Source organism: Epibacterium sp. ABZ3_068, from assembly GCF_056159265.1.
Genome location: NZ_JBSWUV010000001.1, coordinates 1 through 225625, shown reverse-complemented (window position 1 = coordinate 225625; position 225625 = coordinate 1). Strand labels below are relative to the sequence as shown.

Sequence of the window (225625 nt, the reverse complement as noted above, 5' to 3'; positions counted from 1 at the left end):
GTGTTCACAATCCGAGCGCCCGCCGGGCAGTGCTCCAACAGCGCTTCGGGAACCAGAGAACCCGCGTAAAGGCAAACCGGGCAGGCGGCAATCAAGTCGCGCCCACGCAGCGTGATCAGGTCCGCCGCTCCGGGGCCAGCTCCGATAAAATGAACCGTCATGGGGTAAAAACCTCCGCTTGGGCCACGGTGGCAAGGCCATCCGGGGTTGTCTGTCTTGGGGCGATCAGCCGGGCTGATCCATAACGTCCCGCACCGGCCAAGGCCAGCGCTTCGGCGACTGATCCGGTTCCAAAACGTGCCTGTATACGAGGCGAATGTGTCGGCGTCATGATCCCTTGGATCTCGGCTTCTGCAAGGGTGACAAGAGGAAGGGCGCTGACTTGCAAAAAAGCGCGAAATCCCGGGACTTCGGCTTTGCTCTCCAGCACTGCGATATGCGTCGGCTTTTGAGCTTGGAGTTTCAACGCCTGATGCAGAGCCGCTGCTGTAACTGTGTTGCGAAACCCAAGGCCCGTGACTTTCATCGGATCGCACTCCATTGAATCACCGGACGCGCGCGATCCCAGCCGCGCATGGTCCCCAAGGGCGACACTTCGGCGATTTCAACCCGCATCAGGTGACCGCCGCGTTCAGCGTGGGCCTGAACCAAAAGCGTTTCCGTTTCCAGCGTCACCCCATTGGCAACGATACGGGTTCCGGCTGGCAAAATCTCCCAGAGACGGTCCAATAGCCCTTGCGAGCCGCCACCACCGATAAAGACACAATCAGGTGTCGGAAAACCTGTCAGGACATCCGGCGCGGCCCCTAATACTGGCTGCATGCGATGGTCAACGCCAAATTGCGCTGCGTTTTCCTGGATGTTACGGTGGCGATCATCGCGTGGTTCAAAGGTTATGGCGCGGGCGCCACGTGCAGCGAGGCACCATTCGACCGAGATCGACCCGGAGCCGCCGCCGATGTCCCATAGAAGTTCGCCAGGTCGCGGAGCAAGCGTTGACAGGGTCAGTGCCCGGATAGGGCGTTTGGTGATTTGGCCGTCGCTTTGAAACAGATCATCCGGCAGGCCTGGGGCTTGTGGCAGCCCGGGTGTACCCTTCACATCAATTGCGACGGCAACGGGTGCGTGGACATCTGCTATATCAAATTCTTGGGCTGTGCATCGGCGTAAACGCTCGCGCGGCCCTCCGAGAGCTTCGGCGATCGTGAGAGAGGACGCGCCAAACCCAAGGGTGGCAAGATAGGTCGCCAGCTCTTTGGGAGCGTTGCCATCACGCAGTGTACACAAAAGGCGGGTGCCCGGAGACAGGATTGGGCGCAACCGCGCATAGGGGGCCGCATGAAGGCCTTGGGTCAGGGTCTCTTCCAGTTTCCACCCCATCCGGTTGGCCATCAATGAAAAGGTAGAGGGCAGGGGATGAGAGACCCATTCTGCAGGTTGCAGTGCCCGCATCAGTGAGCCACCAGCCCCATGCCAGAACGGGTCGCCTGAGGCCAGAACCGCAACGCGGCGACCGTGCGCGGCCAGAACTGGATCAATAGAGAAAGGTACGGGCCAGGGCTGCCCCTTTGCCCCTGCTGCCACCAGTTCCAGATGGCGGGGGCCGCCAAAGATAATCTCGGCCTTGGCCAGCGCATTGCGGCTTGCATCTCCAAGGCCTGCCAGGCCATCTTCGCCAAGCCCGATGAGGGTGAGCCAAGGTGTGGGAAGAGGATCAGACATGGCGCGGATACTCCTGTTGGGAGGCACAACAGAGGCTTCGCATTTGGCGCGAGAGCTGGCCGAGAACTGGACGGGAGCCGGGCGTCAGGCGGTGTTTTCCTATGCGGGCCGAACCGCGCGCCCGGCGGCGCAGCCGTTGCCCGTGCGGCAGGGCGGGTTTGGCGGGGTCGCGGGTCTTGTCGCATATATCCGGCGCGAAGGCGTGAGCCATGTGATTGATGCCACCCATCCCTTTGCAGCACAGATGAGCCGCAATGCGGTGGAGGCTTGCGCCGAGGCTGACGTGCCACTGGCCGCTTTGGAACGGGCGAAATGGAAGGCTCGGACTGGGGACGATTGGCACCATGTGGCAGATATTGATGCCGCTGTTGCAGCGTTGCCAGACGCCGGTGCACGCGTGTTTCTCGCGATTGGCAAGCAAACGCTTGCCCCTTTTGCCGCAAAGCCCGAAAATTTCTATGTTCTGCGGCTGGTTGACCCGCCTAAGGCTGACATGCCTCTGGCAAATGCGGCCGTGGTTGTCGCCCGGGGACCCTTTGATGCGGTGGGAGATCAGGAGCTGTTGGAAAAACATGGTGTCACACATATCGTGGCCAAAAACGCCGGTGGCACCGGGGCTGAGGCGAAGCTGACAGCGGCACGTGCACTTGGCCTGCCGGTCATTATGGTTGACCGACCTTTCTGCCCTGATCGCCACATCTGCCATAGCGTCGGCGAGGTGATGAGCTGGCTTGCGGATCATTCGGCGTAGCGTGGGGTAAAGACGTGGCGACCAATGCGACGGGTGTCACGGTTACCGACAATCACCATGGTGCGCATGTCGGCCATCTCGGGCGTGGCCTCCGCCAACGTCACAGTGCTGATGTTTTCTGTGGGTTTGGTCACGTCGCGGGCGAAGCTGATCAGCGTCTCTGGCCCGCAGGCCTCGCGCAGGATCTCCAGTGCGCGGGCAAACTGATGCGGGCGTGACTGGGACCTGGGGTTATAAAACGCCATAGCAAACCCGGCTTCGCCAGCGGCCCGCAATCTGTTTTCGATGAGCGCCCAGGGTTTTAGGTTGTCGCTCAGGTTTATCGCGGCAAAGTCATGGCCCAGGGGCGCGCCAAGCCGGGCAGCGGCGGCCAGCATCGCGGTGATGCCGGGTAGGACGCGGATATCGAGATCCAGCCAGTCCTTGGGGCCGTTCTCCAAGGCTTCAAATACGGCGGAGGCCATAGCAAAAACACCGGGATCACCAGAGGAAACCACCACAACACGTTTGCCGCAGGCGGCCATGTCCAAGGCTTGCGAGGCGCGGTCGACTTCAACCCGGTTGTCACTGGCGTGCAGCGTCAGCCCGTCACGGGGCGCAATGCGTTTGACATATGGGATATAGCCGACCACGTCCGTGGCTGCGGTCAGTGCTGCGCGTACCTCGTCAGTCACCAGCGTTTCATCACCAGGGCCAAGGCCGGCAACGACCACCCATCCCGCTTGATTGACATTCATGGACGGCGTCCTTGTCCGTGGATCAAAACGATTGAAAAATAGGGGACTGGCCCTTGAACGTCCGAGAGCTTTCGGACCTGCTGTTGGGGCATGGTGCCGTGTTCCACCAGCCACGCGTCGTCTATACGGCCAGCTTTTTCCAGAGCGCGGCGCAGTTTTGGCAGGTTTCTCCCGATCTTCATGACAACCAAAGCGTCAGTGTTCCGGGCGCGAGATGCCAATTCGTCTTCGTCCAGGGTTGCCATTGCCACGGTGAGCACATCATCACCCCAGGTGATCGGCTGGCCAGACGCCGTCCAGCAGCCTGACATGCCGGTAATGCCCGGAATGACTTCCATCTCTGCGCGGCCTTGCAAGCGGGTGTAGAGATGCATAAAAGACCCATAAAGAAACGGATCACCTTCGCAGAGGACCACCACATCTTCGGAGTGGGCGATCTCGGCCAATGTGGTGGCCCAGCTGTCGTAGAAGTCCCCAAGCAGGCGGTTGTATTCGGGATCACTAAAGTGGATCTCGGTGGTGACCGGGTATTCCATCGCATGTTCGACGGCCATAGCGGGCAGCATTCCATCCACCAGGGTGCGCGCCTGACCTTTGCGGCCCGCTTTGCGGAAATAGGCGACATGACGGGCGCCTTGAATAGCACGCCAGGAGCGAACGCTCATCAGGTCCGGATCCCCCGGACCAAGCCCTGCACAAATGACTTTACCCATGGTACTTTGATTACTCTTTCCAGCTGGCCAAGGCATTGACCGCAGCCACGGTTATGGCCGACCCGCCAAGGCGACCTTTGACGATCATTGATGGCACTGGCAGATCTTGCATCAGGGCCTCTTTGGATTCCATCGCGCCAACAAACCCTACGGGGCAGCCTATGATGGCGGCCGGGCGCGGACAGGTGGGATCTTGCAACATGTTCAAGAGGTGAAACAGGGCGGTGGGTGCATTGCCAATAGCAACCAGTGCACCGTCAAGCCTCGGGCGCCACAGTTCCAGCGCGGCTGCAGAGCGGGTGTTGCCCATCTCTTTTGCCATTTCGGGCACTTTCGGATCGCGCAGGGTGCAGATGACCTCGTTGTTGGCCGGTAAACGGGGACGGGTGATGCCCTCGCTGACCATATAGGCGTCACAGAGGATAGGTGCGCCCTGGGCCAGCGCGGCCCGTGCGGTTTTTGCCATACGATCTGAAAACCGGATGTGTTCCTCAAGGCCGACCATACCGGCTGCATGGATCATCCGAACTGCAACGCTTTCCTCATCTTTGTCGAACCGGTCAAGATTGGCCTCTGCGCGAATGGTGGCAAAGCTCTCAGCATAAATTTTTGCGCCGTCGGTTTCATAGGTGTGGAGCATATCTCTGCCCTCTCTCAGCGTGCGTTTTTCAGTGTCTCTTGCAGGGATGCTGCGGCGAGACCGGTTATTCTTGGGCGATCGATGGCCGTGCCCCGCATGACCAGATCAAACGTATCCGATGTGCGAGCGACCAACGTCAGATCGGCGGGTTTTGGATGGGCGCAGCCTTTGGTGCAACCCGAAATATGCAGGGTGCGGCCATGTGGGACATATTGAGCGAGGTCCCGGGCAAGTGCGCGGGTTGGCGCATGCGCCTGCAGGCATCCGGGCGCTCCGGTGCACGCAACCACTTGCAGGCGCGGATCTGTTGCGTCAAGGATCAGGCCGGGCAGCGCGGGGATCCGTTTTTCAGTTTCGACAAGAAACATGCGCCACGGAGTGAGGCGAAGAGCCCCCAATCGGGCCAGCTCCTTGAGCGTGCTTGCAGGAATTTGACCGAATTCCAGCGCAACCAGTTGGCCGACGGGTGTTGTCCCAAGTGCCGGATACTGTGGCTCCAAGCGCCGGGGGGCGGCAAACACCGCGGGTAGAGCGCGGCGCGCGACGAGACGGTGCATCCGTCCACGCCCGTCGGGCGCGCCGCCATTGTTCAAAAACCAGCGGGCAAGTCTGATCGCTTCGCCTGCGGCTGTCTCCAAGGTTACCGGTTTTCCAAACTCCGCCCCATCAGCGATCAGCAACAATCCACTGGCCCCGTGTTCGACCCGGATGTCGGCGGCTGTAGACTGCAGAACTGGGGTGGGCCCTGTATCAATTGCAAACCCGAACTTCCCTGGCAAGGTCAGCGCTTTGGCCTGTCTCAACGCCTCGGTCAGGCTGTTTGCGATCCTTTGGCTTGTGTCGCCTGGCTGCCAAAATGGAGAGAGGATTATGTTGCGCCGGGCCTCGGCCTGTGGTGTTTCATCCACTAATCCCACGTCTCGAAGATCTTCGATCAAATCCAAGTGGCGATCTTCTCGAATGCCCCGCAGCTGCAGATTTGCACGGGCAGAAAGGTCTATGAGACCGTTTCCGTATGCTTGTGAAATCTCTGCCACCCGCAGTGACTGTTCAGGGGAAAGGCGCCCCAGGGGAGCGCGAATGCGCACAACCAGACCATCGCCGGAGGCCATCGGGCGCAGCGCGCCGGGGCACCAGCCGTATACTTTGGGGGCGGTCATGTTGTGCTCTCCAACGCGGCGAGGATGGAGTTGCGGCGCGTTTGCCAAAGTGCGGTCTCTTTTAAGGCACGGAACCGGTCCCGCATGGCTTGCAGCGCCGCTGGATTGGCCTTTTCCATAAAATCGACCAAATCTGCGCGCCCCAGGGTTGCATCGAAATAGAGATCAAAAAGATGGGCAGGTACAGCCTGCGCAAGATGCGCAAAGGCGGCCATGTGATCCAGCGTTGCAGCGATCTCTGCCGCACCGCGGAAACCATGCGCCATCATGGATGTTGCCCAATCCGGGTTGGCGGCGCGTGCGCGGGTCACGCGGGCAATTTCTTCTGTAAGAGACCGTGCCTGTGGCTGGTCGAACTTGGTCGCGTCCATGTGATAAAGTGCGGGCGCAGCTTGCCCCAGGCGCGCCATTGCGGCGGCAAACCCTGCTTCATGCGTAGCGTAGTCCGAAGCCACTAGAATATCTGTTTCAGGCAGATCCTGCAGGTGTACAAAACTGTCTGCAGTTTTCAGACGTTTTTCGAGTTCTGTCCTAGCCTCGTGGATGTCACCCTGCGCGTCAATTGCATGAGAGGAGGCCGCCAGCCAGGCTTCGCCCGCAGCGGCACGTGCATCTGGCGAGTAGTCATCGAGCTGCGCGGACATGGAAAGCCCATATTGTCCTGGGCGCGGGCCAAAGACACGCGGCGTTTTTGCCAGATAGGGATTGTCCGCTGCGGTCTCGTCTCGTGCGGCCAGCGCTGCGGCGGCGCCTTCAAACATCTGAGCAAGTCCGGGGAAGACGTCGCGGAATAGCCCTGAAACCCTTAAAGTCACATCAATCCGCGGGCGGCCCAGGAGGGCCAGCGGAATTACCTCAAAACCGGATACGCGTTCCGATCCATCATCCCATTTGGGGGCGAGACCGGCGAGATGGAGTGCCATGGCAAACTCTTCACCCGCCGTGCGCATGGTTGCGGATCCCCAGAGGTCAATCACCAGCCCCTTTGGCCAGTCGCCGTGATCCTGAAGGTGGCGGCGCAGCAGCTCTTCCGCCAGTTTGACCCCTTGCGTCTGCGCCGCCCGCGAAGGCACCGCGCGTGGGTCGGTTGTAAAGAGGTTGCGACCGGTTGGAATGACATCTGCCCGCCCACGATAGGGCGAGCCGGAGGGGCCAGGGTGGACATGTTGACCATTGAGTGCCGCGATAAGCCCCGAACGTTCATGTGCCCCGCATTCCCCGGTGCCGAAGATATGCAGGCCCTCGCCATACTGGCTTTCCTTGATGTCACAGACAAAGCTGTCGATACGGGTGATCGCTTCGGCGGCTGAGCTGTCGGCCGTCAACCCCAGATCAGCCTCAACCCCGGTGCCCTGCGCCTCTGCCCGGATGTCTTCGATCAGGCGGTCGCGTCGCGCTGGATCAAGCCCATCGGCGGTCGAGTATTCGTCCAGAAGGCTTTCGAGCCGTCCCATGCCTTCGGGCAGGTTGGTCTGCGCCAAAGGGGGAGGTAAGTGGCCAATCGTGATGCCCGCAATCCGGCGCTTGGCTTGCGCCGCTTCGCCTGGATCATTGACAATAAACGGATAGATCACCGGCAGGCGGCCAATGAGCGCCTCGGGCCAGCAGTTGCCGGACAGGGCCACTGCCTTGCCGGGCAGCCATTCCAGAGTGCCATGTGCACCAATATGCACCACCGCGTCGATTTGGCGCTGGAGCCAAAGATAGAAGGCCACATAGGCGTGGCGCGGGGTCCGGTCGAGATCATGATAATCATCGACACGGGTTTTCACTTGACCTCGTTCCGGTTGCAGGGCGATAATGGCGTTGCCCGCCTTCAAGGCGCGGAACCGGAAATTCTGCCCGTCACAGTCGGCATCATCTTCCGGATTGCCCCAAGCGGCACAGAGGTCTTCGCGCAGGCTGTCGGGCAGATCGTGCAATGCGGCCAGATAGTCGTTTAACGGAAGTTCCAGAACCTCTTTCATAAGACGCAGCCCTGCGTTTTTCGGCGTCTCGACCCCATAGCCTTGAGCTGCAAGCTCCTGAAGGATCGTTTCGCAGGAGGCCAGGGCATCCAGCCCGACCGCATGTGCGAGGTTGTGATCGCGCCCAGGATATGTCGACACAACAAGGGCGAGGCGCTTGTCCTGGTTGGCCTTTGTCGCCAGTGCTAGTTGTCCCGTTATCCGGTCAACCACGGCCCGTATGCGGTCTGGGTCTGCGCGATGAGCGAAACGGGAATATTCCAGATCAGGGTCCTTCTTTCCCGGTGCTTTGAAGCTGACCACACCGGCAAAGATGCGCCCGTCGACCTCTGGGAGAACCACATGCATCGCAAGGTCTGCAGGGGACAGTCCCCGGTTGGCCTCGGCCCAATCCTTACGCCGTGCAGTGGAGAGCGCGACTTGGAAAACGGGGCAGCCGGTGGTCGAGAGGGGGGATGGGCTTCCATCCCGCCCCTGAGCGGAAAACGCCGTGGCATTGATGATCGCAGCCGGAGAAAGCCCGGGCAGACAATCGCGCAGCCATTGCGTGGCGGCGGGCGATTTGAGACTGGTTGCAAACGCCCCAAAAGCGGCATAGCCGCGTGCGCGCAATTCGTAAATGAGCGCATCCACCGCTGCAGTATCCGCAGAGGTCAGATAGGAGCGGTAGAACGTCACAAGGATCAACGGTTTGCCGTCGCTGTCCAGATGGTCAGTGACACCCAGGTCGGGGTCGTAAAACCCTTGATCCGGCATTGTTTTAACGCCGCGCACTGGGCCTGCATAAAGCCCCGCAGCCAGCGCGAGTTGCGCCAAGGCAGCCTGGGCCGCAACGGCCCCCCCGGCGTCGCAAAGATGCTGCAGACGGCGCAATGTTGATGCGGGCAGGGTGGAAAGGTCATCCAGACGCGGGTCCTCGCGACCATCTGCAGGCAGGACCGCCAAGGCAATCCCCTTGCGCCGGGCGAGATCTTGAAGAGTGGCCAGCCCATAGGGCCAATAGCTTTCCCCGCCGATCAGCCGAACAAGAATTCCCTTGGCCCCGTCCAACGTCTGTTCCGCATAAACGTCCACAGACAGCGGATGCTTCAACGCGATCAGATTGGCGAGCCGCAAAGAGGGTAGGCTTCCGTCGGCTCTGTGCCAGCCCGCCGCAAAAGCACCCAGGTCGCTGTCTGAAAATGACAGCACAATCAGGTCTGCAGGCGTTTGGCCCAGATCCTGTGGTGTGTCACTTTCATCTAGCCCGTGGCTTTCGCGGAAGACGACGTGCATGGTGGATCAGGCTCCCAGATCTGCGTGGATACCCGCAGTGTCGATATTGTCGTGTTCCGCAATCACCACCAACTGGGTCTTGCGCTCCTGGGTCCCCCAGGGCTGATCGTATTGGGCCCGCAGACGTTCGCCAACGGCCTGGATCAGCATCCGCATCGGTTTTCCTTCAACCGCGACATAGCCTTTGACGCGCAGAATCTTGCGCTTTCGGGCCATCTCGATAATGCGATTTTGCAGGTCTTCAGGATCAGAGACTTCTCCCAATTCGACCACAATGCTCTCAAACTCGTCATGGCTGTGATCATGATGATGGTGGTGATCGTGTTCATCATCGTGTTCATCATCGTCATGATGGTGGTGATGCTCGTGGTTCGAGGGGCGGGCATCCAGATCATCTTCGGCCGCCGCTTCAAGGCCCAGGACAACACGCGGATCAATCACCCCTTCGGTCATCGGCAGGATCGGCAACTGGCGCGGGGCTTCTTTCTCGATCACGGCGCGTGCGGTGGCAACACCCTCCTCACCCGCCAGATCCGCCTTGGACAACAGGATGATATCCGCGCAGGAGATCTGATCCTTGAACAGCTCTGACAAAGGTGTTTCGTGGTCGATGCCCTCATCGGCCTCGCGCTGAGCCTGTACCGCGTCCAGATCCGTGGCAAACTGCCCTTTGGCAACAGCCTCGGCGTCGGCCAGTGCGATTACCCCGTCCACAGTGATCCGGGACCGGATGGCAGGCCAGTCGAAGGCCTTGAGCAAGGGTTTGGGCAGGGCGAGCCCCGAGGTTTCAATCACGATGTGATCCGGAGTTTCGGGCAGAGCCATCAACTGCTCGATGGTCGGGATAAAGTCATCTGCCACGGTGCAGCAGATGCAGCCATTGGCCAGTTCCATAATGTTTTCGGCAGGGCAGTTTTCATCCGCACAGGATTTCAGGATATCTCCGTCCACGCCTGCGGTGCCAAATTCATTGACCACCACAGCCAGTCGCTTGCCTTGCGGGTTTTGCATCAGATGGCGGATCAATGTGGTTTTACCAGCTCCAAGGAAGCCGGTGACAACAGTGACTGGGATTTTGTTGAGGTTGGACATTGGTTTTAGGCCTCAGGCAGCTTCAGAGGAGGAATGCGGGCAACAGTTTGCTTGCGAAAAATCTGTGGGCGTTCACGCCAGGGAACCAATCCGTCTGTGGTTTGGGCATAGGCTGCGACACCTTTCAGAATGTCTTCCACATGTTCATTTGGGTCCATGTCGCCATAGACATAGGTCCAGCGCTCGGCACCGCCGCTGAGAACCATGGAACATCCTCGGGTGCACGCCGAGAGGCATTCCACGCCTCGCAAAGTAACACCTTCGGGCAGTCTGGCTTCTGTTAAAGCCTCAAGCATCACTGCACCAGGGCGGGGGCCTTCAGGGTCCACATCCGCACGGCGGCAGGTGGTGCAGACGGTCAGCATTACCTCGCCAGATTCACGTGTGTCGGCCATTGTGTGCCGCTCCTTCCTGTTCTGTGGCTAAAAAGGTGCTGCCAGCGGGGCGCAGTTTACGTGTTGCCCTCAACCGGTTGCAGAACACCCCGTCCGCCCGTTGTTCGATGTGCTGGCAGGTCTCCCGGCTTGCAGATGTCACCTGAACGTCAGGCGGTGGCCTCCATCCTTCCCGGGAAAATCCCAGTGGTTTGCGGAAGCCTCATCCGGTCACGGTCGCGGGGGCGGCTGTGCTTGGCAGATTGCGCTGCTGTCACATTCCCTCTTCGCCCAAGGCACGCCTTGGGAACCAACATAAAACCCCTTGCGCTATTGCGCCCTTCCTTGTCAAGACATGGCAAAACCCGAAGGAGCATCCGATGAGTGAGACGTCCGAAAAAGTCATTTCCCATGAAGAGGCCGAACGCCATGCGTCCAAAATGGCCAAGAAGAAGGCCGCGCGCGACAAGATGATGAAGACCAAGGATGGTGAAAAAGGGTTGATCATCGTCCACACAGGGCCGGGAAAAGGTAAGTCCAGCTCGGGCTTTGGCATGATTATGCGGTGTATCGCCCACAAGATGCCCTGTGCCGTGGTGCAGTTCATCAAAGGTGCCTGGGCCACGGGTGAGCGGACACTAATCGAGGAAAACTTTGGTGATCTTTGTCAGTTCTATGCAATGGGAGAAGGGTTCACCTGGGAAACCCAGGATAAGGTGCGTGATATTGCTGCAGCGCGGAAGGGCTGGGAGAAAGCCAAAGAAATGATCCTGGATGAGCGTAACGCGATGGTTCTTCTGGATGAGATCAACATCGCGCTGCGGTACGAATATCTCGATCTTGAGGAGGTCCTGGAATTTCTGGTGGAGCGTAAACCGGCGATGACCCATGTGGTTCTGACCGGGCGTAACGCAAAAGAAGAGCTGATCGAGATTGCCGACCTTGTAACGGAGATGGGCCAGATCAAGCACCCATTTAGGGCAGGGATCAAAGCGCAGAAAGGTGTAGAGTTTTGATGTGCTTCCTGCAGGGCTTTGCCCTGCTGGCCTGACCAAAGGTCAGGCCAAGCCGCGCGCCAGAGAGCTGGAGCCAAAGGCTCCAGCTCTCTGGCGCGCGGCGCCCCCGTTTCAACCGACAGGCACCAGATGATTGTCCCACGCGGTTGCTGCGGTTGTGATTGTGTGTGTGTCATTGTGTGACAGGTTCAGGATCTGACCTTGACCGGTGGTGGCGATCCATCCGGCTGTGTTTCCAGTCAGGCCGCAGACATCAGTAACCTGATGCTCCTGAACAAGATCACCAGATGCGGTGTTCATAATCTGCACCCGGTCCCCACGGGGAGATGAAACCGCCACCTCCGTGCCCTTGGCAGAAAAGGCGATTGAACCGCCATATCCATTCAGATTTCGCAGGCGCGGGTCTCCCTCAGCCAAAAGCCGCGGCGGGGCGTTGCGCCTGTGCAGGCCCACGATTGGCGCAAGCTCGCCCAGGTCACCCTGCCATTGCATCGCGAAGCCAACCGTCCCGTCCGGTGACAGCGCAAGGTGGCGAATTGAGTTCAGATGCAGATCTTGATCCAGTTTCATTTGTTCCAGGATCTCGCCAGAAAAGCTCAGATAGCTGAGACATGGCTCCATTGTCGGCAGGTTCAGCTTGGCGCGGCCACTGTCCGGGTGTGTCTCTATTCCGCCGTTGGCAACGACCAAATAGCCCTCCGGGTGGCGCAGAATATCATGAGGTCCGACGCCTCCTGACGAGAAGCTTGCGATCCGCTGGTAAGTCTTACTGTCCCAGATGCCGATCACACCGCGTGCGTTTTCGTAATCATTCTCGGTCGTGAACAGCTGTTGCCCGTCTGCCGAGAAACAGCCATGGCCATAGAAATGATGACCTTCGGGCGGGGTGAGGCGGGTAATCTGAGCTCCCGTGCGGCAGTCCAGAACATCTGCAAAACGCCCCGGACGGCGGGCAAAAGCAATGATCTCGGGGTGGTGAGGGTGAGCGCTGGCTGCATGACCCCGCCCTGGGAGGGGGTGGCGAAACACCACATCTCCGGTCGCAGTCAGGCCGGCCAATATATACTGGCCGCTGGGCTCAAGCCCTGCTGTGACAAAATCTGGATAGCCTACGTCCGCCCAACTGGCCTGCGGAGCGATGCCAGCGGCCAATAGCCCTGTCAGAAATCCACGACGTGTGGCCATTTCAGTCTCCATCCAGTGAATTGAAACCTGCGGCTACACCCAGGCGGGGCCCCAGTTCTGCCGTCACAAAGTCACGCAGCTCTGACACATTCTGTTTCAGGGCTTCGATACGAAAACGGCTTGCTGGATCGGACACGCCTGCAAAGCTTGGATCCTCCAGCGCTGCGGCGCGCTTTAGCGAGCGTCCGAACTGATCAGAAAGCTGATCCTGCAGTTCAGGTGCGCCTTCGGCCAAGGAAATTGCCAGCGGTTCGAGCGCTTCGAGGGATAAGATCACATGCCGGAGCGAACGGCCCGAGCGCCAGGCTTCCGCGCGACGTGGGCGCGGTTTTTCAAAACTGCCCAGCGGGCGCCCCAGACGCAGATCATCCACAATTTGCAAGCCTGTGGTCAGGGTTTTGAAGAGCTCTTGGCGAATTTCCGCGTCGCTTTGATAGCGTTCAGACGGGGCCTGCATGAGGTCGACAAAATGACCAGTCCAATCTGTTTCGATTGCGTAGGCGGTATGCGCAATATCATGCGCCATCGCTTGGGCCAACGCGCATTGGTATTCCGCCGAAGCCAGCGTTTGCGCCTCTTTGTCGAAGAGAAGAAACTCCAACGCATAGAAGCCTTTGCCTGCGATTGAGAACTCCGCAAAGGTTTCGGCAGGTAAAACATCATGGTTTTCATCGCGCAGGAGCGCGCCTACGGTTTTGCCGATCTTCCCGCGGTTATCAGGCCAAAAAGCGAGGGAAAATGCACGTGCATCAGTTTCCGTTGGGCCAAAACGCCAGATGCTGGCGGTAACCCAGGCATCAAAAGCGTCGGTAAAGGCGTCTTGTACACCGCCGGGGTCTGACGGGCAGCTCTGATCTGTCACCTGCGCCAAGGTGGCAGTTCTGTCGGACAGGGTTTGAAATGCCGGCAGGATGTGCTGGTCTACAATGCTTTCAGTCAGCGCATCTGCGTTGGCAGCACTGGCCAGGCAGCAGCATGCCAGAACGGAAAAAAGTCGTTGCATGGGTCAGAGGCTCTCCAGAAACTGTATCAGATCGGCACGTTCATCGGCGGACATGTTCACGACGTTCGCTTGTGCGCTTGCCGCTTCACCTCCGTGCCAGAGGATCGCCTCAAGCAGAGTGCGCGCGCGCCCGTCATGCAGATACCCGGCGAGGGGTGAAACCTGTTTGGTCAACCCAATACCCCATAGGGGTGGGGTGCGCCATTCCTGTCCTGTTGCTCGCCCCTCTGGGCGACCATCGGCCAGCCCTTCGCCCATGTCATGCAGCAGCATGTCACTGTAGGGCCAGATCAGCTGAAAACTGTGTTCGTCGCGGTCAGTCATGCGTTGGGTGACGAATTTCGGTTTGTGGCAGCCGGTGCATCCTGCGCCATAAAACAGCTCCTTGCCACGCAGAACGGCAGGATCGTTCAGGTTGCGACGTGCGGGCACGGCCAGGTTGCGGCTATAAAAAGTCACCAGATCCATATTGGGTTGATCTATTTCTGTGCCTCGCGCCTCGTCATCTCCATGAGGCGCGGCACGGCAGGCCGTCTGCGCTTCGGTGCATTCGCCCCAATGTGCCGGGAACAGCGGAGTGGAAATTCCGATGTCACCAGAAAATGCCGAGGCCGATTGTTCATGTACAGTAGGATTGCCCGCCTTTAAGCCAAAGCGGCCCAGCAATATCCGGTCAAACTCATTCGACCAGACCAGATTTGCGCGGCCTGAAATGCCATCCCCGTCAGCGTCATCCTCGTCTGCCTCTGCGAGAATGTCAGCCGCTGGTATCGCTTCCAGAAGGCCCAGACCAATCATCGGCTGTGCCACGCGCGGAGAGATCATCACATCCGCCTGCATCGGGCCGTAGCCAAGGTCCAGCGCCTGATATGTGGGCTTGCGCAGGGTCTCAACAGTCCCGTCGCTCAAGGTGACGGGCAGATCCTCATATGTCACCGCCAGACGATATTCCGGGTTGATGCCGGGAGGGGAGAAATCCTGGAGCTGGCGACCATACGTGGGTTCTGGTGCATCTCCGATATAGTCGGTGATGGCTTGCATCTCATCAGGGACGGGCCCCGGAACAGAAACACGCAGGAACATAGAGACGGCTGCATCGGCCAAGTCCTGGGGCGGGTGGCCGCGCCCATCCTTCAGATGGCAGCGCTGGCAGGAGCGGGCGTTGTGGAGGGGCCCTAGGCCGTCTGATGCTTTGGTTGAAGCAGGGGAAAAGACCCAGATCTTCTCAAACAGCGCGTCGCCCAGTTTAAATTCAAGTTCTTCCTCAAACGACAGGTTGGCGCTGTGTTGGGAAAACGCGTCAGCATCTGTCCGGGCGCGTGTGGTTGCTGCACCTGCGGGATGCGCCTCAAAGGCTTCGGGCTGCGTAAAGGTCTGCGTCCTGGACGTGACCGCTTTTATCTTCGCGATGTCCTCGGCCGTGCGTGGGACAACTTTCAAATGAGGGTCGGAATAAACGCTTTTGGGCCAGTCTGCGGCCAATACGCTGGAAGCCAGGAGCGATGCAATCACGGAGAACGCCGTGGCGCGTGTGGTTTGGGTAAACATGCCTGAACCGAAATCGGAGGAGTTTGAAACAGATGTAAACAAACTAAACGCCTGGGCAAAGGTGTGACCTCTGCCCAGGGTACTTATATTTATTGGAAGACGGCTGAAGGGTCGTCCAGGGAGTCAGAGCCTTCAAAGGCGATGCCGTCCAGTTTCAAAGCTGCGACCGCGCGTTCAAACGAACGGGTCTGGTCGATCAGACCGTTGACGCCACCCATAATCAGGGCTTCACCTTTGACGTTTCCAGCTTCGAGCATTTGGTCATAAGAGGTGCCAGCTTCCGCCGCCAGTTTGATCCGGCCCAAAGCCATCATGGTGGTGGAGAGTTTGGTCAGGATTTCGCTGTCCAGCGCTTTGTCTGTTTCCGCAACCAGATCCGAAAGCGACGGACCCGAGATCAACTCGCCGTTGGTGCGGACGTATTCGCCAAGATAAACGTTCTGAACACCCAGACCATCGTAATAGTGGCTGTTGTGGGTGTTGTCAGAGAAGCAGTCATGCTCTTCTTCGGGGTCGTTCAGCATAACGCCCAGACGCATCCGCTCACCCGCCTGCTCACCATAAGACAGGGAGCCCATGCCGGTCAGCATTGTCGAAATACCTGCATCCACGTCCGAAAACAATGCGGTGCGGCCTTCGCCTTCGGCGGTCCATTGCGCGACCATCCATTCCAGATCGGATACCAGCAGATCAGTTGCGGCGGTCAGATATTCGGCGCGGCGATCACAGTGGCCGCCGGTGCAGGCATCACCCGCCGCGTAATCGGTCCAGGGACGGTCGCCAGCACCATGTTCGGTCCCTTTGAGGTCTTGGCCCCAAAGCAGGAATTCGATGGCGTGGTAACCAGTTGCAACGTTTGCCTCGACACCGTCTGCTTCATGCAGAGTCTCTTCCAGCAGGGTGGGGGTTATTTGGGACGCGTCGATTGTCTTGCCAGACAGATCAAAGGTCGGATTTGCGATGACGTTTAGAGCGGCAAGGCCGTTTTCGTCGCTCGGACCGCCATAGGAGGCGTCAACATAATCGATCAGGCCTTCATCCAGAGGCCATGCGTTTACCTTGCCTTCCCAGTCGTCCACGATCGCATTGCCAAAGCGGAAAACTTCGGACTGTTGATATGGCACACGTGCGGCAAGCCAGGCTGCGCGGGCGGCTTGCAGGTTTTCTGCGGAAGGCGCCTCAACCAGTGCATTTACTGCGGCCTGCAACGTTTTTGCAGTGGTCAGGCTGTCTTCATATGTGGCCAGAGCAATATCGGCGTAAGTGGTCAGCACCGCGTCTTTTTCAACGGCAAAGGCCGCAGTGGCGGAGAGGATCGAAGCGGACACTGCTGTGCCGCGAAGAAACTTGGAGATCATTTTGTGCTCATCGCTAGTTGTGAAAACCCGGTGCTGAAACTCTGCAGGCACCAGAAAGGAAAAGCCCGGCGCGAAATGCTTGCCGGGCCGGTGTGTTATTTCGTCAGGATCAGCTTTCCGGCGCGCGTGATCCGGAGCGAGTAGACTTGGCCATTCAGAAGAATGCGGGCTTGATTGCCACCCTTGGTAAGATCCTCTGCGTAGAAAGTGGGGAAAACTTCGGTGGCGGCTGTCAATTCATTCGTATCGATCTGTTTCATGTCATCTACCCAACGCTGTTTGGAGGTCATCTGGACCCTCATCTATCTCCTGACATCGGGCTGACCTGACTCGTCAGGTTGGCTAGACAGGGGTTTTCTGACTTGTTTAGTCGGGTATGTCAATCTGAGTTTTTTAATTGGTTATTATCAAACGCATAAAAAACGCAAAACGCGCCCCGCAGGGCGCGTTTTTAACTAGATTTAGAAGGGGTTAGTCGCGCGTGCCGGAAAATTTGGCTTGCCACTCTTCGCGTTGTTCATCGGCGATCTTGGCAAAGAGCACGTCCGGAACGGTAAAGCTATGGCCTTCGCCGAGGCCCGAAAGGAAGCCCGATACATCTGACGGCCAGGCGCGATCCTCGGACTGTAGGGCTGCCATCATCTTATCTGCGGCATCCGGGATAAAGGGCGCGCTGAGCACAGCATAAAGGCGAATAAGGTTGAGGCCGAGACGCACCTGTGCCGCGGCTTTTTCCGGGTCTTCCTTGAAGGTCGACCAGGGGGCCGCGCTTTGCAGATACTCATTGCCAGCAACCCAGATCGCGCGCAGCTCTTGCGCGGATTTGCGCACGTCCATGGCTTCCATATGGCTTTCATATGCGCGCACGCGTTTGGTCAGATCCGCAATCAGCGCCTCTTCCTGTTCGCCAAATGTACCGCCTGCGGGGACTTCTTCGCCAAATTTGGATCGGCAGAACTTTGTAATCCGGCTGACAAAATTGCCCAGAACATCCGCCAGATCCTTGTTTACGGATTGCTGGAAGTTCTCCCAGGTGAATTCTGAATCCGAGCTTTCTGGCGCATGCGACAACAGCCACCAGCGCCAGTAATCCGACGGAAGGATTTCCAGAGCCTGATCCATGAACACACCACGGCCCTGACTGGTGGAGAACTGGCCGCCGTCATAGTTCAGGTAGTTAAAGGACTTGAGGTGGTCGACCATTTTCCAGGGTTCGCCCGACCCCAGCAACGTTGCCGGGAAGGACAGAGTGTGGAACGGGACGTTGTCCTTGCCCATGAACTGTACATAGCGCACATCGTCGGCGCCTTTGTCGGTGCGCCACCAGCGCTCCCATTCCGCGTCGTCTTTGCCATTGGCTTCTGCCCATTCCTTGGCGCAGGCGATGTATTCGATCGGCGCGTCGAACCACACATAGAAAACCTTGCCTTCCATGCCGTCCCATGGGGCGTCGCCTTTTTTGACCTCAATCCCCCAGTCCAGATCGCGGGTAATGCCACGATCTTGCAGGCCATCGCCGTCATGCAACCATTTCTTGGCGATCGAGGTGGTCAGAACCGGCCAGTCGGTCTTGCTGTCGATCCAAGCGTCCAGCTGGTCGCGCATTTGCGACTGACGCAGGAACAGGTGCTTTGTCTCGCGCACTTCCAGATCGGTTGAGCCGGAAATGGCAGAGCGCGGGTTGATCAGGTCGGTTGGGTCCAGCTGTTTGGTGCACTCCTCGCACTGATCCCCCCGGGCGCGTTCGTATCCGCAGTTGGGGCAGGTGCCTTCCACATAACGATCCGGCAGGAACCTGCCGTCGGCGTTAGAGTAAACCTGGCGGTCGGCAACTTCTGAGATCAGTCCGGCCTCTTCCAGCTTACCTGCCAAATGCTGGGTTAATGCGTGGTTCGCATCACTTGACGACCGTCCAAAATGATCGAAGGACAGACCAAAGCCTTGGGCGATCTTGGCCTGGACCTCATGCATCTCGGCACAGTATTCAGCAACGGGTTTGCCCGCTTTTGCAGCGGCCAGTTCTGCTGGTGTGCCATGTTCGTCGGTTGCGCAGAGAAACAGAACTTCATTGCCAATGCCGCGCTGAAAACGGGCAAACAGATCGGCTGGCAGTTGGCTTCCAACCAGATTGCCGAGGTGTTTGATCCCGTTGATGTAGGGCAGTGCCGAGGTGATGAGAATACGTGCCATGCGGTCCATCCAGAATACAAAGTTGCTGCACCGTCTACATGAAGCCAGCGCAAGGGGAAAGCCCGCGTTCGGTCAATGATTAAAGAGAGTGCTGGGACATGAAAAAAGGCGGCTCGGGAACCCGAGCCGCTGCGTTTCGAATTTACATAAGGTTCTAAATATCAGAGCTTCTCTACCGCTGTGCTGCGGATTTTGCCCCAGTTTTCATCTGCCTTGTGGATGGTGCCCGTGCGGTCCTTGTTGAACGCTTCAAAGATCTCGGCGTTCAGGAAAACATACAGCTTGTCATCAATCACGGCTGCATACTCTGGATCTCCGTCAAATTTTTTACCAACCGAGACGCCGAAGGTGCAGAACCCCCCGTTTTGCGGCAGATAGGCCGCCGGGTTGGCTTCGAACGTCTCTTGGGTCTTTGCGCTTTTGAAGTAATAGGCAACGCCGTCATGAACGGTGGTATGTGCTGCTTTGCCTTCGACCGGCTTCCCGGATTGGATAAAGGCCACCGGATCCACACCATGCAGGCCCAGCTGCGCTCCGGCAGCAGTCAGCCCGACCGAGGTGTTGTATTCATCCGCAGCAAACGCAGGTGCAGCAGCCAGTGCGCCAATCACTGTCAATGCCGCGATGTTCAGTTTTGTGATCATTTCGTTTCCTTCCAGGTGTTTTGGATCTGATCTTGCTGAAGGCTTGTCTGTGCCTTCGATCTCTATTTGAGTGTTGGGTGAACGATCAGCAATGATTTCGGCGTCATATTGAACTGATAGTACTCTCGTTTGAACGATCTGATGTGGTTTCATTAAAAAGGCGACGGTTTCCCGTCGCCTCGTGCCTGATTTGTCGGTTGTGGATGTCAGGCCTTTGCGCCCTCGGGGGCTGGTTTGTGCAGGCCGACAACGATGGCAACAGCCAGACCGTTTGCCCAATAGTAGTAGGCCGCCAGACCCTCAAATCCAAAGACTATCGGGGCCAGAAGGAAAGTCAGCCCAACCATGCCATCCACTGTCAGATGGACCGAATAGGGTAGCACACGGAAAATGCCGAGGTGGTGATCCGTCAGAACCGTCAGCACAAAGGCCGCAGCGCCGGTGATGACTGACAGCCACAACGCCATTGGGCTCGTCTCCCCAAGGCCGAGAGCAAAAGGTGCGGCCATCAGGGTCAGGGCTACGGGATAGTCAAGGTATGCGTGGATGTTCTTGGTGACGAATTTCAGGGACATGGAACCTCCTTTGAGAAAAGAACGCCGACCCCAAGCGGCCGGTGTCTGTCAAAGGATAGGTCTTGGTGGGCGCTGCCCCCATGACCTGGCGTTCGCCAGCCTGTACGGATCGTTCAGGGAGTGCTTCAGGCTCGGGTGCGGTAGCTGGCCGGGCTGATGCCCATCTCTTTTTTGAATACGCGGCTAAATGCGCTTTCAGACGAATATCCGGTGCGCGCAGCCACCTCTGAGATGCTGGCCTGATGTTGGCCAAGCCACTGGCAGGCGATCTGCATCCGCCAAGTGGTCAGATATTGCATGGGGGGCATCCCCATTTTTTCACTGAACTTTACTGCGAAACCTGTGCGGGACAAGCCAGCCTCTCGCGCAAGGCTTTCGACCGTCCAATCATGGGCTGGGTCATGATGAAAAGCGGCTAGGGCCCGAGCCAATTGGGGATCTGCAAATCCAGCCAGGCCAACGTGGGCGTTACCTTCGGTTTCGATGAAGCAGCGCAGTGCCTGGGCAAGGATCACTTCGGACAGGCGGAGGGCGATTAAGTCGCTGCCAAACCGCGCCTTGCCTGCTTCGTCCCCGATCATTCGAAGCGAGGCTTCCATCCAGCGGCCCGCAGTCTCGCCATAGTTTTCGATACGCACATAAGTCGGTAGGCGATCGAAAATCAGGTGCCGGGCATTGGCTGCAAAAGAGAAGTGCCCGCAGATCAGCTGCGTGTCACGCTGGGTCTCTTCGTTGCCATAGACCAGCGTGCCCTGGCCTGTGTAGCCCGAGGTTTCGAGCACTTTGTCCAACGGTAGCGTGCGATGGGCTTGGGCTGGGCCCGAGATCAGATCATGGGCGGCCCCATGGGGGATGATCACAAGATCACCCTGTGCCAAGTGCAGCATTTCCCCGGTGTGCGGCATGCGTATTATGCAGTCACCCCGATGGGCAAAGTGGAACCGTGCGACATTTTCAAACGCGGGCACTGACACACCCCAGTGGCCGGAAAAGCTGGTCCGGAAGTAAAGCGTGCCCTGCACCGAGAGCCTGGCGAAAATATCGCTGAGTGTATCGATCATGTGCTGTTTTTGCACGGTGCATTGCGCCGCGTCCAGAGGCTTGAACGATGGGTTATTTGTCCTGAACGCTTGGTGCTGGAGCCAGAGGCGAGGCTCCCGTAGCCCGGTGTAACTGCCATTGCTTGGGTGGTTGGGTGCGGGCGCGAAGCCGTTCCAGGTGCCAGCATTCTCTGTTTCGGGTGTGCATCTGGGCCATGTGCCAGCGGGTTTCAATACCGGGAGCGCCACCACGATCGGGTGTTAGCAGTAGAGCCAGCGGGGCAGATCCCAGCTTTCCACCTTCCTCGGCTGCAAGGTGCAGACGTCGGACAGGTGTCATTGGCGGAGGTGCGGGCAGTTCGCAGACCACGAGACCGGTGGCTCCACTGCGCAGGATCTCTTCGGTGCTCCACAGTAGATCTTCGGCGCGGTTGGCGCGCAGAAACAAGAAGCGGGCGGGGTCTGTATAGGGTTTGATGCCGTCAGGATTCAGCTGATCGCGATACCAACGTGGCGTTACCCATAATATGGGGCCAGAAACAGCAGAGGCCAGCCACAGCGCAAAGGTCCAGCGCGCGGGACCGCAGACCTCATGGGCGCGGGCGCGGGGCAGACATATGTCATCGCCCAGGCGCACCGCATTTCTTATGGGGTGCGCCCTGTTGGTTAAGGTGTGAATCGTCATGCTTCCTTATAGCATGTTCCGCCTTTGTTCTCAATTCGCCAAGGATTGCAAATCTTGCCATTTGTAGGGTTCAGTTGGAGACCCCTCACTGAGCCATGCATCCAATCCCCCTTTGAGGCAGAAGGCGTTCTGCAGCCCCATTTCCATCGCCAGCCGCGTGCTGAGCGCCGAACGCCAGCCATTATCGCAGTAAAAAACAAAGGTCAGCGGTTGGCTGAAAATCTTCCGTGCATAGGGGCTGGACTGGTCGAGCCAGAATTCCAACAAGCCACGCGGACAGGATGTGGCACCTGGAATAACGCCTGTTTTCTCCAGCTCGCGCAAAACCCGCAGATCAATCAAGGCAGTGTCCTCTGCTTCATAGATCTCGCGGACTTCGGCTACGGATTTGAACGCAATAGCTTCCTCTGCAGCCTGCACCATTTCGCTAAAGTTTTTACGGGGTTCAAACGACATGCAGTACCTCCTCATGAAAACTCTGGATAATTTTAAGTATGCAATGGAATACTGCGCAATGTATCGGCGAAAGATCAAAATGGTTAACGTGGAGCTTCTCTAGGGTTGCAACATGAGGCTTGGCGCTTAGGGTGCCTGTGACAGAACGCCGGACAGCGAAGAGGACGTGCAAAATGAAACAGAACCGACTTGGCCGTACAGACATCATGGTGTCGGAGTATTGCTTGGGAACCATGACATTTGGGACCCAAACTGATGAAGCGGACTCTCATGGGCAGATTGATATAGCGTTGGATGCCGGGATCAACTTTCTGGACACTGCGGAAATGTATCCGGTGAACCCGGTTCGGGCGGAAACGATCGGGGACAGCGAAGCGATCATTGGTCGCTGGAATGAGAAAACCGGCCGACGTAAGGAGTATGTTCTTGCGACCAAACATTCTGGTGAAGGGCTGAAAGCTGTCCGTGACGGCGCGCCGATCAGCAAGCAGAGCATTGCCGAGACCGTCGAAGCATCGCTGAAGCGTCTGAAGACGGATTATATCGATCTCTATCAGTTCCACTGGCCCAATCGCGGCAGCTATATGTTCCGTAAAAACTGGTCCTTTGAGCCCTGGAAATCAGGACAGACACGGGCGGAAATACGGGCCGATATGGAGGCGTGCCTGGAGGCGCTTCAAGAGCAGGTCGACAAGGGCAATATTCGCGCCTTCGGTTTGAGTAACGACAGCGCCTGGGGCACCGCACAATGGCTGGAGCTGGCAGAGGCCGGAAAAGGCCCCCGTGTGGCGTCCATCCAGAACGAATACTCGCTGCTGTGCCGTCTTTATGACACGGATCTTGCAGAGCTGAGCATCTACGAGGATGTGGGGCTTTTGTCCTATTCACCTCTTGCGACAGGGTTGCTGACGGGTAAATACCAAGGCGGGACGGTACCGGAAAAGTCGCGGATGTCGATCAATGACAATCTGGGTGGTCGGGTGTCAGACCGTGTCTTTGATGCGGTTGAGGCCTATCTGGCAATTGCCCGTAAACATGATCTGGATCCGGTGCATATGGCGCTTGCGTGGTGCAAAACCCGCCCATTTATGGCGTCGATCATTTTTGGAGCGACCAACCTGGCACAGTTGGCCCATATTGTTGAAGGCAAGGATCTTGAGTTAGGCGCGGATGTCGTGGCAGAGATTGACGCCGCACATCACGCCCACCCTATGCCCTATTGATGAAACAAACTTGGCGGGGATGTGCTCCCGCCCGGTCTCACGCGATCAAGATCGCATCGCCCCGTTGGGCCGAGCGCCGCGCAAATTGCGCGGCGCTGCTGCGTTTTCTTGCTTCAGTGGCGTGTTGCAGAGGACCGGGAGGCAAATTTGGCAAGGCTTTGAGGCAGCAAGCGTCCGCCTGCCGCCGTGGGCTGGTCGTGACATTGCCGCAAGTCACGCGCGGACACGCCATGTGCTGTGCGAAACGCGCGCGAGAAGCTTGATTGCGAGGTGAAGCCCGTGGCTTCGGCCACCTCCATAAGTGGCAGGCTGGTGTCGGTCACCAGACGGCGTGCCTCGGCCAGTCGCAATTGCAGATAGTGGTCCTGCGGCGTGGTGTTCAGGCGCAGTCGGAACTGTTGCTGCAACGTACGTGCGCTGGTCCCGAGAATATCCGCCATCATGGCAAGTGGCATCGGCGCTGAGAGCGTGTCTTCCATCAGAGCATTGGCCCGATCGGTGAGCGCCGTGTCGCGTGCTCCACCGGAGGGCAGGGACACCACAGAGTTGTCCAGCTGCGGCTCTTCTGCTTTGGGCTGGGCGGCGGGCGCAACAAAGAGGTCAGCCATACGTCCGGCGAAACCTGACCCCATTCGGGCATTGATCAGGTGCAACATCAGATCAATCGCCGCCGTGCCGCCGCCTGCGGTCAAACGGGCGTCTGATGTTGTGAATGTTTCATCGCTGAGGTCGACATTTGGGAAGCGACGGGCAAAGCTGTCATGGTTATCCCAGTGGGTTGCAGCGGGATGTCCATCCAGCAGGCCTGCCTCGGCCATGAGCCAAGAGCCTCCGTCGATGCCGATCAGCGTGGCCCCGCTGTCCGCAATGCGTCGCAACCCGGACAGCAAGCTGGGAGTTGCATGGCGTGCCAACTGGAACCCAGCCAAGACAATCAGCGCGTCGCAGGTTTCAAGCTGGGCCATGGGATAGCTTGGGACCGTCAGCCCGCTTGAGAGCATGGGGATCTCACCGGTGGCGTTGACGTAGTCCCAGTCAAAGATCGGGCGCCCGGCCAGACGGTTTGCAGCCCGCATTGGATCCACGGTGGATGCAAACGACAATGTGTTGGTCTCATCAAGGACCAGCACAGCCGTATTCAGCGCCTGCGCTTCGGGCTGGAGGATGTTGGGTGCGGATTTCATCAAGTCGATTCGCTTTGTGATAAGTCGTTCCACAAGGCTGAGCGATGGGCGAATTGGGCGCAAATTGGTTTCCGGGGGTAAGGCTGGGGATAAGTCGGGGCACAAGACGGTACATCGCGAGGAGAAGATTTTTGACCCGATTTCCCGGAAAATACGAAGGAAACGGGTCATGAGTGCCACCGTTTATCAGGGGCGCGAAGGGCTTGGGCCTTTGCACGATCAGGCTCTTTGGATGCGGCTTTCGAAGGCTGTGAATTGTATCAATCCCGCCCTTAATAATGGCGGGGACGCCGTAGAGCTGACATAAGGCACACCATGTATTTATGGATCTTCATCGCCCTTGCGGCGGCCAGTTTTCAGACCATCCGATTTATGCTGCAAAAGGTTCTGGCCTCCGTCAGCCTGACGGCGGCTGGCGCGACGTTCTCCCGGTTCCTTTATTCAATGCCGTTCATCCTGGGCGGGCTCTACGTGTATTTCTGGTCCAGCGGTGACAGTCTTCCGACCATGGGCGGCCGTTTCTGGCTATTTGCAACCATTGGTGCGGTTTCGCAAATTCTGGCAACGATCTGCGTTGTTGCCTTGTTCAAACAGCGAAACTTTGCGGTCGGGATTACCTTCAAAAAGACTGAGGTCATACAAACGGCACTTGTTGGTCTTGTTGTTCTTGGTGATCACATCACTGTCGGCGGCTGGGGAGCTATCCTATTGGGGGGGATTGCGGTTCTGATCCTGTCCAAACCAGGCGACAGCAGCGGGGCCTGGCACCAACACCTGACAAATCGCGCCTCCAGACTCGGTTTCAGCTCGGGTATCCTGTTTGCTTTCTCGGCGGTGGGCTACCGGGCGGCTTCGCTTGAGTTTGAGGGAACGGAGCCTATCCTGCGCGCGGCCGTAACCCTGGGGGCAGTTGTGACGTTGCAGACACTGACAATGGCAGTCTGGCTGCTGCTGCGCGATCCGGGGGAGATCAAACGCGTCTGGCAGGCCCGACGTGTGGCCATCTGGGTGGGAATTACCAGCATGGGAGGATCCTTTTGCTGGTTTTGGGCTTTTACGTTGCAAAACGCAGCCTATGTGAAAGCCGTTGGTCAGGCTGAGTTGTTTCTGTCACTGCTCGCCTCTATCTTATTTTTCAAGGAAAAGGTTTCAGCCCGTGAAATCATCGGTATGGCATTCCTTGGGCTGTCGATCCTGGCCCTTGTGCTGACACTCTGACGCGCCCCCGGCCCAGAGCTGCTAGTCCAGAGGAGAGGCGCCGTTGAGACGCAGGAACAGGCTTTCCTCGTCGTTGTTCTGAAAAAACGGAACCGAGGTTACCGGCGCAAGCTCCGGAAGCCGCGCGGCGACTTCTGCCAGCACCACCTGCGTAATGAAGGGCAGATCATATCCGCGCGCCTTTGCCAGAGGAACCCATTGGAGGTTGGATAACTCGTCCGATGCCCGCGAGAAATCGTCCAAGTCGCTGGCCACCGCGGCGGCATTCACCAAAAAGAACCGTGCATCAAAGCGCCGCGGGCGCCCCACCGGGGTAATTGCCCGAAACACAAATTCAAGCGCACTGGCGTCCGGGCGATGCCCGGTTGCTGCAAACTCCACCCAATCAGATGGCGGGGAGTGCCAGGGGCCACGTTGTCCAAGGATAAGCCCGGTTTCCTCCCAAAGCTCCCGGATCGCCGCATTTGCCAGCGCAGTTTGCGATACATCTGTTGTGTGTTGGCCGAGCTGCGCAACGACGTGTTCCGGCAGCGGTGCAGCAAGCTGGATTTCTCCATCCTGAGGATCAACAGCGCCACCGGGAAAGACGAACTTGCTGGGCATAAAGGCCGCTTTTGCCCCACGTTGCCCCATCAGAACACTGGGCGTTTTGCCGTTGCCGTCCCGCAGGACGATGACAGTAGACGCGTTGCGAATGGCGGATTTATCATGCTGAGCAGGGGCGGTGGTCATTCGGGCTCCAACGGATCAAAGCCCGGTCGGGCTATATTATGTTCCGCCCTACCAAACGAAGATCAGTCGTCTTTGTCAAACCCATGCATGCCACGCGCCCATTGATAAGCGATCACGATGCCCTTCATCCGTGGGAGAAGGTATAGTGATGAGATCAGGCAGCCAAGGCTGAAGACGGTGAAGGTAACCATCGGGGCCGGTTGCCACTTGAAGTAGACCACATGCAGCAAGGGAGCCATCACATGGCCGACCAGAAGAATGGTCAGATATGCCGGGCCATCATCCGCCCGCGCTTTGGAGAGATCCAGATTGCAGCTGCTGCAGGTGTCATTGACCTTGAGATAGGAATGCAGCGCTTTGCCTTCGCCGCAGCGTGGACACCGGCAGCGCCATCCTTTCCACAGGGCCGGTCGCGTCGCCCGCGGAGTTTCATCTGATTTTGATGCCACGGCGACATCAGCCTCGCCCGAGTTTGGAGCTGCGCTATCGGTCATATCGATATCCTGTAATTTGAATGTAGATTTGGACGACACGTGCTGGAAGTAAAGGCACCTTGGGACGCTTGCGTCCGCGTGTCGCAATTTTTTTGGAAAAAATGCGACGGAACCTGCAGCCTGGGCCGTTTCTTCAATGCATCAGGCAGCAAGGCGCTGCCACTGCATAGGAGAAAAAAGAATGAAACATGTCACTTTCATTGCAATGATTGTTGCGGGCGCAGGTGTAATCGGTGCGGGCGCGGCTCTGGCAAAAGCTCCGGGCGGCCATGGTCCTCGTGCCAGCTTTGAAGAGTTGGATGCCAATGGCGATGGTGAGGTTACCAAGGCCGAGATGGAAGCGCTTCGGGCCCGGCATTTCTCGGAAGCAGACACCAATGGTGATGGTGCGTTGTCCTTGGATGAATTGAACGCAAAGGCGGCAAGCCGGGCTGGCGAGCGGTCCGAGCGTATGCTCAAAGCGCTTGATGAAAATGGTGACGGTGTGCTGAGCGCCGACGAAATGCCGAAACCGCGTGATGGCGGCAAACGCTTCTCTCGCTTGGATGCGGATGGCAGCGGTGGTATCTCCAAAGCGGAGTTCGAAGCCGCCCAGAAAGACCATCGCGGCGGGCCTGGTAAGTGGAGAAAAAATTGGAAAGACGGGCAGCAAGACCAGAACTGACCCGGATTATACGTTGTATGACCTGCGAAATACCTCTCGGCGTGCCCCTATGGGGGCGCCGATGAGCCGTGATGGCGATGTAAGCGATGATGCGCTTTTGGTTTTGTTTGCCAATGGGGATCGTGCAGCGGCAGCAGACCTGACCCAGCGTTTGGCGCCGCGTGCATTGGGTGTGGCGATGCGAATGCTCGGCAATCGCGCTGAAGCCGAGGACATTACGCAAGAGGCGATGATGCGGCTCTGGCGAATGGCGCCGGACTGGGTATCGGGGCAGGCCCAGGTCTCCACTTGGCTTTATCGTGTGGTGACCAACTTATGTATTGATCTCAAGCGTCGGCAGCGGGGCGGGCATCTGGATCTGGATGAGATACCCGAACCGGAGGGGGATGAACCCAGCGCTGCGGATCAGCTGCTAGACAGAGCGCGGCGCGACGCATTGCAGGAAGCCCTGATGTGCCTACCGGTGCGGCAGCGTCAGGCCGTGGTGTTGCGCCACATCGAGGAACTGTCCAACCCCGAGATCGCGGGCATTATGGACATTGGCGTGGAAGCTGTCGAAAGTTTGACAGCGCGCGCAAAACGCGGACTTGCCAAAGCACTGGCCAGTCGCAAAGAAGAATTGGGGTATGTCGATGGCTGATCACGATAAAGCAATGAAAGAGCTGGATGCGCTGTTTCAAAATGCGCGCCTCGACCAGCCCAAGGTTTCAGACCAGCTGTTTGCTTCCATTCTGGACGATGCCTCTCGGCTTCAGGATGAATTTACCGCGCCGCTTTCCCCGGATCGGCCTCTAGAAACCAATGGCATCTTGTCACGGGTGTTTGCGGCAGTGGGGGGAGGCTTCGGTGTTGGGGGGCTGGTCACCGCAGGTCTGGCCGGCGTCTGGATCGGATTGGCGCCACCGTCCTTTTTGCCGGACCCGGTGGAACTGGCAGCATCTGCAATCAGCACCAGTGACCCATTTGACGGGTTTGATACGACGGAATTGTTGAGCGAGGACTTGCAATGAGCGAGGCACAGGAACAGAAAATGCCCAAGGCCAAAAGCCCGCGTTGGATGCGGATTCTGCTGGGCGTGTCCCTGGCGCTGAACGTGGCAGTGGTTGGCATCGCGGCTGGTGCGGCCTATCGGGTCAAGGAACGGATCGGCAGCAAGGCACCGCCGCCGTCTTTGTCTGTTAGCCTCTTCCGTGCAATGGATCGCGAAACCCGTCGTCGGCTGATGAAAGACGCAACTGCTGGGCACGCTGATGTCCGCGCGCAACGTGAAGCTGATCGCCAAGCATTGTTTTCCGCGCTTCAGGCGGAGCCTTTTGAAGTGGATGCGGTTGCGGACGTGCTGACAAAGCAGGCAGAACGGCAATACCACTTCCGTGAGCAGTTGCGCCAAGCGTGGCTGGAGAAATTGGCGGAAATGCCAGAAGACGAACGGATGCGTTTGTTGGAACGTCTTCAACATGAGCCACCACACAGAGGCAAAGCGCGCGATGCGCCGAACCGTTAGGTGTTCAGGGTCATGACCCGTTTGAGGAGGCGGGGAACCGTCTCCTCTGTTTGTTTTCAATTCGTTATCTAGGCCGCGACCGGTTTTTGCTTACTGAGGCTTACGCGGTTGCGGCCTGAGTTTTTGGCCGCATAAAGCGCTTGGTCCGCTTTGGCGATCAGGTCATTTGCATCTAAATCGTGCGCTTGTTTGCGGTTGCCAATCACCGCGCCGATGCTGATGGTCATCTGGATCGGCTGGTCTACCCCAGCAATGCGAAACGGGCGCTCGTTGATTGACGAACAAAAATTTGCTGCGGCTTTGGCTGCGTCACTTGCGCTGTGCCCCGGCAGAATAAAGAGGAACTCCTCCCCTCCGATGCGCGCCAAGAGCTGATCCGGCTGAACCAGGGTTTTTAGCCGCGCGGCGGTTTCAATAAGAACCGCGTCGCCCACGGGGTGGCCATAAATGTCGTTGATCCGTTTGAAGTGGTCGAGATCTGCGACCATCAGGGCAAAGCTCTCTCCGGTTTCGCGCGCAGTGTGCAGGACACGATCCAGGAACGGCATTGCGTAGCGGCGGTTGTGCAACCCGGTCATCATGTCAGAAGATGCAGCTTGTAATTCACTGCGGATACGGGCCCGCAACTGATCTTCTTGAAGTTTCTGGATAAGCTGCGCGCGCAAACGCACTGAGAGTTCGGCTGCATCAAAGCCAGATTGCAGGACATCATGGGCCCCGCGATCCAATGCTTCTGCAGAGACTTCAGGCATATCGGGGGGCGGAAGAGCCACAATTATGGATTGCCGTGTTGACGCCCGGGCTCGCAGGTCTGCAATAAGTCGCAATCCCATGCCGACGGTGTCCGGGCATAATTCGACGACAACGGCATCAGGAACAGGCGCTGACATCAGCCCTCTGAAATCTGTCAGCTCATGACAGCGAAGGCCGAATGGTGCATGTTCTTCAAGCGCGGCTTTCCAGTTCCGACCCAACAACTTTGTGCGAGTGACGAGGGCAACGGTTGCTCCGCGGATGGTCTCTATGTGTTTGGTTGCCGTTATGCCGTGCGCCATTGCCCCAGCCGAGTCACGGTGCAGGCGCAACTCTTCCTTGGCGCTGCGAGCCCGAAACAGGCTGCGGATACGGGCCTGGAGCACCACTGCATCCACTGGATGCGGCACAACATCATCGACGCCGCCCTCCAGTGCAGACAGCCGTGATGCGGCGCAGCCATTTGTGTCGATGGCAATGATTGGAATGTTGCGCAACCGCTCTTCGCGTGCCATTGCGCTCTTTACGTCCTGGGCGGTTCCATCGACCAAGGAGAGCGCGGAAATGATCACATCAGGTGTGCAAATGCGCAGCATGTGCTGCATTTCTTTGAGGTCCGCGGCCTGAATAACGTCAAAGAACGCCTCAGCCAGTTGCACTTTGAGTGCAATCCGGTTTGTAGAAACCCCATCTATGACAAGGATTGTTCCTTGCACCTGATTTCCCTTCGACGCTTGCATTATCCTTGTGCCGAGTTTTTATGAGACTAGTTAACAAACCCTTTCATCACTGACTAAAACTGTAATCATATGCCAAATTCCGCTCATGCCGCCGAAACCCTTGCTTTGAACGTTCTTGCTTGGTTGGTGAGCCAGGAGGACTTGTTGCCGGTGTTTCTTGGGTCTTCTGGGGCAAGTGAAGAGGATTTAAGAGCACGTGCCGAAGATCCTGAGTTTCTCGCATCCGTACTGGACTTTCTACTGATGGACGATGCGTGGGTCTTGCAATTCTGTGATGCCAATAATGTCGGCTATGACTTGCCGATGCGGGCCCGTGCCCTGTTACCTGGTGGTGCGCAAATCAACTGGACTTGATATGGTCCAAACAACCCAGACCACTGTGGGATACAACAGGAGAAATCATGTCATTTGAAGCGGTTTTATTTGACAAGGACGGTACGCTTTTTGATTTCTCGGCCACGTGGAACAGCTGGTCTGAAGGCATAATCCGAACCTTGTCTGGCGGTGTTGACGAACGCGCCCATCAACTGGCTGATGCGATCGGTTTTGACCTGGAAGAAGGGTGTTTTTTTCCGCACAGTTTGGCAGTTGCGGGAACCAACTCAGAAGTCGCTGCGGCTCTGTTGCCGCATTTGCCGGAGCGTGAACAAGGTGATCTGGAGCAGTTTCTAAGTCGCGAAGCGGCGCACGCGCCCCTGGTTCCGGCGGTTCCTCTTGTGTCACTCCTCGAGGAGCTTCGCGACTGCGGTTTTAAACTTGGTGTGATGACCAATGATTCCGAACATTCAGCAGTCACTCAATTGGAGCGTGCTGGGGTGCGGGGGCACTTCGACTTTATTGCGGGGTGCGACAGCGGGTATGGGGCAAAGCCGGATCCGGAACCGTTGCTTGCGTTTGCAAACAGCATAGATGTGAACCCCGCGCGCTGCATCATGGTCGGAGATAGCTTGCATGATCTGTTTGCTGGCAAGGCCGCAGGAATGACGACGATTGGCGTTTTGACCGGGACTGCAACGCGGGCGGATTTAATGCCTCATGCGGACTGCGTGTTAAATAATATTGGTGGAATTCCGAAATGGGTGCGACAGAATCGATAAACTTCCCCCTGTCGCTTTGGACGCGAATTCTCCATCCTGAAGCGTGACTGGAATGGGAATTCCAGTTCTTTTGTAACGATTTGCCTTGCTCTTGCCTCAGTTTCGGCAAGATGAGGCATTTTGATGTGTCATTAGATTACGGCAGGGTAATAAATTGGGCGTTTGTTAATAAAGGCCGGTCAATATTGGACCAATTAGTAGCAAGGGGCCAAGCAATGCATGGTCTGATCAACAAGGCAATTCAGGCGTTTGTCACTGATACCTACGGTGCGGATCGCTGGAAATCCGTTATGGACTTGGCTGGCCTCGGGTTTGTCGAATTTGAAGCCATGTTGATCTACCCTGATGACCAGTCGTTTAAAGTCTTGGAGGCTATGGAAACGGTGCTGGACCGACCGTTGGCCGAAATGTTGGAAGATATGGGGACCTTCCTTGTTTCCAATCCGCAGGCGGAAGCCCTGCGTCGGCTGCTGCGCTTTGGTGGCGTGGACTATGTTGAGTTCCTGTATTCTTTGGATGATCTTCCTGATCGTGCGCGACTTGCCGTTTCCGACCTGCATTTGCCGGCCCTTGAATTGGTGGAGCAGGGTCCCGGACAATTCGAGCTGATCTGCGCCCAGGGCTTGCCTGGTTTCGCAAATGTTATGATGGGAATTTTGCGCGCAATGGCGGATGATTACGGTGATCTGGTTATTTTGGATCATGCGGGCGTCCGGGAGGGCGCCGATATTATCGCCGTAACCCATGTTGAATCGCAGTTTGCCGAAGGACGCTCCTTTAGCCTGGGAGCCCACAGCCTATGATGTCTTTCCAACAGTTCGCCAAGTTTTCCGACGAGATCTGCCCAATGCATGTCATGATTGATGCATCCGGTAAGATCACGTCTGTTGGTCCGACATTACGCAAGCTCCGTCCGGACTTCGCGTGGCTAGGGGAAGAGTTCTTTTCTGTCTTTTCGATTTCCCGTCCACGTTGGGTGCGCAGCGTTGACGACATGCTGCGTTCGGCGGGCGCAAAACTGCATATGAATTTTGCGTCCGAGCCGCAAACAGGTCTCAAGGGTGTGCTGGCCCCACTTCCTGGCGGCGGTGGTTTCTTGAATATGTCCTTTGGGATTTCGGTGCTGGAAGCTGTCCGGGATTACGATCTGACAAGTGCAGACTTTTCGCCTACGGATTTGACGATCGAAATGCTCTATTTGGTGGAGGCAAAATCGGCTGCAATGGAGGCATCCCGCCAGCTGAATATGCGCCTTCAGGGAGCGAAGATTGCCGCTGAAGAGCAGGCGTTTACCGATACGCTCACAGGTTTGAAGAACCGTCGGGCACTGGATCACGTTCTTGCGCGAATGGTGAGCAGCGGCGGTGAATTTGCCGTTATGCATGTGGATCTGGACTATTTTAAGCAGGTCAACGACAGCATGGGACATGCCGCCGGAGATGCTGTCTTGCAGCGGGTGGCCCAGGTTTTAGTTGAATGCACGCGCGATGCAGACACTGCCGTTCGCGTTGGCGGGGACGAATTTATCCTCTTGTTGGATGGCCTGACAGATGCGGACACATTGGAACGCATTGCCAGCCGTCTGATTGCCAAACTGGAGGAGCCGGTTCCGTTTGAGGGAAAGATGTGCCGCATATCGGCGAGCGTCGGCACGGCTTTGGCCAAGGAGGCAAAGCCACGTGATGCGGCAACTTTGATCCACCAGGCTGATCTAGCGCTTTACGCGGCAAAAAACGCAGGGCGCGGGCAGCATCTGTTTTATCAACCCGAAATGGAAATGGCGGGCTCGAACCTGTGATGGACCAGGCTATTTGCCGAGGCATGGATCCAATGTTACGGGCTCTTTTTTGACAAGCCGTTTCCATCTTGAGTGAACGCTTTTGCTTCCGAAGCACCCTTAAAACCCGGTTGAGGGGCAGATTCGTTATGTCTGTGACGTAGCGGGATCGGTCTTTCGATCGGTAGGGTTTTCAAATCATGCGCGTCTCCGATCATAAAAATAATTTTGCGAGCGCCGCTTAGTGATTTGAAATTAAGTGTAAAAATTTTCTAGACTTATTGGTTATGAAATATAACTATTGCATAACCAATGTTTAACCTGTGGCGCTGGAGAGAGGGCGGAACAGGTTTGGCAGGTGGGGTCATAGATGGAGGATCAAATGACCAAATTGCGTAGACAATTTATGAAGGCGGCAAGTGTCGCCGCTGTTTCGGCGCTGTCGCTGGGGGGTGCCGCAGGGGCTGCTCTGGCTGCCGATGTGACCTTGCGAATGCATCAGTTCTTGCCGGCGCAGGCGAATGTTCCCAAGAACATCCTGTATACTTGGGCGGACAAGATCGAAGCAGAATCCGGCGGGCGTATTGAAATCCAGCGCTTCCCGTCTATGCAGCTTGGAGGCAAGCCGCCCCAACTGATAGATCAGGCGATTGACGGAGTTGCCGATATCGTCTGGACCGTCTCAGGCTATACGCCGGGCCGCTTCCCGCGCGCAGAGGTGTTTGAGCTGCCATTCACCATGACAAATGCCGAGGCCGTGTCGCGTTCCTATTGGGAGCTGGCCGAAGAAACCATGATGGATCAGGACTTTAAACAGCTCAAGGTTCTGGGCTTGTGGGTTCATGGACCTGGTCTGATCCACTCCAAGAAGCCTATCCAGGAAGTAAGCGATCTGAATGGTGTAAAACTTCGGGCACCGACACGTGTGACCAACAAGCTGTTCAGCAGCCTTGGCGCGACTCCAGTGGGTATGCCTGTTCCAGCCGTTCCTGAAGCCTTGTCCAAGGGGGTGATTGATGCAACGGTTATCCCGTGGGAAGTGACCGGCGCGCTTAAGGTTGATGAGCTGGTCAGCAATCACACTACATTTGGCGATGATACGCTTTATACCACCACCTTTATCTTTGCGATGAACAAGGACCGCTGGAATGCGTTGCCGGACGATTTGAAGGCGATCATCGATGCAAACTCGGGTCTTGAGTTCTCGGCCTTTGCAGGTCGTCAGATGCAGCTTGATGACGCAGCCCCCATGGCTCAGGCCACAGATCGGGGGAATAACATCATCAACCTTCCTGCTGAAACAGTAGACAGCTGGAAAGCTGCCGCGCAATCCGTTGCGGATGAATGGGTGGCTGAGATGGACGGAAAAGGTCTTGACGGCTCCGGCCTGCGGGCACGTGCCGCAGAGTTGATCGCGAAAAACACAAAGTGATCTGACAAACCCTCGGGGGCCAAAGCTGGCACCCGAGGGCCAAGGCTCTTCTGGGAGGAAGACATGTTCAAAGTGGTGGACCGTTGTGCCCGCTTGATGGCGATCATCGGTGGGGTCGTGCTGACGGCGCTCATACTGCTGACCTGTGTAAGCGTCGTGGGACGGGGGCTAAATACGCTGGGTCACTCAGATCTTTTGAAGTCCTTGTCGGACGCAGTTGCAAACGCATTGATTGCATCCGGTGTCGGACCCGTTAACGGCGACTTCGAACTGGTTGAGGCGGGGGTTGCCTTTGCAATCTTCTCGTTTTTACCAATCTGCCAGCTGCGCAGTGCACATGCGGTTGTCGATGTGTTTACAAATGCTCTGCCAGGCAAAATTCAATCTGCGCTGACTGCCTTTTGGGAAGTTGTTCTTGCGGCAATTATCGTACTTATCGCATGGCGCCTTTTTGCAGGTATGCAAAGCAAGCTGGAATATGGTGATACCACCTTCCTTCTGCAGTTCCCCATATGGTGGGCCTACGCCGCGAGCCTTTTTGCAGCATCTGTGGCGGCTTTGGTCGCGGTCTATTGCGCGGTTGCGCGTGTTCTCAGCCTGTTGACCGGGCGTAAATTAATCCTGACTGCAACGGAGATGGGCCATTGAGTATGCTTGAACTGGGCTATGTGTCCTTTCCTGTTCTGTTGGGAATGATTTTCCTGCGCGCGCCGATTGGGTTGGCCATGTTCTTGTGCGGAATTGGCGGGCTGTATTTTGCGATGGGCGGGGCCAATATGTTCCTGGCCAAACTCAAGAGCGAAACCTACGGAACCTTTTCCAGCTATTCGCTGACCATTATTCCGATGTTCCTGTTGATGGGGCAGTTCGCAACGCTGTCCGGGATGTCGTCCGCCTTGTTCAAAGCCGCCGAAAGCTGGCTTGGACATCGAAAAGGTGGGGTTGCGATGGCTGCTGTCGGAGCCTGTGCCGGTTTTGGGGCGATTTGCGGATCGTCTTTGGCAACCGCCGCCACCATGAGCCGGGTCGCCTTGCCCGAGTTGCGCCGCTATGGATATTCAGGCGGCTTTTCGACGGCGACGCTTGCAGCCGGGGGGACGCTTGGCATTTTGATCCCACCGTCCGTGATCCTGGTGATTTATGCGATCCTGACCGAGCAAAACATCGCCAAACTGTTCCTGGCGGCCTTTGTGCCGGGACTGTTGGCCGCCCTTGGCTATATCATTACGATCTCTGTCTATGTACGCCTGTTTCCGGACGCAGCTGGGACCCGCGAGCCCGTGCCTTATGATGAACGGATCCGCGCGTTGCTGGATGTTTGGCCTGTCATTCTGGTCTTTGGTCTGGTGGTCGGTGGCATCTACCTTGGCTGGTTCACGCCCACCGAAGGCGCAGCCGTAGGGGCGGCAGGCACAGGTCTGATCGCGCTGGTGAAGGGTAATCTGACATGGAAGCTCTTCAAGGACAGCATTATTGCGACAGCCACAAGTACAGCGATGATCTTTTTCATCGTGCTGGGAGCGGGGCTTTACAACAGCTTTCTTGCGCTCAGCCAGGTGCCTCAGGAATTGTCAGCGTGGGTGGTCGGCCTTGGCCTGAGCCCCTGGATGGTTCTGACGCTGATCCTGTGTTTCTACTTGGTCTTTGGGTGTCTTATGGACAGCCTGTCGATGATCCTTCTGACCATTCCGATTTTCTTTCCGGTGATCAGCGCATTGGATTTCGGCATGCCGGCCGAGCATGTGGCAATCTGGTTCGGCATCCTCGTTCTGATCGTGGTGGAGGTTGGTCTGATAACGCCACCCGTGGGGATGAACCTGTTCATTATCAATGCGATGGAACGTACGACACCAATGGTTCAAACCTACAAGGCGGTTATGTGGTTCGTAACCTCGGACATTCTGCGGGTGATCATTCTGGTACTGTTCCCGGCCATCACATTATTTCTGATCCCGGGGTAGAACCCGGGGTCACCTGACACCAGCGCAATGCGCTTGTCTAATTAAGTATGAGGCATAACAATGTGTAACGATATCTATTGGAAGGGTGAAACATGGACGTAACGGGACAAGTTGCCCTGGTCACCGGCGCTGGCAGTGGGCTGGGGGCCGCGACCGCCCGCCATTTGGCAAAACAGGGCGCAAAGGTTGCAGTGCTCGATTTCAATATGGATGCGGCGAAAACTGTCGCGTCCGAAATTGACGGAGTGGCTGTGCAGGCGGATGTTGCTGATGAGGCAGCTGTGAATGCGGCCTTTGATGCGGCTGAAGCTGCTTTGGGGGGCAATCCCCGTATCGTGGTGAATTGCGCAGGCGTGGGGCTGGCAGCCCGGATTGTCGGACGTGAAGGAAAGCTATCGTTCGACGTGTTTGAAAAGACGCTAAAAGTGAACCTCTTTGGAACCTACAATGTCATGAGCCACGGTGCGCGTCGTATGGCGGAGCTTGACCCGCTTGCGGATGGTGAACGTGGAGTTGTTATCAATACGGCTTCGGTGGCGTTTGAGGACGGACAGCTCGGCCAGTCGGCCTATGCGGCGTCAAAAGGGGCAATTGCGTCGATGTGTCTGCCTGCTGCGCGCGAATTTGCCCAGCTTGGAATTCGCGTTGTTGCCATCGCGCCGGGGCTGTTCCACACGCCTATGATGGAAGGTCTGCCCGAAGAGGTAACCCAGAAAATCACCGCAAATATCCCATTTCCTGCGCGCCTTGGGTACCCGCATGAATATGCGCTTTTGGCAGAGCAGATCGTGACCAATCCGTTCCTCAATGGAACCACAATCCGGCTGGACGGCGCTGTGCGCCTGCCGCCGCGCTAAGGGAGTGCGCAGATGAGCGAACCCATTTTGAAGATCCACCAGGATGGCCCCATTGCCACGCTGACCATGAACCGTCCCGGTAAGCGCAATGCAATGTGCGAAGAGCTTTTGGTGGCCTTGGATGCATTCTTTTCCGCACCGCCCAAGGATATTCGCGTTGTGATCCTGACCGGGGTTGAGGGGCACTTCTGTTCCGGGCTGGACCTGTCTGAACATGTCAGCCGCTCTGCCGAAGACAACCTGTATCACTCGCGCCACTGGCATGCGGTGATGGACAAGATCCGTTTTGGCGGATTGGTTGTTGTCTCTGCCATGTTCGGAGCAGTGATCGGCGGTGGGCTGGAACTGGCTGCCGCCTGCCACGTACGGATTGCCGAGCGTTCAACGATCTTCCAACTGCCTGAAGGTCGCCGTGGTATCTTTGTGGGCGGTGGTGCCACTGCCAATGTCGGGCGCCTCCTCGGGGCGGACCGCATGACCGAAATGATGCTCACCGGTCGCAAATACAATGCGGATGAGGGCTTGGCCCTTTGCCTGACCCACTATTCGGTGGGAGACGGGGAAGCGCTGCCTTTGGCCTTGGAGCTCGCCGGAAAGATATCCCGCAATGCGCCGCTGTCGAACTATCTGACGATCCAGTCGATCTCCCGGATTAACGATATGTCTCGCAGCGACGGGTTGTTTACGGAATCTCTTGCTGCAGCGCTTTCTCAGACGACGCCTGATGCCGAGGAGGGCCTGCGGGCCTTCCTGGAAAAGCGCGCACCCAAATTCCGGTAACCTCATGGCACATTCAAAACCAGAGGCTAAGGACGGTATCGAGGTGACACGGGTCAGTGACGCAACTTTGCGCAACTTCATTGGCTATCACATGAAGCGCGCGTTCAACGTGGTTCAGGACGACTTGGCGCGGACGTTAAAGCCATTTGACCTGAGGATGCTGACCTACACGGCATTGGTTCTGATTGTGGACAATCCTGGTTTGCGGCAATCGCAATTGGCAGACGCCATGGACGTTGAACGACCCAATCTTGTGGTTCTGTTGGACGAATTGGAACGGCGTGAACTGATTGTTCGCGACCGCGTGCCGACCGACCGGCGGGCTTATGCTCTCAACGCGACGCTGGCCGGTCGGCAGCTTTATGAACAGGCAGTAGCAGCCGTCACTGAGCACGAAAAGCAGCTGCTGCAGGGCATCGAACCGGGCGCGCGAGACGCGCTTATTGCCATGATGCGGCAGATCGAGAAAGGCCCAAGGGAGGGATAACTCATGAAACGCACTGGAGAATTCTGTCGCCACTCGGTCAAACGCGAAGACCGAGTGGACGGTACCATATTGCTTCGTTCCAACCATAAATTGGGGCAGGTGGCTGAAAAGACGGGGGCGTGGCTCCATCATTGGGCCGTCGCTGCACCCGATCGGACCTTTTTGGCAGAACGCAGTGGTGCAGGGTGGCGCGAGGAGAGCTACTCTGACACGTTGGGGAAAGTGCGCGCCGTGGCGCAGTCACTTCTGGCGCGTGGGATGGGGCCGGATACACCTATCCTGATCATGTCCGGCAACGGCGTGGATCACGGTATCCTGTCCTTGGCCGCGCAATATGTCGGGGTGCCGACCACACCGGTCGCCGAGCAATATTCCTTGATCCACGGGGCGCACGGTCGTCTGCGCCATGCGATTGAAGTGATCCAACCGCGCATGGCTTATGTCGTGGATGCGGACCAATATGGCGAAGCGCTCGCTCTGGAGGCGCTGGAGGGGATCGAAATCGTTGCCAGCCGGACAGGCAGCAATGCGTCCGTCACAGCTTTTGATGATCTCCTCAAAGGTGATACGGGCGTCGATCTTGAGGGGGCCTATGCCAAGGTCACCGCAGATACCGTGGCCAAGATTTTGATGACCAGTGGTTCGACCTCGGCACCCAAAGGGGTTCTGACGACACAGCGGATGATGTGCGTCAACCAGACACAAATCGCAGATGCCCTGCCGTTTCTGCGCACCCGGCCGCCACGCGTGGTGGATTGGCTTCCGTGGAACCACGTTTTTGGGGGCTCTCATAATTTCAATATGATGCTGGCCAATGGCGGAAGCTTCTATATCGACGACGGCAAACCCGTCAAAGGTCTGTTTGATCGCACGATTGAAAACCTGTCGATGGTCACCGGCTCGCTGTGTTTCAACGTTCCAGTTGGTTTCTCCATGCTGCTGGGCGCATTGCAGTCTGACAAATCCCTTTGCCAGCGCTTCTTCGAGGATCTGGACCTGATTTTCTATGCCGGTGCGTCTTTGCCGCAGGATGTCTGGCAAGGGTTTGAGCACATGGCGGTTGAGGTCAAGGGCGAGATCCCGTTGATGACGTCCTCCTGGGGGCTGACCGAGACCGCGCCTGCGACCATGATGCAGCAAGAGCCGATTGAACGGTCCGGCGTGGTTGGGGTTCCGCTGAATGGTGTCGAGGTCAAGTTGATCCCGGATGAGGACATGCGCTGCGAGGTGCGCGTGAAGGGGCCGAACATCATGCCCGGATACTTCAACGAGCCTCAGAAAACGGCGGATGCCTTTGACGATGAGGGGTATTTCATAACCGGTGACGCGATGGTCTTTATCGACCCGGAGGACATCAACAAGGGGATGAAGTTTGACGGGCGCATCTCTGAGGACTTCAAACTTTTGACCGGGACCTGGGTCCGGGCGGCGCAGTTGCGTCTGGATATGCTGGCCTGTCTGGCGCCACTTGCACAGGATCTGGTGATCACCGGCGCGGATCGCAATCAGATCGGCGTGATGATTTTTCCGAATGTCGCAGAGCTTACAAAGGCTGGATATGAGCTGGTTGACAACAATGGGGCCTATCGCTGCGATCTTCTGAACGGAGAGATCCACCGCCGTCTGGCCGAACGTGCGCGTGAAATTTCCGGCAGTTCATCGCTGATTTCGCGCGCCATTGTCGTGAGCGAGCCAGCCTCGATGGCCGAAGGGGAAATGACTGCCAAAGGCAATCTGAATTTCCGTAAGGTGCTAACGCGCCGAAAAGACCTTCTGGAGCGGCTCTATAGCGACGCCGATCCTTCTGTTGTGACCCTTAAATAGGAGTTGGACCCATGGTTGATATTTCCAAAGTCCGCGCAATTGATATCCATACCCACGCCGAGGAACCGTGCGGTTGCCATGCTGATGACGGCTATGACGAGCTGCAGGCGACAATGGCCAATTACTTTGGCGCCCCCTGGCAGCACCCGCCGACAATTCCGCAGACAGCGCAGCATTACCGCGAACAGAACATTGCCGCGGTGATTTTTCCGGTCGATGCGGAGCGGGAGACAGGATACCGGCGTTATGCCAATGAAGAGGTGGCAGAGCTGGCGGCTGAAAACGATGATGTCCTGATCCCCTTTGCGTCGATCGACCCGCATAAGGGTAAGATGGGTGTGCGCGAAGCGCGCCGTCTGATGAAAGATTTCGGTATCAAAGGGTTCAAGTTCCACCCGACCATGCAGGGGTTTTATCCCAATGATCGCATGGCTTACGGGCTCTACGAGGCGATTGCCGAAGAGGGCGGAATTGCGTTGTTTCACACCGGGCAAACCGGCGTTGGGTCGGGCATGCCAGGTGGCAACGGGATGCGCCTGAAATACTCAAACCCGATGTATATGGATGATGTTGCGGTGGACTTCCCGGAGATGAAAATCATCCTCGCCCATCCATCTTTCCCCTGGCAGGAAGAGGCGCTGGCTGTGGCGACCCACAAGCCCAACGTCTATATCGACCTGTCCGGATGGTCGCCCAAATACTTCCCGGAAATCCTGGTGAAATACTGCAACACCATGCTCAAGAAGAAAGTGCTCTTTGGCTCTGACTGGCCGATGATAACACCGGAACGCTGGCTTGCAGATTTTGAGAAGATCGCGATCAAGGACGAGCTGCGCCCTGATATTATCAAGGGCAACGCCGCGCGGCTCCTTGGGTTTGAGTAAATGCAGATACCGGTTCCTGCTCTGACCCACTCCTTTACGCTCAGCGTGTCGCTTTCCACCGCACTCGAGCTGGGGCAGGGCCGGTCGGGCCAGCGGCGGATCATCCCGATTGTGGGTGGTTCGGCGCTTGGTCCGGATATCAGGGGACGCGTTCTCAATCTGGGAGCGGACTGGCAAACGATCTTGGCTGATGGCACTGCCCATTTGGATACCCGCTATGCTGTGGAAACAGAGGATGGCGCGGTGATCGAGATTGTGAATGTCGGTACCCGATATGGGCCACCAGATGTGCTGGATCGCCTTGCCTCTGGAGAAGACGTCGACCCGAGCCAATATTACATGCGCACCGCAGCCCGTCTGGAAACCGGTGCAGAACAATATTCCTGGGTGAACCATCGCCTGTTTGTTTGCGCGGGGCTGCGTCGCGCAAACGCAGTGGACATTGCCTATTACAAAGTGGACTGATCATGACACCGTTCAAAGCACCGCTGGATGATATTCTGTTTTCTCTGAACCATGTGGCCGAGGCGACCAGCCTGCCGGATTGGGATGCCGAATTCGGAGGTGAGATTGCTGGCCATTTCGCCAGTTTTGTCGAAGGTGAAATAGCCCCCCTGGATGAGCCCGGCGATCAGCAGGGGTGTCGTCTGGAAGAGGGGCGCGTGGTTATGCCGGACGGTTTTGCAAAGGTATACAAGGACTTTGCCGAACAGGGATGGGCGGGGCTGACCGCACCCGAGGAATACGGCGGACAGGGGCTTGGAGCCCTGATGCTTGCTGCAACTTCTGAGATCTTCTCGGGCGCGAACCACAGTCTTCAGATGGTGACGGGGCTGGTTCCAGGGGCGATCCGCACGATCCTGCGTTTTGGCAGCGACGATCAGAAAGCCCGCCATATCCCGCCACTGGTGTCGGGTGAAACCCTCGCAACCATGTGTCTGACAGAGCCTGGTGCCGGCTCGGATTTGTCGCGTGTCCGCTGTCGTGCCTCCCAGGTCAGCAGCAGCTGGCAGATTACCGGAGAGAAGATCTTTATCTCCGGTGGCGATCAGGACATGAGCGACCGTATCCTGCATCTGGTGCTTGCGCGGACGTCGGATGACGGGATCAAAGGGCTCTCGCTGTTCTTGTGTCCATGCACCCGGACAGATGGCACGCGCAATGCGATCTCTGTCACCCGGATCGAAGAGAAGATGGGCCTGCATGCCTCGCCGACGTGCCAGATGGCGTTTGACGGGGCGCAGGCCGAGCTGATCGGTGCAGAGGGCAAGGGCCTTGCTGCGATGTTCACCATGATGAACCATGCCCGTGCTGATGTAGCGCTGCAAGGTGTGGCCCATGCGGCGCGTGCCTATGACATCGCCAGCACCTATGCGTCAGAGCGCAAGCAGGGCCGGGGAGCAGATGGCGCAGAGGTCACGCTGGATCAACACGCTGACGTGCGCCGGATGCTGGATGAGATCGACACGCTTGCCCTTGGTGGGCGTGCCATGGCGCATCTTGCGTTTGTGGCGATGGAGCGCGGAGATGCGCCTGATCTGGTTGAATTCCTCACACCTGTGGCCAAGGTTTATTGCACAGAGGCCGGAATGCGTGGGGCCGAACTCGGGATGCAGGTTCTGGGAGGCTATGGCTACCTGCGTGAATATCGGGTGGAACAGACCTATCGTGACGCACGGATCACGGCGATTTATGAAGGGGCCAACGGAATCCATGAACGCGCCCTTGCAACACGGCTTGCGAACAAGGCGCCAGGTGATGCCTTTGATGCCTTTTTGACCGAGGAAGCGCAGAAGGGTCGTGATGCCAGCATTGAGGCCGTGCAGGCAGAATGGCGTCAAGCCCGGAGTGCGTTGGCCGCGTCCGCAGACCCTTCGACATTGGCGCATTCGTTTATGCGGGTCACGATTTCAGCGTTGTTGGCCTGTCTTTGGGGGCGCATCCAAGCGCAAGCGGACTGCCACCCGGACAGCGCTCGCATCAATCGTTTGTGTGAGTTCGTATCGCCATCACGATAAGCGCATTTACCAAAACCTATCATGAAGAAGAGTGAGCCAGCACAGTTTGGCTCGCTCCGCAGAGTTTTGGGGTAATCTGAATACACTAAGTCAATCCCAAGACCGGGTCTGATATGTCTTGATGGAGATGTGCCTGGAAAAGTGGCAGCCCGTAGGGGAATCGAACCCCTCTTTCCAGGTTGAAAACCTGGCGTCCTAACCGATAGACGAACGGGCCACTCTTGGTGTGAGGGGGTGTTTAATCACTACACCGGCCGGGCGCAAGAGGAATTTTACGGAAAATATGAAAAAAACCGGAAAACCCGGTGGCGCGTCTAGGTTGTTGAAAAATATGTGAGTTTCCATTTCTATGCTTGCCACGGCGGTGCTGGACGTTGGCATTGCCGCGTCGCAAAGGGTCGATGGTTAGACCTCGCGTCGGTGGGCAACTGTGCAATTGGCGGCGTTGGAAAAAGCTACCGCCTTAAATCCTTGGGGCCCCGTTTCAGGATTGATTGTTGCACTGATCCCGAACTGCCCGGATACTTGACCCCCAAAAAGCCTGTGGCGGACGTCTCGGGATAACAATACCAAATGGACATGAATAGACATGACTGAAACGCGTGCCGAGCAGACGGATGTGGTACCAAATAGGACGAAACTCTCTCAGGATCCTCATGCGGTTCGAGAGGTGCGTGAAAAAAACCTCGAAGTTGCGATCGGTCGTCAAGTGAGAGAACTGCGGAAGCGGCAACGTTTAACCGGGGCCGAGCTGGCTGCGCAGGCGGGCGTGTCCATTGGAATGCTGTCAAAAATCGAAAACGGAGTTATTTCTCCATCGCTTACAACGTTGCAGGTTCTGGCGAACGCGTTGCGTGTTCCGATTTTACAGCTCTTTTCAGGGTACGAAGAGACGCGAGGTGCAATGCATGTCAAGGCCGGGGAAGGCGTAGAGACCGAGCGCGCGGGCACACGAGCAGGCCACCAATATCATTTGCTTGGGCATATCGGTTCCAACACCACCGGCGTTGTTGTGGAGCCTTATTTGATCTCACTTACCGATTCCAGTGACCGGTTTCCGACCTTCCAGCATGAGGGAATGGAACTCTTGTACATGCTTGAAGGCAGCGTTGATTACCGGCACGGGGATCAGATGTATCGTCTGGAGCCTGGCGACAGCCTGCTGTTTGACGCGGACGCCCCCCATGGCCCGGCTGAATTGATTGATCTGCCTGCCAAATTTCTCTCGATTATCAGCTACCCGCAAAAAAAATAATCAAACGCTTCATCGAAGTCGCATGAACCGCCCAAGAATTAAGCGTTCTGGGCGGTTTTTTTTGTGCGGCGGGCTCATTTGATCTTGGGGGAGTGAAATTTATTGAAAGGAAATCAATTTTCCTGTTAGTCAATTCACGACGACACCTAAGTCAAAGTTAAACGGAGAGAACTATGTGTGGTATCGTAGGGCTGTTCCTGAAAAAGGACGAGCTGCGCCCCCGCCTGGGGGACTTGCTGACAGATATGCTGATCACGATGACAGATCGTGGTCCTGACAGCGCAGGTATTGCAATTTATGGCGACACGATTGATGGCCAGACCAAGATCACGATCCAATCCGATACGCCGGACGTTGATTTTGAGGGGCTCGATCTGGCCCTGGGATCGGCGATTGATGCGCCAGTTACACTCAAAGCCATCAGCACCCATGCGGTTCTGACCCTGCCGGAAGGCAAGGAAGGTGCTGCAATAGAGGCGCTGGAAGCAAAGGGCCTGCGCATTATGGGCTCTGGTCAGTCGATGGAAATCTTCAAAGAGGTTGGGCTGCCCAAGGATGTCGCAGAGCGCTTTGGCCTGCGAAATATGGGGGGCAGTCATGGCATCGGTCACACACGTATGGCAACGGAATCCGCTGTGACCACTCTCGGCGCACACCCGTTTTCCACAGCAGAGGACCAATGTCTTGTCCACAACGGCTCACTTTCGAACCACAATCAGATGCGTCGGGTTCTTGCCAAAAAGGGCGTCATGACCCGTACCGAAAATGACACCGAAGTTGGCGCGGCCTATATCTCTTCGCGCATCGCCGAAGGGGCCTCTCTCGGTAAGGCACTGGAAGGCACTCTGGAGGATCTGGACGGGTTCTTCACTTTTGTGACCGGAACCAAGGACGGCTTTGGAGTTGTACGCGACCCGATTGCCTGCAAACCGGCTGTTATGGCCGAGACCGAAGACTATGTGGCCTTTGCTTCCGAGTATCGCGCGTTTGCGGATCTGCCGGGGATCGAGGCTGCCAAGGTTTGGGAGCCGGAACCCGCAACTGTTTATTTCTGGGAGCGCTAAGACAATGGCAAACAGATTGGATATGGCAGAGCTGGACCTGCGCGCGATCAATTCAACACTGCAAGAAGCAGCCAAGGCGCAAGCCAATGACGCGTTTGAAATTGACAATCCTCGCGGCAGCCATGCGCTGGCCTGCGGTCTGGATGGCCCTTTGTCGGTCACAATCCATGGCTCTACCGGGTATTACTGTGCGGGCATGAACCAGTCTGCAACCGTCACCGTAAAAGGATCTGCAGGTCCGGGTGTTGCGGAAAACATGATGTCCGGAACTGTCACAATCGAAGGGGATGCCAGCCAATATGCAGGCGCGACCGGGCATGGTGGACTGCTGAATATCAAAGGCAATGCGTCGTCACGCTGCGGGATCTCGATGAAAGGGATCGACATCGTGGTGCATGGGTCCATCGGTCATATGTCCGCCTTTATGGGGCAAAAGGGCAATCTGGTGGTTCTGGGCGATGCAGGAGATGCGCTTGGTGACAGCCTGTACGAAGCGCGCCTGTTTGTGCGGGGGACCGTGAAGTCACTGGGAGCGGATTGTGTCGAGAAGGAGATGCGGCCTGAGCATCTGGAATTCCTGGCCGACATTCTTGCCAAGGCCGGAGCGGATGCCAAACCGGAAGAGTTCAAACGTTATGGCTCGGCCCGAACGCTTTACAATTTCGACATCGACAATGCTGACGCCTACTGAGGAGTGACAGATGGATAAGACACCTAACACAACACCGCGTCAGTCCTGGACGTTCTCCAATGATGTGAATTCAGACATCCGTCGCGCTGCAGCCACCGGGATCTATGATATCCGGGGTGGTGGCGCAAAACGCCGGGTTCCGCATTTCGACGATCTGCTGTTTCTGGGCGCATCCATGTCGCGCTATCCGCTCGAAGGCTATCGCGAGAAATGCGATACCTCAGTCACATTGGGGACTCGCTTTGCCAAAAAACCGATCGAGCTGAAGATTCCCGTGACCATTGCGGGCATGTCTTTTGGCGCGCTGTCGGGCCAGGCCAAGGAAGCATTGGGTCGTGGTGCGACGCTTGCGGGGACCTCGACCACCACGGGTGATGGCGGCATGACACCCGAAGAGCGCGGCCATTCGGAAAAGCTGGTCTACCAATATCTGCCTAGCCGATACGGTATGAACCCGGACGATCTGCGCCGTGCTGATGCCATTGAAATTGTGGTCGGGCAGGGCGCAAAACCCGGCGGCGGTGGCATGCTGTTGGGGCAGAAGATCACGGACCGCGTTGCGGGTATGCGGGATTTGCCTGTCGGAATCGACCAGCGGTCTGCCTGCCGCCATCCGGATTGGACCGGTCCTGATGATCTGGAGATCAAGATCCTTGAACTGCGTGAAATCACCAATTGGGAAAAGCCGATCTATATCAAGGTTGGCGGCGCACGCCCCTATTATGACACCGCATTGGCCGTGAAAGCCGGCGCGGATGTGGTTGTTCTGGACGGCATGCAAGGTGGCACGGCAGCAACGCAGGATGTGTTTATCGAACACGTCGGCCAGCCGACTTTGGCCTGTATCCGCCCCGCCGTTCAGGCCCTGCAGGATCTGGGCATGCACCGTGAGGTTCAGCTGGTGGTCTCGGGCGGGATCCGCAACGGTGCGGATGTGGCCAAGGCGTTGGCGCTGGGCGCAGATGCGGTGGCCATCGGCACCGCTGCTTTGATTGCGCTGGGGGATAACGACCCCAAGTGGGAAAGCGAGTATCAAAAGCTCGGTACCACAGCGGGCGCCTATGACGACTGGCACGAAGGGCGCGATCCGGCTGGGATCACCACGCAGGCCCCCGAACTTTCCGCCCGCCTTGATCCCATCGCCGCAGGTCGTCGTTTGCGCAATTACCTGAACGTAATGACGCTGGAATGTCAGACAATTGCCCGCGCATGCGGCAAAAGCCACGTTCACAATCTCGAACCTGAGGATCTGTGCGCCTTGACCATGGAAGCGGCTGCGATGGCGCGCGTACCCTTGGCGGGAACGGATTGGTACCCAGGCAAGCCCGGTTTCTGATCAAACAAAAGGAAAGAGGGGGCAATGACCCCCTCCCGTGCCTTCAACAGGGAAACAAAAGGACAAGACGATGAGCGTTCTTGCAGAATTCGCCGCCAAGACCGGCGTGAAATATTTCATGATCTCCTTCACTGATCTGTTTGGCGGCCAACGCGCCAAACTGGTCCCCGCGCAGGCGATCGCTGATATGGAAGAAGATGGCGCAGGCTTTGCGGGCTTTGCCACCTGGCTTGATATGACACCGGCGCATCCGGATATGCTGGCCGTACCGGACCCGTCCACAGTGATCCAGCTTCCGTGGAGGCCCGAGGTTGCCTGGGTGGCGGCCAATCCGATCATGGAAGGGCAGGATGTCGAACAGGCTCCGCGTAATGTGCTGCGCAAGCTGGTGGCAGAGGCCGCTGAAAAGGGTATCCGGGTTAAAACGGGGATTGAGGCGGAGTTCTTCCTGCTGACACCCGAGGGCGACAAGATCTCGGACCCTGCTGATACGGCTGAAAAACCCTGCTACGACCAGCAGGCCGTCATGCGCCGCTATGATGTGATCTCTGAGGTCTGTGATTACATGCTGGAGTTGGGCTGGGGCCCGTATCAAAACGACCACGAAGACGCTAATGGCCAGTTTGAGATGAACTGGGAATTTGCCGATGCGCTGGTGACCGCTGATCGTCACTCCTTCTTCAAGTTCATGGTGAAATCCGTGGCAGAAAAACACGGTTTGCGCGCGACCTTTATGCCAAAACCTGTCGAAGGGCTGACGGGCAATGGCTGCCACGCTCATATCTCGGTCTGGGATCTGGACGGGGTGAACAACGTCTTTGCCACCGACAAAGGCGAGGGCCAAACGGGCGAGCTGGGTCTGTCGCAGGACGGCGCGCACTTCCTGGGTGGCATCATGAAACACGCCGAAGCGCTGGCGGCGATCACCAATCCAACGGTCAACAGCTATAAACGGATCAACGCGCCGCGCACCATGTCGGGTGCCACCTGGGCGCCCAATACCGTGACATGGACCGGTAACAACCGCACCCATATGGTGCGCGTGCCGGGACCGGGCCGGTTTGAACTGCGCCTGCCGGATGGGGCCACCAACCCCTATCTATTGCAAGCGGTGATCATTGCAGCCGGCCTCTCCGGCATGGCCAGTCAGGCGGACCCTGGCCCGCGCTATGACATTGATATGTATGCCGAAGGTCACACAATCACCGACGCGCCCAAGCTGCCGTTGAACCTGTTGGATGCGATCCGTTGGTTTGATAAGGACAAGGAGCTGAAAGCCAAGCTGGGTGGAGAGTTCTCAGCCTCTTACATGAAGATGAAGATGCAGGAGTGGAACGCTTTTGTTTCCCACTTCTCAAAATGGGAAAAAGAGAACACACTAGATATCTAAAATATCACATTGATGTGCAGGGGCTGGGGGTGCGCAAATACGCGACCGCGGCCCCTTTTTCGTTACAGACATGCACATAGTCAAAGACGCCATATGCGGTCTGTGTCTGTAGTTGTGTGCTGGGGGAAGTGGCAGCCCGTAGGGGAATCGAACCCCTCTTTCCAGGTTGAAAACCTGGCGTCCTAACCGATAGACGAACGGGCCACTCTTGGTGTGAGCGGGTGTTTAGTTCCAAGCGCTCGGACCCGCAAGCGGAAAAATACATTATTGTGAAATTTCTTATCCACATCTCTGTTACGCCGGTGCGGCGTCTTCCAGGCGCAGTTGTGGCGACTGACGCCCCCCCCACGTGTTGATTTCCAAACGACCTGCGCAGTGGAACCGTGCGCCACCATGCTCCAGCAGGCGCGGGCCAAGGGCCGTGTCGAAGGCGCCGAAACAGATGGTGTCCAACTTTGCCCCCATCCCGTCCGACAGGCTCAGCTTCAGGTGGCTTTCTCCGACCCGCTTGGCGAATTTGATCTCGACTTCCGGGAAAGCATAGCGCGGGGCAGGGGCGCCCGCGCCAAAAGGACCGGCCTGTTCGATCTGTTCGATCAGATCAACCTTGGCCGCGCCAGGCATCAATAACCCGTCCAGTTTCAGATCCTGTGGCCCCAAAGCGCCAGCCCCCTGTTTGTCGAGAAGTTCAGCGAGTCTGGCCATGGCGGGTTCCAGTTGGTCACGCGCGACTGTCAGGCCAGCGGCCATCTTGTGACCGCCCCCTTTGATCAGGAGCCCCTCGGCTGCAACCTTCTGGATCGAGGCCCCAAGGTCGATACCGGACACGGATCGTCCAGATCCTTTGCCCTCGTCACCGTCAAGGCCGATGACCACGGCGGGCCTGCCTGTGGCCTCTTTCAATCGGGAAGCAACAATGCCCACAACGCCCGGATGCCAGCCTTCACCCGCTGCCCATACCAAAGGGGCATCCAAACCACGTTCCTCGGCCTGTTCCAAAGCCGCGGCACGGACCGCGCTTTCGATGTCGCGGCGCTCGGTGTTCAGCTGGTCCAACCGTTCTGCCATGGCGGCCGCCTCATGCGGGTTGTCAGTTGCCAGAAGGCGCGCGCCCAGGTCCGCCTTGCCGATCCGCCCGCCCGCATTCACCCGCGGCCCCAGCAAAAAACCAAGGTGATAGGTTGAGGGGGCCGCATCCATCCGGCTGACATCTGCAAGGGCAACCAGTCCCGGGCGTTGACGCGCTCCCATCACTTTGAGCCCCTGGCGCACCAGCGCCCGGTTTGCCCCAATCAGCGGTGCGACATCGGCAACGGTTGCCAGCGCCACCAGGTCCAACAAACGCATCAGATCGGGGCCTTTCTGCCCCGCCGCGCGCATCTGCCGCCCGGTTTCGACCAGCATCAGGAACACGACGCCCGCCGCGCAGAAATAGCCCAGATCACCGCTTTCATCCTGGCGATTGGGGTTCACAACGGCCACACAGTCGGGCAGGGTCTCCCCGCCCAAGTGGTGATCCAGAACAATCACATCCGCGCCTTTTGCAGCCGCGATTGGTTCGTGGCTGAGCGTGCCGCAGTCCACACAGATGATCAGGTCATGTGCCGATGCCAATTCCTGCATGGCCGGCACATTTGGGCCATACCCTTCGTCAATGCGGTCAGGAATATACAGGGTGGCGTTCAACCCCATCTCACGCAGCCAGACCAACAAGAGCGCCGCAGAAGACCCTCCGTCCACGTCATAATCGGCAAAGACGGCGATGCGTTCCCGCCGCTGTACCGCGCTCAGGAAACGTTGGGCGGCCACTTCCATGTCTTTCATCTGGCGGGGGTCGGGCAGGAGTTCTTTGAGCTTGGGATCCAGAAAGCCAAGGGCCTCCATCGCGGGCACCCCACGCCGCGCCAGCACCTGGCAGACAGCTGCGGGAAGGGAGGTCTGCTGCGCCATCATGTCCGCGGCACGCTGAACATCAATGCCGGGGCCAACCCAGCTGCGCCCGGTCAATGAGGTCTCTACACCCAAAAAGCTCATGTTCTGCCCTTCATCTTACGTCAAAAGGCCGGATCCATGCGGAACCCGGCCCTTTCATTTCTGGTTTTAGATACTCACATCATATGGCTCGCCACAAGAGGCGACGCATATTCTTACTGATGGGAAGCCAGAGGGGTGCGGTAGCTCATGCGACGGACCGAGCCGGTTTTTGAGCGCATCAGAAGGGTTGTGGTCTCAACCCAACCCGGAGAGCGCTTCAAGGCAGGCAGCAATGAGCCGCCCGTTACGCCGGTTGCAGCAAAGATCACATCCTGGGTAACCATCTCGTCACGGCTGTAGATCCGGTCCAGATCGGTAATACCGGCCTTGGCAGCGCGGTTCTTTTCGTCGTTATTGCGGAACAAAAGACGTCCAAAGATCTGACCGCCCATACATTTCAATGCCGCCGCCGCCAGTACCCCTTCGGGCGCGCCACCAGAGCCCATATACATGTCGATACCTGTGATCTCGGATTCGGCGCAATGCATCACGCCGGCCACATCGCCGTCGGTGATCAGCCGGATCGAAGCGCCGGTTTCACGCACCTCTGCGATCATTGCCTCATGTCGTGGGCGCTCCAGGATGCAGACGGTGATGTCCGAGGGCGCACAGCCTTTGGCCTTGGCCAGTTCTTCCACACGCTCACGGGGGGACATCTCCAGCGAGACAACACCCTTTTCATAGCCAGGGCCAATGGCCAGCTTGTCCATATATGTGTCTGGGGCATGCAGCATAGAGCCGCGTGGCCCCATAGCAATCACTGTCAGAGCGTTGGGCATATCCTTGGCAGTCAGTGTCGTGCCTTCCAGCGGGTCCAGCGCGATGTCAACGCCGGGACCGTTTCCGGTGCCAACTTCTTCACCGATAAAGAGCATAGGGGCTTCGTCACGCTCGCCTTCACCGATGACCACAACGCCGGCAATGTCCAAAAGGTTCAGCTGTTCGCGCATGGCGTTTACAGCGGCTTGATCTGCGGCTTTTTCATCACCACGCCCGATCAGAGAGGCAGATGCCAGAGCTGCCTGTTCTGCAACGCGGGCCAGACCCAGAGACAGCATGCGATCGTGGAATTCAGGACTGAACGACATGGCGATATACCCCCGACTTAACAACTCTTATGTTGGTCTAGCGCGGCAGAGGGGCGACCGACAAGTATCTTGTCCCATGGTTGCGCAACCATACTCTGGTTTCACACCGGGCTTTCTGGTCCCACAAAAGCCTGTTTCACGGTCCCAAAAAGAAAGCGGGCAATGCTGCCCGCTTTATGTTGGATCAAACGGTTTCGATGCGCAGGGCAACCGGAGCTATGGAAACCACGTCAATTTTTTCCAGATCCGCCAGCGCTTGGTCGATGCTGGCGCGGCTTGTTTTATGTGTCACAAACAAAACCGGTGCGGCCTTGTCTGCGTGGCCATATTGGCGCATGCGGTCAATGGAAATACCGCTTTCCCCAAGAACGGCAGTGACCTTGGAAAGCGCGCCGGGTTTGTCCTGCAGACCCATCCGCAAATAGAAAGGCGCGGGCAGTTCTGCCTGGGCTGCGGGCGCATCCTGCAACGTCGCCGCGGGTTGGCCAAAAGTAGACAAGCGCAGGCCGCGCGCAATGTCGCAGATATCTCCAAGTACGGCACTCGCGGTCGGGCCTTCACCTGCTCCGGGGCCACGGAGCACGATCTGTTCCACTGCGTCGCCCTCGATTACCACCATATTGGTGCCGCCTTCCAGCTGACCCAAAGGTGAGTTCGCTGGCACCAGGCAGGGGGTCATGCGCTGTTCCAATCCGCGTCCTGTGCGTTGAGCGACGCCCAGCAGTTTGATCCGGAACCCCATATCGGCCGCTGCGCTGATGTCTTCCAGTGAAATGCGCTGAATGCCTTCCAGCTGCACGTCCTCAAATGCCGGTTTGGTGCCAAAGGCAATCGACGCCAGAATGGCCAGCTTGTGACCGGCGTCAATGCCTCCGACGTCCAGATTGGGGTCCGCTTCCAGATATCCCAAGCGACCGCATTCCTCGAACAGGGCATTGTAGCCCCGGCCGGTGGCTTCCATCTGGGTCAGGATATAATTGCAGGTGCCGTTCATTACGCCCATCACGCGCGTGATCTCATTCCCGGCCAACCCTTCGGTCAGGGCCTTGATAACCGGAATGCCGCCAGCGACCCCAGCTTCAAACCGGATCACCCGCCCGTTTGCTTCGGCCAGTTCCGCCAGTTCCTGACCGTGGATCGCCAGTAGCGCCTTGTTGGCCGTGACCACGTCCTTACCGGATGTCAGCGCGGCTTCAACGGCTTCTTTTGCAGGCCCGTCATGACCGCCCATAAGTTCAACCAGAACATCCACATCGTCGCGCTTTGCCAGCGCCACAGGATCGGTTTCCCAAGCGTAGTCCTTCAAGGGAACGCCGCGATCTTTGCCGGCGTCACGTGCCGAAACAGCGCTGATAACCACAGGACGCCCTGTGCGGGTTTCCAACATGGCGGCATGGCGGCGAATGATTTTCACTACGCCGATGCCGACGGTTCCCAAACCTGCGATTCCAAGGCGAAGCGGCTCAGTCATTATCGGAAGTCCCTTTTGGTCATCGTTTAAGCCCTCGCATATCGGGTTCGGACCAGGGGTGCAACGTGACCACGGGGCTTGATTGCGGTAAATCCGGCGTGAAATGGCAAAGCAGGGTCAGATATCTGCATTATTCAGCGCTGCGGCGCGTGCCTTTAGGCGTGCCGCGCGCGCCTGCAATTCGGCATCCAGTTCTGATCCGCGTTGCGCTGGGGCGCTTTGGGGCGGCAAGGCATCGTCAAGCGGGATCAATCTCGGGTAGTCGGCACCACGCAGATCCGGCGTCAGCTGGTCTTCGATTTCCGGGACGCGCGAACATGCCGAAAGCCCGGTGGCAAATCCAAGGCCTAAGGTCAGAATGAATCGGGCAGGGCGCAGCATTGCAGTGGTCCTTTGTCGTATTGTCCTTGTGAACCATATTTGCCCCAAACGACGCAAGAGAGGGTTTTTATTGAACATTTGTTCATAAACCCTATGCTGTCTTTATGGCACGTACCCAAGGATCCCATTCGGATATCACCGGACCCAAAATTCACAGCGCCGCGCTCAGGCTGTTTGCGCAGCATGGATATGCGGCTGTCTCTATGCGCCAGATTGCCAAAGAGGTCGGCGTTCAGGCCGGGGCTTTGTATAACTATATTCCCGACAAGCAAAGCCTTCTGGTCACCTTGATGCAAACCCATATGGAAGATGTCCTGTCCGCTTGGCAGGCACGACAGCGGGAGCTGGGCGAGGAGGATGTGCTGGGCCGCCTCGAAGCCTTTACCCGGTTCCATATCCGCTATCATATGCAGCGGCCCGATGCGGTTTTTATCGCTTACATGGAACTGCGAAATCTGTCCCCCGAGAATTTTTCGCGTATCGAGGGGCTGCGGAGCCAATATGAGGGAGAGTTGCGCCGGATCCTGGAGGATGGCGTTTCCACAGCGCAGTTTCAGATCAGTGACGCAAAGATCACCACCCTTGCGGTAATTGGCATGCTGAACGGGGTCATGACCTGGTATCGCAGCGGCGGGCGGCTGTCCCTGGAAGAGGTCGAAACGATCTATTGGGACATGGTGCGCAAGGCCGTTTCGCCGGTTGGGGCATAACACCCCTGCAAACGGCCCTGCAAAACACGCGCCCCGCTATGCCCGCGCGTCCGGATGTAGGGCGGTGCCCAGAATATGTTCAGAACTGTGGATCACGTGATGTGCCTGCCCCACGATCAGAGGATCGGGCTGGCCCACGATCTCATGGTCTTTGTCCGGGTAGTCTATGGTGGACAGAAAGTGGCGCATGCAGTTCAGGCGGGCTCGTTTCTTGTCGTTGGATTTGACAATGGTCCAGGGCGCATCAGCGGTGTCGGTGTAAAAGAACATCGCTTCCTTGGCCTCGGTGTAATCATCCCATTTTTCCAGGCTTGCCTTGTCAATAGGGCTCAGTTTCCACTGTTTCAACGGATCTGTCTCGCGGGATTTGAACCGGCGACGCTGCTCGTCCTGGGTGACCGAGAACCAGTATTTGTAAAAGCGAATGCCTGAACGCACCAGCATTTGCTCCAGATCAGGTGTCTGGCGCATGAATTCCAGATATTCATTGGGCGAACAAAAGCCCATGACACGCTCCACCCCTGCGCGATTGTACCAGGAGCGGTCATAAAACACCATTTCGCCAACGGTGGGCAGTTCCTGAATGTAACGCTGGTAATACCATTGCCCTTTTTCTTCCCAAGTGGGTTTGTTCAGAGCAACCACACGTGCCTGGCGGGGGTTGAGATGTTCCATAAACCGTTTGATGGTGCCGCCCTTGCCGGCAGCGTCGCGGCCTTCAAACAACAAGACAAAGCGTTCGCCGGTTTCCTGCGCCCACAGCTGAACCTTTAACAGCTCGGCCTGCAGCTTTGCCTTTTCGGCCTCATAAGACCTGCGTGCCAGTTTTCGGCGATAAGGGTATTTCCCACTCTCAAAGGCTTTGCGCACGGTTTCCGCGCTGGGAGCTGCTGCCTTGGGGCTGGCGGGTTTTGAAGCAGAAGCCGCGGCGGGTTGGACCTCTGAGGTTGCGGGCTCATTTGCGGCCTGCAGTTCTGCCACTTTGATCTTGGTCACCGTCTCCATGCGCACGTTCTCCTTTTGCTTTTCATTGTCGCGCGCAGGTTCGCTTAAACCGCCCGAACCCGCGTTGATCCGTGTCAAGAAACTGTTACGAAGTGCCGGGTCGCGTCCCGGAAAACGCGCCTTAATACCAAAGAAGGCCCGCCATAGGGCGCGCCTTCTTGAAACACCAGCCTGTTGTTTGCGGCTAATGAGCTGGGCGGATAAAAGTCCCGTTGCGCAATTCGCGAAAGGCGGCGCGCAACTCGTCCTGGGTGTTCATCACAATGGGGCCATGCCAGGCGACAGGTTCTTCGATCGGAGCGCCGGAGATCAGCAAAAACCGCAGACCTTCAGGACCTGCCTGCACGGTAACCTCATCACCAGAGCCAAATCGCACCAGAGTGCGGTTGCCGGACATATCGCGGATATTGACCTCCTGACCCATCACCTCCTTTTCCAGCAAAACACCCTGAGGGGCGGCGGCATCCACAAACATACCCGCCCCGTCAAAGATATAGGCAAAGGCGCGGCGATAGGTGTCGATCTTAAAGGTCTTTTTCACTCCTGCAGGCACATGGATATCCAGATACTGCGGGTCCGATGCGATGCCGTCCACCGGACCTTTTTGGCCCCAGAACTCACCAACGATGACTTTGACGCGGGTGCCGTCGTCATCAATCACCTCGGGAATATCCTTGCCCTGAATATCCTGGTAACGCGGCGCACACATTTTTTCAGAACTCGGCAGGTTTCCCCACAACTGGAACCCGTGCATTTGCCCCGATGCGTTCCCTGTTGGCATTTCCTGATGCAGAATACCCGATCCGGCAGTCATCCACTGAAGATCACCCGCGCCTAGGTTTCCCGTGTTGCCAAGGGAGTCGCTATGCGCAACGGTTCCCGCCAGAACATAGGTGATCGTTTCAATCCCGCGGTGGGGGTGCCAGGGAAACCCTTTGGCGTAATCCGCAGGTGTTTCCCCGCGAAAATCGTCGAACAGCAGAAACGGATCCAACTCGCTTGGGTCCTGAAACCCAAAGGCACGGTGCAGCTTTACACCGGCGCCTTCCATTGTGGGAACCGCTGAACGTGTTTCCAATATTGGTCGCAGCGACATGGCGCGTCTCCTTTGCTGTGATGGAGGAAAACTAGACTTTGTCCCCTTGAATGAGTAGAGGCACCGGAACACGGGCCTTGTTCAAAGGTGCACAGAGCAGCGCGGCTGCGTCCAAAGGAGTAAGCGATGACCACTGAAGTCCTGGCAACTGTTTCCGCCTCCACCCCGCGCCGTATCTTAGGCGTTGCGATGTTGGCCGCTCTGGGCGCGCTGCTTCTTTATCTTGCGTTGCAGGCCAGTCAGGGCGTGCTTTGGACGCTTTTTCTGGTCGCTCTGGGCCTCGGCGCGATCTGGCTGTCGCTGCGGATGTGGCAGGCGACCAAAGGCAGCGTGATCCTGACGACAGAAGGTTTGCGCAGCAGCGACGGTACCGTAATTGCCGCCCTGGACGATATCGCAACGGTCGAACGCGGCTTTCTGGCGATGAAGCCGTCAAACGGCTTTGTCCTGCGGACCAAGACATCATCGTTTCGTGTCTGGCAGCCAGGCCTGTGGTGGCGTCTGGGCAAACGGGTGGGGATCGGCGGCGTCACACCTGGCAGCCAATCCAAGACCATGTCCGAGCTTCTGGCAGCTCTGATCACGGATAAATCCCTGATCGAGCAAATGACAAACGGCCCGGATCACAAGTGATCCGAGCCGCGAATTGGTCTGTGTCTGTTTAAACAGACTTAGAAGGATTCGGTTGTTCCGTCGTCATGCGCCGGGCCTGCGATGATCTCGCCTTCAAAGCGCACCAGTGGAGCGAAACGTGGGCGGGTGAAGACAAATGTATCCACGGCAAAGAGCGATTGTTCACGCAGGTTTTCGGGGCTGTCGCTGAAATCCGCATCGCGTAGTTCAAGGAACACAAGCGGGAATACCGGTTCGATCAGGTTATACGTCTGAACAATGATAATCCGCTCTTGATCCGGCATGTTGGGCAATTGATCCGAATAGGTCGCCAGTTCCGCGTCCGTCATTTCCACATACGCATCGCCGCGTTCGCGAGACCAGTCCACCGAGTATTGTGCTTCCTCTTCGTCCCAGCGGGCGATTGTTACCCGCAGTGACAATTCGGAGTCCGGCCGAACCAGCAGCTCGGCCATGTTCTGCATACTGTCGATGTAGTCGTCGTTCAGCTCTTGTGTCTCGCGCGAGATCAGGTCCGAAACCGTATATGCGGCCTTTAGGTTGATGCTTTCCTGGCGAAACGCGTCATAGAAGGTCACAACCATCGCAAAGATGAACAGGATCAGCGGCAGGTAGATCGCAAACTCGACTGATATATTGCCGTCGGTTTCAGAGGCGAAACGCTTGCACTTTTTTGAAATGAACTTCCTCATGGCTTATCTCGGCTCCTGAACAAATGCCGATGAGGCATAAAGTTTGATGCGGCCGTCCGTGTCTTTGCTCATTGCCGCTCCAAGGCCCCAGGTGGGCAGGAATGGGTTGAACTTCATGCAGGCGCGCACGAACATCAGCTCGTTTGACTGACCGTTTTGAAAATTTCGCACCGGATTGATATTGTCTGCATTAATGGTGTCCACGCAGTCAGGGATCGGGTTGATATCGGTCCAGTTGAAGGGATCAACCTGAATTAGCTCAACCCGCAGCTGCGTTTGGCAATCGGTAATAAACGCAGCGCGCTCACAAACATCATCACGAATGTCGTCGTGTTGAATGCCGGTTCCTGTGCCAAGTCGCAGCTCCCGCACGCTCATATCCAGTGCGCGTTCCAACATGGAGCCACGTAGCTGAATGAGGCCAAGCTCGATTGTGGTCAGAAGAATAAGCAACAAGATCGGGAAGAAGATGACGAATTCAACCGTAATCGAACCGTCTTCTGCGTTGCGAAAGCGACGTAATATTTTGGGAAAACGGATACGGGTCATTGGGTCAGCCTCAGTTGGCGGATGGAGGTTGCGATGGAGGCAAAGGCATCCGAGATTTCAATCCCCTCCACATCAAAGAAATGGGCATCAGAACTTGCGCAGTCACGTAGGACGGCCTGACCAGCTGACGGAGCCTCAAATCCAATGGTATAAACAATGATGCCCTGTGCTTTGGCCGCGTTGCAGATGTTCTGTGTCCGGCTGTTTTTGGTGCTGGTTCCAACATAATCGTAGGCACCATAGTAATAGGTATTACGTGCCGTATTCTTACCTTGCCAGTCTCCGAAAAGACGGTCGGAAACGTAACGCATGCTTGTATCGGCCCACAGGTCTTCATAGCTTAGCCGCTCAGCGGAACCCGGTTCCTCAACCCATCTACAGCTATAGTAGCTACACTGCTGGTATTGGCCTTCACCATAGGGGTGGTCCTCCCAGCGGCCTATCCCATCCCACCAGTATTCATCACGATCGGCGCTGTAGGTCGAATAGACATTCTCCTGGTCATTATACCAGACATCTGATTGCTGCCCTCTGAAATGATCCCGAATGAAATACTGCGAGGTGTTCTGCCCGTCGGTCATCAACACAATGATCTTGAGCGTTTCTGCATCGGTGTAGGCGGCAGGGCGCGTCGAAAACGCCGGATCGATATACGGGTTTTCACCCTTGCTCAGGTTGACTATCGCCGGGTTCAGGCTGGGATCCAGCAGAGCGGTGCCCCATTTCATTCCAAGGTCAATCGAGGTGTTGCCCTCAGCCACCAGCCCGTCGATGAAGGCTTTCAAAGTGGTCTCATCCTGCTCCAGCAACATCAATTCCCGTGACGCGCGATCGTCACAAATTGGCAAAGTCACAAGGCGGGTGTCGTCTGTGCGCCGGTCAACGGTATACCACGGATCGAAGTGCATTGTGCGTTCGTAGGTCTGCGACAGGCTGATTGCGGAGGACTGGAAATCCGTTGCATCGAAGTTGATGCAGTTCGAATAGGGCTGTGCACCAGATGTTTTCAACTGCGCATAAAGCTCATCCGGTCCGGAAACCTGCGTTGCATATGGGATGATCGACATCGACATTTTGCCGTCGATTGTGTTCAGGCCGATGGCGTCCACGAATTCTTTTGCTGCGACCTTCAGATTGGGCAGGCGGCTGTTGGAGTTCATCGAGCCGGAGACATCCAGAACCAAAGAAATTTCGATGTCATCGATGCTTTCTTCCGCACGTGAACGGGCCGTCAGCGTCAGCTCGGTCTCACCAAAAAGGTTAAGGTACTGCGCTGCAAACGGGGTCTGGATCGAACTTTCGACCTTTTTGTAGCCTTGCCCGACATCCACATATGGAGTTTTGTAATATTCACCCAGTCCGGACTTCTCGAGGTAGTCCTGAACCACATCTTCGGGTGCATAGGGCTGGTCCAGATCAGCTGCAGCCAGAACCGCGCGGTCCAGCGTGTACTGCAGAACCGTACGGTCCCGCTCATATCGCATCAGGTCGATGCCAATACCGCCGACCATCAGCATCAACAATACAGTGATGATCATCGGTTTGGCCAATACACCGTCTTCTTCCTTCTGGAAGGCCCGCAATATTGCCAATGGGGACGACAGCATGCGTGGCACGGCCGTTCTTCTACATGTCTTGAACGCAGTCATAGTTAATCACCTGATCGCCAATCGGACTTCGTCCGACGGGGCCTCTCGATGGCTCGTTTCCAAATAATATTCTCATTTAGATATGGTTTAGAAAGGTGACTAAATTGGGGCATGAATTAGCCGTAATTGCCAATTTTCATTGATAAATATGGACAATTTGGCAGTCAAGCTGCATGCTGTTTCCAATTGCTCAACCAAGTTTGTTGGTGGTTTTGCGAATCGAGGATCAGCAAGAAGCTTCCGAGCGTTTTTCTTAAATTGCCTAAAAAATTGGCAAAGTGTAAACGTTTCTTTGCTCACACTTCCTAACATGAAGCAGTGAGTCGTCTTAAAACGTTGGAGTAGGTGGAATGCACCTTCAAAAAGAACCCAGCTTCCGTGAGAGTGTGGACTTGATGTTCAACAGGGCCGTTGCCCTGATGGACTTGGCTCCGGGGCTAGAGGAAAAAATTCGCGTCTGTAACGCTACATATACAGTGCGATTTGGGGTACGCTTGCGGGGCGAAATCCGCACATTCACAGGCTATCGTTCGGTTCACTCCGAACATATGGAGCCGGTCAAGGGGGGGATCCGGTACTCCCTTGGCGTCAACCAGGACGAGGTCGAAGCGCTGGCTGCGCTGATGACGTATAAATGCGCCTTGGTTGAAGCGCCTTTTGGCGGTTCCAAAGGTGGCTTGTGTATTGACCCTCGCGAATACGAAGAACATGAGCTGGAGCTGATTACCCGTCGCTTTGCCTACGAACTGGCCAAGCGCGACATGATCAACCCGGCCCAGAACGTGCCTGCGCCTGACATGGGCACCGGTGAGCGCGAGATGGCCTGGATTGCGGACCAATACCAGCGCATGAACACAACCGATATCAACGGTCGTGCCTGTGTCACCGGTAAGCCGCTGAATGCGGGTGGTATCGCCGGCCGTGTCGAAGCAACCGGCCGCGGCGTGCAATACGCCCTGCGCGAGTTTTTCCGTCATCCCAAGGATGTGGCAGCTGCCAACCTGTCGGGAAAACTCGACGGCAAACGTGTGATCGTTCAGGGTCTTGGTAACGTGGGCTACCACGCGGCAAAATTCCTGGGCGAGGAAGATGGCAGCGTGATCACCGGTATTATCGAGCGCGATGGCGGCTTGTTCTGTGAAACCGGGCTGAACGTCGACGAGGTGCACCATTGGATCGCGACCCATGGCGGCGTCAAAGGGTATCCCAACGGTCAATATGTGGAAAACGGCGCGGTTCTTCTGGAAGAAGACTGTGACATCCTGATCCCGGCGGCTCTGGAAGGGGTGATCAACCTGTCCAATGCCGAACGTATCAAGGCTCCGCTGATCATCGAGGCTGCAAACGGCCCGGTTACCGCGGGTGCCGATGACATCCTGCGCAAGAAAGGCTGCGTGATTATTCCAGACATGTATGCCAACGCGGGTGGTGTGACCGTTTCCTATTTCGAATGGGTCAAAAACCTCAGCCACATCCGGTTTGGTCGTATGCAACGTCGTCAGGAAGAGGCGCGCCACCAGCTGGTGGTGGACGAACTTGAAAAGCTGTCTGCATCCATGGGGAATACCTGGACGCTGGATGGTAAATTCAAGGAACGCTATCTGCGCGGCGCGGATGAGCTTGAACTGGTGCGCTCGGGTCTCGATGACACAATGCGCATCGCCTACCAAGCCATGAGCGAAACCTGGCATGCGCGCGATGACGTGGATGACCTGCGCACAGCGGCCTATCTGGTTTCCATCGACAAGGTGGCCAAGAGTTACCGCGCCAAAGGTCTCTGACCTTTTTAGGTGCATCCTAAAATTCGACCGCGCGCCAGACATTCTGGCGCGCAGTCTTTGTTTCAGACACGGCTGGAAATTACGCCGTGGCGGTGGCACTGCTGCGCGGGTAATCTCCTTTGACCACCAACTGATTCCCGGAGCCGTCTTATGATGCGTGCATCTTCTGCCGCCCTGCGCCTGACCTGTGCAGCTGCCCTTGCTTTTCCCATTTTTGCGACGGCCGGTATGGCCCAGGACAGCAAGCAAGACAGCTGCCGCTACCAAGGCCTGGTTATGGCCGCCGTGCAGGACGCCCGCCTGAAGCGGGTCAAAGAGGATCAGGCAGAAGAGACGATCCTCGCCGCTGAACCTGAATGGCCCGAACAATATTCCAAAGCCATTCCCCAGTTGGTCAAACATGTCTATGCTCAGAAACGCAGCGACCTGCGCGGCGTGGACCTTGGAGCCGTGTTCCAAGAACAGTGTCTCGCCAATTGGGACCAGATCCAGAAACTGCAAAAAGATTTGCAGAAACCATCGAATTGATTTTACTGACATTATAGGACGACCAGATACACCATGTCCCTGCCGCCCGGCTTTCTTGATGAACTGCGCAACCGGATCAGCCTCTCTGATGTGGTGGGACGCAAGGTCACGTGGGATCAGCGCAAAAGTCAGCCGGGCAAGGGGGACTTTTGGTCGCCTTGTCCGTTCCACCATGAAAAGACCGCGTCATTTCACGTAGAGGACCGCAAAGGGTTTTATTACTGTTTCGGCTGTCAGGCCAAAGGTGACGCGCTCAAATTCGTGCAAGAGACCGAGAACGTGGGTTTCATGGAGGCTGTGGAAATCCTGGCCGGGGAGGCCGGGCTGGAAATGCCCAAGCGAGATCCCCGCGCGCAGGAGAAGCAAGATCGCCGTGGCATGCTGGCCGATGTTATGGAGCAGGCGGTACAGTATTTCCGGCTGCAATTGCGCACCGGTCGTGCAGATGCGGCACGCGCCTATTTGCAACGGCGGGGAATGACACCTCAAGCATTGGAACGCTGGGAAATCGGTTTTGCACCTGATGGCTGGCAGAACCTCTGGGATGCATTGCGCGGTAAAAACATCCCCGACGACCTGATTATCGGGGCCGGGCTTGCCAAACCCTCGAACAAGGGCGGCAAACCCTATGACACCTTCCGCAACCGGATCATGTTCCCGATCCGCGATGCCCGTGGTCGCGCAATTGCCTTTGGCGGGCGCGCCATGGATCCGGATGACAATGCCAAATATCTGAACTCTCCAGAAACGGAATTGTTCGACAAGGGGCGCAGCCTTTATAATCATGGTCCTGCCCGTGCGGCCTCGGGGCGGGATGCGCCACTGATTGTGGCCGAAGGATATATGGATGTGATTGCGCTCGCCGAAGGTGGCTTTACCGCTTCGGTTGCCCCTCTTGGCACGGCCATCACGGAAAATCAGCTGCAGATGCTGTGGAAGATGTCGGATGAGCCGATCATTGCGCTTGATGGGGACAAGGCCGGGATACGCGCTGCGATGCGTCTGATCGACATGGCGCTTCCCTTGCTTGAGGCCGGTAAATCGCTGCGCTTTGCCATTATGCCCGACGGCAAGGACCCCGACGATATGATCCGATCGGATGGGGCAGAAGCCGTGCAGGCCGTGCTGGACAAGGCAATGCCGATGGTGCGCCTGTTGTGGCAGCGTGAGACAGAAGGCAAAATCTTTGACAGTCCTGAACGCAAAGCCGCGCTCGACAAGGCCCTGCGCGAGAAGATCAAGCTGATCCGCGACCCTTCCATCCGCAGCCATTACGGTGAAGACATCAAGGAACTGCGCTGGCAGTTGTTCCGTGGGAACCGGACAAGCGGGCAGGGGCCGGGTGGGTTCAAACCCCGTGCCCCGCGTGGCGGAGGATTTCGCGATGGCAGCCGCACCCCCTGGCGTGGTGCACCGGCTGGCCCCGTTTCCACCACCCGTGCGTCTTTGTTGATGAGCGCCGATGAACGGGCCTTTGCGCGCATGCGGGAGGCGGTGGTTTTGGCCACTTTGATTTCGACACCTTCCATCATTGCTGAATACGAAAGCAATTTGGATCGGTTGGAATGCCAAGATGGCGATCATTCCGTCCTGCGCGATCTGGTTTTGCGTGTCGGGATTGATACGCCGGATCGGCTCCGGGATGAAATCGACTATAATTTGGGCCCTCATGCCCTTGAAAACCTTATGGGCCTACGCCATGTGGCTATCAGTGCAGGCGTGCGCAACCCCGGCGATGAAGAAACCGCCCGGCTGGTGCTGGGAGAGGAAATCGCAAAACTTGAATCCGCACGCGGACTGGATGTGGAACTGGCTGAGGCGACCGACGATATCCGTGCGCTCGAAGATGAAGCTGTGACCTGGCGTTTGAGCCAGGCTGCTGAGGCCCGCAACAAGGCGGTGCGCAGCGAAAGCGAAGATCGGGCGAACTACGATGTTGCGGACAACGGGGTGCGGTTAAACCGAGAGGAAAGAGACAGCTTTGGAGCCCTCTTGGACCGAATCGGCTTCTCTAAAAAATGAAGCCGCCCGTAAAACGGACGTTTTGCTAAGGAAGTACAAAAGAAAATTGGGTAAACGGGGTGACGAATCAAAACTTCGCGCTAATGATTCGGGACACCGAATCAGAATTGCCCCGGAACTAGCCCCGTGTGAGGAGCATTGAATGGCCGCCAAAGACACTGACGACCGCAAACCTGACGACCAGGACGCCGAAATCTCGCTCGATATGAGCCAGACCCAGGTCAAGAAGATGATCGCGGAGGCCCGCGAGAAGGGCTACATCACTTATGATCAGCTCAACCAGGTTCTGCCACCGGATCAGGTCAGCTCGGAACAGATCGAAGACGTTATGTCGATGCTGTCCGAGATGGGGATCAACATCATCGAGGATGAAGAGGCCGAGGAGGAGGAGAATAAAGGCTCCACCGATCTCGTGGCGACTGAATCCAACCGTGAGGTTGCCGTCGCTGGGGCCGGGGCTGAGAAGCTGGATCGCACCGATGATCCCGTTCGCATGTACCTGCGCGAGATGGGATCGGTCGAACTGCTGAGCCGCGAAGGTGAGATTGCGATCGCCAAGCGGATCGAGGCAGGCCGTAACACGATGATCGCCGGGCTTTGTGAAAGCCCACTGACGTTTCAGGCGATCACCATCTGGCACGACGAACTTTTGTCCGAAGACATCCTGTTGCGTGACGTAATCGATCTGGAAGCCACTTTTGGCAACCAGCTTGATGAGGACGGCGACGTGGAAGAGCCGGTCATTGATCCTTCTGCTGTCAAAACTGCCAAGCCCAAGGAAGAGGGCCAGCCCGAGCTGGACGCAGACGGCAACCCGATCCTGAACAACGACGACGACGACGATGAAGATGAGCAGGCCAATATGTCCTTGGCCGCTATGGAGGCCGCGCTCAAGGATCGTGTCCTTGAATCGCTGGAACGCATCTCATCCGACTATGCGCAGCTTTCGGAAATGCAGGACAGCCGGATTTCGGCAACCCTGAACGAAGACGGCTCGTTCTCGCAGCACGATGAGGCGACCTATCAGGCGTTGCGTTCGGAAATCGTACTGCTGGTGAATGAGCTCCACCTCCATAATAACCGGATCGAAGCGCTGATCGACCAGCTTTACGGGATCAACCGTCGGGTGATGTCGATTGACAGCTCCATGGTGAAACTGGCTGACCAGGCCCGCATCAACCGCCGTGAGTTTGTTGAGGCCTACCGGGGCCGCGAACTGGATCCGAACTGGCTGTCGGATATGGCACAAAAGCCGGGTCGCGGCTGGCAGATGTTTATCGAACGCTCCACCGACAAGGTCGAAGGCCTGCGCGCCGATATGGCTCAGGTTGGTCAGTATGTCGGTCTGGACATCTCGGAATTCCGTCGCATCGTTCAACAGGTTCAAAAGGGTGAAAAAGAAGCCCGGCAGGCCAAGAAAGAAATGGTCGAAGCCAACCTGCGCCTGGTGATCTCGATTGCGAAGAAATACACCAACCGCGGTTTGCAGTTCCTCGACCTTATTCAGGAAGGCAACATCGGCCTGATGAAGGCCGTGGACAAGTTTGAATACCGCCGGGGGTACAAGTTCTCCACCTATGCGACCTGGTGGATCCGTCAGGCCATCACCCGCTCTATCGCGGATCAGGCCCGCACGATCCGTATCCCGGTCCATATGATCGAGACCATCAACAAGCTGGTCCGCACCGGCCGTCAGATGCTGCATGAAATCGGCCGCGAGCCGACGCCGGAAGAACTGGCGGAAAAGCTGCAAATGCCGCTGGAAAAAGTCCGCAAGGTGATGAAAATCGCCAAAGAGCCGATCTCTCTGGAAACCCCGATCGGGGACGAGGAAGACAGCCAGCTGGGCGATTTCATCGAGGACAAGAATGCCGTGCTGCCCTTGGACAGCGCCATTCAGGAAAACCTCAAGGAAACCACGACCCGGGTTCTGGCATCTCTTACCCCGCGTGAGGAACGGGTTCTGCGGATGCGCTTTGGCATCGGCATGAACACCGACCACACATTGGAAGAAGTGGGCCAGCAGTTTAGCGTGACCCGCGAACGGATCCGCCAGATCGAGGCCAAGGCGCTGCGGAAGCTGAAGCACCCCAGCCGCAGCCGCAAGCTGCGCAGTTTCCTGGATCAGTAAATCCGGTTTGAAAGACATGGGCGCCCTTTGGGGCGCCTTTTTCTTTTGGAGAATTTCATGCGTCTTTTCTTGTTTGGTCTATGCCTGTCGTTCTCGCCTGCTTTTGCCTGCCCAGACGGCAGTGAAACCCTTGTGTCCTGCACCTTTGAGGGCGGTCGCAAGCAAGTGCAGACCTGCATGTTTGACACTCAGGTTTCCTATCGCTTTGGGGAACGAGGACGCGAGCCGGACCTTCAGCTGGTGCGCGGTGTTGTTGAGGTGGACATGTATCCCTGGCCCGGAGTGAGCCGGACGATCTGGGAGCAGCTCTCATTTGAAAATGCGGGCGTTTTTTATCGCGTCTATTACGCTCAGGAGCGCGACCCACGGGCGCCGGAAGTGTCCGGGGGCCTCTTGGTCGAGCAGGGCGGGAAAACCTTGGCAGAGCTGACCTGCGATCCGGGCAGTGTCGAGACCTCAGGCTACCCGATGCCCCTTTTTGATGCAAAGCAGGCGGCAGGTCAGATCTTCGACAGCGAGACGTACACTTGGGACTGAAACATCCCAGGGATCTTCCGGCCGAGAATGTCATTGTTTTTGATGGCTACTGTATCCTGTGTTCTCGGCTCTTTCGATGGGTGCTGGACCGGGACCGGGCGCAACATTTCCAGTTTGCCACCGCGCAATCGCCCTATGGGCAGCAGATCTATCGCAGCTTGGACCTGTCGCCGGACGATATGGAGACAATGGTGGTGCTATCCAATGGACAAGCGTTTCTGCGTTTGGACGCCGTCGCGGCCATTTCTGCGCGTTTGCGGGGGCCGATGTCCTTGCTCCAGTTTGTGCGTTACTTGCCGGGGTGGTTCAAAGATCCGGCCTACGGGTTGGTGGCGCGCAATCGCTACCGCCTCTTTGGGCGCAGGTCCCAATGTCTTCTGCCAGATGGCACCATGCGCGCGCGATTTGTGAAGCAGGGATTCGGATCCAGCTAGGCGCGCCCCATCAAAAACAGAAATTTCTGTTCGCCGATGTGTGCGTACTCCGCTCAGCTTCACGGCAAACTAGAAAATTTCGTTGATTTTTCGTTAAACCTCTCGCCCTTCGCTGCAGACCCGCTCCAAAGGTATATATATGGTTCGTCTAATGACACCAGGCTGGCGGATTGCGGGGGCAAAACGGCGTGCTATGGTTTTCTAAACTTAACACATTATTAGAACATTCTGGGGGTTAGCAAAATGGTGTACACCAACGCGAACGAAGCTCTGGGAGCTCTGGACCGCAAAATCGAAGTGCTAAACAATCTTGTTGTCGCAAACGAGTTCTTGGTCTCCTGTATGCTGGAAGAAGGTGAGCGTCTTCAAAGAATGGGCGGCGAGGAGACACGCAGCATGCTGCGCGAACGGGCGCGTCGCAGGTTCCACAACGAAGATGGCGAAGAACCCAACCCGGCAGTTCTGTCGATACTGGAGCAAGCGTTGGGCAACGGTCATACAGCAGAGATCATCCCTTTCCCAAAAGCGATGTGCGCCGGGTAATCTTGGCTTATTGACCGCGGTTTCGGTGCAGCATCTGCCAAGGTTCGCTCAGACCGTACTGCCAAACGCGACATTTTTTATTTACGGTGCCGTAATAATGTGCCGACGCTGGGGTCAAAGCCCCTTTTTTTATTGTCCAAAGTTGCGATTTTGAATTTTCAGCACAGGCTTGTGATCCGGGTTTATTCGGTGCCGTTTCATGCATATCTAGGTGTAACAGTGCAGACGAAAATATGTTGGCCGATCCCGTCGGCCCTTGTTGCACTACCACCCAAACGGCCAGGGTCCACATATTTCTGTTGGCCACAGGAGGAAGTTTATTATGTCTCTTCGTTTTTCATCCTTTGCGGCGGCCGTGGTTGCGGCATGTCTGGCACTTCCGGCCTTTGCGGTTGAGGGCACGTTTCGTGCAAAGAACCATATGCGCGTGGCAGAGCGAGACGCTGCACTGATCGAAGTGGGAGGCTTTACCCAAAATGCAGGCCTGGAAGATTATTGGTGTGCGGTCGGGGACTACCTTCGCCGGGTTAAAAAGACGCCCTGGAATCAAAAAATATATGTTGCGCGCGGGCTTGGCCCTGCTGAAGTAACGAACAGCAGGGATGCAGTTCTGTTTACCCTGGACCCAGTGGCGGCAGGCGTTAAACCCTTGGACAAATCTGTTCGGATTGTTGGAACGCTTACGGTTGGCCGAGACATGAGTGTGAATTCAGCCTTTTATAGCTGTCGGCGTTTCCCAACCCTGTTTCGGGACTAGAGCCCGGCCCGATCGGTTCGTTGGCGGAGAGCAGAGCGCATGATGCAAAAGGAATTTTCAGTTCAGACACATGGTCAGGGAACCTATGAGGTTACCCGTGCCCTCCAGCAGTGGATTTCACAAAGCGGCGTCGACAGCGGATTGCTGACCCTGTTTGTGCGCCACACCTCTTGTTCGCTGATGATCCAGGAAAACGCCGATGCAGAGGTCCAGTCGGATCTCTTGGCGTTTTTTTCCCGGCTGGTCCCGCCTTCGTCAGATCCCTCAATGTCCTACCTGCGCCACACCTATGAAGGGCCGGACGATATGCCTGCCCATATCAAGGCGGCCATTCTGCCGGTCAGCCTCACAATTCCGGTAAGTGCCGGCGCGCTGGTTCTGGGAACCTGGCAGGGTGTCTTCCTGTTTGAACATCGTGATGCCCCGCACAGCCGCCGGATTTTTGCACATCTGGCCTGAATTTCGGCGGTTTTCCCTCTAAGTATAGAGAGTTCATTTCACCACTACCCAAACCCTAGCGGCTCCCCTATAGTTGTGGATAACCAAGGCAAATAGAGCACAAATTTTCCGTTTGGAAAAGGTTGGGGGGACAGGCCGATGCGTTGCCCATTTTGTGGAAATGTTGATACACAAGTAAAGGATTCTCGCCCCGCCGAGGATCACGTCGCCATTCGCAGACGCCGGTTCTGCCCGTCCTGCGGGGGGCGGTTCACCACCTATGAACGGGTCCAGCTGCGCGATCTTGTGGTTGTAAAGACCAATGGTCGGCGCGAAGATTTTGATCGCGACAAGCTGGAACGGTCTATTCGGATCTCCATGCAGAAACGCCCGGTTGAACCGGAGCGGATTGACCAGATGATTTCCGGCATCGTGCGCCGTTTGGAAAGCATGGGAGAGACGGATATCCCATCCAGCAAAATCGGTGAGATTGTGATGGAAGCGCTCGCGCGCATTGACACCGTGGCCTATGTGCGGTTTGCAAGCGTCTATAAGAATTTCCAGGCTGCGGATGACTTCGAAGATTTCGTGCATGAGCTGCGGCCCGACGTGCCACCGGAAGACGGCTGAACCTTCGGCTGATTTTCCCCCAATTCGGGTGTCTCTGGCGTGAGTGATACGGATAAAAGGTTTATGGCGCTGGCGCTGTCTCTTGGGCGGCGCGGCATGGGTAAATGCTGGCCTAACCCGGCTGTGGGCTGCGTGATCGTCAAGGACGGGCGGATCATCGGGCGCGGCTGGACGCAACCGGGCGGGCGCCCCCATGCCGAACCTGTGGCCTTGGCGCAGGCCGGAGAGGGGGCGCGTGGGGCAACGGCTTATGTGACGCTGGAACCCTGTTCGCATCATGGCAAAACGCCACCTTGTGCAGACGCGTTGATCAAGGCCGGTGTCGCGCGGGTTGTTGCTGCGATTGAAGACAGCGACCCACGGGTCGCCGGGCAGGGGTTCCGTATGCTGCGCAGCGCTGGGATCGAGGTTACAACCGGTGTCCTGTCGCATCTTGCCTCCCGGGATCTGGCCGGGTTTTTTCGCCGTATTGAACAGGGGCGGCCTTGGGTCACTCTGAAACTGGCCAGCTCCTTTGACGGACGGATTGCCACCGGGTCCGGTCAAAGCAAATGGATCACCTGCCCCGAAGCCCGTCGCGCCGTACATGCGATGCGGATGCGTCATGACGCAGTGATGGTCGGCGCGGGGACCGCGCGTGCGGATGATCCCTCCCTGACGGTACGCGATATGGGGGTCTCTCATCAGCCGGTCCGGGTTGTTGTGTCGCGCCATCTGGACTTGCCTCTCATGAGCCAGCTTGCCCGCACGGCCAAGGACATTCCCGTATGGCTGTGCCATGGCTCCGGGGCCGCAGCAGAGCGGGTTCAGGTGTGGCAAGGACTTGGCGCAAAACTGTTGCCCTGTGCGGTTCATGGCGTGCAACTGGATCCGAATGACATCCTGCGCCAATTGGGAGATGCAGGTCTGAACAGCGTGTTCTGCGAAGGCGGATCAGCTTTGGCGGCCTCCCTTCTGGCCTTTGATCTGGTGGATGAGCTGATTGGCTTTACCGCAGGTTTGGGGATCGGTGCCGAAGGTCTGCCCTCTATTGGGGCGCTGGGGCTTGGACGCCTCCAGGAGGCGCCCCGCTATGTGTTGGAAGAGGTCCGCCCGGTGGGGGCTGACATCATGCACCGCTGGGTGCGGCGTCAGGAAAAGGTCTGAACCCGGTCGGCCGAGCCTAGCGCCGCCACAGCGCGGCGTGGGAGGCAAAGAAACCCTGAAGCTTTGCCAGGCTCCGGTTGGCAAGCCCAAGGCGTGGAATATCGCCGCTTTCCAGACGATCCACCGCCACTTCCACAGGGCAGGGGAGACCGGTTTTTGGGTCAAAGTAACGCGGGTAATCTATCAGCGCAGCATGGGCCAAGCCGAGCAGCTTTGGCCGTGCCTTGCGCACTGTGGGCACCGTGCCCAGATCCCGTGTCAGCCCCCAGCCTGCATAAAATGGCGCGCCAAGTGTGGTCACTTTGACGCCGCGCAATAAGGCCTCGAACCCCAACAGCGACGTCATCGTCCAGACTTCCTGCACGTGATCCAGCAACGCCATCGGATCGGCCCCATGGGCAACCACATCTGCCAAGCTCTCCGGAACGGTTATCTTGCCGGTTCGCAAGCCTGCTTCCACATCGGGATGCGGCTTATAGATGATCACAGCCTTCGGGTTTCCGGCGCGGACACGGCGCAGAAGGTCCAGGTTGGTGCGGATGCGCCCTGTCCCCTTCAGGATCGAGGCATCATCCTCCACTTGCCCGGGCACCAGAATCCGGTGTCCTTCGGGCAGCTCCGGCACTGCGCCGCCCAGATTGTACTTTGACAGGCTTCCCCGAACCAGGCGCATCACCAGCGCCTCGGCACGGCGTTCTTCTTCCGGCGTCATGTCCTGCCGCGCTGCAATCAGATCCTGCAGGTCTGACGCCTGCGTGGGGTCATAATAAATTCCCTGCCGGTCCAGCACCAGCGACAATGGCGGAACCAGTTCCGCCCCCAACCCCCGCGAACGCAGGAAGCCATCCTCGACCCGCCAGGCCCCCTTATGGGCCTCGGTTGCTTTGCCGGCCCAGACCATCCAGTTCTTGCCGCTGCTACGGGCATCTTCGGGGTTTTCGGCAAAGCTCATGGTCTTGTATCGGCCAAAGAACCCCTGCAAAGGTTTGCGCTTCCACATGCGCATCTCAGAGGCGACCCACCCCGCGCGATCCTGCCGCCAGGCGCGTACCTCGGCCTCCAGAATGTCAATCGCGCGGTCCAGCTCGCACAGGCTGTCTTCAAACGGATCGTACCAGCTGGGGTACAGCATCATCGCGCCTGCAAATATCTGAGCGCGGGTCAGTGTGCGCTGGCGACGGTCCAGCGGGAATTCATCCTGAGTAAGACCCCATCCCGCATAGAACGGCTGGCCAAAAACACGCGGTTTGTGACCCGCCAGGATTGCTTCGAATCCCATTTGCGAAGACACGGTATAGACCGCGATTGCGCCGTCCATCAGCTCCCAGGGCGAGACTGGCGCGTCAAACAGCTCAATGCGCCCCTGGGCATCCTTTTCAGTAAAATAACCGGGACGGTAACCGGCGCGTGTTTCCGGGTGGGTTTTGATCAGGATACGCGCGCCCGGGTGTTCCTGCTGGGCAAAGACCAGCATTTCGCGAAACCTTGCCAGATCAGCGCCCTCGGCCTCGGGAACGGAGGCGCGCACAGAGGCATCGCCGCGGGTCTGGTCCACCACCAGCACATAACCGGGGTCCGGAACCGCGGCTTCTGGCACAAAGTTGTTGTATTTTGACAGGTTCAGATCACGCAGCCGGTCAATCAGCCCCCGGGCGCGCCGCAGCATATGGCTGTCATCCAAAGGGGCCGTGGCCAGCAGCGTTTCCAGATCACTTGGCTGTTTGGGGTCGAAATGCAGTCCCGTACGATCCAGCAATAGTCCAAGCGGAGGGCTGCCTGCGCGTCCGGGCAGGACCGAGCGAAGGAAGGCGTCTTCTACCCGCAAAAGGTCGACGTTGTGATCCTTTGCCATTTTGCGACCGCGGTGCGCAGTGGGGGAATTGCCCCAGATGCCAACCAGATCACCGACCTGCGGCACGCCCAACGACAGCGCGTAGCCTTTGAGCGACAGAATACGGCGCAGGCGCTTTTGGGTGAGGAAGCCGCCATTGTATACAAAAAGCCGAGAGCCCGCGCCCCCGGCTTCTGCCTTGCCAATCGTAAGGCGCACGCTGTTAGCCACCGTCAAAGGCGGAGGAGACGCTCGACAGCGATCCAACCGGAGTAACCAGCAACGAGATAGTCTTGGTCCACTGGGCGTAGGGCGCTTCGGTCACATAAAGCGTATCCTGATCGCGGATCACAAAATCCCGCGCCATAAACAGGCCATTGGGTTCTTCGAGGTTCAGGACATAGACCAGACGCTGTGCCCCAACCAGATCGTTACGCCCGAGAACCTGATTTGCAATTTCCGCAGGTTCATTGCGCAAGACAAAAACACCTGTCGGGTCTGACGATGTGGCCACCAGACCGCCAACCTGGGCAATGGCTTCCAGTGCGGACAGATCACGGCTTTCGAAGGGAACACGCGCCTGTGCGCTGGTGGTGCCAAGTGCGGTAAAGGTCCGCGTATCGGCCTCCACCAGGATCTTGTCGCCACCACGCAGAGCGATATCAAGCTGCGGATGTTCATAGAGGTCCTGCAACCAGATGGTGCCGCTTTCGCCGCCGCGTATCAGGGTGATCTGTGCGATCTCGGGCTCGATTGAAACACCACCGGCCTGCGACAGCATGTTTGCCAGCGTCCGTGTCGGGCGTTCAATTGGATAGACACCCTGGCCGTTCACGGCACCCGTCAGCGAAACAGAGGCTCCGTCGCCTGCCAGACGCCTGACCTGTACCTGGGGATCCGGGGTCTGGCCTTCCAACTCTTTGGTAATCGATTTGCGCAGTTGTTCAGGTGTGTTGCCCGAGGCGCGGACGCGCCCTGCATAGGGCACAAAGATAAAGCCCGCGCTGTCCACCTGAACTTCTTCGAGGTTGGTGAACTTGGTGGCCTCTGCCGCCAGAAGCCCATCGTCGACGTTTTCCCAGATTGTCAGACCCAGAACATCCCCGGGCCGGATCACATCGGACGTCAGGCGTGATGCGTTTGTGAAATTGTCGGAAAAGCCAAGGGCAGGGACAACAGCAGTGGCTCGGGTCACCCGGTCATTGACCGTTACAATAAAGGCGTCGCCTTCGCGCTGTACGGAACCAGCAAAGATCTGGCGTTTGCTTGGGCCGACTTTGGGCAGGCCACAAGAGCCCAGAATACCAACGGCGGCACACAGGGCGACGCTCCTCGCCCATCCAAAGGATACGGATTTCACTGCTCGGTCTCCTGACCTTAAATTGTATCTGCCTGCTTTTTTCTTTCAGGCTAAAGGAGACAAAGGGAAAAATCCAGTCCCTGAGGGTTTTAGCCGTCGTTGACCAGCCGCAACTGTTGCCGCGGTGCCGCTGTGCCTTGTTTCAGCGCATCATAAGGGTCGTCCGGGGCGAGGATCAGATCCACCACCTGCCGCAACAATTGGCGGCGTCCGGAGCGGGAATAAAAACCTCCTGCGATCTGGGAGGTTTCCAGAAGAAAACGGCGAAAGTCCCGGTAGGCGCGCGCATCCGGGCGGGCCGGCGCCCCAAAGAATTCGGCCAGGGGCTGCTGTGAGACAAATTCTGGTTTGTCGTAAACCGCCTTGCCAAACACACGCAGCGGAATGCCGCGCCACAGGACCTGCTGACCAGCGGTCGAGTTCACCGTGACGGCCGTGCGTGCCTCGTTCAAAAGCGCCGCGAGCTTACCTCCGCGCAAGTAATGCACGCGGTGGGAGATCCCATGGGTGCGGGCCAGCTGCTTCAGGATTTTGCGCAAGGGGACGCGGCCGTCTTCCAGCGGATGCGCCTTGATCACCAGATGATGGTGCCCGGGCGCGCCTTTGGCAAACTCCGACACCACCAGCTCCAGAAAATCAGCCATGGAGGCAAAGGGCGAGTGTTTCTGAAAGGAGCTGTCATGTTCCAGCTGTAGCAGCGCCAGGTGATAGGGAAAGCCGCCGCTGCGCACGCGCCAGGTGGCAATGCGACGCTCCAGGGATTGCAGCGGCTGTAATAGAAGGCGTTGCAGGTAAAGCCGGAATTCCTTGGTGACGGGCAGATCCCGGTGTGGGCGGAAATTGCGGTACTTCTGGTTCCAGAACATCACGAACCAATGATAGAGCGCGCCATAAAACACATGCTGGCGCATGTCGCCCCAATGGGAAGGCGGAAGCGGAGCTTCCATGTCGGACCGGGCCAAAGCCTCCTGCATTTCGGGTAATGTCAGACGCATCAAAGGTGAATGCCCGTTGGAACCGCCGCGCTCATAGCTGACCCAATAGGGGCGCAGATAGCCTTCCTCAAACACATGGATCCGCAGTCCGCGCGCCATTGCGACCTCTACCGCCTGGGCATGGATAGGGCGGGTGTCACCATAAAGGACAATGTCCGTAATCGCCTTCTGTTCCAGCAGGTCGGCAAAAGTCTTGGGCCAATCCGCCACCGACTTGGTAAAGGGGATATAGGTCTTTCGATCCGACCAGAACGCCCGGTCGCCGGCATTGAACCCGACCCGGTGAACCGTGCAGCCCGCATGTCCCAGCATCTTTGCCAGCTGGGCAAAGAAAGGGCCGTGCGGCCCCTGTAGAAACAGGAAGTGACGGGGTTCAGCGGGTAGGGTCATAACGAGGCCAATCGTACACGTAAGGTCTGCGGATATGGTTAATGTCTTTACGTAATTTTATACTGGGGCGAAACTGTGACGATACTGCAGAGATCCGTTTCAAGGCAGCTTTTGGAAATTCCTGCCATTTGCAGCACGCAGATCGCAGACACTCTTGTTCCTTTTTCAGTCAGGCATTACCTCTCAACCTAAGCAAATGACAGCCGCGCGGCGGGTAGAGGAGAGTTTTCAAATGTTCACGGGCATTATCACCGACGTTGGAGAAATCACTGAACTGGAGCAGGCTGGCGATCTGCGCGCGCGGATCAAAACCTCTTATGATACGGCTGGCATTGATATGGGCGCGTCAATTGCCTCTAACGGGTGCTGCTTGACCGTCGTGGCCCTGGGAGATGACTGGTACGATGTTCAGATCTCAGCTGAAAGCGTGGCCAAAACCAATATCGGCGATTGGAAGGTCGGGACCCGCCTGAATCTGGAACGCGCTTTGAAAGTGGGTGATGAACTGGGCGGCCATATCGTGTCCGGCCATGTGGACGGGGTGGCCGAAATTGTTGCGATGCGCGATGAGGGCGACAGCACCCGCGTGACCCTGCGCGCACCGGAAGCGCTGGCAAAGTTTATCGCACCCAAGGGCTCGGTTGCGCTGAACGGCACATCCCTTACGGTAAATGAGGTGGATGGATGCGAGTTTGGCATCAACTTTATCCCCCACACCAAGGAGGTCACAATCTGGGGTGAGGCCAAAGTGGGTGACCGTATCAACCTGGAGATTGACACATTGGCGCGCTATGTGGCCCGGCTGGGAGAGTTTAAATCATGACCGCAGCAGGTATCGGCCACAATCAGGGGCCTTCGATGGAGGCCGGTCATCGCTGGCGAACCCATCAGTGGCGTTCAGCCCAGCGGCAGCTGATGCGCAAGACCATCCCGCTGATGATTGTCAAAATGCGGATGAAACGTGCCGCCGAACTGGGCATGGATTACAAGACCTATGCCACCATTCGTCAGGCGTCAGGGCAGGACATTCTGGCGCTGATGTTTTCCTCCAATGCGCTCAGAATCATCGGGCGGGGGGCCAAGATGCCCGATGCCGAGACCCGCGCGTTGGAAAGCGTACGCGCGGCGCAGAAACTGACCCTTGTCCATGCGCCGAACACGCCGGACGGGGTTCTGGCGGCCAATCCGGTGCTGGACGCGGCGGATGTGGCGCCCAAGTTCAACGAGAGCTGGAGCAGGATGCGTGACCGCGTGTCCGGCCTGATCCAGGCGCAGAAACTGCCGGGGAACACGGTGCTGATCATCGGTGACGCCCCACTGGAAAGCGATTGGAGCACCGCCGCCCGCGCCGCTGGGTATTTGTCAGCAGGTGAGTATTTCCAGGCAGCGGCCCGATAGGTCTCGCGATGGGCTCCCGCGCCTTGGCCCGGCATCAAAGATGCCCGGCCAGAAGCCTTGGGCCTGGCAGGTCGCAGCAGCGACCTGCGGTTGCATTTGTCGCAGCCAAATTTTTCAATGGAGAAAACGGATGAAAACGATCAACCTCGCTGACAAGCTGGCACAGTTTTCCAGTCATTGGGATCCGCATGTGGTGGCGGATTACAACAACAATGACGTTATGGTGGTGAAGTTTCAGGGCGAATACCCGTTTCATCAACACGCCAACACCGATGACTTTTTCCTTGTTCTCGAAGGGGAAATGGAAATGGACATCGAAGGAGAGGCGCCGCGTATCGTGAAGGCCGGCGAAATCTTTGTTGTGCCCAAAGGGGTTGTGCATCGCCCGCGTGCCAAGGAAGAGGTGAAGGTGCTTCTGATCGAGCCCAAGGGGGAGCCAAACTCGGGCGATAGTGATCGTCCGGCTGCGCCCAAGCCCCGGATTTGAATGTCGCTTGCAGGGGCGCAGATGTCGGCATACGTCCAACCGCAAACCCTTCGTTAGGTTAAGGTAAAATGGCCGGATGGAATGGTGGGAATGGCACGCAGGCTTTTCGACTTGGGGTGGTAAATGCCAGGGGCGTGGTCTATCCCTTTTGACAGCAGAAGGCCCACGCCGATGCGCGTCCGGGTCCCCCCAAACATAGAGACTGCGCCATGACATATGCAACGCCCGGCCCTGTTGAGGCCAAGTTGAAAGACGCCATCAGCCCGATTGAGGATATCATCGAAGCCGCCCGCAATGGGGAGATGTATATCCTTGTCGACCACGAAGACCGTGAAAACGAGGGCGACTTGATCATCGCCGGCGAATTTGCTGATGCGGACGCCATCAACTTTATGGCGACTCACGGACGTGGGCTGATCTGCCTGCCGATGACCGCAGACCGGATCGACGCACTCGGGCTGCCGATGATGGCCGTCAACAACTCCTCACGCCATGAGACCGCTTTTACCGTGTCAATTGAAGCGCGCGAAGGCGTTTCTACCGGGATTTCGGCAGCCGATCGTGCGCTGACAGTGGCAACTGCGATCAACGAACAAAACAGCATGGCAACTCTGGCCACGCCGGGGCATGTCTTCCCGCTGCGGGCAAAAACAGGTGGGGTTCTGGTGCGCGCAGGCCATACAGAGGCGGCGGTGGATGTATCCCGTCTGGCCGGTTTGAACCCTTCGGCCGTGATCTGCGAGATCATGAACGATGACGGCACAATGGCGCGCCTGCCGGAAATGGTTGAGTTTGCGGCCAAACACAAAATGAAAATCGGAACCATCTCCGACCTGATCGCCTACCGCTCTCGCAACGACAATCTTGTGGTGGAAACCAGCCAATCGACTGTGACCTCGGAATTTGGCGGGACATGGGACATGCGCCTGTTCACGGACCAGATCCACGGCATCGAGCATGTGGTGCTGATCAAGGGCGACATCACCACGCCGGAACCGGTTCCGGTGCGCACCCATGCGCTGCACGAGGCATCCGACCTTTTGGGACTGGGGCCCAAACCGGCGGGCGAATTGCAAACCGCCATGCAGAAAATCGCTGACGAAGGCCGTGGCATCGTGTGTCTGTTCCGGGCCCCCCACAACGCGCTTTATGCTGCGGATGACGATGGGCCGCGCATTATCAAGGAAACCGGGATGGGGGCGCAGATCCTCTCGGGACTGGGGGTATCCGAGCTGATTTTGCTCACCGACTCACCCGAAACCACCTATCTTGGCCTGGACGCCTTTGACATTCGCATCGTGGGCACCCGCCCGATTTTAAAAGACGCGTGAGAGGAGACCAGAAATGGCTGGACATGAACAACATTACATTCTGCCCCGCGCTGAATTCGACAAACCGGTGAAACTCGCCATTGTGGTGTCGCCTTACTACAAGGATATCGCCGACAACCTGGTGACCGGGGCAGCCGCAGAGATCGAAGCTGCCGGCGGCACCTTCGAGATTATCGAAATGCCCGGAGCGCTTGAAATCCCAACCGCAATCGCCATCACCGACGCGCGTTCGAACTTTGACGGCTATGTGGCCTTGGGCTGTGTCATCCGGGGGGAGACCACCCATTATGAGACCGTCTGCAATGACAGCTCACGTGCGATCCAGCTCCTGGGGCTGCAGGGGCTTTGCATCGGCAACGGTATCCTGACCGTTGAAAACCGCCAACAGGCCGAGGTGCGCGCGGATCCTCAGGATCAGAATAAAGGTGGCGGTGCAGCAGCTGCGGCCTTGCATCTGATCGCGCTCACGCGTAAGTGGGGCGCCCAGACCAAGGGTGTCGGCTTCAAGGCGCCCTCAGAGGCCATCAAGCTGGCCAGCGCAGAGAATGGACCCACAACCGCATGACCGATACGAACTCCACAGGCGAGACCGCCAAGCCCAAGAAGGCTGACAAACACCAGATGCGCTCGGCTGCACGGCTTTATGCGGTGCAGGCGCTGTTTCAGATGGAGCAAAGCGACCAGAGTTTTGACAAGGTGATTGTGGAGTTCGAAGACCACCGCTTTGGCGCCGTTTACGAAGGCGATGAACTGGCAGAAGGGGACACCAAACTGTTCCGTGCTTTGGTCAAGGATGCGGTTAACAATCAGGCCAAGGTGGACCAGATGACCGACCGCGCGCTGGTTGCAAAATGGCCGATCAACCGGATCGACCCGACTCTGCGCGCGCTGTTTCGCGCGGCCGGGGCAGAATTGGTCGAAGGCAAAACCCCGCCCAAAGTTGTGATCGTGGAGTTCGTCGACATCGCCCGGGCCTTCTTTCCCGAAGGCAAGGAGCCTCAGTTTGTAAACGCGGTGCTGGACCATATGGCCCGCGAGGCACGGCCCGAAGCATTCTGAGCTCCGCAGGAGCAGACACGACCAAAAGCGCGCCTCCAAAGGTGCGCTTTTTCTGTTTTAAGACAGGGGCAGGCGCGACATTTTGATCTCTATTACCCTCTTGTTGGAGGTTTGAGCACGTCGTAGGACGTCCCGGATACGTTAAGGGACGATAATTTATGAAACATTCTATTTCTGCTTTATGTTTGGTTGTGTTGGTCGCAGGCTGTTTTGGACCGCAACTGCCTCCTGAAGTAAAAGCCAAGAACGCCGAAGCCACCGCCGCGCGGAATGCGGCTCTCAAGTCTGCTGCAAAAGTTAATGTCGCGGGCAATGATTTTCGCGTGGCAAATCTTCAAGACAGAGGATACGCGCTGGTAAAAGTGATCGGCGGATCAGCGCCTTACTTCGCGGCAAACCTGGAAACGGCCGCAACGCAGGCAACGGGCTGCAAGTCTGTTTTTGACGCGGGAATACTGGCTGGGTTGACAGGCGACATCCGCAGCACGGACCTGCGCGTTTTGGATGCAAAAATCAGCGGAAGGTTTGACGGCTGGCGCGTGAATCTGACGTGTTGACCTCAGGCCGCAACATTTGCGCAAGTGTTGCAGCGCTGGTGCTGCTGGTGGCGGGCTGTGTCGACACAAGTCCGCCACCTCAGAGCGCGCGCGTGGCACTGGAAGAGGTTCAGATGCGCAGCAATCGCTTTCCCGCGTATCCGCAGGCTGACCAGACCTATCTGTCTTTTTCTCACGCCCATGGGTTTCAGGTGAACTACTTGGGGGCCGATAATCGGGCTTGGCTTTGGTATCCTGGCAATACACGCGGCGTTCCTGAAGAGTACAAACTGGACACCATCAATGGAAAACGAGCCATTTGTTGGCGCCATCCCAGCGCAAGCTATAATCCGGTGACCAAAACCGGAGGAGGCCGTTTTGCCTGTTCCAGTTTGGACATTGCGCAAAAATCCATTGTTGCCGTGTTGCCCGGCGATCCTTTTGATCTTCGGTCCGGTCGGGTTCCTTACCGTCTAGACCGTTGCACTGCACCCGCGGCATTTCGCTTTGATCGGTTGGATTATGGATGCTGAAAAAGCGCCTTCCTTTTCAAAGTAAGGCGAGTTTTTGCGGTGATTTTTCGAGTTTGACAGGGGCGACGAAAGAAACATGTTCCGCAGCGCAGAAATATTTCGAAAAAATGCTGCGTTGCCACTGGACCTTCGCCGCAGCCATGGTAGGCTTTTCTAATGAAAACGGAGGATCAAATGGTCGAGCAGCTTAAAAGCGACCTTCGCGAAGCAATCTTGCATATCTTTGAGGGACTTGGGCTCATTCAACGCGCGCGGGTAGCTGTGCGTCGTGAACAGCGTCCCGTTGATCGTCAGATTCGCTCCCGACGCTGACACCGCTGTATCGGCCTTTTTCGACTGCGAGCAAGCTACGATTGGCTGATGAAGGCCGGAATTGGTTCGTTTTTGTGAACAATTGCCAATGCGAAACTCGGTTTTGACAGGCTCATCTTTGAAACTTGACTTGCGCTATTATGGCGCGATGCGCAGCCAAACCGCCGTTGCATCATCGCTCACCTTAAAGCGGGGGTAGCGCGTACAGCGCGGGTCATTGCGTTCTATCTCTCGGATCTCCTCGGCCAGTGCCGCCAAACCGCGCTTGCGAAGTTCTTGGGCCAGGCCATCGGCGTCATACCGGCCGTAGTCGCTCACCAGGGCGGAAAACCCGTCACTCATGATCAGCAGCTCATCACCTGCTTCCACAGTCTGGCTGCTGAAATGTGTGATTTTGGCCGCCGCTTCCGGATCCGGGCTCAGCGCTGCGTGATCGGCCTGCATGCGCTGTGCACGCCGGTCTTCCAGAATGTCGCCGGATATCAGCGGTGCCTTGTCGAGACCAATCCCCAATGCCTTTGCATCCGCGGCTTCAGTCGAACTGTCCGGAGCGCCCGTGCACCAGAAGGTCCCTCCCTTTTGCGGCATAAGAAGGATCGGACAGTCCGCAGCCCATGCTACCTCCAGTCGGGCCACCTCCAGTCGGGCCTCCACCAGTTGCGCAACCGCAAAGGCGGCTTTGGGCAGTTCCCAGGCTGCGGTCACCTTACGGGTGCGGTCAGCCTCGAACAATTCGGCGACAAAGGTAAACATCTGCGTGCAGGTGGCGCGCAGGTCAGCCCCGGTAGCGGTCGAAAAGCCAAGGCTTGCAGCGGATGCCAGCCAGGCAGCGCCCCCCTGGTTGCCCAAAAGTCCGGGTTCACCCAGATCCGTTGCTCCATCCACCACCCAGGCCCGGCTGCGGGTTGCGCCCATACGGTCGTCATTGGGCTTGGTCATGCTGCCGTTCAGGCTCAAGGATTGGAGAACTTCGAAATACATAAGTCGGCCCCGGAAATGTGCACACAAAGCGCTGTTTAATGTCGCGCCTGTAACACGCCCAAGACAGCGCCACCTTTTACCAAGGTGAAAGAAATGCGGCGGGACCACCAGTCAACCGTGCTGCTTTGATTCCCGAGGACCTGTATATACAGGTGGGCGCCAGGTAATCAGGCCACGACCCGAACAGAGCCAGCTCCCTCGGATTTGCTTAAGGCCACCGGAATGCTGCTAATCACAAGAAGGGCAGAACCCGCCTGCGTCCTACCTAAGCGCTTGGCCCGGCAGAGACAAGGCCTACCGATGGGGCAGGGATGGCGGGACCAAGATCCGGTTTTGACACTATTGGGCGGGTCAGGCAGCGCCTCAGTCGCGTTGTGCCAAAGTCCGGTCCGCCAGCACGGCGGCGGATGTGCGATTGTCCACGCCGAGCTTTTGAAACACCTGTTCAAGGTGCTTGTTTACCGTGCGCGCGCTGAGCTCCAGAATGACACTGATATCCTTGTTGGTCTTTCCCAGGGTCAACCAATACAGGATTTCTGCTTCTCGTTTGGTCAACGCAAAGGCGCGGATCAGAATGTCTTCCTTGGCAAGCCCGCTGGCATGGGAGACCTGCACCAGATATTCCTGCGCGGCAGAGAAGCAAACAAAGGAAAACTCCACCGGGCCAGCACGGAACGTGACGGGGGCTGTACTGGCAACCGAGGCTTGCAGCCAATTGGCCAGATCCAAGCGATTGCAATCGCTGCGGGCGTTTTCAAAAATGGTCAGCGCCTTCTGAGCTCCCCACAAGACCTCGGCATTTCGGTCAAATGCTAGAACCGCCCCATCAAAGGAGGTCAGCGCATCCCGCGCGCCCTGGATCATTTTGAAATTGGCCACATGGGTGCTGATCCGGGCCAGCATCTCATCCAGGATGACCGGTTTGGTGATGTAATCCACGCCCCCCGCGCGCAGGCCTTTGACGATATGCTCCTGTTCGGTCAGCCCAGTCATAAAGATGATGGGCGCCAGCACCGCATTGGTGCCTGTTTTGAGCGCGCGGCAGGTGTCAAACCCGTCCATTTCGGGCATCACCGCGTCCATCAGGATCACGTCCGGCTGGACCCTGTGGGTCAGCTTGATCGCCGTTGCACCATCGCGGGCCACAAGAACGGTCATGCCTTCCTGCTCCAGAGCGGTGGAAACCATGCCAAGGGATTCAGGGTTATCATCAACCACCAAGGCGATACTGCGACCGGTTGCGTCACTGGGGCTCATGGTCAAATTCCTTCAAAACAGAGGCGATGCCTTCGATGTCAAAGACGTCAAGTCGCGCCCGAAGCTGGGCCAGCAGGGCAGGCGGGCAACTGCGTTTGAGTTCAAGATCGGTCAGCTTTGCTCGGATGGCGCTGGCATGGCCGATCGTTGTGTATTCCAGAAGGGTCTGGAGGTCGTCCTGCGCCAGATCAATCTGGACAGAGGGTGCCCGATCCTCCTGACCGTCCAGCACCAGGGTGACTTTCAGCAGCTCAGCCACCTGCAACAGCAGATCATCCAGATTATAAGGTTTGGCGATAAAGGCATCATGGACCGCCATATCCGGGCGCGGCGGGGCCTCGTCCTTTGCATGGCCCGAGATAATGACAATCGGCATATTGCGCATCGGCCCCGCCCGCAGCTCGCGGGCAAAAGACCAGCCATCGCGTTCCGGCATGTCGATGTCCAGCAGCAGAATATCCGGGCTGACGTCCTCCAGGATCATCTCGGCCGCGCCGACAGAGGATACGGCAACCACAACAAAGCCAAGCGCGCTCAGATAGTTGTCGGCCAGGGACAGGTGGTTCAGATCATCATCAACAACCATCACCGTCTTGCGCTGCCCCTTGTATCCGGTGAACGCCAGGGTGCGTCCGCTTCGGGTGATCTCCTGTTCGTCAAAGACACTGGGCGTGACCGTTGGCAACATCAGCCGAACCCGGAATACGCTGCCTTTGCCAACAACACTTTGCAATTCGATCTCTCCGCCCAGGATTTCCACCAGCAGCTTGGTGATCGTCAGCCCCAGTCCAGACCCATGGGCCGCGGCGGCATGGGCGCGTTCAAACGGGCGCCAGATCCGTGACATCTCTTCCCGGGCGATGCCAAGGCCGGTATCCGTCACAGTTATGATCGCCACCTCGTTACGGTAGGTCAGGTCAAACCGCACTTCACCTTCCTGCGTATATCGGATCGCATTGGACAGAAGGTTGATCACAATCTGGCGCAGGCGCTTTTCGTCACCGGCGATGAAATTCGGGATCCGCCCATGGGTCTCCATGGTAAAGCGCAGCCCCTTGTTGCGGGCTTCGGTCTCAAAAATTGCAGAGGTCTGTTTCAGGAAGGTGCGCAGGTTAATCCGGTCGCGCATGATCTCAATCCGACCGGCTTCGATCCGCGAGATGTCCAGCAGCCCCTCGATCAGCCCGGCCAGATGCTCACTGGAACGGCGGATGCTTGAAATCGGATGCCGCCAGTTCTCCAGCTTGGGGTCTTTTTCCAACAGCTGGGCAAACCCGTATATCGCATTCAGGGGCGTGCGCAGCTCATGGCTGAGGCCGGACATATATCGCGTTTTTGCCAGGTTGGCGGCTTCTGCCTTTTCCTTCGCCTGTTGCAGCGCACGGTCGGTGCGCTCGTGGGCGCGGATCTCTTTCAGCAGCCGTTCTGTCTGCCGCTCGGCTTCGGCGCGGGCGTTGCGCTGGCTTTCGCCGCTCAGGATGAACATCCAGACAGAGATGCCGATAACAATCAGAACCGTGCAGAAAATAACCGTCAGCACGGCTTCGAAATTGGGCGCGCCCTCAATGTTTCGGATAATCCGTAACAGCAGGCCAAAGGAGCCTGACAGCAGCGCAGTTGCAAAGAAGAAGCGAAACAGGCGGGAGCGTACGGCCCCGGCAACAGGTTTGGGTAAATAGGTAGCCAAGGCCTGTTCGGTGCAATGCTCCAATGTTCCTTCGGGACGGCACAAGTCATTGCAACTGGTGTCCAGCGTGCAGCACAGCGAACAGATAGGAGCCTCGTGGAAGGGGCAGCTGATCATGTCTTCAGGGTCAAAGCTGTATTCGCAGACAGAACATTGATGGCTTTGCGCATCGGGCAGTTCCGATTGGACCTGACGCACCAAATAGTAACGCCCTCCGGTGGCAAAGGCGATCACAGGCGCCATCATGAAGGCTGTGACCAGCGCAACAAAGGACGACAGCGCCTTTAACTCCGGCCCCAGCACCCCGGCATAGGCGACCAGTGACAGGATGCAGGCCAGCGTCATGGATCCAAGCCCGACCGGGTTCACGTCATAAAGGTGGGAGCGGCGAAACTCGATCCCCTTTGGGCTTAACCCCAGCGGCTTGTTGACCACCAGATCCGCAACCAACGCGCCGATCCAGGCTACGGCCACATGGGAGTAAAGCCCCAGAATATGTTCCAGCCCGTTAAAGACCCCAAGCTCCATGAGCATCAGCGCGATGGCCACATTGAACACCAGCCAGACGACACGGCCGGGGTGGCTTCGGCTTAGGCGGGAGAAGAAATTGGACCAGGCAATGGAACCGGCATAGGCGTTGGTCACATTGATCTTGAGCTGGGACAGGATCACAAAAACACCTGTCAGCGCTACAGCGAGAAGCGGGCTGTTCAGAACCTGATCAAAGGCCACGAAATACATACGCGTCGGGTCGCTCGCTTCGGCAGTTGTGACCGTGTGCTGCACAGCCAGCACGGCCAGATAGGATCCGGCCAGCATTTTCAGAACGCCCAACACGGACCAGCCTGGACCTGCGGCCAGCACCGTCAGCCACCATTTACGCCGTTCACTGCGGGTTTTGGGTTCCGGCAGGAAGCGCAGGAAATCCACCTGTTCCCCGATTTGTGCAATCAGCGAAAACACCACGCCCGAAGCCGCCCCCAGCATCAGGAGGGTCGATTGATCCCGCATTTGATCGCGCCCCGCATAGCTGGTCCAGCCCTCTACGTCATAGCCGACAAAGGCCAAAAGAACGAAGGGCAACACATGCAGCAGCACCCACAAAGGCTGGGTCCAGGTTTGAAAAGCTGAAATCTTGGAGAACCCGTGGATCACCAGCGGGATGACAATCAAAGAGCTGCCGACGTAGCCCAGAAACAAGGGCACGCCGAGGCAGAATTCAAGCGCCAGTGCCAGGATCGCAGCCTCAAGCGCGAAGAAGATGAAGGTGAAGGAGGCATATATCAGCGAGGTGATGGTCGAGCCGAGATACCCAAACCCGGCCCCGCGTGTCAGCAGGTCAATGTCCAACCCGTAACGCGCCGCATAATATGAAATCGGCAGGCCCGTGAGAAACAACAACAGCCCCACCAACATGATCGCAGCAATGGCGATGTCAAACCCGTAGGTCAGCGTGATGGTGCCGCCGATGGCCTCAAGCGCCAAAAAGGAGATAGACCCAATAGCCGTGTTCGCCACACGGCCAAAGCTCCATTTACGGGCGCGGTGGGCGGTGAACCGGAGGGCGAAATCTTCCATGGTCTCGTTGGCGACCCAACGATTGTAGATGCGTTTTTCGCGCGTGGCTCTCAAGGCAGCTACCCTTTCGCTCTCCTGATGCACAGGCAAAAGGGGCAGGAAAAGCCCTTGGCCGATCCCCGAAATGACAGCGTTGCCCCCACGCCTGCACTGTGTTGAAGAACAGCATAGTGCGCAAAACGCGCAGCCCTATACGTCAATTGACGTATACTGCGCTGCAGCAATTCCACGCATCCTTTTCCGCAGCGGGCATCACAGAAATGCCCAATCCTTATGCGCTGACAAGGAGGCGATATGACGGACGAAACTTCAAAAAAACCAAATGCTGGGTTGAACCGCCGTGCGGTTTTGGCGGGCGGCACAGCTCTGACGGCATCTCTGTTTGTGCCCAAGCAACTCAGGGCTGCGGACTACCCCACAGCAGAGGTAAATACCACCGGTCTGGCGGTTACAGATGACACGGTGACCATCGGCATCCTGCACTCCATCACAGGCACCATGGCGATTTCCGAGACCGGTTCGGTTCAGGCGGAAAAACTGGCCATTGAACAGATCAACGCCCAGGGCGGGATTCTCGGTCGCAAGATCGAATACATTCAGGAAGACGGTGCATCGGATTGGCCGACCTTTGCCGAAAAAGCCAAGAAGCTGTTGGTCAACGACAAGGTTGCCAGTGTTATGGGCTGCTGGACCTCGGCCAGCCGCAAAGCGGTCCTGCCGGTCTTTGAACAGTATAACGGCTTCCTGTACTACCCGACGTTCTATGAGGGGCTCGAGCAGTCGCCGAATGTGATTTACACCGGTCAGGAAGCAACCCAACAGATCATCGCGGGTCTGGACTGGGTGGCCAAGGAAAAAGGCGCCAAGAGCTTTTACCTCCTCGGGTCCGACTACATCTGGCCGCGTACCTCCAACAAGATCGCGCGTAAACACATCGAGAACTTCCTGGACGGGGCCAAGGTCGTGGGGGAGGAATATTACCCTCTGGGCCATACCCAGTTCAACTCGGTCATCAACAAGATCCGCCTGAAGAAACCGGACGTGATCTATGCCATCGTCGTCGGCGGTTCCAACGTTGCTTTCTACAAGCAGCTCAAAGCCGCCGGCATCGACATGACCAAAGAAAAGCCGATTGTTCTGACCATCTCTGTGACCGAAGACGAGATCCGCGGCATCGGCGGCGAGAATATCGAAGGCGCCTATGCCTGCATGAAGTACTTCCAGTCACTGACCAACGACAACAACATGGAATTTGTGAAATCCTTCAAAGAGATGTGGGGCGATGACATGGTGATCGGCGATGTGACCCAGGCTGCGTATCTGGGACCGTGGCTGTGGAAAGCCGCGGTGGAAAAAGCCGGCAGTTTTGACGTCGACAAAGTCCGCGCCGCCACACCCGGCATCGAACTCACCTCGGCCCCCGAAGGCTATGTCAAAGTGCACGACAACCATCATCTGTGGTCCAAAACCCGTGTGGGTCTGGCCAAGGCGGACGGGCAGTATGACGTGGTCTTTGAAACGGCAGAACTGGTTGAGCCGGACCCATTCCCGGAAGGCTACCAGTAACGCCGGGCCGCACACCCGGTGCATAGGGTGGTCGGGCTGGCTGCAGCCTGCCACCCGCTTTCATCTCCGATAACAAAAACACCATTCACACAGGGGGTATCTGCATGTTTGCCGATTATTCCATGGCCGAGCTTGGCGCGATTTTTGCCATGCAGGGCTTTGCCGGCCTGATCCTGTTCTCCGTCTTTGTGCTGATGGCACTGGGGTTGGCCATTATCTTTGGCCAGATGGGGGTCATCAATATGGCCCACGGGGAATTCATGATCCTTGGGGCCTATGTCACCTATCTGGTGTCAAATTTCTTTGCCGCCTATCTACCTGGAATATTCGGCGCCTACTTCTTTCTGGCGATGATCCTGGCGTTCATCGCGTCTGGCGCACTGGGCCTTCTGGTCGAATGGGCCATGATCCGCCACCTTTACAAGCGACCGCTTGATACGCTTCTGGCGACCTGGGGGCTTAGCCTCATTTTGCAACAGGTCTACCGATCCGTGTTTGGCGCCCGCGAAGTCGGCGTTTCCATCCCGGACTGGATGATGGGCTCTTTGCCGCTGACGGATCTGATCGAGGTTCCGATCAACGGGATCTTTGTGATGGTGCTGGCCATCGGGATTTCACTTGCGGTCTATATCATGATGTTCCGCTCCGGCTGGGGCAAACAGGTGCGTGCAATCAATCAGAACCGGGTGATGGCGGGCGCCGTCGGGATCAACACCGAATGGACCGACCGTCTGACCTTTGGCATCGGCTGCGGGGTCGCGGGTGTTGCTGGGTCTGCCTTTACCATGATCGGGTCAACCGGACCCACCGCCGGGCAGCTCTATATCGTCGACACCTTCCTGGTGGTGGTTTTTGGCGGTGCAGCGAGCCTCCTGGGCACCATTGCCTCGGCGTTTTCCATCAGTCAGGCACAATCCATCATGGAGTTCTTCCTGTCGGGATCCATGGCCAAGGTTCTCACGCTTTTGACCATTGTCGGCATCCTGATGATCCGCCCACAGGGTCTCTTTGCCATGAAACTGCGCAAGTAAGGAGAGCCAGCCATGAAAGCACACGCACTCTTCACCCGCTCCGAGATGATCGGCTTTGCCATCTTGGCCTGCGTCATATTCTTCCTTTTGCCGGCCGTTCTGGACACGTTTCGTCTGAACCTCTTTGGCAAGTATCTCACCTATGCGTTTGTCGCAGTCGGCCTTGCATTGTGCTGGGGGGCAGGGGGCATCCTCAGCCTGGGCCAGGGCGTCTTTTTTGGACTGGGCGGTTATTGCATGGCGATGTTCCTCAAGCTTGAGGCGTCGACCCCGGAGAACACGGCCATCCAATCCACGCCCGGCATCCCGGATTTTATGGACTGGAACCAGCTCACCGCCCTGCCATGGTGGTGGGAGCCCTTCCACTCGCTTGGATTTGCGCTGTTTGCCGTGGTGGCCGTACCGGTTGTCTTTGCCTTTGTGATCGGGGTTGCGATGTTCCGCCGCCGGGTGGGCGGGGTCTATTTCGCCATCATCACCCAGGCCTTTGCCGCGATCCTGACAATCCTGATCATCGGCCAGCAGGGGTTCACCGGCGGTGTCAACGGTATCACCGATCTGCGGACACTGCTGGGGTGGGACATCCGCACCGATGAGGCCAAGGAAACCCTCTACTACGTCAACGGCATCCTTCTGTTTGCGGTGCTGTTTGCAGCGCAATTCGTGCGCAGGTCCAAGCTCGGTCGCCTTCTGATTGCCATGCGCGATCAGGAAGACCGGGTGCGCTTCTCCGGTTACGACGTGGCCAGTTTCAAGATCTTTATCTTCTGTCTGGGCGCGGCCTTCGCCGGGATCGGCGGGGCGATGTTCACCCTGCAGGTCGGTTTCATGTCTCCGACCCTCGTGGGCATCGTCCCCTCGATCGAGATGGTGATTTTCTGCGCGGTCGGAGGGCGTATGTCGATCCTTGGCGCGGTCTATGGCGCGCTTCTGGTGAACTGGGCCAAGACGACCTTTTCCGAGAGTTTTCCCGAATTGTGGCTCCTGGGACTGGGCGGGTTGTTCATCGGCGTTGTGATGGCCTTCCCAAATGGTCTGGCGGGCATCTGGTCGGAAAAGATCGAACCGCGCCTGTTGAAACTTGTCAGGAAATCACCCGCGCCCACAGCGGCGCAGCAGCGCACGCCAGCGGAATAGGAGCCCAGGCAATGACCACGATGAACGATAAATACGTGCTCCGCGTCGAAGGGCTGACGGTCAGCTTTGACGGCTTCAAGGCGGTGAATGACCTCAGCTTCTATGTGGAACCCAATGAATGCCGGGTGATCATCGGACCCAACGGGGCAGGTAAAACCACAGTTCTGGATCTGATCTGTGGCCGCACCAAAGCCACCGAAGGGTCAGTCAAATTCAAAGGTCAGGAACTTCTGGAGATGCGCGAGGACCAGATTGTACACGCGGGTGTCGGTCGCAAGTTTCAGACACCGTCGGTCTACGAGGATCTGACGGTGTTTGAAAACCTCGAACTCTCTTACCCCAAGGGGCACGGGGTCTTTGGGGCGCTGGCCTTCAAACGGGACGAGGCCGTGAAAACCCGCATAGAGGAGATCGCCACTACGATCTTCCTGGACGATCAACTGGATGAAAAGGCCGCCTACCTCAGCCACGGGCAAAAGCAATGGCTTGAGATCGGCATGCTGCTGATTCAGGACCCGGAACTCTTGATGCTGGACGAGCCGGTTGCGGGCATGTCGGTGGCAGAGCGCAAGAAAACCGCAGAGCTTTTGAACCGCATTATCGCCGACCGCAGCGTGATCGTGATCGAACATGACATGGGCTTTGTCGAAGACATCGCCACCCGCGTCACCGTTCTGCACCAGGGCAAGACCCTGTCCGAAGGGTCCATGCAGCGGGTCCAGAATGATCCAAAAGTCGTCGAAGTTTACCTCGGTCACTGAGAAAGGAGAACCACAATGCTGAATGTCAGCGATCTGCGCGCCGCCTATGGCGAATCCGAGGTTCTGCACAGTCTGGATCTGGACGTGAAGCGGGGTGAAATCGTCGCCATCATGGGGCGCAACGGCATGGGGAAAACCACGCTGATGAAGACCCTGATGGGGATCGTGCCGGAAAAAAGCGGTGCGATCACCGTGGGCGATACCGCCATCACCGGTATGAAATCCCACCAACGGGTTGCCAATGGAATTGCCTATGTGCCGCAGGGGCGGATGATCTTTTCTGCGATGACGGTGCAGGAAAACGTTGAAACCGGCCTGACGGTGACAGGTCAGTCCAAAGTCCCCGGCGATATATACGAGCTGTTTCCCGTGTTGCTGGAAATGAAGAACCGCCGGGGTGGCAACCTGTCGGGTGGGCAACAGCAACAGCTGGCCATCGCCCGCGCGCTGGCCTCCAACCCCAAGGTTTTGCTGCTGGATGAACCCACCGAAGGGATCCAGCCGTCCATCATCCGCGAAATGGCCCGTACCCTGCGCAAAATCCGCGATCAGAAGGGGCTCACAATTGTGGTCTCTGAACAGGTGCTCAGCTTTGCGCTCGATGTGGCCGACCGGGTGATGGTCATCGAGAACGGCGAATTTGTCCACGACAGCCCCCGCGACGGAATTGATGAGGCCAAGGTCTCCAAATTCCTCTCCGTCTAACCTATTCAAAACAGGGAGAAAGAAAGATGCCCGACACGCTTTATACCGGAACCGCCTCGGATACGTTGATCTCGGTCGACCTGAGCGAGAGCCCCCACACCAATGAAAATGTCCACAACCGCTGGCACCCGGACATTCCGATCAACGTCTGGGTCAATCCCGGCGATGACTTCAAGGTGGAAACCTATGACTGGACCGGCGGTCAGATCAAAAACGACGATGACGCCTCGGACGTGCGGGATGTGGAACTGGAGCAGGTGCACTACCTCTCTGGTCCCATCGGCGTCAAAGGCGCAGAACCGGGCGACCTGCTGGTGGTTGAGATCCTCGACATCGGCGCCAAGGAAGAGATGAACTGGGGCTTTAACGGCTTCTTCTCCAAACAAAACGGCGGCGGCTTTCTGACCGAACATTTCCCGGAAGCCCAGAAATCCATCTGGGATTTCCACGGCATGTTCACCTCATCCCGCCACGTTCCCGGTGTGAAATACGCGGGTCTCATCCACCCCGGCCTGATCGGCTGTTTGCCGGATCGCAAAATGCTGGAAACCTGGAACACCCGCGAAACGGCGTTGTTCAACACCGATCCAGACCGGGTGCCGACACTGGCCTGTTTGCCCAATACGCAAAGCGCGCATATGGGCGCGCTCAAAGGTGAGGAGCGAGACAAAGCCGCCGCCGAAGGGGCCCGCACCGTGCCGCCGCGTGAACATGGCGGCAACTGCGACATCAAGGACCTCAGCCGCGGCTCCACCTGTTACTTCCCGGTCTATGTGGACGGCGCAGGCCTTTCCATGGGCGATCTGCACTTCAGTCAGGGCGACGGTGAAATCACCTTCTGCGGCGCGATCGAGATGGCGGGCTGGCTGCATATCAAAGTCGAGCTGATCAAGGGCGGTATGGAGAAATACGGGATTAAGAACCCGATCTTCAAACCCTCGCCGATCACGCCGAAATACGATGACTACCTGATCTTTGAAGGGATCAGCGTCGATGAAGAGGGCACCCAGCACTATCTCGACGTGCATGTGGCCTATCGCCAGGCCTGTCTGAACGCGATCGAATACCTGAAAAAGTTCGGCTATTCCGGCGCGCAGGCCTATGCGATCCTCGGAACCGCACCGGTTCAGGGGCATATCTCCGGTGTGGTGGACGTTCCAAACGCCTGTGCAACCCTGTGGCTGCCAAATGACATCTTTGAATGGGATTTGATGCCCAATGCGGCAGGTCCGCAGAAATTCCTGGATGGTTCCGTCGATATTCCTCTGGCGCCAGACCTCTGATGCTCCCCCCCCTGGCGGCGCAACACGCGCCGCCTTTTTTGACCCATTTGCCAAGGATCTACCGATGCCGATCTATGAATACTGGTGCGACGACTGCGGCCCGTTTGAAGCCCTGGGCAAAGTCTCCGCCTTTGATCAGCCCTGCACATGCCCGGACTGCGGAAGCGAAAGCCCGCGGGTGATTTTAACCGCGCCCAGCCTCGCGACGATGGACAGCAATCGCCGCCACGCCCACGCCACCAATGAACGCTCTGCCGACAGCCCCAAACGCAGCGGTCACCATGGGCCAGGCTGTGGCTGCTGCGGAGGGGGGCAGAAAAAGAACAGCAAGACCCTCTATCGCCCTGATGGTTCCAAGAGCTTTCCAACAAAACGCCCCTGGATGATCTCGCATTAGCGCGCCAACCGTTCAAAATGCCAAAGGCGCCAGGGAAACCCTCCGGCAGGTCGTTACCCGCCGGAGGACGCATTTAGCCTTCAACCTCATCCATCCTGATGCGGAAGAAGATCGCATAAAGCGTGGGCACCACGATCAGGGTCAGGATGGTGGCAAAGCTCAGACCGCAGATGATCACCACGGCCAGTGATTTGAAGAACGGATCCCAAATCAGGGGGACAACGCCCAGAACCGTAGTCAGAACCCCCAGCGACACCGGTCGCACGCGGCTGACAGCTGCGTCCACAACGGCCTGCATCCGGGCCTTGCCATCGCCAATCTGACTGTCGGTTTCATCAATCAGAACAATCGCGTTCTTGATCAACATCCCTGTCAGCGACAGAACACCCAGAATGGCCATGAACTCCATCGGCGTCTGCGTCGCAGCAAGCCCCCAGACCACACCAATCAGCGCCAGAGGCACCGTCAGCCAGATGATCAGCGGCTGGCGCACGGCGTTGAACAGGAAGATCACCACCAGTACCATCGCACCAAAGCCAATCGGCATGGTCGAGGCCAGGCCAGCGTTTGCCTCGGCTGAATTGCCGTACTCGCCTTGCCACTCCAGCGTATAGCCGGGGGGCAGTTCAATGGCCTCGATCGGGGCACGTACGGCGGTGAACAGATCCCCGGACAGAACACCCGGCGCATTGTCTGACTGCGCGGTGATTGCCAGTTTTCGGTCGATCCGGCGCAGGTTCCCGGCTTCCAACACCACGTCAAACCGATCCACCACCTGGGTCATCGGGATGTAATCGCCGATGACTTGGGAGTAGATCTGGATGTTGCTGAGCTGGCTCACGTCGTTCCGCTCGGCTTCAACTGCCCGCATCACGATGTCCAGGAACTCTTCTCCCTCGCGGTAAACCCCAAGGCTTGCGCCGTTCAGATGGGTGTACATCGCGTTTGAGATTTCCCCTTGGGTAAGCCCCAGACGGCGCGCGTTCTCGGTGTTGATGACCGGGCGGATCACCGGCACCTGTTCGCGCCAGTCATCCTTGACGGCCACGGCACCGGCATCTGCCATGATCACCTTGGCCTGATCCGCCAGCCCCCGCAGAACAGCCGGATCGGGGCCCAGGAAACGTGCCTCGACCTTGGAGCCGCCACCAGGGCCCAGAACGAATTTCCAGACCTTGGTGTTGGAGTCTGGGTAGTTCTCGTTGATCCAGTTCTGCAGATCTCCCTGCAGCAGGTCGATCTGGGCAAAGTCTTCCACGTCGACCAGGATCTGCCCATAGGCCGAGTTCTGGTCCTCGCTCTCATAGACCAGCATGAACCGCAAATGACCGCTGCCGACGGATGTGTTTGTCGACGTCACACCGGGCAGGGTGCGCACGTGGTCGGCAATCTCCATGATGTCAGCTTCGGTTGCCTTTATGTCCGCTCCTTGCGGCAGGAAGAAATCCACCACGAACTGCGGCCGTGTCGAACTGGGAAAGAACCCCGGCGGGACGAAGGACAGCAACAGCATGGCCGAAATGAACAGCCCAACCACCACCGCGACGGTTGCATAGCGCATCCGGATTGCCAGATCCAGGAACCGGCGATAGGCACGCAGAACGATGTTTTCGTGTTCTTCACCGGTTTCTTTGCCGGGCTTCAAGAGCAGCGTGCAGAAATACGGGGTCAGCCAAATTGCCACGAGCCAGGAAAACAGCAACGAGATAGAGATGGTCCAGAACAGGCTGCCCGCATATTCCCCGGTATTGTCCGGCGAGAACCCAACAGGCGAGAAGGCCAGAAGCCCCACCACGGTGCCCCCCAGCAGGGGCCATTTTGTCTGGTTCACAATGGAGATGGACGCCTCGGCCGGGTTTTCACCCTTTTGAACGCGCACCAATGTGCCCTCGACCACCACGATGGCATTGTCCACCAGCATGCCCAGGGCAATGATCAGCGCCCCGAGTGAGATCCGCTGCATGTCCAGCCCATAGAGATACATGCCCATCAGGGTGCCCGCGACAGTCACCAAAAGGATGCCGCCCATCAGAATGCCCGAGCGCAGCCCCATAAAGATCAGCAGCGTTCCCACCACAATGGCCAGCGCCACAATCACGTTCATCACAAAGGCATCAACGGATTCTTTGACCGACACCGATTGATCCGAGATCGCAACAACGTCCATCCCGATGGGACGTTCGCTCTTCAGGCTGTCCAGCTTCTCCCACACAGCGCCGCCCATGTTCACAACGTTGCCGCCACGGGTGTTGGAAATCCCGATCCCTACGGCGGGCCGCCCATCGCGATACAGCAAAGATGTCGCCGGTTCTTTCAGCCCGCGGGTCACGGTGGCAATATCCTTCAGCCGGAAGGAAGCTCCGGTCTGGGGATTGGTAATCAACAGGTTGCTGATTGCATCCACCGTCGACACACCTGATCGTGCGCGCACTTCCAAACGGGTGCGCCCCGCCTGGATCGAACCGCCGGGTGTCACCAGGTTCTGACCTTCCAGAACCTGGCCGATCTGACTGGTCGAAAGCCCCAGACCCACCAGACGGGCCGGGGAGTAATCCACATGTATCACCTCATCCTGCACCCCGTTCAGAACCACTTTGGACACGCCATCCACGGTTACCAGCTCGCGCTGTAGATCTTTGGCGTATTCGTAAAGCTCCGTCATTGTATAGCCGTCACCAAGCACGGCCAGATAGACTGCATAGACGTCGCCAAAGTCGTCATAAACCTGGGTTTTCAACGCATTGGGCGGAAGGTCAGACTGTGCGTCGTCCACCTTGGCCCGCATCTGGGCAAAGCGTTCGTACAGCGCCGGATAGTCCGGGGTGGATTTGATCGTGAATTCCACTGTCACCGTGCTGACGCCGGGGGAAGAGACAGAGCGGACCTCATCAATACCCTGAAGCTGCTGCAGGGCGTTTTCAATCACCTCTGTCACCTCATCGGCGACTTCCTCGGCTGATGCGCCGGGGTAGGGGGTGATAATCTGTGCCTGACGCACAATGAATTCGGGATCCTCAAACCGTGGCAAGGCGTTATAGGCGAAGTAGCCGGCATAAAGGATCAAAAAGGTGCAGACAGCCGAAATCAGCCGTTTGGTAATGGCAAAACGGGCAAGATCCATGTCTTAGCCTCCAAAACGGGTGAAGGGACGGATCTCCATACCATCCTGGATCTGGCTGACCCCGGCGGCAATTACGCGGTCACCGACGGCCACGCCTTTGGTCACCGCGACCAATTCGCCTGCGGCTTCGCCAAGGGTGACGGGGCGTTTCGAAACGACATTGGCGTCATCCACAATCCAGACAAAAGGCGCGCCATCCGGAGTGGCGGCGATTGCTGTCAGCGGCACCTGCAGCAGCTCTGAGGTGGAGCCCGGGGCCATCAGGCTGACCCGTCCGGCCATGCCCGGAAGAATGATCACACCTTCAGGCTGGGGAACGGAAACACGTCCGCGATAGGTCTGGGTTGTCGCATCGGCCTGCAGAGCGAATTCCACAACCTCGGCCTCCATCACCTGACCGGGTAATGAATCCACCTCCGCCGAGGGGGAGATATTTTCCACTCCATTGGCCGTCAGCACGCTCACATCCGGGCCCGGTACGTTGAATGTCATGTGCAGGGGCTCCAGCTTTTGCAGCAGTGCAATGCTCTGGCCCGACTGGATATTGGTGAAATTGTCGATGTCGCGCCGGGCAATCAACCCGTCAAACGGGGCGACCAACGTGGCGTCGGTCAGGTTGTCCTTGGCAATTTGCAGCTGCGCCTCAACTCCGGCCAGTGCGGCCTCGGCAGCTGCAATCTCCTCGTCGCGCGCGCCTGCAAGGCCAAGGGCCAGCTGCTCTTTTTGCGCGTCAAGATTGGCTGCGGTCACCCGAAGGTTGGCCTCATCCTGATCCAGCGTCGCCTGCGCGCTCACGTTGCGTTCCACCAATTGCCGGGTCCGCTCGGCCTGTTCCAGGGCCTGATCATATTGCGCCTGCGCCGAGGCCACTGCGGCTTCAAGGGCGGCGATCTCTTCCGGCAACAACCCGGCGTTCAACTCGTCCAGCTGTGCCGCAGCCTGGTCGCGCTGGCTTTGCAGCTGCGCCACTTGTGTCTGGAAATCCCGCAGGTCGAGCTGCGCAATCATATCGCCTTTGGACACCTGCCTTGAGGCGCGGATCGGCAGCTCCAACACTGTGCCGCTCACCCGGAAGGACAGTTCCACCTCTTCCGCAGGCAGGACGATGCCGGGGTATGTACGTTTGACGTCTCCGGAGGACTGTACAACTTGAAAGACTTTGGCAGGTCTGGCAGCATCTTGGGCGACACTTGCGGATGCCGGCAGGAACAGGCAGGCCGCAGCGACAAAATATGACTTGAAATTAAACATTTAACAGCTCCGGGAAATGGGTGTTTAATCGCCACCATACCCAACGGGATTAACAAGCAAAGCGGTTTTTGAAAAAATGGAGCTATTACAGCAAATTTTACACGGGTCGGCTCTTCTGGTTGCCTGCGCGCTGATTCACGTTGTCGTCCTTGGCGGCAGCATCCGTTTTATCGTCGCCGTTGGAGAAAAACTGGACAAAACCGCAAGCTGGATCCACGACAATGTCATTCTCGCTGCGGGTGTTCTGTGCATGGTTCTGGCCCACGCGTTCGAGATCTGGCTTTGGGCGCTTACCTTCATGTGGGGCGGTGCGATCAAGGGGCTTGAGACCTCGTTCTACTTCGCGCTCGTGACCTATACCACCCTGGGCTATGGCGATGTCACGCTTGAGCCAGGCGACCGCATTTTTGCAACCTTTGCGGCGATAACCGGATTGTTGTGTTTCGGGATCAGCACCGCATTTTTGCTGGGTGTTATTGTCCGGCTCTTCCCGAATATCCCGTCAGGGCCCAAGTGATTTTTCACGATCCGTTGCATTTTGTCCGTACGGTCAATTGTTTCGCGTGCGAAACATTTTGACCATTTTGAGCGCCGCTCAGACCGGATGAAACGCCTCGCTGCCCCATAAAAAGGCGGCGTGAAAAAGGGGGGCGCAGGTCGCAGTGCTGCCATCCTCCCCCGTGACGTTAGTCCCGCGCAGTTTCCGCAGCCGTCGCGGGCGCGATGGCCGCTTCCTGTTCAAATCGCACCGCTTGGGCCAAAGCACAGTTTTCCAATACGTCAAACAGGGCAAACCCGTCGGCTCCGATGACAAAAGGATGCTCCGCACCGCCCTGACGATCAGCAAGTGCTGCCATTTTGGCTGCGGATCCGTCGCGGCGCGGGTGGTTGGACAGGAAGACATCGGTATGTTCCGCGTGGGCAAGATCGCGCATCCGGTTGGCCGAAGCCGCATAGATACGAAAGATCTTGGCACTGGAGCCAAAGTTGAACCCGGTCCCCCCCCACAGCATCGCCTGATGTGGCGTGCCGTTGTCATAGACCGTGAACATTGGCGAAACCGTGCCGGGAGTGTGGCCGGGGGTAACCCGAACAGTCAGCTTGCTGGTGCCGGCTGTCAGAACCTCGCCATCGGCCACTGTGCCGCCGGATTGCGGGGCCGGGCCAAACCGCGGATGTTCCGGGGTCATCTTGGCCAGGCGCCAGTCCGGGGCAGACATCAGGATCTCGAGGTTCAGATGGTCAGCCATAAAATCCGCACCGCCATAATGGTCCCCGTGGGCATGGGTAACCAGCACGTGTTTGATCGCCCTTGGGTCCAGCCCAAGGTGTTTCATCCCACCCAGAATATAGGTTTCGGCAGCTTCGTCACTGACCAGCCCGTCGATCAGGATATAACCGTCCTCGGTTCCGTAGAGCCAGGCAGAGACACCGGGCGTGCCCAGGAAAAAGAGGTTGTCAAACACCTGCATCGGCGGCAGCGGTGCGCGTTCTTGGCGACGTTGGGCTGCGCGCTCCTGACGCGGACGGGTGGCGTTTCGTGTGCGGGGGGCATTGACGTTGCGCATCACTTTGTCGAGCTGGCACAGGTCGCCATACCCCGGAAATCGTTCTGCCGCGGCACGGCCCTTTTCGGCAAAGGCTTCCGCACTGGGCAAGCCTTCCGTACGGGGGGAGCTGTCCGCCAGGGCGGATGAGGACAGAGCCGCGAAGCAAAGCGCGAGGCTGAGAACAGGTCTGGTGGCAAGGGTGAATTTACGCATGCAATGCATGGCTGCTCCCGTCTTGAACGTCGTGTTTATGTGGTGGGGAACGGCTTGAGGGAGCCTGTGCAACCCTCTGGCATGAACAGGCGTCCTATTGCCACAACTGGTCAGGTCGGAAAAGGGGGGAGTGGCGTTTCACTTGAATTTCAACGTCAAACGCTGGCCGAGGGGTCATGATGCCTCACCCTCCGGGGATCACGCCGGAAGGTGAGGGGCGTGTCGTTTTATTTCGCCGCCTGCGCCAAAGCAGAGGACCGCTGGACAGCCGCTGTTTGATCGCCTGCCTGATCGGCGGTCATCAGGGAGGGTTGGAACCGCACAACTTTGATCTCTTTGACTCCGACCAGTTCAAGCCACCATGTCAGATAGGCCGAATGGTAGTCCTCTCCGTATTTGGACTCCGCTCCCGGTGCAAAAACACCGGCTGTATAAAAAACGCGCGCGGTTTTACCCTGCAGCAACCCGCCATACCCATTTTCGGGGTCAAACCCAAAGGTCAGGCCCGGCTGGGTTATGATGTCGATGTATTGCTTCAGGCGATAGGGGATGCCCCCATTCCACATCGGCACCGAAAGGACATATTCATCGGCGCTGGTAAAGCGTTCGGTGATGGCCACGATCTGATCCCAGGCGGACTGGCGCGGGCCATCCATTTCCCCCACCCCAAAGAAGGTCATTTTGGCCGCTGCCTTATCGCCGTCAAACTCTGGCAGGTCTTCGGCCCAAAGGTCGATAACATCCACCACAAGGTTCGGATTGGACGCCTTTGCGGCCTCAAGATAGGCATTTGCAAGTTTCGAGGACTGCGAGTCCGCACCGCGGGGTGAGGCGACGATATGCAGGATGCGCCGGGCCGGGGCTTCGGGGGCGCGTTTGCCGAACAGGAATTTCAAGAGGTTCATAAGGGATCTCCGCAACTGTAACCATTTATTTGACTTAATGAGGGTTACTTAGTGCCGTAACCTGCAGGGCGCGCTCAAACAAGTTACATGATCGTGAGGTTTTGTAAGAAACACTGCTGGGGACAGTTGGCTGCCTGTGCATGTGACGCTGCAAATGCCCTGGATCCGCGTTGATTTTCGCCAGCTTCAACGCTTTACCCCGTTGATCACAGCCCCTATAAGGCGGCCCATGTCCCACCGTGCGGCCATCATTATTCGAATTATATACCCGGCGCTCTGATCCCTTTTGGGATCCTGCGAGACGCCGGGCAAAGGTGCTTGAGACTTCGCACCGATCCGAATATCCAAAATCCGACCAGATCATTCAAAGGACGCCACACATGTGCGCCGACACACCCGAATATAAAGACACGCTGAAACTGCCCCAGACCGATTTCCCCATGCGCGCAGGCCTGCCCAAGCGCGAGCCCGCATGGCTGGAACGCTGGGAGAAAATCGGCGTTTACGACCGCCTGCGTGAAAAAGAAGGTCGCACACCATTTACGCTGCATGACGGACCGCCCTATGCCAACGGGCATCTGCACATTGGTCACGCGCTGAACAAGACGATCAAGGATATGATCGTGCGCAGCCATCAGATGATGGGGTTTGACGCGCGGTATGTGCCGGGCTGGGACTGTCATGGTTTGCCGATCGAATGGAAGATCGAAGAGAAATACCGCAAGAAGGGCAAGAACAAAGACAACGTTCCGGTTGTTGAGTTCCGTCAGGAGTGCCGCGCCTTTGCCGATGAATGGGTGAAGATCCAGCGTGAAGAGTTCAAACGTCTGGGCATCACCGGCAATTGGGAAGATCCCTATCTGACCATGAACTATCACGCCGAGGCTGTGATCGCGGATGAGTTTATGAAGTTCCTGATGAACGGCACGCTTTATCAGGGCTCCAAACCGGTGATGTGGTCTCCGATGGAGAAAACCGCCCTGGCCGAGGCCGAGGTGGAATACCACGACAAGGAGAGCTTCACCATCTATGTGAAGTTCAAAGTGTCGAACCCGGACCACAAACACGCAGGTGCTCATGTGGTGATCTGGACTACCACGCCCTGGACCATTCCGTCGAACAAGGCCGTGGTATTTGGTGAAGACATTGCCTATGGCCTCTATGAGGTGACAGGCACGCCCGAGGAATGCTGGCTGAAAGTGGGTGAAAAATACCTGTTGGCTGATAATCTGGCCGCGGATGTATTCAAACGCGCCCGTTTGGAAGAAGATCAATATACCCGCGTGGCAGATGTTCCGGTGTCCGAGCTGGCGGATGCCCAGCTGGCCCACCCGCTGGCAGGGGCCGAAGGCTCCAATGGCGAATGGGACGACATCCGCGATTTCCGTGGTGCCCCGTTTGTGACCGACACCGAAGGTACGGGTTTTGTACACTGCGCGCCCTCCCACGGTATGGAAGAATTTGAGCTCTACCGCGATCTGGGCATGCTGGAGCAGGTCATCACCTATAACGTTATGGATGATGGTGGTTTCCGCGCGGATCTGCCGTTCTTTGGCGGCAAGTATATCCTCAACCACAAAGGCGGCGAGGGCGATGCCAACAAGGCGGTGATCGACAAGCTGGTCGAGGTTGGCGGCCTCTTGGCACGTGGCAAGATCAAACACAGCTACCCGCACTCCTGGCGCTCCAAAGCGCCGATCATCTATCGCAACACGCCGCAGTGGTTTGCCGGTGTGGATCGCAAGCTGGATGACGGCATGGGAGAAATGGGCGACACCATCCGCGAACGCGCCCTGCGCTCGATCGACGAATTGGTGAAATGGACACCGCAGACCGGCCGCAATCGCCTCTACTCCATGATCGAAGCGCGTCCTGACTGGGTCCTGTCGCGCCAACGCGCCTGGGGTGTGCCGCTGACCTGTTTCACCAAGAAAGGCGCGCTGCCGACGGATGCGGACTTCCTGCTGCGCAATGATGAGGTCAACGCCCGCATCAAAGCCGCCTTTGAAGAAAACGGTGCGGATGTCTGGTATGAAGACGGGTTCAAGGCGAAGGTTCTCGACGGTATTGCCGACCCTGAAGCCTATGATCAGGTGTTTGACGTTCTGGACGTGTGGTTTGATTCCGGTTCGACCCATGCCTTTGTGCTGCGCGACCGGGAAGACGGGACCGAAGACGGCATTGCGGATGTCTATATGGAAGGCACCGACCAGCATCGTGGTTGGTTCCACTCGTCGTTGTTGCAGGCCTGTGGCACCAAAGGCCGTGCGCCCTATCGCAATGTTGTGACGCATGGGTTTACCCTGGATGAGAAGGGCATGAAAATGTCCAAGTCCCTGGGCAATACCATCGTGCCGGAAGAGGTTGTGAAGCAATACGGCGCGGATATCCTGCGTCTGTGGGTGGCGCAGGTGGATTACACTGCAGACCAGCGCATCGGTCCGGAAATCCTGAAAGGCACCGCCGACAGCTACCGTCGTCTGCGCAACACCATGCGGTTTATCCTGGGCAATCTGGATGGGTTCACCGAGGAAGAGCGCATGCCCTATGCGCAGATGACCGAGCTGGAAAAGCTGATGCTGGACGGCGTCGCCCAGCTGGACGACGAGGTGCGCGAAGGCTACGCCAAGTTCGATTTCTCGGGCGTGTTCAACAAGATCTTCAACTTTGCCACCATCAACCTGTCGTCGATGTACTTCGATATCCGCAAAGACGTTCTGTATTGCGATCCGCTGGAGTCTGATCTGCGCCGGTCCTGCCGGACGGTTCTGGATATCCTGTTCCACCGGCTGACCACATGGCTTGCTCCGATCCTGGTGTTCACCATGGAAGAGATCTGGCTGGAGCGGTTCCCGGGTGATGAGAGCTCGATCCATCTTCAGGACTTCCCGGCGGCACAGCCAGAGTGGAAACATCCCGAGATGCGCAAACGCTGGCAGACACTGGCGTCGGTGCGGCGTGTGATCACCGGCTGTCTGGAGGTCTACCGTCAGGACAAGACCATCGGCGCGCCGCTGGAAGCGCACCCCAAGGTCTTTGTCACACCGGAGATTCTGGCAGAGATCAACGATCCGGCGCGGTTTGCTGATATTTGCATCACCTCGCAATTGGATCTGTCGACGGATCCGGTTCCAGAAGATGCGTTTACGCTGGATGATGTTCCGGGGGTCGGTGTGGTCTTTGCCAAGGCCGAGGGGGAGAAGTGCCAGCGTTGCTGGAAGATCCTGCCGGATGTTGGCACCCATGCCCATCCGGGTGTCTGCAAACGTTGCAATGATGCGCTTGGATAACCTTACGTAACTTAACGGTTTTAAGGGGCGCCCCGACCGGGCGCCCTTTTGTATTTCGGCTGCCACACCCGTGTATTCCCCGCAGTATCCCCTCGGTATCCCCGAAAATTTAAGACAATTTTGAGTGGTATTTTGGGGCGCCCGGCTGCTCCTTTTGCTTGTCTCGGAATCACGGGATCCGATAGCACGAGAGCGGCGGGTGAATTGGCGGTTTGCCTGTTGGGGTCGCTGAAGAGTGTGTGTGGTCTTGTGTTAACACACTAAATGTTGACCCAAATACTACGAGTGGTTAAGAAACCATTAACGAAATGTAGATTTTCGGTGGTAACTCGTGGGTGGGTACCGGTTATTGGGGGATGCATATTCTATGCAAAAGCATTTGAAGAACACGGACGCAAAGCCCGTGTCCGCTTCGCATGAGGCAGGCAGTGTTCAGGTCAAAAGCGTTTCGTCGACTGGAAATATCAAAATCGCGCTGAAGTCGACGCAGCAGAGCCCTGCCAAAGCGGCAGGTTCGGCAAAGTCGGAGAATAAGGCGAAGCAGTCTAAGGTTGTAACGTCTGCGGTGCAAAAAACGGATGCTGCCACATCCAAAGCTGCACCAAAGATCACCAAACCGTCCAAGGGTATGACACCCCAAAGCCTGGCCTCTGCCAGTGCTCAGGGGGAGAAATCCTTTGGCATGGCAGCGACGGCCAAATCCGGTTCGTCGTTGAAACCACTGGGGCTGGCCGCCGCCGCGTTGGGCGTGGTGGCGCTGGGCCTTGGCGTTTTGCAATTTGCTGGTGGTAAGTCGGAAGCGGTTGCACAGGGTGACGCCAGGCAGACGCCTGAGGCCACGCCTGCACCTTCTGCCCAAGTGGCAGCGGGCGCGCCGTCGCAGTTTGATCCCGAAACGGTTATCACCAAGGTGCAGCCGGTTGTGGCCCCGGTCGATATTGCGCAGGCTGAGGCAAAAGCACCGGGCACGCCGGATACGCCGCACTCCAAAACCGTTGTGGCCGAGATCATCGAGCCTGCGGTCGAGCCTGATAAGGCAGCCGTGGTTGCCCCGCAGCCAACGTCTGTAAACCCGACTGTTATAGCGGAGGCGCAGACGGTTGATCCTATGAAGCAGGCTATTGCGGATGCGATGGCGAAACTCGGGGGCGGCGGGTCCAAATCTGCTGTTACGGATCCTGTGCAAACCTCTGAGGGCAGCGCACCCGCGAAGCTGAAATTCGATACGACGTCGCTGTTCAAGGCGGATCCAAAACAGGTCGCCGCCTTTACGGCCCAAGCCAAGGACGCGAAACCCGCTGCTGTTTCGGAAACGGAGGCCGCGCCGCAGGTTCCGCAGCGTCATGTGGAAGCATTGGCGTCCTCGATAGCCACGGAGCCAAATGCGGATCTGATGGCGCGCATGACTGCAGGCACCTTGCAGGCGTTGCGCAGCCAATCTGCCCAAACCGGCCAAGCTGCCCCGTCCGAGGCCGAAACCAAGGCCGCTGTCAGCGATCTATATCGCCTGATCAGCGAGGCCACCAGCGCAGGCAAATCAGAAGCGCAGATCGCAGTGTCGCTGGTTGAGGCACATGCAAGCGGCGCGATCCAGGTTCCGCAAGGCTTTATCCTGCCGGACGGTCAGGTGGACACGCAGACGATCCTGAGTCTCTTTATCGCAAATTGAGGTTAGGCGGGCTGTAATGCCCTGATAACCAAATAAAAATGCCGAGGTGGGTGCGGTTAGTCGCGCCCTCCATTCGAAAAGATAACCTAAACTCTCATCAATTTGCGGCGTGCCAAACGCGCCGTGCTGCCACTTTTTCAGGGGGAACCATGAAGAATATCATTACCGCTGCTGCATTGGGGCTGGGCGCCCTGGCGGCCCAATCTGCTGCTGCACAGACCTGCGGCGGGGTCTATACGGTGCAATCCGGTGACAGCCTGTCGCTGATTTCGGATAGGCTGTACAAAGACGTCGGAAAGTGGAGCCTGATCCACACCCAGAACATCAAATCCATCGGCTCAAGCCCGAATGCGATCCGTGTTGGTATGAAGCTGGACATTCCCTGTATTGCGGGGCTGCCGACAGGTCTGGAGGGTGGTAAGGAAATCGCCGAGGCTGCGCCTGTGGCCGCGCGCCCGGTGAAGATTGCTGCAGGTGATGCGTCTGTGCGGACCAAAATAAACCTGCTGACGGCGGATGATTTTGAGCCCTTTACCGGCAAACAACTGCACGCCGGTGGTATCATGACCGAAATCGTAGATGCAGCGATGAAGGCGGTGAACCCGGCGGATGGCTATGCGATCCATTGGGTTGATCTTTGGACTGCGCATGAAGAGCCGCTGTTGTCCAACGCGCTTCTGGATGCCGGTTTCCCGTGGTACAAACCCGACTGTGACGGCAACCCTGAGGCGGATCGTTGTGTGAACTTCCACTTCTCGGACCCGATGTTCGAAGTGCTGGTGCTGATGTTCACCGACAAGGACCGTCCGCTGACCTTCTCCAAAGACGAAGATTTGTTCGGCAAAACCTTCTGCCGCCCCCAAGGGTATGAAGCCTATCTGTTTGAACAGGATGGTCGCCACTGGTTGCGTGACGGCAAAGTAAAATTGGTTCAGCCGCTCACGCCGACGGAATGCTACGAGATGGTTCTGGCTGGTGAAGCGGATGCGGCAGTGATGAATGAATTCACAGGCCGGGCCCATATCGCAGAACTTGGCCTGACCGACGAATTCTCCGTTGTGCCCCAGCCGATCTCAATTCAGGCGCTGCATGTAATTGTGCATAAATCACACCCGGAATCGGAACAGATCCTTGGCCTGGTGAACGATGGTCTGCGCAAGATCCACGAAACCGGCGAGTATCAGTCGATCATCGAGGATCACATGGCACGTATCTGGGCCGGGTTCTAAGGGGGCAGTGATGAAAAAGCTGTTTTTCCAAGGGGTTTTGGGCCTGAGTATGGCTCTGGGTATGGTCGCGGGGCTGGCGCCGACGTCCGCTTGGGCCATCTGTGATGTGAACTATTTGGCAAAACCGGGGGACAATCTGTTCTCGATTGCCGAAGAGCATTACGGAGACCGGGAACGCTGGAGCCTGATTTATTACCGCAACCAGCAGATGCTGGCGGAGACAACCGTGATTCCGGGGCGGACTTTGTTTATTCCCTGCCCAGAGGACGATGTTTCGCCGGACGCCACACCATTGCGCAAGGCGGATGCAGAGATGACCCTGCTGACCGGCGATAACTTTGGTCCGTTCTCGGGTCAGGATCTGCCGGGGCAGGGCATGGTGACCGAACTGGTCAACGCCGCGCTTGAACTGGCCCCCTCTCCGGTGAGCTATGCCGTCAGCTGGGAGACAGACTGGACCAAACATCTGTTCCCGATGCTGGACGAGAAGCAGTTCGATATGGGCTTTCCCTGGGTCAAACCCAACTGCGCGGCAAATCCGGGCCACGATCGGTGCGTCAAGTTCCACTTCTCAGACCCGGTGGTTACGATCCCGGTGATGTTGTTTGTGAACGTGGAGCGCCCGATGGCGTTTGAAAGCGCCTCGGACCTGGATGGCAAGACGATTTGCCGTCCCAATGCCTATTTCAACCATGATCTGGACACCACCGAGCGTGAATGGATGACACAGGCTGACATCTCTATTGTGGATCAGCGTCATCCGCGTGAGTGTTTTGCTTTGCTTCAGCGCGGAGATGTGGACGCGGTGGCCATGAACCTGTTCCTGGGTGCGGAAACCATCGTAAAGGAAGGGCTGCGTGACAGCGTTGTACCGCTTGAACGGCCGGTGTCAGAGGTTGGCCTGCATGTGGTCATCTCCAAATCGCACTGGCGTGGCACGTCGCACCTTTATCGTGTGAACGCGGGTCTGAAGGCCTTGCGGGAAAGCGGCCGGTTCGAACAGATCATGACCCGGCATTTGGAATCTTTCTGGACCAAGTTGCAGTAAGATTTCCCGCGTGTGAGCGACTTACATATAGTTGTTCACACGCATACTGTCGTAGCGCTGTTTCTCTGCCATGGCGCTTGCGGGCAGGGGACCTGCATAGATACCGCTGCGCAGGTCTCGCGCGGCGTCGATCATTTTTAATGTCTGATTACGATTTTTCGGATTGTTGATCCGGTTTTGGACTGCGTGTTCCATCGCCATATTTGAGGGAATGTAGCGCGCGGTGCGCTTTTCATACAGTTCCTGAGCTTTCTCCTGACGCGTAGCGCGGAGCGCCGCTGCTTTCTTACCCATTTTGCGGAACTCTGCGTCCGGGCAGGCATCCGCCTGTCTGACTTGGGTTGCGGCGCGGCCGTTTAAATGGCCGTTCAGTTTGCGGTAGACGCTGACGCTTGACACGCTGGATGCACCGTTCACTGCTGAGACCATAATCTTTACCTTTCCTAACAACTCTTAAATATGTTTTACGCGAATTTTAGGAAAAGTGGGATGCGCTTTGGGTGAGTGGTTAACAATTTGGGGTAGTTTGTTAACCAAAGTGCGGGCTCTGAGGCGGTGGAATACTATATGTGGGAGTGGTGGCTGGGTGAGTCCCAATTTTCGCCATAAGCCTATTAAAAATAACGTAAAATTTTAGGAAAGCCGATGCGAATTTCTTCACTTTTGACCCCGGTTGGGCGGCTCTTTATTCGTGAAAATGCTGGAGAGATTGTTGGGGTTGCCTGGTCCGGCGATGAGACTGGTGACTCGGCGGTGCTGCGCGAGGCCTGTGCGCAATTGGCCGCCTATTTCGACGGTCGGCTGCAGTCCTTTGATGTACCGATGCGGGTTGGGGGAAGTGCGTTTCAGCAGGCTGTCTGCGCTGCGATGTGCCGGATCCCCTTTGGAAAGACCCGGGAGTATGGAGACATCGCACAGGAGCTGGGCTCTGCCGCGCAGCCGGTGGGCAATGCCTGTGGGCTAAACCCGCTGCCAGTGCTGATCCCCTGCCACCGGGTATTGGCGGCTAACGGGTTGGGCGGATTTTCGGGGCAAGGCGGGGTGGAGACCAAGGTTGCCCTGTTGCGCCACGAGGGCGCAGCAGGTTTGTTGATTTAGTCACGCTGAGGCACGATTTGCTGGGTGATTCCCACCAGCAGAAGATAGACCGACGTAACCACCAGCCCCCAATGGGCCCAGCTTCCGGGGTGAAAATTGACCCAGGCGGCCCAGCCCGCAAAGAAGGTCCAGGCCAAAGCCATGGGCAGCGAAATCCTGCGCCAGCGTTCGGTGCGTACGGGGTGGATGAATTTGAGCGGCAGGAACATCGCTACGGCCAGAGCGGTGACCAACACAAGACTGGTCCAATGGCTGGGTTCCAGCGCAAAGATCACCAGGACCAGCATGTTCCAGCACCCCGGAAAACCTGAAAAGGAATTGTCCTTGGTCTTCATACGGGTGTCGGCAAAATACATGGCCGAGGCGAAAGTGATCACGATGATTGCGGCCCAGCCGGTCCAGCCCGCCATCAGCCCGGATTTGAACAGCGCAAAGGCCGGGATAAATACATAGGTCAGATAATCAATGATGAGGTCCAATAGCACCCCGTCAAATTCGGGGGCAAAGCGGCGCACATTGTAGTGGCGTGCCAAAGGGCCATCGATGCCGTCAACGGCAAAAGCAACCACCAGCCACAGGAACATCAGGTTCCATTTGGCTTCGACCGCGGCCAGCATGGCGAGCATGGCAAAAACGGCCCCGGTGGCGGTTAGAAGATGAACGGATAAAGCGCGAAATTGAGGTGTCATTCGACTGTGATGACGAATTTCGAGCAGGGCTTCAAGGGTGAAAGCAGGCCTGGTCTGCTGCAGGAGGGCCTGAGGCGCGCAGTCAGCCGGGGGCAGGGTGCCCCCTTGAGCTGCTGCCTGTTACTTGAGGCGTTAATGCAGGATGCGGTGCGCGCTTTCCTGGGGCTGGGCCTCCGTGGGGCCAAAAAACGACAGTTTGGCGGTATGCGGGCTGGGCAGCTCGATCCGCCGACCGCGAGGGGCACGCAGGGGGGCGGGCAGGGGCAGGGTCGGAGAGGTTGGGGCACCATCGGCCATTTGGATCAGGACGGCAGCAGGAACGTCAGAGGGCAGCATGTGTGATTCCTTTCTGGAAAATGTTGCTGCCATGATGGCCTGACAAGGTTAATGAGGCCCGCTGAATGCGGGGGCAATTTATGTCGCATTTTAGGGGAATTGCGCTGGTCTCACGCCTTGGGGTGGGCGCGACGGTAGACGTCCATCAGATGCGCGGTGTCCACGGCGGTGTAATTCTGGGTGGTGGAGAGGGACGCATGCCCCAGAAGTTCCTGAATTGTGCGCAGATCGCCGCCGGCCTCAAGCAAATGCGTGGCAAAGCTGTGACGTAAGGCATGTGGCGTGGCGGTTGGCGGCAGGCCCAGCTGGGCTCGGGTCTGTGCAACGGCCTTTTGGATCTGGCTGGCGGATACGGCGCCACCGCGCACGCCCCGAAACAGCGGCGCGTCCTGTTCTGGCTGAAACGGGCACAGGCGCAGGTAATGTGCAACCGCATCGCGTGCAGCAGGTAATACAGGGACAATACGCTCTTTCTGACCCTTGCCCAATATGCGCAGCACATCCGGCAGCGGCACATCCCGTCCCTTCAAAGACAGCGCTTCAGAGATCCGGAGGCCGCAGCCATAAAGCAGCGTAACAACCGCCACATCACGGGCCGCGACCCATGGTTTTTCCGATTGCAGCGCAACCGTCTCAAGCACCGCTTTTGCTGCGTCTTCTGACAGGGGGCGGGGCAGCTTCTTGGTGTATTTCGGGGCGCGGGCGGACAGAACCGCGGTGGGTTCAAACCCTTCCCGCTCTGCCAGCCAGCGGTAGAAGGCTTTGACCGAGGAGAGTTTGCGGGCCAGCGAACGCGCGCCGACACCCTCGCCGCGGGTCGCCGCCATCCAGGCGCGCATGTCGCCGGTGGTAATTTGCGCCAATGCCCCCAAACCTTGCGGTCCGCCGAAATGGGCGGACATGAAGGCCAGGAAATCCCGCACATCGCCAGAATAGGCGGTAATCGTGTTATCGGACGCCCCCTGCAGCGCATGGATGCTGGTCAGCCAGCTTTCCAGCGCATCCCGGCAGGCTGGCGAAATCAGGGTCATGACAGCCAGTTGCGCAAAGACCGTTCAAACACACCGGCAAAGAAGGTCAAAAGGTCGGTGCCGTGCTGTGGGGTGAACTGATGCGGATCTTCCGAGCCAAAGACCAGCATGGCAGGCAGGCGCCCCGGGCCAAGGTCGAGGGATAAAACCGCTTCGGAGCGGATCCAGGCGGCTTGTTCACCGTGAATCATTTCGTTGCCTTCATGCAACTGGCGCAGGGTAACAACCGGGGGCGGCGTGCTGCGGATCGTGCCAAGGTAGCGCATCACATAACCGGTGGGCAGAATACGCAAGGCTCCGGCGGCTTCAGCCACATCCTGTGCGTCATCTGCCTCGTTGCTTTCCAGCACCAATGTCAACGCATCGAGGTTCAGTGCTTCGGCCACCGTTCCATCCAGAGAGGCCAGGAACCCTTTGAAATCCAGCGGGTCCAACAGGGCCAGAACCGCGCGGTGGATCTGGTTGGTGCCTGCGAGGTTCTCATAGGCTGCGGCAATGACCGAACGATGCGTATCCTCCAGCCGGTCCAGCCGGGCTTCAAGTCGGGACATGGCAATGCCGCGCATATCCACGACATTTGCCCCAAGGGCGCGATCATTGGCGGCAACCAGGGCCTCCATTACGCTGGGGTCATCCAGCACCACATCCGGTTTCTCCAGAATCACGGCCCGCAGGCGGTCTTCCAATTGGGCTGAGCTGCTCATTCGTCTGCCTCTTATGTGTCTGCCCGGATCTATATCACAGGGAACGGGCACAGGGCGAGCCTTCTGTGGTTCAGAACCTCTGCTTCTGGCGCTGTGGCAGCCCGGCCCCCAGGGCCGGGCTGCCACGCCCAAGGGGTGTTGGGGCTCGGGCCGCAGGCCCGGGGGCCATAAACTGCGCGGGAGGACCTGCTTTTATGCATAAAAAAGCGCGCAAAGCCTGAGCCCGCGCGCTGATTGTGGTCCGTAAATACGGAAAAACTCAGAGGGTCTTGCTCAGAGGATCTTGATGTCTGCTGCTTTGATATCGGCAAGGAAAGCCGCAAGCCCCTTGTCTGTCAGCGGGTGGTTCACCATCGCCTTGATTACGGCAGGCGGGGCGGTGATCACATCCGCGCCAATCCGGGCGCTGTCCAGGATGTGGTTCACTGTACGGATCGAGGCGGCCAGAATCTCGGTTTCAAACCCGTAGTTGTCATAGACGATGCGGATGTCTTCGATCAGCTCCATACCATCCATGTTGATGTCATCCAGACGACCGATGAAGGGCGAGATGAAGGTTGCACCCGCTTTGGCTGCCAACAGCGCCTGATTGGCCGAGAAACACAGGGTCACGTTGACCTTATGGCCAGCGTCGGTCAGGGTTTTGCAGGCTTTCAACCCGTCCCAGGTCAGCGGGACCTTTACGGTGATGTTTTCCGCGATCTCCAGCAGCTTGCGGCCTTCGGCGATCATGGTCTCTGCGTCAACGGCGGTGACCTCGGCCGAAACGGGACCATCCACCAGATCACAGATTTCCTTGGTCACTTCAATAATGTCACGGCCGGATTTTTTAATCAGCGAGGGGTTGGTGGTTACACCATCTACCATGCCAAGATCGTTCAACTCGGCGATTGCGTCGATTTCAGCGGTGTCTACAAAGAATTTCATACCTTCGGGTCCTTGTCATGGCTTGGCCTTGGTTCAACTTGCCTTTACCTGATGGAAGGTCTTGCGAAAACCCTGTTTGCCTGTTTGGCCCGGAAATTTGTTAGCGGAAACGAAGGTTCATCTGATTTGCCCAACATTTTACTCAGCGACAGCCCCGAGTTTTTCCCGGAAGATGCGCGGGTGGGGGTTTTGACGAGTCAGCCACTGGACCGGCTTCTGGATTACAAAGCGCCAGAGGGCGGGTGTTTTCGCGGTGCCTATGTGGAGGTGCCATTGGGGCCGCGCAAGGTCTTGGGTGTGGTCTGGGGCCCCGGAGCTGGTGATTTTGATCTGGCAAAGCTGCGCCGGGTCAACCGGGTGTTGGATGTGGCGCCGATGCGTGACGAGATGCGCGCCTTTCTGAGCAAGGCTGCCGATTACACGCTGACGCCGATGTCGTCGATGCTACGCCTGGCCACACGCGCGCCGGGGCTGTCGGATCCGCCCTCAATGCGCAAGATCCTGAGGCTGGGCGAGACAACACCGGATCGGATGACCGAGGCCCGCGAACGGGTTCTGGCGGTTATGGAAGAGTTTGGCGGCCTTGCCTTCACCTCCAAGGAGCTGGCCGATATGGCCGGGGTGACCGGATCTGTGGTCAAGGGGCTGGTAAAACAGGGTGCCCTGGTTGAAGTAGAGACCCCGCGTGATCAGCCCTATCCGCATCTGGATCCGGATTTGCCGGGCAAGACCCTGACCGAAGATCAGGCGGCCGCGGCACAGGTTTTGGGGGATGCGGTCAAAAGCGGCGCTTATGGCACCACATTGCTGAAGGGGGTGACCGGGTCGGGAAAAACAGAAGTCTACCTTGAGGCGGTGGCCGCATGTCTGCGCAAAGGACGACAGGCTTTGGTTCTGTTGCCAGAGATCGCCCTGACGGCGGAGTTCCTGAAACGGGTCGAGGCGCGCTTTGGTGCGACCCCGGCTGAATGGCATTCCGGCGCCACCATGACCGAACGTCGCCGGGTGTGGCGGATGGTCGGGCAGGGGGCGGCGCAGCTGGTGATCGGCGCGCGCTCAGCTCTGTTTCTGCCCTACCGTGACCTGGGGCTGATCATTGTCGATGAGGAGCATGATACCTCCTACAAACAGGAAGATGGCGTCCTTTATAATGCGCGCGATATGGCGGTTCTGCGTGCGGCCATGTGTTCGGCGCAGGTGATTCTGGCCTCGGCTACGCCATCGCTGGAAACCTGGGCCAATGCAGAGGCCGGGAAGTACAGACGGTTGGATCTCAAGTCGCGCTTTGGCGCATCCGTTCTGCCAGAGATGCGCGCAATCGACATGCGCAGCGAAGATCTTTTGCCCTCCACCTGGATTTCGCCAACGTTGAAACAGGCAATGAAGCTGCGGCTTGAACGGGGGGAGCAGTCGCTGTTGTTCCTGAACCGCCGTGGGTTTGCGCCGGTGACGATCTGTCGGGCCTGCGGCGCGCAGGTGGCCTGTGACAATTGTGATGCCCGCATGGTCGAGCATCGGTTTCTGAAGCAGCTGATGTGTCACCAATGCGGGGCAACCAAACCGGTGCCAACCGAATGCCCCTCCTGCAAAGTCGAAGGGAAGATGGCCCCCGTCGGCCCCGGCATCGAACGGTTGGGCGAAGAGGCGGCAGCCTTGTTCCCGGAGGCGCGGATTGCGGTGCTGAGCTCGGATCTCTTTGGTTCTGCCCGTGCTCTGAAAGCGCGGATCGAGGAAATCGCCGCAGGAGAGGCGGATATTATCCTGGGTACGCAACTGGTGGCAAAAGGGCACAATTTTCCCATGCTCACCCTGGTGGGAGTGATTGACGCGGATCTGGGACTGCAGGGCTCGGACCTGCGCGCGGGGGAGCGCACCTTTCAACTGATGCGGCAGGTGGCAGGACGTGCGGGACGCGCGGAGCGCCCCGGTGAAGCACTGATGCAGAGCTTTCAACCCGAACATCCGGTGATCCGCGCGATCCTGTCGGGTGATGAGGAAGAGTTCTGGCGCGCGGAGGCTGAACAACGCCGTATTGCAGGCGTGCCCCCCTATGGGCGTATGGCAGGAATTGTCTTGTCTGGGACGGACTTGGCACAGGTTTTTGATCTGGGCAACCATCTGGCGCGTAACAATGGCCCGTTGCGTGCGGTCGGCGCGCAGCTTTTTGGTCCTGCGCCGGCGCCGATTGCACGGATCAGAGGCCGCCACCGGGTGCGGTTGTTGCTCAAGGCGGACAAGGGCGTGGCCCTCCAGGACGCCATTTCCCGCTGGCTGGCACCGGTCCGATTAAAGGGAGACCTGCGCCTGAACGTCGACATTGACCCGCAGAACTTCTTTTGACGAATTTTGACAAGTCAGAGTGAAAGGGTTCTTTAACCTCTCCTCTTATTTATCATTTCTTGTTTGGATTTTTTCGGGGCCTGTTTGGCGCTCTCAAAACAAAAAGTTGAATATGTGAAAGTGTGGAGGAGCGCATAACCGTCAGGGGCCTCACATTGTTCGCTTTATGTTTCTGTGGGTGAATTGTGGATATCCTGTGGGCATTTGGCGATGTCTTAGAGTCCGTTTTGAGAAAGGCGACCGTCCCAGGAATTGTGCACGCTTTTCCCAAGCGGTACGGTTAAATCTGTTTTGAGCATGAAAGTCATTGGAAACCATATGAACGTAACGGTTCGCACACATCAGTTTGGCCGGGAAAAAATGGTAGAGTTCGCGGAGAAAATTGAAGTGATTGCGCCGACGCGACGCCACTGGATGGGATTGGTGACGACGTTTTGTAGTCTTGTTGCCACAACGTGGTTTGCGGTCTCCTTAGTTGACAGCGCGCTGTTGGGAAAAGGGTGGGGAGAGGTTGTGGTGATCTCTGTGCTCTGGAGCTCTTCTCTGATTGCATTTGTTTGGAATTGTAGCTGGTATTTTTGTGGGTATGAGATTGCAGAGTTTGCAAGCCAAGACATTCATCTCCGTCGACAAGCCGGTCTGTTTTCATCCGAACGCCGATTTTCAAGGGATTGTTGCCATTCAACCAGGGTACGCACAGGTGATTTGCAGCATGGATATTGGTCTTGCGGGCCCAAATGGTGGTCGCCATTTGCTGATGGGCGGATAGAGTTTGAGTGCTCAAAAACCGGAACGCTGGATTTTTCTGGAGAATTACTCAGGTTCGGCTCCGAGATCTCTTCGGCAGAAGCAAAAGAAATCGTAGCTGTCATTGGTAAGAGATTTCCTCACTTGGCATCATGACGTTACGCCGCGCGCGTATTGGTACAATTGTTGCGCTGTTAATTGTTGCGGTTGGACGGGGTGTGGAAACACCTGAAATCAGCACCTTAAGTTCTATTGCGCATCTGTGCAGAGGGGGCTGTGCAACCTATCCCCTCTCGCCAGATTAAAAAAAAGGGCGTAAGGGGACGCCATGTTCAAGAAAATCTCCCTTTCTGATAGTGATCAGCTGCCGCGCTGGCGGCGGCCTATTGTGCTGTTGTTCCTGATGGCTTTGGCCATGCCCATTGCGTTCAATACCTGGTCTGCGCTTCTCAACAACTTTGTTATCGAAGTGGCGGATTTTGACGGGGCCGATATCGGGCTGTTGCACACGGTGCGCGAGATCCCGGGCTTTCTGGCGATTGGTGTGATTGCCGTCATCATGCTGGTGCGGGAACAGGTGCTTGGCCTTGTGTCGCTGACACTTCTTGGCGTGGCGACCGCGGTGACCGCCTGGTTCCCGAGCCTTGGCGGCATCCTGACCATCACCATGCTGAGCTCCATCGGGTTTCACTATTATGAGACGGTGAACCAGTCTTTGCAGCTGCAGTGGCTCAGCAAAGAGCGCGCGCCGCAGGTTCTGGGGTGGCTGGTTGCCGCAGGTTCTGCCGCGACGCTTGTGGTTTACGGTCTGATTGTGCTCCTGTGGGAGCCGCTTGGCCTGACGTATAATGTAGTCTACCTGCTTGCGGGGGGCACCACGGCGGCCATCGCGCTGTTTTGTCTGTTTGCTATTCCGCAGTTTGACGCGCCAACCCCCCAGACAAAGAAGCTGATCCTGCGCCGCCGGTACTGGCTGTATTACGCGTTGCAGTTCATGGCAGGCGCGCGGCGGCAGATCTTTGTGGTTTTTGCGGGCTTCATGATGGTGGAGCGCTTTGGTTTCGACGTGCACCACCTGACCAGCCTCTATCTGATCAACCTGGTGATCAATATGGTTGTGGCCCCTGTTCTGGGGCGGTTCGTTTCTGTCTTTGGGGAACGACGGACGCTGGTTATTGAATATGTAGGCCTTACGGTGGTCTTTGCCATGTATGGCGGGATTTATTGGTTTGGCTGGGGCGTGGTGCTGGCGGGCATCCTTTATGTGATCGACCATGTGCTTTTTGCACTGGCGCTGGCGCTCAAGACATATTTTCAGAAGATTGCCGACCCGGCTGATATTGCTCCGACTGCGGCGGTTGCCTTTACCATCAACCATATCGCAGCGGTTTTTCTGCCTGTGCTTCTGGGGCTTCTTTGGGTGGTTTCGCCGGGCGCGGTCTTTGCGCTGGCTGCCTGTATGGCGCTGGGCTCACTTGCGCTGTCGCTGCTGATCCCGCGCCACCCGGAGCCCGGCAATGAGACGGTGTTTGCCATGTGGCGGAGCGCGTCTCCGGCAGAATAAGGCAAATCCGCTTGACCTCTGCCTGTGCGCGGCCTAGGCGCGGGGCAGAGTTTCAGGAGATCCGCCATGCCCACATTTACTGCTCTGACCACATTGACCGGAAAAGCCCAGGCCGAGGCGCTGGGGGACGCAATGGAGACATTGACCCCAGAACCGACCGGGGTGGGTGTTTTTGAGGTCGAAGACGGGTCGGGCCTGTGGGAAGTGGGCGGTTACTTTGTCGAAGCCCCGGATCAGGCGGGGCTTGCCCTGTTGGCAACCATTCACGGCGCAAAACCCTTTGCCGTATCTGAACTGCCGGAAACCGATTGGGTCGCCCATGTCAAACGGGAGCTGCAGCCGGTCGAAGCGGGGCGGTTCTTTGTCTATGGTAGCCATGACGCGGATCGGGTGCCCGAGGACAGTGTGCCGTTGTTGATCGAAGCGGCAATGGCCTTTGGCACCGGTCATCACGGGACCACATTGGGCTGCCTTCTGGCGTTGGATCATCTGGTCAGCGAGGGTTTTGTGGGCGCGAAAGTTGCGGATATCGGTTGTGGCACTGCGGTGCTGGCCATGGCCGCAGCGCGGGTCTGGGAGGGGGATTTCATTGCATCCGACATCGATGAGGTTGCAGTGGAGGTGGCGATTGCCAACCTCAAGGCCAATGATATGGATGGAGCGGTGCATTGTGTTGAGGCTGCTGGCTTTGACCACCCGGATCTGGCGGCCAAAGCGCCCTTTGACCTGATCTTTGCCAATATCCTCAAAGGTCCGCTGGTTGCCCTGTCACCCGACATGTCGGCGCATCTGCGCGAAGGTGGTTATGCGATTCTCTCGGGGATTCTGAACGAGCAGGCGGATGAAGTGGTCGAGGTTTATTCCCAGAATGGAATTAATCTTGTCAAACGGGACGTGATTGGTGAGTGGACAACGTTACTTCTGCGCAAATAAGGTCATTTGAACTTAATTCGCTCTGAATTTTAACAAACTTTAGTATAGTTGCCTGACCGTTAGTGATTTCGCGCGAATTGATTGTCGTGCGGCAGGTTTGGAGGCAACTATGGGTGAACACATTGCTGAGTTTCGGTCCCGACTGTCCCGTCTGGATCGGAAGTACAGAGGCATGAGCGCGGGCTATGATGCAAAGCTGCGGTCAGACGGGCTGATTGTGATCACGCCGCGCAAGCCTAAGCGGCGCATTGCGCTGTTGCCGATTGCTGTATTCTTGTTGGGTTTTGTGGCGTTCAAGGCGTTTCTGCTGATGTCGTTGGGTCCGGACAGCTATGGCGAGCGGATTGCACGGCTTCAGGCCGGGACCGGCGTGGAGCAGGTCGGGGCCTTTGTCATGCAGGCTGATCCGCTGAGCAAACTGGTCGCAGACCAAATGGGAACCGCCTTGCAATAAGGCGTGTGCCTGTGGCGTGCCTGTCTGTGATCCGGGCACCCATCGAGGTTGAATAAAAACGCCGCCACCCGGATATGCCGGGGGCGGCGTTTTCTGTTCTGCTCGATTTTATTTTGTTGCCTGTGTGCGGGCGGATAGGCCCGCTGGGGTCAGCGAATGCAGCCTGTCTGGGTCAAGCGCTCGACTTCGCAGCGCGACAGCCCGATGTCTGCCAATTCGCGGTCAGTCAGCGCCAGAAGCAGGCGGCGTGTGCGGGTCTCTTCGCGCTTGGTCATAAACCAAGCAGCAAAGCCGCGCAGAGCTGTAGCCAGAGACTGCAAAAGCCCCATTGGCCCACGGGCGGAGGGGGCGAAATTCAAAGCTGCCATAACCGTGTCCTCAAATTGCACTGTGAAAAAAGCGCATTGTCATAAAAGTGTCATAAATTGGGTTGTCGGGATTTAAGGGTTTGGGGGGTGTGTCGCAACCAACAGAAACACAAGGCTACTATGCTGAAATTGCATGGCTCTTCCGGGGGCGTGGCCGGCAAGGCCGTAAAAGCGATTGGACATGTTCTCTTTTTGTGCTTATCGTGGGTCACAACAATAAAAACCAAGAAAAGGCCGGGCAAAGATGCGGATATTGGGCATTGATCCGGGGTTGCGGACCCTGGGATGGGGCGTGATTACGGCCGAAGGCACGCGGTTGAGCCATGTGGCCAACGGGTTGTGCCACTCTGATGGCGATGATCTGGGAGAGAGGCTGTTGTCGCTGCACAATCAGGTCACAGAGGTCATCGATGCCTATCAGCCTGACCAGGCGGCGATTGAACAGACCTTTGTGAACAAGGACGGAGCGGGTACGCTGAAGCTGGGGCAAGCGCGGGGCGTAGCCCTTTTGACGCTGGCCAAGGCTGGGCTGCCGGTTGGAGAATACGCGCCGAACCGGGTAAAGAAGACGGTTGTGGGCGTGGGCCATGCAGAAAAAGAGCAGGTGCTGCACATGGTGAAGCTGCAATTGCCGGGCTGTGCGCCAAAGGGGGCCGATGCTGCGGATGCGCTGGCGATTGCCATCTGCCATGCCTACTACGGCGGCACGAAGCAGCGACAGTTGAAAGAGGTGCGCGCATGATTGGCAAACTGACCGGGCGGCTGGAGTATAAGGCACTGGACCATGTGCTGATTGATGTGCGGGGGGTCGGCTATCTTGTGTTTTGCTCTGACCGTACTCTGGCCGGTCTGCCCCCCGTGGGGGAAGCGGTTGCGCTTTATACGGATATGGTGGTGCGTGAAGATCTGATGCAGCTTTATGGCTTTCCCTCGCTTGCTGAGAAAGAGTGGCACCGTCTGTTGACTTCGGTTCAGGGGGTGGGAGCCAAGGTCTCGCTGGCGATTTTGGGTACTTTGGGTCCGGATGGCGTTGGGCGGGCGATTGCTCTGGGCGATTGGGCCAGTGTGAAAGCGGCCAAAGGGGTTGGCCCAAAAACGGCACAAAGGATTGTGTTGGATCTCAAGGACAAAGCGCCCGGCATAATGGCGATGGGCGGCACTGTGGTTGATGCAATGGAGGGTCCTGGCCTGGAGGTTGTCGAGGCTGCGGATCCGGCCCCTGCACCCAGACGTAAAACCGCCAAAGCCCAAGTCCCAACAGGAGCGGCAGCAGCCACAGCCGGTGCCCTTTCGGCTCTGGGGAACCTTGGCTATGGCCCGTCCGAAGCTGCGGCCGCGGTTGCCGAAGCTGCGGGTGACAATCCGGATGCTGATGAGCCGGGGCTGATCCGCGCCGCGCTCAAGCTATTGGCGCCAAAGGGGTGATGCGCAATGATTGATGCAGATCCGACATTGCGCGCCGCGCCTTTGCCCGAAGATGGGGTTGTCGAAGGTGACCGGGCGCTGCGCCCTCAGGGGCTGGGTGAATTCATCGGGCAAGCCGAAGCACGGGCGAACCTGCGTGTCTTTATCCAATCCGCGCGTCAGCGTGGTGAAGCGATGGATCATACGTTGTTCCACGGGCCTCCGGGCCTTGGTAAGACAACGCTGGCGCAGATCGTGGCACGCGAGCTGGGTGTGAACTTTCGTATGACCTCTGGTCCGGTTCTGGCGAAAGCAGGTGATCTGGCGGCGATCCTGACCAATCTGGAAGCGCGCGATGTCTTGTTTATCGACGAAATCCACCGGTTAAATCCGGCGGTGGAGGAGGTTTTGTATCCGGCGATGGAGGATTTTGAGCTGGATCTGGTCATCGGCGAAGGGCCTGCCGCGCGTACGGTACGGATCGAGTTGCAGCCCTTTACCCTGGTGGGGGCCACCACGCGGATGGGGTTGTTGACAACGCCGCTTCGGGACCGGTTTGGCATTCCAACGCGGCTGCAGTTCTATACGGTGGATGAGTTGTTTGAGATCGTGAGCCGCAATGCGCGCAAGCTTGGCGCACCGGCGGAAGATGCCGGCGCACGGGAGATCGCGCGGCGCGCGCGGGGCACGCCAAGGATCGCCGGGCGGCTCCTGCGCCGCGTGGTGGACTTTGCGGTTGTCGAGGGCGACGGGCGGATCACCCAGGCGCTGGCCGATGGGGCCCTGACCCGGTTGGGGGTGGATCAGCTTGGGCTGGATGGGGCGGATCGGCGTTATCTGAAGCTGATCGCGGAGAATTACAGTGGAGGGCCGGTAGGGATCGAGACGCTGTCGGCCGCACTGTCAGAAAGCCGCGATGCGCTGGAGGAGGTGATAGAGCCTTATCTGTTGCAGCAAGGTTTGATCCAGCGCACGCCACGTGGGCGGATGTTGGCGCAAAAGGCCTGGATGCACCTGGGAATCGCGCCGCCCAAGTCGCAAAGTGATTTGTTTTCCTGATAGGGATTGGAACGCGCTATTTTGAAGTGCTGCCGATATTGGCTGGACAGGTGTCAGCGATTTATTCGGAAAGAATTGGTATTGATCGGAATGCAACTTGGTATCTTGGTAGGATGGGCGAAGAGTGGGGGATGTCACGGCTGCTTTCTGAAGTCAAATGGGCCAGGGTGAGGGAGTGTAACTCATGCAGATCGGGCCTTTGAAGCTGACGATTACTTGGGATTTGCGGTGCTGTTTGCCCGATGGCTAGATATAGATCTGGCTTCGGCGTTTGAGAGAAAATGGGGCCGGTACTTGAGTAAATTGGCCTTTGTAGGCTTGGTCTCCCGCCCGTCGTTGATCCTCCATGGAGGATCGCCTCCCGTTGGGCCGGGCGCCGCGCCTTTGGCGCGGCGAGGCGTTTGCCGCAACGCCAGATCCTGAATGCAGCCGCGCCGCGTCAGCGGCGCTTGGCCCAACGCGTCCCTTGGTCCGGCGCAGCCGGGCAGGGGGAAGGGGCGGGAGTGCCTCTGAGAGGGAATGACTGGCGCCACTCTTGTCGGAATGGGCAGGAACGTGCATAGAGCGCAGCCAGTAGTGCCCGATCCCAATGGAGCCAAGACCCGTGACACTTGCTTACAGCCCGGACCAGATCGAACAGCTTTTTACCCGCGCCGACGGCTCTTATGGCTTTGCGCGTTGGGGGCGGCCTATTGCGCCCATCGTATTTGGTGTTGAGGATGAAACGCTTGCCACCGTCAAAGGCGCGTTTGAGGCGGTGGCAACCCTTGCAGGCCACCAGATGGCTGAGACCGATCCGGAACTTGGCGCGAATCTCATGGTCTTTTTCTTCCGCGACTGGGACGAGCTTTTGGCGGTACCGGACCTCGACCGGATGATCCCGGATCTTGCGCCTTTGGTGGAGCGCCTGTCTCAGGCCAAGGCCAGCCAGTACCGGGCCTTCCGCTTTGACAATCAAGGCGCAATCCGGGCGGCTTTTGTGTTTTTATCCATGAACAGCGAACTGGCCAAGATCCCGGCCGAGACGCTGGCCCTGACCCAGGCGGTGCAGACAATTGTGATGTGGGGTGAACGGGCCTTTGCGGAGGTTTCGCCTTTGGCCGTCGTGCCTGACAGCGGTGCCACCATCCTGCGGCCGGAGATCGCCGGGGTGATCGCGGCCGCTTATGATCGGATGATGCCGCCCTCGGCGGATGACCGGAGCCACGCGCTGCGCCTGTTTGCGCGCCTTCAGGCCCCGGTTCAGTCAGAAAACCACCAGTCGGAGTAGCGTTTCCATGCGGTCCTTTGTCGGCTTGCCTCTGTCAGATGCGGATCAGGAGCGTTTTGAACGCCTTCAGGGAAGTTTGCGCATCGGGCGGCATGTCGCAGGGGAAAATCTTCATCTCACGCTGGCCTTTCTGGACGAGCAGGATACTCAGACCTTGGAGATCCTGCATCATGAGTTGGACGCGATCGACGCACCGGACCTGCGGATCAGGGTAGACCATTTGGACGTGATGGGGGGCAGCACACCGCGTGTTCTTTGTGCTGTGATTGCAGATAATCCAGCACTCTCCGAACTGCGTGAAGCGGTGCGCCAGGCCGCGCGACGGGCCGAGATTGATTTGCCACGCGAACGGTTCCGTCCCCATATTACCCTTGCACGGTTTGCGCGACATATGGAGGTGGAGTCGCATGAGGCCATGGCGCGCTACCTCGAGAAATGGGGGGCAACGGCCTGGGAGCTGGATCCGATCGGTGAATTCACTCTCTATCAGTCAGTGCTGTCGCCAGAGGGGCCGATCTATACACCTCTGGCGCAATACCCTTTGGGAGCGTAAGACCGCCCCATCCAGGCAGACGAGCAGACCCCATGTCACAAGATCCAATGTCACAAGATCCCATCCACACTTTCCCGATCCGCGTCTATTATGAGGACACTGACATGGGGGGGATCGTCTACCATGCGAATTACCTCCGCTTTATCGAACGGGCCCGCAGCGACTGGGTGCGTGCGCTTGGGGTAGATCAGAATGCCATGCGAGAGGCGGGAGAGGTCTATGTGGTGCGCCGGGTGGCGGCGGATTTTCTCGCTCCTGCAAAGTTTGACGAGGAACTGGTGGTCGAGACCCGGCCACAGGAGATCACCCCTGCGCGTCTCAAATTGAAACAAACGGTGATGCGTGACGGGCGCGCTTTGTTTGTGGCAGAGGTCACGATTGTGGCGATTGCCACGGAAACGGGCCGTCCTGTGCGACTGCCGGCAGAGATTCGCGCATTGCAGTAACAAATTTTGGCGCGCTGCTGCTCTGGATGGCAATTGCTATTGATCTGGGTTACCTTGTGGCCAAATAAGGCCAAAAATATGGCCAACAATTGATAGAGCAGGTCTATGGAACATTCTTTGGCGCTGGCACAGGAGATTGATTTCTCCATGTGGGGGCTGTTTGCGCGGGCAACCGTTACCGTGAAACTGGTCATGTTGATGCTGATCGTCGCATCAATCTGGTCTTGGGGCATTATCATTCAAAAGCTGATCACCTACCGGGCCGCACGGGCCGAGGCTGCGCAGTTTGATATGGCCTTCTGGTCCGGAAAACCGCTGGATGGTTTGTTCGAGGCCTTGGGGTCCAATCCCGCAGGGCGTTCCGAGCGGATTTTTGCCGCCGGAATGAGCGAATGGCACCGAAGCCATCGCGATGATGGCGGGTTGATTGCCGGCGCCCAGGCCCGGATTGACCGGTCGATGGATGTCGCAATTGCAAAAGAAGTCGAGGAGCTTCAGGGCGGACTGTCTGTCCTGGCGACAGTGGGGGCCACTGCGCCATTCATCGGGCTTTTTGGCACGGTCTGGGGAATCATGACCTCTTTCATCGAGATTGCAGAGCAGCAGAACACAAACCTGGCTGTTGTTGCGCCGGGTATTGCCGAGGCGCTGATGGCCACGGGGCTGGGTCTGCTGGCCGCGATTCCCGCCGTGATTTTTTACAACAAGCTCAGCGCCGACAGTGACAGGATTGTTGGCGGCTATGAGGCCTTTGCCGATGAGTTTGCCACCATTCTCAGCCGTCAGCTCGACAGCTGAGCAGGAGGAACGGACATGGGTGCAGCGGTTCAAGGCAAGTCTGACGGCAACCGGCGGCGCGGACGCAAACGGCGGCGGTCTCAGGCAATGGCCGAAATCAATGTCACGCCGTTTGTGGATGTAATGCTTGTATTGTTGATCATTTTTATGGTGGCCGCGCCTCTGATGACAGTGGGCGTTCCGGTGGAACTGCCCAAAACCGCAGCGGGCGCTTTGCCCGGAGATGACGAAGAGCCGTTGACCGTGACCATGACCGCGGCTGGTGAAATTCAGATCCAGACCACGCCGGTTGCGCGCGAAGAGTTGGTTGTGCGCCTTCAGGCCATCGCTGCCGAACGGGAGAGCGACCGGATTTTTCTGCGCGCTGATGGTGCGATTGCCTATCAGGACGTGATGCAGGTCATGGGCGCCCTGAACGCTGGTGGCTTTGCCAATGTGGGTCTGGTGACCGACACGGGCGGGCCTGGTTTGGACGGCCGCGACGCGGCGGGTCAGTAACGGGGCGCAACGGGTGCAGACCGGAACCAAAATTTCAGTTGCAGCACACAGTCTGTTGATGGGCTGGGTTGTCTTTGGCGCGTGGTTTCCATCAGAACCCTTGCCAAGCCAGGTTCAGGAGGTGAGCCTGATCAGTGAAGCCGAATTCGCGCGGCTGAGCCAGCAGGTTGCAGCTCCTGATGTGTCGCCCGAGCCCGCCACGCTGTCAGCGCCGGACGTGGAGAACCTGCCCGAGGTGACGCCGCCGCCCGCACAGGAGCCTGCAGAAACTGCGCCCGAACCGGTAACGCCTGGGGAGCCGGATCTTGCCGTGGAAGACAGGCCGGAACCGCTGCGGGAAAATCAGCCGGACGCGTTGACCGAAATCACCCCACCTGCGCCGGTAGAAGTGCCGGACCTGCCGTCGCCTTTACGTCCGGCGGAACGCCCCGAAGCAGGCCAGCGCGTGGACCGCGTTGCCCCTGTTCCCGTGGCACCTCCGCCGCCGGATGCCGCGCCGGATGACGTGGCCCAGCCGGAGATTGCGCCGGACGAAGGGGCCGAGACTCCGCAGGAGGCACAGGAGGCCACGGCTCCCGAAGCTGCAAGCGACCGCATCGTAACCGAAGAGAACGAGAGTGACGCGGCTGCGGCAAGCGCCGCTCCGGCGCGCTCGGTGCGGCCCAAGGCGCGCCCGCGCAGACCTGAGCCGACACCGGAACCCGCTGTGGCCGAGGCGCAGCCCGAGCCCGAGCCAGAGCCAACACCAGAGCCCGAGCGGCCTGCAGATCGGGCGGATGCGGTGGGTGATGCATTGGCCGAGGCGTTGGCAGGTGGGGCCGATGTTGAGGCACCGGAACCCTCTGGACCGCCGCTAACCTCGGGCGAGAAAGACGCGCTGAGGGTTGCGGTATCCAGTTGTTGGAATGTGGGGTCACTTTCCAGTGAGGCCCTCCGAACAACGGTGATTGTTGGTGTATCCCTGTCCGAAGAAGGTAAGCCGGAGGCCGGGAGCATTCGCATGCTTTCCAGCACCGGTGGATCGGCAACGGCCGCCAAACAAGCCTATGAGGCGGCGCGCCGGGCCATCATTCGCTGCGGGGCAAAAGGCTTTGACCTTCCCCCTGAAAAATACGCGCAGTGGCGCGATATAGAAATGACGTTCAATCCAGAAAGGATGCGCATCAGATGAGACAATTTCTGGCAGGCTTGTTGATTGGGGCCGCGGCCCTTGCGCCCGCAGGCGTTGCAATGGCGCAGGATCAAGGTGGGCCTTTGCGGATTGAAATTACCGATGGTGTCATCGAGCCTTTGCCGTTTGCCGTGCCGGATTTCGTCGCAGAGACCAGCACAGCGGCGGAACTGTCCGCCCAGATCGCGCGGGTTGTTGCCGCGGATTTGTCTGGTACGGGCCTGTTTCGTGAAATCCCCGCAAGCGCGCACATCTCGCGGATCACCGATTTTGATGCGCCGGTGCAATATGCCGATTGGAAAGCCATCAACGCGCAGGCGCTGGTGACCGGCGGCGTCAGCGTCACGGGCAGTCGGCTGACTGTTCGGTTCAACGGCTATGATGTGTTTGGCGAGAACATGCTGGGCGAAGGCTTGCAGTTCTCAGGCACCACTGATGGGTGGCGGCGCATGGCACACAAAGTCGCGGATGCGATTTACTCCCGTATTACGGGGGAAAGCGGCTATTTCGACAGCCGTGTGGTTTTTGTCAGCGAAAGCGGTCCCAAAAACGATCGGCGCAAGCGGTTGGCTGTCATGGATTATGATGGCGCAAATGTTCAGTATCTGACCAATTCTTCGGCCATTGTACTGGCACCGCGGTTTTCTCCCACGGGGGACCAGGTGCTCTACACCTCCTATGAAAGCGGATTTCCGCAGGTGCATGTGCTCGACATCGGACGGGTCCAGCGGCGCATCTTGTCGCCCAACGACGGGATCATGAGCTTTGCCCCGCGTTTTGCGCCCGACGGCAAGACTGTGGTGTTCTCTCAATCTCAGGGGGGGAATACAGACATTTACCGGATGGATATCGCCTCTGGCCGTCTGACGCGGCTGACCAGTGCGCCTTCGATTGAAACCGCGCCCTCCTTTTCGCCGGACGGCAGTCAGATTGTGTTCGAAAGCGACCGTTCGGGCAGTCAGCAGCTTTATGTCATGTCGGCCAGTGGCGGTGAGGCGCGCCGGATCAGTTTCGGCAACGGACGTTACGGCACGCCGGTCTGGTCACCGCGCGGCGATCTGGTGGCCTTTACCAAGCAGAACAAGGGCCGTTTCCATATCGGTGTGATGCGTACAGATGGCAGCGAAGAGCGTTTGTTGACGTCGTCTTTCCTGGATGAGGGACCGACCTGGTCACCGAACGGGCGTGTCATTATGTTCACGCGGGAAACACAGGGTGCAAATGGGCGCGCCACACTGTATTCCGTGGATATTTCGGGACGAAACCTGAAACCGGTGCGGACACCGGATGGGGCGTCGGACCCGGCTTGGTCGCCGTTACAGAATTGAGACAGGTCACGGCATGGAATTGTGCGCAAGACGCGCGCGCAGGATAGTTAACGGTTAGACGCTGTGTTACGGTGGGAACCAGAAGGCACAAGCGCAGGCACAAGGGTGAGGCAAATGGGCATGAGTGGCATGAAACGGGCAATCTGCCTGATCGCAGTTCTGGGGCTTTCGGCCTGCAGCAACGCAACCGGCTGGAGTGATGATGGTTTTGGCAGCGGTGGTGCGGGCGCCGGGGCGGGCGCAGGCGCCGGAGCGGGGGCTTTGTCTCCGGACAGCCCGGCATATTTTCAGCAAACCATCGGGGACCGGGTTCTGTTTGCGGTGGATCAGCATGATCTGGGCGCTGATGCCCAGGCCACTTTGGCCGCACAGGCGGGCTGGCTGAATGCAAACCCTGAATACACCATCACCATCGAAGGTCACGCGGACGAACAAGGTACACGCGAATACAACCTTGGTCTTGGGGCGCGACGTGCCAATGCGGCTCGCGAATTTTTGGTGGCAAACGGTGTTGCAGAAAGCCGGATCAAAACAGTAAGCTTTGGCAAAGAACGCCCGCTGGAAATTTGTTCGGCTGAGGCGTGTTATGCCAAAAACCGTCGTGCAGTCACTGTGATTGCAGGTGGGTTTACCAGCTAGGAGCTTTCAAAATGCGGCTGTTTCAATCTCTGGCGCTGTCGGTTTGTATTGCTATGGCAGGTCCGGTTGTCGCGCAGGACTCCGAGACGCTTGCGGATATCCGGCAGGAACTGACAGTTCTGAATGTGGAAATCCAAAAGCTCAAACGAGAGCTGTCCACCACGGGTGCTCCATCGACAAATTTGATCGGCGATACCGTGCTGGTGCGTGTTACTGCAATCGAAGAAGAGCTGCAGCGGTTGACGTCCAAAACCGAAGAGCTGGATCACCGGGTGAATAGGGTGATCACCGATGGCACCAACCGGATTGGCGACCTTGAGTTCCGTCTGGTGGAGCTGGAAGGTGGTGACATCAGCCAGCTTGGGGAGACCTCGACTTTGGGTGGGGAAGAAGCCCCTGCGGTGTCTCCGGATGTGAGTGATACCACAGTTCATTCGGACGAGTTGGCCGTCGGAGAGCGCAGCGACTTTGACGCCGCTTCCCAGGCATTGGAGCAGGGGTCCTTTGCGGATGCTGCGGAGAAGTTTGCGCTGTTCAATGAAACTTATCCCGGCAGTCCGTTGGCGACCGAGGCGGCCTTGAACCGGGGCAAGGCGTTGGACGGTCTTGGGGATACGCGGGAAGCCGCGCGGGCCTATCTCGCGGCCTTTAGCGGAAACTCGACCGGCCCCAAGGCCGCCGAAGCCCTGTTCGAATTGGGCGCGGCGCTTGGACGGCTGGATCAACAGGAACAGGCCTGCATCACGCTCAGCGAAGTTGGCGTGCGTTTTCCGGCCTCCCCAATCGTGAATGACGCGGCTGCTGAACGCGCAAAACTGTCGTGCCCCTAAGTCCGCGCCTCCCTTTCAAGAGCGAGCCTGAGGAAGGTATCGTCGCCAGGGGAAAACTGGTGTCTGCCATCAGGGCAGCGCTGCCACATCCGCCGTCTCGCGTGGGGGTGGCGGTTTCAGGTGGAAGTGATTCACTTGCCCTGTTGGTCGGGATGCACGCTGCTTTCCGTGAAGATGACGTCAAAGTCTATGTTGCAACCGTTGACCACGGCTTGCGTCCTGAAGCCGCACAAGAGGCACAGGCGGTGGCTGATTTTTGCGTTGGCCTGGGGGTCGAGCATTCTGTTTTGACCTGGGAGGACCCGGATACGCTGGGCAACCTGCAGGGGCAGGCGCGTCGTGCAAGATTTGAATTGCTGAGCGATTGGGCCCAACGAAATCTTATTCCCTTGGTCACGCTGGGCCATACCGCTGATGATCAGGCAGAGACGGTCCTGATGCGGTTGCGGCGGGAAGCCGGGGTCAATGGCTTGTCGGGAATCCCAGAGCGTAGAACCATTGCAGGGGTCGAGTTCCGTCGTCCGCTGCTGTCGTTGCGGCGCGAGGAATTGCGCAATGTGTTACGGGCCGAGGGTGTTGGCTGGATCGATGATCCAAGCAATGAAAGTGATCGGTTCGAACGTGTTCGCACACGGAAAGCGCTCGCTGTTCTAGAGGAGCTGGGGATTTGTCCGACGGCATTCTCAAACGTTGCCGACAACCTGGCGCAGGCGCGTAAGGCACTGGAATGGTACAGTTTTCTTGCGGCGCGTGAGGTGATTGAAACGCGATTCGGCGCCATTGTGATTTCACGTCGGGCTTTCCGGGTCCTGCCGATTGAAATTGCGCATCGCTTGCTGGCGGCCTCCTTGCAATGGCTGACCGGCAATGCCTATGTGCCACGCCGTCAGGCGATGGTGGACGCGCGCGCCGCGGTGCGAAACGGCGGCGCACATACTGTTGCGGGCTGCCGCATCATTATACGGGACGAGGAAGCCTGGATCTTTCGTGAGGAAAATGCGTTGCGCCATGTAGAGACAGGGCCTGGACAGACCTGGGATGGGCGCTGGCTGATTTTTGGCGGCGTTGCCAGAGAGCGCAGGATCCGGGTTCTGGGCGAAGAAGGGCTGAAACAATGCCCGGATTGGCGCGACTTAGGGTGTCCCAGAGACGTGCTGAAAAGCACGCCGGGCGTCTGGTGCAAGGACCGTTTGGTTGCAGGGCCGGTGGCGGGATTTGAAAATGGATGGACCGCAACCCTTACAAGATCCGAAGAAGCACTGTACACATCGTTTTTAACGCATTGAACCTCTGCTCAGTATCCCTATTTTAGAGACAAGGCAGGGCCGCGATCGCGTGCTTTGAAATTTTGGGAGATCTTTCCTTTGGGCAATGCAAGAAATATCGCCTTCTGGGTTGTTTTGTTTGTGCTGGTAATGGCGCTTTTCAACCTGTTCAGCGGTTCCGGCAGTACGCTGCAAAGCCGCGAGCGCACTTATAGCGACTTTGTGAGTTCCGTTGACAACGGAACCGTTGCGAGTGTGACCTTGGACGGGGAGCAAGTGCGCTATACCACCTCGGATGGCCAGAACTTTGTAACCATCAAACCGACAGATGCCGAGGTTACCTCGATGCTGATCGCGGCGGGCATTCCGGTCCGTGCCGAGAAACAGCAGCAATCGGGCATTCAGAGCTTCATCATCACGTTGTTGCCGTTCCTTCTGCTGATCGGTGTCTGGGTTTATTTCATGAACCGGATGCAGGGCGGCGGCAAAGGCGGAGCCATGGGCTTTGGCAAATCTAAAGCCAAGATGCTGACCGAAAAACACGGCCGTGTGACATTTGACGACGTGGCGGGAATCGACGAAGCCAAGGAAGAGCTGGAAGAGATCGTGGAATTCCTGCGCAACCCGCAGAAGTTCTCGCGCCTTGGGGGCAAAATCCCCAAAGGGGCATTGCTTGTTGGTCCTCCGGGCACCGGTAAAACCCTGCTGGCGCGCGCAATTGCCGGTGAGGCGGGTGTGCCGTTCTTCACCATCTCTGGTTCTGACTTTGTTGAGATGTTTGTGGGCGTCGGTGCGAGCCGCGTGCGGGACATGTTCGAGCAGGCCAAAAAGAACGCGCCCTGTATCGTTTTTATCGATGAGATTGACGCGGTGGGTCGCCATCGCGGCGCCGGCTATGGTGGTGGTAATGATGAACGCGAGCAGACCCTGAACCAGCTTCTGGTTGAAATGGACGGGTTTGAAGCAAATGAGGGCGTGATCATTCTGGCGGCGACAAACCGTCGTGATGTTCTGGATCCTGCATTGCTGCGTCCCGGACGTTTTGACCGCAATGTCACCGTCGGAAATCCTGACATCAAGGGCCGCGAAAAGATTCTGGGCGTGCATGCGCGCAAGACACCGTTGGGCCCGGATGTGGATCTGCGCATTATCGCGCGGGGTACGCCGGGGTTCTCGGGTGCGGATCTTGCCAATCTTGTGAACGAAGCCGCCTTGATGGCTGCACGTGTCGGACGCCGCTTTGTGACCATGGAAGACTTCGAAAATGCGAAGGATAAGGTCATGATGGGGGCGGAGCGCCGCTCGATGGTTCTGACCCCGGAACAGAAAGAGATGACAGCCTATCACGAGGCAGGTCACGCGCTGGTTGGTCTGCTGCTTCCCAAGTGCGATCCGGTCTATAAGGCGACAATCATTCCGCGCGGCGGTGCCTTGGGTATGGTGATGAGCCTGCCGGAAATGGATCGGCTGAACTGGCACAAGGATGAATGTGAGCAGAAGCTGGCAATGACCATGGCGGGCAAGGCGGCTGAGATCCTGAAATACGGTGAAGAGCATGTCTCGAATGGCCCTGCGGGTGACATTCAGCAGGCCAGCCAGCTGGCGCGTGCGATGGTGTTGCGCTGGGGTATGTCGGATAGGGTCGGCAATATCGACTATGCCGAAGCGCATGAAGGTTATTCGGGCAATACAGCAGGCTTCTCGGTCTCGGCGAACACAAAAGAGTTGATTGAAGATGAGGTAAAACGCTTCATTGAGGATGCTTTTGTGCAGGCGCGTGAGATTATTGACAACAACAAGGACGAGTTCGAACGACTGGCACAGGGGCTTTTGGAATATGAGACCCTGACCGGCGAGGAAATCAGACGTGTTATGCGCGGCGAGCCTCCGCATGCAGGTGACGATGAAGATGACGGTGCCGACGAGGGCAAATCATCAGTCACGGCGATTCCTAAGGCGAAGTCCAAGAAAAGCTCTCCGGATGGAGATATGGAGCCGGAACCGACCAGCTGATCGCTTGGAATACTGTTGTAGAATGGGAAACCCCGCGCATTTGCGCGGGGTTTTCTGTTTGAGCCGCATCAGCCGCCTGCGCGGCAGATGCGGCAGTGGGTGACGGGATCTGTTGTTTCGGTGACGGATTGAGTTGCGCGCGATGGGGCGAATGGGGCTATTGATTTCCCATACGTCTGGGTCATGCTGCCATTGCGCAAAAAACAAAGTATTCGGGATCGTATCATGAGCCAGATGTCAGACATTGAGATTGCCCGCAAGGCGGTCAAGAAACCCATTGTGGAAATCGGTGCAAAACTTGGGATCACCTCTGAAGATCTGATCCCTTATGGCCATGACAAGGCAAAGGTCAGTCAGCGCTTTGTCGAGGGTGTCAAGGAACGTAAAAGCGGCAAACTGATCCTTGTGACGGCGGTAAGCCCGACACCGGCAGGGGAGGGCAAGACCACCACCACAGTTGGCCTTGGCGATGGGCTGAACCGTATTGGCAAGAACGCAATGATATGTATTCGCGAAGCCTCATTAGGGCCGAACTTCGGGATGAAAGGTGGTGCGGCCGGCGGAGGCTATGCTCAGATTGTGCCGATGGATGATATGAACCTGCATTTTACTGGGGATTTTCATGCGATTACTGCGGCGCATTCCCTGCTTTCGGCAATGATCGACAACCATATCTATTGGGGCAATGAACTGGACATCGACACGCGCCGTGTCGTTTGGCGTCGTGTTGTAGATATGAATGACCGCGCCCTGCGGCAGATCACGGTCTCTTTGGGGGGCGTGTCGAATGGGTTCCCGCGTGAGGCCGGTTTCGACATTACTGTGGCGTCTGAGGTGATGGCGATCCTGTGCCTGGCGCGGGATCTCTCTGATCTGGAAGAGCGGTTGGGGCGGATTATTGTCGCCTATCGCCGGGATAAAACCCCGGTCTATGCGCGTGATCTCAAGGCGCAGGGGGCGATGACGGTGCTTTTGAAAGACGCGTTGCAGCCCAATCTTGTTCAGACGCTGGAGCACACCCCTGCCTTTGTGCATGGGGGGCCGTTTGCAAATATTGCCCATGGTTGCAATTCAGTGGCGGCGACGGCCACCGCGCTGAAACTGGCGGATTACGTGGTGACAGAAGCCGGTTTTGGTGCGGATCTTGGTGCTGAAAAATTTATGAACATCAAATGCCGAAAGGCGGGTCTTGCGCCTGCTGCGGTTGTCATCGTTGCCACGGTTCGTGCGCTCAAGAAGAACGGGGGTGTTGCCAAGGGAGACCTTGGGCGTGAGGACGTTGCGGCGGTCAAACGGGGCTGTGCCAACCTTGGGCGCCATATCGAGAATATGAAGAGCTTTGGCGTGCCGGTGGTTGTGGCGATCAACCATTTTGTTGCGGACACCGATGGCGAGGTCAAAGCGGTGCAGGCCTATGCAGACGGGCATGGTGTCGAGGCGATTGTATCCCGTCATTGGGCTGATGGGGGCGCTGGGGCGCAGGGGCTGGCTCAGAAAGTTGTGGAGCTTGCCGAAAGCGGGGCAGGCACTTTTGCACCGCTTTACCCGGACAAGATGCCGCTCTTTGAGAAGATCGAGACAATTGCCAAACGTATTTATCGCGCAGATGAGGTTTCGGCGGATGCAAAGATCCGGACCCAGTTGAAGGAATGGGAAGACGCTGGTTATGGGGAACTGCCGGTCTGTATGGCCAAGACGCAGTATTCTTTTTCGGCGGATCCGAATTTGCGCGGTGCGCCGACAGGGCACTCCGTGCCCGTACGGGAGGTGCGTTTGTCAGCTGGTGCGGGGTTTATTGTCGCAATCTGTGGTGAGATTATGACCATGCCCGGCCTGCCGCGTCACCCGGCTGCGGAATCGATCCACCTGAATGACAAAGGGGAGATCGAAGGCTTGTTCTGAGACAGAAATTGCGTCATCTGCAGGCGCGGGATTTAACACGATCGGCCCCCGTGCCGACTGCAGGAGAGATGCATATGACCACCCCCGTATTGCCGCAGGACTGCACAGATATGGTAGAGCTGCGAGAACAGATTGATCGTCTGGATATTGCGCTGGTGGAAATGTTGGTCAAACGGGCGGGGTATATTGATCGGGCAATCGAGCTGAAGAGCGAAAACGGTTGGCCTGCGCGCATCCCCGAACGGGTGGAAGAGGTGATTGAGAATGTGGGTCGCGAGGCGGATGTCAGGGGGCTGGACCCTGAGTTGGCAAAAGCCCTGTGGCGCCAGTTGGTAGATTGGTCGATCCTGCGCGAGGCGCAGGTGATCCGGGAAGAGTGAGGGCGCGCGCGCCCGGCAAGAAAGGACAAGGAAATGGCAGCAACTCTTATTGACGGCAAGGCCTTTGCCGCGAAGGTACGCGGGCAGGTGGCAGAACATGTGGTGCGCCTGAAAGAAGAATACGGGATCACGCCCGGTCTGGCCGTGGTGCTGGTGGGAGAAGATCCGGCCAGCCAGGTTTATGTGCGCTCCAAGGGCAAGCAGACCGTCGAAGTGGGCATGAATTCTTTTGAACATAAGCTGGATGTGCAAACCTCCGAAGCGGATCTGTTGAAGCTGATTGATCAGTTGAACAACGACCCGACGGTGCACGGCATTCTGGTTCAGTTGCCGTTGCCCGGACATCTGAATGAGGATCTGGTGATCAACTCCATCTCTCCTGAAAAGGATGTCGATGGGTTCCACATTTCCAACGTCGGTCTTCTGGGGACAGGTCAGAAGAGCATGGTCCCCTGTACGCCTTTGGGCTGTTTGATGATGCTGCGGGATCACCACGGTAGCCTGTCGGGCATGGATGCGGTTGTGATTGGCCGCTCGAACATCGTCGGAAAGCCGATGGCGCAGCTGTTGCTGGGGGATAGCTGCACAGTGACCATCGCGCATTCTCGGACCAAGGATCTGCCGGATGTGGTGCGCCGTGCGGATATCGTGGTGGCAGCCGTTGGGCGCCCGGAGATGGTTCCAGGTGACTGGATCAAGGAAGGCGCCACCGTGATCGACGTGGGCATCAATCGGATTGATGCGCCTGAAAAAGGTGAGGGAAAGACCCGCCTGGTCGGGGACGTCCATTTTGAAAGCGCAGCCGCACGAGCCGGTGCGATTACGCCGGTTCCGGGTGGTGTGGGTCCGATGACCATTGCCTGTCTTTTGGCCAATACAGTCACCGCATGCTGCCGGGCCAATAACCTAGCAGAGCCCGAGGGTTTGACAGCCTAAGCGGCAGAGAGCCTGTCTGCTGTTGGATTTTAAGTATTTTTGAAAAGATGAAAGGGCTGTTCCGAAGGGTGCGGCCCTTTTGATTTTTACCGCGGCATCGGAACAGGCAAGGGGCAGGGGCCAGTCAGAATAGCCAGGGCCTGAGGTCCCATCATCGTGCTGAGGATTGGGCTGGTGCAGTTCAGCCCGCCCGTATAGGTGCCAAAGGCGGGCAGGATGACCCGTTTCTGGTCCACCAGAAAAGCAGGCCGCGATGTGGTGCGGATGCGGGCTTTGGGGTGGTAGTGGCCGGAGATCTCGCCCGTTCCAGTGGGATCTGCAATGTGGCGAAAGGTCAGTGGACCGAACCGGAGCGTCCGATGGTGTTCCCCGCCGAACTGCGTCGGAGCCGGATCATGGTTCCCCTCAATCCAGATCCAACGCCGACCATTCATCAAATCCTGCAGCACATCGCGAATGCCATCTGTGACAGCGTCCGCAGCTTCCATATCGTCAAACGTGTCGCCCAGACATATCACTGTCTGCGGCCTGTGTTGGGCGATCAGGTCCCTAAGGCGGTTCAGCGTGTCCTCGTTTTCATAGGGTGGGAGCTGCCCGCCGCCACGGCGCGCGTATCGTTCCGATTTCCCCAGATGAAGATCCGAGACGCATAACATCTGTTCCGCCGCCCACCAGAGGGCACCCTGGCCAAGTGCGGTGAGCGTGGTGCCTGTAAACGAGAAGTCAAAGCCGGTCATACTGCGGTCTTATGCGGGTTGGTTTGGGCTGGCAATCAGGAGGGGAGTGCGGCAAGGCCGGATTTCTGCATCAGGGCCTCGGTTTCCCGCTGCAGGAGCTTTTCCTCGGCCGCGCCTTTGACCGGAACTTTGCCGATTTCCAGCAGAAGGGGGGCAGCCAAAGGTGTGATCCGGTCCAGTTGGCGATGGGTTATGCGGCCCTGAATGCGGTTCAGAAGATCCTCGATGCGGCCAAAATCCACAAGGCCGCGCATGGCCTCGTCCCGTGTGACTTTGAGTAGCAGATGGTCGGGGTCATATTTGCGCAGAGTGTCATAAAGGATATCCGAGGAAAACGTCGCCTGCCGTCCGTTTTTGCGCCCTCCCGGTTGGTTGCGTTCGATCAGCCCGGCAATAGTTGCCACGGCACGGAAGCTGCGTTTCATGACTTGATTGCCCGCCAGCCAGCCTTCGAGCCCGTCACGCAGCCCATCAGGGTCCAAGAGCGGAGCAGGGTCCAGGACCGGCTCCAGCCCCCAGATGAGCGTGGCATAATCCGTTGCAACAAAGCCCAAGGGATCCAGGTTCAGCTCCTCCATACGTTTGGTCAGCAACAGCCCAAGGGTCTGCTGGGCATTGCGTCCGGCAAAGCCATAGAGACAGGAATAGGCGCGCCCCTCGTGCGGGAAGCTCTCAAACAGCAGGTGGCCTGCACGGGGCAATTCCGAGACCTTGCGCTGAAGGTGTAGCCAATCGGCGGTATGGTGCGGCAGGTCCGGCCAGCTGTCTTGTTGGAACATCTGCAGGATGCGCTGGCTAAGCTGGGTGGAGGTTGCGAATTTGGTGCCAGAGAACACTGCGACTTTGGGTTTTTTGGTGGCGTTGCGTGATACTTCGACGGTCATGTCGCGCAGGCCCTCATAGCGGACAATACGACCGCCCATCAGGAAGTTGTCACCCTGTGTCAGAGAGGCGGCAAATGCCTCCTCGACTTCTCCGAGTGGTTTACCGCCGCGACTGTGTTTCAGGCGGACTTTCAAAAGATCTGCGTCCTGAATAGTGCCGAGGTTCATGCGGATGCGGGCAGCAGCGCGGGGATCTCTCAACTGCCAGCTGCCGTCTGCTTGCTTGATCAGTCGTTGCCATTGATCATAGGCCCTGAGCGCATAGCCACCGGTGGCACAAAACGCCAGGCAGGCGTCAAATTCGCTGCGGGGCAGGGCGGCGTAATCGCCGGCGGTTGTAACCTCATTATAGAGAGAATCGGCGTCAAACGGACCGGCGCAGGCGGTGATCAGAATATGCTGGCACAGGACATCATAGGGGCCTTGGTGGCGGGCATCTCCGTCCAGGTCACCGGCCTGAACCGCTTGGAGCGCGGCGAGGCATTCCACAACCTCAAATCGGTTTGCAGGGACCAAAAGCGCCTTTGACGGGGCGTTGTAGCGATGGTTTGCGCGACCAATGCGTTGGACGAGGCGTTTTACATTCTTGGGGGCGCCGATCTGGATCACCAGATCCACGTCACCCCAGTCGATACCAAGGTCAAGCGAGCCGGTACAGACCACGGCGCGGAGCTTGCCGTCCACCATGGCCTGTTCCACGCGCTCCCGCGGCACCCGGTCCAGGGAGCCGTGGTGGATGGCAATGGGCAGACCGTCGTCATTGGCAAGCCAGAGGTTGTGAAAGAAGATCTCGGCCTGGGCGCGCGTGTTGTGAAAGATCAGAGTAGTTTTATGGCGTTTAACCTGCTCCAGAACCGCAGGAATTGCATAGGCTGCCCCACCTCCAGCCCAAGGCGGGGGAGCGTCTATGTCCAGCATAGCGATGTTCGGGGCTGGCCCCGGGTCCGCCTGAACAATGTCACAGGGATCTGGATGGCGAGCCAGCATCTGAGCGATGGCGTGTGGGTCATCCACGGTGGCGGAGAGGCCGACGCGGCAAAGGCTGGGGCAGAGTGTCTGAAGACGGGCCAGGGTCAGCATCAACTGATCGCCCCGTTTGCTTTCTGCCAAGGCATGGATTTCGTCAATGATGACCCGCTTCAGCCCTTTGAAGGTGCGCGCGGCATCTGGGTAAGAGATCAGCAGAGCCAGGCTCTCAGGGGTAGTCAGCAGGATATGGGGTGGGTCCGCGCGCTGACGCTTTTTGCGGCTGGCTGGTGTGTCCCCAGTTCTGTCGTCGATGCGGATGGGCAGGCCGATATCATCCACAGGGGTGCGAAGGTTGCGTTTGATATCCGCCGCAAGTGCTTTCAGCGGAGAGATATAAAGCGTGTGCAGCCCGTCGTGGGGAGTGGTGGCAAGGTCTGCAAGAGTGGGCAGGAACCCAGCCATTGTTTTTCCCCCGCCCGTTGGGGCAATGAGGAGCGTGGCGGGTTCTGCCGAACGCGTCAACATTGCCTGCTGGTGGGGATGGATGGTCCAACCTCTCGAGGTGAACCAGTTTGTGATACAATCGGGTATACTGCACATGTTCTCTGTTTAGTCCATTGTGCAGCTTTGGCAAAACGCAAAAACTCCCGCGCCCGCAGATGACTTTGCCAAGGCAAAGTGCCCCTTGGCGGCCTTGGGCATGGCAGCCTGCCTTTCAGGCAGGCTGCGGCACCGCGCAAAAGCGTGGTGCCCGGCCCAACGGGAGCGGATCATATAGCATATGATCTGGCGACGGGCGGGAGCGCTTCGCTTACTTCACAATTTTCTCGTCTTTGACGAACATATTGGCCCAGGCACGGTTGATCAAATCCGGTGACATTTGGTAGGGGATGCCTTCGAACTCGCAAATCGCAATCATCTGATCGATCAGAAAAACCGGCTGATAGTTCGCGTAGATGTTGTCGATTGTCGGGTATTTGTTGCGCAACAGGTGAACCAGAGCAGCCTCATCCAGCGGCATGCCTTTCTTGCGGGCCACCAGGGAAAAGATTTTTAGGAAGTTCTCCTGGTTCGGCCCATCAATTTTGATCTTGAAGAAGATCCGGCGCAGGGCCGCCTGGTCAAAGATTTCATTCGGGTGGAAGTTGGTTGAAAAGATCACCAGAGTGTCAAAAGGCACCTCAAACTTTTCACCTGATTGCAGCGCCAGAATGTCCCGGCTTTCTTCCAGCGGTACAATCCAGCGGTTCACCAGTGCCTGTGGCGGCTCTGCCTGGCGACCAAGGTCATCGACAATGAATATCCCACCGGTGGACTTTAACTGCAGCGGCGCCTGATAGGTCCGCGCTGTGGGGTTGTAGACCAGGTCCAGCATCGACAATGACAGCTCGCCGCCCGTCACAACGGTTGGGCGTTCACATCTCACATAACGGCTGTCAAAGCGTTTTACCCGGCGCAACTGGGTCGGATCATCCGCCTCTTCCTGAATTGCGTTATGCACAATCGGGTCATAGACCGTGATCACCTGGCCTGCGTATTCGATAGCGCGCGGTACATAGACATGATCCCCCAACGCATCCCGGATCCCATTGGAGATCGAGGATTTACCATTGCCGGGAGGACCATACATCAGGATTGAGCGACCCGCGCTGACGGCTGGTCCCAGCTGATCAAGCAACATGTCGGGCAGGATCAGATGCCCCATGGCAGAGGTCAGCTGCTGGCGCGTCACCAGGATGTTACGGATGGACTGGCGCTCTACCTGTTCGCGGTAAACATCCAATGGAACCGGCATCGCGCCGAAATACTCTGACTGGCTCAGCGCGTCCAATGCACGGGCCTTTCCCGCATCGGTGAGCTGGTATCCCATCTCATTGCCGTTATTGGCGTTTAGCGTCCCCGTGGCCTCCAGAAGCTTCTGCTCGCGTGCCATGTCGATCAGCTCTTGCGTCACGGATGAGGGGAGGCATACGGCCTCTGCAACTTCGCTGACCACATCTACGTTCTTTCGGAACATCGTCTTCAGCAGAATGTCCCGCATCATCACAATGGGCAGGCGCATCTGCGCGAGCCCTTTGGGCGCGGGAGGAGCCACGACGGGGGAAGCGTGCATATTCATCTGAGCGAACCTGTCTGTTGTCTTAGACGGTTGCCGGATAGAGCACCGCCGTATGAGACAACAGATTATTCAGGACTATGGCAACAGAGCGGCATATTTGGCTCGAAAACCGGTCCAACGTCAAAAAAAACGAAGGATAATTATTGGCCATAAAACGCGGCAAGCAGAAGGTAGATCGCCAATGTGCCGCCAAGGCACAGGCCCATAGGGAATTTGGATCCGACGGACCAGCTCTTCCATTCCGGAGCAAGTCTGCGCAGACCGGTGTGCTTAGCCAGACGGTGGGTTGCAAATCCGGCAAGCAAGTTCACCGTGAACAGGATCAAGATCAGCCTCAGGTCTGCAAATGCAACAAAAGGCGCAGCGGCACCGGCGAATTTTGCATCCCCCGCGCCAACAGCGCCCCCGGCATAAAACAAGAACCCAATTGCTACGCCGATTGGCAAGTGGAGAAGTTGCCACCCGTAGGCCGACCATGTTGGCAGCGCAATCAGGCCCACAACGACAAACGTGGCGGCCAGGAGGTCGACACACCAGTTGGGAATACGCATGCCACGCAGGTCTGAATGCGCAACGATCATGCATAAGGGCAGCACAAAGGGCAGGTACCACCATGCGGCCCGTGCAGGCAGCTGCACATTGGCCACAAAATCAACAAAGGTCACTTCAGCCCCCTTCGAGCGTCTTCAGAGCACGGGCTGCTTCTTCGAAGTGTTGCGGGTGGGTGGCGACGGCTTCGCGTAGCAACCCTTTGCCGGTTTCCACATCCCCTTGCTTCACCGCCGACAGGCCCAAGGTGTTCAAAAGCAAAGCGCGTTCGGTCTGGGTCATCGGCACATTAGGGATGCTGTATTTTCGTTGCGCGCCGCGGGCCAGAACCAGGTTGTTCTTGGCCGTGAACAGATTTTGGTCTTGGCGCAGTGCATCGGTAAAGAGCTTTTCGGCTTCAACAAACTGGCCGCGTGTCAACTTCGAATAGCCCCAATTGTTCAGAACCCGCGCAGGTTTTGTCGTCAGGCCAACGGCTGTTTCATAAAAACTGTCCGCGCGTTTCCAGTCCTGGTTCGCATCCGCGACCAAAGCCTCCAGACGATAACGCTGATACGTTTCCACTGTCGGCGGAACTGAATCCAATGTTGTTTTGGCCTTGTCCCAATTGTTGGTGCGGATCTGTGCATCCGCAAGGCCAAGTTTGTCCTGGCTGGTGGCCCCCTCCATTGACACCACGCGCTGCCATGCGTTGACCCCTTCGGCATTACGCTTGGCGCGGATCAGGGAGCTTGCCAGACCGCGCTGGAGATCAATGCGGTCCGGTGCCTGTTGGCTTGCGCGGGAAAAGTAATTCACCGCCTCGTTCGGGTCGGCAACCGTCAGATAAACGTCGTTGAGATTGGTTTCGTCGATAACGTTGAGATCTTCGAGAGCCTCATCCACATCGAGTTTCTCACCTGGGGCACAGGCCGACAGACCTATAGCGGCGATCAGACATGCCGATAGCACAAGATGCTGGCGCATGGGGTGCGTCCTTTTACTGCTCAGACTTATGGTGTTCTGCGCAGAAGGTAACTGCCCCCGCCGCGCTGCACCAATTTATAGGGTTCGTCTTCTTGCGGCTCACTATGCTGTGTTGCGTCCAATTTTACGAGTGCCACACGCAAATTTTCCAAAATTGCGTCACTTTCGCCATTATCCAGGGCCACTGCGCGGCGCAGATATTGTTCAGCCTCAGCGTATTTCTGTCTTTCCATCAAAACAACGCCCAGGTTGTTCAGGCTTTCGGGCCAGTCCGGCTGTTTCTCCACGGACGCTCTGAGCAGTTCTTCGGCCTGTCCCAATCGCCCCAGCCCCAGATTCGCGGTGCCGAGGCTGGAGAGAATTTCTGGTGTCAGGCCAAGGTCGACTGCGGCCCGTGTGAAGCTCTCATAAGCAAGCTGGTATTCGCCGGCGGCCAACAGGCGATGACCTGCGGCTAAGGGGTCTGCGTTTTCTTTGCGGATGTCGATGCCCGGCGCCCAGGGGTTGTCCGGCAATTCCGTGAAGTCAGAGCGTGAGCACGCTGCAAGACCAGAAAGGAGAAGTATCCAAAAGAGCTGACGGGTCATTATTCGCAACGTTAAGAGCATGTACTGTGTTCGCTCTATGTTTAGGCTGGAAAACGACCCCCTGCAAAGGGGCAATATGCAAAAAAACCGCGCCTGGTTGAGGCGCGGCTTTGTAAAAGTCGTGGTCTTTGGTGTTACCCGGACCCCGGCACGCTGCCAAGGTTGGTGACGTTCTGCATCGACGGCCCGATTAGAATGATCAGCAAGGGGGGAACCGTGAGTATCATCGTGGCGAGGGTCATTTTGACGGGCAGCTTGTTGGCAGCCTCCTCAGCGCGCATCACACGTTTGTCCCGCATTTCGCCGGCATACACGCGCAGCGCTTCTGCGATGGAGGTACCGAAGGTTTGAGACTGGATCATCACCGTGGTGAAGGACGCAATGTCCTGAACGCCGCATCGCGTACCCATATCCCGCAGGACGCGTTCTTTGTCTTTACCGGCTTTCATTTCCTGGGAGACGATCTGAAACTCTTCGGAAAGAGCCGGGTAGGAGGCCTGCAGTTCAGCAGCCACACGAATAATGGATTGTTCCAGCGATTGGCCGGCTTCGACGCAGACCAGCATCATGTCCAACGCATCTGGAAAGCCCTTGGTGATCTCTTTCTTGCGCTCTTCCACACGCCGGGTAACCCAGTATTTGGGCAGAAAATAGGCTGCGCCGCCTGGGCCGAGAATACGGATGGCCATCTGTTGGCTGTCATATTCAATGTCGGCGTTCAGGACATACACAAAGGCCAGACCCAGGCCCAGGCCGATCAGCCCCAGCACCATCTGGGCGAAGAAATAGATCCGAACCGCATCACGGGAGTGATAGCCCGCCTGACGCAGTTTGAGCTCCATCGCCGACAATTCCTCGGCGTTTTGTGGTTCCAGAAAGGACGCAAATTTTTGAAGTTGCTCATTCCGGTTGGATTGACGCAGGCGTTCGCGTTGTTGTTTCGGGTTTTTGCCGGCAATGTCGCGTTGCAGCTTTTTCAGAGGATCTTCCCGCTGGTTCAGCATCATAAATGCGGCAACCAGAACACAGACCAGGCCAAGGCCACCGATGGCGATCAGCGGGCCGAGTTCTCCGAACCTCTGGATCAATGCGTTTTGTAAGGTGTTGAGAAATTCCACGAAACTCGCTCCTTACACTTCGATATTGGTCAGCATGCGCATGACAAAAAGGTTCACGGTCAGCATGCCGCCTACAATAAAACAGGCGGGAATGAACCAGGGGTGATCCATGACACCATCATAGTAATGGGGGTCGTTGATCAGGATCACCATCAATACCACCAACGGGAAAGCGGACAGGAACCGACCAGACCATTGGGCTTCGGCGGTGATCGCCTTTACACGGCGAAACAGTCGGAAGCGGGCGCGGATTACCTTGGCCAGACCAGCAAGAACCTCGGCTAGGTTACCGCCTGATTGCTGTTGGATGGTCACGGCAACGGCCAGAAAGCGCATATCCTGAATGCCAAGGCGTTCCGCCATATCTTTGAGAGCCTCGCCCACGTCGCGCCCATAGGCGCTTTCGTCTGCGATGATGCCAAACTCGGTGGCCAGCGGGTCTTCGACTTCTTTTGCAACGATCTGCACAGCCGATGAAAACGGGTGGCCGACGCGCAGCGAACGCACCATAAGCTCAACAGCATCCGGCAATTGCTCTTCGATCATGGCGATGCGTTTCTTTGCCTTGCTGTTGACCCAGAAAAATACCGCGCCCACGCCAATCACAATCGCGCCGAGAACCCGAAGCTGCAACGCTGCGCCAGTGCCGACACTCAGACCCAGAAATGCCAGAACGCTGACACCGGCCATGATCATCAAAAGTTGCTTGGGGGTAAATGCAATCGCGGCCTTTTGGGCGCGTTCGGCCAAAAGCGAATAAAGCGGGATCGACTTCGAGTTCATGTGCTGGCTCATCTCCTTGCGGAGTTGTTCCAGAACCTGTTCGCGGTTGCCGCCTTTTTCGAGCATTTCAAGGCGGCGGTTCACCTTGCTGTTCAGGCTGATGGACTTGCCAAAGCTGACAAGATAGACCCCTTCGACCAGTGCAAGCACCGCAAGAAAGATCAGACCGTAAAGGATGGGTTCGATGGGCAGTTGCATCAGAAGCTCTCCATCGTGGTTGGTTCATAAATCGCGGCGGGCAAGTCATAGCCCCACAAACGGAACCGTTCCGAGAAGTTTGAACGCACGCCTGTAGCCGTGAAATGGCCGATGATCTTGTTGTCGGGGGTCAGCCCAACACGCTGATAGCGGAAGATTTCTTGCATGGAGATCACGTCGCCTTCCATACCGGTGATTTCCGTGATGGACGTCATCCGGCGCGAACCATCCTGCAGACGCGAGGCCTGCACGATGACATTCACAGCCGATGAAATCTGGCTGCGGACGGCTTTGATCGGCATTTCGATCCCAGCCATGGCAATCATGTTTTCCAGTCGGGATACTCCATCGCGCGCCGAGTTTGCGTGGATTGTGGTCATGGATCCATCGTGGCCCGTGTTCATGGCCTGCAACATGTCGATGACCTCCTCGCCGCGTGTTTCACCCACGATGATGCGATCCGGGCGCATCCGCAGGGCGTTTTTCAGACAGTCCCGAGGGGAAACCTCACCTTTGCCTTCGACGTTTGGAGGACGGCTTTCCATCCGGCCCACATGGGTCTGCTGGAGCTGAAGTTCGGCGGTATCCTCGATTGTGAGGATACGTTCTGAGTTGTCGATGAAGGAGGACAGCGCGTTTAGCGTGGTCGTTTTACCGGAACCGGTACCGCCCGAAACAATCACATTCAGACGGGTCGCCACGGCGGCCTGAAGATAGGCGGCCATTTCTTCCGTGAAAGCGCCGAAATTGACCAGGTCGTCGATCCCCAGCTTGTCCTTTTTGAATTTCCGGATCGAGACCAGAGACCCGTCGACCGCAATTGGCGGGACCATGGCGTTAAAGCGCGACCCGTCCTGCAGACGGGCGTCCACATAGGGGTTGCTTTCGTCCACACGACGTCCCACGGCCGATACGATCTTGTCGATGATCCGCATCAGGTGCCGTTCATCTTTGAACGTGATGTCCGACAATTCCAGCTTGCCGCCGCGTTCGATAAAGATCTGCTGTGGCCCGTTTACAAGAATATCGCTGACCGTTTCATCCTGAAGGAGCGTTTCCAGCGGGCCAAGGCCGGTAACCTCGTCATAGAGTTCCTTGTTCAGGGTTTGCCGGTCCTCGCGGTTGAGAACGATACCCTTTTCGGACAGGATTTCAGTTGCGATGGCTGAAATTTCGGTCCGCAGGTCCTTTTCGCTGGCATGCTCCAAGGCGCTGAGGTTGAGGTTTTCCAACAATTCGCGGTGAAGCTCGACCTTGATCTGCCCCAACCGCTCCTTGCGTTTGCGTTCCTTGTCGGCAGGCGCAGATTGTGCGGCGGATTTGACCGGCGCAGGCTTTCGAAAGGAAGGTTGACTTGGCTTGGCGTCTGGGGTTGGCGTTGCTTTGGGAGCCGCTTTTACCGGCTGCGCCGAAGCATTCTTTTTATATCGCGAAAACATTGGTCACCTTAAAAAATATCACGCTGCGGCTGCCTCGTTGCGGCCGAGCTCATGCAAGGACTGGGCCAATTTGCCAATTTCTTTGCGGAGCGGGTTTTTCGGATTGGACAGCGCCAGAGGTTGCCCGTGGTCACAGGATTGCAAGACCGTCTTGCCACCGTCGGGCAGTTGAATGTCGATGGAAATCTCCAGAGATTCAGAGAGCCGTTTCACACGGCTTTTACCACCAAGATCGGTGAATTTCGGCGCCCTGTTCAGGGCAAAACGCAGCTTTTCAAACGGCAGGTTCTCACCTTGTAACAGACGCTTGATCCGCAATGCGTTCTGCGCGCTGCGCATATCCAGTTCAATAAGCGCAAAATAGAGATGCGACATGTTCAGCACTGTCTCGGACCATTGGACCAGTGTTTTGGGCAGGTCGATCACGACAAAGTCAAAGTGCTTGCGGGCCATTTCGACCAGCTGCTTTACGTCATCTGGCGACAGGAAATCCAAGGGCAGCATTTCAGTGGGTGCTGTAAAAACCTGGAGCTTGTCCTCATACGTGACAAGCGCTTGCCCGAAGAGCTCGTCATCCAGGTTCTCCATATCGCTCAGGAGTTCGGCAACGGCCTCACGTCGGGGCAGGTCAAGGTATGTTGCGACGGAACCTGATTGAAGATCCAGGTCCAGCAAACAGACAGACGGCGTGTCGCCTTCGCAGCGGTCAGCGATTTCCCACGCGAGGTTGACAGCCAATGTGGTCGAACCAACACCGCCAGCCAACCCATGACATGCGATCACTGCGCCGTCGCGCTGGTTTTTCGTGCGAAGGGATGGCGCAGCCTGCTCCGGTTGGACCGGCACGGTTTTCAGGCGTTCGATAACTGACTGCAGTTCTTGTTCCGGCAAAGGGTAGGGGATAAACTCATCTGCCCCTTTGCGCAGCAGGCTATGTAGCGCAACCGGTGTTACATCTTCGGCGACCAGGATCACTTTAATCCCTTTTGATTTGGCTGCCTGGATGATGGTTTCTATCTGCTCTAGGTCATTCTCATCGTCGCAATCTATGGCAAGGGCGACAAACTCTAGCGATTGCGCTTCGTCCTGGGAAAAGAACGGCAAAGCCTCTTCAAAGGTCAGGTCTCCCCAAGCTTCGCCCAAGCAGGTTTCCATATCCTCTATCAACAGGTCAAAGTTCTGCACGTCCCGACTGATGGTACAGGCGGTGATCGAACTTGTCTCTGGTTGCGGCATTGCGCTGCTCATTGCCTTTGGTCCTCTTGTACGGATGTGTCTGGCTTTTGCTGCAGACTTACCTGGTTTGGTCGTCCAAACGCAGTTCATCCCATGGATCGAAGATCAAAGAAAATCTGGGCGAGATTTGGGCCAAAAAGCCCCAATTGTGAGGAATTGTTTAAGAATTGAAAAAAGCGCCCACTGGGCGCTTTCCAAATTTAATGAGACTTGTTTGAAACCGACGTTAATCAGAGATGGTTTGCCGCTCCGGTGTGAGCGTGAGCGTCTCATCGACAACTGCGCTTTCGACGTAGTCACGATAGATGATCTCAGCATACTTACCATCCAGAAGCTGATGACGCTTCAAGAAGCCGGATACCTCTGTAACAGTGCGTCGATTGCGGCGCTCGCGGTTCTGTGTGTCAACAATCGGCCGTGTTTCACCAAGTGAAACAACGGCTTTCAGGCGGCGGCGGTCGATGCCTTTTGACACAAGATAGCGCACCGTTTCATTGGCTCGGCGTTGACCCAGGCCACGATTGTATGCGTTTGAGCCAACCGCATCTGTGTGTCCGAATACCGTAAAACGGACTTCCGGGAACTGTTTGATCCAGTCCGCCTGACGATCCAGAACCTCTCGCGCCTGCCCATCCAGACGTGCGCTGTTAAACTCGAAATTGATAGTTCCAGGCACTTCGCGTGCAAAGCGTTTGCCCAGTTCAATGACATAGTCCCGCTCGCCGCGATGAACGGCAGAGTTCTCGGTTGCCGCAACTCCAAAGGTTTCGCGGGTTTGCCGGTTGCTTCCGGCTTCGCGTGCACAGGCGGCAACACTTACCAGAACTGCCAGCATGATTGCTTTTTTCATCATCGCTTTGGGCCTCGCATCAATCCAGGACATAGCCATAGGAACCTGTAAAGTCTTGGCTGGCCACTTCGCCTGCCGCGCCACGTTGGTTTTTATGAGTTTTACCGAACAGGAACAGTTCAGCTTCGCTTGGTGGGGTGACGCGGTCTGTTGGCAGGCTCAGGGCTTCACCACGTGTCGGGGTCACCAAATGGGCGCTCACAATGATAACCAGCTCGGTCTGTTCACGCTGAAAGCTGGTGCTGCGGAAAAGCGATCCGAGAACGGGAATATCGCTGATCCAAGGCAGCTGAGAGATCGTGTCCGAGAAATCATCCTGAACAAGTCCGGCAACGGCAAAACTTTCTCCGTCGCGCAGCTCAACTGTGGAGCTGGTCTGACGCTTGCTGAAGCCAAACGCTGTAAGCCCGTTGGCGGTTGTGGTTGTGGCTGGATCCAATTCCGATACGGATGCGCTGAGTTCAAGGTTGATCAGGTCGCCATCAACAACGCGTGGGATAAAGTCGAGCTCGATACCAAAGGCCACCAATTCGATGGAAATCCCGCCATCTTCGTCGGCAACGGGAATTGGGACTTCACCGCCGGCCAGGAACCTTGCTTCCTGTCCAGAGAGCGCAGTCAGGTTTGGTTCGGCCAAGGTTCGCACGACGCCTTTGCTCTCCAGAGCTTCAAGCAGAATGCCAAGCTGTACGGAACCGACGCCAAAGTTGAAGACAATACCACCTTCGATGTCGTTGCCGGGGACGATTGTTCCATTGTTCAGACTGTTGTCATTCAACAGCCAAGTGCCTGTTTCTGCGAGAACATCTCCGGAGCCCAGGGCTACAGATGAACGCAGGCTTTTGGACACGGAGCGTTGCATTTCAGCGAAACGTACCTGCAGCATAACTTGCTGTACACCGCCAACCGACATCAGATTTGAAATGCGTTCAGGCGCGTATCTCTCGGCCAGTTCCAGGGCGCGTTGAAGCTTGGCTGCGCTGGATACGGTTCCTGACAATACAATTCCGTCATTTGCGGTGCGGACTTCAATTTTCTCACCCGGAAGGATCTGACGCAGCCGTTCTTTGAACTCGCTGACGTCTGCCGCAACCCGCACATCGACATTGGTGATCAGTTTACCCGATGCGTCCAACAGCGTGAGTGTTGTAAGGCCGGGAGTTTTCCCAAGCACATAGATCGAACTGTCTGACAATGAAGAAATATCCGCAATGCTAGGGTTTGCGATCGTTATTTCCGCAAATGGGCTGTCGCTTTCCACGACAACTGCCCGGTTCATTGGAACCTCAAGCGTTGATGTTACACCTTGGCGAACGACGCGCACGCCGTTTGCGGATGCGCTCTCCACCATTGGAAAAAATAGTAAAGCCGCCCCTGTAAGGGCCGCTGTAAATGCACGTCTAAATGACATGTGACCTGCCTTTCCGATCACGCCTCTGTGTTTCGGGTCTTTTTGCCCGTCTTTTACGGCACTTTGCGCGAAAGGGATTCTCAATGCAAGAATCATTGTTTTTGCAAAGCCCTGTGTGGAATGGCTGCAACAGAACATGTCTGAGAAATAGAACATCGTTATCGAGGGCCTGGAGCACCTAATTGACAACGGGCCAAAAGGTGGGCACGGCTCGCTTTGGATTTGATCAAATTTTCCGAGGGTGATTTGAGAAGCGGGGCCCAAACCAAGGCGGGAGGAAGCCGCTTCCAGTGTCGTGCGGCTTCGGTTTCCGACAGTTCAATTGTTGCGGGTCTTGTGGCTGAGTTGCTTCATGAGCTAGTCGGCGATAAGGCGCCCAGTCGTGATGTACTCGAAGAGGTCACAAAGAAACTCCTGAGTTCGGGCGCTGTTTCGGCTTGGTTGGTTTTTGAAGGACCTGAAGCTGTAGCCGTTTTGACGGTCAATGAATGTGCTGCGATCTATGCTGGTGGCACCTTTGGAGAAATTACCGAGCTCTACGTTACGCCGACCTTACGCTCTATGGGACTTGCGCGTCAGTTGCTCGAAACGGTCAAGGCGCATGGAGAGAGCCTCGGTTGGCACCGTTTGAAAGTCGGCGCACCGCACCAACCGGAGTGGCGGCGCAGTTTCGAATTCTACCGGACGAACGGGTTTGCTGAGATCGGGCCGCGACTGCGTTTTCTTCTTTAAGTGTGTTACGTTTTGGGAATGAGTTTAAGAATGAAAAAAGCCGCTCCAGTCGGGAACGGCTCGCATCATTTCAACCTAAATGACATATTTCTTAGTTGGTGCAGGGGATCGGGATCTCGACCACATCGGCACCACGGCGGTTGCGGATTGTGCACACCTTTTCTTTTGCGGTAGGGGTCGGTGCTTCGTATTCGGCTACACCCAAAAGCTTGCGTTGATCCACTTCTACAACAGATGCCACGGTGTCGTCTTCCGCGCCTACCAGTGCCAGGGACAAACGGCCACTGGATTGAGCTTGTGCCAGAGCTGCGACTTGTACCGGTTCAACCGAAACTGTGACCGTGCGTGCAATAAGAGCGCCATCTACGTTGCCCGCTTTTTGGTCTACGGCGATCAGTTCAATATTGGACTGGATCAGTCGTGTGACTTCACGAGTGTTTTTGCCTTGAGAATTGACCATGGTACCGGTCCAATAGACGTCAACTCGATCGCCGGGGCGCAAGAAGCCAGAAACGCCGGATGTTACATCGACCTTGATTGCAAAGGCGCGTTTCCCGCGTTCAAGTCTGGACGTCAGGCCTGCGTCTTCGCCGGGGGCGGTGACTTTGACGGCCAGAATTGCCTCCCCGATTTCCATTTCGCGCAGGACCACACGTTTGTCTTCGGGGCGCTCCGGTGGGAACAGGACTTCAAGGCTTTGAAAAGTGCCTTCGGGCAGGCTCTCTTTTGGCCAACGTACTTGTTTTACAGAATCGGGCAACAGGCGCTCGCCATATTTTAGTGGCTTGGTCGCAACAAATACATCAACGGTCTGGATGTTTTCGACGCGTGTCGCACGTTCCTGCGCCAACGCGTTCTGATAGGCAGAAATTCTGTTTTTAACCATCATAACCGCACTGCCGGCCAGAGCGATGCCGACTACAAGAACGATTCCGAACACTGCGCGCATCAGTGGCTCCTTTGGTTATGACACCACCGCCAAGCGGTTATCAAATTGGGTACATCCAGCAGACAAAGTTGTCGGCCTTGGGTGAAGTAAGACATTCTGCCAAAAGCTGCGATAAAGCGGATGGACCGTTCTAGTCCAAAGCGGATCCTAGCGCTGTGACATCTTCTCCTGTCGCAGTCAGATAGGTAGATACTGCTGCGAGGATATCGGTCAATCCGGTTCTCAACGGTACCGTAATGAGAAAGGCGGCTGCCATCACTACGGCTGTTAAAACGACCCAATCAACTGTTATTGCGCCCGACGTATCATCGCGAAACTTGCGAAAAAGCTGTTTCATATCGGCACTCACTGTCGAAGTCAGTTTATGGGCTGCGCCGCCATCATTCGCTTGGGGGCAAAACATAATGCGGCGCAACTAGTTATTAAGTGGCCTTGCATCTCAGGTTTTATGCAAGGCCGAGACCCGAATTACTCGGTTGTACCGATTGCGCCTTCGGAAGTAACGTCGGCCGCTGTCGCGTCGAGGTAGTTGTTGGTCGCAGTAACAACGCCGTCGGTCCCGGTGGAGATACCGGTGTAAACAACGCCAGCCAGAGCAGCAACAGCAGCGGTCAGAACAACCCAGTCAACAGTCACGGCGCCGGATTCGTCTTTGCGGAAGTTTTTGAAGAATTTGATCATGGTAAGTCCCTCCAAAGGATCTCATAAATGTGTATCTCGACCGCTCCGAAGCTTGCTGGGGGTTTGCTCTCTCACCAGCGTGTCCCCTGTCCGGCGCGGTATGTGCATATATAGCCCTCGGAGAATGGCAGGATTTGGGCCAGAACCCGGACGTAACTGCCCAATTTTAACTTTTTGGCAGGAAAATCGTTAAGCTACTGAAAATAAACAAAACTAATAGTAACTAAATGTTGATGGCCGTGGCCGAGATGCGGCAGTTGCGGCAGAATGTGGCAAGAATGCCCGAATTCGACCAGTTTAACTGGAGGTTTTCGCCGGATTGGTGAAAAGTTTACTAAAATCAATCACAACCGGATCGGTCTGATGTTGTTTTTACGGTGCCTTGCAGTCGCTGCCTTGACAGCGTCTCCAGTCCTTGCACAGGATAATTCAGCTTTGGGTGGGCAAAGTGCAGATGCGCCTTCACGAGTGGCGCCAGCTCCGTTTCCTGAGTTTCAATCGAAATCTCTAAAGCCACCAAAACCGGGCACGCAGAAACGGATCACCGTTCAAATCGAACCCGCTGGTCCCGAGGTTTCAAACCCTGCGCCCGCGCTTGGAGAGGATAGTGCTTCCACAGCAGCCCGTTTTGGTGGGTTCTGGCAGGTGATTTCTCCGAAACTGGATGACAGCGCGCCTGGGCGGCTTAACCAGGCTCTTTTGCAGGCAAACAAACAACCGGGATTGGTGCCTCCGCGCTTGCAAAGCCTCCAGGACATCGCCAAGGCCTATGGTGTCCCGATCCTGTCAGAAACGGTCAATACGCAGGTTTCTCCTGCGCTTGCCTTGGCGGTGATCGCTGTTGAAAGCGCAGGCAAGCCGGATGTCACCAGCTCTGCCGGTGCGCAGGGCTTGATGCAGCTCACCCCGGAGACAGCCGAGCGGTTCGGGGTCTCTGACCCCTTTGACGCTCAGCAAAACATTGCCGGCGGTGTGAAGTACCTTGATTGGTTGATCGAGAAATTCGACGGCGACCCGATCCTGGTTTTGGCGGGATATAATGCCGGGGCAGGGGCCGTCCGTGACCACAAGGGTGTCCCTCCATATGCTGAGACACGCGATTATGTGCCCAAGGTCTTGGCTGCATTTCAGGTTGCTAAGGGTCTTTGTCGAACACCGCCTGAATTGTTGACTGATGGCTGTGTGTTTCACGTCATGAAGTGACGTATCCTGCATGAAAGGTCACTTACATGATCTCTCTCTGTCGGCGGCGAAAGGCTGAAATCAAGATGTCACGCGTCAAAAAGCGTCTATGTTCGGCAAGTGACAAGGCCTGGTCCCGTATATCTGCCAGCGGATGCTCGCGATTAGGCAAAGGTAAAATAGGCTGCGCCGTGCGAAAATGTCGGGGTCCAAGGGGCATTCTTGTCAAATAACTTCCGAAAGACAAAAGGAGGATTGGGCGCTTTGAGATTGCCACATATCAGCCTGACTGCGCGGGATGCAGATCGACTATCGGAATTTTACAAAGAGGTTTTCGGTTTCGTTGATAAGCGCGCTCCAAGGCGGCTATCTGGTGAAACCGTTTCTCGTGGGAATGGTCTGCCGGACAATGAGATCTATTCTATATGGTTGAAATTGCCTGCGGATGCCGGGCCGTTTCTGGAGATCATGGAGTACGATAACACTGCCTACAGGGACATCCCCGCAGTCAACGATCCAGGCTTTGGCCATTTGGCGTTTGAAGTTCAGGATCTGCACCAAACCATTGAACGCGTGTTGCGGTGTGGTGGCTGTTTACAGGGCAATGTCACAAACTTTGGCACCGAAGAACGGCCACAATTGGTAGTTTATGCCCGTGATAGCGAAGGCAACATTCTTGAACTAGAGCAGCCAGCGCTCGTAGAAAACGGTCACCGAGCTGGCTGAAGAAAACTGCCGATTGGTACCGCGTTTTCAAATGCACCGATGTGCTCTGCATCCCCATGACCGATTTTGGCGCTTGGGCCTTTCTGTTCGTGGGGGCCGCAGGGTGTAAGTTATGCAAAAAAAGGGCCACGTCTGAAACGAGGCCCTTAATACCGTCTGGCGGAAGGACGGTGCTTAGTCGACCAATGTCGCCTCGGTCGCGCCGACCATCTCTTCCATGGTCACATCATCGGCGAGTTCGACCACTTTCAAGCCGCCCTCAACAACATCCAGAACGCCGAGATTGGTGATGATGCGATCAACCACGCCCTTGCCGGTCAGGGGGAGGGTGCATTCCTTGAGAAGTTTGGAAACGCCGTGTTTGTTGGTATGGTCCATGACCACAACCACGCGGCCCACGCCGGCAACCAGATCCATCGCGCCGCCCATGCCTTTGACCAGCTTGCCGGGGATCATCCAGTTCGCTAGGTCGCCATTTTCAGCAACTTCCATCGCCCCCAGGATGGCCATGGCGATTTTGCCTCCGCGGATCATTGCGAAGGACTGCGCGCTGTCGAAATAGGCGGTTTGTGGCAGTTCGGTGATCGTCTGCTTGCCTGCGTTGATCAGGTCAGCGTCTTCTTCGCCGTCGATGGGGAAGGGGCCCATGCCCAACATGCCATTTTCCGACTGCAGCGTCACCTCTACTCCTTCGGGAATATAGTTGGACACCAGCGTCGGAATCCCGATGCCGAGGTTCACATACCAGCCATCTTGCAGTTCCTGCGCGGCGCGTGCCGCCATCTGATTACGATCCCAAGGCATTATGCTTCCTCCTTCGCGCGCACGGTCCGCTGTTCGATACGCTTCTCATGCTCACCCTGAACGATGCGGTGGACATAGATGCCGGGCAGGTGGATCATGTCAGGGTCCAACGAGCCTGTGGGTACAATTTCCTCGACCTCTGCAATGCAGATCTTGCCGCAGGTCGCCGCAGGGACATTAAAGTTCCGCGCGGTTTTGCGGAACACAAGGTTGCCTGTCTCATCCGCTTTCCAGGCTTTGACTATGGACAGGTCGGCAAAGATGCCTTCTTCCATAATATAGTCTTCCATTGCGCCATCCGGGCCGGTGGGGAATTGCTTCTCCATTTTGCCATCGGCGATCACGGTACCCACACCGGTTTTGGTGAAGAAACCCGGAATACCCGCGCCACCAGCGCGCATGCGCTCGGCCAGGGTGCCTTGGGGGTTGAATTCCAGCTCCAGTTCACCGGACAGATACTGGCGCATGAATTCAGCGTTCTCACCCACATAGGATGAGATCATTTTCTTCACCTGGCGGGTCTGCAACAGGATCCCAATGCCAAAATCATCAACGCCCGCGTTGTTGGAGGCAAAGGTCAGGTCTTTGGTGCCGGCTTCCTTGATTGCGTCCAGAAGCAGTTCTGGAATACCGCATAGGCCAAATCCGCCAGCTGCGATGAACATGCCGTCGTGCAACAGCCCGTCCAGGGCGTCGGCGGCGGTGGAATACACTTTCTTCATGAAGTCCTCCCGACTACTGAAATTCTGCCTTCGTTCTCGCGCCGGGGAGGGGGTGAGTCAAGAATACTGAGAGATTCGGGTATTTATACGGATTCACGCTGCGCTGCTGTGCAATCCACGGTTTTAATCATTATTTTGCATCCATTAACGATTTGGCGGAAAGTTTCGCCGAAATTCACCCAGAATGACGTATTAATACGTAATCAAAGGCGTCAAAAATTATCACTAAATTAACCATTTGTTACGAATTGGTCCGGAAACTGGCATGTAGATCCATGGGGGATTAATATGTCTGACTACGCGATAGATGCGTTCTATCTCGGTGAGGATGCCGAGCTGGATACGTTCGATGGGAACTGGTCTGTGGCGCAAGCCTTTTTACTGGTCGGAAAAACATTTGGCAGCGGTGCGTCGCCGTTGCTGGAGGTGCATGAGACATTGCTGTTGGAAGAAAGTGGCCCTGATGAGGGCCTTTTTTCTGCGCAAATGTCAGAAAACCTGCACCCGCTGATAGTTGAACAGGCCGCTGACCCACTGGAGGGGGCGCTGCAGTATCATGTCACGGTACAAAAGGTCGACGGCGCCATTTTAAAAGGGCGAATGTATGTCCTGCAGGATGAACTTGGCCGAATGTTCCTTACACCTGGCCGTGTCGAAAATGCCCCAATTGCCCAAAGCATCAAATCTGTCACGATTGACCGTTTGGCAGGCGATAATCTGTCTTGGCTGTGTACAGATTTGGAAGCCAGCGCGTTTGTCACCAGTTTTCTGGAAGGTACCCGGCTCATGGTTGCTGGTGGTGAGGTGCCGGTGGAGCAGTTGCAAATTGGCGACCTGGTTCAGACATTGGACCACGGGGCTCAGCCCATCGTGTGGATGGGGTGCCAACATGTGGCGTCCGGGAGTTCAGAAGCGCCCATTCGTATCGGTGTCGGTGCGCTTGGAATGGGTTGGCCCAAACGCCCGCTATATGTGTCGCCCCACCACAGGGTACTTGTCGCCTCTGATTTAGCGTGGCAGATGTTTAACCAGTCACAGGTGTTAATTCCGGCCAAGAAGCTATTGGGACTGCCAAATGTGACCCAGTGCAGCGTAAGCCGTGCGCTGAGTTATTGGCATGTGATGACACGAGCGCATGAAGTTCTGTTTGCCGAAAGCGCATTGGTCGAAAGTTTTCTCCCTGGACCGATGGCGCTTTCGGCGCTTCCAGAGCGCAATCGCCGCGATCTGTTCTTGCATCAGCCGTCTTTGGTATTTCAGGAGGGTAAACCAAGGACAGCGCGGCGCTGTGTTGAAGGCGCTCGCGCTGAAAAACTGGTGGAGCGGCTCAAACGGCACCAAAGCCCCGTCCTGGAGACTGCTTGCCTGACACGCGCCGCGTCAACCGCGGCATGGAGGGCACCCGCGCGTACGCGGCGCGCCGCAGCGGTGCGGTGCCATGCGGGCGTTGCTCCACCGCTTGTTGCGAGCGATTGCGAATACGGGGCCAAAGCTATGGGGCAAAGCGAGACCCAACTGATCACGCTACCCCGGAACTAAGTTCTAAAGGTGGGCCGCCGCCTTATTCAGCGTCGGCCTTCTTGCTCTTGGTTGTGGATTTCTTGGCTGGAGCCTTCTTTGTGGTGGTCTTCTTTGCAGCCTTCTTCTTGGGGGCTTTCTTTCCCGCCTTCTCCGCAATCAGGCCCACCGCCATTTCGACGGTCACATCTTTTGGCTCCACGTCTTTGGGCAAGGTCGCGTTGACTTTTTCCCATTTGACATACGGCCCGTAGCGCCCTTCCATGATCTGGATCGCGCCGCCCGCATCAGGGTGTTCGCCCAGCTCCTTCAGGGCTTTTGCGGCGGCCCGGCGTCCCCGGCCTGGGTTGGCACGTTTCTCTGCCAGCATTTCGGTCGCCCGGTTCATGCCGATCTCAAACACGTCCATCGTCTCTTTGAGGTTCACATAGACCGGCTTTTCCTCGTCAGGGAGCTGGTGCATGAGATAGGGGCCAAAACGGCCCAGGTTCGACGCCACAACGCCACCATCCGGGTGCTGTCCGATCTCGCGCGGCAGGGTCAAGAGGGTCACCGCCTGTTCCAGCGTGATGTCATTGGGCCCCCAGCCAGGGAGGTAGTCCTTGTTCTGTTTCGGCAGAGAGGAGCGAGGCGGTTTCTTGTTCTCCGCCGTGGCTTCACCACGTTGAACATAGGGGCCAAAACGGCCGGATTTCAGGTGGATTTCATCCCCGTCATCCTCGCCCAGAATACGCTCATACCCTTCGGCACCTTCGCCGGAAATCGGACGGGTATAGTTACACTCCGGATAGTTGCCACAACCGACAAACCCACCGGTGCGTGAAGATTTCAGATGCAGCTGACCGACGCCACATTTCGGGCAGGCGCGCGGGTCAGTGCCGTCTTCGCGCGGGGGGTAGAGCTGCGGCGCAAGCGCATCATCCAGAACATCCAGAACTTCGGAGATCCGCAGGTCAGAAGTCTCAGAAATTGCGGCCGAAAAATCGCGCCAGAACTGCCCCAAGAGGTCCTTGTAGTCGTGTTCACCCGCAGAGACATGGTCCAGCTGGTCTTCAAGCTCTGCCGTGAAGGAATATCCGACATACTTGCGGAAGAAGTTCAGCAGGAAGATCGTGACAATCCGCCCTTTGTCTTCGGGGAACAGGCGGTTTTTGTCTTTGCGAACGTAGTCACGGTCCTGAATTGTGGTGATTACAGAGGCATAGGTCGAGGGGCGCCCGATGCCCAGCTCTTCCATCCGTTTGACCAATGTCGCCTCGGTGTAGCGGGGCGGCGGTTGGGTGTGGTGCTGCAGCGCCAGAACCGAGGTGTTTTCGGACAGAATTCCAGATCCACTGCCTGCTTTGTCAAAATCTGCCTGCAGGGAGCCGGCAAACTTGATTGTTTCGCCCTGCATGATCTGCGGCAAGCGCTTGTCGTCGTCATCAGTAACAACGTCATCGCGCCCTTCCTCATAGACACGCATAAAACCGTCAAACAGAACCACCTGACCCGTTGCGCGCAGAACTACCTGAGCGTCAGGGGAGGCAATATCAACCGTTGTACGTTCCATCCGAGCGCCGGCCATCTGGCAGGCCAGGGTGCGCTTCCAGATCAGGTCATAGAGCTTGCGCTGATCATCTTCGGAAACCTTCAAGGAAGCGGCATCACGACCCATTTCGGTGGGGCGGATACACTCGTGCGCCTCTTGCGCGTTTTTGGCTTTGTTTTTGTAAATACGCGGCTCGGACGGGACATATTCCGCACCGTATCGTTTCTCGATCTCCGCACGAGCAGCGGTCACAGCTTCCGGGGCCATGTCAATGCCGTCAGTCCGCATATAGGTGATCAACCCGGCTTCATAGAGGCGTTGGGCCGCGTTCATACACTGGCGTGCGCCCATGCCGAATTTGCGGCTGGCTTCCTGTTGCAAAGTCGATGTCATGAAAGGCGCGGACGGGTTGCGGGAGGCGGGTTTTGCCTCGACCGACCGGGCGCTGAAGTCACGCGATGCAACGGCCTGAACGGCGAGTTCCGCCGCCGTAGAATTGGCCAGATCGAATTTATCCAGCTTGTCGCCGCCCAAAACGGTGAGACGAGCCTCAAAATTCTGGCCGCGTGGGGTCGCCATCTGGGCCTTCACGGACCAATATTCCCGTGGATTAAACGCCTCGATCTCCATCTCGCGTTCAACGATCAGACGCAGGCAGACAGACTGCACCCGGCCAGCGGAACGTGCACCGGGGAGCTTGCGCCACAAAACCGGAGAGAGGTTAAACCCGACCAGGTAATCAAGCGCACGACGGGCCAAATAGGCTTCGACCAGGGGCATGTCGACCTGGCGAGGATTCTTCATCGCCTCGGTCACGGCTTCCTTGGTAATCGCGTTAAAGGTAACCCGGCTGACGTTTGTGGATTTTTTGATGGAACGACGTTTTGTCAGCGCTTCCTGCAAGTGCCAGCTGATGGCTTCTCCCTCGCGATCAGGGTCGGTTGCGAGGATCAGTTCGTCGTCGGTTTTCAGGGCATCCGCAATGGCTTTGACATGTTTGCGGCTGTCGGCACCGACTTCCCAGGTCATTGCAAATGCGTCGTCGGGATCAACAGAACCGTTTTTTGCGGGTAGGTCGCGAACGTGACCATAAGATGCCAAGACCGTGTAATCTGAGCCTAGGTATTTGTTGATTGTTTTTGCTTTGGCCGGAGATTCGACGACTACAACTGGCATAAATTAAGGACCTCTTCGGACGTATTCGGCGCGTTCTATGGCGGGGCAAAGTGTGGTGCGCAAGGGCTGAATGTCAATCCGACTGCATCAATTCCTGCCGTTGGTCAATCATCAGCGGTGCGGATTCAGCGCCTTTTATGGACTGACGCACACAGTGGTGCAGAAATGCGCCGAAGGTGACGTTACCCGTGGCCAATGCATTGCGCATGTTCAGGATTTGTCGAATTTCAGGCAGACAAGCCCACCGGGCTGGCGGTCAATTTCCCCCCTCATTTCAAGTTCTGTCAGGGCGGGTGCGACAACTCGCGCAGAGGTGGCGATTTCGCGTATTAATTGGTCTTCCGCAACGGGTGTCGGGCCAAGGCGTTGCAGAATCTGTTGGTGAAGTGCGGCTGTTTCCTGCAGGGAACGCGTTTCCGGAGGAGGTGGGGGCAAGTCTTCAAGGGCCGGTTTGGGCCGGGGCGATTCTTGCGGCGGAAGGGCTGCAAGAACGTCGCCAGAACCGCGGATCAATTGGGCTCCGTCCCTGATTAAAAGGTTGCATCCGGAAGCGCGCGCGTCAAAGGGGTGGCCGGGCACAGCCATAACCTCCCGGCCCAGATCAAGCGCATCACGTGCCGTGATCAGGCTGCCCGAACGGGCGGCGGCCTCTACCACAACAAGGGCACGCGAAAGGCCCGCAATAATACGATTGCGTTTCGGAAAGTGTCGCGCCATCGGGGCAAGCCCGATTGGCTGCTCTGAAAGGCGCAGGCCGCGTTCCGCAATACTGTCCGCCAGTTTTGCATTCTCGGTTGGGTAGACCACATCGACGCCGCCTGCCATGACCGCAACGGTGCCATGGTCCAACGACGCTTCATGGGCGGCCGTATCAATCCCCCGCGCCAGACCAGAAGCAATCACATATCCGGCCTCACCAAGTTCCCGTGCCAATGCACGCGCCATCCGCTGCCCCAGCGATGATGCATTGCGGGCACCTACCAGTGCCAATGTGGGGCGGTGCAGCAATGACATGTCTCCGATCGCCCACAAGAGGGGGGGCGCGTCGGGAAGGTCTTTTAGCAAAGCAGGGTATTCCGGGTCCAGGAGGCACAAAAGCCGCGCTTTGGCGGCTTTTGCGGCATCCAACTCGGCGGTCACAGTGCTGGCTGGGCATATTTCATAGCCTTTGACACCAGCGTCGCGTGCCACTTTGGGCAACGCTTCCAGCGCATTCTGCGCTGAACCGTATGTGTTAATCAGGCGGTGAAAGGTCACCGGACCTACGCGCCGGGAGCGCAACAGGCGAAGCCAAGAAAGTCGAGTATCTTCCGTGGTGGGTGGGAGTGGGGGGTGAGTGGAAGAAATGTTTCCTTCGATCATCCTTTGCTCCGCCCTGTTGCACCTTCAGAAATACGACTATGAGGGTTAACAGCTGGTGAACATAAATCGCTTTTTCGTCGTTTTTTCAGAAAAACACGGTGAAAGCGTGCGGGGGAGGATATGCGTGTTTCCCCTTATTTTTATCAGGAAAATCTATCTGAACGATGCACAGCGGCAGTAGACAACTGCACCCACCGCTGTGAATTTGCTCTTGAGGTTGGTTAATTTCAGGAGGTTAGGTGGCGGAACCTCCAACCGTCAAACCATCCATAAGAACGCTGGGCTGGCCAACGCCAACCGGAACCCATTGACCCGCCTTGCCACAGTTGCCCATGCCCGGATCAAGCGCCATGTCGTTGCCAAGGGCACGAATCTGTTTCAGCGCCGTTGCTCCATCCCCGATCAAGGTTGCGCCTTTGACCGGATCGCCCACAACCCCGTTTTTGACGCGATACGCTTCGGTACAGCTAAAGACAAATTTACCGTTTGTGATGTCCACCTGTCCGCCGCCAAACCCGACAGCCCAAATGCCATCCTTCATCTCTTTGACAAGCTCATCAGGTGCGGCGTCGCCGCCCAGCATATAGGTGTTGGTCATGCGGGGCATGGGCGCATGGGCGTAGCTTTGACGGCGACCATTGCCGGTGGGTTCCACCCCCATCAGTCGCGCGTTCTGGCGGTCCTGCATGTACCCAACCAGAATCCCGTCTTCGATCAGTGTGTTCTTCTGGCTGGGGGTGCCTTCGTCATCCACGGTGATCGAGCCGCGGCGGTCAGGGATCGTGCCATCGTCCAGAACGGTGACACCTGGCGCAGCGATACGTTTGCCCAACAGGCCAGAAAACGCAGAAGACCCTTTACGATTGAAGTCGCCTTCAAGGCCGTGGCCAATGGCTTCGTGTAGCAAAATACCCGGCCAACCAGAGCCAAGCACAACTTCCATTTCGCCAGCAGGCGCGGGCACGGCTGTCAGGTTGACCAAAGCGATACGCAATGATTCCTGCACTTTTTGCTGCCAATCCTTGGGGTCAATCAGCCCATCCAACCCGACGCGCCCGCCGCCACCGGCTGATCCGCTCTCACGACGGCCGTTTTCTTCGACGATCAGCGAGACGTTCAGGCGGGTCATTGGGCGGACGTCGCGAATCCGCACCCCATCGGGACGCAGAATCTCCAGTTCTTGCAAAGAGGCGGCGAGAGATGCGGTTACCTGCACCACGCGAGGGTCCAGATCACGGGCATAGGCGTCGATCTCACGCAGTGTCTCAACTTTGACGGGGAAGGGCAGGGCGCTGATCGGGTCCGCGTCTGTATAAAGTTTGGCATTGGTGGGCTGAGGAGCATCTGCCCAGGTTCCGCCACCACTTCCGACGGCAAGACGGGCGGTGTCTGCAGCGCGCTTTAGTGATGCTATCGACAAATCGGTAGAATGTGCATAGCCCGCAACATCTTCGTTAATCGCCCGCAGCCCAAAGCCTTCTGACGCATCGTAATTTGCAGAGCGCAGGCGCCCGTCATCGAAAACCAGAGATTCTGATTTTCGCCTTTCTGCAAAGATTTCACCATCTTGCGCCCCGTCTAGCGCAGTTTTGAGAACTGTCAGCGCCTCATTTTCAGGGAGGCTGGTATCAAAGGGACGAAAGTCGGAGTGGTCCATCGGAGTCCTCTGGTTTATTGATTTAAATCAAGAAAGCGACGGTTTGCCGCGAGCATTTCTCTTTATCTGTGTCCAGGAATATGATTTTGATCAGGATCAAAGACAACAGTTTAGGGTCAGTTTGCGGATTCGGGAGGAATCCTGAATTAACCCAGCCCGACAATAGATGCGATCAAACGATCAGGACAGCGTAATGAAAAATGCTTGGAAGCTTGGAGGCCTGATTTGGGGCCTTTTGACTGTTCCCGCCATGTCTCAGGAGGCTTTGGAGACAATTGGCAAACCCGTAAATGGCGGGTTGGGATTTCAGCCACCTGCCACCGAACTGGCGGAGGGGCTGCAAAAACTGGATGCGATGATTCTCATCATCATCACTTTGGTCTGCATATTTGTTGGCGGTTTGTTGGTTTGGGCCATCGTCCGCTTCAATCGTAAAGCAAACCCAACGCCTGCAAATTTCAGCCATCACACTCCGATTGAAATCGCTTGGACAGTGATTCCGATCATTATTCTTGTGTTTATCGGCTCCTTTTCCTTGCCGGAGTTGTTCCGGCAGCAGGTGATCCCAAAGGCTGACCTGACCATCAAGGTTACGGGGTACCAGTGGTACTGGGGTTATGAATATGTGGATCATGAGTTTGAATTCGAGAGCTTCCTGCTCGCACGGGAAGATCTGGCGGAATATGGCTACGCTGACGATGAATACCTGTTGGCAACCGACACGGCTGTTGTCGTTCCGGTCAATAAAACCGTCGTTATGCAGGTGACCGGAGCGGATGTGATCCACTCTTGGACGATCCCGGCCTTTGGCGTGAAGCAGGATGCGGTTCCTGGACGTCTGGCAGAGCTGTGGTTCAAGGCTGAAAAAGAAGGCATCTATTTTGGCCAGTGTTCCGAACTTTGCGGCAAAGATCACGCCTATATGCCGATCACCGTCAAAGTGGTCAGCCAAGAGGCCTACGACGCTTGGCTGAAAGGTGCGATCGAGGAATTCGCAAGCCTGGATCAGCCGTATCAGGTTGCGGCCAAGTAAGCTGCGGGCAGTTCCCACGCCTTTGGCCTAACGCTTTCAACATTGCCCTGCGCGGGCAACTCCTGATCCAAATGACGCGGGGCCCGAACAGGCCCCGCAGCGCAGACGAAAGACCCAAGGATAATGACTGACGCAAGCCTTCATGCCAGCACGACCTACGAGGACGAGGCCAGTTTTGGCGATTACTTCGCCTTGCTGAAGCCTCGTGTGATGTCGTTGGTTGTTTTCACCGCATTGGTGGGACTTTTGGCGGCTCCGGTTTCAGTGCATCCGGTTGTCGGTTTTTGCGCCATTTTATTTATCGCTATTGGCGGTGGTGCGTCAGGCGCGCTGAATATGTGGTGGGATGCGGACATTGACCGCATTATGAAACGCACCAAAAAGCGGCCGATCCCCGCCGGTAAGATCACCCCGTCGGAGGCGATGACGTTTGGTATCGCGCTTTCCGGCCTGTCGGTCATCATGCTGGCGCTTGCCACCAACCTGTTTGCCGGGGCTTTTCTGGCGTTCACAATCTTCTTCTACGTGGTGATCTATACCATGTGGTTGAAACGGGCGACGCCGCAAAACATCGTAATCGGTGGCGCAGCAGGTGCTTTCCCGCCGGTCATTGGCTGGATTGCCGCAACTGGGACAATGTCTCTGGAACCCTGGCTGATGTTTGCCTTAACCTTCATGTGGACGCCGCCGCATTTCTGGGCCTTGGCCCTGTTTATGCGCAGCGACTACGATGATGCCGGTGTTCCGATGCTCACAGTGACACACGGTCGCCGCGCAACCCGCCTTCATATTCTGGCCTATACGGTTCTGCTGGCGATCCTTGCAATTGGCACGGGCTTCACCAGCATTGGAGGACCGATCTACCTTGCGGTGGCGATTGTGCTGAACGCCTTGTTCCTCATCGGAGCGCTGCGCATCTCTCGTCGAGATGAAGCCATGAGTGAGATGGATAATTTCAAGGTCGAACGCAACTTCTTCAAACTTTCGCTGCTATATCTCTTCCTGCATTTCGGCGCGATCCTTGCTGAAACACTTCTGAAACCCTTTGGGCTGGGGGGCTGGTAACAATGGCTTTGAACAAAGAACATGAGCTGCACACGCGCCGAAAAGGGCGCAATATCGGCCTTGGGCTGGTTCTGGGCGGATTTGTTGTGCTGGTCCTTGCGCTCACCATGGTCAAGGTGACATCCAACGGGTTCAACTTCCCGTCTGAGCTGTCACAGGGGAACAACTGATGGCTGTAAACGCACAACAAAGAACGGTTTTGCAGCTGGTTGGCGTTGTGCTTGTCATGGGCGGTCTGGCTTGGGCTTCTGTACCGTTTTACGACTGGTTTTGCCGCGTCACCGGTTTTGGTGGCGTCACCGGCGTTGCGGAGGCTGGGTCGGACACGGTTCTGGACCGTAAAATAACCGTACGCTTTGATGCTTCCAAGGACCGGGGCATGCCGTGGGAATTCAAACCCGTTGAACGGCAAATGGAACTGAAAATCGGTGAGACCGGACTGGCTTTCTATGAGGCCTATAATCCCACTGATCGCCCCATTGCGGGAATGGCCACATTTAATGTGACCCCCTATTCCGCGGGCGGCTATTTCGACAAGATTGCCTGTTTCTGTTTCAATGAGCAGGTCTTGTTACCGGGGGAGCGGGTGCAAATGCCCGTAACCTTCTTCGTGGATCCTGAGATCGTCGAGGATCCTGACGCGAAATACGTGCATACGATCACGCTGTCGTACACGTTCTATGAGAGTGATCTGCCCGAAGGGTACGCGGCTCTGGAGGTCGGCGCAGATGAAACCAATAATTCGGTCGCTAGGTGAGGGACACTTGAATGGCGCACGCTAAAAATCACGATTATCATATTTTGCCACCGTCGATCTGGCCGCTGCTGGCGTCGGTCGGGGCATTCGTCCTGCTATTCGGTTCGGTCCTCTGGATGCATGGCGTCACATCGGCCATGTTCTGGGTTGGCCTGGCGCTGGTTCTTTACACCATGTTCGGCTGGTGGCGCGAGGTAGTGATCGAATCCCGCCAGGGTGACCACACAAAAGTTGTCCGCATTGGCCTGCGCTATGGCTTTATCCTGTTTGTGATGTCCGAAGTCATGTTCTTCTTTGCGTGGTTCTGGTCGTTCTTCAAACATGCGATCTACCCGATGGAGAGCTATGTTGGCGCGGAATACGTCGCACCGGCCATTCACGCGGTGGATCCGTTTCACCTGCCTTTGATCAACACACTGGTTCTCTTGCTTTCCGGCTGTGCCGTAACCTGGGCGCACCACGCATTGGTTCACAACAACGACCGCAAGGCGCTGATCCAGGGCCTGTCTATTGGTATTGCTCTGGGCGTTTTCTTCACCTTCCTGCAAGGTTACGAATATGCCGAATTGATCCTGCATGAAGGCTGGGAATTCGGCGGGGATGAGTTCTACTCGAACTTCTTCATGGCAACCGGCTTTCACGGGTTCCACGTGATCATCGGGACCATTTTCCTGACGGTCTGTCTGATCCGCGCAATGAAGGGTGACTTCACCCCGGAACAACACGTCGGATTTGAGGCGGCAGCCTGGTACTGGCACTTTGTTGACGTGGTCTGGCTGTTCCTGTTTGTGGCGGTCTATATCTGGGGCGCTCCGGTCCACTAAGGATCCGGTTCCTGAAATGTAACCGAAACATCTTTGTGGTTTTCAACGCTGCAAAGCCCAATTATCACCCAAAGGCGCGAGAGGCTGAGACCTTCCGCGCCTTTGACTTTGGAAAGATGAGGACAATGCGAGCGTTTTGGTTTCTTGCCATTGTAGGGGGGATAGGGTGCGCAATCCTGTTGAGCCTTGGCACATGGCAGTTAAAGCGGTTGAGCTGGAAAGAAGCGGTTCTGGCCGAGATCGAAACCAGCCTCGCTGCTGCGCCGGTTGCATTGCCTGCCGAGATCTCTCCTACTCAGGACAAGTTCCGCGCGGTGACTGTAACCGGAACGCTGGCAGAGGGGGAAATCCACGTCTGGACAACCCTCAAAGGGCAGGGGGCAGGCTACCGCGTCATCGCACCATTCGAGACCGAAACCCAGGGCCGCATTCTTGTGGATCGGGGCTTTGTGTCGGCGGCTGACAAGCAGGCTGCGCGTCCTGTGGGCGTGATGACCCTGGTCGGTAATCTGCACTGGCCCGAAGAAAGTGGCAGTTTCACACCGGAACCCGACCGCGTTGGAAATGTCTGGTATGCCCGTGAGGTGGACACCCTGGCCGGGGAACTGAATACCAACCCCATTCTCCTTGTTGTACGTGAAACCCCACCGGGCAGCGAGGCGTTGACCCCAATGCCGATCTCCTCGGCCGGGATTCCGAATGATCATTTACAATATGCCATCACCTGGTTTTCCTTGGCGCTGATTTGGGGGGGCATGACAGCCTATTTCCTGCGCCGCACTGGCACCCAACCTAAAGGTTCGAACTGATGAAATATATCTCCACCCGTGGACAAGCACCCGAGCTGACGTTTGAAGAGGCGATGTTGACCGGCCTTGCCCGTGATGGCGGCCTGTATGTTCCGGCCGAGATCCCAACGATGACCGCCGACGAAATCGCCGCTCTGTCTGGTCTGTCCTATGAGGAAGTCGCGTACCGCGTGATGCGCCCCTTTGTCGGGGATTGTTTTACCGATCAGGAGTTCCGCGACATTATCGGACGCGCCTACGCAGGCTTTGGCCATGCCGCTCGTGCGCCGCTGAAACAGCTGGAACCAAACCATTTCCTGCTGGAACTGTTCCACGGTCCGACACTGGCGTTCAAAGATTTTGCTATGCAGCTGATTGGTCAGCTTTTTGAAGTTGCTCTGAAACGTCGTGGGGAAACAGTAACCATCGTTGGTGCGACGTCGGGTGACACGGGCTCTGCGGCGATGGAGGCTTTTGCGGGGCTTGAGGCTGTGAATGTCTTTATCATGTATCCCCATGGCCGTGTGTCCGAGGTGCAGCGTCGCCAGATGACCACGCCAACGGCGTCGAACGTTCATGCGTTGGCCGTGGATGGCGATTTTGACGATTGTCAGGCCCGTCTGAAGGACATGTTCAACGATTTTGACTTCCGCGATGGGGTCAGATTGGCCGGCGTGAACTCGATCAACTTTGCCCGCGTTCTGGCGCAGGTGGTCTATTACTTTACCGCCGCTGTTTCTCTGGGCGCGCCGCATCGCAAGGTTTCATTTACCGTGCCCACCGGCAATTTCGGCGACATTTTTGCGGGCTTCATCGCCAAACAGATGGGCCTGCCGATTGACCAGCTGGTGGTTGCGACCAACCAGAACGACATCCTGCACCGCTGCTTGTCTGGCAAAGGCTACTACAAAGGGGAAACCATCCCCTCGATTTCGCCTTCGATGGATATTCAGGTCTCCTCCAACTTTGAGCGTGCGCTGTTTTACGCCTACGGCCAGGACGGTCAGGCCGTTGGACAACTGATGGATGAGCTGAAGACCGGCGGCTTTGACGTCAGCCAGGGTGCGATGGAGTTTTTGGCTGCCACATTTGCATCAGGCCGCGCGTCCGAAGAAGAGACGCTGGCGACCATTAAATCCGAATATGCCGCCTCTGGTGAGCTGTTGTGCCCCCATGGCGCCATTGGCGTGAAGGTTGCCAATGAGCATCGCAAAACGGATGTTGCGATGGTTACTTTGGCCACAGCTCATCCGGCAAAATTCCCTGCTGCCGTGGAGAAAGCCAGCGATGTGCATCCGCCTCTTCCCTCGCGCATGTCTGACCTGTATGAAAGATCGGAACGTGTGACCCGGATTGCAAATGATTTGGGCGCGCTTGAAGATCATATCAGAAAGACAATCGCCAAGTGACCAGCCCAGCAACGGTGCAACAACACGAACTTCCCAATGGCTTCCGTATCGTGACAGAACATATGCCGGGGCTGCAATCTGCAGCCATCGGCGTCTGGGTCGGAGCCGGGGCGCGCAATGAACGTTTGGAACAGAACGGAATTGCGCATTTTCTGGAGCATATGGCGTTTAAGGGGACCACATCCCGAAGCGCACTGCAGATCGCCGAGTCGATCGAGGATGTGGGCGGTTATATCAACGCCTACACCAGTCGTGAGGTCACGGCCTATTATGCGCGGGTGTTGAAAGAAGACACCGGGCTGGCGATGGAGGTGATCGCCGACATCCTGCAGAACTCGATCCTCGACCCGCGCGAGATCGAGGTTGAGCGCAATGTGATCCTGCAGGAGATCGGCCAATCGCTGGACACGCCGGATGATGTGATCTTTGATTGGCTGCAAGAGCAGTGTTATCCCGGCCAGCCGATTGGACGTACGATCCTGGGCCCGGCAGAGCGGGTAAAAGCCTTTGACCAGCGGGATTTGCAGACCTTTATTGCGGAACATTACGGTCCGTCTCAAATGATCCTGTCCGCAGCAGGCGGGATTGATCATGATGAGATCGTGAGATTGGCTGAAAAGCTCTTTGGCCATATGGAGCGCAAGGACAATACCCCCAGCGAAACGGCGCTGTTCCGTGGTGGGGAAGTCCGCAACACCAAATCACTGGAACAGGCCCATTTCGCGCTGGCATTGGAAAGCCCCGGCTATCGTGATGACGCGATTTATACCGCTCAGATTTATGCCAGCGCTATGGGCGGCGGCATGTCGAGCCGCCTGTTCCAGGAAATCCGTGAACATCGCGGCTTGTGCTATTCGATCTTCTCGCAGGCGGGATCCTATGCGGACACCGGTGCGCTGACGATCTATGCGGGCACTTCCGGTGAGCAGGTTGGAGAACTTGCACAGGTCACTATTGATGAGCTGAAACGCGCCACAGATGATCTGAGCGATCAGGAAATCGCACGCGCTCGGGCACAGATGAAGGCCGGGATGTTGATGGGGCTCGAAAGCCCGTCAAACCGGGCTGAACGGTTGGCGCGTTTGGTTCAGATCTGGGGCAAGGTGCCCTCGCTTGAGCATACGATTGCCAAGATTGACGCGGTTTCTACCGCAGAAGTGCGGGCCCTTGCGGAAACCTATGCCGTTCAGGCTCCGGCGGCTTTGGCGCTTTATGGTCCGGTTGAGACCGCGCCCACATTGGAGGCATTGCAGGAGAGGCGCGCTGCCTGATGCTTCTGTCGCGTCGTAAGGTTCGTCTGGAGACCGAGCGTTTGACGCTGCGGCTGCCGACCCATTCCGATTTTCGCGAATGGGAGGCTCTGCGCGATCATAGTCGGGACCATTTGATCCCGTGGGAGCCGTCATGGGCGGCTGATCATTTGGGGCGCAAGTCCTTCACAAACCGGGTTTACTGGGCGCAACGCTCCGTCAACTCAGGTACGGCCATGCCGCTGTTCATTCTGCGGCGCGCGGATGATCGTTTGGTGGGGGCTGTGACGCTTGATAACATTCGTCGCGGGCCGGCTCAGGCTGGCACCATTGGGTATTGGACCGGTCTGCCTTTTGCACGCCAGGGTTATATGCGTGAGGCAATCAATGCGGTGGTGCATCATGCGTTCAATCGCTTGGACCTTAGCCGGGTTGAGGCCGCCTGCCTGCCGGAGAACGCAGCCTCGCGCGGGTTGCTGGAAAGCTCGGGCTTTAAATACGAAGGTGTGGCGCAATCCTATTTACAGATCAACGGACGCTGGCGGACGCATGTGCTTTATGCGGCCTTGCGCCACGATCGGCGCGGGCGTACGAATTCTGGACAAGCCTGACTTCTGACCTCAGGCAGCAACATGAGACTTCCCATGCCTCTGAATGATGCCTCTGCTGAATTTCTTGACGCTCTTGCGTCTGCCCTGCCTGAAGATACGCTGCGGGCTGCGGAACCGCGCTATCTTGAAGAACCCAGAGGCCGCTATCACGGTCAGGCCGGCGCTGTTGCATTGCCGCGCACTGCCAAAGATGTCGCGACGATTCTCAAGGCTGCAAATCACGCGCTTGTTCCTGTTGTTCCCTATGGAGGCGGAACCGGGTTGGTTGGCGGTCAGGTCGCGCCAGAAGGGGCAAAGCCGCTGGTTCTGTCCTTGGAGCGAATGAGTGAAATTCGCGCGGTCTATCCCGAGGAAAATGTACTTGTGGCCGAGGCCGGCGCCATTCTGGTTGATGTTCAGGCCGCCGCCGCAGACAGGAACCGATTGTTCCCGCTGTCGCTTGCGTCCGAAGGAACAGCGCGGATTGGCGGGCTTTTGGGCACCAATGCCGGAGGTGTCAATGTGCTGCGCTACGGCAATGCGCGCGACCTGTGTCTGGGGCTTGAGGCGGTTTTGCCAAACGGAGAGATCTGGCATGGCCTTACTCGTCTGCGCAAGGACAACACGGGCTATGATCTGCGAAACCTTCTGATCGGCGCTGAAGGAACATTAGGAGTGATAACGGCAGCCACGCTAAAGCTCTCGCCCCGCCCGCGAGGGCTTGGAACTGCATTGATGGTGGTGCCCAACCCAGCGGCGGCGATTGATCTCTTGGCGCTGGCCCGCGATCAATTCGGTGAGGCCGTCAGCGCGTTTGAATTGATGCACCGTCAGGGGCTGGATTTTATGGCCGAACATCTGCCCGACATTCGCCAGGCTTTGGACCCGCGCCCGGAATGGTGCGTGCTGATTGATCTGGGGCTGGCCAATGAGACCAGCACCGAAGAGGCGCTGCTGGCCCTGTTTGAAGCCGCGATGGAGCGGGATCTGGTGAGCGATGGAACCATTGCCCAGTCCGAAGCTCAGCGGCAGGAAATCTGGTCCGTGCGCGAACATATCCCCATCGCAAACAAGGCGGTTGGCTCTATTGTGAGCCATGACATCTCACTGCCGATTTCCGCCATCCCCAAGTTCATCGTGGAGGGCGGACAGGCGCTGGCCCAGATTGGAGATATGCGGATCAATTGTTTTGGCCATCTGGGTGACGGCAACCTGCACTATAACGTCTTCCCGGCCCAGGGGCGTGCGCGCGATGAATATGCAGGGTTGAGAGGCGATATCCAGACTTGTGTGCATGATCTGGTCGCCCGCTTTGATGGATCCTTCAGTGCCGAACATGGGGTGGGCAGGATCAAGGTGCACGATCTCGAACGTTACGGCGATCCCACCAAACTGGCCGCCATGCGCGCAATCAAGGCCGCGCTGGACCCCAACGGTATCATGAACCCCGGCGCGGTTTTGGCGGCAGGCTAACGCGACCGGCAAAAAGGGGCCGCCTGGCCCCTTGGAACGTTTCGCTTGAATGTCGGCTTGAATGTGGCGTTGTCTTCAAGAAGGCTCAGAGCCCTTCAAACTCACACAGAACATTCACATCCATGCCCTGGCTTTCCAGCAGCTTGCGTCCGCCCAGTTCCGGCAGATCCACAATGAACGAACAGGATATGATGTCGCCGCCCAGCCGTTCTATCAGCTTGATGCCCGCGCCAGCGGTGCCACCGGTGGCCAAGAGGTCGTCGACAACCAGGACTTTCTCACCCTTTTGGATGGCGTCATCGTGGATCTCCACAATCGCTTCGCCATATTCCAGCTTGTACTCTTCGCTGATTGTGGTGCCGGGGAGCTTGCCCTTTTTGCGGATCGGCACAAACCCAACGCTCAGCTGGTGGGCAATCGCGCCTCCCAGAATAAAGCCGCGCGCCTCCAAGCCGACAACCTTGTCGATCCGCTCGCCAGCATAGGGGTGCAGCATCTGGTCAATCGCCATACGGAACCCACGTGGATCCGCGAACAGAGTTGTGACGTCCCGGAACATAATCCCTTCGTGCGGGAAATCCACAATGGTGCGGATATAGTCTTTTACGTCGGGTTTTTTCAGCATGCTCTCGCTCCCTGTTGGATCGCTTCATCTGCGCAATCAGGCACCCGACACCACGTCGGGCCAACAGGGTTTGGCCGATCTAAGCCAGTGTTTCAAGAGGGAAGCGTTCGCTTCACCCCGTCAAAGGGGTTATCGCCTTGTGCTTAGGTAAGAACGATAGAATTTAGGCGATAACCACGGGAGGTGAGGTCTTAGCCAGTCACGGCGGTCCCGCGTCAGGATTTTGTTTGCAACGTAAAGATTCATTTTTATTCTGCCCGTGTGTAACAGTTTTAAGACTCGTAAGCGCAGCGTGATTGCAAGCGTGTACATCATATGTATATACAAAAAATATACATATGTCAATGACAGGTATGGAAAGTCGAATACGTGCCGAAGAAAGACCGCGAAACAAAGGGTAAAAAGGACAGCCAGTTGGTCCTGCGCCTGGACAAGGAAGAACGGGACGCATTTGTCGCGCTGTGCAAGAAACTTGATACGTCGGCGGCGCGCGAAATTCGCCATTTTATGCGTGAATTTGTCAAACAGAACCGCAGTTGAAGTCGGATGTTCAGGGGTGCTTGACTAAGGCCGCGAATTCAGGCTGGCTTAGCCGTATTGATGGTGGAGGGGCTGATGGATCTCACGTTGTGGCTTGCTTTTGTTGGCGCGTCGGTCGCGTTATTGCTCATTCCCGGTCCGACGGTTCTGCTGGTTCTGTCCTATGCCCTGAGCAAGGGGCGGCAGGTGGCCGTGGCCTCTGCGCTTGGTGTTGCGACAGGGGATCTGATTGCAATGACCGCATCGCTGCTGGGGCTGGGTGCGCTTGTGATGGCGTCTGCAAGTCTTTTTGTTGCCCTCAAATGGGCTGGCGCTGTCTATCTGGTTTGGCTGGGCATCAAACTCTGGCGCAGCGCGGGCCATGCGGAGTTGGGATCTCTGTCAAAGGGGAGCGAACTGTCCGGGCGCGGTGTCTTTGCCCATAACGCGCTGGTCACCGCATTGAACCCCAAATCCATTGCCTTTTTCATCGCCTTTGTGCCTCAGTTCATACGCCCGAGCGAACCGCTTTTGCCGCAGTTCGCGATACTCATCACGACCTTTGTGGCCTTGGCCGGGATGAACGCACTTGCCTATGCGCTGTTGGCAGATCGCCTGCGGCGCTGGATCGCGCGCCCACATGTGATTGCGGGGCTGACCCGAGGTGGCGGTGTGGCGCTGGTCTGCATGGGCGCTGTGACAGCACTGTTGCGGCGTCCTGCCTGAACCGCACACGGGCAGAACCACTTCTTGATGCGCATCACCCCCAGTACGGCGATGCTTGGGGGCGTTAAGGTGTCGTTTGGAACAGTCTGATGCCGATTTGCCCTGTGATGTTTGATGTTTTGTGCACGCGGCGGACCTGTGTTGCGCTTCAGGAGAAAATGGCAATGAAAATCAGAACTGCGATCTCGACTGCTGCTGTGGCTGTGACCGCAATGATGTCCACGGCGGCTTATGCTGCTGATCTTATCATTTATACAGATGGCGACTACCCGCCGGCATATAAGAACACCGATGCTGGTCTCGAAGGTAGCTTGGTTGCATTGCTTGATGAGGCGGCCGCGACCGCTGGCCTCACGCTTGAGTATCGTGTCCTGCCGTTCAAACGGACCGTTGTCGAAACCGAAAAGACCCCCAACGCCTGCAATAGGGCGCTCTGGCGCAAAGCTGAGCGCGAAGGGAAGTATGCGTGGGTTGATCTGTCGGCAAAGGATGGCTTTGCGCTTTTTGCTTTGCCCGGATCCAACATGTCCCTCTCTGCATTGGAAGACAGTTTCCCTCACCGGACTGGGGCGACGCGTGGCTGGGGCAGCACCGATGCGCTGGAAGCCGCAGGCCACCCCAACCTGGACTTGTCAAACCAGAACGAAGGGATTGCAATCAAGCTCAACAACAAGAGGGTTGAACTCTGGCTGAGCGGTATCGTGTCTACCCCGATGGTGGCCCAAGATGCCGGTATCGAGGTTGAGCGGGTCTTTACTGTAAGCGAAGTCGACCTTGATCTTGGTTGCAATCTGGACAGCGATCCTGCCTTGCTCTCACGGCTACAAGATGCCCTGAACACGATGGTCGAATCCGGCCGCGCGGCCGAAATCGCCCCCGGCATCTTTAACTCTTAACAGACGGGTCCAACACCCGGCCCGCGATGGCATCCAGTTTTGCCAGAAGGGCCGGGTCTCGTTTGTCCGGGGCGGTCATGAACGCGAACTCCAACGCCCTGTCGCAGCCGTGTTCACAGTCTTCGCGGCTTGCGCCCAAAAGATCCGGCAGCTTGCTCACCATGGTCCGACCATTGGCAGAGTTGCCCTGCAAGGTCGCGATGATCGAGGTCACATCGACTTCCCCGTGGTCGGGATGCCAGCTGTCATAGTCGGTGACCATCGCAATTGAAGCGTAACACAGCTCTGCTTCGCGGGCCAGTTTGGCCTCGGGCATATTGGTCATGCCAATGACATCACAGCCCCAGCTTTCACGGTACATCTTGGACTCTGCCAGCGTGGAAAACTGCGGCCCTTCCATACACAGATAGGTGCCGCCGCGGTGCACCGTGATACCGGAGTCCTTTGCCGCTGTTTCCGCTGCATCTGACAGGCGCGGGCAGGTGGGATGGGCTACGCTGACATGCGCCACACAGCCGGTTCCAAAAAAGCTCTTGTCGCGCGCGAATGTGCGGTCGATGAACTGATCCACAATCACAAAATGACCGGGCGCCATTTCCTCGCGGAAGGATCCGCAGGCGGATACCGAAAAAACATCTGTCACCCCCAGACGCTTCAACGCGTCGATATTGGCGCGATACGGCACCTCGGTGGGAGAGTGCACATGACCTCGACCATGGCGCGGGAGAAATGCCATTTTCACTCCGTTAAGTGTGCCCGTCAGGATCTGGTCTGACGGTGCGCCCCAAGGTGTATCGACGGTGACCCATTCGGCCCCGTCCAGCCCATCAATATCATAAATCCCCGAGCCGCCGATTACGGCAATCATGGTCTCTTTGGTCACGGTCGAAATCTCCGGTAAAATGCCTTTGGCCAAGTTGTGAGGGGTTGGATGCGCTTTGACAAGCACATGCCTGTGGCCTCGGCGGTTTATGAGAGGGGAACGGGCTGCGTGATGCTCAAAGACCGCGCAGGTTGGATTGTTTATGGAAATCCTGCAGGGCCGCTGCAAACCCATCCAATGGCCAGCTCAAATCCTGGGCTTGCCCGTGGCTGTCACGGAACGTGAAGCGGAACGCTGCGCCCTCCTGCATGGCAGTCAGCAAATCCTGCGCGGCGCGTCCATCAAAAGTGCAGGACAGGCCCGTCAGACACCCCACACGACGGGTGCGCCACAAGGTTTCGTCCGGTCCATCCACCCGAAAGCCATTCGGACCAAAGAGCGTGCCGGGTTCCAGGCCAAATTCCACCTCGGGACCGTTTTCCCCATTGGTGACAAACATGAACTGGGCGGCAAATTTCGGTTTTTGAGAGAATATGTCCACATAACGCAGGTAGCAGCGCTGTGTGAGGGTGCCGCCGTCCAGGCGCTCATCGCAGGATGACAGGTAGATTCCGAATTTCTCAAAATGGGTGACACGCCAATTCCCGGCGGTGTCATTACCGTCTTGATCCTGTGCGACTGCGCCGCCTGTAAGCAAAAGCGAAAGGACGGTGGTCAGGGCTGCACGTTTCATCAATGATACTCGCTCAAATTCGTTTGATGCGGTTGTACCCATCGTGCGGGCGCGTCTGAAATCACGTTGTTGCTAGGATCTGTTGCAAGGGTCATGCGTTTCGATTGGGTAAGCCGGGTGTACGCTGCATCCGCAACGGTTTCGCCGCGAAACCCTGTGATGAGGGTGCGGTGGTGCAAACGGCCTAAAGTTGCATATTTTACCCTCAAATGGTGTGCGTCACGCGGGCTACGTCTGGGTTTGCGGCCGTAAAGCCGGGGTGCCCGCCTTGCTTGAGACGGTCTTTACCGTTAACAGGCAAGCAACAAACTCCTTCCCTTATTCAGGTAAACTTGATGACACGCGGCGTTTTGGGCCTCTTGGCCAAGCAGATTTCTCCCCCGAACCTGTCGATCATGCAGGACGAAGGGTTCACCGTTTCCCGTATCCGGACCGAGCTTTTGTCAGGTCTTACCGTAGCGCTTGCACTTGTGCCCGAAGCGGTTGCCTTTGCCTTTGTGGCGGGGGTGCACCCTTTGGTTGGTCTTTACGCTGCCTTCCTGGTCGGGCTGGTCACCGCGCTTATTGGCGGACGTCCGGGTATGATTTCGGGCGCAACCGGTGCCTTGGCCGTGGTGATGGTGGCTTTGGTTGCCGAACACGGGGTTGAGTATCTCTTTGCAACGGTGGTGCTGATGGGGATCCTGCAGATCATCGCAGGTGTGATGCATTGGGGGAAATTTATTCGTCTGGTGCCACATCCGGTGATGCTGGGTTTTGTGAACGGTCTGGCGATTGTCATCTTCCTTGCGCAGCTGACGCAGTTCAAAGTGCCGGGCACGGGCGGAGAACAATGGCTTGCCGGTGGTCAACTGGCGCTGATGCTGGGGCTGGTGGCGCTGACAATGGTGATCATCTGGGGGATGCCGAAGATCACCAATGTGATCCCGGCTCCTCTGGCAGGGATCGGTATCGTTGCAATTCTGGTCATCGCGCTGGGGTTGGATGTGCCGCGCGTAGGCGACATGGCCTCAATCGAAGGCGGTCTGCCCGGTTTCCACATTCCGCTGGTGCCGTTTAATCTCGAAACCTTCGAGATCATCCTGCCTTATGCGATCATCCTGGCCGCCATCGGCCTGATTGAAAGCCTGCTGACCCTGAACCTGGTTGGCGAGATCACCAATAAACGCGGTGGCGCAAGCCAGGAATGTATCGCCCAGGGAACGGCAAACGTGATCACTGGTTTCTTTGGCGGTATGGGTGGTTGTGCGATGATTGGTCAGTCAATGATCAACGTGAAATCCGGCGGACGGACCCGGATCGCAGGCATCGCAGCCGCGCTGTTCCTGTTGCTGTTCATCGTTGCGGCCTCACCTCTGATTGAACAAATCCCGCTCGCCGCACTGGTTGGTGTCATGTTCATGGTCGTGATTGGCACCTTTGCCTGGAATTCCTTTAAGGTGATGACCAAAGTTCCGTTCACCGACGCCTTTGTTATCGTGCTGGTGACGGTTGTGACCGTTGCCACCGACCTTGCAATTGCCGTTGTTGTGGGTGTGATCGTGTCGGCGCTGGCCTATGCTTGGAACAATGCGCGCCGCATCACGGCCCATACCCGCGACAGCGAAAGCGACAAAGGCGCCAAAGTCTATGAGATCGAAGGACCGCTGTTCTTTGGGTCGACCGAAGGCTTTTCCGAGTTGTTCACCGTGGCAGAGGATCCCGATCACGTGATTGTGGATTTTGCCCGCAGCCGTGTGGTGGACCAGTCCGCGCTCCAAGCGATCGAGGCGCTGGCGACGAAATACGAAGAGGCAGGCAAGAAGCTGGCCCTGCGCCATCTCAGCCGGGATTGCCATCAGTTGCTGAACAAAGCCGGACACCTGATGGTCGACAGCGACGATGACCCGGAATACGCGGTTGCAGTGGATTATTCGGTTCGTACTGGGGTTCTGGGCGGCCACTGAGCGCTCAGTCACTCCTGATTGATCAGGCGGTCGTGCTCAAGACAGAGCGCGGCCGCTTTTTCTTTTTGGGCTCCACAAGCGCGCGACACAGGGTTTCAGATTGGTGACAGAGCGGTAAGCTGGTCAATGTCGCCGGACAGAAGTGCCGGTTCCGCAGCTGAGATCGCGTCATGCGGCCAGTCCCACCACCCGAGGTTCAGCAACCGGGCAATGACATCAGGCGCAAAACGATAACGGATCACTGTTCCGGGGTTGCCGGTGACCACCGCATAGGGCGGGATTTTTCCCCTTACGACGGCTCCGGCACCGATAATGGCCCCGTGACCAATTCTTGCGCCAGGCAGAACCATGGCACCATAGCCAAGCCAGACATCATGTCCGATCACCGTGTCGCGCAGATCGGGCTGATAGCCTGCGCGCGTCTCAAGGGAAAACACCGGGAAGGGGTAACAGCTCACGCCGCGTTGGTCGTGGTTGGCTCCGGCGGTGACAAAACGCACGCCTTGCGCGATCTGGCAGAATTTGCCGATCACAAGGGTGTCCTGCGAAAACGGAAACAGATAGGGGGCAAGGCGTCGCCCCCAGTCCTGCGGCGGATCGAAATCTGATGCATATGTATAGGCCCCGACCTGAAAACGCGGGTTATCCACCACCTGATTGAGAAGCACGGTCCCTGGAAAACGCGTGTTGTCCGGCAGCAGAATGGGATGCCTGCCTTCTGGGTCGGGCAGGGGCATCAGCTTTGGCCCGGGCGCTTGAGGCTGAAGAGCTCGCGCACGGCGGAATAATCCATATACCCCAAGCGGCTGAGCGGCTGGTAAGTTGTTACGTCAAAGACGCCATCGACCAGACAATGGTCCTGCATATGCACGCCGACGACTTCGCCCATGACCATAAAGTTCGCCTCGCCTTTCAATGTGACGATCTGGGTCATTTTACATTCCAAAGCAGCCGGGGCCGCGGCCACGCGCGCGCAGGAGATTTCGGAACATTCAACAGCGTCCAGCCCCGCGTGGGCAAATTCGTCCACCTCTTTGTCAAGGTTTGCACAAGAGGCATTCATCGCGTCGCGCAATTCATAGCTGACGACGTTGACGCAGAATTCACCGGTTTCACGGATGTTTGCCAGGGAATCCTTGGTTCCGTCCTGATCCGGTTTCACCCCGGTCGAGCAGAACATCACCTGTGGTGGCACATAGGCAGTTGCGTTAAAAAACGAATAGGGCGCTAGATTGTTCACACCGTCTTTTGAACGGGTGGAGATCCAGCCGATCGGACGTGGGGTGACAATTGCGTTGAATGGGTTATGAGGCAGGCCGTGGCCTTCGCTGGGGCGATAGAACATGTGGGTCTCCAAGTGTTTGCGCCACAGATATGCACATGTTAATGGCAATGCTACCTTTTTTGCTTGAGTACTAACAGGTGCCGCTGTGTTGGAATTAAAATCAGAGCAGCCAGACGACAGATGGGAAGTTGAGGCCCTTTATGACCTGTGCTTTGCACCAGGACGTGAGGCGCTGTCTTCGTATCGTCTGCGAGACGGTGTTCCGCCCGTCCTGGGGTTGAGCCAGGTTGCACGAGACAGTGACGGAATCCTTGCCGGTGCCATACGCTTTTGGCCGGTGCACATCGGGGAGGCAGATGCGCTTTTGCTGGGCCCCGTTGCGGTGCACCCGACACGACAGGGGGAAGGTCTGGGGGGATGGCTGATCCGTGACAGTGTTGAGAAGGCGCAGAACAGCGGCTGGGCGCGGATGATGCTTGTGGGGGATCAGCCTTATTATCAGCGCTTTGGTTTCAAACGATTGGATGGGGTGGACATGCCTCCGCCGACCAACCCCGAACGTGTTCTGGGGCTTGAGCTGGTGCCAGGTGCCTGGGAGGGCGTGACAGGGAAGGTCACGCGCTGGACCGGTTAGGCGGCATTGACTGCTGGCGTCTTCGACCCCATCTAAGATGGTGACAGGCAGGAGAGGCGATGTGAGCGAAATCCTGATACCCGACCGGGCCACGCACAAGATTGATCTGGACAAGGAGCTGACCGAACTGGCCGGGCTCTATCACCGGGCAAATGGTCCCGGACTCCGGTTTCTGACCTTTGTGGGTGCAAATGCGGATCGGCTTTTATCCCGCTTGCCGGATACTGTGCGGCATAATCTGGATGAGGCAAGCGAACAGGCACTCATGCTGGCTCTGCGTCAAAGCGCAGGGCGCCGGGTCTTGCCGCGGATCTCTCCACGCGGCGAACGGTTGGTTGGTGCCGCGCTGGGCGCGATGGGCGGCGCTGGGGGTCTTGCAGGAACGTTGGCCGAGCTGCCACTGACCACGGCTTTCCTGTTGCGGATCATTCAGGAAGAAGCAGCGCGGCTTGGATTTGATCCGTCAAACGAGAGTGTTCAATTCGATACGATCCGTGTGTTTGCGGCTCCAGGTCCGTTTGGCCAGGAGAAAAATGATGCGGGGTATCTTGCGGCCCGGCTTGGCCTGAGCGGGGGCGGGGTTCAAAAGCTGGTGGCACAGGTCGCGCCAAAGCTGGGTGTTGCGCTTGGGCAGAAACTGGCGGCGCAGGCGGTGCCGATCCTTGGCGGAGCGGCCGGGGCATCCTGTAATTACCTTTATGCAGGCTATTACCAAACGATAGCAAAAGTTCATTTTTCTGTGCGGCGACTCGCAGTAGACTGTGATAGCTCAGAAGCAGAGTTGACGGATCGTCTGCAAAGCAAACTTGTGGATTCTGATCGGTAATTCGGGGTGAAATAGATTTTAGAAATCTTAGCGGCTTACCTTGGGGAGGGAGAGCGGCATGGAGCAGGCAGTAGATGTCAAAATCAGGTGTAAAACCCGCGTTGCCGGAGCGGCAATATGGGGCTTTGTGTTATCGTGTGACGCAGAAGGGTAAGTTACGGTTCTTAATGGTCACGTCACGCGGGATCGGGCGTTGGATTGTTCCTAAAGGCTGGCCCATGCGGGGGCGAAAACCTTGGGAAACAGCGCAGATCGAAGCCTGGGAAGAGGCGGGTGTGCGCGGATCGGTCAAACGAAACTGTCTTGGCTCTTACGAGTATCATAAGTGGCGCGAAGATATCGAGCCTTTGCATTGTAAAGTCAGCCTTTATCCCCTGGAAGTCACAAGTCTTGCAGAAGAATTTCCGGAAGCCGGGCAGCGGTCTCGCGAATGGATGAGTGCAAAGGAAGCAGCGGATCAGGTGGCGGAACGTGGCCTGGCTGAAATTCTTGCCTCCTTTCACCCCAAGATGCTGAAATCCACGGTGAATTGATCTTGTACTTGTTGAAATTGGGGTTTTAATCACGTTTTCCTGTTATGAGGGGAAGCATGATTCAATACACGCTTAAATGTGCAGAAGGCCATGTGTTTGAAAGCTGGTTCCAATCCGCAGCCGCTTTTGACAAGCTGGCAACTGCGGGTATGGTCACCTGTGTCGAATGTGGCTGCACTCAGGTTGAAAAGGCCATTATGGCCCCACGTGTGCGGACCGGGCGCAAGGCCGTTTCCCGTCTGGGTGAGCCTGAACCGCCCGTGAGCGAAGCACCGCCGCCTGTTGCTCCTGCTCCGGCCCCCGTGCGCGAGCGTATGCCGGATCGGGCAGAAGTGGAAGCTGCACTGCAGAAAATGCGCGAGACTGTTGAAGCAAACTCTGATTATGTAGGTGACAAGTTCGCCGAAGAGGCCCGTGCAATGCATCTTGGGGAAGCGCCTGAACGCGCGATCTATGGTGAAGCCAAGGTTGATGAGGCAAAAGAATTAATCGAAGACGGCATTTCTGTGGTGCCGCTTCCCTTTGTACCTGGGCGCAAGACCAACTGAACAGCGGTTACGAGCAGACCAAGAAGCAAAAAAGGTTCCACCATGCATGTCGTCATCACCGGAGCAAGTCGTGGCATAGGCAAAGAGCTGACTCGTCAGCTTCGCGATGAAGGGCATGAGGTGAGCGCGACGTCCCGCGATCATTCTGCAGACACGCAGCTTGATGTAACCGACCCCGGACAGCAGGCGCGTTTTGCGGCACGGCTGAAGGGGCGGCCCGTTGATCTGTTGGTCTGCAATGCGGGGGTCTACCTTGATAAACACCTGATGCTGGGCGACTACAGCGCCGAAGCGTGGTCCAAGACATTGGCGACCAATGTGACCGGCGTCTTTTTGACCGTTCAGGCCTTGTTGCCAAACCTGCATCTCTCTGAGATGCCCAAGATTGCCATTCTGTCGTCTCAGATGGGAAGCCACGCGCGCGCGCCGGGAGGCAGTTATATGTATCGTGCCTCCAAGGCGGCGGCGACCAGCATCGGGCGCAACCTGGCAACGGATCTCAAGCCTGAAGGGATTGCTGTTGGTATCTATCACCCCGGTTGGGTACGCACAGATATGGGTGGTCCCGAGGGAGAGGTGTCGGTGCTCGAAAGCGCAGCCGGATTGCTCCGCGAGTTCGAGGATCTCAGCATTGAGACGACGGGCTGTTTTCATGCCTGGGACGGACGGATAATGCCGTATTAAATCCGGTCAATTCTGCACTGACAAAAAAACCGGGCACTGGCCCGGTTTTTCTAGTTTAGATGTGTTTTTAGCAGGTTATTCCCAACAGCTGACCAAAACGGTCATGCCGCTGGCCATTCGGACCAATTCGGCGTTTGGCATCTGCCCCTGGTCTGCGGGTTGGTCCGCAGCGATAACAGATGCACGAGACAAAATGCTGCGCAGCGCCTCCGCATTTGCGGCAAAGCTCACGCCCTCGGGCAACTGTTGATTGCCGACCTGATGGGGCAGCAACATGCCAAGAACCGCGCCATTGGTGTCCAGAACTGGACCACCGACATCGCCGGATTGGGCGGTCAGCGCCAGACGCGCGATCCCTTGGGTGCCATCGAGGCTGCGCACGTCACTGAGCGTCCCCCAAGTCAAAGACGGCGCTCCCAGTACCCCCTCGTAGGAGAAGCCAGAAACGGCTACATCCGATTGCAGGCGCGGTGACGAGGTTGTCAGATGCGCCACATCCATCGGAGCAAGTGTCGCACGTGGGCGCAGGACGGCCACACCATTGGCCGCGTCGTCCAGAACCACATCAGCCGGGTAGTCGTGATCCAGGGTAACTTGGCTGCATTGGGCCACTACATCTGACGTGGTGATGACGGTGCCTGCAGTGTCCACAAAAAACCCTGTCCGTGACAAACGAGGTTTGCGGATTTCAAGCCCGGACAGCAGGTCGACGCTTTGAGGCGCGTCCGCACCTGCGGTTGGGTCCAAAACACCATCCAGACGGGTAAAGCTGGCCTGCATTTCGGTCAGGATGCGGGTGCGGCGCTCATCGTCTCCGGTTGGCCAGATCAGCGCGAAGCCTTTGATCTCACCGTTATTCAGGGTTGCCTCTGCATGGGCGACCATGCCTTTCCCACGACCTTCGATGGTAAAGCTGTTCGCATTGCGGCTGCGCGGGCCTTCCAGCGGTATGAGCTCCAGGGTTTGCAAGATCTCATAAAGACCGGCGAGCGTGCGGGCATCGCCAGGCTGGCTGATCAGCAGCACCTGAGCGCCCAGATCCCCTGCCGCTTCATAGATCGAGAAGGGGGATTCATGGCGGGCAAATTTGACCTCTTTTGCGGGCAGCGACAGTGCGATCCCTGCAGCTGCGTCCTCTGCGCGTGTCATGCCGACCGAAATCAGCGGCGCATTATACTGATCCAACAGTTTTTGCCGTTGCCCGGTTGTCAAAACACCGGTTGGGTCAAACAGGTTTGCAGCTTGCCAATCCGCCATGGAGCCGCGGGTGCCGCGGCCAAACGAGCCGTCGATCGTCGAGTTGTAAAACCCCTGCGCCTTCAGGGCGATCTGCAGTTGCTTCTTTTCGTCCCGGCTCAGACGAGCCTCGGACCGGCGCGCTTCAGCCGGAGTTTCGTCAGACACGGGGGGCTGGTTCACGTCTGGGGTCGCGTTTTGTGGCTGGGCCGGGGTGGCCTGGGCAACTGGCGGTGTGATTGGTGTGGTCTCAACCGGGCCAACCGGGTAAAACTGTGCCCGCAGGTTGCGTGAGAAAGCGATGAAGCTGTCATTGGGAATCTGGCGTTCCGAACGGTACACCTGCAGCACGCGTTCCGCATCTGAGCGGGTGTAGGGGCCAAGCACAACGCCGTACCAGCCACCGCCCAGCGAAAACCCGGACACATCCGGCAAACGAGACGCGAATTCACGAGCCCGCTCTTCGGCCTGTGACAAGGAAGGGTGGGCCGCGATCTGGATCCAGACTGTGGAGTCTTGTTGCGCGCGGGCGTCGTGCGGGGCGGCGATGACAAACGTCAGAATGGACAGTGTCCAAACGGCGATGATCTTTTTCATTAGGGGGCCTCTATCCCGGGTCATTAAATAAATTCCTTCGGCTCTTAACGGCAATAGGTTTCAAATGGAACTCCTGATAGGGGGGAAAAACCCGACTGTCATGCATGTTCTAACCAAGATCACGGGGATTTTGGTGCATCTGCGGGTGTTATGAGCCGTTGACCCTTTCTCCGCAGTTCCATAGGAAGAAGGCCGCATTTGATGCCCCAAAAGGGAAGAGATATGACCCAAGCACCCGGCGCGCCGCGCTCCTTCCAAGAGATCATCCTGCGGCTTCAGACTTACTGGGCCTCAAAAGGCTGCGCGATCCTGCAGCCCTATGACATGGAAGTGGGGGCAGGGACCTTCCACCCGGCAACCACGCTGCGGGCGCTGGGGTCCAACGCCTGGGCCGCTGCTTATGTGCAGCCCTCGCGTCGCCCTACGGATGGGCGCTATGGCGAGAATCCAAACCGCCTGCAGCACTATTATCAGTATCAGGTTCTGATCAAACCGTCGCCGCCGGATCTGCAAGACCTGTATCTGGGGTCGCTAGAGGCCATCGGCATTGATATGGAACTGCATGACATTCGCTTTGTTGAGGATGACTGGGAAAGCCCGACCCTGGGCGCCTGGGGATTGGGCTGGGAAGTCTGGTGTGACGGGATGGAAGTCAGCCAGTTTACCTATTTCCAGCAGGTGGGCGGCCATGACTGCACACCTGTATCCGGTGAGCTGACCTATGGTCTGGAGCGACTGGCCATGTATGTCCTTGGTGTGGACCATGTGATGGATATGCCATTCAACGATCCGCAGTCTCCGATCGCGTTGAAATACGGTGATATCTTCAAACAGACCGAAGAAGAATACGCGCGCTGGAACTTTGATGTGGCCAATACCGAGGTGTTGCTGCGCCATTTTGAGGAGGCCGAGGCCGAATGTGCCGCGATTCTGGCGCAAGACCATCTGGACCCCAAGACCGGTAAACGTATCATCATGGCGCATCCGGCCTATGATCAATGTATCAAGGCATCGCATATGTTTAACCTGTTGGATGCGCGTGGCGTGATCTCGGTGACCGAACGCCAGGCCTATATCGGTCGTGTCCGGGCATTGGCCAAGCAATGTGCCGATGCCTTTGTGTTGACCGAAGCAGGCGGGTTTTCCAATGGGGACGCGGCCTAAGCAGGAGCGGCGCAGATGATGGGCAAGATCCTGACAGTTTTCTTGGGGCTCTCGGCGCTCGTGGCCGGGGCGGCGATGTATTACCTCCAAGTCTATGGATTTTACGAAGAGGTCGTGGGCACGCCGGGCCAGGATGTGCTGCTTTTGCCGCTTGATGGAAGTGCCGCGCAGCCTATTGCTTATGGTAATTTTCAGGCCATTGACGCTGGCAGTTCGCCTATTCGCTATCGGGCCTGTTTTACGACAAACCTGGCACCGGATGAACTGGCACAGGTCTTCACCTTGTCTGACAATACCGAGCCGCGCAACGCGCCGGGCTGGTTTGACTGCTTTGATGCGGCGGCGCTTGGCGCGGCATTGAAGTCCGGAACAGCGACGGCGTTCCTCGGCCAGAAGAACATCCATTACGGCGTCGACCGCATTGTCGCCGTCACCAGGGACGGGCGCGGATTTGTCTGGCACGAGCTGAACAATTGCGGCGAAAAAGCCTATGACGGCACAGTCGTGGGCGAAGATTGCCCGCCCCGCGAAAATTGAAATTCCGCCGGTCTACTTCCGGCATGACACGAGACTTTGCGCCTGATGCGCAACACCCGAGGACCCGACGATGCCCGATCTTTTGATTGAACTGTTTTCCGAAGAAATCCCCGCCCGTATGCAGGCGCGTGCGGCAGAAGATCTGAAAAAGAAGGTGACCGACGGTCTGGTGGAAGCCGGTCTGACCTATGCGGGTGCAGCTGCGTTTTCCACGCCGCGCCGCCTGACGCTGGCAATTGACGGTCTGTTGGCCGAAAGCCCAACTGTGCGCGAAGAGCGCAAAGGACCCAAGGTCGGCGCACCGGATAAGGCCATCGAAGGCTTCCTGCGGGGGGCCGGTTTGACACGCGATCAGTTGGAAGAGCGCGATACCCCCAAAGGCGCAGTCTACTTTGCAACCATCGAAAAGCCTGGTCGTCCCGCAGCAGAGATCATCGCCGAGGTGTTGGATACAACCATCCGCAATTTCCCCTGGCCGAAATCTATGCGTTGGGGATCCCGCAATCTGCGCTGGGTGCGGCCGCTGCATTCAATCCTTTGTATTTTGTGCAAGGAAGACGGCGCAGACGTGGTGCCGTTTGAAATCGAGGGAATCACGGCCGGAAATGCAACCTTTGGCCATCGGTTCATGGCGCCTGCACAGATTACGGTTTCCAGCTTTGATGATTATGCAACCCAGTTGAAACGCGCATTTGTGGTGTTGGATCCCAAGGAACGCGCCGATGCGATCTGGCAGGACGCAACCAATCAGGCCTTTGCCTCTGGTCTGGAAGTGGTCGAGGACGCTGGCCTGCTGGCCGAGGTCGCGGGGCTGGTGGAATGGCCTGTGGTGTTGATGGGGGAGATCGCCGAAGATTTCCTGGGTCTGCCTGCCGAGGTTCTGCAGACCTCGATGAAAGAGCACCAGAAGTTTTTCTCTGTCAGGAATCCGAAGACCGGCCGGATTGAACGGTTCATCACCGTTGCCAATCGTGAAACTGCCGACAACGGAGCAACCATCCTGGCGGGCAACCAAAAAGTCCTGTCGGCCCGTCTGGCGGATGCGAAGTTCTTTTGGGAAAACGACCTGCGTGTCGCCCAGTCGGAAGCCGACATGTCGACCTGGACCGATAAGCTGTCCAATGTGACCTTCCACAATAAGTTGGGAACACAGGCTGCCCGGATCGACCGGATTGCGGCGTTGGCGCGGGAGATCGCGCCGGTTGTGGGGGCCGATGCGGATCTTGCGGAGCAGGCAGCCAAAGTTGCCAAGGCGGATCTGTCGTCTGAAATGGTCTATGAGTTCCCGGAACTTCAGGGGCTGATGGGGCGGTACTACGCCGAGGCTGCGGGCCTGCCGCAGGAGGTCGCCAATGCCTGTGAAGCGCATTATTCCCCGCTGGGCCCATCCGATGTGGTCCCGACCGGGGCAGTGTCCGTTGCCGTCGCCTTGGCCGACAAGATCGACACGCTGACCGGTTTCTGGGCTATAGATGAGAAGCCGACCGGCTCCAAAGATCCCTATGCGCTGCGCCGCGCGGCCTTGGGTGTGATCCGTCTTGTTCTGGAAAACGACGTGCGGATGCCGCTTGATCGTTTCTTCGACAGCCAGTTGCTGCGTCATGAGATCGCGATGAACGGCCATGATGATGTGGCGGCAGCGCTGATGCAGGACATGCTGAAAGAGATTGCGGAGCACGGCGTGTTCGGTTCGGCCGTGCGAACGGTTTTGGATGCCTTTGATGGTGATCTGCCGAAACATATGGAAGAGTTAAAGTCAGCGCTGCCGGATGTTTCGAGTGATTTGATTGGCTTCTTCCACGACCGCCTAAAGGTCTTTTTGCGGGATCAGGGCATTCGTCACGATGTAATCGATGCCTGTATCGAAATGGCAGCGAATGACGATCTTACGCTGCTGGTGAAGCGCGCCCGAGCACTGCAGGAATTCCTGGGCACCGAAGACGGCGAAAATCTGGTGCAGGGCTTTAAACGGGCCAACAACATCCTGACACAGGCGGAAGAGAAGGATGGAGTTGAATATTCGTACGGGGCGGATGTGAAATTTGCCGAGGATGCGGCCGAGAAGGCGCTATTCGCGGCGCTTGAAGGGGACGGGGGAGCGATCTCCACGGCCATCGAGGCCGAGGATTTCGCGGCCGCCATGGGCGGCTTGGCCGCACTCCGCCAGCCGATTGATGCATTCTTTGAGGCGGTTCAAGTCAACGCCGACAATGAGATCGTGCGCCGCAACCGCCTGAACCTGTTGAGCGACATTCGAAAAGCCTGCGGACAAGTTGCTGACCTGAGCAAGATCGAAGGCTGATTCTCGTAAAATTCCCGTTGACGCGCAGGCCGACTTGACGTTCAGTCGGCCTGTTTATTGTGTCTTGCCGCATGTTTTCAGCAAAATGATCTGCAGCCGACGCAGTATGTGCATTTTGCAGGTGCAGAAAGAAATTTGAACTCAGCCCTATGCAAGGGGTAAAGCAGTGTTATGCTGCGGGCAGTGAAAGGATGCTGCGGTGCAGAAAAACAATTCCGATACCCAGGACGCGGTGCGCATTACCCCAACAGCGGCGATGCATGTCTCCACCCATGGGGGACGTGCGAAGTGTTTGCAGCGGCTTGTTCGGCTGGATCTGCCGGTACCGCGCACGGTCGCGCTGTCCTTTGATGCGGTGCTCGGGATTGCCAATGGCCGCATGCCGGACCTGAATGCGATCCTTGCTGAGTTTCCCGATGATGCGCTGTTGTGCGTGCGGCCCTCGTCGGAAGATCCCGATTGGGGTGGTCCCGGAGCCATTTTGAACATCGGTGTCAATGACGCCTGTTATGTGGATCTGTGTGACCAGTTGGGACGGGGCGCGGCGGCTGCGATCTATTTGCGATTTGTGCAGTCCTATGCCGTGCATGTTGCGCGGTTGGACCCGGATGTTTTCGAAGATGTCGAAGACGGTGGGCCGGACGCACTGGTTGAGGTTCTGCACGCGTATGAAGCCGAAACCGACGAGAATTTCCCGCAGGACCGGTCCGAACAATTGGGCGCTGTTCTGCGGTCCATGGCGCGGGCCTGGGAAGGAACTTCGGCCCGGTTGTTGCGACAGGCAAATGGGGCTCCGGCGGATGCGGGGCTGGGGCTTGTGGTGCAGGAAATGGTGCCGGGCCTTGGCGAAGGAGTTTGCGGGTCTGGCGTTTTGCAGCTGGTGAATTCGGTCACGGGAGAGCCTCAGATTACCGGGCGTTACCTGAGCCAAAGCCAGGGGCGGGATGCATTGGGAAGCGGCGTTGCGGCGATGTTTTTGGCGCGCGACAACCGTGGCCCCTCTTTGGAAGAATTGGCGCCTGACGCGTTTGCGGAGCTGAAAGAGCATGCGAAACTGATGCGCATCCGTTTACGCGAAGAGATGCAGGCAGAGTTTGTTATCCAGAATGGTCGCGTCCACATCCTGGACGGCGTACGCGTTCAGCGCAGCGCTCGGGGCGCTTTGCGCATGGCGGTGGGGCTGGCTGAGGACGGGGTAATCCCACCTCAGGAAGCGGTGATGCGTATTGATGCGCATTCCTTGAATGAGCTGTTGCACCGGCAAGTGGCCCCAGGCGCACGTCGGGATGTGATCGGAGACGGGATTGCAGCCAGTCCCGGTGCAGCGACAGGGCGGCTGGTTTTTACCTCAGCGGAAGCGCAGGCCAGCGCGTCGCGAGGGGAGGACTGTGTGTTGGTGCGCCGCGAGACCTCTCCCGAAGATGTCCGGGGTATGCATGCCGCGGTGGCAGTCTTGACCGAAAAGGGAGGCATGACCAGCCACGCGGCGGTCATCGGGCGTGGTTTGGGCCTGCCGTGTATCGTGGGAGCGAACTCGATCCGGTTTGACCCCCGACAAAAGCGGCTGCGAGCTTCTGATGGTCGGATTTTCCGCGCTGGTGATTTGATTACTATTGATGGCAGCTCTGGACAGGTGCTTGCGGGCGAGCCGGCGATGGTCGAAGCCGCTCAGGACGGTGCGTTCCAGACCTTGATGTCCTGGGCAGATGACGCGCGTGATATCGGCATTCGCGCCAATGCGGATACCCCGCGCGATGCGTTGACAGCCCGAAATTTTAACGCGCAAGGGATAGGGTTGTGCCGGACCGAGCATATGTTCTTTGATCCGGGTCGGTTGACCGTCATGCGCGAGATGATCTTTGCTGAGACACCCTCCGGACGGGCTGCTGTCTTGGCGCGTTTGCTGCCGATGCAACGGGACGACTTTCGCGAGTTGTTTCGGATAATGGAAGGCATGCCGGTATGTATCCGTCTGTTTGACCCGCCTTTGCATGAATTCCTGCCCACCAGCCAAACCGGGCAGCGTGAATTGTCCGAAGCTTTGGGGCTGCCGGTCAGTGAAGTGACCCGGCGGGTTGAGGAGCTGGGAGAGTACAACCCCATGCTTGGCTTGCGCGGGGTGCGGCTGGGGGTCACTGTGCCAGAAATCTATGATATGCAGGCGCGGGCGATTTTTGAGGCCACGCTGGAAGCATCCGAAGAGGGGGCTCCGGTTGTGCCGGAAATCATGATCCCCTTGGTTTCTGCAAAACGCGAAGTAGAGCTGGTCAAGGCGCGCATCGATACGGTCGCGGCTGCTGTCCGGCTCGAACGGGGACGATCCTTTGATTATCGCCTTGGGGTGATGGTTGAAACGCCACGTGCAGCCCTGCGCGCGGATGAGATTGCGGCCCATTCGGCGTTTCTCAGTTTTGGCACAAATGACCTCACGCAGATGACCTATGGTCTGTCTCGTGATGACGCCGGACGCTTCATGTCGGAATACGTGAGGCAGGGTGTTTTCCTGGAAGATCCTTTCCATGTGCTGGATGTGGATGGTGTCGGAGAACTTCTGAAATTGGGCGTTCAGCGGGGAAGAGAGGCGAAGCCGGACATTACTTTGTCCATTTGTGGCGAGCATGGCGGCAACCCCGAATCAATTGCGTTTTGTCGCCGAGCGGGCTTTGATTATGTGTCTTGTTCGCCGTTTCGCGTTCCTGTTGCGCGTTTGGCTGCCGCCCAACTTGCCATACGTGACAAAATCGAGGAAGCGCCTCAAATTAAATGAAAATTAAACGCTCCGTCGCCATACCCCGGTTCGAGAACTTCGAAAGGGGGCAGCGGATCTGTGCGTAAACTGGGGCGAACCCGTGGGTGGACTGGACCTTTGGGGAACTTTCGGTTACCAGACCCGACTGCGTGCACCTGCTGTTCAATGCACGCCGTGTTTTTGGGGGTGAAAGAGATGAAAAAGTTCAAGTTTGCCGCTGCGGCTGCTGCGGCCTTGTCCCTGTGCGGGACAGCAAAAGCCGAGGCTGATCTGAGCGATTTGTTCCAAAAGGAGCAGACCACCCTGAATTCAGTTCCCGAAGCACGTTATGTGCGCTTCCTGAACTTTAACCGCAAAAATCGGCGTGCCAAGGGCGAAAATGTGGAATTTACCAACAGTTGGTTGGATAGCCGCCCGAAAGCGACCGGTGGTGCCCAATTTCAGTGCCTGGCGCAGGCGCTTTACTTCGAAGCGCGGGGTGAAACCGTCAAAGGGCAGTTTGCTGTTGCCGAGGTTATCATGAACCGTGTGGCGAGTGAGCAATTCCCAGACACGGCGTGTGGCGTTGTCAATCAAGGTACCGGGCGCAAGTTCCAGTGCCAGTTCACCTATACCTGTGATGGGCACAAAGAAGTGATCGCCGAGAAGCGCGCTTATGAGCGTGTCTCTAAGGTGGCTCGCGCTGTTTTGGACGGGGTCCAGACAAAGCTGACCGAAGGGGCCACCTATTACCACACCACTGCAGTGCGCCCGCGCTGGAGCCGCAGCTTTACAGAAACCGCGCTGATCGGTGTTCATAAATTCTATCGCGACGACCGGTATCGCACTGCCTCGAACTGAGGAAGGCTGCAATTCTGGTAAACCGGACACATTTGATGCGTATTTGGTCGCAGTTAGTGCTGTTTCACCGGTTTTCTAAGGGATATACAGAAAGCCCCGGCCGTTAATCTGCCAGGGCTTTTGTGCGATATGCCAAGGACTGCTGTGATGACCTGTGAAACTGAATTTGCTTTTGCGCACCCTGAAGAGCGCTCCAAGGCGACAGCAGACCGCCCTTTGGATCGCCTTTCCCTGCGCAACCATATTGTCGAAGTGGAAATTGGTGCGTTTCAAAGCGAACGCGATGTGACCCAGCGGCTGAGTTTCAATTTGGTCGTGGAAATCGCTCCGATCCCTGCAGACCTGGATGACGATGTGGATCGGATCCTGTCTTATGACCGGTTGACAGAGGCCATTGCCGCCGAGCTGGCTGCCGAGCGATTGAACCTGTTGGAAACCCTATGTGAGCGCATCGCAAGCCGGATTCTGCTGGAGCCGCAGGCGGAACGTGTCTTTGTCCGGGTTGAAAAGCTGGATCGTGGTCCAGGTGCCCTTGGAGTGGAAATTGTGCGCAGCAGGGCATCGGACAATCAGCCATTGATTGCTGATACTGCGTCTGCTCAGCCCCCTGTGGTCGCCTACCTGTCTGACGCGGCGCTTGAAAGCGCGCATCTGGGCGGCTGGCTGGATCGGTTGCAGGAACTTTCTGATCCGGTTGTCCTTTGTGTGCCTCCGTCAGAGGCTGCCGTTCTTGAGGGATTTAGCGGCGTCCCGCGTCGCCGAATGGCGTTGTTGTCCGTGGAACTCTCGGCTTGGAAACTCAAGAACCAAGAGCCGCGGTGCACGGTGATTGCAAGCCGCACCGAACTGGACTGGGCCCTCAAAAATCGGCAGATTGGAGTGTGGGCCCCGGCCAAGATCGTGCTGGATACCCCGGAGGGATCTGACGTGGACGCTGAAAGCGGATTGGCAATGGCGGAGTGGTTTGCACAGCAGTTTGCTGCGCGTGAGCTCTTGGTCTTTGGAGAAGCGGGTGATCTGGACGGCCTGAATGCCCTCATCCCGTCTCGTTTGGTAATGGTGGAGCAACAGGACCTGTGATGTATTATCGACCGCTTGTTCGACATGGTGAAACCCGCCCCGAAGGTGCCATCCCGTTGGCTGGGGGGGGCTTGTGGTTTTCTGAGGTCGAAGTTCTGGAACGAGGGCGTCCCCCGCAGATTGTTCCGGCTGGTTTGGTCCCGGAAGAGGGCCGCAGGCGCATTTCTGCACGACGCTCGTCGATTGCGGGTCTTGATATGGCGGAACCGCAGATCATGGGGATCTTGAACGTCACGCCGGATAGTTTTTCCGACGGTGGGCTGCATGATGAATATGATGCAGCCTGCAGGGCAGCGATGGAAATGGTGCAGCAGGGAGCCAGGATCCTTGATGTGGGGGGCGAGTCCACACGTCCTGGGGCGGAAACCGTCGAAGAGGTCGAGGAAATCGCGCGCACTGCACCGGTGATTGCCGGCATCCGGGAACGCAGTGAGATACCTGTTTCGATTGATACACGCAAAGCATCCGTTGCGCTTGAGGCGCTCGAAGCAGGTGCAAACCTGATCAACGATGTGTCCGGATTTACCTTTGATACGGCTTTGGCTCCTTTGGCAGCCCAATCGGGGGTTCCCGTCTGCGTGATGCATGCGCAGGGGGATCCTGAGACAATGCAGGAAAACCCGGTCTACGATAACGTGTTGTTGGATGTGTATGACTTTTTGGCGGACCAGGTTGACCGGCTTGAAGCTATTGGACTGTTCCGAGACCAGATTGTCGTGGATCCCGGAATCGGTTTTGGAAAAACTCAGGAGCATAATCTGATGCTTTTGAAAAACATCAGCCTGTTTCACACATTGGGCTGTCCGATCCTTTTGGGCGCCTCGCGCAAGCGGTTCATCGGCGACATCGGAAATGCCCCGGAGGCGCGCGACCGCATGCCGGGATCGGTCGCCGTGGCGTTGGCCGCGGCGGCGCAGGGTGTGCAGATCCTGCGCGTACATGACGTTGGGGCAACACAACAGGCGTTGCACCTTTGGCAGGCCATCAGGTAACCTGTCAGCGATAAGGCACCGGCAAAGTACCGGCCATCATCTGCGAGGCGATAGATGCGGAAACTCTTTGGAACAGATGGCGTGCGCGGCACTGCCAATATTCACCCGATGACGGCTGAAATGGCTCTGCGCATCGGAGCAGCTGTTGGGCGTTACTTCCGCCGTGACAGCGGCAGTGGTCACCGGGTGGTCATCGGCAAGGATACGCGCCTATCGGGGTATATGTTTGAAAACGCGCTGACGGCCGGGCTGACTTCGACCGGGATGAATGTGCTGTTGCTTGGGCCCGTTCCGACACCTGCCGTGGGCTTGATGACGCGGTCTATGCGCGCTGACCTTGGCGTGATGATCTCTGCAAGCCACAACCCTGCGGATGACAACGGGATCAAATTTTTTGGTCCGGACGGCTATAAGCTCTCTGATGCGGCCGAGATGGAGATCGAAACGCTGATCGAGGAAGGCGTCGAGTGCGCCCAGTCTCAGAACATCGGGCGGGCAAAACGCGTGGATGACGCGCGCTTCCGCTATGGGGAAAGGGTCAAAAGCTCTTTGTCCCGTGATCTTCGTCTGGACGGTCTGAAAGTGGTCATAGATTGCGCCAATGGCGCCGCGCACCGCGCCGCTCCGGAAATCCTGTGGGAGCTGGGTGCCGAAGTGATCCCTGTTGGGGTGGCACCGGATGGACGCAACATCAACAAGGGCTGTGGTTCAACACAGCCCGGTGTCGCGGCTGAAACAGTGGTTGCCCATGGGGCACATGTTGGGATTTGCCTGGACGGGGATGCGGACCGCGTCATTGTGATCGACGAAACAGGCGCAGTTGCCGATGGGGACCAGCTGATGGCGCTTTTGGCGCGGCAGTGGCACCGGGACGGACGGCTGAACGGCAACGCTCTTGTTGCGACGGTCATGTCCAACCTTGGCCTGGAACGTGCGCTGAATGCGGATGGGATCCGTTTGGAACGCACTGCGGTTGGGGACCGTTATGTTGTTGAGCGGATGCGTGAACAGGGTTTTAACCTTGGGGGTGAACAGTCTGGTCATATTGTCATGACAGATTTTGCCACCACGGGTGATGGCTTGATGGCGGGCTTACATTTTCTGGCTGAAATGGTTCGGAGTGGCAAAAGGGCCTCAGAGCTTGCCAGTCAATTCACGCCTGTGCCGCAGCTCTTAAAGAATGTGCGCTACACGGCAGGGCAAATGCCGCTGGACAGCGACCGCGTTCAGGACGCCATTGCCTCGGCGGAAAATGTGTTGGAAGGTCTGGGGCGTCTTTTGATCCGCAAGTCCGGCACAGAGCCCTTGATCCGGGTGATGGCCGAATGCGAGGACGAGGCGGTATTGAAACAGGCCGTCGACAGTGTTGTCACGGCAGTTGAAATGGCAACAGCATAATCCCCTTATAATTCCTGATTGGTGCGACGTGCCATGTTTGGTTTGGCGCGCCAATCATCGATTCCAATTTCTGACGCCGCGTCGTTGGGGCGAGGTAAAGAAGGGCGCCGGTCCAACTCTTCCTCTGAAAGATAGTGTCTGCCATTCGTGGCAGTATTATTTATCTGAGGCATATGTTGCGAAACTCTTTCAGCACCGATGTCAATGCCTGCGGCTGTTCGTAAATTAATCGAAAATATCTGAAATTTTTTATTTCGCTTTGGCCGGGTGTAGTATTCCTCTAATTTACGCATTTAAATGCATGGAGAAGAATTGACCAATCCGTGTCAAAAGAATGAAACATTGAGCAGGTTTCACCGTGAGCCCAACAGACGTGATCAAAGACGTTCCAAAGCAGGCATGCAGCACGAGCGAAATGGCTGCGTTGCCTTCACAAACCAGCCCTCAGCGTGAGGTAGATACCAAGACCGGTCCTATTGAAGGGGTTGGGTTTGCGATCATCCTGTTGAGCTTTGCTTTTTCAATCCTATCGTTTCTTGTGTCGTTCTTCGCGCTTGGTTGGAGTTTTTGGATATCACTGGCGTTGTATGTTTCCACCGGTTGGGTCGCATCTTTCTACGTATTAGGTTGTGTTCTAATGCTACGCAGTATGCGCAAATGGAAAGCCAAACCGTGCTAACGGCGTCTTCCTAATGAACATCACCGGCGCAAAAGAGCTGCAAGGGATCTGTATTGGCTGATGCCCACGCCGCTAATAATAAAGGCGAGCGCCAAAAACAGGGATGCGGTCAGGGGTTCATGCAAGATCAAAGCGCCCAAAGCAACTGACCAAAGCGGCACCTGGTAATTGGTGAGGCTCATAAATACTGGCCCGGCACCTCTGACAACGATCACACGCAGCAGATTTGCAGCGGCAGTGGGGATCAGCCCCAACAAGCCAATCCACCACAGGGTTTCTGGGGCCACGACAGGGGGCGGGCCTTCCGCCACCCAAGCGAGGGGAAAGATGGCAAGCGCTCCGATGAGCATCAAAACAGTTGCAAGCCCCACGGAATCCACCGGAGGCAACCGGCGCGTTAAGATGGAAGAGCAGGCATAACAACCTGCTGTGGACAGGCAGGCGAGGCGCCCCAGCCATTCGAGCTCCGCCCCGCTGCTGTCAAAGGCTGTTCCGCCGACGAGGATGAGAATTCCCAGAAACCCAAGTGAGGTGCCTATAACCCGCCGCGGCCCCATTTGTTCTCCTGGAACAAAAATATGCGCGAGGGGCAAAATCATCAGGGGGATTGCCCCCATGCTGACGCCGGCAAAGCCTGAGGTGACATATTGCAGTCCCCAGCTTAGCAAGGCAAACGGAATTGCGGTGCTGAGAAGTGAAATCAGAATGACCGCAAGCCAGTTGCTGCGATCCTCAAACAGACGAAACCCCCGAATTCCCCAAATTGCTGTCAACAAAACCGAGGCAAAGCCAATCCGCCCAGCTGCCAGCCAGAACGGCGTAATGCCGCGAAGGGCCAGCTCAGCCACCAGAAACGTACCGCCCCAGACAAAACCAAGGGTTGCAACCATGATCCAGTAGCGGGGGGCGATGGTGGTTGAGGACGTCATTTAGATCGGCTGCTTTCTTTAATGGCATCTCTCCAAATCCGCTGGGCAGATCGCGCCACATCAGGGTGTGTCATTCGTCTAATTTTTTGGGATCGGGCAGAATTAACTTCTTTTCGGTGCGGGTTTTGCAAATACCAGGACCTTTTGAAGCGCTCTGAAGCCTCATGGGTTCTGCCGAGTTCCGCCAATGTGATGGCGCTGGCTAGCAAAGCTTCAGCCAACTGGTGCTCGGTCAAAATGGGATGGCTAAAACGTTCGGCCAGTTTGCAGAAACGAAGCCGTTTCTCTGCGGGAACAGAAAGCTTACCGCATTCTACATTAACTCCTGTAGCAAACCCAAAATAGCACCAGATGGCGACGAAGAGACAGATATAGGCTGTCGTCAGGCGGGAACGTATTTTGCGTCGCTTTGTATCTAAATGGATTTCCATCTTGCAAATGTCCCTAAAAGAAACAGGGCCGACACTGCCGACCCTGCTTCGAAAATGCAATCAGAGAAAGAGCTTAGTTCTTTTCTTTGTCGACCATTTTGCCGGCAGAGATCCACGGCATCATGGCGCGCAGTTTGGCACCGGTTTCTTCGATCGCGTGCTCGTCGTTGGCACGACGCGACGCTTTCAGGAACGGCTGACCCACTTGGTTTTCCAGCATGAAGTCGCGGACAAATTTGCCCTGCTGGATGTCTTCCAGAACTTCTTTCATCGCTTTTTTGGTCTGCTCGTAGGGCAGGATGCGCGGGCCGGTGACGTACTGGCCGTACTCAGCGGTGTTGGAGATGGAGTAATCCATGTTCGCGATGCCACCTTCGTAGATCAGGTCCACGATCAGCTTCACTTCGTGCAGACATTCGAAATAGGCCATCTCAGGTGCGTAGCCAGCTTCGACCAGAGTTTCGAAACCGCAACGGATCAGCTCAACCAGGCCACCGCACAGAACGGCTTGTTCACCGAACAGGTCGGTTTCGCACTCTTCGCGGAAGTTGGTTTCGATGATGCCGGAACGGCCGCCACCGATGGCCGAGCAGTAGGACAGGCCGATTTCCAGCGCTTTGCCGGTTGCGTCGGTGTCAACAGCCACGAGGCAAGGCACGCCGCCGCCTTTGGTGTATTCGCCGCGTACGGTGTGACCTGGGCCTTTGGGCGCCATCATGATGACGTCAACGCCTTCTTTGGGCTCGATCAGGCCAAAGTGCACGTTCAGGCCGTGGGCGAACGCGATTGCGGAACCCGGCTTGATGTTGTCGTGGACGTATTTCTTGTAGGTTTCGGCCTGCAGTTCGTCGGGCATGGTGAACATGATCACGTCACACCAGGCTGCGGCTTCGGCGATACCCATAACTTGCAGGCCTTCACCTTCGGCTTTCTTCGCAGAAGGCGAACCTTCGCGCAGAGCAACAACAAGGTTTTTCGCCCCGGAGTCACGCAGGTTCAGCGCGTGCGCGTGGCCTTGCGAGCCATAGCCCAGAATGGCAACTTTTTTGTCTTTGATCAGGTTCACATCGCAATCGCGATCGTAATAAACGCGCATGTCACGTCTCCTCACGTTGAATTTGAGGCGATCATAGGCATTCTGTGCGCGAGGGCGAGGGGGGTTTGTACGAAATATCTGCTCATTTCGCACTTATCATTCGTCAATGTTTGATATAGTGATTCAATCATGCTTGATGATCTGGATCGACGCATTCTTCGCCGTATGCAGGCGGAACCGGACCAATCCCTGCCGGATCTTGCCGATCAGTTGGGGCTTACACCGTCGCGCCTGTCGCGCCGGGTTGAGAAGCTGCGCGACAGCGGCGTGATCCAAGGTGTCCGCATGGAAATCGATTGGCGCGCGCTGGGGTATGAGGTTGAAGTCTCTTTGCGGGTGACGTTGGACAAGACCCATTCGCAGGCCTTTGATGAATTTATCGCTGCTGCGCGTTTGATCCCGGAGGTTCTGGAGATCCAAACCTTTTTGGGACAGGTCGATGTGCGCCTGACGGTGATTGCGCGGGACATGGGGCACTATCAGGGCATTTACCGCAGCCAGATTCTGGTCCTGCCCCATATCGCCGATATTGAGGCCCTGATGCATGTGGCGCGGATCAAGGTCGAAGAGAGCCTGCCGATATGAACCGGCTGGATGAGATCGACCTGGCGCTTTTGCGCGCGCTGTCAAAGGATGCAACCCAATCCGCCGGGGCTTTGGGGCGCGAGTTTGGTCTGAGCCAGCCTGCCACATGGCGGCGGATCAAACGGTTGCAGGATCAGGGTGTTCTGGTCGGTCGGCGATTGGATCTGAATAAGGAAAAACTGGGTTTTGGTGTTACGGTCTTTCTGGGTGTGAAACTGGCCACCAAAGGGCGCGTTTCGCTGGAAGATTTTGAGCGTGCGGTAACTGCGATTCCAGAGGTGCAGCGGGTCGAACATGTTCTGGGGCTTTATGACTATCGCCTGCGGGTGACCGCGCGCGATATTGCGGATTTTGAAAGGGTGCTGAGACGGCGGATCATGACCTTGCCCGGCGTTGGGAATGTCGAGGCAAATGTGATGCTGTCCGAAGAGCGCAGGCCCGGCCCGTTGTAAGTTGGCCTGCTTTTTATCTGAAAAGATGCGACGGAAAAACTGCGCGCCTGCGTTATAAAAGGAACCATCAAAATAGGATCCGTCAGGAGCAACAGATATGAGCTACAAGACAGAACACGAAGACGAGCATGATTTGGGACTTGCCTATGATCTGCCACGGCTGATCGGGCGGCGCGGGGTTCTGGCTGGGCTTGGGGTGATGGCAGCGGGACCTGGGCTGGCTGCGGATTGTGTCGCATTGCCCTGGGAAACTGCGGGACCTTATCCCGGTGATGGGAGTAACCGGAAATCTGGCCAAGTGGTCAATGTGTTGACCGAAAGCGGCGTGATCCGCCGGGACATTCGCTCCAGTTTCGCAGGGTATGAGGGGAGCGCGGACGGCGTTCAGATGGATCTGGAGATGACCCTGCTCGACGCTGATGGGTGCACAGCTTTGGCAGGGGCTGCGATCTATATCTGGCATTGTGATGCGATCGGGCAGTACTCGCTTTATGATGATACAGAGGTGAATTTCCTGCGCGGCGTGGGTGTTGCAGATAAGGCGGGTAAAGTGCATTTCACAACCATCGTACCGGGATGTTACCCGTCGCGTTGGCCGCATATTCATTTCGAAGTTTTTGAGACACCAGAAGCAGCCGTATCGGGAGAGGCGTCGATACTGACCGCGCAGATTGCATTGCCCGAAGCGGAATGCGCTGCCACTTATCGGGACCGCTCTGACATCTACACAAACGGAACCGCCAACCTTGGTCGTAACACTCTTGAGCGCGACGGGGTCTTTCGCGACAACAGCACGGCAGAAATTGCGCAGCAGACGGCTGTGATGTCGGGTGATCCAAGCGCCGGGTATTCGGCCAGCGTCACCGTTCCACTGGATCGGGCGGCCCAACATGCGGGTTCGGGCTTTTTTGAAAGGCTCTTTGGTCGACCCTAAGCAGGAGAGGGGGTCAGCGGACCCCCAATCCCATCTGCATCAGCGTCTTGCGGACCGGTGGCAGGGAATAAAGCGCGCTGAGACCCGCAGCGCGCAGATCCCGCAACGGGCGCGGTGCCAGCATTGAGGTGCGGTTCAGCAGATCGATGCCGCGCACCCTGATCATGATCTCCCGATGCCGTGCTTTGTGATAGGCGTCCAGCATGGCTCGATCGCCCAGATCATCTGGGCGCTCTTGGATCAGGTCGCGCAAGGCAATCAGATCGCCCAAGGACATATTCAAACCCTGTGCTCCGATAGGGGGAACCACATGCGCGGCTTCGGCCATCAACGCGACGCGTTCGGCGTTCAGCCGAGCCGCAGATTGGCTGATGATCGGCCAGATGGTGCGGTTGGATGCCAGTTTCAACGGACCATAAATGCCGCCGCTGCGTTCGGTCATCTCGGCTTCAAAACGCTCGGCAGGCATATTGAACAGCTCCTGCGCACGTGGGCCGCGTTCCATCCAGACCAGCGCAGACGAGGGCTTGCCTTCATGATCCGGCAGCGGCACCAAAGTGAAAGGCCCCCCTGAGCGGTGAACCTCGGTCGAGATATTGTCGTGGGGCCTCTCATGCGAAACGGCCAATGCCAGCGCTTTTTGGCCATAGCGGGTGGTGGACACCGGAATTCCTGCGGCCTCGCGCACCGGGGAGTTGCGACCGTCACACGCCAGCACCAGCCTTGCGGTGATGCGTGTTCCATCGGTCAGTGTCACGCGGGCGCTTTGTGAACGGGTAAAGAGGCCATTCGTGGCAACGCCAAGACCCATGCGCAGATCGACATTTGGCAGGTCTTGCAACCGTGCCATCATTTCGCGCCGCAAAAGCCAGTTGGGAAGGTTCCAGCCAAAAGGCTGGTCAGAAATGTCCGCAGAGTTGAAGTCTCGTACCACGCGCGGAGTAGGGGTTGCCCCACCAGCATCGACAATGCGCATGATCTGCAAAGGGGCGGCATGTACGTCGAGCCGCTCCCATAAGCCACACTCTGACAACAGCTTTTGCGCGGGCTGCAAGAACGCGGTGGTGCGCATGTCCGCGCCTTGGGTGTCGCGTTCAACAATGGGCGGGGTTGGGTCGACGCAAATCACGTTCACCCCCAGACTGCCAAAGGTGGCCGCCGCCGTAAGACCCGCGATGCCACCGCCGGAAATGAAGATATCGCAGCTCTCTGCCATAATGCCGCCCTCCAGTGCTTTGCCTTCACATAGGGTTTTGCACCGGGGAAGTACAGGCGACACTCTTTCCCTGTGATCAATCGTCCCGGGGCGTTATCCGCGCGAGATCAAGATTAAAAGCGTCCACATCACCGGAACCAGCGCCAGCGCAGGCAGGTAAAGGCCAGGCAGACCAAACAGTAGTACAAGGCAACCCCAAGCACTGAGAAACGCTCCAATCGCGTAATACACATTATTTTCGTCGCCATAGGAGATTTCCTTCGCAATCCGGCCAAGGAAAGGCACTTTGAACATCATACGTTCGGTCAGGCTCAGGGTCGCGGGGAGTGCGTAGGCAGCCATTATATAACTCCGGTTTGGGGATTTTTTGTTGATATAGGCCCGGGTGAGATGCAGGCCAAATGCGCCTTTTGCCGCAGACATCAGGGCGATCACGGGCTAGTGTGAAGCGAAACAGGGAGCTCCATATGACCGTCAACCGTATCAATCAGATCCGCGATCTGCTGAAGAGCATTGAAACGGGCGAACCGGGGCCAATTGCTGTGGTGAATGAGGCCAAGTACATCCAGCATAATCCACAGACCCATGAGGGCAGCGAAGGGCTGGCGACGCTTTTTGCGCGTCTCGCCAAAACGCAACCGCGCGTGAATATGGTCCGTGGTTTCGAGGACGGTGAATACGTCTTTGCCCACATGGAATATGACTTTTCCAGCCGCAAGATCTGTTTCGAGGTCTTTCGGTTTGAGGACGGGCAAGCTGTGGAACATTGGGACAATTTACAGGAACGTCTGGGTCCGAATGCGTCTGGGCACAGCATGGTTGACGGGGCAACGGCCGTACAGGATCTGGAGCTTACCGAAGCCCATCGCGACCGTGCACGGGCATTTGTCACGGATGTTCTGATCCGCCGGGACTTTGATGTCTTGTCGGAGTTTGTGGACGGGGATTATGTCGAACATAACCCGCATCTGTCGGATGGTCTCTCAAGCCTGCGGGCCGCGTTAACGGCGGAACACGCCGGTGAACCTAAGATTTTCTACCGGACCCTGCACCGTGTCCTGGCGCAGGGAAACTTTGTTCTGACCGTGTGTGAAGGGCAAAGAACTGGTGCCCATACGGCGTTTTATGATCTGTTCAGATATGACGGAGGCAAGATCGTAGAGCATTGGGATACCACTGAAACGGTTGCACCGCAGTCGGAGTGGAAAAATACAAACGGCAAGTTCTGAACGGTCACAGCAGCCGTTCCAGAAACCCGGTCAAATCATCAGTGTGATGGTGGATGTGATCCGAAGGCATAGGTTCTGGCGCGACATGCACAGTACGCATCCCCATCGCATGAGGCGCGGCCAGATTGCGGGGGTCATCTTCGAACATCGCAGCGCTTTGTGCGTCGACTCCGGCTTTGGTAAACACCATGTCAAAGGCTGCGCGCTCCGGTTTGGGGCGATAATCTGCATGTTCGATCCCAAAGATCCCGTCAAACAGACCGGATAGTCCACGCGCGGCCAGCACCCGCTCTGCATAAGGAGCAGAACCATTGGTGTAGACAAGTTTGCGCCCGGGCAGGTTTGCGATGTTTTGTGTCAGCGCTTGGTCTTCTTCCAAATGATCCAACGAGATATCGTGAACCGCATCCAAATAGGGTTCGGGGTCAATCTGATGATGGGCCATTAATCCCGCAAGTGTGGTGCCGTGTTCGCGCCAATAATGACTGCGCAGGTGATCGGCTTCGGCCTTCTCCACTCCCAATGCATTCATCACGTAATCGGTCATCTTGACTTCAATCTGGTCAAAGAGCCGCGCCGCAGGCGGATACAGCGTATTATCCAGGTCAAAGACCCAGTGGCGCACATGGGAAAAACTGTGTTTAATCATGTCTTCCTGGTTACGCGTTGCCTGTTGTTCTGGCAATGGGACCGGGGCATGGCTGCGGGAAAAGGGCGCAGTTCTTGGCAAAGGGTTGCACCAAAAGACGTGCGGTGTAGACATAATATTCACGCCATAACGGGAAAGACGATGTACCAGAACCGCAGTAACCAAAAAGATGCCTATGCTCTGATCCTCGAAGCGATTGACGTCGGGGTCTATAAACCTGGCGACAGGCTGGTGGAAAGCGATCTGGCAGAGCAGTTTGGTGTATCGCGCACTCCCATTCGCGAAGCGCTGCAACGTCTGGAAACACAGTCCCTGCTAGAACGTGACGGGCGCTCGCTGATTGTTGCTTCGCTGGATCACAACCAGATGGCAGAGCTTTATGCTGTGCGCAGTGAGTTGGAAGGTCTTGCCGCCCGCCTTGCGGCGAAACACGCAACCTCCGAAGAAGTAAAAGTCCTGAAAGAAATGGTGGAGGCCGATGATGCGCTGGTGGACAGCCCCATCGAATTGGCCCGTGCCAACCGTCGCTTTCACGAGCAGATTCATCTGGCATCCCACAACCGCTATTTGGTGCAGCAACTGGATTTGGTGCACCGAACAATGGCCTTGATGGTGACCACATCCTTGTCCGCGCAGGGGCGTGGACGCATTGCCCAGTCAGAGCACAAGAAAATCGTCGAAGCCATCGAGCGCCGCGATGAAGACGCCGCTTATCATGCGTTAAAGGAACATATATCTGTCGCTTTTGTTACGCGTTTGAAGCAGGACGCGAGTCAGCGCGAGCAGAGGTAATCGAAGTCAGCGTGACCTTTGGCTTTGGACAGGGGGGCAGGTCGCTGTGCAGCCCATGCTCCGTTTTGTCCCAATAAAAGGGTTTCAGAATGAGTTCATAAAGCGCTTTGTAAGCGGCAAACGTACCGAGCGGATAGTAAAATAGCAGCGTTGGTGCATAAAGCGCCAACCGTTTTCGACCACAGGCCACAGCAGCAGCCACCCCGAGCAAAATAGAGAGCGCTTCGCAGCCGAGCATGAAGGCAAGCAGGGTGTGCACAGCCTGCGTCGTCAGGGATTGGCTGATTGGATGACCGATCCCTAGCCACCAAACCCAATAGGTCCACAAGACCGGCGCAAACAGGAACTGTCCGACGGTTCCGACAAAGAACGCCTGAAATCCGAGGGTTTTGCGCCACCCAAGATCCTGCAGCAAAACGCCGGGCCTGCGCATGTGAACCATATAGGTTACCATAAAGCCTTTAAGCCAGCGGGAGCGCTGTTTTATCCAGGGCCAGGGGCGACAGTTTGCTTCTTCATATGTGGTCGAAGGCAGCATCTTCGTTTGATAACCTGCACGATAAAGACGTACCCCCAAATCTGCGTCTTCGGTCACGTTATGTGCATCCCAACCGCCGATTTCCAATAACACATTTCGGCGTATGAACATGGTGGTGCCGCCCAGAGGCAGAACAAGTCCGAGCTTGGAAAGGGCAGGCAGCACGATCCGAAACCATCCTGAATATTCAAGTGTGAAACACCGGGACAGCCAATTGGCCGTGGGGTTGTAGTAATCCAAAACGCCCTGAAAGCAGGCGACCTCAGGCCCAGACTGTGCGAAGCTGCGCGCGACCTGTTCCAGCTGGTCGCCGTCGGGGGCGTCTTCTGCGTCCCAAACCCCCACCAGATCTCCCCTGCAGAAATCCAGTGCATAATTCATGGCCCGGGGTTTTGTCTGTAAGCCGCCGTTCTGCGGAACTTGGATGACTTTGATCCAATGCGGCAGATTTACACGTTCCACAGCGGCTCGGGTGACGTCATCGCTCTCTTCCAGAACCAGAAATACTTCGAGGAGAGTGCGGGGGTAGGACAGCCTCCCCAACCGCCGCAACAGATCACGGCTGATCTCGGCCTCTTTGAAGAGCGGCACAAGGACGGATATACTGGGGAGGCGCTGTAGCCCCTGCTTCCTGGCCAGGCTGGGTTCGGTCGTTTTGCGCGGTTGAAATAGGTGATAGGAAAGCCCCACAAGTTTCAATGACATAAACAGACCAAGGCAGAACAGCGAGAGGAGAGTCATCGCAATTGTGACAGCTTGCGGTGCAAGAGCGAACCCGATCCCTGGTAGAGCCACCAGGCTGCACAAAACCATCAGCAGATTGCGGCTCATCAGGCTGCGGCAGCTCATCTGGTTTGGCGTTCTGGAGGAGGCCGCGTGTGCAAGATCTTGTTGAAAATGGTCTGCAATCGAGCTGCGAATTTCCTCTTCGTCTGCCAGAACGAATCTGAGCTGTGGAAAACTATCGCGAAGCGTGTGTTCGAGCTTGTTTCGTTCCTCGGGATGCGCAACCGCAAGGATCACGGTTTCTCCCAATTGCATCCAGGGAATGGCCGTGTGATAGAGCCAGAAGGAAGGCGGTTTCCGTGCAAGCAGGCGGCGGCTCATCTGGCGGCCTTTTAAGCTGACGGTCGGCAGTCCGTGCTGCCTGGCCAAGGCTCTTAACACCTTGGAACGACTGGCCCATCCTTCGGAAACAAGGATTTGACCCAGGCGTGCACGCTGGTGTTGTTGGAGCACCAGAGCGCGCATCAATTGGTCTTGGCTTACCGCATTCTGACGTACCAGGATCTTCCCCAAAAGGGGAGGCCCATCGCGACTGCGAGGGGTGGCAAGCGGCGTCACATTGGAAGACCAAACCTTACCCATATCGGTATTACCCTTGTGGATTAATACCGTATAAGTAGAGCGCGAAGGGTGGTTAATATTGTGTTAATCCGGACGAGGGTTTCACCTGATTGACGGTGAAACCCCTTTTTATTTACGATGCTTTGCGCTGTGCCATTGCGTCTGCAAAACGCTCGAACAGGTAGTAGCTGTCCTGGGGGCCCGGGCTGGCTTCCGGGTGTTGCTGAACCGAGAACACCGGACGATTGACGATCCGAATACCGCAGTTTGACCCGTCAAAGAGCGATACATGCGTCTCTTCCACCCCGTCTGGCAGAGATTGCGCATCCACAGCAAAGCCATGGTTCATAGATGTGATTTCCACCTTGCCAGTCTCGTTTTCCTTGACCGGGTGATTTGCACCGTGGTGGCCGTGGTTCATCTTGATCGTCTTGGCACCCAAAGCAAGCGCCAGCATCTGGTGGCCAAGGCAGATACCAAACATTGGCAGATCAGTGGTCTCCAATATGGTTTGGATCATCGGAACGGCATATTCGCCAGTTGCCGCAGGATCACCGGGGCCGTTGGAGAGGAAAACCCCATCTGGATTATGCGCCAGAACCTCTTCGGCGTTAGCAGATGCTGGCAGAACCGTCACGTCACAGCCTGCAGATGCGAGGCAGCGCAGGATGTTGCGCTTTGCGCCGTAATCAATTGCGACAACTTTGTGAGCCGGGGCATTTTGGTGTGTGTAACCTTCGGGCCAAGCCCACCGCATTTCGTCCCATTTGTAGGACTGGGCACAGGTGACTTCCTTTGCCAGGTCCATGCCTTCGAGGCCGGACCACGCACGGGCTTTGGCGACCATCGCCTCAACGTCAAAAACACCGTCGGGATTGTGAGCAAGTGCTACGTGTGGCGCACCCTGTTGACGGATTGCGCGGGTCAGGCGGCGCGTGTCAATGCCACCGATTGCGATGCGGCCGGTTCTGGTCAGCCAGGCTTTCAACTCTTCGGTGGCCCGCCAGTTTGAGGACAGCGTCGGATCCCATTTCACAACCATGCCTGCAGCAACCGGATCTCCGGTTTCGTCATCTTCCGGGTTCACACCAACGTTGCCGATGTGCGGGAAGGTAAAGGTCACGATTTGGCCTGCATAAGACGGGTCCGTCATGATTTCCTGGTAGCCGGTGAGTGCGGTGTTGAAACACAACTCGGCGACGGTCTCCCCTGTGGCGCCGAAACCGGTGCCATAAAAGACGGTGCCATCGGCAAGCGCCAGGCAGGCGGTGGGCTTGGACGGGGCAGTAACGGCCATAACGTGACTCTCCATGCGGGTAAAATTCACAGGCTTTTAGGGTGCGGGGCAGGGCCGGTCAAGCTATGGTCTTTGGCAAGTGAGCGAAAACCAGTCGTAAATTCACATCAGCCTGTGGCTTTGGTTAACCATTCGGGGCTCCCTGAGAGCTAAACTTGTCATAAGGATGGAAACTGGGTAATGCTCTGCTTTCTAAATCCAGTGTTATGGAAGAAAGATATGGACACGCGAAAACGGGTAAACGACGCTTTGAAGCAGGCGATGAAAGACAAAGCGCCTGAGCGTCTTGCTACCCTGCGACTGATCAATGCAGCCATCAAGGACCGTGAAATCGCCCTGCGCGGAGACGGCGATGAAGGTGAGATCCATGACGAGGAAATCCTTGCAATCCTTGGGAAAATGACAAAGCAGCGCACCGAAAGCGCGCGGGCTTATGAAGAAGGTGGCCGTCTCGATCTGGCTGAGCGCGAGTTGTCGGAAATTGTGATCATTCAAGAGTTCCTGCCAAAGCAACTGGATGAGGCTGAGATCTCAGACGCAATTCAGAAGGCGGTTGTCGAAACTGGCGCTGCATCGATTCGCGATATGGGCAAAGTCATGGGGGCCTTGAAAGCCAAATTCACCGGCCAGATGGATTTTGGAAAGGTCGGTCCCCTAGTCAAAGATCAGCTTTGCGCAGCAGGCGATTGCTGACGTTTTTCATACCACTGCAAATAAAAAACCCGCCGGACCGGCGGGTTTTTTTGTTGATTGCCGCGAAGGTCTTCAGCCCGATCTGAAAAGGGGCAGAAGTTCTGCGTAGAGCGCTTCGCGTTCTTCCTCTGCCAGAAATGCGCCGATTTCCACCTCTCGTCCGCTGCCCTGAAGCGTAACGTAATTGGGCACTGGGCCACCTTCCTTGTGCAGCCGTACCTGAACCCAATACCGATTAGCCTGCCAGTCCTGCATCTTTTTTGCCGGACCAAATCGGCGCAATTGAACATCGGTGTCATTCAGGGTCAGAATTTCCAGGATTTGTGCATGTTTGCGATTGAGATCCAGCGCCCATTTCAGGCCAAAAAGCGCAACCAGCAGGAACGGCAGAATTCCCCACAGGACATTTGATCCAAGCACCGGGATCAGAGGCACCAGCAGCAACGCGGCCGCCACGCCAATGACACCAACGTATCCTTCGGCTGTCAGGGATTGATGCGGCCATAGCTGCAGTTCGACGGGCGTGTCATCCGGGGAGGGTATCCATTCATAAGGCATGGGCAAACCACATCGAGAAACAAAAAAGAGCCCCCGCGTGATGCAGGGGCCCTTCGGTATTATCTTCGGGAAGAGCCGCGCCTTAGTGGGCGTGTTGCTTATCCCAGTCTTCCTGCTTTGGCAGGGTTTCAAATGTGTGCTCTGGCGGAGGAGAGGGCAGGGTCCACTCCAACGTGTCGGCATATTCGTTCCAGTAGTTGTTCTGGGTCACTTTGGCACCGCGCAGCAGTGAGTAGATGACCACGCCAAAGAACAGCAGGAACGAGGCAAAGGAAAGGAAGGCACCGTAAGAGGAGACCTTGTTCCACAGCGCAAAGCCGTCCGGATAGTCAATGTAACGGCGCGGCATGCCCTGACGTCCCAGGAAGTGCTGGGGGAAGAAGGTCAGGTTTGCACCGATGAAGAACAGCCAGAAGTGGATCTGTGCGCCAAGCTCGTTGTAGTGACGGCCAGTGACTTTGCCGAAGTAGAAGTAGATCCCGGCAAAAATCGCGAATACAGCACCAAGCGACATTACATAGTGGAAGTGAGCCACCACATAGTAGGTATCATGATACGCACGGTCTACAGAAGCCTGAGACAGCACGACGCCGGTGACACCTCCAACAGTGAACAGGAACAGGAAGCCAAAGGCGAACATCATCGGCGCTTTGAATTCAATCGAACCCTGCCACATGGTTGCAATCCACGAGAACACTTTCACCCCGGTTGGGACCGCGATGACCATCGTCGCCAGCATGAAATAGGCCTGCTGGTTCAGGGTCATGCCCACGGTGTACATATGGTGTGCCCAGACGACAAAGCCCAGAACACCAATAGCGATAATCGCCCAAACCATCGGCAGGTAGCCAAAGACGGGTTTGCGGGCAAACGTCGCGATGACGTGCGAGATGATGCCAAAGCCGGGCAGGATCACGATATACACTTCCGGGTGCCCAAAGAACCACAGGATGTGTTGATACAGGATCGGGTCGCCGCCGCCTGCGGGATCAAAGAAGGTGAAGCCGAAGTTACGGTCCATCAGCAGCATGGTGATCGCGCCCGCCAGAACCGGCAACGACAGCAGGATCAGCCAGGATGTGACAAAGATCGACCAGCTGAACAGCGGCACTTTGAACAGGGTCATGCCCGGTGCGCGCATGTTCAGGAAGGTTGTGATCATATTGATCGCACCCAGAATTGATGATGCACCCGAAACGTGTACCGCAAAGATCGCAAGATCCATGGAGTACCCGCCTTCGTTCACGGACAGCGGCGGGTAGAGAACCCAGCCAACGCCTGAACCCAGCTGATCGTTCCCGCCAGGGCTGAAAACGGAGCAAACCGCCAGCAGTGTCCCTGCGACATACATCCAGAACGACAGGTTGTTCATCCGCGGGAACGCCATATCCGGCGCGCCGATCTGCAGCGGCATGAAGTAGTTGCCGAACCCGCCGAACAGCGCCGGAATCACCACGAAGAACATCATCAAGATGCCATGGCCCGTGATCATCACATTCCAGAGGTGCCCATTGGGCGTACACGGATCAGAGGCGAACCCCTCCATACACATGTATTGAACGCCCGGATCCATCAGTTCCAGACGCATATAAACGGTGAAGATGACCGAGATCAGACCAGCAATAGCCGAAACGATCAGGTACAGAATCCCGATATCTTTGTGATTTGTGCTCATAAACCAGCGGGTAAAGAAACCGCGCTCGTCTTCGTGGCCGTGACCATGAATGGCTGCATCTGCCATTAAGGTACCTCCTGTTACATACCTACAGGCCGCGCGACGTCCTCCCGGCGACCTGAACCCTCACCTTAGTTTCTAGAGCGCTGTGCTTAACGCTTCAATGGTCGAGTTTGATCTAGATCAAGAATAATTGTCGCGGCAGGAGCTGGCTTTGCGCATGATTTACGCGGTGTGAGATGGAGCTTGACCTGACGCGGACAGAGGTTGAAAAACCAGTGAACCGCTGACATTCACAGGAGGGCTGCGCCATGGCGAGCTATGATCCCGACAATATTTTTGCCAAGATTCTGATTGGCGAAATCCCGTCTGAAAAGCTGTATGAAGACGATGAGACGCTTGCGTTTATGGACATCATGCCCCGGTCCGATGGGCATCTTCTGGTTATCCCAAAAACGCCGTGTCGCAATACACTGGATGCCACTGCTGAACAACTTTGCGCTGTGATTAAAACTGTTCAAAAACTGGCACTTGCAGCGCAAAAGGCCTTTGCCGCCGATGGGGTGACCATTCAACAATTCAACGAAGCGGCGGGCGGCCAGGAAGTGTTCCACCTGCATTTTCATGTGTTGCCCCGCAAGGAGAATGTGCCTCTGCGACCGGCAGGCCAGATGGGGGACATAGATGCCATCAAGGCGCACGCTGAAAAGATCCGAGCAGCGCTTTCTTGAACGCAATCCGGGGTAGGGGGCAGGCCTTGCCCCGGATCGTCAATCCGAGGTTTGAAAGATCTCTTCAAAGCTCTGCCGCAGGGCCACATCCACGTCTTCCATGCCGACGGGCAGGCCCAAATCCACCAGGCTGGTTACACCAAAGTCTGATATGCCGCAGGGGACGATTCCGGTGAAATGATCAAGATCCGGTTCCACGTTGATGGAAATGCCGTGAAAACTGATCCATTTCCGCAGGCGGATTCCAATCGCTGCAATCTTGTCTTCTGCCATTTTTCCGGTGGCCGTGCGAGGGCGGTCAGGGCGCTCGACCCATACGCCAACACGCCCTTCACGAATCTCTCCTTTGACGTTGAAGCTCGCCAAAGCGCCGATCACCCAGGTCTCAAGATCCTGCACAAACCTGCGGACATCCTTGCCACGTTTGCCCACGTCAAGCATCACATAGACGACTCGTTGTCCGGGCCCATGGTAGGTATATTGTCCCCCGCGCTTGCTTTCAAAGACGGGAAATCTGTTCGGATCGGTCAGATCCTGCCGTTTGGCGGATGTCCCGGCTGTATAAAGTGGGGGGTGTTCCAACAGCCAAATACACTCATCAGCTTCGCCGGCGGAAATTCGGGCAACCCGTTCTTCCATAAAGGCAATTGCATCTTCGTAAGGCACCAAACCGTCAGAGGTGATCCATTCCACCATGATGCTGTTCTCCTTGACTTCAAGAATGCACCATAAATCCTACGCAAAGTCAGGAAGACATGACTCGCCAGAGTGCGGGGGACTGGGGTATCCTGATTCTATTCTTAGTATTTAATAAAGGTGAGTGCGATGTCTTCCAAGGCGCTACGGGCCGCAGTGGCTACTTCATTCCTTTTGACGACGGTTTCGGGGCCTGCCATTGCAAGCGATCTTGGAGCAGCATTGGTCGGGGGGATTATCGGTGGGGTGATCACCAATGAGGTGAACAAAAATCGTCGCGCTGCTCCGCGCACCTCCACCCGCAGTTCAACCGCCTATAGCGCAACACGCGCTGCGAACCGTGAAACCCAAACGGCGCTGAACTACTTTAACTTCCCGGCCGGTACACCCGATGGCGTCATGGGTAGTCGCTCTCGGGCGGCTGTTTCCCAATATCAGGTGTTTATGGGCTTTCCTGCAACCGGAAAGCTCACGCCCTATGAACGGGATTTTTTGGTCAGCTCTTTCAGTCGCGCACAGATCGGCGGCCCGCAGGTGGTAAAAGCCTATCAGGCCCCAAATGGAATTCGCAGCTTGCTGCATACGTGGCGCGATGAGAGTTTTGGCAAGACAGCAAGCAGCGGCTATGCCGGGCTTCCGATCGAAGTCAGTGAAGCAGTAGATGAGATCGCGGAAAGTGCGGAACCCACAGCCGAGCAGCTGCTTCAGCGTTCCGGTTTTATCCAGCTCGCGGATATGAACGGGGACGGTAAGAACGACTATATGATTGATACGTCCGTGTCTGGCTCTTCTTTCTGGTGCGGTGCGAGCCATTGTACGGTTATGGTTTTTGCCTCCACCCCGGATGGTTATCAGCGGAATGACTTTTTGGGCCGTGGCGTGACACCTGCCAGCTTCGCGTGTCACCGTGGTACGTGTAAGATGCACGACGGCAACCAACCAACGGTGACTGCTGCGCCCGCGCCTGCACCGGCGCCAACTGCACCAGGTACAGTTCTGGCATCAAATGCAGCTCCTGCCGCTGGCTTGGGAGGTATCACTCTCTTTGAAGCACCGCAGGCTTCTGCCCCGCAGGCATCGCTTACCAGCCATTGTAGCAAAGTCAGCCTTCTGACCAGTTCCAGTGGCGGCTATATGACTGTGTCCAATATGACCGATCCCGAACTGGCGTTGGGTGAGCAATTCTGCCTGGCACGCTCCTATGCGATCAACAACGGTGAAAGCCTGATGGCGTCGCTGAATGGGGTCAGCCAGGCGCAGGTCGATGCCCAATGCGATCAGTTCGGCCCGGCAGTGCAGCCCTATCTTGCACAGCTACAAGGTCAGGATGCCAATTCGGTAATGAGCAACGTTCAAAAGTTCATTCTGCAAAGCAACATGTCGCTGGACCAGCTCAACAACACTGCTGCCATCTGCCTCTTGTCCGGTTACCGTCGGGACAACATGGAGGTGGCGCTGGGTGCGGGTTTGATAATGACAGGCTTGGGCAAACGCCCCTACGCGGAACTGGTCGGTCACCATATCGCTCTTGGTTTTGGCGCGCCGACATCTGTTGAACGGGCGCAGGAATGGTACAATGTTGCTGTGTCCGCACTTGAGGGTGGAGCAGAGGCCGTATTTGCTCCAGGTCAGCCGGAGCGCGTTGCTCTGGTTAAGCTCGCAGCCCAACAACTGGGTGGAAAGCCTCAGTTGGCTCAGCCGATCCCTGCTTCGGGCACTGCGTTGCCTTCGTTCAGCTTTGGCGATTGATCCAGCCAATTTTGGCTATTTGGGAATGCAGCTTCGCCCCTTGGGCGGAGCTGTTCTTGTTTGGATCCTACCGAACTGTAAAATCTGAACGAATTGACGTTTTGCCTCTTTTCAACTGAGGTCGGCTGGTCTATACGCCCCTTCACCAAGTCAATGACAGTGCGGTCGTGGCGGAATTGGTAGACGCGCAGCGTTGAGGTCGCTGTGGGGTAACTCCCGTGGAAGTTCGAGTCTTCTCGACCGCACCATTTCACATAGTAACGTGAACTTATCCCAAAACATGTGTTGCAACATGCCTGTACATGCTGGTGGTGCTTCTTGCAAGAAACAGGGGCAGCCATAAGTCTTTCCCAACATTGCTTCGTACGTTTTTGTCTACCCATTCCACTATCTACAAGGTTTGGGTGATGCTGGCCCCAGGGCGATGTTCTACTGGCAGGATAAGTTGTTTGGCGCGTGTTTACAGGAACTCCCAGTCTGTCCACGCGCAATCTAGCCATGATCGGCGCCTCAGAACGAAGCGCGGTTTATTGTGTAGCCCTGATCTGACAAGAGCTTCAGTAAGCCGAACTCGCCTGACAGGTGCAGCGCTCCCACGGCGATCACTATTTGCTTTGCTTCCTGTGACTGGATGACTGGGAGCCAGGCGATATTACGTTCTTTGAGAAGGCGACTCATGAAGCTGGCCCAGATACGTTCTGCTTCTGCCTTTGGTGCGGTTGTTCCTTGCATGAATTCTGATCGGGTTATCTCAAGATACTCTGCCACCTGTTCATCAAAATAGGCGGCCAACATGGTTGCGATGCCGTTTTCACCGTCTTCGCCGCCACCGATTAGAGCAATGTAAGGACGCATCTGGCGCAGCTGTTCATCCAGCGGATCGCGATCCAGCATACGGATGACATCTATTGGGTTTTCCAGTGACGCCGTGGGCACTTGGGCGGCCTTCGCAACAGCCGCCAAGCGCTTGTCTAGTCCGAATTCGATGTTTGGATCTGTGCGCAGGCAAGGCGGAAGCGACAGGGCAGTGGCAAGAAACCAAGGGCGCATCTTTGCGGCCATCCAGGACGGGATACCTGCGGCCTTGGCCTTCTGCGACAGGACCTGCCAGTCGCCTTCGGGCAATCGATCAATAAGCGTCGGGCCTTCAGTGATGAAGGTCAGGCTTGGATCCTTGGCCAATTGCACCTGCATGGCGGAGATTTCTTCTGGCGTGCTTTCGAGAAGTAGCACATCGGCCGCTTCGACAATTGGCCCCAGCGCCTGTGTAATGGGCTCCAGTTTTTCAGACGAGATATGAACCGTCCCGATCAGATGGACTGAGCGGGAGCCTTTTTGGGCGATCCAATGATTGCCTTCGGCAAAGGGCACTTCTGCCACCTGTGCAGCAATTTGGAGCCGCTCCTCCGGGGTGAGATCGGCACGCAGATCCTGGCCATTACAGGCAGCAAGGGCCAGGCTCGGAGCCAGAAGAACCGACGCAAGGGCGCAGGCGATACGTTTGAACATGTTAACCTCACTATGGCAGCAGGGGCCGGTCAGAAAGCGGCGCGCTCTAGGCTATATCCCTGTTGCTTTAACAGGTTCAAAACACCGTTCTTTCCTGGAAGGTGAGCGCTGCCCACAGCCACCACAACGGTGCTACCTTGCACATTCAGCAAAGGTTTTAGCCATTTGCGATTGCGCCAGTCCAGTAGGCTGTCGTTGAAGACCTTGTTCAACCGCTCCAGTTCACGCGGGCTGCGGTCGACGTATTGTTGGGTTATCCAAGGTAAAAGCAGAAAGGCCTGCCATACGCTTTCATCAAAATATGCCTCAGAGGCCGTGGCATCATCCGGTCGATTTGACATCAGCAGTGCAATGTCATTTTCCAAAATTTTGGCCTGATCACCTACGGGAATACGGGCCATGGCCTTGAGGCTGGTCTCCACGCTCTCCAGGGCGCCGATCGGGATGCCTTTGCGGATGGCAAACTTTTCAATTCGGTCATCCAGTCCTCGGCGCACGCCAATTCCGGTGGGACGGCAGCCGTTTTGAACCAGGAACGTGCTGATTGCCCAGGGTTGAAGACGTTCGACCGCTTTGAGGTTAAGCCCGGTCACATCTGCGTATGTGCGGAACTGTTCCCAGCCTGCTTTGGACATAACCTGTTGTAGCGTGCGGTCGTTCGGCAGAAGGAAAGCGTTGCGATTCTTTATGAAATCATCCCGGAAGGATGCGACTTCTCGTCCGGTCACTTCAAAATATACCGCATCGGCATTTGCAATCACGGGGCGCAGGTTGCGCATAACTTCGGCCATCCGCCGGTCGCCACTGTGCATTGTTCCGATAATGTGAAGCGTTTTGTCCCCTTTGCGGGCAACCCAATGGTTGCCAGTTGCAAATGGAGTTCTGCTCATCTGTTGCTCAAGGCGGGCGGCAACCGAAGCAGGGAGATGCTCGCGGTAATCCACTCCTTTGCACGCCGCCAAAGCGGCTGTGCCCTGTAACGCAAAGGCTAAGCCCAAAAGGAATCGCTTCATAGATAATCTCACCGCTCATAAAGTCCTTTGAGCTAACGGCCATTGTTACAGATTTGCAAGAGGCGCAGGCAGGATGGCTTGTCACGATCCCTTCAACCTGCCAATCATCAGCCATGAACCGTGAAGACCAGCTTTATGCGCCCGTAAAATCACTGCTTGAACGTCAGGGCTATATTGTGAAGGGCGAAGTCGGTGCGGCTGATGTGGTTGCCCGCCGAGGCGAAGAGCCTCCTGTAGTGGTTGAGCTGAAACTCCGGTTCTCTCTGGCGCTTTTTCATCAGGCCGTGGCGCGGTTGGCTGTGACGGACCATGTTTATATCGCCGTTCCACGTCCGACTGGTCGACAAGCGCGGCGACAGCTGCGCGATAATTTGTCGTTGTGCCGACGTCTTGGCCTCGGCTTGATCACGGTGTTGGACGACGGGCGAGCGGAAGTGCAATGTGACCCCGGTCCATATGCGCCACGTAAGTCGAAGGCGAAACAGGCGCGTTTGCTGCGAGAATTTGACCGGTTGCGCGGTGATCCAAATGCGGGCGGGGCAACGCGGCATGGGATCGTGACAGCCTATCGCCAAGACGCTTTGGCCTGTGCGACTTTTCTGGCCGAACACGGAGCAAGCAAGGGCTCGGTTGTGGCCAAAGGCGCAGAGGTTCCCAAAGCGACGCAGATTATGGCCAAAAATCACTATGGCTGGTTTGAGCGGGTGTCCCCCGGTATCTACCGACTTTCTGAGGGTGGTCAGAAAGGGCTCGCGGACTGGGCTCATAGTTGTGATGAAGCTGTTGATACCGTAGCGAAATGACAAAGAAAGAGAGAGGGCAAAAGCCCTCTCTTTTGTCGGTATAAAAATTGCTTGATGAAATTCTACTTAATCACAGAGCTATGCTAAATTCCTTAGCTCCTATCCCTATTATTAACGGTTAACCTTTTGGGTCAATACGTTCATGTCGAAACATTTTTGATGATTTTGCGGTTATTGTTTCGGCCTGATTAAAGGTGTGCCTGTTTGACCGGTCAAAACATCAGATATCACGGCGGCGTGGTGACGTAACGTTGCGCGCAGCGCTCATTGGAACGTGTTTTTTGCCTCCGGGCATAAGTGCAGGCAAGGGCGATTCGCCTCGCTCCGGGTCAGAAAATAGTCATGCCCTTTGACTGATCTTCTCCTTTTGGGAGTTCTAGGGCGAGTTCCTGCCGAGCAGGCCTAGAGACATCAAAAAAAGTCACAGAGTTTTCTTTGAGACCCCGTTGACAGAGCGCATCACCCGCCATAGCTTTCGCTCGTTATCACTCAGCTGAGGTGAGTGATAGTGATCCGTGCCTGTTGCTTCTAAGAAGGACAGTGCGGGTGTTCCGAGAAACAAACTTTGAGCTTAAGGAGCTGCAAAGATGGCATTGAAACCGCTTCATGACCGCGTGCTGGTGCGTCGCACCGAAAGCGAAGAAAAAACCGCCGGTGGTCTGATCATCCCCGATAGTGCAAAAGAGAAACCGTCCGAAGGCGAAGTCGTCGCAACCGGCGAAGGCGCACGTAAGGACAGCGGTGAGCTGATCGCAATGGCTGTTAAAGCTGGCGACAAGATCCTGTTCGGCAAATGGTCCGGCACTGAGGTCACCGTCGACGGCGAAGAGCTGCTGATGATGAAAGAAAGCGACATCATGGGCATCATTGAGTAAGCCACGCGCTTCTCTGATCCCCCATCTCGCAATTTTAACTTTATTCTCGAAGGAGAAAGAACATGGCTGCAAAAGACGTCAAGTTCGACACCGATGCCCGCAACCGTATGCTGGCTGGCGTAAATGTACTGGCAGACGCCGTCAAAGTGACCCTGGGCCCCAAAGGCCGTAACGTCATTCTGGACAAATCCTTTGGCGCGCCGCGCATCACCAAAGACGGTGTTTCGGTTGCCAAAGAGATCGAACTGGAAGACAAGTTCGAGAACATGGGCGCCCAGATGGTGAAGGAAGTTGCTTCCCGCACCAACGACGAAGCAGGCGACGGCACCACCACCGCAACCGTTCTGGCACAAGCCATCGTCAAAGAAGGCCTGAAGCAGGTTGCTGCCGGTCTGAACCCGATGGACCTGAAGCGCGGCATCGACCTGGCGACTGCCAAGGTTGTCGAAGGCATCAAAGAAATGGCGCGCGAAGTTGCAGACTCTGCCGAAGTTGCACAGGTTGGCACCATCTCCGCCAACGGCGAAGCTGAAATCGGTCGTCAGATCGCAGACGCGATGCAAAAGGTTGGAAACGAAGGTGTTATCACCGTCGAAGAAAACAAGGGTCTGGAAACCGAAACCACCGTCGTCGAAGGTATGCAGTTCGACCGTGGCTACCTGTCGCCTTACTTTGTCACCAACCCGGACAAGATGACTGCAGAGCTCGAAGACTGCATGATCCTGCTGCACGAGAAGAAACTGTCTTCGCTGCAGTCTCTGGTTCCGCTGCTGGAGTCGGTGATCCAGTCGCAAAAGCCGCTGCTGATCATTGCTGAAGATGTTGAAGGCGAAGCGCTGGCGACTCTGGTTGTCAACAAACTGCGCGGTGGCCTGAAAATCGCAGCTGTTAAAGCACCTGGTTTCGGCGATCGCCGCAAAGCCATGCTGCAAGACATCGCGATCCTGACCGGCGGTCAAGTGATCTCTGAAGATCTGGGCATGAAGCTCGAGAATGTCACCATGGACATGCTGGGCAACGCCAAGAAAGTTCAGATCACCAAAGACGAAACCACTGTTGTGGACGGCGCTGGTGAGAAAGCAGAGATCGAAGCTCGTGTATCTCAGATCCGCGCTCAGATCGAAGAAACCACCTCTGACTACGACCGTGAAAAGCTGCAAGAGCGCGTTGCCAAACTGGCCGGCGGTGTTGCTGTGATCCGCGTTGGCGGTATGACCGAAGTGGAAGTAAAAGAGCGTAAAGACCGTGTTGATGATGCTCTGAACGCAACCCGCGCAGCTGTGCAGGAAGGCGTCATCGTTGGTGGTGGTGTTGCTCTGGTTCAAGCTGGTAAAGCTCTGGCAGGTCTGGAAGGCGCAAACGCCGATCAGAACGCTGGTATCAAGATCGTCGCAAAAGCAATCGAAGCGCCGCTGCGCCAGATCGCTGAAAACGCCGGTGTTGACGGTGCGGTTGTTGCTGGCAAAGTCCGTGAGAGCGAAGAAACTTCGTTCGGCTTCAACGCACAGACCGAAGAATATGGCGACATGTTCTCCTTTGGTGTGATCGACCCTGCAAAAGTAACCCGTACCGCTCTGGAAGACGCGGCATCGGTTGCAGGTCTGCTGATCACCACCGAAGCAATGGTTGCAGACAGACCTGCCAAAGAAGGCGCTGCGCCTGCAGGCGGTATGCCCGACATGGGCGGCATGGGCGGCATGATGTAAGTCACGCCATCCATCTGGATGTTTAGAAGGGTCGCCAGTTTGGCGGCCCTTTTCTTTTTCAGCGCCGTTGTAAAGATTCTCTAAAATTCAGAGATTGTTTCCGGCTGGTTTTCAAAGATAATTTTGCGATGTTTTGTTTCCAATTTTGAGTTGAGGGCTAAAATAAAGTTTAAAAAAATATCAAATTAAAACAGCATTTTATCGCGATTAACATTCAAGAGGATAGGGCGAAGTAAACTAAAGATTGAACTGCGTTCACGGTTTTTTTATCTTTTGATAGAACTGCAGAAAATTTTCAATAAATCTAAACTTTGTTTAGATCGCTTGTGGAGCGTAGTAATGATGAAGTCCATTTGGGGGGCCATTGCAGCCCTAACCATCTTTTCCAGCGCAGCCTCAGCTGCAACTTACTCAGCCAACAATATGGGGCTGATTGTCGACCGATCGTCCCGGACCTATTTTTTTGATGTGACGGACATCGGGCCGATCGACGACATTAGCATTCAGACCGGGTTTTCGACCTGCGGGCGTCAGTTCGTGTCTACAACGGGGCGCTGTTCCAGTAGTCGTCACTATGCTTTTAACAGCGAGCTGGGAATTAGCCTGCGCAGCGCAGCCGGGACTGTTGTGAACCTGATCACACCCGGCACCTATTCTGGTGGCCGTGTCGGCTCGTTTCTGGTCGATTTTTCCGACAGCGCAGCAAGACAAGTGGGCGGCACGCCGACAAGCGGTGCGTTTCGTGCGGTTGATAGCCTTTCCAGCTTGTTCGGTGAGGAAGCACTGGGTCGCTGGTCGTTGACCGTACTTGACACAACAGGAGCGGACCCAAAGCGTTTGGACAGCTTCTCCTTGAATGTAAGCACCGCCGATTCGAGCACACCGCCTGCTCCGGTTCCTCTTCCGGCGGCGTTGCCGATGTTGCTGGCAGGACTGGGTGGCTTGGCAGCCCTGCGTCGGCGTCGTCGCGCCTGACCGGGCGACCCTTCGTAGAAAAGGACAGCCCTTCCCATCCGGGGAGGGCGTTTTGCGTTTAAAGTGCGCTCATTGTGATATCGGGCGCGGCGCTATGGTGGATGACGACCTGCGCATTTGGGATGTCATTTTGCGCTGCGCGGGTTTGGGCCTGTTCGGGGGGGAGGCCGTGGTCGATCCAGCGCTGGACCAGACGCTGCTCTAACACAGCAAGCGGCACGTCAAGCATCACAGTCAGATCCCAGTCTGCGGCTAAGGTGTTCCATGGCGCGTGTTGCAAAAGCAGATAGTTTCCCTCGACCAGCAATGTTTGCACGTCGCCAACGATCTGTGCGCCTTCGGGGACAACGCAATCGCGAGCACGGTCGAAATAGGGAACGGTAATAGGCTCCGGCGTGCGCAAGGATCTGACGAACGCCACAAAACCTTCTGCATCAAAGGTCTGCGGCGCGCCTTTGCGGTTTAATAGACCGTGGTGCGCGAGAAAGGCATTGTCGCGATGAAATCCATCCATCGGCACAACCATTGCCATGCTCAGTTGATTGGCCAGGCGGTGAGCAAGGGTGGATTTGCCGCTGGCGGGCGCGCCGGCAATAGCAATGATACGGCGGCCGTGGCGCAAGGGCACGGCACAGATCCGTTGTGCAAGAGTATCAATTTCCATCCAGACACCGTTGGAGCATTTCCATAATCCGTGACAGTGTTTTTCGGGAAGTTCAACGAGATGATGCCGGGGCTGGAAGCGAATTCCTTTGCGTTTGCCGCGGGTTTTGGGAATAGGTTGCATATGTCACGCAAAGATCCCAGATGCCGGTTTGTTGTCCCCTTGTGCGAGGAACAGCGGGCTTTGCTGCGGAGGCTAGCCCAGGCGCACGGTCGCTCGCGTTCTTTGGCCGACCGATTGCGCTGGATTGTTACGACAGAATTATCTTTGGGGCTGTCTGATGTTGGGAAACCTGTTCCTGACGGGGCCGGACTGCCGCTGCAATTGCCGCGTGATCAAAGAGCCCATCTGCACCGTCTAGCGCAGGAGTGGGGCCGACCGTTGCCTTATGTTGTTCATCAGGCATTGGAGAGCTTTAGGGCTCGGGCTCAAAATGGCGATGACCCTGTTTACCCATAAAACATACGTGGTTCTGCCAATGTTGCCGCAATAGCACATGCTTTTGGGCCTCGACAGTCAAGAGGCAAGACCCCTGTCCATAAAATGTGCATGATAATTCTGCATTCCCCCGGCGTTGCTCTTGGCAGCGAAAGTAGTGAAGCGGTAGACTTTTTAAGTATGAAAAGGCCGGAGCCAGATATTTGGCGCGACCTGGCCGTCTTGCTGGCAGTGGGAGAGACAAATTCTTCTTTTGCTGCGGCACGGGCGTTGGGTGTCAGTCGTGAAACGGTGAGCAACCGTATTGACCAGCTTGAAACGCGGGTCGGATCTGTTCTTGTGCGGCGTGGCGATGTTCAATGGGAACTCACCGAGGCCGGAAACGAACTGGCGCTTCGTGCGCGCAGCATCTCTGACTTGGTTGAACACGGCAGTCGCACGACCGCGCGCCCGTCTGAGACCGCCCTTGTCATGAGTTGCCCCGAGTTGTTTTTCGAACATCTGCTTTTACCGGTTTGGCACCGGTTGCAGCGTCATCTTCCGGCGCGGCCTATCCGATTGGTGACATCTTCCAGTGTGACCGAACCGCCGGTTGAGGAACATGATTTGACGCTGTGTTTGGCCCGGTCGCTAAAACCTGGCCTGAACGGTCAAAAAATCGGCGAAGTGACGTTTAGACTGTTTGCGCATCGTGGTTTGCTCGCAACTGTTACCGATACACCGCCTTGCCACTTTTCAGTAGAGAACCCATTGCTTGGCGTCCCGGAACTGACCTGGCCCGAGCTTGGCCCGACCCGCCGGATCACCTGTCCCAACCTTGCCGTTGTGGCCGCCGCTGTGAAATCCGGTCAGGGCGTTGGTTTGTTGCCCAATTTTATCGCGCAGAATGATCGCGCGTTGGTGCCGCTTGAAGGCGTGTCCTTGCCGCCATTTGACCTTTGGGTGTTCTGCAAGGATGAGGTCGCGAACAAGGAACACGTGGCCGCTTTGTGTCGTCTTTTGGCGCGCGAACTTGCTCCGATCCTACAGGAACGCACGGTGGCCAGCCACTAGTCGCTCGGTAAGAATAGACGCGATCCGCGGATCTCACACGTATTTGTGAGATCGTTGACCACCCTGTGCTGAAAAAAATAATAGTGTGGCTACTGTGGCCCGGCTATGCAGTGACATGCGTTTGATTGTCCTGCTTGCTCTTACACTTGCCGCCTTTGCGGCCAACTCCGTTCTGGGTCGGGCGGCGATCGGGACAGGGTTGATGGATGCAACCGGTTTTGGCTTTCTGAGATTGGCGTCGGGAGCTGTAACATTGGTGCTTTTATGCCACTTGCGCGGCTTGCCGCTGCGCCAGCCGTGGCAACACAGCCTCTGGGGCGCAGCGTCTCTCACTCTTTATATGATCGGTTTTGCGCTGGCCTATAAGGATCTGGATGCCGGGCTTGGCGCGCTGGTTCTGTTTGCCGTGGTGCAGATCACCATGTTCGTATGGAGTGGGGTGACCCATCAACGTCCGGGGGCGCTGCAGTTGGCGGGGGCTGGGCTTGCACTTTTGGGCCTGGCCTATGTGGTCTGGCCACGTGACAGCGGTTCCGTGGATCTTCTGGCTGCGGGCCTGATGGGGCTCAGCGGTCTGGGATGGGGTATTTATTCGCTTTTGGGGCGCGGAGTGAAACTGCCTGTTGTCTCCACGGCGCTCAATTTTGTCTGGGCCAGTGTAATGATCTTGCCAGCTATGCTTCTGGTTGGCGGAGGGCAGTTATTGACTATGCAAGGCGTGGCGCTGGCCGTGGTGTCCGGCGCGGTCACCTCTGGTCTGGGATATGCGCTTTGGTATTCTATCCTTCCCTTGCTGTCGGCTCCTGTTGCAGCAACCGTACAATTGTTGGTCCCGGTCATCGCCATCTTTGGCGGGGCGGTTTTCCTGGCAGAACCCATCGGGGTGGCATTGATCGCAGGATCAGCTTTGATTCTTGGTGGAATTGCGCTGGTGGCACTTTTCCCGAGAGCCGCGCCCGTCAACAGCACCCCGGATGAGGTTTCTGCGCGCTGACCTGCGGTTGGGCGTTTGACTTTTACACAGGACCGATGCAAGTGCTGCGCCACATCCCTAATGGACGGCGAAAAGGCAGACTATGGCAGCATTGGAGGTAACTTTCTCTGGCGCAGATGTGCTGCGTCCTGACGGTTTGTACCGGGCGGATACGGTGACTTTGGGCGATGGAGTCGTGCAGTCCCGGGAAGCGGCGCGCCAGGTGGACCTGTCTGGGTTTCTGGTCCTTCCGGGCATCATAGACGTTCATGGTGACGGGTTTGAACGCCATCTGGCGCCCCGTCGCGGAGCCATGAACGAGATGGACCAGGGCGTTGTAGCTGCCGAAGCTGAACTGGCCGCTAATGGCATCTCTACGGCGGTTCTCGCCCAGTTTTACAGCTGGGAAGGCGGCTTGCGCGCACCAGACTATTGTGAACGGGTCTTTTCGGCCATGACCGTGGTTCGAAGTCAGGTGGTAACCGATCTGCTGCCGCAGCTTCGGTTCGAAACCCATATGCTGGATGACTACGCCGCGCTGCCAGAACTGATTACACGCCACGATCTGCCTTATGTTGTGTTCAATGACCATCTTCCCCATGCCAAGCTGGCAGCAGGAAAAAAACCGCCCCGATTGGTGGGGCAGGCGTTGAAGGCGGCTCGAAATCCGGATGTGCACCTGGCGATGATGCAAGAAATGCATGCCCGCCGCGATGAAGTGCCGGCCGCGCTGGATGCGCTTTGCGCAACTCTTGGTGCCCGTGGTGTGCGCATGGGATCCCATGACGATCAAACGGCGGCTGGTCGGGGGCAATGGCGTGGTCGAGGGGTGCGGATCAGCGAGTTTCCCGAAACGCAAGAGGCCGCAGAAGCTGCGCGTGCAGGCGGTGATCATATTATCTTAGGCGCACCAAATGTGGTGCGCGGGGGCTCGCATAATGGCAATGTCTCGGCTCTGGATCTGATTGCCATGGGGCTTTGTGATGCGCTGGCATCAGACTATCACTATCCCAGCCCGCGACGGGCTGCGCTGTTGCTGGAGCGTTCGGGGGTGCTGGATCTGCCTGGGGCGTGGGCCCTGGTCTCATCGGGGCCGGCAGGGGTTCTGGGGCTTCGTGACCGCGGCGCTCTTGATCCGGGCCTGCGTGGGGATCTGGTGATATTGGAGGCCGACAGCAAACGGGTTGCTGCAACTTTCTCCGGTGGCTGCGTCAGCTATATGAACGGCGAAGTTGCGCGGCGTATTCTGGGGTAGGGGGCTTTAGCC

Annotated in this window: 224 protein-coding genes, 3 tRNA genes and 1 riboswitch (1 of these 228 cut by a window edge); of the genes, 133 read left to right on the top strand and 94 right to left on the bottom strand. The window is 57.1% G+C overall.

The genetic code is table 11. The features are described 5' to 3' along the window. The 3 genes in view from cobM to cbiE are tightly spaced (each overlapping or abutting the next) and all read right to left on the bottom strand, a layout consistent with a single transcriptional unit that may run on beyond the window. Positions 1–161: the beginning of a precorrin-4 C(11)-methyltransferase gene (gene cobM, locus ACXAEW_RS01135; protein ID WP_474939559.1), read on the bottom strand. The gene continues 625 nt to the left of window position 1, outside the view; 161 of the gene's 786 nt are visible here — the first part of the coding sequence; it begins with the start codon at positions 159–161; its stop codon lies beyond the left edge, outside the window. After that, a complete protein-coding gene (locus ACXAEW_RS01130) occupies positions 158–526 on the bottom strand; it encodes a cobalamin biosynthesis protein (RefSeq protein WP_474939558.1) in 369 nt (122 codons plus the stop codon). The genes cobM and ACXAEW_RS01130 overlap by 4 nt, the downstream gene beginning before the upstream one ends. Beyond that, positions 523–1722 carry a precorrin-6y C5,15-methyltransferase (decarboxylating) subunit CbiE gene (gene cbiE / locus ACXAEW_RS01125; RefSeq protein WP_474939557.1) on the bottom strand — a complete coding sequence of 400 codons (1200 nt, stop codon included), beginning with the start codon at positions 1720–1722 and terminating at the stop codon, positions 523–525. Before cbiE ends, ACXAEW_RS01130 begins: the two co-directional genes overlap by 4 nt. Here cbiE and ACXAEW_RS01120 point away from each other — a divergent pair. Beyond that, positions 1721–2473 carry a cobalt-precorrin-6A reductase gene (locus ACXAEW_RS01120; RefSeq protein WP_474939556.1) on the top strand — a complete coding sequence of 251 codons (753 nt, stop codon included), beginning with the start codon at positions 1721–1723 and terminating at the stop codon, positions 2471–2473. The genes cbiE and ACXAEW_RS01120 overlap by 2 nt on opposite strands. On the opposite strand, the gene cobJ is transcribed toward ACXAEW_RS01120, so the two are convergent. From cobJ to ACXAEW_RS01085, 7 genes are read right to left on the bottom strand one after another with little or no spacing between them, the layout of a single operon-like run. Further along, positions 2461–3210 carry a precorrin-3B C(17)-methyltransferase gene (gene cobJ, locus ACXAEW_RS01115; protein ID WP_474939555.1) on the bottom strand — a complete coding sequence of 250 codons (750 nt, stop codon included), beginning with the start codon at positions 3208–3210 and terminating at the stop codon, positions 2461–2463. The genes ACXAEW_RS01120 and cobJ overlap by 13 nt on opposite strands. Continuing rightward, on the bottom strand, positions 3207–3923 hold the full coding sequence (cobI, locus tag ACXAEW_RS01110; protein ID WP_474939554.1) for a precorrin-2 C(20)-methyltransferase: 717 nt from the start codon (positions 3921–3923) through the stop codon (positions 3207–3209). Before cobI ends, cobJ begins: the two co-directional genes overlap by 4 nt. 10 nt (positions 3924–3933) lie before the next feature. Further along, positions 3934–4563 carry a precorrin-8X methylmutase gene (locus tag ACXAEW_RS01105; protein WP_474939553.1) on the bottom strand — a complete coding sequence of 210 codons (630 nt, stop codon included), beginning with the start codon at positions 4561–4563 and terminating at the stop codon, positions 3934–3936. Positions 4564–4577: 14 nt separating this feature from the next. Continuing rightward, positions 4578–5723, bottom strand: a complete 1146-nt coding sequence (gene cobG, locus ACXAEW_RS01100) for a precorrin-3B synthase (RefSeq protein ID WP_474939552.1) — start codon at positions 5721–5723, stop codon at positions 4578–4580. Then, positions 5720–8965, bottom strand: a complete 3246-nt coding sequence (gene cobN / locus ACXAEW_RS01095; RefSeq protein ID WP_474939551.1) for a cobaltochelatase subunit CobN — start codon at positions 8963–8965, stop codon at positions 5720–5722. The genes cobG and cobN overlap by 4 nt, the downstream gene beginning before the upstream one ends. Positions 8966–8971: 6 nt before the next feature. After that, positions 8972–10057, bottom strand: a complete 1086-nt coding sequence (cobW, locus tag ACXAEW_RS01090) for a cobalamin biosynthesis protein CobW (RefSeq protein WP_474939550.1) — start codon at positions 10055–10057, stop codon at positions 8972–8974. A gap of 5 nt (positions 10058–10062) precedes the next feature. Further along, the gene (locus ACXAEW_RS01085; protein ID WP_474939549.1) at positions 10063–10452 is read right to left on the bottom strand and encodes a DUF1636 family protein; all 390 of its coding nucleotides are present in this window, start codon (positions 10450–10452) and stop codon (positions 10063–10065) included. A gap of 95 nt (positions 10453–10547) precedes the next feature. Next, positions 10548–10761: riboswitch (cobalamin riboswitch) on the bottom strand. A 50-nt stretch (positions 10762–10811) separates the two neighbouring features. On the opposite strand from ACXAEW_RS01085, the gene cobO reads away from it, so the two are divergent. Next, positions 10812–11447, top strand: coding sequence for a cob(I)yrinic acid a,c-diamide adenosyltransferase (gene cobO, locus ACXAEW_RS01080; protein ID WP_474939548.1), 636 nt, complete (start codon positions 10812–10814; stop codon positions 11445–11447). A 111-nt stretch (positions 11448–11558) separates the two neighbouring features. On the opposite strand, the gene ACXAEW_RS01075 is transcribed toward cobO, so the two are convergent. From ACXAEW_RS01075 to ACXAEW_RS01025, 11 genes are all read right to left on the bottom strand, one after another. After that, the gene (locus ACXAEW_RS01075) at positions 11559–12632 is read right to left on the bottom strand and encodes a DUF1513 domain-containing protein (protein ID WP_474939547.1); all 1074 of its coding nucleotides are present in this window, start codon (positions 12630–12632) and stop codon (positions 11559–11561) included. A gap of 1 nt (position 12633) precedes the next feature. Further along, complete coding sequence (locus ACXAEW_RS01070) at positions 12634–13635, bottom strand: imelysin family protein (protein ID WP_474939546.1); 1002 nt, start codon at positions 13633–13635, stop codon at positions 12634–12636. Positions 13636–13638: 3 nt separating this feature from the next. Further along, positions 13639–15183, bottom strand: a complete 1545-nt coding sequence (locus tag ACXAEW_RS01065; protein ID WP_474939545.1) for a di-heme oxidoreductase family protein — start codon at positions 15181–15183, stop codon at positions 13639–13641. An 89-nt stretch (positions 15184–15272) separates the two neighbouring features. Then, positions 15273–16541, bottom strand: coding sequence for an imelysin family protein (locus ACXAEW_RS01060; protein ID WP_474939544.1), 1269 nt, complete (start codon positions 16539–16541; stop codon positions 15273–15275). A gap of 95 nt (positions 16542–16636) precedes the next feature. After that, the gene (gene hemP, locus ACXAEW_RS01055; RefSeq protein ID WP_474942976.1) at positions 16637–16801 is read right to left on the bottom strand and encodes a hemin uptake protein HemP; all 165 of its coding nucleotides are present in this window, start codon (positions 16799–16801) and stop codon (positions 16637–16639) included. 211 nt (positions 16802–17012) lie between these two features. Continuing rightward, positions 17013–18731, bottom strand: a complete 1719-nt coding sequence (gene metG, locus ACXAEW_RS01050) for a methionine--tRNA ligase (protein WP_474939543.1) — start codon at positions 18729–18731, stop codon at positions 17013–17015. Positions 18732–18892: 161 nt separating this feature from the next. Next, a complete protein-coding gene (locus ACXAEW_RS01045; RefSeq protein WP_474939542.1) occupies positions 18893–19375 on the bottom strand; it encodes a YHS domain-containing (seleno)protein in 483 nt (160 codons plus the stop codon). Between the two features lie 206 nt (positions 19376–19581). After that, a complete protein-coding gene (locus tag ACXAEW_RS01040) occupies positions 19582–19950 on the bottom strand; it encodes an SPW repeat domain-containing protein (protein ID WP_474939541.1) in 369 nt (122 codons plus the stop codon). 125 nt (positions 19951–20075) lie between these two features. Beyond that, positions 20076–21011: an AraC family transcriptional regulator gene (locus ACXAEW_RS01035; protein WP_474939540.1), complete on the bottom strand. Its 936-nt coding sequence runs from the start codon at positions 21009–21011 to the stop codon at positions 20076–20078. 52 nt (positions 21012–21063) lie between these two features. Beyond that, positions 21064–21675, bottom strand: coding sequence for an ImuA family protein (locus ACXAEW_RS01030; protein ID WP_474939539.1), 612 nt, complete (start codon positions 21673–21675; stop codon positions 21064–21066). A gap of 30 nt (positions 21676–21705) precedes the next feature. Then, positions 21706–22131, bottom strand: coding sequence for a rhodanese-like domain-containing protein (locus ACXAEW_RS01025; protein ID WP_474939538.1), 426 nt, complete (start codon positions 22129–22131; stop codon positions 21706–21708). A gap of 173 nt (positions 22132–22304) precedes the next feature. Here ACXAEW_RS01025 and ACXAEW_RS01020 point away from each other — a divergent pair, with 173 nt between their 5' ends. Then, positions 22305–23354: an aldo/keto reductase gene (locus ACXAEW_RS01020; RefSeq protein WP_474939537.1), complete on the top strand. Its 1050-nt coding sequence runs from the start codon at positions 22305–22307 to the stop codon at positions 23352–23354. 113 nt (positions 23355–23467) lie between these two features. Here the strand turns inward: ACXAEW_RS01020 and ACXAEW_RS01015 are convergent, their stop codons facing one another. Next, positions 23468–24538, bottom strand: coding sequence for a GlxA family transcriptional regulator (locus tag ACXAEW_RS01015; RefSeq protein WP_474939536.1), 1071 nt, complete (start codon positions 24536–24538; stop codon positions 23468–23470). A gap of 169 nt (positions 24539–24707) precedes the next feature. On the opposite strand from ACXAEW_RS01015, the gene ACXAEW_RS01010 reads away from it, so the two are divergent. Both ACXAEW_RS01010 and ACXAEW_RS01005 read left to right on the top strand, forming a co-directional pair. After that, entirely contained in the window at positions 24708–24845 is a 138-nt protein-coding gene (locus tag ACXAEW_RS01010) for a hypothetical protein (RefSeq protein ID WP_474939535.1), read from the top strand. Positions 24846–24853: 8 nt separating this feature from the next. After that, positions 24854–25756, top strand: a complete 903-nt coding sequence (locus tag ACXAEW_RS01005; RefSeq protein ID WP_474939534.1) for an EamA/RhaT family transporter — start codon at positions 24854–24856, stop codon at positions 25754–25756. Positions 25757–25777: 21 nt separating this feature from the next. On the opposite strand, the gene ACXAEW_RS01000 is transcribed toward ACXAEW_RS01005, so the two are convergent. Both ACXAEW_RS01000 and ACXAEW_RS00995 read right to left on the bottom strand, forming a co-directional pair. After that, positions 25778–26488, bottom strand: a complete 711-nt coding sequence (locus ACXAEW_RS01000) for an NUDIX hydrolase (RefSeq protein WP_474939533.1) — start codon at positions 26486–26488, stop codon at positions 25778–25780. A 62-nt stretch (positions 26489–26550) separates the two neighbouring features. Then, on the bottom strand, positions 26551–26982 hold the full coding sequence (locus ACXAEW_RS00995) for a DUF983 domain-containing protein (RefSeq protein ID WP_474939532.1): 432 nt from the start codon (positions 26980–26982) through the stop codon (positions 26551–26553). Between the two features lie 181 nt (positions 26983–27163). Here ACXAEW_RS00995 and ACXAEW_RS00990 point away from each other — a divergent pair, with 181 nt between their 5' ends. From ACXAEW_RS00990 to ACXAEW_RS00975, 4 genes are all read left to right on the top strand, one after another. Beyond that, on the top strand, positions 27164–27646 hold the full coding sequence (locus tag ACXAEW_RS00990) for an EF-hand domain-containing protein (protein WP_474939531.1): 483 nt from the start codon (positions 27164–27166) through the stop codon (positions 27644–27646). Between the two features lie 61 nt (positions 27647–27707). Beyond that, a complete protein-coding gene (locus ACXAEW_RS00985) occupies positions 27708–28286 on the top strand; it encodes an RNA polymerase sigma factor (protein WP_474939530.1) in 579 nt (192 codons plus the stop codon). Beyond that, positions 28279–28656 carry a hypothetical protein gene (locus tag ACXAEW_RS00980; RefSeq protein WP_474939529.1) on the top strand — a complete coding sequence of 126 codons (378 nt, stop codon included), beginning with the start codon at positions 28279–28281 and terminating at the stop codon, positions 28654–28656. The genes ACXAEW_RS00985 and ACXAEW_RS00980 overlap by 8 nt, the downstream gene beginning before the upstream one ends. Then, positions 28653–29150, top strand: a complete 498-nt coding sequence (locus tag ACXAEW_RS00975) for a periplasmic heavy metal sensor (protein ID WP_474939528.1) — start codon at positions 28653–28655, stop codon at positions 29148–29150. Before ACXAEW_RS00980 ends, ACXAEW_RS00975 begins: the two co-directional genes overlap by 4 nt. A gap of 68 nt (positions 29151–29218) precedes the next feature. On the opposite strand, the gene ACXAEW_RS00970 is transcribed toward ACXAEW_RS00975, so the two are convergent. Continuing rightward, positions 29219–30619 (bottom strand): diguanylate cyclase domain-containing protein, encoded by a 1401-nt coding sequence (locus ACXAEW_RS00970; RefSeq protein ID WP_474939527.1) that lies wholly within the window; start codon positions 30617–30619, stop codon positions 29219–29221. Between the two features lie 93 nt (positions 30620–30712). Between ACXAEW_RS00970 and ACXAEW_RS00965 the strand changes: the two genes are divergently transcribed. The 14 genes from ACXAEW_RS00965 to ACXAEW_RS00900 all read left to right on the top strand — a co-directional run bounded on the left by ACXAEW_RS00965 (position 30713) and on the right by ACXAEW_RS00900 (position 43760). Beyond that, a complete protein-coding gene (locus tag ACXAEW_RS00965) occupies positions 30713–30997 on the top strand; it encodes a DUF3572 domain-containing protein (protein WP_474939526.1) in 285 nt (94 codons plus the stop codon). 47 nt (positions 30998–31044) lie between these two features. After that, positions 31045–31740 (top strand): HAD family hydrolase, encoded by a 696-nt coding sequence (locus tag ACXAEW_RS00960; protein WP_474939525.1) that lies wholly within the window; start codon positions 31045–31047, stop codon positions 31738–31740. 215 nt (positions 31741–31955) lie between these two features. Then, positions 31956–32543 carry a heme NO-binding domain-containing protein gene (locus ACXAEW_RS00955; protein ID WP_474939524.1) on the top strand — a complete coding sequence of 196 codons (588 nt, stop codon included), beginning with the start codon at positions 31956–31958 and terminating at the stop codon, positions 32541–32543. After that, a complete protein-coding gene (locus ACXAEW_RS00950; RefSeq protein WP_474939523.1) occupies positions 32540–33538 on the top strand; it encodes a diguanylate cyclase domain-containing protein in 999 nt (332 codons plus the stop codon). The genes ACXAEW_RS00955 and ACXAEW_RS00950 overlap by 4 nt, the downstream gene beginning before the upstream one ends. 361 nt (positions 33539–33899) lie before the next feature. Next, on the top strand, positions 33900–34949 hold the full coding sequence (locus ACXAEW_RS00945) for a TRAP transporter substrate-binding protein (RefSeq protein ID WP_474939522.1): 1050 nt from the start codon (positions 33900–33902) through the stop codon (positions 34947–34949). Positions 34950–35012: 63 nt separating this feature from the next. Next, on the top strand, positions 35013–35597 hold the full coding sequence (locus ACXAEW_RS00940; RefSeq protein WP_474939521.1) for a TRAP transporter small permease: 585 nt from the start codon (positions 35013–35015) through the stop codon (positions 35595–35597). Next, the gene (locus tag ACXAEW_RS00935; protein WP_474939520.1) at positions 35594–36910 is read left to right on the top strand and encodes a TRAP transporter large permease; all 1317 of its coding nucleotides are present in this window, start codon (positions 35594–35596) and stop codon (positions 36908–36910) included. The genes ACXAEW_RS00940 and ACXAEW_RS00935 overlap by 4 nt, the downstream gene beginning before the upstream one ends. Before the next feature lie 92 nt (positions 36911–37002). After that, a complete protein-coding gene (locus ACXAEW_RS00930; RefSeq protein WP_474939519.1) occupies positions 37003–37767 on the top strand; it encodes an SDR family NAD(P)-dependent oxidoreductase in 765 nt (254 codons plus the stop codon). Positions 37768–37779: 12 nt separating this feature from the next. Next, a complete protein-coding gene (locus ACXAEW_RS00925; RefSeq protein ID WP_474939518.1) occupies positions 37780–38547 on the top strand; it encodes a crotonase/enoyl-CoA hydratase family protein in 768 nt (255 codons plus the stop codon). Between the two features lie 4 nt (positions 38548–38551). Further along, positions 38552–39034 carry a MarR family winged helix-turn-helix transcriptional regulator gene (locus ACXAEW_RS00920; protein ID WP_474939517.1) on the top strand — a complete coding sequence of 161 codons (483 nt, stop codon included), beginning with the start codon at positions 38552–38554 and terminating at the stop codon, positions 39032–39034. A gap of 3 nt (positions 39035–39037) precedes the next feature. Continuing rightward, on the top strand, positions 39038–40858 hold the full coding sequence (locus tag ACXAEW_RS00915) for a feruloyl-CoA synthase (protein WP_474939516.1): 1821 nt from the start codon (positions 39038–39040) through the stop codon (positions 40856–40858). A gap of 11 nt (positions 40859–40869) precedes the next feature. Continuing rightward, the gene (locus ACXAEW_RS00910; RefSeq protein WP_474939515.1) at positions 40870–41742 is read left to right on the top strand and encodes an amidohydrolase family protein; all 873 of its coding nucleotides are present in this window, start codon (positions 40870–40872) and stop codon (positions 41740–41742) included. Then, a complete protein-coding gene (locus ACXAEW_RS00905) occupies positions 41743–42207 on the top strand; it encodes a DUF3237 domain-containing protein (RefSeq protein ID WP_474939514.1) in 465 nt (154 codons plus the stop codon). Between the two features lie 2 nt (positions 42208–42209). Further along, positions 42210–43760, top strand: coding sequence for an acyl-CoA dehydrogenase family protein (locus tag ACXAEW_RS00900; RefSeq protein ID WP_474939513.1), 1551 nt, complete (start codon positions 42210–42212; stop codon positions 43758–43760). Positions 43761–43902: 142 nt separating this feature from the next. On the opposite strand, the gene ACXAEW_RS00895 is transcribed toward ACXAEW_RS00900, so the two are convergent. Next, positions 43903–43977, bottom strand: a tRNA-Glu gene (locus ACXAEW_RS00895). Positions 43978–44349: 372 nt separating this feature from the next. Between ACXAEW_RS00895 and ACXAEW_RS00890 the strand changes: the two genes are divergently transcribed. The 5 genes from ACXAEW_RS00890 to glnT all read left to right on the top strand — a co-directional run bounded on the left by ACXAEW_RS00890 (position 44350) and on the right by glnT (position 49496). Further along, entirely contained in the window at positions 44350–45015 is a 666-nt protein-coding gene (locus ACXAEW_RS00890; RefSeq protein ID WP_474939512.1) for a helix-turn-helix domain-containing protein, read from the top strand. Between the two features lie 173 nt (positions 45016–45188). Then, on the top strand, positions 45189–46079 hold the full coding sequence (locus ACXAEW_RS00885; RefSeq protein ID WP_474939511.1) for a class II glutamine amidotransferase: 891 nt from the start codon (positions 45189–45191) through the stop codon (positions 46077–46079). 4 nt (positions 46080–46083) lie between these two features. Continuing rightward, positions 46084–46770: a protein GlxC gene (locus ACXAEW_RS00880; RefSeq protein WP_474939510.1), complete on the top strand. Its 687-nt coding sequence runs from the start codon at positions 46084–46086 to the stop codon at positions 46768–46770. A 10-nt stretch (positions 46771–46780) separates the two neighbouring features. Further along, a complete protein-coding gene (locus tag ACXAEW_RS00875; RefSeq protein ID WP_474939509.1) occupies positions 46781–48106 on the top strand; it encodes an FMN-binding glutamate synthase family protein in 1326 nt (441 codons plus the stop codon). A gap of 70 nt (positions 48107–48176) precedes the next feature. Beyond that, on the top strand, positions 48177–49496 hold the full coding sequence (gene glnT, locus ACXAEW_RS00870; RefSeq protein ID WP_474939508.1) for a type III glutamate--ammonia ligase: 1320 nt from the start codon (positions 48177–48179) through the stop codon (positions 49494–49496). 129 nt (positions 49497–49625) lie between these two features. On the opposite strand, the gene ACXAEW_RS00865 is transcribed toward glnT, so the two are convergent. The 5 genes from ACXAEW_RS00865 to ACXAEW_RS00845 form a co-directional block, all read right to left on the bottom strand. After that, positions 49626–49700 (bottom strand) — tRNA-Glu (locus tag ACXAEW_RS00865). 90 nt (positions 49701–49790) lie between these two features. Next, entirely contained in the window at positions 49791–51530 is a 1740-nt protein-coding gene (gene recJ / locus ACXAEW_RS00860; protein WP_474939507.1) for a single-stranded-DNA-specific exonuclease RecJ, read from the bottom strand. A gap of 113 nt (positions 51531–51643) precedes the next feature. Then, positions 51644–52618 carry a class II fructose-bisphosphatase gene (glpX, locus tag ACXAEW_RS00855; protein ID WP_474939506.1) on the bottom strand — a complete coding sequence of 325 codons (975 nt, stop codon included), beginning with the start codon at positions 52616–52618 and terminating at the stop codon, positions 51644–51646. Positions 52619–52802: 184 nt separating this feature from the next. Continuing rightward, complete coding sequence (locus ACXAEW_RS00850; RefSeq protein WP_474939505.1) at positions 52803–54089, bottom strand: homoserine dehydrogenase; 1287 nt, start codon at positions 54087–54089, stop codon at positions 52803–52805. A gap of 117 nt (positions 54090–54206) precedes the next feature. Beyond that, positions 54207–54470, bottom strand: coding sequence for a hypothetical protein (locus ACXAEW_RS00845; protein WP_474939504.1), 264 nt, complete (start codon positions 54468–54470; stop codon positions 54207–54209). Positions 54471–54574: 104 nt separating this feature from the next. On the opposite strand from ACXAEW_RS00845, the gene ACXAEW_RS00840 reads away from it, so the two are divergent. Continuing rightward, positions 54575–55180 carry a TetR/AcrR family transcriptional regulator gene (locus ACXAEW_RS00840; protein WP_474939503.1) on the top strand — a complete coding sequence of 202 codons (606 nt, stop codon included), beginning with the start codon at positions 54575–54577 and terminating at the stop codon, positions 55178–55180. A 36-nt stretch (positions 55181–55216) separates the two neighbouring features. Here ACXAEW_RS00840 and ppk2 read toward each other — a convergent pair whose 3' ends face one another. Together ppk2 and ACXAEW_RS00830 are read right to left on the bottom strand one after the other, a co-directional pair. Next, a complete protein-coding gene (gene ppk2, locus ACXAEW_RS00835) occupies positions 55217–56185 on the bottom strand; it encodes a polyphosphate kinase 2 (RefSeq protein WP_474939502.1) in 969 nt (322 codons plus the stop codon). A 184-nt stretch (positions 56186–56369) separates the two neighbouring features. Continuing rightward, a complete protein-coding gene (locus tag ACXAEW_RS00830) occupies positions 56370–57281 on the bottom strand; it encodes a pirin family protein (RefSeq protein WP_474939501.1) in 912 nt (303 codons plus the stop codon). 126 nt (positions 57282–57407) lie between these two features. Here ACXAEW_RS00830 and ACXAEW_RS00825 point away from each other — a divergent pair, with 126 nt between their 5' ends. After that, a complete protein-coding gene (locus tag ACXAEW_RS00825) occupies positions 57408–57914 on the top strand; it encodes a hypothetical protein (protein ID WP_474939500.1) in 507 nt (168 codons plus the stop codon). A 38-nt stretch (positions 57915–57952) separates the two neighbouring features. Here the strand turns inward: ACXAEW_RS00825 and ACXAEW_RS00820 are convergent, their stop codons facing one another. Genes ACXAEW_RS00820 through ACXAEW_RS00810 form a run of 3 tightly spaced genes read right to left on the bottom strand, consistent with a single transcriptional unit; the run spans position 57953 to position 60804 of the window. Continuing rightward, positions 57953–58606 carry a TadE/TadG family type IV pilus assembly protein gene (locus ACXAEW_RS00820; protein WP_474939499.1) on the bottom strand — a complete coding sequence of 218 codons (654 nt, stop codon included), beginning with the start codon at positions 58604–58606 and terminating at the stop codon, positions 57953–57955. Between the two features lie 3 nt (positions 58607–58609). Then, a complete protein-coding gene (locus ACXAEW_RS00815; RefSeq protein WP_474939498.1) occupies positions 58610–59155 on the bottom strand; it encodes a TadE/TadG family type IV pilus assembly protein in 546 nt (181 codons plus the stop codon). After that, positions 59152–60804, bottom strand: coding sequence for a pilus assembly protein TadG-related protein (locus ACXAEW_RS00810; protein WP_474939497.1), 1653 nt, complete (start codon positions 60802–60804; stop codon positions 59152–59154). The genes ACXAEW_RS00815 and ACXAEW_RS00810 overlap by 4 nt, the downstream gene beginning before the upstream one ends. A 350-nt stretch (positions 60805–61154) precedes the next feature. Between ACXAEW_RS00810 and ACXAEW_RS00805 the strand changes: the two genes are divergently transcribed. The 11 genes from ACXAEW_RS00805 (at position 61155) to ribD (ending at position 71751) form a co-directional block, all read left to right on the top strand. Beyond that, on the top strand, positions 61155–62585 hold the full coding sequence (locus ACXAEW_RS00805; RefSeq protein WP_474939496.1) for a Glu/Leu/Phe/Val family dehydrogenase: 1431 nt from the start codon (positions 61155–61157) through the stop codon (positions 62583–62585). A 150-nt stretch (positions 62586–62735) separates the two neighbouring features. After that, positions 62736–63113 carry a hypothetical protein gene (locus tag ACXAEW_RS00800; RefSeq protein ID WP_474939495.1) on the top strand — a complete coding sequence of 126 codons (378 nt, stop codon included), beginning with the start codon at positions 62736–62738 and terminating at the stop codon, positions 63111–63113. A 33-nt stretch (positions 63114–63146) separates the two neighbouring features. Then, a complete protein-coding gene (gene dnaG / locus ACXAEW_RS00795; protein ID WP_474939494.1) occupies positions 63147–65135 on the top strand; it encodes a DNA primase in 1989 nt (662 codons plus the stop codon). Between the two features lie 142 nt (positions 65136–65277). Further along, the gene (rpoD, locus tag ACXAEW_RS00790) at positions 65278–67266 is read left to right on the top strand and encodes an RNA polymerase sigma factor RpoD (protein ID WP_474939493.1); all 1989 of its coding nucleotides are present in this window, start codon (positions 65278–65280) and stop codon (positions 67264–67266) included. A gap of 57 nt (positions 67267–67323) precedes the next feature. Continuing rightward, entirely contained in the window at positions 67324–67803 is a 480-nt protein-coding gene (locus ACXAEW_RS00785) for a hypothetical protein (protein ID WP_474939492.1), read from the top strand. Beyond that, the gene (locus tag ACXAEW_RS00780) at positions 67794–68237 is read left to right on the top strand and encodes a thiol-disulfide oxidoreductase DCC family protein (protein WP_474939491.1); all 444 of its coding nucleotides are present in this window, start codon (positions 67794–67796) and stop codon (positions 68235–68237) included. The genes ACXAEW_RS00785 and ACXAEW_RS00780 overlap by 10 nt, the downstream gene beginning before the upstream one ends. A gap of 243 nt (positions 68238–68480) precedes the next feature. Beyond that, positions 68481–68780, top strand: coding sequence for a hypothetical protein (locus tag ACXAEW_RS00775; RefSeq protein ID WP_474939490.1), 300 nt, complete (start codon positions 68481–68483; stop codon positions 68778–68780). A gap of 322 nt (positions 68781–69102) precedes the next feature. Continuing rightward, positions 69103–69537, top strand: coding sequence for a hypothetical protein (locus ACXAEW_RS00770; RefSeq protein WP_474939489.1), 435 nt, complete (start codon positions 69103–69105; stop codon positions 69535–69537). A gap of 42 nt (positions 69538–69579) precedes the next feature. After that, positions 69580–69996 carry a secondary thiamine-phosphate synthase enzyme YjbQ gene (locus tag ACXAEW_RS00765; protein WP_474942975.1) on the top strand — a complete coding sequence of 139 codons (417 nt, stop codon included), beginning with the start codon at positions 69580–69582 and terminating at the stop codon, positions 69994–69996. A 138-nt stretch (positions 69997–70134) separates the two neighbouring features. Then, the gene (nrdR, locus tag ACXAEW_RS00760; protein WP_474939488.1) at positions 70135–70605 is read left to right on the top strand and encodes a transcriptional regulator NrdR; all 471 of its coding nucleotides are present in this window, start codon (positions 70135–70137) and stop codon (positions 70603–70605) included. A gap of 39 nt (positions 70606–70644) precedes the next feature. Next, complete coding sequence (ribD, locus tag ACXAEW_RS00755; protein ID WP_474939487.1) at positions 70645–71751, top strand: bifunctional diaminohydroxyphosphoribosylaminopyrimidine deaminase/5-amino-6-(5-phosphoribosylamino)uracil reductase RibD; 1107 nt, start codon at positions 70645–70647, stop codon at positions 71749–71751. 16 nt (positions 71752–71767) lie between these two features. Here ribD and ACXAEW_RS00750 read toward each other — a convergent pair whose 3' ends face one another. The 3 genes from ACXAEW_RS00750 to ACXAEW_RS00740 form a co-directional block, all read right to left on the bottom strand. Further along, a complete protein-coding gene (locus ACXAEW_RS00750) occupies positions 71768–73801 on the bottom strand; it encodes a capsular polysaccharide biosynthesis protein (RefSeq protein ID WP_474939486.1) in 2034 nt (677 codons plus the stop codon). A gap of 4 nt (positions 73802–73805) precedes the next feature. Further along, positions 73806–74942 carry a polysaccharide biosynthesis/export family protein gene (locus ACXAEW_RS00745; protein ID WP_474939485.1) on the bottom strand — a complete coding sequence of 379 codons (1137 nt, stop codon included), beginning with the start codon at positions 74940–74942 and terminating at the stop codon, positions 73806–73808. Positions 74943–75031: 89 nt separating this feature from the next. Further along, the gene (locus ACXAEW_RS00740; protein ID WP_474939484.1) at positions 75032–76327 is read right to left on the bottom strand and encodes a capsule biosynthesis protein; all 1296 of its coding nucleotides are present in this window, start codon (positions 76325–76327) and stop codon (positions 75032–75034) included. 232 nt (positions 76328–76559) lie between these two features. Here ACXAEW_RS00740 and ACXAEW_RS00735 point away from each other — a divergent pair, with 232 nt between their 5' ends. From ACXAEW_RS00735 to ACXAEW_RS00695, 9 genes are all read left to right on the top strand, one after another. After that, entirely contained in the window at positions 76560–77150 is a 591-nt protein-coding gene (locus ACXAEW_RS00735) for a riboflavin synthase (protein WP_474939483.1), read from the top strand. Continuing rightward, complete coding sequence (locus ACXAEW_RS00730; protein WP_474939482.1) at positions 77147–77725, top strand: hypothetical protein; 579 nt, start codon at positions 77147–77149, stop codon at positions 77723–77725. Before ACXAEW_RS00735 ends, ACXAEW_RS00730 begins: the two co-directional genes overlap by 4 nt. 130 nt (positions 77726–77855) lie before the next feature. Then, positions 77856–78212, top strand: a complete 357-nt coding sequence (locus tag ACXAEW_RS00725) for a cupin domain-containing protein (protein WP_474939481.1) — start codon at positions 77856–77858, stop codon at positions 78210–78212. A 209-nt stretch (positions 78213–78421) separates the two neighbouring features. Beyond that, positions 78422–79543: a 3,4-dihydroxy-2-butanone-4-phosphate synthase gene (gene ribB, locus ACXAEW_RS00720; RefSeq protein ID WP_474939480.1), complete on the top strand. Its 1122-nt coding sequence runs from the start codon at positions 78422–78424 to the stop codon at positions 79541–79543. Positions 79544–79556: 13 nt separating this feature from the next. Continuing rightward, a complete protein-coding gene (locus ACXAEW_RS00715; RefSeq protein ID WP_474939479.1) occupies positions 79557–80108 on the top strand; it encodes a 6,7-dimethyl-8-ribityllumazine synthase in 552 nt (183 codons plus the stop codon). Beyond that, positions 80105–80602, top strand: a complete 498-nt coding sequence (gene nusB, locus ACXAEW_RS00710) for a transcription antitermination factor NusB (RefSeq protein ID WP_474939478.1) — start codon at positions 80105–80107, stop codon at positions 80600–80602. The genes ACXAEW_RS00715 and nusB overlap by 4 nt, the downstream gene beginning before the upstream one ends. A gap of 158 nt (positions 80603–80760) precedes the next feature. Next, positions 80761–81159 (top strand): hypothetical protein, encoded by a 399-nt coding sequence (locus tag ACXAEW_RS00705; RefSeq protein ID WP_474939477.1) that lies wholly within the window; start codon positions 80761–80763, stop codon positions 81157–81159. Next, positions 81153–81671 carry a hypothetical protein gene (locus tag ACXAEW_RS00700; RefSeq protein ID WP_474939476.1) on the top strand — a complete coding sequence of 173 codons (519 nt, stop codon included), beginning with the start codon at positions 81153–81155 and terminating at the stop codon, positions 81669–81671. The genes ACXAEW_RS00705 and ACXAEW_RS00700 overlap by 7 nt, the downstream gene beginning before the upstream one ends. Next, positions 81665–81862: a hypothetical protein gene (locus tag ACXAEW_RS00695; RefSeq protein ID WP_474939475.1), complete on the top strand. Its 198-nt coding sequence runs from the start codon at positions 81665–81667 to the stop codon at positions 81860–81862. Before ACXAEW_RS00700 ends, ACXAEW_RS00695 begins: the two co-directional genes overlap by 7 nt. A gap of 259 nt (positions 81863–82121) precedes the next feature. On the opposite strand, the gene ACXAEW_RS00690 is transcribed toward ACXAEW_RS00695, so the two are convergent. The 3 genes from ACXAEW_RS00690 to ACXAEW_RS00680 all read right to left on the bottom strand — a co-directional run bounded on the left by ACXAEW_RS00690 (position 82122) and on the right by ACXAEW_RS00680 (position 87540). Beyond that, positions 82122–82964, bottom strand: a complete 843-nt coding sequence (locus tag ACXAEW_RS00690) for a hypothetical protein (protein WP_474939474.1) — start codon at positions 82962–82964, stop codon at positions 82122–82124. A gap of 363 nt (positions 82965–83327) precedes the next feature. Next, complete coding sequence (locus ACXAEW_RS00685) at positions 83328–84221, bottom strand: response regulator (protein ID WP_474939473.1); 894 nt, start codon at positions 84219–84221, stop codon at positions 83328–83330. Beyond that, a complete protein-coding gene (locus tag ACXAEW_RS00680) occupies positions 84208–87540 on the bottom strand; it encodes a hybrid sensor histidine kinase/response regulator (protein ID WP_474939472.1) in 3333 nt (1110 codons plus the stop codon). The genes ACXAEW_RS00685 and ACXAEW_RS00680 overlap by 14 nt, the downstream gene beginning before the upstream one ends. A 240-nt stretch (positions 87541–87780) precedes the next feature. Here ACXAEW_RS00680 and urtA point away from each other — a divergent pair, with 240 nt between their 5' ends. The 7 genes from urtA to ACXAEW_RS00645 all read left to right on the top strand — a co-directional run bounded on the left by urtA (position 87781) and on the right by ACXAEW_RS00645 (position 94366). Beyond that, complete coding sequence (gene urtA, locus ACXAEW_RS00675) at positions 87781–89052, top strand: urea ABC transporter substrate-binding protein (protein WP_474939471.1); 1272 nt, start codon at positions 87781–87783, stop codon at positions 89050–89052. A gap of 104 nt (positions 89053–89156) precedes the next feature. Further along, positions 89157–90083 carry an urea ABC transporter permease subunit UrtB gene (gene urtB, locus ACXAEW_RS00670; RefSeq protein ID WP_474939470.1) on the top strand — a complete coding sequence of 309 codons (927 nt, stop codon included), beginning with the start codon at positions 89157–89159 and terminating at the stop codon, positions 90081–90083. A 12-nt stretch (positions 90084–90095) separates the two neighbouring features. Then, positions 90096–91220 carry an urea ABC transporter permease subunit UrtC gene (urtC, locus tag ACXAEW_RS00665; protein WP_474939469.1) on the top strand — a complete coding sequence of 375 codons (1125 nt, stop codon included), beginning with the start codon at positions 90096–90098 and terminating at the stop codon, positions 91218–91220. An 11-nt stretch (positions 91221–91231) separates the two neighbouring features. Beyond that, positions 91232–91981, top strand: coding sequence for an urea ABC transporter ATP-binding protein UrtD (gene urtD, locus ACXAEW_RS00660; RefSeq protein WP_474939468.1), 750 nt, complete (start codon positions 91232–91234; stop codon positions 91979–91981). Between the two features lie 15 nt (positions 91982–91996). Continuing rightward, positions 91997–92686, top strand: coding sequence for an urea ABC transporter ATP-binding subunit UrtE (gene urtE, locus ACXAEW_RS00655; protein WP_474939467.1), 690 nt, complete (start codon positions 91997–91999; stop codon positions 92684–92686). 26 nt (positions 92687–92712) lie between these two features. Continuing rightward, positions 92713–93969, top strand: coding sequence for a formamidase (gene fmdA, locus ACXAEW_RS00650; RefSeq protein ID WP_474939466.1), 1257 nt, complete (start codon positions 92713–92715; stop codon positions 93967–93969). Positions 93970–94033: 64 nt separating this feature from the next. Next, complete coding sequence (locus ACXAEW_RS00645) at positions 94034–94366, top strand: FmdB family zinc ribbon protein (protein WP_474939465.1); 333 nt, start codon at positions 94034–94036, stop codon at positions 94364–94366. 73 nt (positions 94367–94439) lie between these two features. Here ACXAEW_RS00645 and ACXAEW_RS00640 read toward each other — a convergent pair whose 3' ends face one another. Together ACXAEW_RS00640 and ACXAEW_RS00635 are read right to left on the bottom strand one after the other, a co-directional pair. After that, complete coding sequence (locus tag ACXAEW_RS00640) at positions 94440–97487, bottom strand: efflux RND transporter permease subunit (RefSeq protein ID WP_474939464.1); 3048 nt, start codon at positions 97485–97487, stop codon at positions 94440–94442. A 3-nt stretch (positions 97488–97490) separates the two neighbouring features. Next, on the bottom strand, positions 97491–98738 hold the full coding sequence (locus ACXAEW_RS00635; RefSeq protein WP_474939463.1) for an efflux RND transporter periplasmic adaptor subunit: 1248 nt from the start codon (positions 98736–98738) through the stop codon (positions 97491–97493). Between the two features lie 76 nt (positions 98739–98814). On the opposite strand from ACXAEW_RS00635, the gene ACXAEW_RS00630 reads away from it, so the two are divergent. Next, on the top strand, positions 98815–99255 hold the full coding sequence (locus ACXAEW_RS00630; protein WP_474939462.1) for a potassium channel family protein: 441 nt from the start codon (positions 98815–98817) through the stop codon (positions 99253–99255). 169 nt (positions 99256–99424) lie between these two features. Here ACXAEW_RS00630 and ACXAEW_RS00625 read toward each other — a convergent pair whose 3' ends face one another. Continuing rightward, the gene (locus ACXAEW_RS00625; protein WP_474939461.1) at positions 99425–100501 is read right to left on the bottom strand and encodes an MBL fold metallo-hydrolase; all 1077 of its coding nucleotides are present in this window, start codon (positions 100499–100501) and stop codon (positions 99425–99427) included. A 227-nt stretch (positions 100502–100728) separates the two neighbouring features. Further along, a complete protein-coding gene (locus ACXAEW_RS00620; RefSeq protein ID WP_474939460.1) occupies positions 100729–101406 on the bottom strand; it encodes an FMN-dependent NADH-azoreductase in 678 nt (225 codons plus the stop codon). A 380-nt stretch (positions 101407–101786) separates the two neighbouring features. Between ACXAEW_RS00620 and ileS the strand changes: the two genes are divergently transcribed. The 4 genes from ileS to ACXAEW_RS00600 all read left to right on the top strand — a co-directional run bounded on the left by ileS (position 101787) and on the right by ACXAEW_RS00600 (position 108642). Next, complete coding sequence (gene ileS / locus ACXAEW_RS00615; protein WP_474939459.1) at positions 101787–104696, top strand: isoleucine--tRNA ligase; 2910 nt, start codon at positions 101787–101789, stop codon at positions 104694–104696. Positions 104697–105063: 367 nt separating this feature from the next. Next, positions 105064–106365 carry a hypothetical protein gene (locus ACXAEW_RS00610; RefSeq protein WP_474939458.1) on the top strand — a complete coding sequence of 434 codons (1302 nt, stop codon included), beginning with the start codon at positions 105064–105066 and terminating at the stop codon, positions 106363–106365. Between the two features lie 149 nt (positions 106366–106514). Further along, positions 106515–107594, top strand: a complete 1080-nt coding sequence (locus ACXAEW_RS00605; protein ID WP_474939457.1) for a LysM peptidoglycan-binding domain-containing protein — start codon at positions 106515–106517, stop codon at positions 107592–107594. A 10-nt stretch (positions 107595–107604) separates the two neighbouring features. Continuing rightward, positions 107605–108642: an ABC transporter substrate-binding protein gene (locus ACXAEW_RS00600; RefSeq protein WP_474939456.1), complete on the top strand. Its 1038-nt coding sequence runs from the start codon at positions 107605–107607 to the stop codon at positions 108640–108642. A gap of 21 nt (positions 108643–108663) precedes the next feature. Here ACXAEW_RS00600 and ACXAEW_RS00595 read toward each other — a convergent pair whose 3' ends face one another. Beyond that, on the bottom strand, positions 108664–109071 hold the full coding sequence (locus tag ACXAEW_RS00595; protein WP_474939455.1) for a hypothetical protein: 408 nt from the start codon (positions 109069–109071) through the stop codon (positions 108664–108666). Positions 109072–109287: 216 nt separating this feature from the next. On the opposite strand from ACXAEW_RS00595, the gene ACXAEW_RS00590 reads away from it, so the two are divergent. After that, on the top strand, positions 109288–109740 hold the full coding sequence (locus ACXAEW_RS00590) for a methylated-DNA--[protein]-cysteine S-methyltransferase (protein WP_474939454.1): 453 nt from the start codon (positions 109288–109290) through the stop codon (positions 109738–109740). Here the strand turns inward: ACXAEW_RS00590 and ACXAEW_RS00585 are convergent. The 5 genes from ACXAEW_RS00585 to fsa all read right to left on the bottom strand — a co-directional run bounded on the left by ACXAEW_RS00585 (position 109737) and on the right by fsa (position 113427). Continuing rightward, positions 109737–110429 (bottom strand): CDP-alcohol phosphatidyltransferase family protein, encoded by a 693-nt coding sequence (locus tag ACXAEW_RS00585; protein WP_474939453.1) that lies wholly within the window; start codon positions 110427–110429, stop codon positions 109737–109739. The genes ACXAEW_RS00590 and ACXAEW_RS00585 overlap by 4 nt on opposite strands. A gap of 132 nt (positions 110430–110561) precedes the next feature. Beyond that, a complete protein-coding gene (locus tag ACXAEW_RS00580) occupies positions 110562–110765 on the bottom strand; it encodes a hypothetical protein (RefSeq protein WP_474939452.1) in 204 nt (67 codons plus the stop codon). 110 nt (positions 110766–110875) lie between these two features. Beyond that, positions 110876–111796 carry a tyrosine recombinase XerC gene (locus ACXAEW_RS00575; RefSeq protein ID WP_474939451.1) on the bottom strand — a complete coding sequence of 307 codons (921 nt, stop codon included), beginning with the start codon at positions 111794–111796 and terminating at the stop codon, positions 110876–110878. After that, positions 111793–112500, bottom strand: coding sequence for a DUF484 family protein (locus ACXAEW_RS00570; protein WP_474939450.1), 708 nt, complete (start codon positions 112498–112500; stop codon positions 111793–111795). Before ACXAEW_RS00570 ends, ACXAEW_RS00575 begins: the two co-directional genes overlap by 4 nt. 273 nt (positions 112501–112773) lie before the next feature. Beyond that, positions 112774–113427 (bottom strand): fructose-6-phosphate aldolase, encoded by a 654-nt coding sequence (fsa, locus tag ACXAEW_RS00565; RefSeq protein WP_474939449.1) that lies wholly within the window; start codon positions 113425–113427, stop codon positions 112774–112776. 135 nt (positions 113428–113562) lie between these two features. Between fsa and ACXAEW_RS00560 the strand changes: the two genes are divergently transcribed. The 5 genes from ACXAEW_RS00560 to ACXAEW_RS00540 all read left to right on the top strand — a co-directional run bounded on the left by ACXAEW_RS00560 (position 113563) and on the right by ACXAEW_RS00540 (position 119465). Then, positions 113563–115767 (top strand): primosomal protein N', encoded by a 2205-nt coding sequence (locus ACXAEW_RS00560; protein ID WP_474942974.1) that lies wholly within the window; start codon positions 113563–113565, stop codon positions 115765–115767. Positions 115768–116085: 318 nt separating this feature from the next. Further along, a complete protein-coding gene (locus ACXAEW_RS00555; protein ID WP_474939448.1) occupies positions 116086–116670 on the top strand; it encodes a hypothetical protein in 585 nt (194 codons plus the stop codon). Positions 116671–116842: 172 nt separating this feature from the next. Beyond that, on the top strand, positions 116843–118078 hold the full coding sequence (locus ACXAEW_RS00550) for an MFS transporter (protein ID WP_474939447.1): 1236 nt from the start codon (positions 116843–116845) through the stop codon (positions 118076–118078). A gap of 66 nt (positions 118079–118144) precedes the next feature. Next, positions 118145–119011: a 50S ribosomal protein L11 methyltransferase gene (locus ACXAEW_RS00545; RefSeq protein ID WP_474939446.1), complete on the top strand. Its 867-nt coding sequence runs from the start codon at positions 118145–118147 to the stop codon at positions 119009–119011. A 109-nt stretch (positions 119012–119120) separates the two neighbouring features. Continuing rightward, a complete protein-coding gene (locus tag ACXAEW_RS00540) occupies positions 119121–119465 on the top strand; it encodes a hypothetical protein (protein ID WP_474939445.1) in 345 nt (114 codons plus the stop codon). 149 nt (positions 119466–119614) lie between these two features. Here ACXAEW_RS00540 and ACXAEW_RS00535 read toward each other — a convergent pair whose 3' ends face one another. Next, positions 119615–119833, bottom strand: coding sequence for a DUF1127 domain-containing protein (locus tag ACXAEW_RS00535; RefSeq protein ID WP_474939444.1), 219 nt, complete (start codon positions 119831–119833; stop codon positions 119615–119617). A 244-nt stretch (positions 119834–120077) separates the two neighbouring features. Between ACXAEW_RS00535 and ruvC the strand changes: the two genes are divergently transcribed. From ruvC to folD, 17 genes are all read left to right on the top strand, one after another. Continuing rightward, entirely contained in the window at positions 120078–120575 is a 498-nt protein-coding gene (gene ruvC / locus ACXAEW_RS00530; RefSeq protein WP_474939443.1) for a crossover junction endodeoxyribonuclease RuvC, read from the top strand. Then, the gene (gene ruvA / locus ACXAEW_RS00525; protein ID WP_474939442.1) at positions 120572–121258 is read left to right on the top strand and encodes a Holliday junction branch migration protein RuvA; all 687 of its coding nucleotides are present in this window, start codon (positions 120572–120574) and stop codon (positions 121256–121258) included. The genes ruvC and ruvA overlap by 4 nt, the downstream gene beginning before the upstream one ends. A gap of 6 nt (positions 121259–121264) precedes the next feature. Further along, complete coding sequence (gene ruvB / locus ACXAEW_RS00520) at positions 121265–122296, top strand: Holliday junction branch migration DNA helicase RuvB (protein WP_474939441.1); 1032 nt, start codon at positions 121265–121267, stop codon at positions 122294–122296. Between the two features lie 604 nt (positions 122297–122900). After that, positions 122901–123566 carry a type 2 periplasmic-binding domain-containing protein gene (locus ACXAEW_RS00515; protein WP_474939440.1) on the top strand — a complete coding sequence of 222 codons (666 nt, stop codon included), beginning with the start codon at positions 122901–122903 and terminating at the stop codon, positions 123564–123566. Positions 123567–123573: 7 nt separating this feature from the next. Next, positions 123574–124119 carry an RNA 2',3'-cyclic phosphodiesterase gene (gene thpR, locus ACXAEW_RS00510; protein ID WP_474939439.1) on the top strand — a complete coding sequence of 182 codons (546 nt, stop codon included), beginning with the start codon at positions 123574–123576 and terminating at the stop codon, positions 124117–124119. Positions 124120–124151: 32 nt separating this feature from the next. Next, entirely contained in the window at positions 124152–124565 is a 414-nt protein-coding gene (gene ybgC, locus ACXAEW_RS00505; protein ID WP_474939438.1) for a tol-pal system-associated acyl-CoA thioesterase, read from the top strand. A gap of 105 nt (positions 124566–124670) precedes the next feature. After that, entirely contained in the window at positions 124671–125363 is a 693-nt protein-coding gene (gene tolQ / locus ACXAEW_RS00500; protein WP_474939437.1) for a protein TolQ, read from the top strand. A 15-nt stretch (positions 125364–125378) separates the two neighbouring features. Beyond that, positions 125379–125861 (top strand): protein TolR, encoded by a 483-nt coding sequence (tolR, locus tag ACXAEW_RS00495; RefSeq protein ID WP_474939436.1) that lies wholly within the window; start codon positions 125379–125381, stop codon positions 125859–125861. Between the two features lie 13 nt (positions 125862–125874). Then, the gene (locus ACXAEW_RS00490; protein ID WP_474939435.1) at positions 125875–127032 is read left to right on the top strand and encodes an energy transducer TonB; all 1158 of its coding nucleotides are present in this window, start codon (positions 125875–125877) and stop codon (positions 127030–127032) included. After that, positions 127029–128360 (top strand): Tol-Pal system beta propeller repeat protein TolB, encoded by a 1332-nt coding sequence (gene tolB, locus ACXAEW_RS00485; protein WP_474939434.1) that lies wholly within the window; start codon positions 127029–127031, stop codon positions 128358–128360. Before ACXAEW_RS00490 ends, tolB begins: the two co-directional genes overlap by 4 nt. Before the next feature lie 120 nt (positions 128361–128480). Then, positions 128481–128999 carry a peptidoglycan-associated lipoprotein Pal gene (gene pal, locus ACXAEW_RS00480; protein WP_474939433.1) on the top strand — a complete coding sequence of 173 codons (519 nt, stop codon included), beginning with the start codon at positions 128481–128483 and terminating at the stop codon, positions 128997–128999. 11 nt (positions 129000–129010) lie between these two features. Next, positions 129011–129829, top strand: coding sequence for a tol-pal system protein YbgF (ybgF, locus tag ACXAEW_RS00475; protein ID WP_474939432.1), 819 nt, complete (start codon positions 129011–129013; stop codon positions 129827–129829). A 59-nt stretch (positions 129830–129888) separates the two neighbouring features. Further along, a complete protein-coding gene (gene tilS, locus ACXAEW_RS00470) occupies positions 129889–131115 on the top strand; it encodes a tRNA lysidine(34) synthetase TilS (protein WP_474939431.1) in 1227 nt (408 codons plus the stop codon). Between the two features lie 78 nt (positions 131116–131193). Beyond that, positions 131194–133107 carry an ATP-dependent zinc metalloprotease FtsH gene (ftsH, locus tag ACXAEW_RS00465; protein ID WP_474939430.1) on the top strand — a complete coding sequence of 638 codons (1914 nt, stop codon included), beginning with the start codon at positions 131194–131196 and terminating at the stop codon, positions 133105–133107. Positions 133108–133332: 225 nt separating this feature from the next. Then, positions 133333–135009, top strand: a complete 1677-nt coding sequence (locus tag ACXAEW_RS00460) for a formate--tetrahydrofolate ligase (protein ID WP_474939429.1) — start codon at positions 133333–133335, stop codon at positions 135007–135009. A gap of 74 nt (positions 135010–135083) precedes the next feature. Then, a complete protein-coding gene (locus ACXAEW_RS00455; protein WP_474939428.1) occupies positions 135084–135389 on the top strand; it encodes a chorismate mutase in 306 nt (101 codons plus the stop codon). Between the two features lie 33 nt (positions 135390–135422). Beyond that, positions 135423–136325 (top strand): bifunctional methylenetetrahydrofolate dehydrogenase/methenyltetrahydrofolate cyclohydrolase FolD, encoded by a 903-nt coding sequence (folD, locus tag ACXAEW_RS00450; RefSeq protein ID WP_474939427.1) that lies wholly within the window; start codon positions 135423–135425, stop codon positions 136323–136325. An 86-nt stretch (positions 136326–136411) separates the two neighbouring features. Here folD and pdeM read toward each other — a convergent pair whose 3' ends face one another. The 12 genes from pdeM to ACXAEW_RS00390 all read right to left on the bottom strand — a co-directional run bounded on the left by pdeM (position 136412) and on the right by ACXAEW_RS00390 (position 150171). Continuing rightward, the gene (gene pdeM, locus ACXAEW_RS00445; RefSeq protein ID WP_474939426.1) at positions 136412–137062 is read right to left on the bottom strand and encodes a ligase-associated DNA damage response endonuclease PdeM; all 651 of its coding nucleotides are present in this window, start codon (positions 137060–137062) and stop codon (positions 136412–136414) included. A gap of 35 nt (positions 137063–137097) precedes the next feature. Continuing rightward, positions 137098–139515, bottom strand: a complete 2418-nt coding sequence (locus tag ACXAEW_RS00440; protein WP_474939425.1) for a ligase-associated DNA damage response DEXH box helicase — start codon at positions 139513–139515, stop codon at positions 137098–137100. 211 nt (positions 139516–139726) lie between these two features. Beyond that, on the bottom strand, positions 139727–141034 hold the full coding sequence (locus ACXAEW_RS00435; protein WP_474939424.1) for an ATPase: 1308 nt from the start codon (positions 141032–141034) through the stop codon (positions 139727–139729). A 140-nt stretch (positions 141035–141174) separates the two neighbouring features. Continuing rightward, complete coding sequence (locus tag ACXAEW_RS00430) at positions 141175–141672, bottom strand: prepilin peptidase (protein ID WP_474942973.1); 498 nt, start codon at positions 141670–141672, stop codon at positions 141175–141177. Positions 141673–141700: 28 nt separating this feature from the next. Then, positions 141701–142549 (bottom strand): tetratricopeptide repeat protein, encoded by an 849-nt coding sequence (locus ACXAEW_RS00425; RefSeq protein ID WP_474939423.1) that lies wholly within the window; start codon positions 142547–142549, stop codon positions 141701–141703. A 26-nt stretch (positions 142550–142575) separates the two neighbouring features. Then, positions 142576–143136, bottom strand: a complete 561-nt coding sequence (locus ACXAEW_RS00420; protein ID WP_474939422.1) for a tetratricopeptide repeat protein — start codon at positions 143134–143136, stop codon at positions 142576–142578. 134 nt (positions 143137–143270) lie between these two features. Continuing rightward, positions 143271–144254, bottom strand: a complete 984-nt coding sequence (locus ACXAEW_RS00415; RefSeq protein WP_474939421.1) for a type II secretion system F family protein — start codon at positions 144252–144254, stop codon at positions 143271–143273. 12 nt (positions 144255–144266) lie between these two features. After that, a complete protein-coding gene (locus ACXAEW_RS00410) occupies positions 144267–145235 on the bottom strand; it encodes a type II secretion system F family protein (RefSeq protein WP_474939420.1) in 969 nt (322 codons plus the stop codon). Continuing rightward, entirely contained in the window at positions 145235–146674 is a 1440-nt protein-coding gene (locus tag ACXAEW_RS00405) for a CpaF family protein (protein WP_474939419.1), read from the bottom strand. Before ACXAEW_RS00405 ends, ACXAEW_RS00410 begins: the two co-directional genes overlap by 1 nt. A gap of 18 nt (positions 146675–146692) precedes the next feature. Beyond that, on the bottom strand, positions 146693–147922 hold the full coding sequence (locus tag ACXAEW_RS00400) for a CpaE/TadZ family protein (RefSeq protein ID WP_474939418.1): 1230 nt from the start codon (positions 147920–147922) through the stop codon (positions 146693–146695). A 214-nt stretch (positions 147923–148136) separates the two neighbouring features. After that, positions 148137–148763: an OmpA family protein gene (locus ACXAEW_RS00395; RefSeq protein WP_474939417.1), complete on the bottom strand. Its 627-nt coding sequence runs from the start codon at positions 148761–148763 to the stop codon at positions 148137–148139. A gap of 16 nt (positions 148764–148779) precedes the next feature. Next, complete coding sequence (locus tag ACXAEW_RS00390; protein WP_474939416.1) at positions 148780–150171, bottom strand: type II and III secretion system protein family protein; 1392 nt, start codon at positions 150169–150171, stop codon at positions 148780–148782. A gap of 336 nt (positions 150172–150507) precedes the next feature. Between ACXAEW_RS00390 and ACXAEW_RS00385 the strand changes: the two genes are divergently transcribed. Continuing rightward, on the top strand, positions 150508–150903 hold the full coding sequence (locus ACXAEW_RS00385; protein ID WP_474939415.1) for a GNAT family N-acetyltransferase: 396 nt from the start codon (positions 150508–150510) through the stop codon (positions 150901–150903). A 91-nt stretch (positions 150904–150994) separates the two neighbouring features. Here ACXAEW_RS00385 and cpaB read toward each other — a convergent pair whose 3' ends face one another. Together cpaB and ACXAEW_RS00375 are read right to left on the bottom strand one after the other, a co-directional pair. Beyond that, entirely contained in the window at positions 150995–151852 is an 858-nt protein-coding gene (gene cpaB / locus ACXAEW_RS00380) for a Flp pilus assembly protein CpaB (protein WP_474939414.1), read from the bottom strand. A 468-nt stretch (positions 151853–152320) separates the two neighbouring features. Beyond that, complete coding sequence (locus tag ACXAEW_RS00375) at positions 152321–152533, bottom strand: hypothetical protein (RefSeq protein ID WP_474939413.1); 213 nt, start codon at positions 152531–152533, stop codon at positions 152321–152323. A gap of 396 nt (positions 152534–152929) precedes the next feature. Here ACXAEW_RS00375 and ACXAEW_RS00370 point away from each other — a divergent pair, with 396 nt between their 5' ends. Next, complete coding sequence (locus ACXAEW_RS00370) at positions 152930–153736, top strand: lytic transglycosylase domain-containing protein (protein ID WP_474939412.1); 807 nt, start codon at positions 152930–152932, stop codon at positions 153734–153736. 249 nt (positions 153737–153985) lie between these two features. Then, positions 153986–154441: a VOC family protein gene (locus tag ACXAEW_RS00365; protein WP_474939411.1), complete on the top strand. Its 456-nt coding sequence runs from the start codon at positions 153986–153988 to the stop codon at positions 154439–154441. 174 nt (positions 154442–154615) lie between these two features. On the opposite strand, the gene ACXAEW_RS00360 is transcribed toward ACXAEW_RS00365, so the two are convergent. After that, positions 154616–155245, bottom strand: coding sequence for a 3-oxoacid CoA-transferase subunit B (locus ACXAEW_RS00360; RefSeq protein ID WP_474939410.1), 630 nt, complete (start codon positions 155243–155245; stop codon positions 154616–154618). After that, a complete protein-coding gene (locus ACXAEW_RS00355) occupies positions 155245–155967 on the bottom strand; it encodes a CoA transferase subunit A (RefSeq protein WP_474939409.1) in 723 nt (240 codons plus the stop codon). The genes ACXAEW_RS00360 and ACXAEW_RS00355 overlap by 1 nt, the downstream gene beginning before the upstream one ends. A gap of 288 nt (positions 155968–156255) precedes the next feature. Here ACXAEW_RS00355 and ACXAEW_RS00350 point away from each other — a divergent pair, with 288 nt between their 5' ends. Continuing rightward, positions 156256–157506 (top strand): Hint domain-containing protein, encoded by a 1251-nt coding sequence (locus ACXAEW_RS00350; RefSeq protein ID WP_474939408.1) that lies wholly within the window; start codon positions 156256–156258, stop codon positions 157504–157506. A 22-nt stretch (positions 157507–157528) separates the two neighbouring features. Here ACXAEW_RS00350 and topA read toward each other — a convergent pair whose 3' ends face one another. The 4 genes from topA to tldD all read right to left on the bottom strand — a co-directional run bounded on the left by topA (position 157529) and on the right by tldD (position 163211). Next, positions 157529–160192 carry a type I DNA topoisomerase gene (gene topA / locus ACXAEW_RS00345; RefSeq protein ID WP_474939407.1) on the bottom strand — a complete coding sequence of 888 codons (2664 nt, stop codon included), beginning with the start codon at positions 160190–160192 and terminating at the stop codon, positions 157529–157531. A gap of 73 nt (positions 160193–160265) precedes the next feature. Continuing rightward, a complete protein-coding gene (locus tag ACXAEW_RS00340) occupies positions 160266–160400 on the bottom strand; it encodes a hypothetical protein (RefSeq protein WP_474939406.1) in 135 nt (44 codons plus the stop codon). Between the two features lie 2 nt (positions 160401–160402). Continuing rightward, a complete protein-coding gene (gene dprA, locus ACXAEW_RS00335) occupies positions 160403–161554 on the bottom strand; it encodes a DNA-processing protein DprA (RefSeq protein WP_474939405.1) in 1152 nt (383 codons plus the stop codon). Positions 161555–161789: 235 nt separating this feature from the next. Continuing rightward, a complete protein-coding gene (tldD, locus tag ACXAEW_RS00330; RefSeq protein WP_474939404.1) occupies positions 161790–163211 on the bottom strand; it encodes a metalloprotease TldD in 1422 nt (473 codons plus the stop codon). Between the two features lie 193 nt (positions 163212–163404). Between tldD and coxB the strand changes: the two genes are divergently transcribed. From coxB to ACXAEW_RS00280, 10 genes are all read left to right on the top strand, one after another. Beyond that, entirely contained in the window at positions 163405–164244 is an 840-nt protein-coding gene (gene coxB / locus ACXAEW_RS00325; protein ID WP_474939403.1) for a cytochrome c oxidase subunit II, read from the top strand. Positions 164245–164367: 123 nt separating this feature from the next. Continuing rightward, positions 164368–165309 (top strand): heme o synthase, encoded by a 942-nt coding sequence (gene cyoE / locus ACXAEW_RS00320; RefSeq protein ID WP_474939402.1) that lies wholly within the window; start codon positions 164368–164370, stop codon positions 165307–165309. Positions 165310–165311: 2 nt separating this feature from the next. Then, positions 165312–165479: a cytochrome C oxidase assembly protein gene (locus ACXAEW_RS00315; RefSeq protein WP_474939401.1), complete on the top strand. Its 168-nt coding sequence runs from the start codon at positions 165312–165314 to the stop codon at positions 165477–165479. After that, positions 165479–166066, top strand: a complete 588-nt coding sequence (locus ACXAEW_RS00310; RefSeq protein WP_474939400.1) for a cytochrome c oxidase assembly protein — start codon at positions 165479–165481, stop codon at positions 166064–166066. The genes ACXAEW_RS00315 and ACXAEW_RS00310 overlap by 1 nt, the downstream gene beginning before the upstream one ends. An 11-nt stretch (positions 166067–166077) precedes the next feature. Then, a complete protein-coding gene (locus ACXAEW_RS00305; protein WP_474939399.1) occupies positions 166078–166890 on the top strand; it encodes a cytochrome c oxidase subunit 3 in 813 nt (270 codons plus the stop codon). A gap of 125 nt (positions 166891–167015) precedes the next feature. Next, positions 167016–167699: an SURF1 family protein gene (locus ACXAEW_RS00300; protein ID WP_474939398.1), complete on the top strand. Its 684-nt coding sequence runs from the start codon at positions 167016–167018 to the stop codon at positions 167697–167699. Next, positions 167699–169087, top strand: a complete 1389-nt coding sequence (gene thrC, locus ACXAEW_RS00295) for a threonine synthase (RefSeq protein ID WP_474939397.1) — start codon at positions 167699–167701, stop codon at positions 169085–169087. The genes ACXAEW_RS00300 and thrC overlap by 1 nt, the downstream gene beginning before the upstream one ends. Continuing rightward, positions 169084–170358 carry a M16 family metallopeptidase gene (locus ACXAEW_RS00290; RefSeq protein WP_474939396.1) on the top strand — a complete coding sequence of 425 codons (1275 nt, stop codon included), beginning with the start codon at positions 169084–169086 and terminating at the stop codon, positions 170356–170358. Before thrC ends, ACXAEW_RS00290 begins: the two co-directional genes overlap by 4 nt. After that, a complete protein-coding gene (locus ACXAEW_RS00285; protein ID WP_474939395.1) occupies positions 170358–170948 on the top strand; it encodes a GNAT family N-acetyltransferase in 591 nt (196 codons plus the stop codon). The genes ACXAEW_RS00290 and ACXAEW_RS00285 overlap by 1 nt, the downstream gene beginning before the upstream one ends. 33 nt (positions 170949–170981) lie before the next feature. Beyond that, positions 170982–172400: an FAD-binding oxidoreductase gene (locus tag ACXAEW_RS00280; RefSeq protein WP_474939394.1), complete on the top strand. Its 1419-nt coding sequence runs from the start codon at positions 170982–170984 to the stop codon at positions 172398–172400. An 85-nt stretch (positions 172401–172485) separates the two neighbouring features. Here ACXAEW_RS00280 and ACXAEW_RS00275 read toward each other — a convergent pair whose 3' ends face one another. Continuing rightward, positions 172486–173025, bottom strand: a complete 540-nt coding sequence (locus ACXAEW_RS00275) for an adenine phosphoribosyltransferase (protein ID WP_474939393.1) — start codon at positions 173023–173025, stop codon at positions 172486–172488. A gap of 369 nt (positions 173026–173394) precedes the next feature. Between ACXAEW_RS00275 and ACXAEW_RS00270 the strand changes: the two genes are divergently transcribed. The 3 genes from ACXAEW_RS00270 to ACXAEW_RS00260 all read left to right on the top strand — a co-directional run bounded on the left by ACXAEW_RS00270 (position 173395) and on the right by ACXAEW_RS00260 (position 175166). After that, positions 173395–173565: a hypothetical protein gene (locus tag ACXAEW_RS00270; protein WP_474939392.1), complete on the top strand. Its 171-nt coding sequence runs from the start codon at positions 173395–173397 to the stop codon at positions 173563–173565. 75 nt (positions 173566–173640) lie between these two features. Then, positions 173641–174270: a LysE family translocator gene (locus ACXAEW_RS00265; RefSeq protein WP_474939391.1), complete on the top strand. Its 630-nt coding sequence runs from the start codon at positions 173641–173643 to the stop codon at positions 174268–174270. 164 nt (positions 174271–174434) lie between these two features. Next, complete coding sequence (locus tag ACXAEW_RS00260; RefSeq protein WP_474939390.1) at positions 174435–175166, top strand: substrate-binding periplasmic protein; 732 nt, start codon at positions 174435–174437, stop codon at positions 175164–175166. Here the strand turns inward: ACXAEW_RS00260 and ACXAEW_RS00255 are convergent. Further along, complete coding sequence (locus ACXAEW_RS00255; protein WP_474939389.1) at positions 175156–176049, bottom strand: S-methyl-5'-thioadenosine phosphorylase; 894 nt, start codon at positions 176047–176049, stop codon at positions 175156–175158. The two genes, ACXAEW_RS00260 and ACXAEW_RS00255, sit on opposite strands and share 11 nt — an antisense overlap. 115 nt (positions 176050–176164) lie before the next feature. Continuing rightward, positions 176165–176722 carry an invasion associated locus B family protein gene (locus tag ACXAEW_RS00250; RefSeq protein ID WP_474939388.1) on the bottom strand — a complete coding sequence of 186 codons (558 nt, stop codon included), beginning with the start codon at positions 176720–176722 and terminating at the stop codon, positions 176165–176167. 335 nt (positions 176723–177057) lie between these two features. Between ACXAEW_RS00250 and ACXAEW_RS00245 the strand changes: the two genes are divergently transcribed. After that, positions 177058–178668 carry a SulP family inorganic anion transporter gene (locus tag ACXAEW_RS00245; RefSeq protein WP_474939387.1) on the top strand — a complete coding sequence of 537 codons (1611 nt, stop codon included), beginning with the start codon at positions 177058–177060 and terminating at the stop codon, positions 178666–178668. Positions 178669–178763: 95 nt separating this feature from the next. Here ACXAEW_RS00245 and ACXAEW_RS00240 read toward each other — a convergent pair whose 3' ends face one another. Both ACXAEW_RS00240 and ACXAEW_RS00235 read right to left on the bottom strand, forming a co-directional pair. After that, positions 178764–179405 (bottom strand): CatB-related O-acetyltransferase, encoded by a 642-nt coding sequence (locus ACXAEW_RS00240; protein ID WP_474939386.1) that lies wholly within the window; start codon positions 179403–179405, stop codon positions 178764–178766. Further along, complete coding sequence (locus ACXAEW_RS00235; protein ID WP_474939385.1) at positions 179405–180013, bottom strand: flavin reductase family protein; 609 nt, start codon at positions 180011–180013, stop codon at positions 179405–179407. Before ACXAEW_RS00235 ends, ACXAEW_RS00240 begins: the two co-directional genes overlap by 1 nt. Positions 180014–180098: 85 nt before the next feature. Here ACXAEW_RS00235 and ACXAEW_RS00230 point away from each other — a divergent pair, with 85 nt between their 5' ends. The 5 genes from ACXAEW_RS00230 (at position 180099) to ACXAEW_RS00210 (ending at position 183178) form a co-directional block, all read left to right on the top strand. Beyond that, entirely contained in the window at positions 180099–180587 is a 489-nt protein-coding gene (locus tag ACXAEW_RS00230) for a GNAT family N-acetyltransferase (protein ID WP_474939384.1), read from the top strand. Positions 180588–180648: 61 nt separating this feature from the next. Beyond that, a complete protein-coding gene (locus ACXAEW_RS00225) occupies positions 180649–181413 on the top strand; it encodes an EcsC family protein (protein WP_474939383.1) in 765 nt (254 codons plus the stop codon). A gap of 74 nt (positions 181414–181487) precedes the next feature. Then, entirely contained in the window at positions 181488–181946 is a 459-nt protein-coding gene (locus ACXAEW_RS00220; protein WP_474939382.1) for an NUDIX hydrolase, read from the top strand. Positions 181947–182002: 56 nt separating this feature from the next. Beyond that, positions 182003–182494 (top strand): DUF1178 family protein, encoded by a 492-nt coding sequence (locus ACXAEW_RS00215; RefSeq protein WP_474939381.1) that lies wholly within the window; start codon positions 182003–182005, stop codon positions 182492–182494. A gap of 42 nt (positions 182495–182536) precedes the next feature. Continuing rightward, positions 182537–183178: an SDR family oxidoreductase gene (locus tag ACXAEW_RS00210; protein WP_474939380.1), complete on the top strand. Its 642-nt coding sequence runs from the start codon at positions 182537–182539 to the stop codon at positions 183176–183178. Positions 183179–183253: 75 nt separating this feature from the next. Here ACXAEW_RS00210 and ACXAEW_RS00205 read toward each other — a convergent pair whose 3' ends face one another. After that, a complete protein-coding gene (locus tag ACXAEW_RS00205; RefSeq protein WP_474939379.1) occupies positions 183254–185011 on the bottom strand; it encodes a trypsin-like peptidase domain-containing protein in 1758 nt (585 codons plus the stop codon). A 222-nt stretch (positions 185012–185233) separates the two neighbouring features. On the opposite strand from ACXAEW_RS00205, the gene ACXAEW_RS00200 reads away from it, so the two are divergent. From ACXAEW_RS00200 to glmM, 8 genes are all read left to right on the top strand, one after another. Further along, a complete protein-coding gene (locus ACXAEW_RS00200) occupies positions 185234–186175 on the top strand; it encodes a glycine--tRNA ligase subunit alpha (RefSeq protein WP_474939378.1) in 942 nt (313 codons plus the stop codon). Between the two features lie 15 nt (positions 186176–186190). Beyond that, positions 186191–186712: a DUF6446 family protein gene (locus tag ACXAEW_RS00195; protein WP_474939377.1), complete on the top strand. Its 522-nt coding sequence runs from the start codon at positions 186191–186193 to the stop codon at positions 186710–186712. Between the two features lie 70 nt (positions 186713–186782). Next, positions 186783–189014: a glycine--tRNA ligase subunit beta gene (gene glyS / locus ACXAEW_RS00190; RefSeq protein WP_474939376.1), complete on the top strand. Its 2232-nt coding sequence runs from the start codon at positions 186783–186785 to the stop codon at positions 189012–189014. A 256-nt stretch (positions 189015–189270) separates the two neighbouring features. Next, positions 189271–191781, top strand: a complete 2511-nt coding sequence (locus ACXAEW_RS00185; RefSeq protein WP_474942972.1) for a putative PEP-binding protein — start codon at positions 189271–189273, stop codon at positions 191779–191781. Between the two features lie 177 nt (positions 191782–191958). Next, the gene (locus ACXAEW_RS00180; RefSeq protein ID WP_474939375.1) at positions 191959–192603 is read left to right on the top strand and encodes a cell wall hydrolase; all 645 of its coding nucleotides are present in this window, start codon (positions 191959–191961) and stop codon (positions 192601–192603) included. A 147-nt stretch (positions 192604–192750) separates the two neighbouring features. Beyond that, a complete protein-coding gene (locus tag ACXAEW_RS00175) occupies positions 192751–193683 on the top strand; it encodes a dihydroneopterin aldolase (RefSeq protein ID WP_474939374.1) in 933 nt (310 codons plus the stop codon). After that, the gene (gene folP / locus ACXAEW_RS00170; RefSeq protein ID WP_474939373.1) at positions 193680–194675 is read left to right on the top strand and encodes a dihydropteroate synthase; all 996 of its coding nucleotides are present in this window, start codon (positions 193680–193682) and stop codon (positions 194673–194675) included. The genes ACXAEW_RS00175 and folP overlap by 4 nt, the downstream gene beginning before the upstream one ends. A 54-nt stretch (positions 194676–194729) precedes the next feature. After that, on the top strand, positions 194730–196073 hold the full coding sequence (gene glmM / locus ACXAEW_RS00165; RefSeq protein WP_474939372.1) for a phosphoglucosamine mutase: 1344 nt from the start codon (positions 194730–194732) through the stop codon (positions 196071–196073). A 5-nt stretch (positions 196074–196078) separates the two neighbouring features. Here the strand turns inward: glmM and ACXAEW_RS00160 are convergent, their stop codons facing one another. Continuing rightward, complete coding sequence (locus tag ACXAEW_RS00160) at positions 196079–196366, bottom strand: hypothetical protein (RefSeq protein WP_474939371.1); 288 nt, start codon at positions 196364–196366, stop codon at positions 196079–196081. Between the two features lie 65 nt (positions 196367–196431). On the opposite strand from ACXAEW_RS00160, the gene ACXAEW_RS00155 reads away from it, so the two are divergent. Continuing rightward, positions 196432–196752: a hypothetical protein gene (locus ACXAEW_RS00155; RefSeq protein WP_474939370.1), complete on the top strand. Its 321-nt coding sequence runs from the start codon at positions 196432–196434 to the stop codon at positions 196750–196752. Positions 196753–196772: 20 nt separating this feature from the next. Here the strand turns inward: ACXAEW_RS00155 and ACXAEW_RS00150 are convergent, their stop codons facing one another. The 3 genes from ACXAEW_RS00150 to ilvC all read right to left on the bottom strand — a co-directional run bounded on the left by ACXAEW_RS00150 (position 196773) and on the right by ilvC (position 199208). Beyond that, the gene (locus ACXAEW_RS00150; RefSeq protein ID WP_474939369.1) at positions 196773–197681 is read right to left on the bottom strand and encodes a DMT family transporter; all 909 of its coding nucleotides are present in this window, start codon (positions 197679–197681) and stop codon (positions 196773–196775) included. Further along, entirely contained in the window at positions 197678–198112 is a 435-nt protein-coding gene (locus ACXAEW_RS00145; RefSeq protein WP_474939368.1) for a hypothetical protein, read from the bottom strand. The genes ACXAEW_RS00150 and ACXAEW_RS00145 overlap by 4 nt, the downstream gene beginning before the upstream one ends. Positions 198113–198185: 73 nt before the next feature. Beyond that, the gene (gene ilvC, locus ACXAEW_RS00140; RefSeq protein ID WP_153214945.1) at positions 198186–199208 is read right to left on the bottom strand and encodes a ketol-acid reductoisomerase; all 1023 of its coding nucleotides are present in this window, start codon (positions 199206–199208) and stop codon (positions 198186–198188) included. A gap of 129 nt (positions 199209–199337) precedes the next feature. Here ilvC and ACXAEW_RS00135 point away from each other — a divergent pair, with 129 nt between their 5' ends. The 3 genes from ACXAEW_RS00135 to ACXAEW_RS00125 all read left to right on the top strand — a co-directional run bounded on the left by ACXAEW_RS00135 (position 199338) and on the right by ACXAEW_RS00125 (position 201179). Continuing rightward, on the top strand, positions 199338–199793 hold the full coding sequence (locus ACXAEW_RS00135; RefSeq protein WP_474939367.1) for an Lrp/AsnC family transcriptional regulator: 456 nt from the start codon (positions 199338–199340) through the stop codon (positions 199791–199793). Next, entirely contained in the window at positions 199790–200245 is a 456-nt protein-coding gene (locus ACXAEW_RS00130) for an Lrp/AsnC family transcriptional regulator (protein WP_474939366.1), read from the top strand. Before ACXAEW_RS00135 ends, ACXAEW_RS00130 begins: the two co-directional genes overlap by 4 nt. A 97-nt stretch (positions 200246–200342) precedes the next feature. Next, positions 200343–201179: a dioxygenase family protein gene (locus ACXAEW_RS00125; protein WP_474939365.1), complete on the top strand. Its 837-nt coding sequence runs from the start codon at positions 200343–200345 to the stop codon at positions 201177–201179. Positions 201180–201192: 13 nt separating this feature from the next. On the opposite strand, the gene ACXAEW_RS00120 is transcribed toward ACXAEW_RS00125, so the two are convergent. Both ACXAEW_RS00120 and ACXAEW_RS00115 read right to left on the bottom strand, forming a co-directional pair. Next, entirely contained in the window at positions 201193–202395 is a 1203-nt protein-coding gene (locus ACXAEW_RS00120) for a UbiH/UbiF family hydroxylase (protein ID WP_474939364.1), read from the bottom strand. 93 nt (positions 202396–202488) lie between these two features. Next, the gene (locus ACXAEW_RS00115) at positions 202489–202737 is read right to left on the bottom strand and encodes a hypothetical protein (protein ID WP_474939363.1); all 249 of its coding nucleotides are present in this window, start codon (positions 202735–202737) and stop codon (positions 202489–202491) included. A gap of 125 nt (positions 202738–202862) precedes the next feature. Here ACXAEW_RS00115 and ACXAEW_RS00110 point away from each other — a divergent pair, with 125 nt between their 5' ends. Continuing rightward, on the top strand, positions 202863–203624 hold the full coding sequence (locus ACXAEW_RS00110) for a nuclear transport factor 2 family protein (protein WP_474939362.1): 762 nt from the start codon (positions 202863–202865) through the stop codon (positions 203622–203624). Positions 203625–203628: 4 nt separating this feature from the next. Here the strand turns inward: ACXAEW_RS00110 and ACXAEW_RS00105 are convergent, their stop codons facing one another. After that, a complete protein-coding gene (locus ACXAEW_RS00105) occupies positions 203629–204273 on the bottom strand; it encodes a pyrimidine 5'-nucleotidase (RefSeq protein WP_474939361.1) in 645 nt (214 codons plus the stop codon). Positions 204274–204414: 141 nt separating this feature from the next. Here ACXAEW_RS00105 and ACXAEW_RS00100 point away from each other — a divergent pair, with 141 nt between their 5' ends. After that, on the top strand, positions 204415–205065 hold the full coding sequence (locus ACXAEW_RS00100) for a GntR family transcriptional regulator (RefSeq protein WP_474939360.1): 651 nt from the start codon (positions 204415–204417) through the stop codon (positions 205063–205065). Here the strand turns inward: ACXAEW_RS00100 and ACXAEW_RS00095 are convergent. Next, entirely contained in the window at positions 205022–206971 is a 1950-nt protein-coding gene (locus ACXAEW_RS00095) for a glycosyltransferase (protein ID WP_474939359.1), read from the bottom strand. The genes ACXAEW_RS00100 and ACXAEW_RS00095 overlap by 44 nt on opposite strands. Before the next feature lie 112 nt (positions 206972–207083). After that, positions 207084–208247 (bottom strand): glutamine-hydrolyzing carbamoyl-phosphate synthase small subunit, encoded by a 1164-nt coding sequence (gene carA, locus ACXAEW_RS00090; RefSeq protein ID WP_474939358.1) that lies wholly within the window; start codon positions 208245–208247, stop codon positions 207084–207086. A 219-nt stretch (positions 208248–208466) separates the two neighbouring features. Between carA and ACXAEW_RS00085 the strand changes: the two genes are divergently transcribed. After that, positions 208467–208940: a GatB/YqeY domain-containing protein gene (locus ACXAEW_RS00085; RefSeq protein WP_474939357.1), complete on the top strand. Its 474-nt coding sequence runs from the start codon at positions 208467–208469 to the stop codon at positions 208938–208940. 72 nt (positions 208941–209012) lie between these two features. Here ACXAEW_RS00085 and ACXAEW_RS00080 read toward each other — a convergent pair whose 3' ends face one another. Beyond that, positions 209013–209498, bottom strand: a complete 486-nt coding sequence (locus tag ACXAEW_RS00080; protein ID WP_474939356.1) for a DUF2244 domain-containing protein — start codon at positions 209496–209498, stop codon at positions 209013–209015. 82 nt (positions 209499–209580) lie between these two features. Beyond that, positions 209581–211239 carry a cytochrome c oxidase subunit I gene (gene ctaD / locus ACXAEW_RS00075; RefSeq protein ID WP_474939355.1) on the bottom strand — a complete coding sequence of 553 codons (1659 nt, stop codon included), beginning with the start codon at positions 211237–211239 and terminating at the stop codon, positions 209581–209583. Positions 211240–211484: 245 nt separating this feature from the next. Between ctaD and ACXAEW_RS00070 the strand changes: the two genes are divergently transcribed. Further along, complete coding sequence (locus ACXAEW_RS00070; RefSeq protein WP_474939354.1) at positions 211485–211904, top strand: HIT family protein; 420 nt, start codon at positions 211485–211487, stop codon at positions 211902–211904. A gap of 39 nt (positions 211905–211943) precedes the next feature. Here the strand turns inward: ACXAEW_RS00070 and lipB are convergent, their stop codons facing one another. Next, complete coding sequence (lipB, locus tag ACXAEW_RS00065; protein ID WP_474942971.1) at positions 211944–212627, bottom strand: lipoyl(octanoyl) transferase LipB; 684 nt, start codon at positions 212625–212627, stop codon at positions 211944–211946. Between the two features lie 102 nt (positions 212628–212729). Here lipB and ACXAEW_RS00060 point away from each other — a divergent pair, with 102 nt between their 5' ends. Continuing rightward, a complete protein-coding gene (locus ACXAEW_RS00060; protein WP_474939353.1) occupies positions 212730–214349 on the top strand; it encodes a peptidoglycan-binding domain-containing protein in 1620 nt (539 codons plus the stop codon). 161 nt (positions 214350–214510) lie between these two features. After that, positions 214511–214597, top strand: a tRNA-Leu gene (locus ACXAEW_RS00055). A gap of 262 nt (positions 214598–214859) precedes the next feature. On the opposite strand, the gene ACXAEW_RS00050 is transcribed toward ACXAEW_RS00055, so the two are convergent. Both ACXAEW_RS00050 and ACXAEW_RS00045 read right to left on the bottom strand, forming a co-directional pair. Next, entirely contained in the window at positions 214860–215858 is a 999-nt protein-coding gene (locus ACXAEW_RS00050; RefSeq protein ID WP_474939352.1) for a TraB/GumN family protein, read from the bottom strand. A 29-nt stretch (positions 215859–215887) separates the two neighbouring features. After that, a complete protein-coding gene (locus ACXAEW_RS00045) occupies positions 215888–216871 on the bottom strand; it encodes a TraB/GumN family protein (RefSeq protein ID WP_474939351.1) in 984 nt (327 codons plus the stop codon). A gap of 113 nt (positions 216872–216984) precedes the next feature. Between ACXAEW_RS00045 and ACXAEW_RS00040 the strand changes: the two genes are divergently transcribed. From ACXAEW_RS00040 to ACXAEW_RS00025, 4 genes are all read left to right on the top strand, one after another. Beyond that, positions 216985–217674, top strand: coding sequence for a DUF2161 domain-containing phosphodiesterase (locus ACXAEW_RS00040; protein WP_474939350.1), 690 nt, complete (start codon positions 216985–216987; stop codon positions 217672–217674). Between the two features lie 587 nt (positions 217675–218261). Next, a complete protein-coding gene (gene groES / locus ACXAEW_RS00035; RefSeq protein WP_153548150.1) occupies positions 218262–218549 on the top strand; it encodes a co-chaperone GroES in 288 nt (95 codons plus the stop codon). 62 nt (positions 218550–218611) lie between these two features. After that, a complete protein-coding gene (gene groL, locus ACXAEW_RS00030) occupies positions 218612–220255 on the top strand; it encodes a chaperonin GroEL (RefSeq protein ID WP_474939349.1) in 1644 nt (547 codons plus the stop codon). Positions 220256–220594: 339 nt separating this feature from the next. After that, positions 220595–221230, top strand: a complete 636-nt coding sequence (locus ACXAEW_RS00025; RefSeq protein WP_474939348.1) for a VPLPA-CTERM sorting domain-containing protein — start codon at positions 220595–220597, stop codon at positions 221228–221230. 58 nt (positions 221231–221288) lie between these two features. Here ACXAEW_RS00025 and ACXAEW_RS00020 read toward each other — a convergent pair whose 3' ends face one another. After that, entirely contained in the window at positions 221289–221894 is a 606-nt protein-coding gene (locus tag ACXAEW_RS00020; RefSeq protein WP_474939347.1) for a nucleoside/nucleotide kinase family protein, read from the bottom strand. A 618-nt stretch (positions 221895–222512) separates the two neighbouring features. Between ACXAEW_RS00020 and ACXAEW_RS00015 the strand changes: the two genes are divergently transcribed. The 3 genes from ACXAEW_RS00015 (at position 222513) to ACXAEW_RS00005 (ending at position 225613) form a co-directional block, all read left to right on the top strand. After that, the gene (locus tag ACXAEW_RS00015) at positions 222513–223385 is read left to right on the top strand and encodes a LysR family transcriptional regulator (RefSeq protein ID WP_474939346.1); all 873 of its coding nucleotides are present in this window, start codon (positions 222513–222515) and stop codon (positions 223383–223385) included. 115 nt (positions 223386–223500) lie between these two features. Further along, positions 223501–224379 carry a DMT family transporter gene (locus ACXAEW_RS00010; RefSeq protein WP_474939345.1) on the top strand — a complete coding sequence of 293 codons (879 nt, stop codon included), beginning with the start codon at positions 223501–223503 and terminating at the stop codon, positions 224377–224379. An 82-nt stretch (positions 224380–224461) separates the two neighbouring features. After that, positions 224462–225613 (top strand): alpha-D-ribose 1-methylphosphonate 5-triphosphate diphosphatase, encoded by a 1152-nt coding sequence (locus tag ACXAEW_RS00005; protein ID WP_474939344.1) that lies wholly within the window; start codon positions 224462–224464, stop codon positions 225611–225613. Positions 225614–225625: the final 12 nt, after the last annotated feature.

Coding starts and splice junctions, on each gene's coding strand:
- ACXAEW_RS01130 (WP_474939558.1), bottom strand. CDS start 526: ATGAAAGTCACGGGCCTTGGGTTTCGCAACACAGTTACAGCAGCGGCT.
- ACXAEW_RS01120 (WP_474939556.1), top strand. CDS start 1,721: ATGGCGCGGATACTCCTGTTGGGAGGCACAACAGAGGCTTCGCATTTG.
- cbiE (WP_474939557.1), bottom strand. CDS start 1,722: ATGTCTGATCCTCTTCCCACACCTTGGCTCACCCTCATCGGGCTTGGC.
- cobJ (WP_474939555.1), bottom strand. CDS start 3,210: ATGAATGTCAATCAAGCGGGATGGGTGGTCGTTGCCGGCCTTGGCCCT.
- cobI (WP_474939554.1), bottom strand. CDS start 3,923: ATGGGTAAAGTCATTTGTGCAGGGCTTGGTCCGGGGGATCCGGACCTG.
- ACXAEW_RS01105 (WP_474939553.1), bottom strand. CDS start 4,563: ATGCTCCACACCTATGAAACCGACGGCGCAAAAATTTATGCTGAGAGC.
- cobG (WP_474939552.1), bottom strand. CDS start 5,723: ATGACCGCCCCCAAAGTATACGGCTGGTGCCCCGGCGCGCTGCGCCCG.
- cobN (WP_474939551.1), bottom strand. CDS start 8,965: ATGCACGTCGTCTTCCGCGAAAGCCACGGGCTAGATGAAAGTGACACA.
- cobW (WP_474939550.1), bottom strand. CDS start 10,057: ATGTCCAACCTCAACAAAATCCCAGTCACTGTTGTCACCGGCTTCCTT.
- ACXAEW_RS01085 (WP_474939549.1), bottom strand. CDS start 10,452: ATGGCCGACACACGTGAATCTGGCGAGGTAATGCTGACCGTCTGCACC.
- cobO (WP_474939548.1), top strand. CDS start 10,812: ATGAGTGAGACGTCCGAAAAAGTCATTTCCCATGAAGAGGCCGAACGC.
- ACXAEW_RS01075 (WP_474939547.1), bottom strand. CDS start 12,632: ATGGCCACACGTCGTGGATTTCTGACAGGGCTATTGGCCGCTGGCATC.
- ACXAEW_RS01070 (WP_474939546.1), bottom strand. CDS start 13,635: ATGCAACGACTTTTTTCCGTTCTGGCATGCTGCTGCCTGGCCAGTGCT.
- ACXAEW_RS01065 (WP_474939545.1), bottom strand. CDS start 15,183: ATGTTTACCCAAACCACACGCGCCACGGCGTTCTCCGTGATTGCATCG.
- ACXAEW_RS01060 (WP_474939544.1), bottom strand. CDS start 16,541: ATGATCTCCAAGTTTCTTCGCGGCACAGCAGTGTCCGCTTCGATCCTC.
- hemP (WP_474942976.1), bottom strand. CDS start 16,801: ATGAAACAGATCGATACGAATGAATTGACAGCCGCCACCGAAGTTTTC.
- metG (WP_474939543.1), bottom strand. CDS start 18,731: ATGGCACGTATTCTCATCACCTCGGCACTGCCCTACATCAACGGGATC.
- ACXAEW_RS01045 (WP_474939542.1), bottom strand. CDS start 19,375: ATGATCACAAAACTGAACATCGCGGCATTGACAGTGATTGGCGCACTG.
- ACXAEW_RS01040 (WP_474939541.1), bottom strand. CDS start 19,950: ATGTCCCTGAAATTCGTCACCAAGAACATCCACGCATACCTTGACTAT.
- ACXAEW_RS01035 (WP_474939540.1), bottom strand. CDS start 21,011: ATGATCGATACACTCAGCGATATTTTCGCCAGGCTCTCGGTGCAGGGC.
- ACXAEW_RS01030 (WP_474939539.1), bottom strand. CDS start 21,675: ATGACGATTCACACCTTAACCAACAGGGCGCACCCCATAAGAAATGCG.
- ACXAEW_RS01025 (WP_474939538.1), bottom strand. CDS start 22,131: ATGTCGTTTGAACCCCGTAAAAACTTTAGCGAAATGGTGCAGGCTGCA.
- ACXAEW_RS01020 (WP_474939537.1), top strand. CDS start 22,305: ATGAAACAGAACCGACTTGGCCGTACAGACATCATGGTGTCGGAGTAT.
- ACXAEW_RS01015 (WP_474939536.1), bottom strand. CDS start 24,538: ATGAAATCCGCACCCAACATCCTCCAGCCCGAAGCGCAGGCGCTGAAT.
- ACXAEW_RS01010 (WP_474939535.1), top strand. CDS start 24,708: ATGAGTGCCACCGTTTATCAGGGGCGCGAAGGGCTTGGGCCTTTGCAC.
- ACXAEW_RS01005 (WP_474939534.1), top strand. CDS start 24,854: ATGTATTTATGGATCTTCATCGCCCTTGCGGCGGCCAGTTTTCAGACC.
- ACXAEW_RS01000 (WP_474939533.1), bottom strand. CDS start 26,488: ATGACCACCGCCCCTGCTCAGCATGATAAATCCGCCATTCGCAACGCG.
- ACXAEW_RS00995 (WP_474939532.1), bottom strand. CDS start 26,982: ATGACCGATAGCGCAGCTCCAAACTCGGGCGAGGCTGATGTCGCCGTG.
- ACXAEW_RS00990 (WP_474939531.1), top strand. CDS start 27,164: ATGAAACATGTCACTTTCATTGCAATGATTGTTGCGGGCGCAGGTGTA.
- ACXAEW_RS00985 (WP_474939530.1), top strand. CDS start 27,708: ATGAGCCGTGATGGCGATGTAAGCGATGATGCGCTTTTGGTTTTGTTT.
- ACXAEW_RS00980 (WP_474939529.1), top strand. CDS start 28,279: ATGGCTGATCACGATAAAGCAATGAAAGAGCTGGATGCGCTGTTTCAA.
- ACXAEW_RS00975 (WP_474939528.1), top strand. CDS start 28,653: ATGAGCGAGGCACAGGAACAGAAAATGCCCAAGGCCAAAAGCCCGCGT.
- ACXAEW_RS00965 (WP_474939526.1), top strand. CDS start 30,713: ATGCCAAATTCCGCTCATGCCGCCGAAACCCTTGCTTTGAACGTTCTT.
- ACXAEW_RS00960 (WP_474939525.1), top strand. CDS start 31,045: ATGTCATTTGAAGCGGTTTTATTTGACAAGGACGGTACGCTTTTTGAT.
- ACXAEW_RS00955 (WP_474939524.1), top strand. CDS start 31,956: ATGCATGGTCTGATCAACAAGGCAATTCAGGCGTTTGTCACTGATACC.
- ACXAEW_RS00950 (WP_474939523.1), top strand. CDS start 32,540: ATGATGTCTTTCCAACAGTTCGCCAAGTTTTCCGACGAGATCTGCCCA.
- ACXAEW_RS00945 (WP_474939522.1), top strand. CDS start 33,900: ATGACCAAATTGCGTAGACAATTTATGAAGGCGGCAAGTGTCGCCGCT.
- ACXAEW_RS00940 (WP_474939521.1), top strand. CDS start 35,013: ATGTTCAAAGTGGTGGACCGTTGTGCCCGCTTGATGGCGATCATCGGT.
- ACXAEW_RS00930 (WP_474939519.1), top strand. CDS start 37,003: ATGGACGTAACGGGACAAGTTGCCCTGGTCACCGGCGCTGGCAGTGGG.
- ACXAEW_RS00925 (WP_474939518.1), top strand. CDS start 37,780: ATGAGCGAACCCATTTTGAAGATCCACCAGGATGGCCCCATTGCCACG.
- ACXAEW_RS00920 (WP_474939517.1), top strand. CDS start 38,552: ATGGCACATTCAAAACCAGAGGCTAAGGACGGTATCGAGGTGACACGG.
- ACXAEW_RS00915 (WP_474939516.1), top strand. CDS start 39,038: ATGAAACGCACTGGAGAATTCTGTCGCCACTCGGTCAAACGCGAAGAC.
- ACXAEW_RS00910 (WP_474939515.1), top strand. CDS start 40,870: ATGGTTGATATTTCCAAAGTCCGCGCAATTGATATCCATACCCACGCC.
- ACXAEW_RS00905 (WP_474939514.1), top strand. CDS start 41,743: ATGCAGATACCGGTTCCTGCTCTGACCCACTCCTTTACGCTCAGCGTG.
- ACXAEW_RS00900 (WP_474939513.1), top strand. CDS start 42,210: ATGACACCGTTCAAAGCACCGCTGGATGATATTCTGTTTTCTCTGAAC.
- ACXAEW_RS00890 (WP_474939512.1), top strand. CDS start 44,350: ATGACTGAAACGCGTGCCGAGCAGACGGATGTGGTACCAAATAGGACG.
- ACXAEW_RS00885 (WP_474939511.1), top strand. CDS start 45,189: ATGTGTGGTATCGTAGGGCTGTTCCTGAAAAAGGACGAGCTGCGCCCC.
- ACXAEW_RS00880 (WP_474939510.1), top strand. CDS start 46,084: ATGGCAAACAGATTGGATATGGCAGAGCTGGACCTGCGCGCGATCAAT.
- ACXAEW_RS00875 (WP_474939509.1), top strand. CDS start 46,781: ATGGATAAGACACCTAACACAACACCGCGTCAGTCCTGGACGTTCTCC.
- glnT (WP_474939508.1), top strand. CDS start 48,177: ATGAGCGTTCTTGCAGAATTCGCCGCCAAGACCGGCGTGAAATATTTC.
- recJ (WP_474939507.1), bottom strand. CDS start 51,530: ATGAGCTTTTTGGGTGTAGAGACCTCATTGACCGGGCGCAGCTGGGTT.
- glpX (WP_474939506.1), bottom strand. CDS start 52,618: ATGTCGTTCAGTCCTGAATTCCACGATCGCATGCTGTCTCTGGGTCTG.
- ACXAEW_RS00850 (WP_474939505.1), bottom strand. CDS start 54,089: ATGACTGAGCCGCTTCGCCTTGGAATCGCAGGTTTGGGAACCGTCGGC.
- ACXAEW_RS00845 (WP_474939504.1), bottom strand. CDS start 54,470: ATGCTGCGCCCTGCCCGATTCATTCTGACCTTAGGCCTTGGATTTGCC.
- ACXAEW_RS00840 (WP_474939503.1), top strand. CDS start 54,575: ATGGCACGTACCCAAGGATCCCATTCGGATATCACCGGACCCAAAATT.
- ppk2 (WP_474939502.1), bottom strand. CDS start 56,185: ATGGAGACGGTGACCAAGATCAAAGTGGCAGAACTGCAGGCCGCAAAT.
- ACXAEW_RS00830 (WP_474939501.1), bottom strand. CDS start 57,281: ATGTCGCTGCGACCAATATTGGAAACACGTTCAGCGGTTCCCACAATG.
- ACXAEW_RS00825 (WP_474939500.1), top strand. CDS start 57,408: ATGACCACTGAAGTCCTGGCAACTGTTTCCGCCTCCACCCCGCGCCGT.
- ACXAEW_RS00820 (WP_474939499.1), bottom strand. CDS start 58,606: ATGAGGAAGTTCATTTCAAAAAAGTGCAAGCGTTTCGCCTCTGAAACC.
- ACXAEW_RS00815 (WP_474939498.1), bottom strand. CDS start 59,155: ATGACCCGTATCCGTTTTCCCAAAATATTACGTCGCTTTCGCAACGCA.
- ACXAEW_RS00810 (WP_474939497.1), bottom strand. CDS start 60,804: ATGACTGCGTTCAAGACATGTAGAAGAACGGCCGTGCCACGCATGCTG.
- ACXAEW_RS00805 (WP_474939496.1), top strand. CDS start 61,155: ATGCACCTTCAAAAAGAACCCAGCTTCCGTGAGAGTGTGGACTTGATG.
- ACXAEW_RS00800 (WP_474939495.1), top strand. CDS start 62,736: ATGATGCGTGCATCTTCTGCCGCCCTGCGCCTGACCTGTGCAGCTGCC.
- dnaG (WP_474939494.1), top strand. CDS start 63,147: ATGTCCCTGCCGCCCGGCTTTCTTGATGAACTGCGCAACCGGATCAGC.
- rpoD (WP_474939493.1), top strand. CDS start 65,278: ATGGCCGCCAAAGACACTGACGACCGCAAACCTGACGACCAGGACGCC.
- ACXAEW_RS00785 (WP_474939492.1), top strand. CDS start 67,324: ATGCGTCTTTTCTTGTTTGGTCTATGCCTGTCGTTCTCGCCTGCTTTT.
- ACXAEW_RS00775 (WP_474939490.1), top strand. CDS start 68,481: ATGGTGTACACCAACGCGAACGAAGCTCTGGGAGCTCTGGACCGCAAA.
- ACXAEW_RS00770 (WP_474939489.1), top strand. CDS start 69,103: ATGTCTCTTCGTTTTTCATCCTTTGCGGCGGCCGTGGTTGCGGCATGT.
- ACXAEW_RS00765 (WP_474942975.1), top strand. CDS start 69,580: ATGCAAAAGGAATTTTCAGTTCAGACACATGGTCAGGGAACCTATGAG.
- nrdR (WP_474939488.1), top strand. CDS start 70,135: ATGCGTTGCCCATTTTGTGGAAATGTTGATACACAAGTAAAGGATTCT.
- ACXAEW_RS00740 (WP_474939484.1), bottom strand. CDS start 76,327: ATGACCCTACCCGCTGAACCCCGTCACTTCCTGTTTCTACAGGGGCCG.
- ACXAEW_RS00735 (WP_474939483.1), top strand. CDS start 76,560: ATGTTCACGGGCATTATCACCGACGTTGGAGAAATCACTGAACTGGAG.
- ACXAEW_RS00730 (WP_474939482.1), top strand. CDS start 77,147: ATGACCGCAGCAGGTATCGGCCACAATCAGGGGCCTTCGATGGAGGCC.
- ACXAEW_RS00725 (WP_474939481.1), top strand. CDS start 77,856: ATGAAAACGATCAACCTCGCTGACAAGCTGGCACAGTTTTCCAGTCAT.
- ribB (WP_474939480.1), top strand. CDS start 78,422: ATGACATATGCAACGCCCGGCCCTGTTGAGGCCAAGTTGAAAGACGCC.
- ACXAEW_RS00715 (WP_474939479.1), top strand. CDS start 79,557: ATGGCTGGACATGAACAACATTACATTCTGCCCCGCGCTGAATTCGAC.
- nusB (WP_474939478.1), top strand. CDS start 80,105: ATGACCGATACGAACTCCACAGGCGAGACCGCCAAGCCCAAGAAGGCT.
- ACXAEW_RS00705 (WP_474939477.1), top strand. CDS start 80,761: ATGAAACATTCTATTTCTGCTTTATGTTTGGTTGTGTTGGTCGCAGGC.
- ACXAEW_RS00695 (WP_474939475.1), top strand. CDS start 81,665: ATGCTGAAAAAGCGCCTTCCTTTTCAAAGTAAGGCGAGTTTTTGCGGT.
- ACXAEW_RS00690 (WP_474939474.1), bottom strand. CDS start 82,964: ATGTATTTCGAAGTTCTCCAATCCTTGAGCCTGAACGGCAGCATGACC.
- ACXAEW_RS00685 (WP_474939473.1), bottom strand. CDS start 84,221: ATGAGCCCCAGTGACGCAACCGGTCGCAGTATCGCCTTGGTGGTTGAT.
- urtA (WP_474939471.1), top strand. CDS start 87,781: ATGACGGACGAAACTTCAAAAAAACCAAATGCTGGGTTGAACCGCCGT.
- urtB (WP_474939470.1), top strand. CDS start 89,157: ATGTTTGCCGATTATTCCATGGCCGAGCTTGGCGCGATTTTTGCCATG.
- urtC (WP_474939469.1), top strand. CDS start 90,096: ATGAAAGCACACGCACTCTTCACCCGCTCCGAGATGATCGGCTTTGCC.
- urtD (WP_474939468.1), top strand. CDS start 91,232: ATGACCACGATGAACGATAAATACGTGCTCCGCGTCGAAGGGCTGACG.
- urtE (WP_474939467.1), top strand. CDS start 91,997: ATGCTGAATGTCAGCGATCTGCGCGCCGCCTATGGCGAATCCGAGGTT.
- fmdA (WP_474939466.1), top strand. CDS start 92,713: ATGCCCGACACGCTTTATACCGGAACCGCCTCGGATACGTTGATCTCG.
- ACXAEW_RS00645 (WP_474939465.1), top strand. CDS start 94,034: ATGCCGATCTATGAATACTGGTGCGACGACTGCGGCCCGTTTGAAGCC.
- ACXAEW_RS00640 (WP_474939464.1), bottom strand. CDS start 97,487: ATGGATCTTGCCCGTTTTGCCATTACCAAACGGCTGATTTCGGCTGTC.
- ACXAEW_RS00635 (WP_474939463.1), bottom strand. CDS start 98,738: ATGTTTAATTTCAAGTCATATTTTGTCGCTGCGGCCTGCCTGTTCCTG.
- ACXAEW_RS00630 (WP_474939462.1), top strand. CDS start 98,815: ATGGAGCTATTACAGCAAATTTTACACGGGTCGGCTCTTCTGGTTGCC.
- ACXAEW_RS00625 (WP_474939461.1), bottom strand. CDS start 100,501: ATGCGTAAATTCACCCTTGCCACCAGACCTGTTCTCAGCCTCGCGCTT.
- ACXAEW_RS00620 (WP_474939460.1), bottom strand. CDS start 101,406: ATGAACCTCTTGAAATTCCTGTTCGGCAAACGCGCCCCCGAAGCCCCG.
- ileS (WP_474939459.1), top strand. CDS start 101,787: ATGTGCGCCGACACACCCGAATATAAAGACACGCTGAAACTGCCCCAG.
- ACXAEW_RS00610 (WP_474939458.1), top strand. CDS start 105,064: ATGCAAAAGCATTTGAAGAACACGGACGCAAAGCCCGTGTCCGCTTCG.
- ACXAEW_RS00605 (WP_474939457.1), top strand. CDS start 106,515: ATGAAGAATATCATTACCGCTGCTGCATTGGGGCTGGGCGCCCTGGCG.
- ACXAEW_RS00600 (WP_474939456.1), top strand. CDS start 107,605: ATGAAAAAGCTGTTTTTCCAAGGGGTTTTGGGCCTGAGTATGGCTCTG.
- ACXAEW_RS00595 (WP_474939455.1), bottom strand. CDS start 109,071: ATGGTCTCAGCAGTGAACGGTGCATCCAGCGTGTCAAGCGTCAGCGTC.
- ACXAEW_RS00590 (WP_474939454.1), top strand. CDS start 109,288: ATGCGAATTTCTTCACTTTTGACCCCGGTTGGGCGGCTCTTTATTCGT.
- ACXAEW_RS00585 (WP_474939453.1), bottom strand. CDS start 110,429: ATGACACCTCAATTTCGCGCTTTATCCGTTCATCTTCTAACCGCCACC.
- ACXAEW_RS00580 (WP_474939452.1), bottom strand. CDS start 110,765: ATGCTGCCCTCTGACGTTCCTGCTGCCGTCCTGATCCAAATGGCCGAT.
- ACXAEW_RS00575 (WP_474939451.1), bottom strand. CDS start 111,796: ATGACCCTGATTTCGCCAGCCTGCCGGGATGCGCTGGAAAGCTGGCTG.
- ACXAEW_RS00570 (WP_474939450.1), bottom strand. CDS start 112,500: ATGAGCAGCTCAGCCCAATTGGAAGACCGCCTGCGGGCCGTGATTCTG.
- fsa (WP_474939449.1), bottom strand. CDS start 113,427: ATGAAATTCTTTGTAGACACCGCTGAAATCGACGCAATCGCCGAGTTG.
- ACXAEW_RS00555 (WP_474939448.1), top strand. CDS start 116,086: ATGAACGTAACGGTTCGCACACATCAGTTTGGCCGGGAAAAAATGGTA.
- ACXAEW_RS00550 (WP_474939447.1), top strand. CDS start 116,843: ATGTTCAAGAAAATCTCCCTTTCTGATAGTGATCAGCTGCCGCGCTGG.
- ACXAEW_RS00545 (WP_474939446.1), top strand. CDS start 118,145: ATGCCCACATTTACTGCTCTGACCACATTGACCGGAAAAGCCCAGGCC.
- ACXAEW_RS00540 (WP_474939445.1), top strand. CDS start 119,121: ATGGGTGAACACATTGCTGAGTTTCGGTCCCGACTGTCCCGTCTGGAT.
- ACXAEW_RS00535 (WP_474939444.1), bottom strand. CDS start 119,833: ATGGCAGCTTTGAATTTCGCCCCCTCCGCCCGTGGGCCAATGGGGCTT.
- ruvC (WP_474939443.1), top strand. CDS start 120,078: ATGCGGATATTGGGCATTGATCCGGGGTTGCGGACCCTGGGATGGGGC.
- ruvA (WP_474939442.1), top strand. CDS start 120,572: ATGATTGGCAAACTGACCGGGCGGCTGGAGTATAAGGCACTGGACCAT.
- ruvB (WP_474939441.1), top strand. CDS start 121,265: ATGATTGATGCAGATCCGACATTGCGCGCCGCGCCTTTGCCCGAAGAT.
- thpR (WP_474939439.1), top strand. CDS start 123,574: ATGCGGTCCTTTGTCGGCTTGCCTCTGTCAGATGCGGATCAGGAGCGT.
- ybgC (WP_474939438.1), top strand. CDS start 124,152: ATGTCACAAGATCCAATGTCACAAGATCCCATCCACACTTTCCCGATC.
- tolQ (WP_474939437.1), top strand. CDS start 124,671: ATGGAACATTCTTTGGCGCTGGCACAGGAGATTGATTTCTCCATGTGG.
- tolR (WP_474939436.1), top strand. CDS start 125,379: ATGGGTGCAGCGGTTCAAGGCAAGTCTGACGGCAACCGGCGGCGCGGA.
- tolB (WP_474939434.1), top strand. CDS start 127,029: ATGAGACAATTTCTGGCAGGCTTGTTGATTGGGGCCGCGGCCCTTGCG.
- pal (WP_474939433.1), top strand. CDS start 128,481: ATGAGTGGCATGAAACGGGCAATCTGCCTGATCGCAGTTCTGGGGCTT.
- ybgF (WP_474939432.1), top strand. CDS start 129,011: ATGCGGCTGTTTCAATCTCTGGCGCTGTCGGTTTGTATTGCTATGGCA.
- ACXAEW_RS00460 (WP_474939429.1), top strand. CDS start 133,333: ATGAGCCAGATGTCAGACATTGAGATTGCCCGCAAGGCGGTCAAGAAA.
- ACXAEW_RS00455 (WP_474939428.1), top strand. CDS start 135,084: ATGACCACCCCCGTATTGCCGCAGGACTGCACAGATATGGTAGAGCTG.
- folD (WP_474939427.1), top strand. CDS start 135,423: ATGGCAGCAACTCTTATTGACGGCAAGGCCTTTGCCGCGAAGGTACGC.
- pdeM (WP_474939426.1), bottom strand. CDS start 137,062: ATGACCGGCTTTGACTTCTCGTTTACAGGCACCACGCTCACCGCACTT.
- ACXAEW_RS00440 (WP_474939425.1), bottom strand. CDS start 139,515: ATGTGCAGTATACCCGATTGTATCACAAACTGGTTCACCTCGAGAGGT.
- ACXAEW_RS00435 (WP_474939424.1), bottom strand. CDS start 141,034: ATGAATATGCACGCTTCCCCCGTCGTGGCTCCTCCCGCGCCCAAAGGG.
- ACXAEW_RS00425 (WP_474939423.1), bottom strand. CDS start 142,549: ATGCGCCAGCATCTTGTGCTATCGGCATGTCTGATCGCCGCTATAGGT.
- ACXAEW_RS00420 (WP_474939422.1), bottom strand. CDS start 143,136: ATGACCCGTCAGCTCTTTTGGATACTTCTCCTTTCTGGTCTTGCAGCG.
- ACXAEW_RS00410 (WP_474939420.1), bottom strand. CDS start 145,235: ATGCAACTGCCCATCGAACCCATCCTTTACGGTCTGATCTTTCTTGCG.
- ACXAEW_RS00405 (WP_474939419.1), bottom strand. CDS start 146,674: ATGTTTTCGCGATATAAAAAGAATGCTTCGGCGCAGCCGGTAAAAGCG.
- ACXAEW_RS00400 (WP_474939418.1), bottom strand. CDS start 147,922: ATGAGCAGCGCAATGCCGCAACCAGAGACAAGTTCGATCACCGCCTGT.
- ACXAEW_RS00395 (WP_474939417.1), bottom strand. CDS start 148,763: ATGATGAAAAAAGCAATCATGCTGGCAGTTCTGGTAAGTGTTGCCGCC.
- ACXAEW_RS00390 (WP_474939416.1), bottom strand. CDS start 150,171: ATGTCATTTAGACGTGCATTTACAGCGGCCCTTACAGGGGCGGCTTTA.
- cpaB (WP_474939414.1), bottom strand. CDS start 151,852: ATGCGCGCAGTGTTCGGAATCGTTCTTGTAGTCGGCATCGCTCTGGCC.
- ACXAEW_RS00375 (WP_474939413.1), bottom strand. CDS start 152,533: ATGATCAAATTCTTCAAAAACTTCCGCAAAGACGAATCCGGCGCCGTG.
- ACXAEW_RS00360 (WP_474939410.1), bottom strand. CDS start 155,245: ATGCCTTGGGATCGTAATCAGATGGCGGCACGCGCCGCGCAGGAACTG.
- ACXAEW_RS00355 (WP_474939409.1), bottom strand. CDS start 155,967: ATGAAGAAAGTGTATTCCACCGCCGCCGACGCCCTGGACGGGCTGTTG.
- ACXAEW_RS00350 (WP_474939408.1), top strand. CDS start 156,256: ATGTCTGACTACGCGATAGATGCGTTCTATCTCGGTGAGGATGCCGAG.
- topA (WP_474939407.1), bottom strand. CDS start 160,192: ATGCCAGTTGTAGTCGTCGAATCTCCGGCCAAAGCAAAAACAATCAAC.
- ACXAEW_RS00340 (WP_474939406.1), bottom strand. CDS start 160,400: ATGCGCAATGCATTGGCCACGGGTAACGTCACCTTCGGCGCATTTCTG.
- dprA (WP_474939405.1), bottom strand. CDS start 161,554: ATGATCGAAGGAAACATTTCTTCCACTCACCCCCCACTCCCACCCACC.
- tldD (WP_474939404.1), bottom strand. CDS start 163,211: ATGGACCACTCCGACTTTCGTCCCTTTGATACCAGCCTCCCTGAAAAT.
- coxB (WP_474939403.1), top strand. CDS start 163,405: ATGAAAAATGCTTGGAAGCTTGGAGGCCTGATTTGGGGCCTTTTGACT.
- cyoE (WP_474939402.1), top strand. CDS start 164,368: ATGACTGACGCAAGCCTTCATGCCAGCACGACCTACGAGGACGAGGCC.
- ACXAEW_RS00315 (WP_474939401.1), top strand. CDS start 165,312: ATGGCTTTGAACAAAGAACATGAGCTGCACACGCGCCGAAAAGGGCGC.
- ACXAEW_RS00310 (WP_474939400.1), top strand. CDS start 165,479: ATGGCTGTAAACGCACAACAAAGAACGGTTTTGCAGCTGGTTGGCGTT.
- ACXAEW_RS00305 (WP_474939399.1), top strand. CDS start 166,078: ATGGCGCACGCTAAAAATCACGATTATCATATTTTGCCACCGTCGATC.
- ACXAEW_RS00300 (WP_474939398.1), top strand. CDS start 167,016: ATGCGAGCGTTTTGGTTTCTTGCCATTGTAGGGGGGATAGGGTGCGCA.
- thrC (WP_474939397.1), top strand. CDS start 167,699: ATGAAATATATCTCCACCCGTGGACAAGCACCCGAGCTGACGTTTGAA.
- ACXAEW_RS00285 (WP_474939395.1), top strand. CDS start 170,358: ATGCTTCTGTCGCGTCGTAAGGTTCGTCTGGAGACCGAGCGTTTGACG.
- ACXAEW_RS00280 (WP_474939394.1), top strand. CDS start 170,982: ATGCCTCTGAATGATGCCTCTGCTGAATTTCTTGACGCTCTTGCGTCT.
- ACXAEW_RS00275 (WP_474939393.1), bottom strand. CDS start 173,025: ATGCTGAAAAAACCCGACGTAAAAGACTATATCCGCACCATTGTGGAT.
- ACXAEW_RS00265 (WP_474939391.1), top strand. CDS start 173,641: ATGGATCTCACGTTGTGGCTTGCTTTTGTTGGCGCGTCGGTCGCGTTA.
- ACXAEW_RS00260 (WP_474939390.1), top strand. CDS start 174,435: ATGAAAATCAGAACTGCGATCTCGACTGCTGCTGTGGCTGTGACCGCA.
- ACXAEW_RS00250 (WP_474939388.1), bottom strand. CDS start 176,722: ATGAAACGTGCAGCCCTGACCACCGTCCTTTCGCTTTTGCTTACAGGC.
- ACXAEW_RS00245 (WP_474939387.1), top strand. CDS start 177,058: ATGACACGCGGCGTTTTGGGCCTCTTGGCCAAGCAGATTTCTCCCCCG.
- ACXAEW_RS00240 (WP_474939386.1), bottom strand. CDS start 179,405: ATGCCCCTGCCCGACCCAGAAGGCAGGCATCCCATTCTGCTGCCGGAC.
- ACXAEW_RS00235 (WP_474939385.1), bottom strand. CDS start 180,013: ATGTTCTATCGCCCCAGCGAAGGCCACGGCCTGCCTCATAACCCATTC.
- ACXAEW_RS00220 (WP_474939382.1), top strand. CDS start 181,488: ATGTCAAAATCAGGTGTAAAACCCGCGTTGCCGGAGCGGCAATATGGG.
- ACXAEW_RS00215 (WP_474939381.1), top strand. CDS start 182,003: ATGATTCAATACACGCTTAAATGTGCAGAAGGCCATGTGTTTGAAAGC.
- ACXAEW_RS00210 (WP_474939380.1), top strand. CDS start 182,537: ATGCATGTCGTCATCACCGGAGCAAGTCGTGGCATAGGCAAAGAGCTG.
- ACXAEW_RS00205 (WP_474939379.1), bottom strand. CDS start 185,011: ATGAAAAAGATCATCGCCGTTTGGACACTGTCCATTCTGACGTTTGTC.
- ACXAEW_RS00200 (WP_474939378.1), top strand. CDS start 185,234: ATGACCCAAGCACCCGGCGCGCCGCGCTCCTTCCAAGAGATCATCCTG.
- ACXAEW_RS00195 (WP_474939377.1), top strand. CDS start 186,191: ATGATGGGCAAGATCCTGACAGTTTTCTTGGGGCTCTCGGCGCTCGTG.
- glyS (WP_474939376.1), top strand. CDS start 186,783: ATGCCCGATCTTTTGATTGAACTGTTTTCCGAAGAAATCCCCGCCCGT.
- ACXAEW_RS00185 (WP_474942972.1), top strand. CDS start 189,271: ATGCATGTCTCCACCCATGGGGGACGTGCGAAGTGTTTGCAGCGGCTT.
- ACXAEW_RS00180 (WP_474939375.1), top strand. CDS start 191,959: ATGAAAAAGTTCAAGTTTGCCGCTGCGGCTGCTGCGGCCTTGTCCCTG.
- ACXAEW_RS00175 (WP_474939374.1), top strand. CDS start 192,751: ATGACCTGTGAAACTGAATTTGCTTTTGCGCACCCTGAAGAGCGCTCC.
- glmM (WP_474939372.1), top strand. CDS start 194,730: ATGCGGAAACTCTTTGGAACAGATGGCGTGCGCGGCACTGCCAATATT.
- ACXAEW_RS00160 (WP_474939371.1), bottom strand. CDS start 196,366: ATGCGTAAATTAGAGGAATACTACACCCGGCCAAAGCGAAATAAAAAA.
- ACXAEW_RS00150 (WP_474939369.1), bottom strand. CDS start 197,681: ATGACGTCCTCAACCACCATCGCCCCCCGCTACTGGATCATGGTTGCA.
- ACXAEW_RS00145 (WP_474939368.1), bottom strand. CDS start 198,112: ATGGAAATCCATTTAGATACAAAGCGACGCAAAATACGTTCCCGCCTG.
- ilvC (WP_153214945.1), bottom strand. CDS start 199,208: ATGCGCGTTTATTACGATCGCGATTGCGATGTGAACCTGATCAAAGAC.
- ACXAEW_RS00135 (WP_474939367.1), top strand. CDS start 199,338: ATGCTTGATGATCTGGATCGACGCATTCTTCGCCGTATGCAGGCGGAA.
- ACXAEW_RS00130 (WP_474939366.1), top strand. CDS start 199,790: ATGAACCGGCTGGATGAGATCGACCTGGCGCTTTTGCGCGCGCTGTCA.
- ACXAEW_RS00125 (WP_474939365.1), top strand. CDS start 200,343: ATGAGCTACAAGACAGAACACGAAGACGAGCATGATTTGGGACTTGCC.
- ACXAEW_RS00120 (WP_474939364.1), bottom strand. CDS start 202,395: ATGGCAGAGAGCTGCGATATCTTCATTTCCGGCGGTGGCATCGCGGGT.
- ACXAEW_RS00115 (WP_474939363.1), bottom strand. CDS start 202,737: ATGGCTGCCTACGCACTCCCCGCGACCCTGAGCCTGACCGAACGTATG.
- ACXAEW_RS00110 (WP_474939362.1), top strand. CDS start 202,863: ATGACCGTCAACCGTATCAATCAGATCCGCGATCTGCTGAAGAGCATT.
- ACXAEW_RS00105 (WP_474939361.1), bottom strand. CDS start 204,273: ATGATTAAACACAGTTTTTCCCATGTGCGCCACTGGGTCTTTGACCTG.
- ACXAEW_RS00100 (WP_474939360.1), top strand. CDS start 204,415: ATGTACCAGAACCGCAGTAACCAAAAAGATGCCTATGCTCTGATCCTC.
- ACXAEW_RS00095 (WP_474939359.1), bottom strand. CDS start 206,971: ATGGGTAAGGTTTGGTCTTCCAATGTGACGCCGCTTGCCACCCCTCGC.
- carA (WP_474939358.1), bottom strand. CDS start 208,247: ATGGCCGTTACTGCCCCGTCCAAGCCCACCGCCTGCCTGGCGCTTGCC.
- ACXAEW_RS00085 (WP_474939357.1), top strand. CDS start 208,467: ATGGACACGCGAAAACGGGTAAACGACGCTTTGAAGCAGGCGATGAAA.
- ACXAEW_RS00080 (WP_474939356.1), bottom strand. CDS start 209,498: ATGCCTTATGAATGGATACCCTCCCCGGATGACACGCCCGTCGAACTG.
- ctaD (WP_474939355.1), bottom strand. CDS start 211,239: ATGGCAGATGCAGCCATTCATGGTCACGGCCACGAAGACGAGCGCGGT.
- ACXAEW_RS00070 (WP_474939354.1), top strand. CDS start 211,485: ATGGCGAGCTATGATCCCGACAATATTTTTGCCAAGATTCTGATTGGC.
- ACXAEW_RS00060 (WP_474939353.1), top strand. CDS start 212,730: ATGTCTTCCAAGGCGCTACGGGCCGCAGTGGCTACTTCATTCCTTTTG.
- ACXAEW_RS00050 (WP_474939352.1), bottom strand. CDS start 215,858: ATGTTCAAACGTATCGCCTGCGCCCTTGCGTCGGTTCTTCTGGCTCCG.
- ACXAEW_RS00045 (WP_474939351.1), bottom strand. CDS start 216,871: ATGAAGCGATTCCTTTTGGGCTTAGCCTTTGCGTTACAGGGCACAGCC.
- ACXAEW_RS00040 (WP_474939350.1), top strand. CDS start 216,985: ATGAACCGTGAAGACCAGCTTTATGCGCCCGTAAAATCACTGCTTGAA.
- groES (WP_153548150.1), top strand. CDS start 218,262: ATGGCATTGAAACCGCTTCATGACCGCGTGCTGGTGCGTCGCACCGAA.
- groL (WP_474939349.1), top strand. CDS start 218,612: ATGGCTGCAAAAGACGTCAAGTTCGACACCGATGCCCGCAACCGTATG.
- ACXAEW_RS00025 (WP_474939348.1), top strand. CDS start 220,595: ATGATGAAGTCCATTTGGGGGGCCATTGCAGCCCTAACCATCTTTTCC.
- ACXAEW_RS00020 (WP_474939347.1), bottom strand. CDS start 221,894: ATGGAAATTGATACTCTTGCACAACGGATCTGTGCCGTGCCCTTGCGC.
- ACXAEW_RS00015 (WP_474939346.1), top strand. CDS start 222,513: ATGAAAAGGCCGGAGCCAGATATTTGGCGCGACCTGGCCGTCTTGCTG.
- ACXAEW_RS00010 (WP_474939345.1), top strand. CDS start 223,501: ATGCGTTTGATTGTCCTGCTTGCTCTTACACTTGCCGCCTTTGCGGCC.
- ACXAEW_RS00005 (WP_474939344.1), top strand. CDS start 224,462: ATGGCAGCATTGGAGGTAACTTTCTCTGGCGCAGATGTGCTGCGTCCT.